This window comes from Paenibacillus oryzisoli, assembly GCF_050467285.1.
GTDB classification, from domain to species: Bacteria; Bacillota; Bacilli; order Paenibacillales; family NBRC-103111; genus Paenibacillus_E; species Paenibacillus_E oryzisoli_A.
Window position 1 is genome coordinate 57,672 of the sequence record NZ_JBCMUN010000005.1, and the last position, 230,686, is coordinate 288,357.

Here is a 230,686-nt window from a genome sequence, read left to right on the forward strand (position 1 = left end):
GCTACCGTCATTTTTATATGCGACCACATAAGGGTAGCGGCTGGAGCCTGCTTGCAGCGAATAGGCATAACTGTCAAATGCGATGCGATTAACATTGGACAGCGTCGATGTTACGGAAATCGTGGCGGTCGTCGTAAGACCGTTATACGAGACTGTCAATGTTGTGGTTCCAAGTGAGACTCCTGTCACGACCCCTGCAGCACTGACCGTTGCCACCGAAGTGTCGTCAATGGTAAACGTTGCACCCGACGAGATCGATTGCGAGCTGCCGGTTGCATAGACGCCGGAAAGCATAACGGTACTCGTATCCCCTGCTCCCATAGCGTAAGAAGACGCATTTAAGGCCAGATGGTGATAAGACGTCGTGCCAGGCGATGTGCCATCATTCACACCGTACACTTGAAATTCGGCCACATTGGCGTATGAGCCCGATGCAGCGGCAGTGGTCGTCAACCGGAAATACCTCGCCGTGACATTGCCTTCATCGACATAGCGCGGCTCCGCCTGCTGCAGATTGCCCGTTCGGTCGGCGAACGTGTACCAGGTTAAACCGTCGATGGAAAAATCGATTTTATATCCATACGAATCATTGGGATTCGCATACGTCGTCTCGAAGCGCTGCACATTCCGAAGCTGGCCAATATCAACGATCAGCCACTGCGGCAGCGAGGTTGTGCTCGGCGCCCAGCTCGTCGTGAGCTGGCCGTCGACAGCTTTATCCGAACCCCAGGCGTTTGAAAAACTGCTGTAGGCGGCCGTCGTTTTATTTTGAGACAGCAATGTGAGCGGGGTGTTGGAGCTGTAAACGCGCAAATCGTTCACCCCAGCTCGATCCCCAGGCGAGCCGACTCCGACCACCGTAAGCCGTATAAATCTTGCCGAAGCATCGCCGGTATCCGTGTAAAAAGGAAAATTCACTGCCGTATTCGCCGATCTGTCCGCAAACATCTGCCAGTTGATGCCGTCTGTCGAGGTTTCTAATTTGTAGGCATACGAACTGCCCACATGCTCGAACACGGTCTCCACCCGGCTAATATGTACCGACTGCGCCAAATCCACAGTCAACCACTGCGGAAGCTGGGTAGAAGAAGCAAGCCATTTCGTGCCGATAAAGCCATCCACCGCTTGATTTGCCCCATATGTCGCGCCCGTCACAGTTGAAGCTACAGCCGATTTGCCCTGTGAAACTGGAATCTCCGCAGCGAATGCGGTCTTATGAAAGATCAGGGCAAATCCCGCTGCAACCAAAAACAAGAGAATTGGAAGTACAGCTCGTCTCGCCGCCGGATACGTTATGCTCACCCTCTTTCATTAAAGCGTTTACAATCATTGTAGCAGAACCCCCGTTCCCGTGAACAGGGTATAAAATCATAATTTTGGGATTATTCCGAATCTTTATATGTTTTTCGTATCTCTTTCAACATAATAAAAAAGACCGAGGAAATAAAGACAGAAAGCAGCACTTCAGCAAGTGTAATTTCCATACCTTCACCTCGATTAACGTGGAATGGGCCGGGCTCTCCAGACGTCGCAACCGTTACTATGAATGTATGAATGTATTCGGAGAAATGTACGCAAATTCCTGCGAATATTTCGACGATTTGCAGGATAATGCATAAAAAAATCCCCCCGCACTGCCAGAAGCAGAGCGAAAGGATCATTTTAAGGAAATATCCAGAAACTACGACATCTTTCGATGAATTTCAAAACTCCATAAATCTTTGGCGATATAACTGTCGCCATGGATGGCTTTCGCCTCGAGCAGCAATTCCTCCACGTCGTCGCCTTGATAACGGGAGCTGAGATGCGTCATAATCAACGACTTCGCCCCCGCTTCCTCCGCAACGCGCGCCGCGTCAATCGATGTGGCATGGTCAAACGCGTACGCCAAATCCTGTTTCGCTTGACTGAACGTCGCTTCGTGCACAAGCACATCGGCGCCGCGCGCGAGCCGCTTCGCCCCTTCGCAGTACCGCGTGTCGCCCAAAATGACGACCACACGCCCCGGCAGCGGCGCGCCGACGAAATCTTGGCCGTTCAGCTTGCGGCCGTCCGGCAGCTCGACTTGCTCGCCCTGCTTAAGCTTCCCGTAGAGCGGCCCTGCCGGAACACCGAGTTCTTTCAGCTTATCCATCATCAGCTTGCCAGGCAAGTCCTTCTCGGTGATCCGGTAGCCGAAGCACTCGATACGATGCTCCAGCCTCGCCGTTTCCACGATAAATTTGTCGTCTTCGAAAATGACGCCCTCTTGTTCAAGCTCCTCAATCGTCAGCGTGTACCCCAGATGGGCGCCACTGACGTCAAGCGCCGTTTCTACGAAGCGTTTGAGGCCTTTCGGGCCGAACATTTTCAAGGGCGTGTCTCCGCCAACGTACGAGCGGCTCGTGAGCAAGCCAGGCAGACCATAGAGATGGTCGCCATGCAAATGTGTCACAAACAGGATCTCCGTCCGTCCCAGCTTCACCGGGGAATGCATAATCTGATGCTGTGTGCCTTCCCCGCAGTCAAACAGCCAGTACGTGCCGCGCTCATCCAGCAAATTCAAGGCAATTGACGTTACATTGCGCTGCTTCGACGGCATGCCGGCTCCCGTACCCAAAAAATAAAGTTCCACTAAACCATTACCCCAATCTATCCGACCTTATCCAACGTTGAAATAACGCGCTTCTTTGTGTGCGAAAACGATCGCGGAAACGGATGCCTCCGGCTCCATCATAAATGATTCGGTCAGCTCGATACCGATGTCTTCCGGCTTCAGCAGGTTGAAGAGCTTCGCTTGATCGTCCAGGCTCGGGCAAGCCGGATAGCCGAAGGAGAAACGTTGGCCAATATATTTCGCGCCGAACCGCTCCTGCATCGTCATATCGACTCGATCCGCAATGCCCCATACGTCACGCATCATATGATGCATGCGCTCGGCAAAACCTTCCGCCACTTCAAGCGCCGTCGCTTGCAGAGCGTGAGATTTCAGGTAGTCCCCTTTATCCCGCCACGCTTTGGCAAGCTCATTAATATTGTGTCCCGCTGTGACCACAAGGAAACCGACGTAATCCATTTCACCGCTGTCCACAGATCTCAAGTAGTCCGCAAGACACAGGTACGGTTCTTTATCCTGCCGCGGGAACGTGAACGTCTCCAGCACCTTCGTCGTATCGTTCGGATCGTACACGATAACGTCATTGCCATTCGATTGCGCAGGGAAGAACCGGTACATGCCGTGCGCTTTAATAATGCCGTTATGCTGCGCATCATGCAGAATGGAATCGACCGTATCCTTGAGTTGAAGCGCTTTGGTATCCTTATCGCTGAGCAACTGCTCGACTTTGCCTTTGAGCCCAAGATGATGCCCTAACAGCATTTGCATATTCACGTAAGGCATCAGATGACTGATCGGGTAGTCGCGTAAAATATGACGCTCCGTATCCTGCGGCACTTGCACCGGCAAGTCTTTGGATACAGAGGATGAGCTGACGCGCGTTAGCTGCGGCAGTTTCTCCTCTTTCTTCGCGGACTCCATCACATCTGACTCCATGCTCTCGCGAATCTCCTGAATGAGCCGCTGACGCTGCTCCGGATCAGTCAATTGGTTGGCAATATCGAGGCCATCCATCGCGTCCTTCGCGTACAGAACAACACCTTCGTACTCCGGTTGAATACGCGTTTTGGTGAACTTCCGGGTAAGCGCGGCCCCGCCGACCAGAATCGGCACATCGACGCCCGCGGTACGCAAATCTTGCGCCGTCACGACCATTTGCTGGGCGGATTTAACAAGCAATCCGGAGAGACCGATCGCATCCGCTTTCTCCCTGCGATACGCCTCGATAATTTGTTCGGGCGGTACTTTAATGCCAAGGTTCACGATGTGATAACCGTTATTGGACAGAATGATCTCGACGAGATTTTTCCCAATATCGTGGACGTCGCCTTTCACTGTGGCCAGAATAATTTTCCCTTTGACCGCGGAGTCCGACTTCTCCATAAACTGCTCGAGGTACGTGACGGACGCTTTCATGACTTCGGCGCTCTGCAGCACCTCGGCGACAATCAGTTCGTTGTTATTAAACAAACGACCGACTTCTTCCATGCCTTTCATGAGAGGACCGTTGATAATTTCAAGCGGTGCATACGTCTGCAGCGCAATTTCAAGATCTGGAATCAAGCCCTCTTTGGTACCTTCAACGACATAGGAAGCAAGGCGCTCTTCCAAGGTCAGATTCGAAATTTTTTCTTTCTTCTCGACCTTCTTCTCCCGGAAATGCGCAACGAAATTCGCAAGCGTCTCGTCGTTCGTGTTGTAGATCAACTCTTCCGCTAATTGACGCTCCGCTTCAGGAATAGAAGCATAGCGCTCCAGCTTCTCCGTGTTCACGATCGCGTAATCGAGACCCGCCTTCGTACAGTGGTATAAATAGACGGAATTCAAGACCTCACGTCCTGCATCCGGCAAGCCGAAGGAAATGTTGCTGAGACCCAGGATCGTTTTCGCCTTCGGATACTTCTCTTTGATTAACTTGATGCCTTCGATCGTTTCCACTGCGGAACCAATGTATTGCGGATCGCCGGAGCCAACCGGGAACATGTTCGGATCAAAAATAATATCCTCCGGGTTCATTCCATACTTCTCCGTCAAAAGTTCGTATGAGCGCGTCGCGACCTCAAGCTTCGCCTCACGTGAAACCGCTTGGCCGCGCTCGTCGATGAGGATACATACGACCGCCGCGCCGTATTTATGAATCAGTGGCAGAATGCCCTGGAACTTCGTTTCGCCATCCTCCAGATTAATGGAGTTGATAATCGCTTTCCCCTGTGAGTATTTCAACCCAAGCTCAATAATATGATCGTAAGTGGAGTCCAGCATGAGCGGCACTTTGACCTTTTTCACGACTTCCTGCATAAAAGCTTCCGTCGCTTTCGCCTCATCCACATCCGTATCCTGCAAGTTAATGTCAATGATGTGCGCGCCGTTCTTCACTTGTGTACGGGCAATTTCGGAGCCTTCCTCGTACTTTTCTTCTTTAATCAGCCGTTTGAACTTACGGGAACCCGAAATGTTCGTCCGTTCGCCAACCATGATCGGTCTGTTCTCCGGCTCGATATAAACCGTCTCAATCCCGGAAATCGCAGGCGGATGCGTGCCATATTGGGTTCTCGGCTTGTAATTCGACAGTGTCTCAGCCATCGCTTGAATGTGTGCAGGCGTCGTTCCGCAGCAGCCACCAGCAATATTGAGCCAGCCCTGCTCGGCAAAACCGGCCATCTTCTTCGCCAGCGATTCCGGCGACTCATGATAATGACCGTTCTCGTCCGGAAGCCCTGCATTCGGGTAACAGCTGACCGCCGTCTCTGCAATGTCTGAAAGCGTACGAATGTGATCCCGCATAAATTCCGGGCCTGTCGCACAGTTGAGACCCATCGAAATCGGCTTCAAATGCTCCAACGAGATGTAAAAGGATTCGATGTTCTGCCCCGCGAGCGTCGTCCCCATCGGTTCAATCGTTCCCGAGATCATGATCGGCAGCTCGATGCCGGTCGTTTCGAACGCTCGGCGAATGCCAATGCTGCCTGCTTTCACGTTCAGCGTATCTTGCGACGTTTCGAGCAGCAGCGCATCGACACCGGCCTCAACAAGCGCCAACGCTTGTTGGTAGTAGCTCTCTTCGAGTTGGGCAAAAGTAACCCCACCTGTTACAGACAGCGTCTTGGTCGTAGGTCCCATTGCCCCGACCACGTAACGCGGCCATTCCGGCGTCGAATATTTCTCAGCAGCTTCAATTGCCAGCTTGGCTGCTGCCATGTTAAGCTCGCGGTGCCGGTCCTGCAAATCATATTCGGCAAGAACAACGCTCGTCGTTCCGAATGTGTTCGTTTCTATCAGATCCGCGCCAGCGGCAAAATAAGCTTCATGAATCTTGCGTATAACATCTGGACGAGTAACGCACAAAATTTCGTTGCAGCCATCCAAGTCATCGCCGCCGAAATCATCAGCCGTTAAGTTCTCCTGCTGAATCATCGTCCCCATGGCACCATCTAGGATCATAATCTTTTTCTTCAACTGTTCGGTAATTGGTGGTTTCTTCACGGTTTTGACTCCCCTTCATGTATCCTACCCAAGCTTAAAAATCGACAAAATATGTTACATTTTAGTGTAACAGAATCGAGCTTCTATGAAAAGAATTTGAATTATCATTAATTCCAATGGAATTTATCGGATTTTCTTATGATCTTCCATCGACAGTTAACTTTCTTTGCTTTATAATAATGATTATATTTTGTAGAAAGAAAGAGGGATGCCAAGTGGCAGAAATTAGAATCCGCAATACAAACGAGCGCATCACAGGCGAAGCGAACGTCAAAGCCTTTTTGGATAGCCAAGAAGTCGTATACGAACACTGGGATGCAGGCAAAATGCCAGAAGCGCTGCGAGAAAAATTCGTGCTCAACGATGAGGAAAAAGCTGAGATTTTGGCAACCTATGACGCCGAAATTAGAGATTTGGCTGCACGCCGCGGTTATGAAATCTGGGATGTTATCTCCCTTTCCGATGCAACGCCTAACATTGAAGAACTGCTTAAAAAATTCGAGCAAGTTCACACGCACACTGAAGATGAAATCCGTGCCATCGTATCCGGTAAAGGCATTTTTATCATTAAATCCGAAGAATTGGGCTACTTTGACGTTGAGCTTGAGCCAGGCGACGTCATCTCGGTTCCTGAGAACACCAACCACTTCTTCACCTTGATGGATAACCGCCAAATCGTAGCCGTTCGCCTCTTCATTGAAAAAGACGGCTGGGTCGCCTTCAACGTTGAAGATCCTGATTTCATCAAAGCGTAACAGCAAAAATAAAAAAGCCCAGCTGGGAGCAAGACGCATTCTTCCTCCTATGCTGGGCTTTTTCTCATGGAAAAGGAGCCGCGCATATGACCACTTATAAACTTGTAATAATCGGCAGCACTTCCTGCAAGCGCGATACTTCGAATGCCGGCTTGATCTCATCGCTATTCGTCAAACCATGATGATTGATCCAGATGTTTTTCATACCAATGCTGCCCGATCCAAGGATGTCCGTCGTCAGCTTGTCCCCGATCATGATCCCCTCTTCCGGAGCGATCCCGAGCAATCCTAATGCATGGTGGAAAATGGAAGCAGCAGGTTTGCCTTCTCCGAACTCGCCTGAAATAACAATATGATCGAAATAAGACACGATCGCCGGCACGCCAGCCAGCTTTTCTTTTTGCAAATCTGGAGATCCGTTCGTTAGTAGTAGCAATTGATAATTGCCCTTCAACGCATCCAGAACGCGGAACGTTTCCTCGTAGACGTAAGGGCGACGGCGGCGCTCCGCTGCGAATAACTCGCCTAACTTATACCCAAGCTCGCGATCTTCCACGCCGAGTGCCTTAAGCCCTCTCGTCCACGACTCCGTGCGGTAGCCCGGCGCAAGCTTCTCCAATTTGCGGAAGTTCTCGTTCTCACCTTCCGTAAAGTTGGCCCACAGGCCTTCGAACGGATTAATTCCGATCATTTTCGTAAATGGAAACGTTTCAAACGACTCATACAGGCCGCGAGCCTCTTGGCGAACAGCAGTTTCGAACTGCGACGGATCAACGCCAACCAGCTTCGCCGCCTCCGCACAAGTCGCTTCGAAAGCTTCCTTCACACTGCGGTCATCCCATAGAAGCGTATCGTCCAAATCAAATAAAACAGCTTTCAGTGTCATCTCATTCATTTCCCCTTTGAATGTCATCGTGATGGCCGCTTTGAAGCTTATTGCTCATCCGTAAACTTAATGTTGTCCAATTGCACTTTCAAGTTGCTGCGAAAGGCTTCTATATATTTCTTTCTTAATTCATTCCGCTCATCAATCTCCGCATCAGTCAAGCCAACTGTCTTGGCCTTGCGAGCCAGCTCATTGATCCGCTCAACGGTTTTATCCATGCTGTCGCTCATCGCTGTACCTCCAGTCCAAAAATACAATCTGACTACTACTTTGCCATTCAGTCATGGGAATGTCAAGAACACAACAGAAAGAGGCACGACGCTTATTACGCGCTGTGCCTCAGCTTACGATATGAACGATAGAATAGAACTTAAGGAAGCAGCAGTGACTGGCCTTCCTGCAGCGCGCTTGACTTCAAATGGTTCAATGATTTGAGTTTCTCGACATACGAACGAACATCTCTTTCCTTCGAAACGTTCGCCTGTGCAATACTCCAAAGCGTATCTCCCCGCTGGATAACGATCTTCTCCTGAACCTTGGCTTTGGCTGCCGTCACTGTTGTTGTGTTCGCGTTCGGATTAGCGGCTCCTCCGTCGCCGGCATAGGCTTGGACAATGGCGCCGAACGAGAAAACCGCGCAAATAATAGCAGCAATGACAACGTAACGAACGATCGTTCTGACCATTTTTCTTCGACTGGCGACTTGGCTGGATGCACGAGCAGATCTATGAAGTGAAGGGGTTGTGGACGTTTGTGAATACGCGATATACATAATAGAATCATCTCCCAAACATTTGTTCTGATATCAGAATAACACGAACACATGTTTGAGTCAACAATTTGTTCGAACTTATGTTTGTACGAACTCGGGTTCTGTGTTATACTTTATGTAATGATTCCCAGTACTGGAGTGATAATCACATGAGCAAGATTTCGCAGCGTCAACAAGCGATTCTAGAATTCATTAAGAACGAAGTGAAAGATAAGGGTTATCCGCCGTCTGTTCGGGAAATCGGCGAAGCGGTTGGACTGGCTTCCAGTTCAACGGTGCACGGGCATTTGGAGCGTCTTGAGAAGAAAGGCATGATTCGTCGAGACCCTACCAAGCCACGCGCCATTGAGATTCTTGGTCTAGACGGCGTCGAATCGCAATTTGCCGTTTCCGTTGCGCGCGTGCCCTTAGTCGGTAAAGTAACAGCGGGTGTTCCTATTACAGCTACCGAGAACATTGAAGACTACTTCCCTCTCCCTACCAGCATGGTTGGAGACAACAATGTGTTCATGCTCAGTGTAATCGGAGACAGTATGATCGAAGCCGGCATTCACAACGGAGACTACGTCATCGTTAAGCAGCAGCCGACCGCCAATAACGGTGACATCGTTGTCGCGATGACGGAAGACGATGAAGCGACTGTGAAACGTTTCTACAAAGAGAAGGATCACATTCGTCTGCAGCCGGAGAACTCCGCGCTTCAACCGATTCGCTTGAAGAATGTCACGATTCTGGGACGTGTGATCGGGCTGTTCCGCGATATTTAAGTGCACAACGAACAAGGCCGCAAGCTCAATGCTTGCGGCCTTGTTCGTATGTTTATTGCGACGGCGGTACGTCTGCAATCGACACTTCTATCCTTTCCCTTGGTGCTGGCCCTTTTAGCGGCAGCTCCTCTGGCAGTAGCTCGCTGCCGAGCGGGCGAACGCGTGAGTTTCATCCCTGGCGTCATCCTTGGCGTATCGCGCAGCGGCATGGTTGGCTATTCTGCTAGCCTGTCGAAGAGCATCGGCTGACTAAAGTCTGCGATAAAGCAGGATTTTTCCGCGAAAATGGCATTCTCCTCAAAATGCCTGCAATAAAGCAGTTTTCGGGGCTGAATCTGCCAAAAAAGCGCGTTTTCACCAAAAATTCCTGCAGAATCGCAGGCATTTCATCAAATCGGGAGAGGAACGATGACAATTCCTGCAGATTCGCAGGCTTTGCTGCTCCTCCGCTTTGAAAACGCCATCGCTCCCCCACGTTTCAGCTAGAACGTAAGCGCCCAATTCCCTGCGCAGAAAATCGGCTCCACGGAACCGTCCGCCAGCTCCCCGTCAATGTCCAAATCGGCGGTGCCGATCATGAAATCCACGTGAATCAGCGACGTATTGCCGCCTCTCGCTTTCAGCTCATCGTTCGACAAACTCGCGCCGTCCTGGATATTGATCGGGTAGCAGCTGCCGAGCGCCAAATGGCACGATGCGTTCTCATCGATGCCCGTATTGTAGAAAATCCGGTTCAGATTCGAAATCGGCGAATCGAACGGCACGAGCGCAACCTCGCCCAAATACCGTGCGCCCTCATCCATTTCCAGCAGCTTCGCTAAATGTTCGTAGCCCACCTCGGCAGCAAAATCAACCACTTTCCCCTCTTCAAACGTAAACGAAAAGCGATCCACAAGCGCGCCGTTTATATTCAACGGTTTGGTGCTTGCAACAGTACCGCGAACACCTGTTCTCCGTGGCATTGTAAACACTTCTTCCGTCGGCATGTTCGCGACATAGCGAATGCCTTTCGCGTTCCCTTTGTCCCCGCCGAGCCAAATATGCCCTTCCGGCAGCTCGAGGCGTAGGTCCGTGCCTGCCGCTCGATAACGCAGCGCCTTATAGCCGCGGTCATTCAGCACTTTGCGCATGCGTCGCAATTCATCCAAATGCAAGCGCCAAGCGGCAACCGGGTCCTCCTCGTAGACACGATTGATTTTGAACACAGCATCCCACATTGCAGAGACGCGCTGATCCGCCGGCAGATCGGCGTACACTTTCGCGGCCCAAGCCTCCGTAGGCGCTTTGATGAGACACCAGCTGAAGGCACCTGTTCGCACATAATGCTGGTATTTAGCCCGAGCTGTTGCCGCAGCTTTGGAGTTCCGTGAAATTTTCGCTGCCTCAATGCCTTCGTACAAATCCGGATTCGGCACCTTAATATTCAGAAGCGCCCCGCCGTTCTCCACAAAACGCTCCAACATCGTCGTGTACCACGTCGGGTAGTAATCGACCGAAGCCTCCGTCCCGTGGTCGAATTTACTGCGAGAAATCACATCGTCCTGAAAATGGACATGAACGAAATTAGCTCCGGCTTCATACGCTTTTTGCACAATCAAACGGGTAAGATCCAAACATTCATAAGGCGCTTCAACCAACAAGTCTTGACCACTGGTCAAATTGACGCCAATTTTAATAACGAGCTCTGCATATTTCTCCAAATTACGTTCAAAATTTTCCATGATAAGTCCGCTCCTTCTCGTGAAAAAGCCCATCAGCTTCAGCCGGACTGAACACTGACGGGCTTCATTATCCAGTTAAGATTACAGAATCAGATATTGATCTCTTTCCCATTGGTGAACCTGGGTCCGATACATATCATACTCGATTTCTTTCAGTTCATAGAAGTGCGCCAGCGCGTGCTCACCAAGCGCATCGCAAATCACATCATCGCGAATCAGCTCGTTCAAAGCCTGCTTAAGGTTAAGCGGCAAGCTTGGAATGCCTTCGCTTTCACGCTCTTCCTCGCTCATCACATAGATGTTGCGGTCGGTTGGAGGTGGAAGCTGCATTTTGTTCTTGATGCCGTCGAGACCTGCAGCAAGCATAACCGCCAGTGCCAGATAAGGATTCGCAGCAGGATCCGGGTTGCGAACTTCAACGCGCGTGCTCAGTCCGCGAGAAGCTGGAATACGGATCATTGGGCTGCGGTTGCTGGCAGACCATGCCACGTAGCAAGGCGCTTCATAGCCTGGAACGAGACGTTTGTAGGAGTTGACTGTAGGGTTCGTAATCGCGGCAAAAGAGCGCGCATGGCGCAATACGCCAGCCATATATTGTCTAGCTACGGCGCTCAAGCCGAGCTTGTCGCTTTCGTCGTAGAAAGCGTTGACTTCGCCTTTGAACAAGGACTGGTGGCAATGCATGCCGGAACCGTTCATGCCGAACAGCGGCTTTGGCATAAAGGAAGCGTGCAGCCCATGCTGTCTCGCAACGGTTTTGACCACGAGCTTGAACGTTTGAATCTGATCAGCCGCTTTAATCGCATCCGCATATTTAAAGTCAATTTCGTGCTGCCCAGGCGCCACTTCGTGGTGGGAAGCTTCGATTTCAAAGCCCATTTCCTCGAGCGTCAGCACGATGTCGCGGCGGCAGTTCTCGCCAAGATCCATCGGCGCCAAATCAAAGTAACCACCTTGGTCGTTCAGTTCTGTCGTCGGGTTGCCTTTGTCATCCGTTTTGAACAAGAAAAACTCCGGCTCCGGACCCACGTTCATCGCTGTGTAGCCCATTTCTTCCGCCTGCTTAAGCGCTTGCTTCAGAATGCCGCGTGGATCTCCAGGGAACGGTGTGCCGTCCGGCATATAGATATCGCAAATCAGACGAGCCACTTTGCTCTCCGTGACCCAAGGGAAAATGACCCAAGTATCCAGATCCGGGTACAGATACATGTCAGATTCCTCGATACGCACATAGCCCTCGATCGAAGAACCGTCGAACATCATTTTATTATCAAGCGCTTTCTCAAGTTGGGAAAAAGGAATTTCCACGTTTTTAATACTGCCCAGCAAATCCGTGAATTGCAGGCGGATGAAACGTACGTTTTCTTCTTTCGCAATGCGCAGAATGTCTTCTTTGTTATAATTATTGTTGTAGCTCAAACGTGCCCGCTCCTCTCAAATTGAACTTCCTTATTTGTAAAATCTCGAAAGCTGTCCTTGGATCAACGATACCTGATCAGGCCGCTTGCTGCCCCCAATTAACTGCTGCTTCAGCATTTTGTGCAATTGAGAGTCGGTTAATTCCTTGCGCTTCACTTCCGTCTGCTCGTTGATGATCGTTGCGTCTTCGGAATCCTTATCGACAGGTATCAGCACTTGCTTGATCCCTGCGATATTGACGCCTTTCTCGATCAAGTCCTTAATCTCAAGCAAACGTTCCACATCGTTAAACGAATAAAGGCGTTGATTGCCGGCTGTGCGCGCTGGAATAATCAGCTCATGCTGTTCGTAATACCGTATTTGTCTAGCGGTCAAATCTGTCAGCTTCATGACGATCCCGATCGGGAAAAGCGCCATATTCCTACGTATTTCATCGCTCATGCTAATCACTCCTGGTCAGTAAGTACCTCACTCTTATTGTATCCATCTAACAAAAACGTGTCAAGGAGTGTAAGGTTTGGTCACACTTTTTAATTTCAAAGTAATCCCTTGTCTTCCATGTGTTGGATGGCAGTTAGTACACCTAACTTGCAGTGTGAGTAGGTCAAGCCGCCTTGCATATAGGCGATAAAAGGCTCCCGAATCGGCGCATCCGCCGACAATTCCAGGCTGCCGCCCTGAATGAACGTACCGGCCGCCATGATGACCGGATGCTCGTAGCCAGGCATGTCCCAAGGCTCCGGCACAACATGCGAATCGACGGCGGACGCCCTCTGGATGCCCTGCACGAAGGTGATCAAATGCTCCGCGGACGTGAAGCGGATCGCCTGGATCAAATCCGTCCGCGGCGCGTCCCAACGCGGATGGCTCGTGAAGCCGAGCTCTTCGAATACCGCCGCGGCGAAGACCGAGCCCTTGACGGCCTGGCCCACCAGATGCGGGGCCAGGAACAGCCCTTGGAACATGCTGCGCGTCGCACCCAGCATGGCGCCGACCTCGCCCCCGATACCCGGGGCGGTCAAGCGGTACGCCGCGCGCTCGACGAGGTCGGCGCGGCCGGCGATGTACCCGCCGGAGGGCGCGATGCCGCCGCCGGGGTTTTTGATCAACGAGCCGGCCATGAGATCGACGCCGACCGAGGTTGGCTCCTGCTCCTCTGTAAATTCGCCGTAACAATTATCGACGAAAACCACCAGAGCAGGGTTGATTTCTTTGACAAATCGGACCATCTCGCCGATTTGCGCAACCGTGAACGACGGCCGCCACGAGTAGCCGCGGGAGCGCTGAATGCCGATCACCTTCGTGTTCGGCTGAATTGCCCGTGCGATCGCCGGGTAATCCGGCGATCCATCTTCCAGCAGCGGGACTTCGTCATACCCGATGCCGAAGTCCTGCAACGAGCCTGTGCCGTCGCCAGGCTTGCCGATCACTTTATGCAGCGTATCATACGGCTTGCCCGTGATATACAGCAGGTGGTCGCCAGGCCGCAGAACGCCGAACAGCGCCGTGCCGATCGTATGCGTGCCGGAGACGAAATGCGGGCGCACGAGCGCCGCTTCCGCGCCCATGGCGTCCGCATATACGAGATCCAACACCTCGCGGCCGCGGTCGTTGTAGCCGTAACCCGTCGAGGAAGCGAAATGATAATCGCTGACTTTATGTTTTTGGAAAGTGGCAATCACTTTCCATTGATTGCGGTCAATCGTCCGCTCAATGTGCCGAAACGAAGGCTCTGCCAGCCGTTCTGCACTCTCCATGAGCTCCATTACTTTTTCCCCAAACACCATCGTTACTCGTTCTCTCCTTCATCATGCGCGACCTCATGCTGCGATAACTGCTCCTCGTACGCAGTTAATTGATAAGCAACCTTGGCGTAGTCATCCTTATTCAGACGCACTTTGAACACCATCGCGTCCTCGTCCACATCGGTTTCCAAAACATCCCCGATTCGGTACATCAACGACTGATGATCGCCGCGGTTCGCCGGAATGCGGAACGTCTTCGTGTCCCCCATCAATTTATCCTGAATCGTGTTCCGAAGCAGCTCCAGATTCGCCTCCGAGAAGGCCGTGATTTTCAGGAATTCTCCGGGCGCTGTAATCAGCTCCTGCTCCTCTTGCGAACATTGATCGATTTTATTAAAAATGGTCAACTGTTCCTTCTGATGGGCGCCAAGCTCCTCCAGCACCTCAGCAACGACACGCATCTGTTCGCCGCGCATATCGGACGAGCTGTCGACAACGTGCAGAATCAAGTCCGCTTCATTCGCTTCCTCCAACGTAGCCCGGAAAGCTGCGATCAGATCGTGCGGCAAGTTTTGAATAAAGCCAACCGTATCCGTCAGTACAATTTCTTTGCCGCTAGGCAGCGTCATTGTACGAGAAGTGGGATCCAGCGTAGCGAACAGCTGGTTCTCGATATAGACGTCGGCCTGCGTCAATTGTTTCAAAAGCGTCGATTTGCCGGCATTCGTATACCCGACCAACGCCACCTGAAACACGCCGCTCTTCTTCCGTCGCTCCCGATGCAGCGTCCGGTGGCGCGTGACTTCCGTCAGCTGCGCCTTCAGCTCGTCGATGCGCCCGCGAATATGCCGGCGGTCCGTCTCCAGCTTCGACTCGCCGGGACCTCTGGTCCCGATGCCGCCGCCGAGCCGTGACAAGTTTTTGCCCTGGCCGGAAAGCCTTGGCAGCAAATAGGTGAGCTGCGCCAACTCCACCTGAATAATACCTTCCCGCGTCTTCGCCCGCTGCGCGAAAATGTCCAAAATCAGCTGCGTCCGGTCAATAATCTTCACGTCAAGTGCCGCCTCCAGATTGCGCACCTGCGCGCCGGAAAGCTCCTGATCAAAGATCGCGGTATTGCCGCCCAGCTCCTCCAGCTTCGCTTTCAATTCCTCGACCTTGCCTTTGCCGATGAACCATTTCGTATCTTTGGACTCTTTATATTGCGTCATCGTATCCAGCACGGCAACACCGGCTGTTTCCGCCAATTGCACAAGCTCATATAAGGAATATTCCGCAAGCTCTTCATTTTTCTTCTGTTTCTGTGTCACAAGACTGACGAGAACCGCCCGATCGGCGACATCCTGCTCCACGGTATGTGAAACTGCTTTCATCCACATGACTCCTTTCTGTCCCCTGATCAGCCTTCCACGCGCTGTCAGGTCTTCCTCGCTATTCCTTCATCATTGTGGAGGAAATGAAAGGGAAAGTCAATTTGCCCGGGGTGGAAAAAATGAATAAAGACGTTTCCTACCCACGCTGCCTCGTGAGCGGAAAACGTCTTTATCGATTCCACCAACCGTTATCCGAATAACGCTTGCCCCAAATACCCGCCCTTCGCCGTCACACCCGGCAGTACGGCAAAATAGCCGCCGCCCTTCGTCTCCGCATAGGCCAGCATCTGATCCGGCATTTTCGGGTTCGTCAGCCGCTTCTGAATCGCTTCAAACTGCGTTTGAATGTTCCGGTTATAACACACGAACAACAAGCCCGCGTTCATCCGGCCTACGCTGTCCAGCGTCTCCATAAAATTGTAGCCCCGGCGCAAAATGCGCTCCCGCTCAGAGCTCTCGCCCGTGCGCGGATTCGACAGCCGGATGTGGGAGTCGAGCGGCGTCACTTTCCCCTGCGCGTCTTCGGCATAGTTCGGCACATCCGCTTCCTTGCGCCCGTCCAGCGGTGCGCCAGACACCTTTTGCCGGCCGATGATGCCTTCCTGCTGAGCGTACGTCTGCTGGTCCCACGTCTCGATCCGCATCTGAATGCGCCGAACAACCATATACGTGCCGCCCGTCAGCCAAGACACGCCGTCCGACGCGTCCACCCAGACGTTCTTATTCATAAACGTTTCGTCCTGCAGCGCCGGATTCGCCGTACCGTCCTTGAAACCGAACAGGTTGCGCTTCGTGCCTTCCGACTTGACGCCAAGCTGGCCGGTTTGCTGCCAGCGGAGGTGAGCCACACCGCGCGCTTCTTTCGCCAGGTTGCGAATAGCATGGAAGCAAACCATGGGGTCATCGGAGCACGCTTGTACGATAATGTCACCGTGCGTCAGCTGATCTTCCAAAGAGTCCTTATGGAAAATAGGCATCTCGGTGAGGCCCGCCGGCTTCCGGGAATGGAGGCCGAAGCGGTCGGCTCCGTCCTTCTCGAACAGTGACGTACCAACACCGAACGTCAAGCTCAGCTTACCGGTTTGAAGGCCTATCTGCTCGCCGGTATCGGTCGGCGGAAACTCCAAAGGCTGCGGCTCGACCGCAAGCGGTTTGCCGGCCATCAGCGATGCCGCCATATCCGTCCATTTGCGAAAAAGCTCGATCAGCTCTTTCACATTGTCCGTCGTCACATCGAATGCAGCGATATTGACGCAGTTCTGCTGCGGGGTAACAACACCGGTCTGATGAACGCCATAGAAGTCCAGCGTCTCATTCACCGTCGCAGCAGAAGCTTGCTCGCCGTCCCCCGAGAAGCCTGTTTTGGCCTTGCCCAGCAAATCGCCGAGCACGACGCCTGCAGCTCCTGCAGCGGTCATCCCCAGAAACGCGCGACGATTCATTTTATTCGACATCCCGTTTCTCCCCTAACGCTTATTTGCTAAGTGTGCCCGGCATTTTCACAAGCGGCTCGGCCAGTGCTTCCAGCTTGTTTTTCAAATCCACTTGTTTCGTTTGCTCGATTTTACTGAAATCATTCCACGTCGCGCCAACAGGTGACAATGTGTTCATCGCAGCAACCACATCGGTCAACCCTTTGCTGATTTTTTCATCCAAGGCGGGATCTTTCTTCTTCAGCTCGCCTTTAACCAGATCGTAGATCGCTTGCGCGCCTTCCACATTCGCCCGAATGACCGGCACGGTCGCCCCGCTCCAGCGCTCTTCTTCACCGGTAATTTTGCTGGACTGCGCCTCTTCCATCAGTTCGCCAACGCCCGCAATGAAATCAGTTGGCGCAATGGTTGTCGCCGCAATACCTTGCTGCATTTTCTTGCCGTCTTCCAGCAGACGCGCCGCGAACGGCTCTGCGTCCTTCACATTTTTCTTCACAAACAGCAAGTATTCAATGCGGTGGTAGCCGGTGAAGGACGGATCATTCTCATCTTTAAAGTCGTCCACGCGGGCATCCATCACACCGTCCAAGTCGGCGAACGTTTCGATGATCGGCTCGATGCGTTCATATGGCATACGCGATGCGCCGTACGCTTCTTGCGCTTTTTTCAGATCGCCGCTTTTCACCGCTGTATTGAGTTGATCCAGCAGTGTGACGAGCTGGTTCCCTTGGTCTTGAACATATTTGTTATAGGCTGCCGCAGCCTCTTTCAGCGCCGGTGAAGCCTCGATTACGTCTTTATTGACAGCGCCTTTATTCTCTGTAAAAGACGTCGAAAGCTCTGTCAGCGCCGCCTTTAAGTTCGTGTTCAGGGCTGTCAGCGTCGGGAAGTCCAGCTTATCTTCTTTCAGGCCTGCCTCAAGCGGTGCTAGAAATTTTTCCACTTTAAAATAAAGCTCCGGAAACTTCGGCTTCACTTCGTCCTCGAAGCTTGCCCATTGATCTTCGAGCGTATCGGACAATTTCTTCGCATCTTTGACTTTTGAGGCATCAAGCTGTGTTTTAAGCGAGTCGACGCTAGCAATCAGTGTTGCTGAACCATCTTTAAACGGCACTTTCGCAACCTCAGTCGGCTCCGATTTGCCGCACCCTGCCAGCGCGAGTGTGGTTGCCGCAGCAACGAGAATGACGGTTAAATGTTTTTTCATGTGAGAACCCCTCCATAGGCAATTTATCTTTACTGTGCAATCGTCGTCTTTCGAAGCTGTAACTTTTTGCGCAAATCCCAGAGAATGGCCGTTAAGGCAAAGGCCAGCAGAACCAACTGCGGAATCGCACTTTCCAGCGTCGGATATAGGGCGAAGAAATCCCAGCTTGGCAGCCAAGAAGCCGTCGTCGCCGGTAAATAACCGGCTAATTGCAAACCATGCACGCCCATGCCGGCAAATTTGAAGCACAAATAGAAAACGAAAATGCTGGAAACCAAGAAGAACGGCCGCATCGGAATGCGCAAGCCGATTTTAAGAATCAGGAACGCAATAATGATTAGCAGCGCTGCGCCGATGGCAATACCGCCGAGCAGCGAGCCGAGGGAAATGGAAGATGCCATCCCGATCATGAACAGGACGGTTTCCGTACCTTCTCTGAACACCGCCAGGAAAGCGAGAATGCTCAGCGAAACGAGACTGCCTGTCGCGAGTGCCTTTAAGCTCTGATTTCGTATGTACGTTTGCCAGTTCGAGATGCTAGACTTGCTGTGCAGCCAGTAGCTCATATAGAGCAGCATAGCCGAGGCAAAAATGCCCGTGCAGCCCGCAATCAAGAAGTTGTTGTTGCCGAAAGCGCTAGCCGAGAACAACTGCTGCACGACGATGCCCAGCGCCACGCTGAGTGCGAGACCACCGTAAACGCCGTACCAAATCCAACGCTTCTTGTCCCCATGGCCGGATTTGTTCAAAAAGCCCAGCAGCGCGATGATCACGAGCAGCGCCTCCAGCCCTTCACGCAGTAGAATCGTGGTCGCGTCCAGCATCGTGTAGCTTGTTTTAGCGGCAAGCGGCTCCAGATCCTTGTGCATGCGCGCAATCGTCTCGGCCGCTTGGCTCTTCTGCGCCGGCTCTGCGGTGAGCTGCGCATACGCCGTCACCATATCCCGCTCCATCGAGGTATACACCGCCGATGACTGCGTAAGGACGATGCCCTCCACAACGAGCCATGAGCTGCGAAGCGTTCCTATGCTCGTGGCCGCTCCTGTCGTATCATTCGCCTTGAGTTGATCGGTTGCCGTTTCCAACAGCTTGACCAGCGAAGCGACCGTCACATCGCCGTTATTTTGTACCGCTCCACCAAACGCCTGCAGATTGCCGCTAACGAAATTTGAATTCATCTCATGCAACAGCTTCAAGGCTTCTATCAGCTTCTGCGCATTTATCGGTTGTTTAAGTGTCTGGAGCGAAACTTGCCCCATCGCCTCTTCAATTTTCTGATAAGCAGCGAGCGACTGTTCCTTAATGCCGTCCTCATAAGACAGCCAGCCCATCTGGAACTTGTCGAACAACTGGGACGCCTCATCCAGCTTGCCGGTCTCCGCAGCTTGAATGGCCTGCATAATGCCTTGATCGGCTTTGGCCAGTTCGTCCTCTCCCTTGGCGAAAACAACGAAAGGAACGCTAAGGAGGATTAACAAGGCTACGAAAGCGGAAAAGATCGTTTTTTTCATTGCCACAGCCCCTAACTACAGTGGTATTTAATTTATATGTTGATAATGATTATCAATCGCCGTCACTCAGTCTATTTTACTCTTATCCTTTTAACTGTCAATTAAAATTTTGCAAAAAAAATAGGCCCGCTTGATGAAAGCGAACCCATTGCCGTTATTTAAATTTGAGATCCTCCGGTCTGATGGACATCAACTCGTGCTTGGAAGGCGCATTCACGTACTGGCTGAGCAGTCTGACCGCCTGATGGCGCATCGCCTTCTCCAAAATATTGCGCACATACCGCGCATTGCTGAATGCCCGCCACGTCTCCGCTCGCTCTTCCGTCAAGTGAGCCTTCAGCTTCGCCAACGATTGCGGCAGCAGCACATACTCGCGTTCCTTGGCCATAAGCTCCGTAATCTGCAAAAGCTGCTCGATCGGATAGTCCTCAAACTCAATCTGAATCGGGAACCGGGACGGCAGCCCGGGATTCATCGACAGAAACTGTTCCATCTCATCGCTGTAGCCCGCGAGGATGAGAATAAACTCGTTCTTTTTATCCTCCATCCCTTTCACCAGCGCATCGATGGACTCCTTGCCGAAATCTTTATCGCCGCCGCGCGCAAGGCTGTAGGCTTCATCAATGAAGAGGATGCCGCCCATCGCCTTCTTCATTAGCTCACGCGTTTTGAGCGCCGTATGCCCGATATATTCGCCGACCAGATCCGCCCGCTCCACCTCGATAAAATGCCCTTTGCTCAGCACGCCCATCGCATGGAACATGCGCCCCATCAGCCGCGCCACCGTCGTCTTGCCCGTTCCCGGACTCCCCTTGAAAATCATATGATACACGTGCGCATTGCTCGTAAGCCCAGCCTCCGCCCGGAACTGGGAGATTTGCAGCAGCGCGTAGATTTCATGCACCAGCGCCTTCACATTATCGAGGCCGATCAACTGATTCAGCTCTTTGAAAATATCCGATAATGGACCGTCCATTGGCGTGCGTTTGCCCGTCATCTGCGGCTCAGCTTCAGCAAGAGGGGAAGCGTTCGTCTGCCCGCCCGTTCCATCTGCAAGCCGGCGCTGTCCGCCGCCTTCCGGCTGCCGCAGAACGATATTGATTTGTCTGGATGGCAAGCTCCTACCACTCATGTCGATCACCTCATAAGCATGATGGTTTGAATGTTCGTATCCACCATCTTACGCGGTAAAATGCCGATTTAGACCAGAAGCAGATCGACAAAAGCATCCAGGGTCAGCTGTCCAAAATACCGCTTCAAATCGACGCCGGCCAGCCGCTCGCGAATCGCGGATTCCTCGTACCGCACGCCTGTGAGCTGCGCTTCCAGCTCCGCCACATCGCTGGCGCCGAAGAAATCGCCGTAGATTTTGACGGCTGCTATGCTGCCCTCTTCAATCGTCATCCGCACGTCGATTTTGCCCACGCCTTCGATTCGCTTCGCTTGCTGGATCGTACTTTTCGGGCTTTTACCATAGTTCCAGTCCCAATTGGCATATCGGTCTTCGGAAATTTGCCGAATTCGCCGCCAATCCGCCTGTGTCAGCTTGTACACCGGAACCTGAGCCTCATCTGTCCCGAAGATTGAGGTGAGCAATTTCGAACGAAACTCCGCCATCGTGAGGGGTTCTTGCAGAAATTCCGCAATGTTCGCCACGCGGCTGCGGATCGACTTGATGCCTTTGGATTGGATTTTGTCCGGGTCCACTTTGAGGGCCGACACGACATTCTCCATTTCCGAGTCAAAAAGCAGCGTTCCATGGCTGAACATCCGGCCTTTGGTCGAGAATTGGGCGTTCCCCGATATTTTCCGCTCGCCGACTTGGATATCGTTCCTTCCCGTTAGCTCTGCCTGTACGCCCAACTTGCCAAGTGCGTCTACGACGGGCGCGGTGAATTTTCGGAAATTGTGAAAAGAATCGCCATCATCCTTCGTGATGAAACTAAAATTCAAATTGCCTAAATCATGATACACGGCCCCCCCGCCAGAGAGACGGCGTACGACATGGAGCCCCTGCGCCTTCACGTAATCGGGATTGATCTCCTCGATTGTGTTCTGATTTTTACCGATAATGATCGACGGTTCGTTGATATAAAATAGCAGGTAGCTTTCCTCGGCGGGAAGCTCTCTGAGCGCATATTCTTCAATCGCGAGATTGATTCGCGGGTCTGTAATGCCTTCGTTATCGATAAATCGCATGACGGTTCTCCTTTGCGTGGTGTATATTTAATAGATTCTTGATTTCCATTGTACCTGAGGTGAACGACAATGACCAATGACATTCCCTATTATCGATTTCTTGATGAGCTTGCCGCGGGCGCCTGGCCCAGCGAAAGGATGGATGCGTTCGAGAGCTGGCAGCTTCGCGCGTCCAAAGGTGTTACCCGGCGGGCCAACAGCGTGCTGACCAACGGTGAATTGCCGGACAGGCCCGAGTGGCTGCAGGAGATTGAACGGTATTACCAGGCGCTGGGGCTGCCAGCGATTTTTCAAGTCGGCGATGCCTCGCCGGCAGCGCTTGACGCTGATTTGGAGGCGAATGGCTATCTTGTGGATACGCCTTGTGTCATTATGACGGCGGAGAGCGAGAGATCAACGCAGTTGACGCAAGACAAGCTTGCGCGCCGCTCGACGGACGCTGCCGTGCCGGAAGTTCATTTTGCCCCAAGTGCTTCGCAAGAATGGATCAGTCGCTTCCTACAGCTTGAAGGGTATGCCGAGTCCCGGCGAAACTTCTACATCAAGCTTTACGATCGGATGCCTACGCCTAAGGCGTTCGTGCAATTGAGGCTGGGGGGTCAAGTGATCGGCGTCGCTACAGTTGTCGTCGAACGCGAATGGGCGGGCTTTTTCAATGTCGTCATCGACGAATCGTACCGCGGGAACGGCTATGGCTACGATTTGCTCGGAGCCCTCTCAGCTTGGAGTTTGGAGCAAGGGGCTTCCAGGCTGTATTTGCAGGTTGTCGCCGACAATGAGCCAGCGCAGAACCTTTACCGCAAGCTGGGCTTTGACACCGTATACCGGTATCACTATCGCGTGAAGCAAGTATGATCTCCTGCTCCTTGTTACATCCTAATGAAGAATTTCATAGGCTGGTCGTTCGCCTGACGGCGAACTGCCCGCCCATGTATCCAGGGATGAAAGGAGCACCACCATGACAACCGCTACACAACCCAAGCCGATGTTCCCGGCGCAGCATCAGAACCATTGCCCAGGCATCGAATCCGAGATGAATCCGCTGCCCGTCTTTGAACAGGCCAGCTACAAGCCCGCCGGCAAGCTGAAAGACAAAGTCGCCGTCATTACCGGCGGAGACAGCGGCATCGGCCGCGCCGTCGCGGTCGCGTTCGCCAAGGAAGGCGCCGATGTCATCATCGTCTATCTGAACGAACACAACGATGCAGAACAGACGAAGCGCCATGTGGAGCATGCAGGACGCAAATGTGTTTCGTTATCCGGCGACATCGGTGACGAAGCGTTTTGCAAAAAAATCATTGAACAAGCCGTCGGCACGTTCGGCAAGCTGGACATTCTCGTCAACAATGCCGCCGAGCAGCATCCGCAGACCGACTTTACGCAGATCACTACCGAACAACTGGAGCGCACGTTCCGAACGAACATCTTCTCGCAATTTTATTTGACGAAAGCGGCGCTGCCTCATCTCAAAGCAGGGAGCGCCATCATCAATACCGCCTCCATCACCGCGTATCACGGGCATGAGCAGCTCGTCGATTACTCCGCGACCAAAGGCGCGATCGTCAGCTTCACCCGTTCGCTTTCCCTACAGCTCAGCCCGAAAGGTATCCGCGTCAACGGCGTAGCCCCCGGCCCGATCTGGACGCCGCTGATTCCGTCTACTTTCACGTCGCAGGAAGTTGCCGAATTCGGCTCGACAACGCCGATGAAGCGCGCTGGACAGCCGGGCGAGCTGGCGGCGAGCTACGTCTTTCTCGCCAGCGACGATTCCGCGTACATGGCGGGGCAGATTTTGCATGTGAACGGCGGTACGATTGTGAACGGTTAGCCGCTGGAAAGCGCATAAAAGAAAGCCTGGCGAATCATTGCCGGGCTTTTCTTTGCGTGTCACTCGCCAAAATGAGAAAAAGCTGCCTCCGAAACGGGAATCCCCAGTTTCAAAAGCAGCTTTGTGCCATACCATTTCGTATAGGCTAACGTTTCGCGCGTATCGTGATACGGCATAAACAGCACTTCGGATCGAATTGACGACACAACAGGCTGCTGAAGGCCGATCGTTTCAGCAATATCGAGCGATCGGGCGCTGTGGTAACGATGTGTCACAATAATCGAACTGACAAGTCCGTTTTCCTGCATAATTTGCTTGCTGAACAGCAAGTTCTCATACGTGCTGGTCGCGCGAGGCTCCAGCAGAATCTGCTTCTCCGGCACGCCCTTCGACACCAAATAATTGCGCATGCCTTCCGCTTCCGTCAGTTTCGACCCGTTATGGTCCAACCCTCCGGACACGATCACTTGCTTGAAGCGCCCCTGCCTGTACAAATCGACCGCCAGATCCAGACGTTCCTGCAGACCTGGACTTGGCGTATCCTGCCGCAAGGAAGCGCCAAGTACAATGCCGACGTCAACCTGCTTTGGCAGCGGCTGCTGCACACCGAATTGTACCTTCCACTGAATAAATACGATCCAGGCGACGAGCAAAATAAAAGCGCCGACCACAAGCTGAAAAAATCTCACGAACGACCGGTACAGCTTGGATGGCGCTTTTTTCTTACCTTTCGAGACCTGTTTTCGTCTTGAAGCTGGCGCAGCAGGAGCACTTTGCTTCTTGTTCACATCCGGCTTTGCCATCTGCTCGACTACTCCTTTTCTAAAAATGCGCTCACTTGCCGAAACAGCAACGGTGCATCTTCGCTCAGGCAAATGAGATGATCCGCCCGGCTGTGCCAGTACAGCTCGCGCTGTCCCTTTACCTTGCTGTAAATGTAGCGGGCACTCTGCGGGTGAATCACTTGATCATTCTCCGACTGGGCGATCAGCGTCGGCTTATCAATAAGGCTCAACTCCGGTTTCAGGTGCCGAACCAGACGCGTAAACTGCCACGTGGCGAGCAGCGGCGTCGCTTTCGCCTTATCCAGTGAGATTCGCCGCTTGTATTTCCACTCATCCCGCATGACGCTAAGCATCTTGCCGGGGCTAACATAAATGACAGCCGTGTTGAGCAGAATGAGCCGTCGGACCGGAAAGCGCACCGCGAGATGAGCGGCCAGTAGACCGCCCATCGAAAAGCCCACCATATCAAAGCTGCCATGCGTCTCCGTCAACCGCTGCGCGTGCTGTTCGGCTGCACTTACCCAATCTTCCCAACGGGACGTATGAAGCTGATGATGCGTCTCCCCGTTCCAGGGAAGCCGCGGCACCTCGCATTGCTGCCCTTGCTCTCGCAAATGGCGAGCAAGCGGCTCAACTTCATACGGCCCGCCTGTAAAACCGTGGAACAATAGGCATGGTTGTTTCACGAAGCATCCACTCCTGTACAACTCACCATAAAATCATGTGCTGCTATAGTTTATTTTTCTTTAATGGAAATCGTGTTAATCGTTACTTTTTCTTTCGGTTTGCTTGGCGAGGAATCGCCGCCATTCGGGTCGAGTTCTACGGGTGTGTCGGCGATTTTGGCAATTGTCGCCATGCTGTCATCGGTCACTTTACCGAAAATCGTATAATCCGGCGACCGGTTCAAATTCGCGCAATCGGCGCCGGAACAGATAAAGAACTGCGAACCATTCGTATTCGGACCGGAGTTCGCCATTGCAACTGTACCCGGCTCGTATTTATGCGTCGTTTTGAGCTCATCCGCGAACTTGTAGCCCGGGCCTCCACGGCCTGTCCCCGTCGGATCGCCGGTTTGCACCATGAACGTCTTGATGATGCGATGGAACGTCACGCCACTGTAGAATCCTTCCTTGGACAAGAATACAAAGTTGTTAACCGTCTTAGGTGCTTCTTTCGCGTACAAATCAATCGTGAATGTACCTTTCGAGGTCGTCACTTCCGCTTGATACGTTTTGTTCGTATCAATGGTCATATCCGGCGCTTTGCTCCACTGCTTCTGGGCGGTGTTTGCCCCAGCCGTGCTTGCCGGCGCAGAGCTTGCCGGAGAAGCTGCACCACTCTCCGGTTTATTGCCGCAGCCGCTGACCACTAGTGTCAAAGCTAGTACTGCAAGAGGAAGCAGCTTCATTGTCTTGCTTCGATTCATTGAACGTTTCATTGCGATTAGCCTCCATGATTGTTAAAAATTAAGTGCCGCTGCGGACCGTTCCGTCCGCAGGTTTATTGGTCGGCGTCGGACTTGGCGTCGGACTCGTATTGCCGCCCGTACCGCCGCCAGTGCCTACTCCCGTGCCTCCGCCGGGAGTCGTGCCGGGAGTCGTGCCGGTTCCGCCGCCTGTACCGGCGCCTCCGCCCGCTCCGGGCTTCTGACTCGGCGTCGGGGTTGGGCTCGTGCCAGGCACGCCGCCTTCATTGCCAGTCCCCGGCTTAGGTGAGACGCCTGGGGATGGCTTGGTTCCAGGCGATGGCGATGGTGACGAGCCGGGACCACCTGGAGACGGCGTCGGGGACACGCCTGGGGATGGCGATGTGCCGGGACTGCCGGTCGGCAGGCCCGTATCTTTCGGAACGTCAACTGTCACGACGTTCGACTTCGGCCCCTGCGTATTTGTATCGAGTGCGAGCGGAATAACATAATACTGGTACGAGCCGCCGCTTTCTACCGTGGGATCGTCGACTTCCGGCGTTGCCGACTGAATGACCATTTTGGCCTCCGCTTCGGCAGCGCCTTTACGATACAATTGGTAGCCCATTTTATCGCCGGTCGGGCTCCAGGTAATCTTCACTGCTTTTTTCTCCGGCATGTAGACAGCCGCAAGATCGGTAATCGTACCGACCGGAGGCGGTTCCGTCAAATCCGGCACGTTCGCAGGCTTCACGAAGCTCGTAACTTGACGCCCTTCCAGCGATTTCGACATGATCTCTTTGAAAATCGCCGAAGGTCCGCCGCTGCCGACCGTTACATAATGCTTCGAATCGACCTTGTCGAAACCTTCCCATACTGCCGCCGTCCACTCCGGCGTATAGCCGACGAACCAGACGTCGCGGTCGTACTGCTCGATACCTTTAATATCCAGACCGGTGGAACCGGTTTTTCCGGCGACGGGCCTGTTGAACTTAGCTTTCGTCCCTGTCCCGCCATCGACGACGCCTTGCAGCAGCAAGGTCATATAATAGGCCGTATTGGCCTTCATGACCTGCTTCTTCTCCTGCTTGTATGCGGCGATTTCCTTGCCGCCGGCATCCGTAATTTTCAGAATCGCATGCGTCTTGTTCTGCACGCCTTGATTCGCGAAAGCGGAATACGCCCCCGCCATCTGCAGCGGCGAAGCTCCGTTCGTCAAGCCGCCAAGCGCAATAGACAAGTTGCGATCCTTCTGCGGATCCAGCGGAATCCCAAGCTTTTTCGCAAAATCCATACCCTGCGTCACGCCCAATTGTTCCAGAAGCCAGACGGGAGCCAAATTGTACGATTTTTTCACCGCTTCAAACATCGTCACTTGCCCGTGCGTAATCCGGTCGAAGTTGCGAGGTGAATACGTCCCATTGCCGAAAGACGTCTGAGTATCGTCCAGCACCGAATATGGCGTGTAATTGCCGGTTTCGAGCGCCGGCCCATAGACCGCGATCGGCTTGAACGAGGAGCCCGGCTGACGCTGCGAATAGATACGGCTGAACCCTTTCTGCTGGTAATCGCGTCCGCCAATGAGCGCCATGATGCCGCCGGTCTTGTTGTCCAAAATGACGGTCGAGCTTTGAATCTTCTGCCCATCGGAAGCGTCCTTCTGGAAGAAACTCGGATTCGCATAGGTCGTTTCCAGCGTTTTCTGCGCCTTCACATTCATCGTTGTGTAGATGCGGTAGCCTTTCGTCAGCAGCTCATCCTCTTCAATACCATACACATCCTCGGCCTCGTTCACGACATAATCCACAAAAGACGCATAGTCTTTCGTCGTTTTGCCCGTGGAAGCCGGTGGGACATAATCGACAGCCGCTGCCTCCGCGCGTTCCGCTTCTGTGATGTAGCCCTGATCGGTCATCAACCTCAGAACGACTGCACGCCGTTCCTTCGATAAATCCGGATGTGACAGCGGAGAATATCGCGAAGGAGCTTTAGGAAGTGCCGCCAGTGTTGCCATTTCCCATAATTTTAAATCATTGAGGTTCGACTTGCCAAAATAAACCTTGGCCGCTGTTTTAATGCCGTACGCGTTGCTGCCGAAAAAGATGCGATTTAAATATTTTTCCAAAATCTCTTCCTTCGGATACCGTTCCTCAAGCGCGAACGCAATCGCCATCTCCGTTCCTTTACGGAACGCGGTTTTCTCCGAGCTCAGAAAGACATTCTTCGCGAGCTGCTGCGTAATCGTGGAACCGCCCTCGACGGCGCTCATATGCACGACGTCTGTCACAAGTGCACGCCCGACCGCCCAGAAGTCAACCCCGGCATGATCGTTGAACCGTCGATCCTCTGTAGCGATGAATGCCTGCTTGAGCCGCTCCGGCACATCCTTGATGCTCACGCTCTCTCTGTTCTCACCTTTGTAGATCTTGGAAATTTCAGTGGCTGAACTTTCCTTGCCGCCTTCCTCCATCGCATAAATCAGGGTCGATTCGTTAGCCTCATCGATTTTGTCAAGGTTGGCATCCAAAATTTTGAAACCACTCATAATGACCACGATGTAGACAGCGAGCGCGCAAATGACGGCGACAATCGCCGCAATGATCGAACCCATGACGACTTTGCGCCAGCTGAATTTTTTCTTTGACGATTTTTTCCCTTTGCCCTGCGTTTTATTTTGCGGTGTCTTTGTTTGATTTGTTCTCGTAGGTTTCTCCACGTTCACCGACTCCTTACTCTGATCTAACCCAACTGAACCACTTTAGACGCGTAGATAAGTCAGGCTTCCCCTGTTCTCCTCGTTCCTCTTCAAGGTTACTGCATCCATCGAACGTATTGCAACTTCTTCAAAACAACCTCTTCCCGTCAAGCTTGCTCGCATCGCCATCAGCTTCTTATGTACAACCTCAATAAAAGAACAACCTTTATATAAAGGTTGCTCCACACAAGTTTCTATTCGGTTAGACGCTTCACGCCATTAAAAAGTTGCAAAATGCCAAGGTGTCCGCTTATTCGGAGGCTTCAGCCGATGCCATTAAGGAGACGGCGCGCTGCGGTGTGAACGTCGAAATGGCGTGCTTGTACACCATTTGCTGCCGGCCCTCGCTATCGATAATGATCGTGAAATTATCAAATGCACGAATAAGTCCTCTGATTTGAAACCCATTGGTCAAGTATACGGTAACGGGTATGCTTTCTTTACGCAGTTGGTTCAGAAAATTGTCCTGAATGTTAATGGTTTTGTTCATCAGTAGGTCCCCCTTAATGGAATGAAACGTTCGCCGGAAGGGCGCTATTTTCTATTGGTGATATTTGCTAATTATATTCGATTGGATGGCCAAACTTTCCTGCTAGTATATCACTAATCATTGTGAAATGCGCAGAAAAATTTGCCGTATCCGTCACATCGACCCAATGAATGTCTTTCATATGACGGAACCACGAGAGCTGCCGCTTCGCAAATCGACGCGTATCGCGCTTGAGCAGCGTGACAGCACCGTCCAGGCTAAGCTCGCCTTCCAGATAGGCGAGAATCTCTTTATAGCCGAGTGCTTGCATCGAGATCGCCGTCTTCGGGCAGCCGGCAGCCAGAATGGACTGGACTTCCTCCACAAGGCCTTCGGCCATCATGGCATCAATCCGCTCTTCGATCCGCTGATACAGCAGCGCGCGATCCATCGTGAGGCCGATGATACATAGTTCGTAAGGAGATTCTTTTTTCTGGGCGGCAAGGTGCGACGTCATCGTTTCTCCGGAGACATGGAAAATTTCCAGCGCCCGAATGACGCGCCTGCGGTCGTTGGCATGCAGTCTCTCCGCGCTTTCCGGGTCGACTTCCCGCAGCTTCGCATGCAGCGCTTCTTCGCCGTGTTGATCGGCGTACGCTTCCTGCTCCTGACGGAACGTCTCGTCCATGCTCACATCGGTAAACTGAAAATTATAGCACACCGATTCAATATAAAGTCCCGTACCGCCGACGATAAGAGGCAGCTTGCCGCGCCCGTGAATCTCTTCGATCAGCTGTTTGACGCGCTCCTGAAACTCGGCAGCCGAGAACGGATAGGCGGGATCATGAATATCAATCAAATGATGCGGCACAAGCGCCTGCTCCTCGGGACTGGCCTTCGCCGTCCCAATATCCATGCCCCGATACACCTGCATCGAATCGCCGGAAATAATCTCGCAATTGAAGCGCCGGGCGATTTCCAGGCTGAGCTTGGTTTTGCCGACCGCGGTCGGACCGAGCAGCACGAGTAATTTCGGCTTGGCCGGTGGTACTTTCACAGTCGAATCACTCCATACGTTGTTTTCGTGGTGGACCGCAGCACATCTTCGAATCCGAGTCTGGCAAACTCCAAGCTGTCCCGGTGCTCCTTGAGCAAGATGCATTTGCGTGCTACGCGCTTCGCTTCCGCAATCGCCGCCACGCTTACAGCCGCATCGTTAGCCCGGCTCCGCAACGTCGACATTGCAGCCGACTCCTGAATCGGCCTGCGGAACATCGGATCGAAATACACAACGTCTACACTTCCGGACGCAGCCTGCTGCAAGTAGGACATATGATCTGTCCGTCTCACTTCGATCCGCCGCATCGCGTCGTTCACCTCGGGAATGTCGGACTCGTAGCGAACGAGCCCTTCCAGAATCAGCATCGCAGGCACAGCCTCGCTTTCGAGCGCTGTTACCCGGCCTTGATCCCCCACGGCAAAAGCAAAAACAATGCTGTCGGACGCCAGCCCCGCCGTACAGTCCAGCACATGATCCCCCGGCGCAGCGCCGGAGAGCTCGATCAGTGCGTCGGCTTCGCCACGCAGCATCCGCTTGATCCGGACGAGCGACATGCTCGGATGGAAAAATGCGGGCGGTTCATCCTCTTCATAGTACCTGATCTCTTCCCGGGTCACAAGCAGAATGCCGTCATCCTTATAATTTCTCCTAAGATGTTCCAAAGAATACTTCTTTCTTGGCACGAACCTGCCGCCGTAACGGGCGGCAAGGCTGCGTGCATAGTCCGCCGTTTCCGGGGATGGGTCATACGATGTGGTTACGATCACAGGGTTACATCACTCGCTTAAACATTTTTTCCAGCTCATAGGTGGTGAAGCTCACGACAATCGGACGGCCGTGCGGGCACGTATACGGATTGCGGCAGCCCGCCAAGCGGTCGATCAGCGTTTCCATCTCCAGGATGCTGAGCCCTTGATTCGCTTTGATCGAAGCCTTGCAGGAGCACATAATCGCCGCTTTTTCCCGCAGCTTGGCAATATCCAGCGCCTTGCGCTCGGTCAGCACCCATTCGCACATTTCTTCAATAATGCCTTTCTCTTCGCCGGACGGGAACCAGTGCGGATAGGCACGAACAAGAAATGTGCTGCCGCCGAAAGATTCCAAATACACACCCGCTTGCTCAAAAAGCCCCAGCTTCTCGGCGAGCACGCCCGCCTCCGAAGCCGTAAATTCGAGCGTAATGGGCACGAGCAGTTCCTGGCTGGCCTCAGCAGGATTGCCAAAACGCTCATAATAATATTCATAATTGATCCGCTCATGCGCAGCATGCTGATCGATCAGGTACAGGCCGCTCTCATTTTGCGCGACCAGATACGTGCCGTGCATTTGCCCAATCGGCTCCAGCTGCGGGAACGCCGGGAGCTTGGGTGTGTCTGATTCGGCGCTGCCCGGCAGCGCGCCGAGGAAGTTCTCATGAGCCTGCCGCTGCTGGCTCAAAGAAGGGGGACGCGTCGGCGCCGTAGGCTGGGCGCGGAACGTTTCGGCCGGGCGAAGTGCTTCGCGGCCGCTGTCGGCCCGATTCCCCGCCGTGCTGGCGGGAATCGGCGCGGTCATGCCGCTCGCTGGCGACACGTCGCTGCGAGCGGGCGCAGCTTCGGCGCGCGCGGAGGCAGCGTCCGCGCGCCAGGATAACGCCGCAGGGGACTGCGGCTCGCGGTAAGGCGCGAGCTGCTCCTTGATCTGTTGCGGCGCTGGGTTGCCGGACGCGGACGGCTGTGCGTCCGCGGGCTGGAAGGGCGCAGCGCTCGACAGCGGCTGCGCCGAACTACCCATCGGCGGCATCGCACCTGCCTCTGCCGCCGCCTCAGCCAGCGTCGGGGCAGCCTGTTCCGACGCACTGCGCTCTGCATCCACAACCGGCGATGCGCCAAGCTGCGACGACTCCAACGTGCGGCTCAGATCGAGCTGCTCCTGCACGAAGGCGCCCTTCGGCGCTGATTTGACCGCTTGCGGAATCAGCACCTGACGGCCGAATAGCCGTTTCACCTCGGCTTCGATCAAAGCCGTCAGTTCCGCTTCCTTCGAGAAGCGGACTTCGAGCTTGGATGGATGCACGTTGACATCCACCAAGGACGGGTCCATCCCGATGTGCAGCGCCGCCACCGGGAACCGGTTGATCGGCAGCAGGGTGTGATACCCCTGCAGCAGAGCCTGATTCAGTGCGAAATTGCGCACGTATCGACCATTCACGATGGTCGAGATGCCTCCGCGATTCGCGCGGGTCATTTCGGGCTTCGCCACGAAGCCCGTGATCGTGTAATCCAAGCTTTCCACTTGGAGAGAAAGCATTTGCTTGGCAATCGCCGTGCCGTAAATGCCGGCGATGACCTGCAGCAGATCCCCGTTGCCGAGCGTCTGCAGCAGCGAATTGCCGTTGTGCTTGAGCGAAAATCCGATCGACGGATGCGCCAGCGCCAAGCGGTACATATAATCCGAGATGTGACCCAGCTCGGTCTGGATCGTTTTCATATATTTGAGCCGCGCTGGGGTGTTGTAGAACAGGTCGCGAACCGTGACTTCGGTTCCCCGCGAAGCGGCGGTTTCTTCAAAATGGCGGATCGTGCCGCCTTCGATCACGATTTTACGGCCCAAGCCGTCGTTCGTCGCGCTCGTCACGCACTCCAGCCGCGACACCGACGCGATACTCGGCAAGGCCTCGCCGCGGAACCCCAACGTCCGGATCGAGAACAGGTCCTTGCTCGTCGCGATTTTGCTTGTCGCATGGCGTTGGAACGCCAGCTCGCAGTCCTCCGTCTCCATGCCGGAGCCGTTGTCCGCCACCCGAATGAGGGTAAGCCCGCCCTCTTCAATCGTTACGTCGATGCGCGTGCTTCCGGCATCAACCGCATTTTCGACCAGTTCCTTCACTACGGAAGATGGGCGCTCGACCACCTCGCCGGCGGCAATCTGGTTTGCGATGTGCTCGCTCAGGAGCTGAATTTTACCCATGGGTTAGTTCCCCTTTACAGCTTGAAGTGTTACATTGTCTCCTTGTTCGGTCACTTGCAGTCCAGGAAAGTAGTTTTTGAACAGATCCACGTTCACATAGCTGTTGCCGTCTTCGATCACCAGTTGGTCGTCCGCCACTGGAATCGAGAAGGTGCTCTTGCCGTCCGTCAAATCGACCGTCCGCTTCGCATCGTTCCACGTAATGCCTGCGCCCACAAGCGCCGCCAGTCCCCGCGTATTCGCAAAAAGGTGATCCTTCTCACGGAAGTTGCCGAACGTCCCGCCGCTCAGCTCAGCGCCGTTGAACGTCACGCGATGCTTTGTAAGTCCGACTGTGATGTCGTTAATGCCGGATTTTTGCAGTGCCATAATGAGCTGTGCGGCACTGCCTTCCACTTTCACATCCGGCGTAATGCCGACTTTGTTCACCTTGCGCATGTTCGGCGTCAAATATTCCTCGATGGTCACTTTGAGCGCATTATTATTATCCAATTCAAAAAGCTGCTGCACACTGCCCTTGCCGAATGTTTGCACGCCGATCACTTTTGCCTTGTTGTAGTCCTGCAAAGCGCCGGACAGTACCTCGGAAGCCGATGCGCTGTTTTCATTCGCTAAAATATAAACCGGAATCGACAACTCGCTGCCGCCGGTAATTGGAACCGGATCGTCGTTGCCAAAACGGTCGCGCGTATGAATCAGGACGCCGTCTTTGACAAAATGCTTCGCAATGTTCTGAGCCGTATCCACCAGGCCGCCCGGATTGTTCCGCACATCGATAATAAGCGACTTCAACCCTTTGGCTTGCAGCGCTTTGAGCTGTGTATCAAAATCCTCGTCGGCATCGCTCGAAAAATCCGAAATCGCCATATACCCTACGCCGCCTGCCAGACTGGCGCTCGTTACTTCCGGCGCATTGATACCTTTGCGGGTAATCTCAAAGGTTAATTCTTTGTCCCCGCGCAGCACCGTCAGCTTCACTTTTGTGCCGGCTTCGCCGATCACTTTGTTCCTGACATCGTCGATCGATGTTATCGAGGCAGGCACACCGTCAATGGCGCGCACGTAATCGTCCCGCTGAAGTCCTGCTGCTTCCGCAGCAGAGCCTGGGAAAACTTCGTCAATATAGACGCCCTTGTCATCGAGACCGATGCGTGCGCCCATGCCGACATAGTTGTTTTCCAGGCTATTTGTAAATTGCCCATATTGATCCCCTGAGAAAAATACCGTGTACGGATCGTTGAGCCCTTCAATCATCTGGTCGATGCTCTTACCAGCCAAATCCTCCATCGTCACGCCGCTCACATGCAGCTTGCCGATAATTTCACGCACCTGCTGCGTCGCCAAGTCCTCTGCTGCCATCGCATTCACCGGCATTGCCGCCAGTAAAGCGCCGAATGCCAGGGAGACTTTTAATGCTTTGATCGCTTTCTTTTTCATGCACGTTCCTCCTGTTTCCATGTGATATATGTCGAGCTGCAGCGTTTGTCGAGACTTGCGGAACGACACGCCGCTATTTCCGTAAATTTCACGGATTTTAACGAGAAGCGGAGCCAGATGACCTTATTTGGCCTTCAAGCCGTCCATTTCATCCAGAATGACGCAAATAAGGTTCTCTCTCTCCCTTTGACACCCCAAATTAGCCGAATCCGGGCAAATAGCGTCATTTAGCTCCTCTTCCTGCAAAAATGAAAAGCGACAGCCTTTACATTCGCAGGCATTTCAACCAATCAAGCGAGAGGATGAGAAAAACCCCTGCTTTTTTGCAGGTTTTGATGCCTGCTCCTCCTCAGACCCGACGGTTCCACAGTTGAATGCTCAGCGTCGGAAAACACGCTTCCTAGTGCAGCTTTTGCTTCAATTCATACACGAGATTGAGCGCCTGAAGCGGCGTCATGTTGATGAGATCAACGCCTTTGAGCTGATCGACCACCTGCTGCGATTTCGGATCGAGCTTTTTCTTCTGCACCGGCGGCGCGCCTTCATCGTCAAAAAGCGAAAGCTGCTGAATGCCGCCTGCGCTTTGCGATGCGGATTCCGAGGCTGCCGCTGCGGTCGCCGCAGACTCGGACGCAACGGAAGCCTCCGAGAGCGCACCAGACTCCAGACCCGCGACAAGCGCGGGCGATTCCGGCATGGAGCTCGCCGCGCTCACCACCGCAGGCTCAGGCGCAAGTCCCGCCGAAGACGCCGCAGCCAGTCCGGCCGCGAATCCGGCGTCGTACGCCGCGCTCGGCCGCTCCTGCACCGTCCCGGCTGAACGCGCCGCGCCGGGCTCGATGCCCGCTGCGCTCTGCGCGGCCGCGGCGGCCCGCTCCTCAAAGCCTTGCAGCAGCGCATAGGAGCGCTGGATGATGTCCTGCGGCAGCCCTGCGATTTCGGCGCAGTAGATGCCGTAGCTCGTGCTCGCCGCTCCAGGAATCAGCTTGCGCATAAACGTCACCTGCCGGCCGCTTTCTTTGACGGCCATGCAGTGATTGCGCAAGTTCGCGAGGCTCTCCTCGAGATGCGCCAGCTCATGGAAGTGCGTCGATACGAGCGTCTTGCAGCCGATGCGGTCGTGCAGAAACTCGATGACGGCTTGCGCAATCGCCATGCCCTCTCCGGTCGAGGTGCCGCGACCCAGTTCATCGATGATAACGAGGCTTTGCCGCGTCGCCTTCTCGGTCATGACCTGGATATCCATCATCTCGACCATGAACGTGCTCTGCCCGCCGATGAGATCGTCGGCGGCGCCGATCCGCGTGAAGATCCGGTCGGTGACCGGGATGCGCGCGGATGCCGCAGGCACAAAGCAGCCGATCTGCGCCATCAGGCAGATCACGGCCACTTGCCGCATGTAGGTACTCTTACCGGCCATGTTTGGCCCGGTAATGAGCAGAATGCGGCCCTGCTCTTGCACAAGGCTCGTATCGTTCGCGATGAACGAGCCGTCCTGGATGACCGCCTCTACCACCGGGTGGCGGCCATCCTTAATCTCGAGATCGAAGCCTTCGCCGATCTCGGGCCGCTTGAAATGCTGCGCCGCCGAAACCGCGGCCAGCGATTGGTACACATCGGCGGTGGCGATGACCTCCGCCAGCTTTTGCAATCTGGAAATATGCTGGGAAATCCGGTCGCGCAGCTCCGTAAACAGCTCATATTCCAGATCGACCATTTTATCCTGCGCTTCCAGAATGAGCGATTCCTTCTCTTTGAGCTCCGGCGTCACATACCGCTCGGCGTTCGCCAGCGTCTGCTTGCGCTCGTAGCGGCCTTCCTGCAAGGCGGACATGTTCGCTTTCGTCACTTCAATGAAGTAGCCGAACACTTTGTTGTAGCCGATCTTCAGGGACTTGATGCCCGTCGCCTCACGCTCCTTGCGTTCCAGCTCGGCAATCCACTGCTTGCCGTTCGTGCTCGCTTCGCGCAGCTGATCGAGGTAAGGCTGATAGCCCTCCCGGATCATACCGCCGTCGCGGATCGAAACCGGAGGCTCGTCCACAATGGCGCCGGCGATCCACGACATCACGTCGGCGCAGTCGTCCATATCCGCCACGAGTTTGCGCAAGGTTTCCGATCCGGACGCCGCGCACACTTGCTGAAGCGTTGGCACCTGCATCAGTGAATGCTTCAGCGCCACCATATCGCGGGCGTTCGCGTTGCCGTACGAAATGCGCGCAACGAGACGCTCCAAGTCGTAAACTTCCTTGAGCGCGCTTTTGACGTCTTCCCGGACGATCAGCTGGTTGTACAGCAGATTGACCGCTTCCAGCCGCTCTTCGATCCGGGCCACGCTCATGAGCGGCTTCTCGATCCAGCGGCGCAGCAGCCGCGCGCCCATGGCCGTCACCGTTTTGTCGAGCAGCCAGAGCAGAGATCCTTTTTTCGCCCGCTCCCGCACCGTCTCTACCAACTCCAGGTTCCGGCGGGTGAACGGATCCATCGTCATATATTGGGTCGGCTCGTAGATGCGAATATGCTTCACATGCGTCAATGCGCGTTTTTGCGTTTCCTTTAAATAAGCTAGCAGCAGGGCCACACCGTGCCGGCTCAAAGACGAAAGCTCCTGACGGGCGCTATCCTCCGCAAAATGCTCCTCCAGCAACCCTTCATCCGCGCGCGTCCATTCGGTCAGCACCAAATTGCGTCCCCATGCTGCGCCGGACTCGCGGATCGCCGAGATGATCCTGCTGTCCGTCACAATTTCTGATGGGTTGTAGACGTTCATCTCGTCCAGCACAAGCTCCCAGGAGCCCGGCAATTGCGTGGTATACAGTTCACCTGTCGAAATGTCGCAAGCCGTGAAAGCGTACCCCTGCTCGCCCCCTGCGAGCGAAACGATATAGTTATTGCTGGCCTCACCCAGCAGCTTGCTGTCCATGACGGTTCCCGGCGTCACGATCCGCACGATTTCCCGCTTCACGACGCCTTTCGCCTGCGACGGATCTTCCGTTTGCTCGCAAATCGCGACTTTGTACCCTTTTTCCACCAGACGGGCCATGTACGTTTCGGCCGAATGATGCGGGACGCCGCACATCGGAATTTTCTCCTCAACGCCGCCTTCGCGGCCAGTTAGCGTAATCTCGAGCTCACGTGACGCGTTAATCGCATCCTCAAAAAACATCTCATAGAAATCGCCTAACCGAAAAAACAAAAATGCATCCGGCACCTGCGCCTTAACGGCGAGGTACTGCTGAATCATCGGCGTGTATGCAGCCACCTTGTTTCCCCCAACCTCTACCTGAACTCTATTGCCACTTATGCTATGAAACTACTAGTTTGTTTTCAAAGACACGCAGAAAAGCAGCCCCGCTGCCGGCAGGCCGTCAGTACAGGCCAAGCCGCGCAGCAACTGCAAGTCAGGCAGCTTCTCTCTATCGTTCATCTATTATAGCACGATTCTTTCTTCCTTGGCTTCTTTCGACGAGCCGGCCGCAATTTTCCATGCTTCCCGAATGTCCGCGCTTTCGTCCCAGGGTTCCATCGACATGACGCGCTCGTAAAAGCGATCCAACAGGCCGGCATGCACTTCGTAACCAGGCAGCTTTCGAAGCTCCTGCCAGAGCGCGGCGACGACTCCGTGCAATCGCGCTTTGTCGCCGCAGTAGTAGGCCTTTTGGATATCCTTATCCAACAGCGGCTGGTACCTAAGCTGTTCATAGCCCCCCACCACAAGCGAGGCGAGCGCAAAAACGCCGCCAGTAATCAAAGGCGAAGCCAACCAACTGGGCAGGGTGCGGTATTCGAAGCCGCCGTGCGATTTTCGGCGATAATCGCCGAGGAATCCGTACCGCGGCCTTCGCCCCCGCGTCGATTCGCTCTCGAGCAAAATAAGCGGCAGCGCCACATAATTGTCAAGCGCTCGCAGCAAATGCGCATTCAGCCAGCACCGGCTGAAATGCAGGTGCCCGCCGAGCGGATAGCCCTTCACGGGCATGCCGCCAGAGAGCCAGGCGAGGCGCGAGTCCGTAATTTTGCGCGCGGCCAGCCCCATCGTCGCATGCACATGCCTGACGAGCTGCAGCGGATCGGACGTCGGCTGCGGGCGCAGCTCCGCCAACGGCAGAATAAGCCGATGCCCGCTCAGCACGATTGCATCGCTGCCAACGGCGCCGTCCCGCGTCAAAAAGCGGTCGGCAAAGACGACCTTGCCTTCCGGGCTGCGCAGCAGAAATTCGGGGTCGCAACCGAGCACCACCCGCTCCACGCGCTGCAGCTCCTCCGTGCACGCACGGTCATACGCGTTGATCGCTTGTGCAAACACCGCCTGCAGCTTGTCATTCAGCCGCGGCGCCGGCTCCACATCAAGCACAAGTGTATGCCCATCAACCGTGATGCCAATGCTCACGAGTCCGTAGTCGATCCCCAGCGCGTAAATCGCTTTAATCGACTCCCGGCACGCACGGCGAACGTGATAATTGATCTGCGCGGGGGGCACTTCGATGTACGCCGACTTTTGGCCCGCCAGCCGTTGATCTTGCAGCGACCGCTCCGCCAGAAGCAGCGTTTCCTTTTTCTCATAGACAACAAGGGTCTGGAGATGAAAAACCGCGACTTTATACTTCGTCTTGAACAGCCGCTGCGGCGCTTGCTCCTGCTCCCGTCGCGCATAGGACGCCATCGTTTTGAGGCCGTGAAGCTCCAGCAGCTCTTCCCGCTTGCGGCGGTTTTGCGCCCGAATGGCAGCCTTCAGCGGCTGCAGTGCAGGCTGCCGGGGGCATTCGTCATGCGCGGCGCCCCAGTGGATAAGTCGGTGACCCTGCCACCCCTCCGGCAATTTGCTGCCGCTGGGGATGTGAAGCAGGTCGGCCAGCGCTACTGCATCTTTTTCTCCTCCGTGTAAAAAGAACGATTCCATGTCTCCACTACTCCTTCGCTTGCCAGGATGAGCGCTGAAGCCGGTATTTACGCCTATTTTCCCGTATACAACAAAAAAGAGGGCAAATGCCCTCTGCCGAACCCGATAGGCCAGCATACACTAGCGTATAAAGTTCCTTAGGAGATTTGCCGCTCCCTCAATCCAATTCGTCTTCGAGCAGCTCAGCGTCCAGATCCTCGAAATCTCCGCTGTCGTCGAAGTCCACGTGTTTGTCGTCGAAATCGTTGCAGCCGTTCGCACAAACGACTACGCACACTTTCGTTTCGGCCACAAGCTCCACTTGAAACTCCCGTTCCACTCGAATAATCACGCTGTCGCCGCTCGAGGAGATGCTGGCTTCCACACAGTTGGGCTCTTGCGTTGCGACAGCGGATACTTCCGCCGTCGTCGGCTTATGTTTTTTGTCCAAATAGCTTAGTCCGACGACTTCTACATAAGAAACGGTTTCTTTGGCTACGTCTGTTTTCGTGTTGCGATCGTAAGAATACCAGATGTTGATATCGTAAGTACCAACTACCTCTACGCCCTCGCCAGAATGGACCGCCTCGAATTGATTATTAATAATCCAAGCGCCCAAGATACTGGTTGGAGAATAAGGCGGAGTCACGGTATGACTTACATGCGAAAATTTGCGCCCTTTACCGCAGACAGCTTTTGTAATGATCTCTCTGCACTGCAAATCTTTATCTAATGACATCCTTTCAACCTCCTCCATACAATCATTCCTTACAATTGTATGCAGGACACCAGTCTAGAGTGACAATTATTTTATATTATTTTTGAGCCTTAAACCTAGGGATTTCTGTCAGAGTCAACCCGCCGCCGGGCGGTGCTTTTTTTGCTTTTTCGCAATGGCCAAAAACTGCATAAGCTCCCGATTAAGCTGTAATATCGCGGCCCGCACCTCAAATTCCTCGCGGCTTCCAGGCAGCGGCATCGCTTTGTAACGGTTGTCCAGCTCTTGCAATTCTTTCTTGGCCTTGCCTGTATAGTAGTCTTCCTTGACAGTTTGGCTAATATCTTCGAAGATCGCGGCGACCAGTTCGCCCTGCGGCAAAGTCTGGTACACCTGAGCCACAAGATCCATCATACGCGTAATCGACTCCAGTTGCTCCCCTCGCATGTAAAAATACACCCGCCAGTACGGATCGCCCCCGAAAAGCAGCGTATTATCCATCGTCCGCTTCGCCAAGTCCGCGCCGCGCTCAATCGCTTCGCCCGCTTCCAGCAGCTCCTTGCCGTCCCAGACAATCGTATTGTCGCGCAGATGATTCGCAATATGCATGAAAATCGCGGAAAACAGCCGCTCTACTTCCTTGCGATGCGCGGTCAGTTGATGTTCGGTTTTGGGCATGTACGCAATGTTGATCAGCGTGGCCGTCCCGAGCCCGATCGCGAGCAAATACAGTTCATTCAGCACAGCATGAAGCCCTGCGTCCTCATAGGCGTACAGATGCAGCATCACAACCGCGCCGGTCACGGCGCCTTCACTGATCCGAAGACGATGCAGCAGCGGGAAAACAAGCAGCACGAACACGCCGACCACCCAAATTTGAAACCCGAACAGTAGCAGCAGACCAGAACCGATCAGTAAAGCCAGAATCGAAGCCGCGATGCGGTGCAGCGCGCTGCGAATGCCTTTCTTTTTCGTCACTTCAACGCCCAAAATAGCAAGCAGCGCCGCAGCGCCCGGCGAATGCACGCCAAACAGATAAGCCAGATACATCGCAATGACGACGGCGACAGCCGTTTTCCACACACGAAAGCCCATAGTCTCCCCCTCCTTGCAGGTTCTCTCTATGGGCTTCATTATTCCATTAAGTTCCTTACGTGACAAGGGGCTTTATCTGTGCCGGGTCAGCCGCCTCTCCAGCTTTGCCACCAGTTGGTACATGACGGTTGCGACAACCGCGATCACAAACAAGGTAGAAATGACCAATGTAAAATTAAATACCTGAAAGCCGTAGATGATCAAATAGCCCAGGCCTTCCTTCGCCACAAGAAACTCCCCGACGATCACGCCGATCCAGGCGAGGCCAACGTTGACCTTCAGGGTAGAGACAATCGCCGGAAACGACGCCGGAAGGATGGCCTGCAGAAATACTTGCCGCTTCGTACCGCCGAACAGTTTGACGACTTTGACGTAGTTCGGGTCGACTTCCTTGAAGCTTCCATATACGACCAGCGTTGTGATGATGACGGTAATCGACAGCGTCGTCGCAATAATGGACATGAGGCCAGGCCCAAGTCCTACGATAAATAGCGGGCCGAGCGCGACCTTCGGCATGCTGTTCAGCACGACGATGTACGGATCGAGCACACGCGATAGAAAGGGCGACCACCAGATGAGCACCGCCAGCAGGGTGCCGAACAAGGTGCCTAGCACGAAACCGATCAACGTCTCCTCGATCGTCACGCCGACATGGGGCAGCAAGGTGCCGTCGAGCAACTTATCCCAGAGCAGACGGAGGATTTTCGTCGGGTAGCTGAACAGCAGTACGTCAATCCATTTCAATCGGGCAGCTGCCTCCCAGAGCAGCAGGAACACAAGGAGGATCGCGGCCTGCACGACGCGCACCCAGACGGTTTGCTTCTTCAGCGCCTTCAGATGCGCCCCATGCGCTTCCTCCATAAGTTTGTCTTTATCGGTCGGCATCGCTCTCACCTCCAAATTCCTGCCACACCTCGCGGAAAAGTCCGTGGAAGCTCGGCAGCTCCCTAGCCAGCAGCGGCGAAGCGCTGCGAATGTCGGCCGGTACGTCGAACACCCGCCGCAGCCTGCCCGGGTTCGGGTCTAGCACGAGAATGCGATCGCTCATCGCAATCGCCTCCGACATGTCGTGCGTGACGAGCAGCGCCGTTTTCTTCTTCGCTCGCAGCGTACGGAGCACGAGGTCCTCCAGCTGCAGCTTGGTTTGATAATCGAGCGCGGAGAACGGCTCGTCGAGCAGCAGCAGCTCCGGATCCGTCGCCAGCGTCCGCACGAGCGCTACCCGTTGCCTCATCCCGCCAGAAAGCTGCGTGGGGTAATAGTCCTTGAAGCGAAGCAGCCCCATTTCATCCAGCAGCTCCAAGATGTTTTGTTTTGTTTCACGGGTCAGCCTGCCTTCAAGTTCAAGCCCGAACCAGCTGTTGGCCTCAATCGTACGCCACGGAAATAGATAGTCCTGCTGGAGCATGTAGCCGACCTTGGAGGAAGGCCCGCGAACGGGCTCTCCGCCAACGTCGATTCCGCCCGCTGTAGGCACGATCAGCCCCGCGATCATGGACAAGAGGGTCGTCTTGCCGCAGCCGCTGGGACCGATCAGCGAGACGAATTCCCCTTGCCCGATCGCAAAATCAATGTCCTGCACGGCGAGCGTCGCCCGTTCATCCGTCACATAGACGTGTGTGACTCCTGTTACTTTTACAGCGGATGTCATGGTCCCTGCCTCCTTGTCGACGACCCTGCTTCGTCAGATTGTTACTTCACGTTCGCTTTCGCCTTCTCAGCGTAAGAGTTGTCAACGAGCTTGCTCCAAGCGACTTTCTCTTTCAGCTCTCCGGCCGAGGTCATGACATCCAGCAAATTGTTCCATTCCGCCTCGTCTACAATGCCGTCGGTTGCAAACGAGCCTTGGTCTTTGTAGCGTTTGACGACGTTCTTGATAATGGCAACATCAATATCTTGAAAATAAGGCTTTACTGCTTCTGTGATCTCATCTACGCTTTTCGCGGCCACCCAGAGCTGCGCCTTTTGAATGGCGTTTGTAAATTTTTGAATCGTGCCGGGGTTCGCCTTCATGAAGCTTTGCTTCGCCATAAAGACGGTGTATGGCAACTGACCGCTCTCGACACCGAAGGAGGCGACAACATAGCCTTTGCCCTCTTGCTCAACGATCGATGCTTGCGGCTCGAACAATTGGACGTACTCGCCAGTGCCCGAGGCGTACGCGGTTACGATGTTGGCGAAGTCGATGTTTTGAATGAGCTGCAGATCCTTCTGCGGATCGATGCTATGCTTCTTCAGCGTGAATTCCCCCGCCATTTGCGGCATGCCGCCTTTACGTTGGCCAAGGAAAACGGACCCTTTGAGTGAATTCCAATCAAATTTGTCGGGTTTCTTCCGTGCCACGAGGAACGTGCCATCCGTTTGCGTAAGCTGCGCAAAGTTAATCACTGGATCATCCGAACCTTGCTGTGACACGTAGATCGAGGTCTCCGACCCGACCAGTGCAACGTCAATCGTATTCGACAGGAGCGCCGTCATCGTTTTGTCCCCGCCTGGCGTTGTCGTCAGTTCCACATCCAGCCCTTCCTCTTTAAAAAAGCCCTGTGACAAAGCCACGTACTCCGGCGCATAAAATAAAGAGCGGGTCACCTCGCCGATACGCACCTTCGTTGTTTCTTCCTTTTTACCCCCGCACGCTGTCGCCATTAGACTAAGCAGCAGGACGACGGCCAGCGTAAGCGACCATTTTTTCGTGATTCTCATCGAACGTCCCTCCGTTCATCGTTGTACAGTATTCTATGCAGGAGCCCAGAAAGGGGTTAATGGTTCCACGGAAAGTTGCATGAGCTTCGTGGTTTCTCGCTGCCGCCGACAGACATTTAGCTACTTGAAGGGACTTGGGAATACTGGAGCGCTTGGCGATATTTCCACCGTAGCCTCTCTCGCGAGAACCTGCATTTCCTACATCATACTTTGGAAAATAGCCGAATTTTGCGAAGGTACCTGTATTTCCTACAGTTAAATCAGCGCATACAGCCCCATTCCTGCAGAAAATGGCCGCGGTGACGGAATTTAACTGCATGTTTTACATGATTACATACGATTTGCCCCTGTTTCGGGCAAATGACCTGTAGTTTTTGCAGGAAGTCGTCAGGCAAGCGCTGGTATGCGCCAAATCGGCGGACGTCTGCCAAGATGAACGGCCGATCCGAGCGAGCGCACAGCAAAAAACCTTCCCGAGCCAAAGCTCGAGAAGGTTTTCCACATTCCAATTGGGTACAGGGTACTGCCGCTGTGCCCTTCATTTCAGATCTTATCCGCTAAATCCCGTACACCGCTTGATATTTCTCTTCCAAATAAGCAACCAAATAATCCGGATTGAGTTCCTCGCCGGTCACCCGCTGCACGATTTCATTCGGCGTCTGCGATTTGCCATACTGATAAATCTTCTCCGTCAGCCAATCTTTGATCGGCGCCAGATTGCCCTGGGCAATGTATGCTTCAAAATCAGGCAGCTCTTTACGGAGCGTATGCGTGAACTGCGCCGCGTACATGTTCCCCAGCGCGTACGATGGGAAATAGCCGAATGCGCCGCCGGACCAGTGCACGTCCTGGAGCACGCCCTCTCCATTGTTCGCCGGTGTCACGCCCAAATACTCTTCGTATTTGGCATTCCACGCCTGGGGCAAATCCGCGACGGCCAGGGTGCCGGCGAACAGCCCTTTTTCCAATTCGTAGCGAATCATAATATGTAAGTTGTACGTCAATTCGTCTGCTTCAATCCGAATCAAGGAAGGTTCAATGTGATTGATCGCCTTGTAGAACGTGTCGACATCCACATCATCAATTTGCCCGCTGAACGTGCTTTGCAGCTCGCCGTAATAGCGTTCCCAGAACGCTTTGCTGCGGCCGATCACATTTTCCCAGAACCGGGACTGCGACTCATGAATGCCCATCGACGTGCCTGTGCACAGGTTCGTGCCGACAAGGTCTTTGGAAATGTTCTGCTCATACAGCGCATGACCGCCCTCGTGAATCGTGCCGAACAGCGCCGACGTAATGTCGTTTGGCAGGTAGCGCGTCGTGATCCGCACGTCGCCTGGGTTCAGCGCCGTCGCGAACGGATGCACCGTTTCGTCCAAACGACCCGCTTCAAAGTCATACTGCATCTGCTTCAGGATCGCAAGCGAGAACTGCTTCTGCTTCGAGATGTCGAACTGCTGATCGAGGAACTCGCGCTTCGGCTGCGGCGCCGCCTGGATGCGCTGAAGCAGCGGAACCGCCTTCTGGCGCAGCGCGCCGAACACTTCGTCGAGCTTCTCGACGGTCATGCCGGGCTCGTACATATCGAGCAAGGTGTTGTACTTATGCCCCTCGTAACCCCACAGCTCGATGAATTCCTGCGTGGTCGCGACGATTTTCTCCAGGTACGGCTGGAACGAGGCCCAATCCGAATGATGCTTGGCGTCTTCCCACGCCGACTCCGCCTGCGAGGTCAGCACCACATAGGCCTGATATTTCTCGGCCGGGATTTTTTTGCTGCGATCGTATTCCTTCTTGCATTCGAGCACCATTTTACGGGAAATGTCATCGAGCTTCGCCAGCTCTTCCTCCTGCATGAAAAAGTCCAGATAACCGCCCATTTCCTCGGACGTCGACATCCGGAACACTTCCGTGGACAGCTCGCCCACAACCTCGGAGCGGGTTTCGATCCCCTTCTTCGGCGCGCCTGTGCGCATATCCCAATAAATTAAGGCAATCGCCTCTTCATACTGCTTCATTTTCCGAATATAGGCTTTAAATGCCTGCAATTTCGCTGCTGCGTCTTGTCCTGACATAGCTCGATCCCTCCCAAAAGTTTCTAGTTTTATCATACTTCGCGAATGAAACAGAAGCAAATCCCTTCCGGGTATGCTAAGATAATAAGAATGCTTCTACAAGGCTAAACATATTCGAATCGCGAAAAGGAGATGACTACGTTGAACATCACGTTTACCGAATCCGCAGTCGCCAGGCTAACCCCTTCGCTGCAAGAGCCGGGCACGTTTCTGAAGCTTGTCTTCGATACCGAAGGCTGCGGCTGCTCCGTCAACGGCGTTCCGACGCTGTGGCTTCTGTCCGAAACGGCGGCAGGCGATTTAAGCGCTGCGACCAACCTCGTGCCGGTATTTTATAAGGCGAAGGACGAAATCTTTTTCGAGGAACACATGAAACTCGACTTTAACGAAGCAACAAAATCTTATATTCTGAAGAGTAATAACCAAATTTACAATGCAAGTATGAGCCTGGTCGATCATCGAGCTGCTGCACACAGATCATAACTAACAGCACACAATCACAATGTGGAGGGAATGCGGATGTCTTTAATTAACAATATCATGGATTACAACAAGGATTTTGTGGAAACGAAGCAGTATCAGGAGTTTCTGACGACCAAATTTCCGGACAAGCGGATGGTCGTGGTCACCTGTATGGACACGCGCCTGACCGAACTGCTCCCCAAGGCGATGAACCTGCACAACGGCGATGCGAAAATTATTAAAAACGCCGGCGCGATCGTCTCCCACCCTTTCGGTTCCCTTATGCGGAGCATTATCGTAGCGGTCTATGCGCTTGAAGCAGATGAAGTGTTCGTTGTCGGTCATTACGATTGCGGGATGACGGGTCTCAACTCCGAGAACGTGCTGAAACAAGCGAAAATCCGCGGCATCTCCGACGACGTTATCGAAACGCTGGGTCATGCGGGCATCAACCTCGACACATGGCTGACAGGCTTCAATCATGTGCGCGACGGCATCGAGAACAGTGTCAAGGTCATTCGCAATCATCCTCTTCTTCCTAAAAACCTGCCGGTTCACGGCCTGATTATCGATCCGGAAACCGGACGCCTCGATCTCATCGACGAAGGCTATGCGGCCATCCAAAAATAGCTAAAAACAAACAGCCCGAAAGGTCAGTTGACCCTTCGGGCTGTTTTGTTTTGTTTCACATCGTTTGTCTACGGCTCCAACGTCCGCAGCAGACGCTTCGCATCGCCGTTCGGCGTGGTCACCACTTCGTAAATTTGAATGCGTACATCCGAATTCAACTGATCGTTGCGGATGTTGCCGAAGTCGATGAACTGAATGCCGGACAAGATTTTACCCTGGCCGGTAAACGTCATCACCTTCGAACTGAGAACCCGATCCTCGGTGTCGACAACCTCGAATGACAGCGACGAGAAGTTGGCGTCTGTAATGACCTGAGCCTGACGCGTCACATCGAGGTCCACTCGCATCCGGTACGCATAGGAGGAATCCTTGCTGTACGTCGCGCTGACGGAGAAATCCTTGAGATCGACGTTAAACGGATAGATGGACATCGGCCCCGTTTCGGCGATCGGCTGTACCGCCGTTTTGTACGCTCCCATCGACATGCGGTTCGGATCGTACAGTTGAAGCGCCAGCTTGTCCGCTTTCTCTTCGCCCGGCACCATGTACGAGTAGCTCAGCACGTAGCTCGTATTCGGCGCGATCGTTTTCGCAGTCGTCGTCTGGCGAATCCCTGTATACGTATAACCGTCCGCATTCGTCAGCTCCGATTGGAAATCCGGCAGCGTCACGGACGAGGTGCCTTTGTTCGTCAGCTTGTACTTCGCTACGATCGTTTTATAGCCAAAATCGGCGCTTTCGCTCATGCCCATCTCAACCAGCGATAGATCGACGTTGGAATCCATCGCCGTATTCGATGAGATCGGCATCACCGTGCCGATCGTATAATCCTGCGCGGACGCGTACGACGTCACTTCCCCGCCGCTGCCGGCGCCGGCGAGCGACGTGACCGCGACCGGCAGCGCGGTTTGCGCGGCATTCGCCTGCGCCGCGCCCTGCTGGCCGGCAGCAGCCGCAGCGGCCGCCTGCTTCTCCAGCACGACGAGCTGGAGCGCATCCGCACCCAGGCTTGCCGGCAAAATACCGGAGAAACGGTACGTCGTCGACTCGTTCGGGGACAAATACGTGGAGCGCGAAGCGTTGTCGCTCGAAGATACGATCACGCTGCTGCGCACCGCCTGGAACTGCCCAGACAGCGTCGGCAGCGTCAAGATGCCGTCGCTCGTGTTCGTGAGCGTCACGTTCGCCTGCACGTGCAGCCCGTCCGGCTGTTTGCTGGCTGCGGCCCACGTTGTGTTAATGACCAAACCCGATGCATCCTCATTTGCGTCGGCAGGCGGATACGCCGTCTTGTCGCCGATGCCGGCAACATCGAACGTCTTGGACACGTTCAGCGAGCCCAGCACTGTCGACTTGACCTTGCCTTTCGGCGAGAACAACAGATCCAGCTTGCCCGTATCCAGCGAAACGGGTACGGCCGCGGCCAGCATCGCCTTCACCGGCTGCTGCGGCAGCAGCGACGGCGCGGCGCCGGAAGTAAAGGTCGCCGTATAGGTTAACCCTTTGCCGTCCATCAGACTGGTTTCCAGACCGTCCGGGAGCTTCACATTGGATGTTCCTAAGTTTTCCAGAACGACTTCGGTGTACACCATCCAGGCATTGTCTTTAAACACTTTATAGCTTCGGCCCAGCTGTGCGGTCACGTAGCTGTCTTCCGCCAGCGTGGAATCAATGTCTTTTAAATTAATTACCGCTTGCTGTTGAGCCGATTGCCCTGCCTCCGCCATCGCCGCTTCAACCGACAAAGCGCCGATGTCCGAGCTGGAACGATCGTTCCAACGGAAAATATCGACTTTTAAATCGGAAGAGGACACGCTCGCCGGGAGCTCGGACGTGAATTTGAAGGCGCCGACATCGCCGGCCTTCACGCGCGCGTTCGCCTTTTCGCTTAACCGTGCGGTATAAGAATAGCCGTTTGCGTCAATGACTTTGACGCCGTAATTATTGAAATCGACCGTATAGGGACTGTTGTTGGTCAGATCGAGTGTGAAGCGCAGCGAGCTGTCCTCCGCACCCGTCGAAAGCAGGACCCGGTCCAGCGTGAAGTAAACGGAATCGCTGAGAAAAACGCCTTCTTTGCCGGCAAATGCGCTCGTGGCAAGAGGCAGGGTCAGGAAGCTTGCAGCCGTCATCAGCAAAGCGGAGCGGCTGAGCAAGCGTTTCATCGTACGTGGTTGATTCACGAAAAGTCCTCCTTGGAGACTGCGACGAAAGGAAGTACCGCTTCTTTCCCTCGCAGTCTCATAGATGAATGATTGCTGAGCTGTGGCATCAATCGGAACGCAATGCATCGATCGGACGCAGCTTGGATGCTTTGTTCGCCGGATACAGGCCGAAGATAACGCCGACCAGCACAGAGAACAGGAACGAATACAAGCTGACATCGACTGAGATGCTCGTGGTCTGTTTCGGGCTGAAGTAAGGCAGGAAATAAGCGAACCCGATTCCCAGAACAAGTCCGACCAAGCCCCCCATCCCGCTGATCACTACGGCTTCGACAAGGAATTGAAGCAAAATATTGCGTCTCTTGGCCCCGATCGATTTGCGAATCCCGATTTCCCGGGTTCTTTCACTGACGGTGACGAGCATAATGTTCATAATGCCGATGCCCCCAACCAGCAAGGAAATCAGGGCAACCGCCACTAACTGATTCGTAAGTGTATTGGTTGCTTCCGTCCGTGCCTTGAGCAGTTCGTCCTGATTCGTCAGGACGAACCCGGAATCGCTTTTGAATTTATACGTCAAGTATTGCTTCATTGTTTCTTGCGCCGCATAAATATCGTCTTTCGTCGGCGCTTCGACATACGTTGTCCGAATTTGGCCCAGCTTGAACTGCCTGCGGGCGGATTCAAGCGGCACGATGACGGAGCTGTCGACGGACGCGCCGCCGATGTTGGAGCCTTTCTCTTTCAGCGTTCCGATCACGGTAAAGACGACGCCGTCAATGTTAATCGTTTCGCCGACCGGATCGAGCTGCCCGAAAAACGTCTTCACGACCTCGCTGCCGAGCACCGCCACATTCGAGCGAAACTCCAGGTCAGTCGGCGACAAGTTGCGGCCTTTATCGATCGTCGCTTTAATAATGTCAAAATAACGGTCATTCGTCCCGAGCACGTTGTACTTCTCTTGTTTTCGGTCGTACTTAATGTTGGAACCGTTTTTGCTCATCGTCGGCGCGATCGATTTGAATTCGGGAAAATTCTCGAAGTTCATCAGATCGTCGTAACTGAGCTGCGTAGCCCGCCCGGTTCCTGTTGCTGTGACCACGAGGAGGTTCGTCCCCATATTCTCGTATTGTTTGGCGATTTGCTCCGAAGTTCCCCGGCCGATCGACACAAGCGTCACGACCGAGCTCACCCCGATAATCACGCCGAGCATGGTTAAAAAAGTTCGCATCGGACTGGAAATAATTGTCCGCATGGACATGCCAATCAGTTCTCTCAGCCTCATACGCTCACCTCTTGCTCTTGGCGGCGCTTCTCACTGTTGCGGTAGTCATCGATGATGACGCCGTCTCTCAAAGCGACGACTCGCTTCGCATTGTCCGCAATATGATGATCATGCGTGATGAGCACGATCGTGTTTCCCTGCGCATTCAATTGCAGGATAAGTTCCAGCACCTCTTCGCCGGTACGGGAATCGAGCGCGCCTGTCGGTTCGTCGGCGAGAATCAGCGAAGGCGAAATCGCCAATGCCCGGGCGATCGCGACGCGCTGTTGCTGACCGCCGGACAGCTCGCTCGGCTTGTGATGGCCGCGCTGGCCCATGCCGAGCATCGTCAGCATCGCCTGCGCGCGCTCTCGGCGCTCTTTTTTCGGAATGCCTGCATAGATCATCGGCAGTTCCACGTTCTCCATTGCCGTTAAGCGAGGCAGCAGATTAAACTGCTGAAAAATAAAGCCGATCTTCTGGTTGCGCAGCGACGCCAGCTCGTTGTCGTTCATTTTCTCTGTGACGACCCCGTCAAGCATGTAGCTGCCCGAGGACGGAACGTCCAACAATCCGATCGTATTCATCAGCGTGGATTTACCCGATCCGGAAGGCCCGATGATGGCGACAAAGTCCCCTTCTTCGACAGAAAGCGAGATGCCGCGCAAAATCGGGAGGTCTTCTTCACCGCGCTTGTATGTTTTCGTAATATCTTTCAGTTCAATGATATTCATCTCGCGATAACTCCTCTCCCGGCCGGGCTATCTTCCGCCGCCACCGCCGCCGCCGTTAATTCGGACCGCGTTACCGCCTCCACCAGCTCCGCCAGGTACGGCTGCTCCTCCTTGGAAGTTGCCGCCGCCACCGCCGTTTTGCTGGAACTGCTGTCTCAGACGGTTAATCTCGTCCTGACTGAGGTTCTGCTGCCTTTTGACCGCCTGCGGCACAACAACTTTATCACCAGCTTGCAAGCCTTCCGTGATCTCAATTTGCGTAGAAGAGCGAATCCCGATCTTCACTTCATGCTCCGTGTCCAGCGTGCCGTCCTCTTTCTTCAAAGTCACGACACGCTTCCCGCGCTGCAATTGCAGGGCTTCCGGCGGAATATAAAGCACATCCTTCTTATCCTGAACCAGGATTTCACCGGTCGCGGTCATCCCGATTTTCAGCACATTGTCTTTGTTCTCAGTCGCCAGCACGACGTCATAGAATGTCACGCCGTTCGTAGTCGTACCGACCGAGGAAACCTGCGTCACTTCAGCGGGGAATACGCGTCCCGGGAACGAATCCACCTTGATCTCCGCTTTCATCCCGACCTTGATATTCGGCAAATCGAGCTCGTCGACTTGCACTGGCAACTGCATCTTCGCGAAGCTGGCAACCGCACCGAATTGCGTGCCGCTCGTCACTTTGCTGCCGACGCGGAAGGCGCTGAGAATATCGTTTCGCTTATTTACAAAATCGGTCGAGAATACGCCGTCGAACGGCGCCGTGATTTTCAGCGCATCCACTTTATCTTGCGCCGCTTGGACCGCCAGTTGCTGGCGCTCCAGCGCCTTTTGCTTCGTAAGGATATCGTCGTCCAGTGTATCGTTCACAATCGTCGCCAGCATATCGCCTTGTTTCACGATATTGCCAGTCTTGAACGGCAGGGTCGCGATATTGCCTGTTGTGCCCGCAAGCACAGTCGACACTTTAGCATACTGCAGCGCCGCTTTCGCCGTGGAATCCACGCTTTGACCGCCAATAACAACCGATCCTTGCACATTCAGGCCGGCATCCAGCGAATTATCGTTTTTTACGGTAATATCAACATCGACGACTTTGCCGCCTTTGCCGTCCGTTTTCGGTGTGGAGGCAATCGCTTGAATCGAACCCGTTTTAGTAATTAAAAAGCCATCTACAGTCAAGTCGACCGGATCGCCGGTATGTAATTGCGAAGCCGTCTCCACGTAAAATGGCAACGTCACGGTCAACGTGCTGTCGTCGCCGATTGTCGCGATTTTGGTGGACTTGTTGATCGTGGAGCCAAGATCGATATTGGCGGCATAGGTCAACTTGCCCGAAATCGACGCCGTCACGCCCATCAGTCCTTTTTGCTGCTGCAGCGAAGCCAAATCCTTTTCAAGCTGCTCATACGTCAGCTTTGCATCCTCGAGATCATTCTCCAGTTGTGTACTGGTGAGCTCAATCAGCACATCGCCCGCTTTCACGGCCTGATTGCGCGTCAGGTGAATCGCTTTGATATTCGCATTTTCCGTAGCTGTAATTGTCTGCGTATCTTTCGGCTCAAATTGGGACGTTCCGGACACGGATGAACGAATATTTCCCTTCTTAACCTCCACGGTCACTTCTTTCGTTTCCGCCGTTTTCGTTTTCTTGCCTTTCGTCACATACAAATAAGTGCCTCCCGCGCAAACACAAACCACGATAAGGCCAATGAACCATTTGCTGCGAATCCACTTCATGCTTGTAACTTCCCCTTTCACTTGTGCGCCTCTCCACTACTTGCCGACTGTCCTTACCATTAACAAATTTTCAAGCTGCTGCTCGACGCTCAGCCCTGCTCCCGCGGACCCATCCGAAGACGGCCTGGGCGTCTGATTGACGCTTGCCGCGTTGGCCCCCGCTTCGCGCTCCGCTCTCCTCTTTTTTACGAAAGCGTTTACAATCCTTTCGCGCTCTTCTTTCGAAACCGACTTCGCTCTGTCCTGCTTCGACTCGTTGACTTGTTCCTTCATCTTGTCGAAATAGGCGTTAACAAATGCTTGCTGGTCCTTCGTCAGCATAAAAAAGAGCACCTTGCGCTCGCTCTCGTCCAGCTTCCCTTCTTCCGCGCAGCGGCGAATGATCGGCAGCATCGCTTCGGACTGCTTGGCCGTCAATTGAAGTCCCTCGAGCTTATCCATAAGGATCAGCCCCTTGAACAGCATGACAAGCTGCAGCTCTCGCGGACTCTGCACGTCCTCTGCCGGTCCAGAAACCGCGGCTTGCTGGGCTTGATTCCCTGCGTTGCTTTCCAGCGTTTGAGGCGGAGGCTCTGAGCTGGGCTGTGTACTGCATCCGACTAACAGTAAGGCCATCATTGTCATACACACGATTCGCTTGCGTGCATGCCGGATCAAAAAAACACCCCCAAAAAACCTGTCTATCTCCAACAGATTAGGGGATGTTTATGAATAAAGTGTGAACGGATTGTAAAATAATTGTGAACGCCGCGTGAATTTTTGTCGAATCATCGCAAACGAGGGAAGGTTATGCGAAATTCTGTCCCTTCTCCCAGGCGGCTTTGCACCTGCACATTGCCTTTCATCCCGGTGACCAGATGTTTCACAATCGTCAGACCGAGTCCTGTACCCGCTTCCTCGCTGGACGTTCTGGCTTTATTCGTTTTATAGAAGCGATCCCAAATTCGATTAAGCTCGGATTGCGGCATCCCTGCCCCTGTATCCCGTACATAGACGTGTACGTGGCCAGGATGATTCTCAAGTGCAACAATCAGCGATCCGCCCTCCGGTGTGAATTTGAGCGCATTATACACCAGATTATGAATAATTTGCACGAAACGGTCCGGATCCAAGTCCACTTGGCTCGGCTCCTGATCCAGATCTGGCAAAATTAATTGCGGAATGACGCCCTGTTTCGCGATCACCGCTTGCAGCAGCTCCATCGTATCTTCGAGCAGATCCGCAATGTCGACCGGCCGAAGCTTGAACACGTCGATACCGTTCTGAATTTGAGCTAGATCAAGCAAATCCGTCACCAAGCGCTGAAGGCGTTGGACTTCCTGATCGCAGATGTGCAAATAGTGCGGGTATTTCGCTTCGGGAATGATTTTATCGTTCATGGCGTTGATCATGCCGCGCAACGTGGTCAAGGGAGATCGCAGCTCGTGGGACACATTCGTCAGAAATTCCTGCCTTGTCCCTTCCCACTCTTCCAGCTTCTCCACCATGAAGTTGAAGCTCGCGGCGAGCTGACCGACTTCATCCTGCGACTTGATCGGCACCCTGGTTGTAAAATCGCCGTGCGCCAGCTCCAGTGCGGCGCGGTTCATCTGCTGAAGCGGGCCTGCCAGCTTGCGGGAAATGATAAACAAGATCACGCCTACCGCCAGCAAGGAAAATAGCAGCGGCAGCATTAAATTAAGCCTTACCGCGGAAACAGCCTCGCTGATATCTCCGGCCGGAATCTGCAAAATAATGACCGTCGGCTGGCTGTTCAATTCGAACGGTGTGTGGTAGGCGAACAAATTTTTCGGCCCGTCCTCCGGTTTCAGCGAAATCATGCCATAGCCGGTGTTCCCATGAAGCCCGTCGATAAACAAGGCGTCCATCTGCTTTGGAATCGCCCTGCCTTCACTGTCAGAAGAGCCAGTGAAGATGATGCCTTTCTCATCGACGATCCACACCTGCCCGTTGAAGCTTCTGGCGACGATTCGCATCGTATATTTCAGCTCGCGCATCGTAATGGTGCCTTCCTGGTAAGAATCCATCAGGCTTGCTACCTCGGCGCTCCGCTTGGCAAGAATCGCGACTTTGTCCTTATAAAAAAGCCCTGTAAAGTAATAATTCCAGAAAGCGAACAGCGCCGCAAAGAAGAGTACGCACGTCGCCAGGAAGGATAGAAATATTTTAATATACAGACTGTTGTACTTCCCCTTGAGGAAGCGTCTAAACATGCTGGACCACCTCAAACGAGTAGCCGATCCCCCATAGGGTCTGAATGTTCCATGAGTCGTGCTGACCGAGTTTTTTTCGCAGATTTTTCACATGAGCGTCGACCGTGCGCGTCCCCCCGGTAAAATCGAAATTCCACACATAGCCGAGCAAATCCTCGCGCGTAAATACCCGCCCTGGGTTGCTCATCAGGAAAAACAGCAGCTCGATTTCCTTCGGTGTCAGCTCGACGCGCTTGCCGTCCACCGTCACCCGGTACTGTTCCAAGTCGATCACAATGTTGCCGATCTCCAGCCATTTGCGCGATGAGCTTTGCGGCGGCGCCGGCTCGAGCGGAATATGCACGGCTCTGCGCAGAACCGCCTTAATACGGGCGACCAGCTCATTCGGATCAAACGGCTTCACCAAATAATCGTCAACGCCAAGATTAAAGCCCCTTAATTTATCGATGGACTCGCCTTTCGCTGTGAGGAAAATGATCGGCGTATGGTTGTATGGCGTGTCCATCCGGCGAATCTGCTCGCACAACTCATAGCCGGAAACGTCCGGCAGCATTATGTCAAGCAGCACAAGGTTCGGTCTTTCTTCCGTAATCGTCTTGATCACATCGCGTCCCCGATAAAGCAAAATCGTCTCATACTCCGAATGCTCCAAATACAGTCTTACGACCTCTGAAATATTCGGTTCATCATCTACGACTAAAATTTTTCCTTCCGAGCTCATCGGGCTTCACCCTGTTCCTTTCGTAAACGTGATTGTCTGGCTCTTTCTTCTATAACGTCCGTCCGGTCCCGCAGCGTATGCTTGTGGATTAGCGAGTCATTCTCGAGTGAGCTCGGCGCCTCCCACACAAGTCCTCTGTCCCTGCATATCGCCTGGCACTGCTGCAGCAGGCCGGGATCCGTAATCGGCAAATTCATATCCACATACACATCATTGTCGCCTTGCACCGCTGCGAGTGTGCTTCTGATTCGACGCTCCAGCTCCTCCGCATCCAGCCCGAGTGTGCGGACATCCGCCGGCTGCAGATTGGTCAGTGCGCTGCCCAACATTTTCACAGCCCCCGCCCGGTTGCCTCTTCGGCTATGATACAATCCGACGGCAATTTGAATCAACCCCACATAGGTCCCGCTGCGAGGGTCTCCGGGATGCTCCTTCCAAAATTCTTCCATCACTTCATGGCACTCAAAATAATCGCGCTCGCCATGAAAATGCACTAAATACTGCACATAGGCATCGGGATATTGTCCCATTGCTCCTTCTCCCTCTCTGATGGACTCACGAATGAACTTTTCTACTTCACCATGTTACTCCAAAGTCTTGAAATCGTCCAACTCAATCCACCAGCCATGAACTTCCAATCTAGCAATACCGCAACCATTCTATCATCTCTGACGTCAAATAGAGTAGTTTACAAGAAAGAGGCGGTTAGGACGATGAAAATGGGAAAATGGCTGCTGAGCGGCACCCTGCTCCTCGCGGTAACGCTTCCGAGCACAGCCTATGCGGCAAGCAGCCCGCAAGTGGATAAAACAACGAAGTACCGGGTTTACCAATACAACCAGGTTTTGATGGAATTCGCTTCCTATAATGAAGCGCAAGCTTACGCCAAGTGGTTCTCCAATTCTCATGTGGAAGAAATTGCAACCCGCAAGTGGCTGTGGAATAATTTTCCTCGCTATCAAATGTTTCAAGGCGACGTTTCCTTGCCGGAGTGGCAGTTCCCCACGTTAGATGCCGCCATCGCCGAGGCGAAGAAGTGGTCGAACGCCAGCGTGCGCGATTTGCAATCGACAGGCTGGGTGTGGAACAATTACGCCCGTTACCAGCTGTATCAAGGCGACATCACGATGGATGCCTGGAAGTTTAGTACGCTGGCGGAAGCGGTCGCCGAAGCCAAAAAATGGGGCAACGCTCATGTTATCGATTTGAACAGCAACGCGTGGATCTGGGACAATTTGTCGGGGAGTGAAAAAACGGCTGCCAAGTCAGGTCCTCCTATCTACAAAGTGTATCAAGGAACGTTTTCCGCTGACAACTGGTCGTTTGCCTCCCTCGAGGATGCCGTAGCGGAAGCGCTCAAATGGAACAATTCCACAGTCGTTAACACCCAAACGAAACAAACCGTATACAGCAATCTTAAATCCTATAAAGTGTATCAAAACGATACGTTCCTCCAGGATTTCACCTCACTCGACGATGCCATCGGCTATGCCCGGCTTTGGGGACACAGCTCGATCGTCAAGGAAGGACGGCAAATCTGGAACAACTACGCGTCTTATCAAGTCTATCAAAGCACCAACTTGATCGGCGAATACAACACGTTGGACGGCGCTCTCGCTTACGCGAAGCAGTACAGCAACGCTTCGATTCAGACGCTGCAGCACCGGATGCTTTGGGATAATTTCAAAAAGCTCCAGGTCTGGGGCTGGAACGGCTTGTCCGGCTCAGATGCGATTAAGACACAGATTGGAAATACGTTGGGACTCGATGTCGATTCCCCGAGCTATTTTGAACTGGCCGATGCCACCGGTAACTTAAAGGACAGCTCCAATGCCGATACGGTCAAATGGCTGCAAAAGAGCGGCTACACCGTCTATCCGTTAGTGAGCAATCAGTTTAACGCGGCGTTGACGACACAGTTTCTGGCCAATACTACCGCACAGGATACGTTCATTGCCAAGCTGGTTGACCGCTCCGTGCAATTAGGCGTGCCGGGCATCAACGTCGATTTTGAGAGCCTCGCCGGCTCCGACCGCAATGCCTTTACCACGTTTATCGCCAAGCTGACGACCGCTGCCCATGCCAAAGGCCTGGTTATCTCCATGGATCTGCCTCGCGGCAGTGTCAAATGGAATCAGTTCACCGCGTACGATCATGAAAAACTCGGTGCGCTGGTCGACTATATGGTTATCATGGCCTATGACCAGTATTACCGCGGCAGCACATCGGCAGGCTCCGTATCCGGTCTTCCATGGACCGACGGCGGCATTCAGGAATTTCTGTCCTACGGCATTCCGCGGGACAAAATCATTCTCGGCATCCCTTACTACGTCCGGGAATGGCAGCTCGACGCCAGCGGCGCCCTGGTTAGCAACCGCACCGTGCTGATGAAAGACATCCCCGCGCTGATCGCCGCGAAGAAGGCGACGCAAACTTGGGATAACGAGTTCGGCCAATACCGTGTCTCGTATCAAGAGAATGGCTCCACCTATGTATTCTGGCTGGAAGATGCGTCCACCGTCGCAGCGCGCATGGCGCTCGCGAAGAAGTACGACATCGCCGGCGTCGCCGCATGGCGGCTCGGGTACGACCAGAAGGACCTGTGGACAACGGTCCTGCAAAACAAATAAAGCCTGGAGGAAGAACGCGGCGCCTGCCGATCGGCAGCGCCTCGCTTCTTCCCAGGCTTTTTTTCACAACAACCCCCATGTGCTGAACGTCGTCTCCGTCCCGCAATCGGCGCAATACTTCGCGTCGGGTTTGTTCACTTTGTAGCAGCCCTTGTGCAGCAGCGTCTTTTCCTTGGTGCATCTATTTTTGAGCGGCGCGCCGCAGCGTATGCAGTATCGATCGTCTTTGTCCGCGACATAGCTGCACCGGACACACGTTTGAAGCTCGTTTTTATTTGCCATGCCATCATCATCCATTCTTGCAAAAGACTTTGTGCCTCCTACATATATATGAACCATGACGAACTATGGGAACCGTGGAGAAATGTTCCTACGCATGTATAAAAATAGGCCTCTTTCGCCCACCCTAGGAGGTAAGGGAGCTTTCTGAAATGACCGCATATTCAGAAAGTCTCCTAAAGGAGGTGAAAGAGACATGGCAAAAGACGTAATGTGCGAAGTAAACTCCTGCAAATACTGGGCAAATGGCAACAAATGCAATGCAAGCTCGATTTCCATCGTGAGCCACCACGGCGGAAGCCAAGCCCGTACAACCGAAGAAACCGATTGTAAAACGTTTGAATCTAAAGTTTAATACTCCCTGGAAAGAGGCCCTTCCGGCCTCTTTTTCTTTCTCTACAACGTAGTGTAACCAATAATGATAATTATTATCACTGAGAGTTCAGCATTTTTTAAAGACATCTTCTGCTTACGCCCATTCGTATCGCTCGAGCTTTTCTAATGCTGTATCATACAGCTCTCCGTCATCTGTAATGATATCATATTCAATGTTTCCATAATTTATATTGAACAACTTCTGTTTGTTTGCCTCACGATGAAAAGTTTCTTCTGCAATTTCAGTAATTTGCAGGTCAAAATCATCCACCATGGCTTGAACCATCTCATAGGCGGTTTCTTCTAAATCATCAGACCCGAACTCATCCATTGATTCCGAGATGTAATCATCCATTTCAGACGCTAGAAATTCTGTGATTTTATCAGTTGCACTATAGCCTAACAGTCTTTTTAACTCTTCTTGCATGTAGAGAGGTAACTGCCGGAAGTTAATTCCCCCTTCCTCTTCATAGTTACAAATCTTAATTAATCTGCAAGCGATCTCCACATCAGAACAGCTAAAAATTTGTTTCATATGCTCCTCATTCGATAGTATCACGCTCAGGTCGTAGAATTGTGAAGATAAGATGTCCATAACAATGTTGATCGAATGGAACAAGTAAAGTCGATTGATCAGAACTTTGTCCAAAATGGCAACAATAAATCCTTCCAGTCCCTTCTCGCGGATATCAAATACATGAATATACTTTAAATATTTTAAGAGTATCGAGTCCATAATCTCTACGCCTGATGTTACGCCTCGAAATTGCATGACAACCGGTGCCACTTTTAATTTCAAAAAGTCCTCATTCTGGATCAGTTTCTTTAATTTTTCCGTTGAATAACTGGTATTGAGAGCTTCAAATTGTTCCACATACAGCGCGGAATCAATAATTTTCCGTTTCTCTTTTTCGCCCATTTTTTTACGTACATACGTGTATAAAGAAGGATGGTATACGCTTATCTTTTCAGCGGAATAGCGCCTGATCAACGAACCCTCAAGTCGTGTAACGGTGTCTTCCAACGATTCATCTTCAAATTCGTCCAGCGTCGCTTCAAATCTCTTATAAAAACATTCATCGACGATGGATTGGTGAATCGTGGTCGTGGAAAGTGAAACTAGCGTATGTAAATATACGTTGGCATTATGATTTAATGCTCTGATCTCATTGCTCCATATCGTGTCCGGCTCATCCAAATATTTCATAAAATGTGCCACATAATGATCTGGTTCAACATCCCTTGGCTTTGTAGCGAACTCCACAGAAAGCGGACTGAAATTGCGATGCGTCAAAATGTTGGTCAGTACTTCTGTCGTGCCCAGCTTTTCCATATAGGGTCTGGGTAATTGATTTGATTTTATGTAGGAGGTTAGAATCTCTGCCTTTATTGCGATATCACTTTTTGAAAAATCAAGTTCAACAGGCACGAATCGGTTTTCCAGGAAAGAAAAGAACCCTTCATTCTGCACTTTCAAATTCGCCAGAAGCGATTTTCTTGCATTTAAAATCACCTTTTTGTTGGGAAGCCTGACCACATGTTGCAAAAGCTTTTCCCATTTCACTAGATCATTCTCGTCCAGAAGCTCATAGTGTCCTAAAAAATCATCAATCACAATAACTTCCCGTTTATTCGCGTGGTGCTTTATTCTTTCCTCAATGATGGAAAAGCTTTGGTTATAAACGATGTCATAGCTTTCCGCATATGCGGCGGCCAGCCTTATCGATGTGGTTGTCTTCCCCATCATGGAATAACCGCTAAGGAGAACACCATTATTGCTTTCTAAAGCTTGTAAAGCGCTATCGTAAAAAGGCGTTCTGACGAAAGTATGCTCAAGCCCCATCGCTTCCGTTAACAAAGCATTCTTACCGAGATCCTTCTCACTTTCGTTGACAGCTGCGCTAGACTCGAGATCGGCTATCGCCATTTCTTCGGATCTTTGTTTCCATCCCTTGATAAAAGTAATGGTATATTTCATCTCGTCGCTGTCAATCAATTTAGCGCATGCTTCACATAACCAAATTCCGTTTTCTTCTGATTTTCTTTCCTCTGGTGTTAAAGAAGCATCATAGCGTGGACCACCTGCGCTTGCTGCCGTAATATGGGCGGCTACTCCAATATTGATGTGTTTATTCCTATCAGAATGAGGACCTGAAGTTGGTTTTTTACAATCTGGATTTGAACAACGATTGCCCACTCGTTTGGATAAGTTGTCTTTCATTTTTGGTGTAAATTCATCTCTCACTCTATCGGCTCCTTTACTTTTCTTGAATTTAGTTGGGATATGACTATATTATCTTAATTGGCAAAATAAGTCATATAAAAAAGGAATTTCTTCCATTCCCCTGTCTATCCATATCGAAAAATCTCGATTTTCATTGAAAATTCTGTTAAAATATCGAATGTTCTATTGATTTTATTCATAGAGATAGAGGTTGATTATATATGAAGATTAATATTCCTTTTGAAAGTCTAGTCTATCCAGACGATAAAAATACTAAAGCTGTTGTTGTTAGCAACGAAGATTTTTCAACTTTCAATTCAGATTTACTAAATTTAGGGAATCTTAACACAGGCGGGAAAAGAGTCGAAGGCATATCCGCCGTCTTTGATTTAGATGGATTTACGAACTTCTGTAATCAAATGGAACCTCACTTGGTTGTCCCTAGATTCTTAAAAGAGTTTCTTAGTTGGATTCTAAAAAAAATCGCTCAGACACATCTTATTGTAAAGAGAGAGAACACATTTGAAGGAAAAAAAGCCTTGTATTCTCGCCTTCCAATTTTTTGTAAATTTTTAGGTGATGGGTTATTGATGATTTGGGATACTGACGATATGTCCGAGATCGAAATGGGGAATGTTGTCTGTATTTTAAAAGATGTTGCAGAATCTTATGCGAACGATTTTTTACCTTTTATTAACAAAAAATTCGTCAACGTTCCAGAAAAGCTGCGTTGCGGTATCGCAAGAGGATCTATTGTTCAATTGGGCGATGGCAACGACTATGTTGGTCCATCCATCAACCTTGCATCACGGCTTCAAAAGGTCCCTCCAAGTTTTACCTTTGCCTTCTCTGCCAGGGGGTTTGACAAGGATTTCTTCGCTGAATATGAATTTAAAAAATATCAAATGATCAAAATTGAAGTTCGCGGGATTAAAGGTAATGAAGAATTGGTGTATGTATTAAAATCGGAAATAAATACCCTTTCTCCCAAAATGAAAGCTCAAATTCAGATTCTTTAAGAACAAAAAACAAGCCGGACGCACACTCTCATGTGCTCCGGCTTACCACAGCTATTCAGTTAGCTCTTACAATCCAAACTCGCGCATCTCAATTCACTCCCACCCGCCGATACTCCTCTTCCCTTCCTCCCACTAAGCTCTTCACATCATGCCCCGTTGGATTCTGGAAGATCCGGAGTCCAAACTCCGGTGCAATGGCAAAGATATGGTCAAAAACATCGGATTGTACCCGCTCATACATCTGCCATTCCGTTCCATTGGTAAAGGCGTAGATCTCGATAGGCAGGCCCGTTTCTCCGGACGCCAATTGCCTGACCATACAGGTCATGTTCGGGTGAATTTTGGGGTGATGCTTGAGGTACTGATCGATATAGATGCGAAAGACACCGATATTCGTCAGCGCTCTGCCATTTACTTTGTTCGACGTATTAATGCGATTTTCTTTATTGTGAACCTCGATTTCCCGCTCTGTATCGAGGATATACTCCGTGAGATAGTGAATGCTTCTGAAGCGCTCTAACATATCCTCTGTACAAAAACAGATAGAGCTCGTATCAATGAAAATCGATCGTTTGATTCTTCGGCCTCCGGATGTTTGCATCCCGCGCCAATTTTTAAAAGAGTCGGAGATGAGCGTATAGCTCGGAATCGTCGTAATCGTTTTGTCCCAGTTTTGAACTTTGACAGTGTTCAGGGAAATATCAATAACATCCCCATCCGCCCCGTATTTCGGCATTTCGATCCAATCGCCAACCCGTACCATATCATTGGCTGTTAACTGCACGCCTGCAACAAGTCCCAAGATAGAATCTTTGAATATTAACATCAACACGGCCGAAATCGCGCCGATGCCGCTCAGTAAAATGATCGGACTTTCACCAATCAGGTTGGCTATAACAAGGATGCCGCCAATGATGGACAGTACTATTTTAATTACTTGAATATAGCCTCTGATCGGCTTAACCTTAGAAACTTCGTACGTTCTGTAAATATCGTTCACGGCATCCAGCAGCGAATCCATGACCAATAATCCAATAATAATGATGTACGATATGGCGCCCTTCTCTATCAGATGCTGATAGGCGGGAAACGTCGAAGAAAAATAATAGATAATGACGGCAGGAACAACATGGGAAACCTTATGGAAAACCTTCCTTTCCAACAAGATATCATCCCATTGATACTTATTGTTGTTGATGACGTGTGAAATAATCGTAAGGAATATTTTTTTTGTAACAAAATTAGCTAATACGCATAATACGGCAATGCCTAATACCTCGATCCCGTAAGACAAGTAATCGGCTAACACCGAATTGATCCCTATTTCTTCTAGCAGTTTTGTAATGAATTCCATACATGCCTCCATCGCTCCAGATTTTCATACCAAACATGAGTAGTACGATTATGATTACTTCCGTTTTCTCGGAAGCCCTTCTAGTATAGCAAGAGTTGCTTTGTTCATTCAAAGGTTTGTCAGCAAAAAGATCCCCTTGAAATCTCTCCCAACTTCTCAGATAATACACTTTGAATACTAGGGCTGACAGTTCCATCGTAAACCTTAAGCCATATACAAATATATGTTGAAATCATTCATTCGGAGGAGATACATGAGACTTATCATAAACTTGCTGCTCAGCCTCCTCTTCTGCTGCAGCACGTCAGCTGCAGCCTGGGCTGCTGAGACAGGCGTTTCAACCACCACATTCACGGCAAAAAAAGACTTGCGGCAATGGCAGCCGCGTAAAGGTGAACTTGTCGACCTGGACGGGCCTTGGACGTTGTATTGGCAGCAACTGCTTACGCCGGACAGGCTCGCAGCCAATCCTCCGACAAACGCACTGAAGGTTTCCATCCCCGCGCAGTGGAAGTCCTACACGATGAACGGGCAAGCCTTACCCAATGAGGGATACGCAACGTATCGAATGACTTTTACATTGTCCGATGAGCCTCTTGAACAGCCGCTCGCTCTCTATCTCAACAATGTCGCTTCTGCTTATCGCCTCTGGGTCAATGGCCAGGAATTGAACGGCAACGGCATCGTCGGCATGGACGCTGCCCATATGGTTGCAAGAAGCTACCCCAAGATACAGTTCTTCGTGCCGCACAGCGGGGACAATGAGATTGTTATCCAGGTATCCAATTTTGCCCAAAGAACGGGCGGGATCTGGGAAAACATTCATCTTGGCGACGCAGAAATCATCGCCTCCAAGCATAGGGGGCAGGTCATGCTTTGGACCTTGATTACCGGCTGCTTGCTGCTGATGACGGTGTTTTCCATCTTCCTGTATTTGGCCCGTAAACAAGATCGTGCCGCTTTATGGTTCGGCCTCATCTGTCTGGCGATTTGCGTGAGATCATCGCTCCTTGGAGAATCCTCCGCTTATGTGCTGTTCCCATGGCTGTCCTGGGAATGGGGCGTGAAGCTGGAGTATTTGTCTGAAATTGCTACGATTCTTAACTTGGCTGCTTTTGTGAATAAGCAGTATCCGCAAGAGGCGGTCCGTCGCAGCTTGCCCCTTTTCGCTATCGCTTTAAGCGGATTTGCAGCATTTGTGTTGGTGACGCCGGCCAAAGTATATACGCAATACATGGTTCCCTATGTCATCATACTGCTGCTTCCCGTTTTCCTCTATGTGATGTACGTCTACCTGCGTGCCGCGCTGCGGCGAAGAACAGGCTCGCGAACGAATATGATTGGCTTTATCGTATTTTTTGCCGCGGTTATTGAGGAAATCTTATACTATGTCGGATATCTCCAATTCGGCGGGCTCGTTTCCTTCGGATTGCTCTTCTTCCTGCTCACCCAATTGCTGAATTTGTCTTTGCTATTCACGAGGGCGGTTACTCAGTCGGAGCTGCTGTCGAACAAACTTGATCAAGTTATTGCGTCACAAGAAGCGACGATTAAACAGCGTACTTCCTCTCTGCTAGCGTTGAATCTCCAATTGGAGCAGGGCAACCAGGAGTTGAGCCGAATCGAACTTGCTCGGAGTACGCTGCTGGCCGAGGTGTACCATGATTTGTCCACGCCAATTACAGCGATCAAAGGTTTAGCGAAAGGGATTAAAGCGGGAGTCATCCCCCAAGAAGAGGCGCCAACCTATGCAGGGCGAATCTATGAGCGCAGTTTGATGCTTGAGCGGCTGATTGATAATGTCATTGAGCTCAGTAATTTGAGAACAGGGGAAGTTCAACTGCAGCTAGCAGAAATTCCTCTGCTGCCTTTCTTGCGCCAATTAACGCATCGCTATGCCCCAGAAACAGCCGCACAGCACATTACCTTGACATGGGAGGAGCCGAGCTTCACAGCCCCGCAGAACAAGGATCTGATCGTCCGGATGGACCGTTTTCGCTTCGAACGGGTATTTGCCAATCTGATTTCAAATGCCGTGAAGTACACAGCTGGAGAAGGTACAGTCCGCGTATGGACCGACTTTCGACCACGCCTTCACGATCCCGAGCACGGGCTCGCGATCATTCATGTGAGCGATTACGGTATCGGCATCCCAGAAGCCGAATTGCCGCACATCTTCAAGCACCGTTACCGGGTTACCGGCAGTAACAACGCTGCGGGAAGCGGACTTGGGCTCGCGATTTGCCAGGAAATTGTGGCTCGCCATGGCGGCGAAATTCGTGCGAACAGCACGCTTGGTGTGGGAACCGATTTTCACATCACACTCCCGGCCACATTTGAGCCAATCACCGACGATTCAAATAAACATAAGGAAGGAGACGCACATGGACACGCGCATTCTGCTCATTGAAGACGACCCGGACATCTGTGATCTTGTCGCCATTTATTTACGTAATGAAGGCATGCGCGTCGACGTCGCTATGCATGCGGAGCAAGCGCTGGAGCTTTTTCAGCAATCGGTGTATCACCTGGTTGTTTCGGATATTATGCTGCCGGGGATGGATGGCATGCAGTTGGTGCAGCAGATTCGCAGCCGCTCCGACCTTCCTGTCATATTCTTGACCAGCAAAAAGGAGCCGCAGGATATAATCGCAGGGCTCCGGATCGGCGGCGACGACTATGTGACAAAACCGTTCGAGCCAGAAGTGCTTGTGGCTCGGGTGCTCGCCGGGCTTCGCCGTTATCGTACGACGATCGCCTCTGAACAAAGCGGCAGCGACGACGTATGGAAAGATGGTTGGCTGACTATCCACAAAAAACGGTACGAGGTCCTTGTGGATAACCAACCTGTTAAGCTTCCAGCCAAAGAGCTTCAACTGCTGCTCATGCTGTTGGAGCGACCTTCGCAAGTGTTCAGCGTCAGTCAAATTTACGAGCGGATCTGGGGCCTTGACGGCATCAGCGATGAGCGCACGGTGATGGTTCACATTCACAATTTGCGCAAAAAAATCGAAAAGGATCCGGCAAATCCCACTTATATTCGAACGGTACGCGGTTTTGGGTATACGTTCGGCGGACAATGAAAAAAGCCCCAGCCTCTTTTCAAAAAGGCATGGGACTTTACTTTTGGGACAAGTTACGGGCGAATTTTTACTTTCAAGACGCTAGGCTTAGAGCTTACTTTTAAATCTCCACCTTGCACCTCATTAAGCTGCTGCTCGGACAACTCTTCCGACAAATCAGTCAATTCGACGGATTCCACCTGATCCAACTTCTTTTCAGTGTTTTCAGCCATGTCTAACCCCCCTCTCATAATGGCCTGATTATACTTCAGGAAGTTTAAGTTTTGTTTAATTCCTCAAAAATAAATGAATCGCCATTTCGACAGCCTGCGTGCTAGAATGACACTACAATAACGAATAATGCGAGGGATGGGATGCTTGGAGACGACAGCTTTTACGACCATTCGAGTTGAAAATAAAACGATGAGCTTGAAGCAACTGCTTCAGCGATTGCGCATCAATCCCGCTTGGGCGGACCCCGATTGCTGCAAACGCGACCTTGTTCTCATTTGCTGGGCTGAATCGGAAGGGCTTACAGCGGCAAACGCCGATCTGCAATCGGCAGTGACGCAGTTTCGGCGAATGAACAAGTTGTATACTGCCGCGCAAGCAAGCGCTTGGCTAGAAGCTCGGGGCATGACTTTGGAGGATCTTGTCGAAATTTTGAAGCCTCAGATTCTGCACGCGGATTTGGCCCGGCATGTTATCTCGGACAATCGTATTCGACGGCGATTCATTGAAACGGCCTCCCTCTACGACACCGCTGAAATCTCCCGCCTTGTGACGAATGACTTCGGGATCGCCCAGGAGCTGCTTTTTCAAGTGGAAGATGGTGCTGACTTTCATGTCCTTGCGCGCAAATATTCATCAGATGAAGCCACAGCCAAATCAGGTGGGTACGCGGGGGTTGTAAACCGGGCGGACCTCGAGCCGGAAGTGGCGGCATCCGTATTCAGTGCTGAGCCGGGAGAAGTACTGGGCCCATTTGAACGGAGACGCGAATTTTCCCTCATTTATGTTGAAGCTCTATCTCCAGCTGAATTAAACGTGGATGTTGAAGCCCGCATTCGTGAGGAGCTCTTTCAGGAGCAGTTTACCACCTATCAGGCTTCACTGGACATCCAGGAATTTGTATAAGATTACGATAAGGAATGACGTATGTGACCGAAATTAACGCTGCTAATTTACATCATTTTCCGCTGTTCGATATGTTAACCGATGAGGAATTGGCACTGCTGTCCCGGCAATTAAAGCCTGCTTCTTATGCGATGGGGCAGACGATCGTGGATCGATCAGAGCCGCCTGACGCCTTATACATCATTATCGAGGGCAGGGCCAGGAAAATTGGTCTCAATCAGGCAGGAAAAGAAACCAATCTCGGCCTGCTGCTGCCTGGAGACCATTTCGGAGAACATAGCCTCTTCGGCAGTGAGACGCCGGCTGCCATAACGATTCGCGCTTCAACCCCGCTCGAAGTACTAAGGCTCGACCAAGACCAGTTCAAGGAGCTTGTTGAAAGACATCCCGACCTTGGTGCGTATTTTCGAAAATATATCGATTCCGATGTCATTCGTACGTTTCTGAAAAACAATACGCTGTTTACGCATGTCGACCAAGCTGCGCTGCGTTCTCTGCTCAATCGCCTGGAAATTTGCACGTATGAATCCGGCGCTTGTCTGGTTCGCGAAGGTGAGCCCGGGGACGCGTTCTATATTCTAAAAACCGGAGCAGCGCTTGTAGAGCGCGGAGCGGAGGCCGCTATTGTCAATCGGCTGTATCCGGGAGATTTTTTTGGCGAGTTGGCGTTATTGACCGGAGAACCGCGGAAAGCGACGATCCGCGCTGCTGAGCCCGTCACCGCCTTTCGACTGGGCCGAGACGACTTTGACGCGCTGGTTGCACAATTTCCGCGTATTTTGGAAGCGATTCGCCCGATCGCATCCCACTATTCTACCCAAGCGATGACGATGATTCATTCGCCCGAGCAATCCGAGCAGAACGTCGAGTCGGCAAGCGTTATGCCGCCACCGGACCAATCGGAGCCGTCGCCAAGAATGAGCCTCAGAACGTGGTTCTCCTGGAAGCGCCGACAAAAATACCCCGTGCTGCTGCAGCAAAGCGAAATGGATTGCGGGCCGACTTGCTTGACGATGATCGCCCGTTATTACGGGCTGAATGCCAGCGTGAACCGGATGCGGGAGCGCTGCAACGTCGGTGCGGAAGGTACGTCCATGCTGGGATTGATTGAAACGCTCGAATCGATTGGCTTCTCAGCCAAAGGGCTAAAAACGACAAGCAGCGTCCTGCATGAGCTGAAAACGCCGTTTATCGCCCATTGGAACGGCAACCACTATACCGTCGTTTATGAAGTCGGCAAGCATCACCTGCTTGTCGCCAATCCGGCATTGGGCTACCTCGACACAGTGCCGCTGGAGACGTTCAACAGCCATTGGACAGGACTCGTCATTACCTTGGAGCCGAATGAACCGTTGGCTGCGTTGGACGATACAGAAGTGCTGTGGAAACGGTATTTCGCGCATCTGAACCCTTCCCGAAAATTACTGCTCTCCACGCTCGGCTTATCCATCGTGACCGAATGCTTGCTGTTGGTATTTCCTGTCATGTCACAGCAAATCTTCGATCGCGTGCTGAACACCGCTAACTGGTCACTGCTTCATGTCATGCTGTTGGGAATGCTTACGCTCGTGCTATTCAACACCGGTTTTATCTTCCTGCGACAGAAGCTGATCGGAAAGCTGGCCTACGCGGTCGATCACTCGATGTTGGAGAGTTTCTACCGGCAGCTGTTCCGACTTCCCTTCTCCTATTTCTTCAAACGAACCTCGGGGGATATTCTGACGAGGGTCTACGAGAATGAAAAAATTCGCAGAATGATGACGGAGCATGCGATTGAGCTGGTGCTTGATGGGCTGACCTTGCTCGTATATGGCGGGCTCATGGTTTACTATCACTCGATGCTTGCCCTTGTTTCCTTTGCACTCATGCCGATATATTTCGCTCTTTATGCTGTGATGCTGCCGCAAATGCGCCGCAATTTTCGCAAGCAGATGATTGCGGAAGGCGAATCTCAGACGCAAATTGTAGAGGCCGTGAATGCGATTGCAACTGTGAAAGGACTCTCTCTGGAATCGTTTATCCGCAGCAAGCTGATGGCCAAGCTCAGCCGACTGTTCACGCTTCGACTGGAGGGCAGTCGGCTGGAAGCTGTTACCAGAGCCTCCTCTTCGGGGCTGCGTTCGGTTAGCAATGTCGCCCTGCTCTATTTAGGCTCACGCTACGTGCTGGCAGGCCAACTCTCCATCGGGGAGCTGGTCGCGTATACCGTGCTGTTTACATCGTTCCAATTCGCACTGGAACTGATTTCCCAGCGCAGCGGCGAGCTCGCCGAAGCCCGTATTTCCATGGAACGACTGAATGATGTATTTGAATCGACGCCTGAACATCCGCAGCCTGAGCTAATGCGCATGCTCCCGTCGATCCAGGGTCATATTCGCTTCGACAAAGTGTCCTTCCGCTATCACCGCGGCGGCAGCATGATCTTGCAGCATCTGGATCTCGAGCTTAAGCCGGGACAGACGGTTGCGCTCATCGGCCGAAGCGGTTCCGGCAAATCAACGCTCGCGAACCTGCTTCTCAAGCTGCTGCAGCCTTCGAGCGGTGAAATCTACGTAGACGGCTACCCGCTGCGCTCGGTGCATGCGGCTTCCATACGGAAGCAGGTCGGTGTTGTTCAGCAGGAGACCGTATTATTCAAAGGGTCTGTCCGGGACAATATTGCGATGAACGGCGAAGAAACCAGTCTGGAGGACGTCCAGCGGGCAGCGCAATTGGCAGGCGCACATGCGTTCATCGAATCGCTGCCGCTCGGCTACGATACGATGATCGGCGAAGGCGGCCTCCGGCTCTCCGGCGGCCAACGCCAGCGCATCGTCATAGCGCGCGCGCTCGTTCACAATCCGCGCATCCTCATCTTCGACGAGGCGACAAGCGCCCTCGATACGGAATCAGAGCGGATCATCCAGACGAATATGAGCGAGATGCTGCAAGGCCGCACAACGCTCATTATTGCGCATAGGCTCAGCACGATCCGCCAAGCGGACTTGATTGTTGTTTTAGACCAAGGCTCCATCGTGGAGAGCGGCACTCATGAGCAGCTTGTTCGCCAACAAGGTATGTACCATCACTTGCTTCAGCAGCAGTCGATTTCCTGATTCAAACGCTGTTTTTTATGTCGTTTGCTTTATTTTTATCGCTTGTAATAATTGAAACATAAATGCCAATCAAAAGCATACCTAGAAGTGCTTCCACCATAACAGCAACTCTAACAGTATCAGAGTTAGGTGCAATATCTCCAAATCCAAGCGTTGTAATCGTTACCGCACTAAAATACCAAAAATCTTCGATTTGGTACTCAATGTAATTATTTAATTTAATAACGATATCCAAAAATTTTCCATCCAATAATGTATGAGAATTCGCAATCATATTACTTAAATGAGTATCAATTTTCTCGTTATCGAAAACACTCAAATAAACATTTAATTCATTTTTATCAAAGTATAATCTGATTTGTTTATCAGGTTTTTCTAGCAGGTTCGTATTATTGGTTAATGTGCTGCTCTGCTCAAAATAAAACACCGATGTCTCAGCATCCCAAAATCTTTCTTTTTGTTTGTATAAATTAACTGTAACTTCTACAAACTCCTTATTTATTGAAGCACCCCAACTGGTTATAGAACTGTAACTTAGCATAGAAGGTTCAATAACGAGCGGTTGGGGTGATATCTTAAATGAGTAAAATGAGTACCCCTCTTTTCCTAACATATTTTCATAGATATCTCCCCAATCTTTTCCGCTCTGATCCAAAGTTAAATATTGATCTGAATCTACTTTCAAGTACTCCTTTTTATATTGATTATTGGCAAGTATACTTTTCAACCGGGTTGAATCAAAGCTATCGTAGGGACCTTCTTTTAAAAATCCTTTTAAAGTTGTTTCAATTCTCGCTTGCTCAGAAAACACAAAATCGTCTCCATTTGCTCTCTGTGCAATGTAATAATAAAAGGAGCCGAACCAAACCCAAACAAATAAATAAAGTACAATCGTCATTTGCTTTAATTTCCTCTTTATCCAATTTCTGTATCCACTGGAAAACATAATCGATATCAAAATTGACAAAGGATACAAAACTAGCATTATCCCTATTTCAAAACGTGTAATATAGGTTAAATTAAACAATTTAAACAAATGAACAATGACTCCTATAATAGACTGAAGAACTTCAAATCCAAAAAATGCATACAAAAAAAGGAGAATCTTTACAATATTTCTTCTAGTAACGAGATCTTTCACATTCACATTCCCTGTTTGAAGGACCGCTATAGAAGCACTTACTCCTAATAAGGATAGAGCAATCTGCTTGAGAATCAATAACAGCAAATAATGATTCGTAAAGTAAAGTGAATATTCAATGCTTGTAACAATAAATAATAGTGACATTAAACAATATCTAAGTATTGGTTTTTTTAATAAATCAAGTAAAAACATAAATTCTTCCCTTTCATTTGATAAATAATTCTGACCAACAACGCACAGCATGCTTCACCTATCCATCACCCAATACCCGTTCTTCCCCTGCCGTTTCACGCGATACATCGCCTTATCGGCGCTGTTCAGCAGCAGATCCACCGTTCTACAGAAAGCAGCCTATGCTCCAGCTTCTTTAGATTGCGAATCAGCACATCGATGCTCTTAAAGCCTAAGAACAGGATCGGAATCAGATGGGTAAAAAGAGGAACGATCACAGCCGCAACTGTCACAGAATCACACGCTTTCTCATGGGGTTGTCCTATTGTCGAGTGTAGCATATTCGTCCGAAAAGAAAAGCCCCAGCGACGCTGAGGCTCCTTCTCTTTTACACATCGTATTCGAGCTGCTTCTTCGCTTGAACGATAAATTCGAGCGGGTTCGTGATCACCGCAGGATCGTACTCGACAGCCCCCATTTTCAAGATGAGCCCGACACGGTATTTCTCGGCATATTCGCCCCGGTTCCACTCATCCACGGTTTTACGGAGCCTTTCGATCACAATGGAAGCCCCTGTTCGATCCGTGAACAGCAGCATCCCCCACATCGGATTGTCTTTGTTCAATAAATAGAGCGAGTCGTTCGTCCGAATGCTGGTCTGGCTGATTTTCGACAGGTCGTGAATCGCCTCCATCAGTTGGTCCACGCCGATCATGCGCCGGATTTCATCCCAATACTTCACACTAATGACCATGAGTGTCAGCGGGATCTGGTACCGCACAGACAGCGCCATGAAAATGGTCGCATCCGTTTGAAAGGATAGCGTATTTTTCAGGCTTGTCTTAGGATCGACGGTCGCGAGCGACTCGTTCTCTTTTTGCAATTGCTCGTTTTCGGCTTGAAGTTGACGGTTGCCTAACGTGAGCAGCCAGGTCGCAACGGTAAACACCGGCGTCATGATAAGCCAAAAATAATTTTGCGTGCCGATCACGCCGCCGACCACAACGGTCTGGTATAAGGTGAACGTGCCATAGCCGAAAATGAACAGGATGTTCAGGATCAGCCCGGTTGTCATGGTTGTGAAATACGTAATGACCGCAATGAGAAACGCGACGTTAAGGAAAATAATATTTTGCAAATACAGATTCGGATTGCTCGACGTAAACATGATACTGACCAAGGCAGCTAAAATAAACAGCAGAAACGCTGCATCCGAGACGATGCTGCTTCGAAAACGGCTCATCGCTTATCCCTCCGCTTCCTGATCGCGTATTTGCGAATCATGAGAATGAGCGAAAGTATGACGAGCAAAGCCACGAGGCCTGCCGCGACCATGAAGCCGAGGACGTCCTTTCGCGCGAGCACATTGTTCATCGCTGAGGATGGCGCGGCTGAAGCCTCTTTTTTGAAGCGATACGCTTGAATGTTGCCGTCGACATCGGTCACCGCCCCATCTCCGTACACTTTCCACAGCGATCCTTCCGTGCCGATAAGCTTGGAAGCCATATACACGTATTCCGGCCTGCTTCCTGTAATCGCGAGAAAGCCAAGCCCCTGCTCGTAAGGCGAATCTATCAGCTGCAGCGTTCCGATTCGCCCGCCGTAGCCGGAATCAATGCTCATTTTCTCATTCGAGACAAAGCCCTGCCCGCTGCCATCGTATTTGAAATACAGCTTATCGTTGTTCGCGGCTATCACTTCGTTGTCTTTGTAGCTGCCGATGGCGATAATTTGGCGCCCTTTCAGCTGATCAGGAGTAGCACCGCCCTCGACATAACGGATCGAGCCTGTATTCGTCTGCGCGTAGCGGCCAAGCAAATTAAACACATTAGTGAGCGTCTCGTATAAGTACGTGTCGCGGGAATTCGGAAGGACAACCGTCACCTGATTGTAGCTGCCATCGCGCAGGAGCGGATACGGATAGTTGTTGAAGAGCAGTTCCGTCCTGTCCTTCGTGTTGAGCTGCAGCATCGAATCCTTCTCAATGAAGGCCCAAGGCATTTGATCCTCGTTCGTGATACAGCCGGCATTTTTCAGTTCAAGATCGAACGCCGCTTTCACGGTAAAATTGCCGCTGATATTGAGCGACTTCGGAATCGTCAAATCCATGTGATCGCCATCGGCCAGCTCGCTGGTCAGCTTTTTGCTGCCGATGGGCGTATCGTTGACCAGAATCGTGATCAGCGAACGGTCAAAATCCAGATTGCGGGCGTAGCGGAAATTGATCCGCATTTTGCTGGCGTCCGCAATGGAGCGATTGCCAGGCAAGGTAATAAAATACGCTTTCTCCCGATGGCGGTCCCCGGTAAGCTTGTCGCCGGTTTCGGTCAATGGCACATTGCGGCTGATCGTGACTGCAGGCGTATCCACCTCCGTGCTGTCCACAATTTCCTTGCGGGGATTGGCGATCTGGCTCAGCAGCTCCTGATTCGCCCCGAGCCGCCCTGCTTTAATGAGCAGCGCTTCGTTCGCGGACGTGATCACGAGCGTTTTGTCCCCGTTAAGTTCAATCAACTGTAGAATGGCTTTCTTCGTCAAATCTTCGGTCGGAAGCGCCGCCTTGACCTCTGCCGGGAGATGGTCATAGGTGCTGAGCAGAATGAGGGCGCTTTTTGTTTGCGCCAAATCCGACGTATACGTCACCAACGGAATCGGCTTGTCTGAGACCTGATTCGCTTTCGCAAAGCCCGAGAGCACATACGTAGCGGCTTCCAGCTCGGTCGGGGAGCTGTCCGGCATCACGGCAATTGCATTGAGACCGTTCGTGACGGTATCCTGCCCGATAAAATGAAGCTGAAAATCCCGAATGCTGTCCGAGACCGATTCGATCGCATAATTGACGGCAATCCGCGAAGATTTAGCAATTTGCAGCCAGCTGTCCCGATAATCCGTCGGCAAGCACGCATTTTGAGCGGCGGGAGCCGCGGTCTCCAAGTGCCCCTGCACACTCAGCGAGTTCACCCCTTTGATGAGGAGCGAAGCGGGAACCGACACGTCGAGCTGCTGCTCAGGCTTGTCGGCAAGCTTGGGCCGGAACGAATACACCGGTGTATCGTTTACATATAACGTGATGGAAGAACGCTCATTTTGCATAAGAGGCGAAAGCTTATAATCCAGATGAAGGTCGCTACTAGCCACGTTCCAGTAGCTCTCGACGCGAAAAAATTGCTGAGCATATGTATAACCGCCTGTCAGCGACGTGTCCGACAGATGTGTCTGCATCTGCTTGAGGTCGTTGGCATCTCCTTCAGCCCATGCTGAAGGTATCCATAATTGAGTCAATAGCAACAAACAAAGGGTCGTTCTCAGTAAGCTTCGATGCAACATTGTGTTCAACTCCGATCGATCATGCCCTTAGAAACGCTCGGTTTTATACCATTTTGCTTCTCGTTTGAAAATGACGTCTTTGATGTAGGCATACATGCCGTAAGCAGCCACGACCATCCACATCTGACAATACGACACATACATCAGCACAATGATCCATAGGTTGGAAAGCCGCATTTCCCCTTTTTCCGTAACTAATGTAATGAAAGTGCCGACAATAAACAGTGTGATGGCGAGAACCCAAAGAAATGAACTGAAGCTGGCAAGGGTCGTCGTCACATAGCCTAAAGCATGAAGAATAAGCAGGCTGTCCGACATCACCAGAGACGTTAAGAGCAGAAAATAAATAGATAAAAAATAGCAAATATCAAAACGAATACGCTTGGCGGCGGGATGGAACAACAGCGGAATGTTTTTGACAATGACGTAAATGTTCCCCTTGGCCCACCTTGTTCTTTGCTTGAACCACACCTTCACTGTCTGGGGCTCTTGCTCCCATGTGACGGATTTCGGTTGAAATTTAATGCGGTACCCCATCAAATAAATGCGGAAAGAAATCTCGGTATCCTCCGCGATCGCTTTAATATCCCACCCTCCGATATGTTCGATAATGTGGCGGCGCATAATGAAGTTCGTACCCGGGATCGTGCACAGCTTGAAGAGCTTCCAGCGCCCGGCTTGCGCCATCCATTGAAAGGACAGCGTCTCAATATTGATAAAACGCGTCAGCAGACTCGCGTCGCGATTCCGCGTACGGAATTTGCCGATCACCGCGCCAAGACTGGAATCCTGCGTAATCTCCGCGACCAGATAGCGAAGCGCCGTCTTCTCCGGCGTATTGTCTGCGTCATAAATCGCGATCAATTCGCCCTTGCTCAGCCGAAAACCCAGATTCAGCGCATTGGATTTGCCTTTGCCGCCGGTAACGGCGTCGGTGTTCAGGACAATCAGATTGCGCTGGGCATGCCCCAATTGCAGCTTCGCCAACAGCTCACTGCTGTTATCGGAGGAATTATCGTTAATGACGATAATTTCGTACCGGTCATGCGGATAGTCCAGCGCGAGCAGCGCTTCCACCGTCTGAACGATCACTTTGCCTTCATTATGGGCAGGGACCATGATCGAAACGAAAGGAGGTTCCCCAACGATCGGAGGAACCGGTTTATTCTCAATTTGCATGTAATACAGATAGCCTGCCACAATCAGGATAATATTAATCAGCAAGAGCGACCAGATACAAATAACCGCGATGAGCATTAAAATGTCTGCAAGTGTCATCAGGATCTCCAGGGTTGTTCGTATTTTCGTTTATAAAGCCGATGTCCGATAATGATAAAGATGCCGAAGAGGAGCAGCGTCGCCACGATCAGAACAATCAAAATATTATTCTGCACGGAGAAAAGCGTTGTTAAACTTTGCGGGCCTTCCTGTACATACACATGTGCGCTGTCTACGTCTTGAACCTGATCGTTAAGATGAACCCCCGTTCCATTAATGGCAAGATGACCGCTTTGCGAAGAGAAGACGTTAGATGGCGTATGAACCGTATGCACCTCGTTTTTATAGTCTGCAAAAGTCGTCCAAGTGGACGTGATCGCATCCAGTAGTTTGCTTAGCGCAGCGGCATCATCGGTAAACGTGTAGACAAGCGCTGTATTGATCGGTAATGGATCCCTTGCCGCTTGGCTGCTGCCATAGGCTGCAAGCTCCTTCTCACTAATCGTATAAACAGCGGAGGTGAACGTCGAAGACGTATTGGTCTTTTCGCGATACCAAGCCTTCTTATTGGGAAGCACAATGCCGGAGTCAAAGAACGAAAGTGCATCTGCGGTATATTGCTTGTCGTAGCTCCAATACATTTCTGTCGCGATGCCTACAGGCGCAATACCGGACGAACCCAGCTGGTTCAGAAAGCTGCTCATTTCATTCGGAAGCTTGAGCGCGGCCGGCGGGCTCGTCGAATCCACAATCGGCGTCTGAACGACGATACTGCCATTGCGCGCTTGAATATGCTTGAGGGCTTCCATGTAACGCTGCATCGCTGGATAATCCCAGTTGCCGAATGTGGGCTGAACGCCCGCGATAAACGGAATACCCGCATCGTACAAGCGATCTGCCATCTGATTGACAAGTTCAAGATTGGAGAACGGGTAGATCCCTTCCATCATCACATAGGCATGCGAGGCGGTTTTGACGCCAAGCCAATCTCGGAGCACATAAGCAGCCGACCATTCCGTCAAATTGCCTTTGGTCATATACGGGATATAAGCGAACATCCCGTTCCGAACCCCGTAGGGCGCCTTCAGATTCAGCTTTTCCGAAGTCAACGATCCGTATGCTTGGCCTTCGTAGGAGGTCAGATAGGAAATGCCGTTAACCGGTATGAGATCCTCCTGAAGCTGGTCGATTCGAATGCTGGCATAATCCTGATCAAGCCGTTTGTCCTGAATATGCAGCGCTTGACGCATCCGATCGGTAAGCCCGCCACCAACCTGCAGCAAGCTTCCCTGGAAGCCATTCCAATCTCTCACCAAGTCCGCCGGCAACTTCTGGATCTCATCCACTTTATTGCGGACGAGCACCGCCTGATCAAAGCCGTTGATATCGCCTTGATGGTAGGCCTCCAAGCTCATGACCGTCACGGAAACGCTGAATCCGGCAAATAGCCTCTGCAGCGCTTCGATGTTGCCCTCCTGCGGCGTGCCAATCGCCAAACTGTCGTACAGCATCAGCACCGACTTCGGTTTCGGAGCCGTTGACGCGGTGTCCGCCAAAGCCTGGAACGGGATGCTAAGCAGACAGGTCAGCACCAATAGCAGTGTCATGATTTTCGATTTCAACATGAATTCCCCCCTTTCGTCCGCTACATAGCCGCCTGTGCTGGTATTGACTCTTTCACTGTCCACAACTGCTTGACAATCAGATCTCTCACCGTCACCAGCGTCACCAGATCGAAAGCCAGTGTGAACAAAAATTCATGCTTGGCCAAGTCCGCATCACCAGCCCCGATGATCGATACGACGATGCCTGACAAGCCAATCAGAATCAAAGCCAGCATAAGCGGCAGTTTAATCGCATGGCGTAAGTGGCGGGAACGTATCGCGGCCACGAAGGAAGGAATGTACAAACCGACGACGAGCATCGTCCAAAGCGCAATGAAACCGAACGTTTTCGGCGCAAGGGCTTCTTTCAGCAAGCTGTATCCTGAGAAAAATGTCGTGTGCGCTCCGAACGGCTTGCCCACCGACTGCTCGTAATTCCCCATCGCATTCGGTCGAATGCTGAAACCGTCCCTGGCCGCGATATTCAGCATTTGCACCGCTTGTCCGGGATGTGTCGCATAGTACGTCAAGATGGAACCGAATCCGTATTTGCTGAAAAACTGTTCCTCAAATTCCTTGGATTCGACATCTACGGATTTGTAAGGTTCAAAATATTCCTGCCCGTTCAATATCGCATACTGCTTGTCAATGCCGAAGCTTTCCAGCGTTTGTTCCGGGTTGGTCGAGCCCATCAACACGCCGCGCGTCATCGCATGAAATTTATTGATATTGACGAATTCCTTCGGAATCAGGACGTAGGTGCTAATCCCCACACCGATGAGAGCTACAAGCAGGAACGCGGTGATTGCTCGGTAAGAGCTCTTTTTCCGAATAAAGATCAGCGAGACGCCGAATAAGGCCATCACGATGCCAACCGGCGCATTCTGCTGTTTGCTGGCTGTCAGGATCATAGCGCTCGCCGCCAATAGCCCCAGCATGACATAAACGTTGTAACGCCCTCGATACAACAATAACCCGCTCGCCACCATGAATACAGTCATGATCAGCATGACGCTTTCCCCGTAAAAGGAATTAAAATACGCCGTATAGCCCGTATCGCCAAATACAAAAATAACGATACCCGCAATGATGTAGCCGCGCAGCCTTGGCTGCTTCCAGGTCAACGCCTCGACCAGTAAATAAATCGCGATCGTGTACAGGATGGTGTAGAGGATCGCCTGGAAGCGAATATCGAACGTCGTCGTCCCCGGATGAAGCAGCTTATACAAAAAAACGGCGATTTGAATAAAAGACGATTGTGTGGAAAATAAGGTTGCGCCGTTTTCATTGTAATATTGAAAAATTCCGTACGTTTTGACGAAATATCCGAGATATTGACTGTCATAGGCAGGATCATTGAAATACAGCCCATTGCTGTACAAAATCCGGAAAAAGTCGCCGTTGTCCGCCATGCCGATATAGGGAGGCGTCAGCAGTGCGATCACTGTAATGATCAGCACGCCCGCGGCGGCAGCTGTCGCCGGTGTCATGGCGCGAAGCAGCTTATTCATAATGCGTTTCGTCACGGCAGTTCACCTCCTTTAGTTAGGTGTGTCTGAATGCTCCGAGGGCCGCAGATTTTGCCGAATTTTCGTTCCATGCAAGGAACTTTTGTGAAGGCGTACCGGGGGTACGTCAAACGAAAGTGACGCAGCAGGGGGCGAAAAGGTGGTGAAAGATGCCCCTGAGCGGGTTTTCAGACACGCCTTAGTAGACAAGGGCGAGAAAAGCCATTAAATTATCGAAAGAATAAGCTTGCCCGCTTATCTCGTCCCCAAAACCGCCGTTCAGTACGCTGCCGGTGTTATGAATTTGGAAGGCATTCATCTTGGAGATGCTAAGCTGGTACAGTTCCTGATCCTGCGTCACGGAGCCGATCATCGCGGCAATCGCATAAACGGCGGTGGAGCGAACATCATTCAACGGTTTGCCGTCCAATGAATAGGCGCCGACGAGCGTTCCTGCTTGTACCTGCGATTTGATAAAATCCAGGCTGGTCCGCTTCGCCTCGCCAATTTCGGCGAGGTTCAGAATCGTCAGCAGCGATTCCACCGTGTTTATCTGCTCGGATTGGTAAGCTTTCGTCTTAAAATCGTATCTCGTCTGATACATGGGAAACGCGTCCGACAAGTAGCCCCCGGCGGCGATGTTCAACATCTCGGATTCGAGCGCGCGCTTCTTGTGCGCAGCAACCGGAAGAAGCTCCATAGAGGCGATATCTATGTAGCAGAGTGTGATAAAAGAATTCGTCATGGCATACGTTTCGTCATAGAAATCCCGCAGGCTTCCGTTCGCAACGTTGTAGTTGAACAGCTTCTCACCGTACTTCGCCAGCTCCGCTCGGTACGCATCGGTTTGGAACGCCTTTCCGGCTTCATCCAGCGCGCGCAACATACGAAAATCGTCCACCGTCGCATTCATCGTGTACTTCTTGTCCAGCTTCGGGCTGTATCGGTAGCTGAGCCCTGAGCGGATGTCGAAGATGCGCTTGGCCAGTTGAAACTGGCTGTCAAACTGCTCCCGCTGCCCGGTCAGCGCGAAATAGCGCATTAGAAGCCCCGCGGACTCGCTCAGCACTTCATGCCCCGTCGCCGCCGCGTCGGTTTGCGCCGTATCCTGCAAATTCGTATAGGTGCCGTACGGCCCCGTGAGCTTGCCGGTAATAAATTGCTGCAAGGCGCCGCGCTGTTCGCCCAGCTGAAGCTGAGCACCATATCCGCTGATTGGTTTGCGCTCGTATTTTGCTTTCGCAAAAACCGGAAATGCTTCACAAGCTGTCGTACTCATCAATACCGCGAGGGCGAGCCCGACCATCGTTATTTTCAATCTCATCGACAAGAAAACTCCTTATCTGTCATATCAAGACACATTTCGCGAATGATATACTCTAAGCATATCATAATGTAGCCATAGTGTAACACATGGAGTATATACGACAAAAAGGGAATTGAAGGGACGCCGTCTATGCATACAGATTCCATTGCCGCCGCGCTCGCGCCGCTGAATCTCACCAGCTGTTTGATCAGCCGGCGCGACGAATTGATCCTCGAACAGTATCGCACCAACAACTTGGCGGGCCAACTTGCACGCACGAACTCCTGCACGAAAAGCTTTCTCTCCGCGCTGATCTGCATCGCGATGGACGAGGGCTTACTGCCGCAGGCGGATACGCCAATCGCGGCGTTCTACCCGCAGCTGCTTCGTGATCCTGACGAGCGCAAAGCAGCCATCACCCTCCGCCATCTCCTCACGATGACGTCGGGCCTTCGCTGGACGGAGTTCGGCGGGCTGAACTCCTTTCCAGCCATGACCCGGACGCCGAACTGGGTCCAGTATGTGTTAGAGCAGCCGCTGGCGGATGAGCCCGGCGCCAGCATGTCGTACAATTCCGGCAATTCGCAGCTGCTTGCTGCGCTATTGGCTGAGGCAGTCGGCATGCCGGTTGCGGCCTATGCCGAGAAAAAGCTGTTCGGCCCGCTGGGCATCCGGGACTACCGTTGGGAAACCGACCCGCAGGGCGTGCACACCGGCGGGTTCGGCCTTTGGCTCCGGCCGGCCGATATGCTCGCGTTCGGCCGGCTGTTCTTGCAAGGCGGCGCGTGGCACGGCACACCGCTGATCTCGCCGGCGCGAGTGAGCGAAGCGACGCGCGCGGCGATTCCGGCGGCGCCGCAGCCGCCGCGCCGCGGCTTTTACGGGTGGCATTGGTGGACGGACACCTATGCCCCTGAGGAAGGCGGGGGCGCCGCCTTCGATTATTTCAACGCCTACGGCTTTGGCGGGCAGGCGATTTACGTCGTCCCGGCGCTGGACACCGTCGTCGTCCTGACGCACGATGAGCGGAAGAAGAACAAAATTCCACTGCACGTCTTTCGCCGGCATATCGCGCCCGTGCTCGCGCAGATGCTGCTGGAACAGCAAAAAGCAGTCCGCTGAAGGACTGCTTTTTGCTTCTTATTTTGCATCCGGTATAGCAATTTAAACCGTCACGGGAAAGCTCGCTTTTTTTCTACGTGTCAGCATAACAACTAAATATAGCCCATAGAGCAAATAGAACACATTTAAGATAGATACAACGAGCACTTCCTGGTCTTGCAGCGCAGGGTTGGTGACCTGAGCCAGGGCGTCGTACAGAAAATGAAACAGGATCAGCGGCACGATATGACCGGTCAACTCGATGAGCAGCGCGAGAATTAAACCGATCAGGAAAGCATTAACCACCTGCAGCGTAACTGCCAGCCAGTCTTTACCCGCAAGCGCATTGGCAATATGCAGAACACCGAATAAGAGCGATGAGAACCAGATGTAAAATACCGCGCCCCGCGCTTTCAGCCTCTCCCGTATCACCCCGCGGAAAATCGTCTCCTCCGTGTAGCCGACAACGAGCGAAAAGGCAACGACCAAGACCACCTTTCCGATTGTGAGCCCCGTATCAAAGCCCCCCATGACCGGCTGTACCAGTGCAATGACGAGCAGCGGAATGCAATAAAGTGCTGAGCGATGTTCGTTCATCGCAAATCTCTTAAAGCCGTAAGCGGCCATCGTTCGGTCGTTCCTGCGCATCAGCCATGTGACGATAAGCGCCATCACCAGAAAGGCTGCCCCTTGCGCAGCCATAATGCCCGAATCCCCAAGGCCCGCAATCGTCGCCGCTGCCGCTGCAATGGAAACCAATAAGGTCAACGCCAAGCCGAGCCCAATGGAGAAAAGAATCGGCCGGCCGCCGTGACGTTTGTTTATGTTTTCCGACATGTGAAATATCCATCTCCTTACTAGTAATTTACAACAAGTACCAGTATACATGGGAATGGATAAATCAGGAAACTGTTTTTTAGCATATCAGTAAGTATATCCTCGAAGCGGCTCTATGCCATCAGTAAACGCGCCCATCCTCGATAGGACGGCGGAGCCGTTTAGCTTTGCATCCGCTGCGAGAGGGAATGCTCCAGCATCTCTTTCATATCTCCGTATTTCTCAAGCAGCGGCACAATCTGTTTGCGCGTCAATGTCAGCAGCAAGCAATCTGTGAGGGCCACCACATCTGCGGTTCGCGGCACGTTGCGCAGCAGCGCAATTTCACCGAAGTGATCGCCGTCCTCGAGCACGGCAACCTTCTCTTTTTCCCCGCTTTCCTTGCCTTTGTAGATACCAACTTTGCCGCGGGCAATGACGTAGAACTTGTCTCCGTTCTCATCTTGCTTGCAGATATACTGCCCTGAGCTGACTGTTTCAGTAGCAAGCAATCCCTTGATTTCTTCCAGCATCGCTAGATCCATCAGCTGAAAAAACGGCAGCTGCTGCAAACGCTCCGCCTCCATCTCGATTCCACCATGACGATTGACATTGAATCCCTGCTGCTTGCGCCATACCTCGTAGTACTTGCCTTGCTTCGCCATCAGCTCCTCATGCGTACCTGACTCCACAATCCGCCCCTGGTGCATAAAATAGATCAGATCCGCCTGCGCAATCGTCTTCATCCGGTTGGAGACGGCCACGACCGTCCGGCCCTGACTTTCCCTCGCAATCGTTTCGTTAAGCGCGAGCTCCGATTCCGGATCCAGCGACGCGGCGACCTCGTCGAGAAACAGCAGGCTTGTCGCGCGCAGCAGCGCCCGGGCAATGGAAATTTTGTGCCGCTGGCTGACCGATAGATTAGCGCCTTCATTTTCGATGAGCGTGTCGTACCCTTCCGGCATTTGCAGGATCGATTCGTGAACATCTACCGCCCGCGCCGCTTCATACAGCTCTTCATCCGTCAAATTCGGACTGCCCAACCGCAGATTCTCACGAATCGACGTATGAAACAGAAACGGCTCCTGGAAAATAACGCCGAACTGCTGCATAATCGCAGTCATTTGCACGTCCCGCATATCCTTGCCGTCGAGCTCAATCGAACCGCTGTGCGGGTCATAGAACCGCATGAGCAGCTGCAGCAGCGTGCTTTTACCCGAACCGCTCGGTCCCACGAACGCAACATATTTGCCGACGGGAATCGATACATTCAATTCATGCAGTACCGGCTTAGCCTCCGTGTATCCGAAGGAAACGTCCGCGAACCGGATTTCGTGCTCAATTGCCGACTTTAATACCGCATCGCGAGGCTCTTCCAGATCCGGCTTAATGTCCAAAATCTCATTGATCCGCCGCATGCACACCTCCCCTTCAATCAGACTGGGGACGATTTCCATAAACGTAATCACCGCAATACCCAGCGTGTCAAAAACCGAATAAAACGCAATCAGCTCTCCGACCGTCATATGACCTTGAAATGTCAGATAACCGCCGACGCCAAGAATAACGGCATTGAGTTACGGAGAGCATCATGATCGGAAGCCGCTCCATATTGGAGTCGATAAACCGTTTGCGAACGCCGAGATGGAACCATTTTTGCATTTGCTTCATAAATCTTTTTTGCATCGCCTGCTGCAATTGGAAGCCGCGAATGACTTTATAGGCCTTCATCTCTTCATCCATATGGTTCGAAAACGATTCCACGACTTCCAGATATTGCTCGTTGAACCGCTGCGCGCGTTTGCTCAGCAGCTTTTGCGGGAGGAACATCAGGGCGATCCCAACAATGGCGATCAGCGAGAGCTTCCATTCGAGGGTAAACAGGAGGACAGAACCGATGAGGATGCTAAACATGGAAAGCAAACCGACCGAGAGAAGTTGAATCAAAGCATGCTCCACAGTCGGAATATCGGTTGAAAAGCGGGCAACAATGTCCCCGATCCGGTATCGGGTGTAGAAATTTGCAGAGAGCGTCTGCGTCTGCCGGTATACATCGCTGCGCAAACCGAGCAGAATCGTCTCCGTCATTTTGGACATGGCGTAATCGCCCCAGACGCCGATCACCAGGCTGAGGATGCCGCCAACCAAGAGGGCGAGCAGCAGCGCGTAAAAAACCGTGAAATTCCGCGGCGTAATCGCATCGTCGATTAAATATTGAATACTCAGCGACGTAAAATATTCAAATCCCAATTCAAAGAGAAGCGCAACAAAGAAAATCGCAAACAGCTTTTTAATCGACGGTAAAAATCGCAGCATAGAGCGGCACAAATAAATCACAGTCTCTTCAGCATCCCTTCAACACGCGAATAGGGAACAAGTGAGACCTGCTCCCATCAGACTATTCGTATTCGACAATTTTCGCCAAAAACCTTCTGTGCCTTGCGCGAGTTATTGAGATGCTGCCGACCATGCCTTTAAGGACGCCCGCTTCGCCTGCCAATCTTCCGGCAAAGGGATATCCCCCTCATCGACATATACCGTCCGGACCCATGAAGCCATGCCTGCGACCTGCCCCTCGACGAGCACTTCTTTAATTTGCGAAGGAGCGGCGGGCACGAGGTTCGATGACGCCTTGCCAAATTGCCCGATTGGCAGCAGCATCTCCGGCGTTTTCCGATAGGAGCAGCTATTTGGATATCGCGGCGAACTGCCGGAGTCGTATTTGGACAATTTCACCCGGTCAAAATGGGCCAGGATCAGCGCAGCCGCATCGCACGCAAGCACGGCAAAGCGCTCGCTCGGCTCCCTGCGGCTGTAGGTGTCCAGCATTTTGAGGCAGTCCCGCTTCGTCGGCCAAAAAAAGACATGCCGGTCAAGGCATGCCCTAAACTGCTCCGGCGTGACGCCTGGCGCAAACATCGCCGGCACAATCCGCAGATGTGCGTTGATCGTCACCCGCTCTTCAGCCAGACTGATTGTTCTCGGCGCCTCCCGCCGCTCCCCGTTCAGCCACGGAGCCGCTTCATGGCTCGCATAAAGCGTATCGAGCCGCGCAATGGCCGGCAAATTGCTGAGTCGAGTGAAATGATATAGCGTCTTTCGACCTGCCGCTTTGGTAATGGTGGCAACGACGGTTTCTTTCGACGCTTGGCTCACGCGAAAACCATATTTTTGCCATAGAAAATTTCATCCATTTCCCACTTTACGCTTTTCTCAATTTCAAGCTGCTCTTCCGGACTCAACTTATCCTTCGTATAGCCGAACAAATAGTTGTTCAAATCGAACTGTCTCAGCTTGCATTTGGTGTGAAAAATATTTTCCTGATACACATTCACGTCGATCATCTGATACATATCCTTGATCTCGTCGGGGATGTAATTCTGGATGGAGCTGATTTCATGGTCGATAAAAAGCTTATACCCGCTGATGTCGCGCGTAAAGCCGCGGACGCGGTAATCCATCGTCATGATGTCCGAATCGAACGAGCGAATCAAATAGTGCAGCGCCTTGAGCGGAGAAATCTCGCCGCAGGTCGAGACGTCGATGTCCGCCCGGAACGTGCTGATGCCCTCATCCGGATGATACTCCGGGTACGTGTGCACGGTGATATGGCTCGTGTTCAGATGCATCACCACTGCTTCCGGGAGGGGACCGGGCGACTCCTCGAACGATTCGTTCGGCGCTTTGTCGATCGGCCCCTCCGACACCAGCATCGTCACGCTTGCTCCTTGCGGGTCGTAATCCTGCTTCGCGATATTGAGCACATACGCCCCGATGATGTCGGCAACCGTTCTCAGAATCGCCGTCAGTCGGTCCGCGTTGTACTGTTGGTCGATATAGGCGATGTACGCTTCCCGCTCTTCCTTGGACTTTGTGAAACAGATATCGTACATATTGAAGCTGAGCGATTTGGTCAAATTGTTGAAGCCATGCAGCGTCACTCGCTGCTCCGACGTTAATTTCAAGGAAGTTCCCCCTACCTGTCGCGTAACGAACACGAATAATAAAAAGCCATGGCTTTAGGATGGGAAGAGACTCTCCCTTTTATTCCAAGTCTTAGCGGCGCGCATGCCCAGCGTCAAGACGCCGCCGGAGGATCGCCTTGCTCCTGCACCCGCTTCCCGCTTCCGGTAAGCAGCGGCAGCAGCAGCATCGCACCGACCGCGAGTAAACCTCCGCTAACGGCATACACCGTAAAGAGCGATGACGCCTCCTTCACATAGCTGCCGAGCAGCATCCCGATGACCATCATCCCCATAAAAATCGGCGTAATCGCACCCCCGACCCGCCCGATAAATGCGGCCTCTGTGTTTCGCATGATCATACTTTGAATGCCGACTTGAATGCACGGATAGAACAACCCGCTGATCACTTGCATCGCGAGGCTCAGTACGAGGCTGGTCGAAGCGCCGACAATCACCGTACAGACCGCGCTCACCAGCAATCCGATCATCAGCAGCACCTGCGGCTTGACCTTCTTCGCGATGCCCATAATCGCCATGCCGCCAACAAGCATCGCCGCACCGTTGATCATGAGCGTCCACTGGATGAACGATTTCTCCATGCCCAATTTCTCCATCACGATAAAAATGAGCAGAGGCTGGATCAGACCCGCCGCCAGCCCTGCCGTCGCAAACGCCGCGCTCAGTACGCGCAGCGCGCGCGTCGCCGCGATGTAGCGGACGCCGGCTTTCATCTCGGCAAGCAGACTCCCTCGTGCTGCCGTTTGGAATTCTTGCACGTCCCGCGGCAGCGTCGCCAGTGTGAGCGCCGACAAGAGGAAGAACACGAACGTCAACGCCAAGGAAAGTTGAATCCCAGCCTGGATAAAAATAAACGTGCCGACCAGCGGCCCGACGACCATGAACACCGCCGCCAGCGACTGCGACAATGCCATAACGCTTTGGAAGTGTTGGGCGGGCACGTGCTTTTTATACAGCTTGAGTGCGGACGGCTGCGAGAACTGCGACAAGCTCGCGGAGAGAAAAGTGCCGACCAGCAGCGCATACCAGCTGCCGAGCGCCAGGGCAGTCCATACGGCCAGCACCGAAGCAGCGGAAATGGCGTCGCTCCACACCATCGTCCGCTTCGGCCGCCAGCGGTCGGCCAGCGTCCCGCCGATCAGCGCAAAAATGAAAATAGGCGCATACTCGAGCACCGAGATCAGAGAGACATAAAACGAATCGTTATGCGTTAAATCGGTGACATACAGCAGCACCGCCAAATTGCGAATCCAGATGCCCAACTGCAAAAAGACTCGCGACACGAAAATCGTGCGAACGTACGGATTGGTAAACATAAGAGCTCCTTTTTGTGATTTAGTATTTTACTAATTTACTAAATTAGTAACTGGAAGTTATTCTAAAGGAAACCCGTTGCGTGTGTCAACACAAAAAAACGTTGGCCGGATGGCGCAACGTTTTTAGGGGGGCGAGGGTTGGGTTCGGGGTTCGGCCTTACTCTCAACCCATGCATGTGCACCTTTCGCCTGCCAACTGCAAAAACTACAGCAATTTGGCATAAAATCAGCAGAATCCTGTGAAATCCTGCATTTCCTACAGTAAAAATCCTGCTTAACTCACTTGAAAACGCTTTCACATGACTGTTGGCGAAAAATAGATGTACTTTTTGCAGGATCCCTCGAGAATTTTGCCTTCAAGGCGAAATTGCCTGTACTTTTTACAGGATCGAGTGGCGGCGGCAAGGCTTCTCCCAATCAAATTAGCTTTTCCCCCTCCACAAATGGTAAGATATAGGGGATTGCCCGACAGCAACTGCCAAATCCAAACAAAGAGGAGAATCGTTATGTCCATTGATGTGTATTTTAATTTCCAAGGCAACACACGCGAAGTCGTCAACTTTTACGCAGAAGTTTTTGGTCTCCCCGCTCCGCATATCATGACATTCGGCGAAGGCCCCCAGAATCCGGAGTACCCGCTCCCGGAAGAAGCGAAGGATTGGGTGATGCATGCGCGCCTGAACATTAGCGGCAGCAACGTCATGTTCTCGGACGTGTACCCGGGCATGCCGTTCACAATGGGGAACAACATCTCCTTGGCGTTGGTCAGCAAAGACCTGGACGAGGTACAGAATGCGTTCCACAAGCTGAAAGTAGGCGGTAAAATACAGATGGAGCTTCAGGAAACGTTCTGGAGCAAATGCTACGGCATTGTCGAGGATAAATTCGGCATCACCTGGCAGTTTAGTTACGATAACGGCGAATTCAGCATGTAATTCAAACTATGCAAAAAAGGATTTCGAAACTTCCGCTGGCCTTCAGCTGGAACATCGAAATCCTTTTCTTATAAAATCGGAGAAACGAGCTTGGAAATCGACTCCAGGAATCGGATCCGCAGCGAACGCTTCTCATACTCTTCGAGTGTCAGCTCCAGACAGCCCTCCATATCGCGCCAGAACGTGATCTCCAGCTTCTTGGCTGTCCCTTCGTGAAACATCAGCGCATTCGTCTCAAAATTGAGCCGCAGCGAGCGAATATCGAAATTCGCTGTGCCGACCGACGCGACTCTGCCGTCGACGATCATCGTTTTGGCGTGCAGGAAGCCCGCATCGTAGAAGTAACACTTGACCCCCGCGTGCAGCAGCTCGCCGACATAATACAGCGAGGCCCAATGGACAAAAAGATGATCCGCCTTCTGTGGAATCATAATCCTCACGTCAATGCCGGACAGCGCGGCAATCCGCAGCGCATTCAGAATGCTCTCCTCCGGGATGAAATACGGCGTTTGCAGCAAAATCCGGTTTTCCGCCATTTGAATCAGCTTCAGGAAGGTGAACACAAAGTGCGGCCACGTTTCGTTCGGCCCGCTCGCGATGATCTGCACCGGAACGCGTTCCTTCGGCTCCGGCGGGATCGGGCGCTGGAAGAACATCGCTTCCACCTCAAGCTGAAGTGGCGATGCCAGGTTCCAATCGAGCATGAACCGGGACTGCAGCGCCCATACAGCACTTCCCGTAATACGAAGATGGGTGTCCCGCCAATAGCCGAACCGCGGATTGAGCCCCAGGTATTCATTGCCGATATTGAAGCCGCCCAGATAACCGACCTGTCCGTCGATCACGACCAGCTTGCGGTGATTTCGGTAATTGACGCGGTAATTCAGGAAAGGGATACGTGACGGAAAGAATGCCGCCTTCTTCCCTCCCGCTTGCACGAACTCGCGAAAAAACGAGTCCCGTAACGTTCGCGACCCAATATCGTCGTACAAGAACCGGACCTCGACGCCCTCTCGGGCTTTCCGGGTGAGTACGTCCATCACCCGCCGGCCGAGCTCGTCATTTTTCACAATATAATACTGAACATGAATGTGCATTCTTGCTTGTTCGATGCTCGCCAGCAGATCGTCAAACAGCGCTCTGCCATCTGTGAAAATTTGCACATCATTATCCTGCGTCAAATAGGCATTGTTCGTTGCCGCGTTGAGCGCGATCAAATACCGATAGCTCCTGAGCATCGGGTCGGCATACGCAAACGTATCGTTCAAGAGCTGCGAGCGCTGTTCCATGGTGGCGTTCTCCACCCGCTGCAGCACCCTTTTGTTCCACTTGTACAGCTTCCGCCGACTTAAATTTTGCCCAAGCATCACGTAGAGCACAAAGCCCAGAATCGGGATAAACAGCAGCACCATCAACCATGACCACGTCGCCGCCACGTTTCTCCGCTCCAGGAAAACGACCGTTAGTGCAAGCGCAATGTTCACTACGAAGAGCACGGTCAAAAAATGCGAGAAATAATCCAAGTATGACACCCCTGTCTCTCTACAGCCTCTGCCCACCATTATACCTGATTTTACCACGTTTCCGAAACGATAAATCGTTTTACACAAAAATCCCCGCTATCGCGATGGATAGCAGGGATTTCGCGCCCGGTTACGAGCTTATTTCCTTATACAAGCCGATGTACTGCTGCGCAGACTTACGCCAGGAGAAATCGCACTTTGTCATATTGTTTTGAATTTGCTGCCAGCTGTCCCGATCGTTCTTGTAAAAGAAAACCGCCCGCCGAATGCTGTGCAGCATATCGTGCGCGTTGTAGTTCGTAAAGGAGAAGCCCGTCCCTTCTCCGGTAAATTCATTGTACGGCTGCACCGTATCTGTCAGCCCACCGGTCTCGCGGACGATCGGCGCCGAGCGGTATCGCAGCGCGATCAATTGCCCGATGCCGCACGGCTCGAACTGCGACGGCATTAAGAACAGATCCGAAGCGGCATAGAACTGATGCGCCAACGCTTCGTTAAAATAAATCTGCGCCGACACTTTGGCCGGATACTGTTCGGCGGCATCGCGGAACATCATCTCGTACACATAATCGCCGGTCCCGAGGACGACGAGCTGAATATCCAGCAGCAAAATTTCCCGCAGCACGTGCTGGATCAGATCCAGCCCCTTCTGCTGCACAAGGCGCGTAACCAAGGCGATCATCGGCACATCGCCGTTCACCGGCAGCCCGAGGCGCTCTTGCAGCGCGAGCTTGTTTTGCTGCTTTTTCGCCAAAGAATCACGATAATTAACCGCCAGATGCGGGTCCGTATTCGGATCGAACACATCATAGTCAATCCCGTTGACGATACCGGTCAGCTGATCTCGGCGGTGCCGCAGCAAGCTGTCCAGATTTTCGCCGTAGTAGGGCATTTGAATTTCTTCCGCATAGGACTGACTGACCGTCGTAATCCAATCGGAATAGAGCAAGCCTCCCTTGAGAAAGCTGGCCCCGCCGTGCAGCTCCAAGGCCGTGCCATAGAAGTGATCGTCGGACAAGCCGAAATAATCCTTAAACAGATCTTGGCTGAACACGCCCTGGTATCGCAGATTATGGATCGTCATCATCGTCTTGATCCCGCTAAAAAACGGCAGATGCTGATAATGCGCCTTGAGCAGAACCGGAATCATCCCCGCTTGCCAGTCATGGCAATGAATGACATCCGGCTGAAGCTTCAAGTGAGGCAAGGCTTCAATGACGCCTTTGCAGAAAAAGCCGAAGCGCTCCGCATCGTCGTCATAGCCGTATAAGCCTGCCCGTTTAAAATACGATTCATTGTCGACGAAATAGAAGGTAACGCCGTCAAGCTCCAATTGATCGATCCCAATGTACAACTTCCGCCACCCGAGAAACAGGTCGAAATGCGTGACATGCGTCATCTCATCTCGAAATTTCGCAGGGATATCGCCGTATTTCGGCAAGATGACACAGACGTTCAACCCTTGACGCGTTAACTCCTTCGGCAGCGAACCGATGACATCGGCCAGCCCACCTGTTTTAATAAAAGGTACGGCTTCTGACGCCGCAAACAGTATGTTCATTTATGTACGCCCTCCAGCTCTGCTGCTACCTCATAACCTCTTCCGCTTCTCTTAGATGACTTTCGTTTTCGCCGCGATGAACGGCGCTTTATTATCGCCTGTAAGCACGCGGCCGCGGGAGATGAAGACATCCTTATCCAATATCGAATTCTCGATAATAACATTTTCTTCAATTTCACAGTTTTGCAAAATGATGCTGTTCTTCACATAAGCGCCTTTGCGAATTTTGACTCCGCGGAACAGGATGCTGTTCTCGACCTTGCCTTCGATCTGGCAGCCGTTGGCGATCAATGAATTTTTCGCTGCGGCAGACTCGAAATATTTCGCAGGCGGTTCGTCCTTGACCTTGGTGTAGATCAGGTTGTTCTTCTGGAAGAACAATTCCCGCCAAATCGCCGGATTCAGGAGTTGCATGCTGTGTTTATAATAACCTTGGATCGAATTGACAATACCCAGATGACCTTCAAATTTATAGCCATAGACACTGAGCTTGTCGATGTTTTTCATAATACCGTCGCGCACTAAATGATCGTGGCCTTGCGCAAGGCAAGATTCGACCATATCAAGAAGCAGCGCCTTGCTCATGATGTACATTTCCATGGAGATATTGTTCGTACGAAGCCGTCCTGTATGGTCTTCCATCAGCGTCACTTGGCCGTTCTCTTTGACAGCCAGGCGGCGGAACTTGCCGTGAACATCTTCATCCGTCTGCTTATAGATCACCGTAATATCAGCCTGTGTATCTTCATGATAGCGAACCGCATCGTTCAGATCCAGATTGCAGACCATATGGCTGCGGGAAATGATGACTAATTCCTCTTTGCCCCGATAGAAATAGTCGCGATGGGAGTAGAATTGAAACAGATCGCCGCGAGAAATGCCTGTCGGCTCATCCATCACGGACGGAAGCACGAACAAACCGCCGCGCTTGCGGTCGAGATCCCATTCCTTGCCGGAACCGAGATGGTCCATCAGGGAGCGGTATTTATGCTGGGTAAAAACGGCGACGTTGTCGATGCCGGAATTCACCATGTTGGATAGTGTGAAATCGATGAGGCGATAGCGGCCGCCGAACGGCACGGATGCCGGGCAGCGGAAATACGTGAGCTCCTCGAGATCGTCCGGTTCATTGACTAAATTAATGACACCCATCACATGTTTCATCTGAATCATCCCTTCTGATTAGCATAACCTGCCACGTGCTCATTGCCGCCGATCAATATAATCTCTCCGTTGCCATCTATCACTGCACCGTCCTCGACGACGGTATTTTCTCCAATAATCGCCTTCGTAATCTTCACGTTATTGCCAATTCTGGCATTCGGCATAATGACGGAATCTTTGATCAGCGAACCTTCACCGACCTGCACACCGAAGAACAGCACGGAATGGTCCACATCCCCGAAGATCGCGCAGCCTTCATTCACCAGCGATCGCTTGACATTTGCCGTCGGAGCGACGTATTGCGCGGGTTGATACGGATTTTGGGAATATACGCGCCAATCCTTATCATTCAAATTCAGCTCATTCTCATCGTCAAGCAAATCCATATTGGCTTCCCACAGGCTGTCAATCGTACCGACGTCTTTCCAGTAGCCTTGGAACGGATACGCAAACATGCGGGCCTTGTCATTCAGCATCATCGGAATGATGTCTTTGCCGAAATCCTTGGAAGACTCCGGATTCGCTTCGTCTTCCAGCAAATAAGATTTTAACACGCTCCAATTAAATATATAAATGCCCATCGAAGCCAGGTTGCTGTTGGCTTGCTTCGGCTTTTCTGCGAACTCGGTAATTTCCTGATTGCCGCCGACACTCATGATGCCGAATCGGCTCGTTTCTTCCCATTTGACTTCGATAACCGCGATCGTAGCGTCCGCTTTTTTCTCCTTATGATAATTAAGCATGAGATCGTAGTCCATTTTATAAATATGGTCACCCGAGATGACCAGCACATATTCGGGATCATATTGCTCGATAAAACCGATATTGCGATAAATGGCATTGGCTGTGCCTTTGTACCAATCCCCGCCTTTTTGCTCCATAAATGGCGGCAGAACGGTCACACCGCCGTATTTGCGGTCGAGATCCCAGGAGCTGCCGATGCCGATGTACGTATTAAGTACAAGCGGCTGGTACTGCGTCAGCACCCCTACGGTATCGATACCGGAATTTGTGCAGTTGCTGAGGGTAAAATCAATGATGCGATATTTGCCGCCGAAATGAACGGCTGGCTTGGCCAAGTTTTTCGTAAGAACGCCTAGTCTTCGGCCTTCTCCTCCTGCGAGGAGCATAGCGACACATTCTTTGCTGCGCATGTTTGATTTCCCCCTTCGATAGCGTCATCATCTGTCTTGCTTTCACTCACACATTTGATATATACAGCCGCAAGCGGCGGGATACAAAGAGCTAACGTATTCGGATGGCCGTGCATCGGTTGCTTGGTCGTTGTAATCGGCAGCTTGTTCCCTTGGCCCGAACCGCCGAATGCCTTGTCATCGCTGTTGAAGACAAGCTCGTACACACCCGCCTTCGGGACGCCGATTCGATAATCGGGATGTACCACCGGCGTAAAATTGCACACCAGAATAAGGTCATCTTCCGGCAAGTTGCCTTTGCGCATAAACGTAACAACGCTCTGGCTTTCGTCATGTGGATTGATCCACTCGAATCCTTCGGGATGATGATCGAGCTGCCACAAGGCAGGCTCCTTCAGATAGAAGTGGTTGAGCGCTTGAACATAAGCGTGCATCTGCTCATGGTTCTCGTAGCCATCGAGAAGAAACCAATCCAATTCTTCAAGATCTTTCCATTCATCGAATTGACCAAATTCACTGCCCATGAACAGCAGTTTCTTCCCGGGATGCCCGGTCATGTAACCGTAGAAGACGCGGAGATTCGCAAACTTCTGCCAGTAGTCACCAGGCATTTTATTTAGCAGCGAGCGTTTGCCATGCACCACTTCGTCATGTGAGAGCGGCAGCACATAATTCTCGCTAAAAGCGTACATAAACGAAAAGGTAATCAGCTTATGATGATATTTCCGATGCACAGGATCCAGCTTCATGTACTTCAGCATATCGTTCATCCAGCCCATGTTCCACTTATAATTGAAGCCAAGCCCGCCTTCATGGATCGGTGCGGTCACTTTCGGCCAATCCGTCGAATCCTCCGCCATCATCAGCGCTTCCGGGTAATACGCGAACACCGTCTTATTCAGCTTGCGCAAAAAGGCAACGGCTTCCGGATTATCCTCCCCGCCGAACTGATTTTTTATCGGCGCTTCGTTCCAGCGGCCAAAATTCAGCTGCAGCATGGAAGCCACCGCATCGACCCGGATACCGTCAATATGGTACATCTCCATCCAAAAGATCGCGTTGGAGATCAGGAAGCTCTGCACTTCCGGGCGACCGAAATCGAACGTCAGCGTGCCCCACTCCAGCTTTTCAGCTTTGCGGGAATCCTGATATTCATAGAGCGGCTTGCCGTCAAACTGGCGCAGACCGTGGTTGTCCTTACAGAAATGGCCCGGCACCCAATCCATGATAACGCCGATGCCCATCTGATGGCAGCGATCCACAAAGCGCATGAACTGCTTCGGTGTGCCGTATCGGCTGGTAACGGAATAATAGCCTGTCGCCTGATAGCCCCAGGAGCGGTCGAAAGGGTGCTCCGCGAGCGGCATCACTTCGATATGGGTATAGCCCATGTCGACGGCGTAGTCAATTAATTCGTCTGACAGCTGCTCGTACGTGTACAGCTCCTCGCTGTTCTTGTCCGCCTTGCGCCAGGTTCCCAAATGGACTTCGTAAATAGACAGCGGCTTGTTGTAGATCGGCGCTTCTTTCTTGCGCATCTGCCAAGCCTGATCCTGCCAGCCGTAGCCGTGCAGATTCACGACGCGCGAGGCCGTCCCGGGCCGAACTTCGGAATAGAACGCATAAGGATCCGATTTAAGTAAAATTTGTCCGTTCTGGCTGTGAATTTCATACTTGTAATAGTCGCCTTCTGCGGCTTCCGGCACGATAACCAGCCAGATGCCAAGCGTACTGATTCGCTCCATCCGGTGCTTGCCGGACTGCCAATCGTTGAAATCGCCGAGCACATCGACGCGTGTGGCATTCGGCGCCCATACTGCAAAGCGGACACCTTCCTGCCCTTCATCGCTGCTGGTAACATGCGCCCCTAAGATGTGATAACTGTGGAACAAGGATCCTTCATGAAAAAGATACAAATCTTCCGGTCTCGGCATTTGGGCGTTTGCTCTCACGCTATCCCCCCTTATTTCGACATGTTGTCATCCGGTGTCGGATGTGCAAAATCGCTTTTCTACTTCTACAAATACAACAAACAGGCAATGAATTCCTTCCTTTCCAGTTCAATAAAAAAAGGAAAATCCTGAACCTTTGGTGAATTACTCATAGGACACAACCATGAAAGGTGGAAATTGAAGATGAAAGATAAGGTAAAAGGTCTAATCGTAGGTTTAACCATCGGTTCCGTGCTGAGCGGAACTGTCGCATTTGCCGCAAACAGCACGCAAATCGAAGTCGCTTTTCGAAATTTGACGTATATGTTCGACGGTGTCGAGAAAACGCCTGCGCCGGAGCAAGGCAAAGGCTTCATCTACGAAGGCACAACGTATGTGCCGCTTCGTTTCGTCGGCGATGCACTCGGGAAAAAAGTCAGCTGGGACGACGCGTCAAGCACAATTTTTATCGGTAATAATCCGAGCCAAATCGTAGCGACCTACCAAGGCGGTACGGTGACCCGCGGCGAATTCGATGCGTTTTTTAATCTGCAAGGTCTGTTTAACGGCAGCAACCATGCGGCTTCCAAAGACGATGTCACCTATCAGGAAGGCGTGCTGAAGCAGTTGATCCAGAACCGCATTCTCTACAGCCGTGCGTCCGAAACAGACATTGAGTCTGCCAAGCAAGCTGCCGTGCAGCAGATCTCTCAATGGAAACAGACGATGGGCGATGCCAAATTCCAGAGCGATCTGAAAGGTGTGAATTCCACTGAGAGCGCGATTCAATATTATCTCGTCGGCACGTTCGCCGCGCAAAATGCAATCGCGTCCAGCATCACCGATGTGCAGCTTGCCGCCAAGTATGACGAATTGCGCAAAGCAGATGCGAGCGCATTTGTAACGGCATCCGTGCGTCACATTTTGATCGGGCTGACCGATGAGCAGGGCAAGACGATTCGCACGAAGGACGAAGCGCTAGCGCTCGCCAAAGACGTAAAGGCGAAGCTGGCAAACGGCGGAGATTGGACGGTACTAGCGAAACAATACTCGGACGATCCTGGCTCCAAAGAGAACGGCGGCCTGTACGAGAACGCGGAAGTTGGCCAGTGGGTCGAAGAATTCAAAAACGCCGCTGTCGAGCAAACGGTCGGTGCGATCAGCGATCCGGTGGAAACGCAGTTCGGCTACCATGTCATCAAAGTCGATTCCCGCACGGTGAAGCCGCTCGCCGATGTCAAAGAGCAGCTGCGTGGAACCTTGGAGCAAACTCAGCTCCAGCAGTTTACCGAAAAAGAACTGCCGGGCTTGATTGAAAAGATCGATTTAAGCGAGTAAAGGGCTACCTCAAAAATAATAAACCAATTTGTTTGATCGCGCCTACATGGTGTACAATGGATGTTTAGAAAAGTAATCAGTTGAAGGATGGAATGCAGCATGTTTTATGCAACAGATTGGGTCGATTATGAGCTTCTCGATACCGGCGGCGGCGAGAAGTTGGAGCGCTGGGGGACGATCGTCCTGCGCAGACCCGACCCGCAAATCATTTGGCCGTTAGAACGTGAAACGCAGGCGTGGCGCCAGGCAGACGCCCATTATCACCGCAGCTCCAGCGGCGGCGGCCAATGGCAGAACCACACTGAGATTCCCGAACGCTGGACGATCACGTATGATGAGAAGCTGTCGTTTTACATTAAACCGACGGGCTTCAAGCATACGGGCCTCTTCCCGGAACAAGCGGTGAACTGGAAATGGATGATTGAGAAAATCCAGAATGCCGGCCGCCCGATCAAAGTGTTGAATTTGTTCGCCTACACCGGCGGCGCTTCCGTTGCTTGCGCGTATGCCGGCGCCGAAGTGTGCCACGTGGACGCCTCCAAAGGCGTCGTGCAGTGGGCGAAGGAGAATCTGCACCTGAGCGGCCTCGGCTCCCGCCCTGTCCGTTTCATTACGGACGACGTATTCAAGTTCGTGCAGCGCGAACAGCGCCGCGGCAGCAAGTACGACGCGATCATTATGGATCCACCGTCCTACGGGCGTGGACCGAATGGCGAGACGTGGAAGCTGGAAGATGACCTCTTCCCGTTCATCCAGACGTGCCAGACGATTCTGACGGACAACCCGCTGTTTCTCTTGATCAATTCCTACACGACCGGCATCTCGTCAACGGTGCTCAGCAATATCCTGTCCATGACGCTGAAGAAGAAGCATGGCGGCTCGATCTCCAGCGGTGAAATCGGCCTGCCGATCACCCATTCGGGTCTCATGCTCCCTTGCGGCATTCTCGGCCGCTGGGAGGCGTAACCTCGATGAAGGACGGCGCAGGCTCACAGATCCCGGTTTTGTATGAAGACAACCACATCCTGGTGGTCGAGAAGCCGGTCAACATGCCGACGCAGGAGGATGACTCCCGCGATCCCGATTTGCTGAACGCCTTGAAAGCAGATCTCAAGGTTCGGCATAACAAGCCGGGGAACGTCTACCTTGGGCTCGTTCACCGGCTTGACCGGCCCGTTGGCGGCGTCATGGTGTTCGCCAAAACATCCAAAGCCGCGTCCCGGCTGTCGGACGCCGTACGGACCCGACAGCTCGACAAGACGTACGTCGCTGTCGTGCACGGCCAGCCGGCGCAGCCGCAAGGCACGCTGCGCCACTGGCTCTGGAAAGACACGCGGACGAATACCGTCAGCGTGGTGAAACCCGGCCAGCAAGACGCCAAGGAGGCGGTGCTGGACTATAAGCTGCTCGGCAGCCAAGGCGGCTTCAGCTTGATCCAGATCAAGCTGCACACCGGGCGGCCGCACCAGATTCGCGTGCAGCTGGCGACCATCGGCTGCCCGCTCTACGGCGACCAGCGCTACGGCAGCGCGGTCAACAAGCCCGGCCAGCAGCTCGCGCTCTGGGCGACGGCTTTGGCCTTTGAGCATCCAACGCTCAAAGAGCCGATGCGTTTCCGCTCGCTGCCGCCCGTGGAGCGGCCGTGGATCGCTTTTATGATCCCGTCGCTGTAGTGATGACGGCAGGTGCAGACGGGCTTGCTTCGTTCGTCACCTTGCCGAGCAAGTAAATGAATAGCTTTTGATTATGAGCGGATACGCGGCTCAGGTACGTATTCAGGACATGCTCCCGGATGCCTCTGCCTCGGTCGCATTCCGCTTTTCCTTTGTCCGTCACGTGAATCCAGACAATGCGACGGTCTTTCTCATCGCGTTCCCTGACAATCAGCTCCGCTTTTTCCATCCGGTCAAGCAAGGTTGTCACAGCCGCAGGCGTCGTGGACAAATATTCGATCAAATCGGACGGCTTCATGCGGTCATGACCGAGCAGCAGTTCCAGAACGTTGAGCTGCCCTTCCGTAATGGTTGGGGCCAAGCGCTCCTCCATCTGACTCTTCAATTCCTTGGATAATTTCAGCCACAGCTTGCCAAATTCATCGGAATACAATCCTCATCAACTCGCTTCCATTTTCTCCTAGATAGTGTCAGTATAGCATGGACAACCGTCCATTTAAAGGTTAACGCCATTAATATTTTCCTACAAAAAACGCGATGCCGCCCGTTTCCCTGCCGCATGCTGCGGCTTGCTGTCGATTCCTTCGCCCCACTGTCAGTCCATGCCGGAAACAGCCAAGCCGTTCGACTTCTTCGAACATCCCGCCCACCTTTCACATATACTGTTAGGGTGACACCTGCAGCAGAAGGGAGTGATTCAAGTGGAATCATGGAAACTCGAGCTTGGTCAAAGGGCGCTGGATGCCGGCATGCTAAAAGACCCACAATGGCTGGATCGGTTGGATGAACCGATGCCGTTGTGGGTCTTGCTTGAGCTTGCTTTGAATTTGATGGAAAAGCTGGACCCGCCGACCGTCAGCTACGACTGAGGGAAGCGGAGCAGCTCCAGAATGGATTCAGTTTTGGTTACCGGGATCAGCGACTTGCCCTGCGCTTTGCGGTCTTCGAGCGGTGCCGTTTCCGTTGAGAACTTGATCTTCTCGCCATGGCTCATGACGGCCGTTATGACATAATCCATCTTCACGATGAACGAGCGGATAAGTGCCGAGCCGTTCGGTCTGACGCGTTTGCCTTCTTTGAATTCGAAGGTGATAATCCCCTTGCCGCCGCGACCTTGAATCGGATAATCGACGACGAGAGATCGCTTCGCATACCCGAGGTCCGTGACAACGAGCACTTCTCCTTCATCCCCGTAAATCCACTCGGCGGAGACGACTTCATCGTCTTCACGCAGCTGGATGCCGCGAACGCCAGCGGCCGCACGGCCCATCGGGTTCACTTCCTCTTCCCGGAAGCGAATGCTCATCCCGAGCTTCGTAACCAGCAGAATTTCTTTCGTATTATCGCTGAGCTGGACGTGAATGACATCGTCATTCTCTCCTACTTTGCAAGCGACGATCCCGTTCGAGCGGTTCGTCATATATTCCTTAAGCTCCGTCCGCTTTACTTGCCCTTTGCGCGTCACGAACACCAGCGACTTGCCGGGATCGTCAAAGCTTTTGAGCGGTATGACGCTCACGATGCGGTCTTCCTTCGCAATCGGAATGACGTTGACGATCGCCGTGCCGTTCTCTTTCCACTTGTACTCAGGAATTTGATGGACGGGCAGCAAGTAGTACAAGCCTTTCTTCGTAAAGATCAGCAAGCTTTCAATCGTATTGACGTCCAGCAAATACCGGAGGTAGTCGCCTTCTTTCATACCGGTGTTCTCCAGTTCGCCCCCGGATCGGGTAAAGCTGAGCTTGCTCGTCCGCTTCAGATAGCCTTCGTTCGACAGCGTCACCAGTACATCCTCCGGCGTGACAAGGACCTCCAGATTGACTTTCAGCTCCTCGACTTCGCCCTGAATGGATGAACGGCGGTCAATGCCGTATTTCTTGCGAATTTCGCCCATCTCGTCCTTGATAACGCCAAGCAGCTTCTTCAAGCTGCCGAGAATGCCGCGCAAGTATGCGATCGTTTTCTCGACATCCTTGAGCTCTTTTTCGAGCGTCGTAATTTCAAGATTGGTGAGACGGTATAACTGGAGCACGAGTATCGCATCGGCTTGACGCTCGGAGAAATGGAATTTCTCCACGAGATTGTTCTGTGCATCCTGACGGTTCTTTGACGCCTTGATCGTCGCGATAACCTCATCCAGAATGTTCAGCGCTTTAACGAGCCCTTCAAGCACATGCGCGCGGTCCTCCGCCTTCTCCAGCTCATACTGCGAGCGGAAGGTGACAACTTCCTTCTGGTGCTCGATATACGCTTCCAGAATCTCACGAATGCCGAGCTGGCGCGGCGCTTTATTGACGATCGCAACCATATTGAAATTGTAGGTCACTTGCAGATCGGTTTTTTTGAGCAAATACGCCAAAATCCCCTGGGCATCCGCTTCCTTCTTCAGCTCGATCACGATGCGAAGGCCGTTCCGTCCACTCTCGTCTCGAACTTCAGCGATGCCTTCGACTTTTTTCTCCAAACGAATGTTCTCGATGGACGTCACCAGGCGCGATTTGACAACTTGATATGGAATTTCCGTAATCACGATTTGCTGGCGGCCGCCTCGCATATCTTCAATCGCCGTTTTGGAGCGGATATAAATGCGGCCTTTCCCTGTGCGATACGCATCGCGGATGCCCTCTTCGCCCATAATGATGCCGGAGGTCGGGAAATCCGGTCCTTTCACAATCGTCATTAACTCTTCGATCGTAATGTCCGGTTTATCGATCATCGCCGTGCAGGCGTCAATGATTTCGCGCAGATTATGCGGCGGAATCTCCGTCGCAAAGCCCGCCGAGATACCGCTGACCCCGTTCACGAGCAAATTCGGATAACGGGCAGGCAGCACGACCGGTTCCTTCGTGGAGTTATCAAAGTTATCTTTGAAAAGCACGGTCCGCTTCTCAATATCCCGAAGCAGCTCCATCGCGATTTCCGAGAGTCTTGCTTCGGTATACCGCATTGCCGCAGGCGGATCGTCGTCCAAGGAACCCCAGTTCCCGTGTCCGTCGACGAGGGTATGCCCCATTTTCCATGGCTGAGCCATCCGCACCATGCCGTCATAAATCGATGAGTCGCCATGCGGATGGTAGTTCCCCATGACGTCCCCGACCGTTTTCGCCGATTTTCGATACGGTTTGTCCGGCGTATTGCCCGAGTCATACATCGCGTACAGAACGCGGCGCTGCACTGGCTTGAGCCCGTCCCTCACATCGGGGATCGCGCGATCCTGAATAATATATTTGGAATAACGCCCGAAGCGATCGCCGACGATCTCCTCCAAATAGGCAGGCAAAAATTCTTCTAAAATACTCAACCTTACATCACCACTTTTTTTGGTCTACTCAACATATTCCGTAAAATCCACGTTCTCGATAATCCACCGTTTGCGTGGATCCACTTTATCACCCATCAAGGTCGTGACACGCCGTTCGGCTTTCGCCGCATCCTCGATCTGCACTTGCAGCAATGTACGGGATTCCGGATTCATCGTCGTTTCCCACAGCTGCTCCGGATTCATCTCGCCAAGTCCTTTGTAACGCTGCAGCTCGGAGTTTTTACCAAGCTCTTTGACGACGGCTTGGAGTTGGTCGTCCGTCCACGCATATTTATACGTGGCGTTTTTACCTTTGCGCGTCACTTTGTAGAGCGGCGGCTGTGCGATGTACACCTTGCCGCTGTCAATCAGAGGCTTCATGTACCGGTAAAAGAACGTCAGCAGCAGCACTTGAATGTGCGCGCCGTCTGTATCCGCGTCGGTCATGATAATAATTTTGCCGTAATTCATTTCATCCGGCTCAAACTCCGAACCGACGCCGGCGCCGATGGCGGAAATGATCGCCTTGTACTCGTCATTTTTCATGATGTCGAGCAGCTTTGCTTTCTCCGGGTTCATCGGCTTGCCCTTCAGCGGCAAAATCGCCTGATGCTTGGAGTCGCGTCCCTGCTTCGCGGAACCTCCCGCGGAATCGCCTTCCACGATGAACAGCTCGTTGCGCTGCAAGTCCTTCGACTGGGCAGGCGTCAGCTTCCCGTTCAGGTTCGAGCTTTCGCTCTTCCCTTTCTTCCCGGTGCGGATTTCTTCCCGCGCCTTCCGGGCCGCTTCGCGCGCGCGCGCCGCTTGCACCGCTTTTTTCAGCATCATCTGGGCGATTTGCGGATTTTCCTCGAGGAAGACGGTCATTTTATCGGACACGACCGCATCAACCGCGCTTCGCGCAATCGCGCTGCCGAGCTGATCCTTCGTTTGACCGACGAATTCCACTTCGCCCATCTTCACGTTAATAACCGCCATCATACCTTCGCGTAGGTCGGTACCATCAAGGTTTTTGTCCTTTTCCTTGAGAATGCCCCCTTTGCGGGCATATTCATTCATAACGCGCGTATATGCGGTTTTAAAACCGGTCTCGTGCGTACCGCCGCCGCGTGTCGGAATCGAGTTCACGAATGAGGCGATCGTCTCGGTGTATCCGTCATTATATTGCAGAGCGACTTCAACTTCAATATCTTCCCGCTCCGCCGCGAAATGAATGACAGGATGAAGCACCGTTTTTTCCTCGTTCAAAAACTCGACAAACTGGCTCGCGCCGCCTTCATACAGGAATTCGTCCTGCTTATCCGTGCGCTCGTCTTTCAAGAGAACTTGAAGACCCGAGTTCAAAAACGCAATCTCCTGCAGGCGCTCAGCCAACGTGTCGTAATTGATCGTCGTGCCCCCTTGGAACACGCGTTTATCCGGCTTAAACGTGACCTTCGTGCCTGTACGGTTCGTGTTGCCAAGCACTTCAAGCCCCGTTACCGGCTCCCCTACGTGCTCGACGCCCGCGTCGTCCACCCAATACTCGAAGCGCATCCGATGGATTTTGCCTTCGCGGTAAATCTCAACCTCCAGCCACTCGGAGAGCGCATTCGTCACCGACGCGCCTACGCCGTGCAGACCGCCGGATTTTTTATACCCGGAACCGCCGAACTTCCCGCCCGCGTGGAGAATCGTATAGACGACCTGAGGCGTCGGTACGCCGGTTTTGTGCATGCCCGTCGGAATGCCGCGGCCGTTATCCTGAACGGTGATCGATTGATCTTTATGTATGGTGACGCTAATTTTGGAACAATGCTTTGCCAAGTGCTCATCGACGGAGTTGTCGACAATTTCCCAGATCAAATGATGCAGACCCGCTGACGACGTGCTGCCGATGTACATCCCGGGTCTTTTGCGAACAGCCACCAGCCCCTCAAGGACTTGAATGTCGTCCGCTTCGTAATTGGAAACAGGGTTTGCGGCACTCCCATTAGCAAATTCTAGCTGCTCAGCCATTGGAGCCCTCCTTAAAAACAGAATCTTAATTTAAAATATCTTTCCGCGAGAAAACCGCGAACGATACGACTAACGCACCCAGCGCCCAAACACTTAGAACGCTCAAGGAAAAAGATAGATCCATGCCCTGAATCGGCGGCATGCCTCCGGTCAAATATTTAGTCAAATCGAGATTGACCATGAACAAATATTTTGCCGTTTCCCAGGAAGAAACCATATTCGATAAAATGGTGCCTGATATTAATACGGCAAGCATCACGCCCATCCCTGCTGCGGTCGAACGAATCAGCACAGAAAGCATCAGCGACATGATGGCCACAACGACGGCCGCGAACCAGACCAGGCCGAATTCCATCAGCAGGTAAAACCATTGGTCCACTGCGCGAACCAACGAGAAGTCCACGTCGGAACCGCTTAATTGGATCCCCACAAACACAGGCATCTCCCATCCGTTATACCCAAAAACGGCACCTGAAATCAAGTAACAGAGCGCCCCCGTTGACAAAACGGTCAAGGAAGTGAAGAAAATAACAGTAATTAATTTGCTCAATAGGATTTTCCACCGCTTCACGGGTCTTGTCAACAATAATTTAATAGTCCCCGTAGAATGCTCCGATGATACGATGTCGGCAGAAATGACCATCACGATAAGAGGGATAAAAAGTCCGACGGCATTTTTCACAAATTCCCGGGTGAATGTCACCGCATTTGGCGAGCTCGGATCGACGTTCTTGTCCAAATAATAGTTCGCAATTTGAATCTGCACGCGAAGCTGCTGCTTCCACTCATCCGGCGTTCTAGCCGAGCTCAGGCGCTTCTCCCAATCCGTTACCTTCTGCCTTTGGTCCGCCCGCCAGTCCGATGTGCCGAACTGCTTCTGCGTATGCTGCGCCACGCGCATTTGCGCGTAAGTGAACATTGGAATCAGGGCGAGCAGAATGAGCAGAATGACGTAAAACCGCTTCTTCTTGATCATTTTGATACATTCGTTTTTTATCAGCGCATACAAGCCTGCCATATCATTCACCTTTTCTACTGGATTCTCTCACCTTCGGTTAGGCGTAAGAACAGATCCTCCAGCGTCGGATTTTTGATTTCTACAGCCCAAAGGCGAATTCCTGCTTCGATCAAAAGTTGACTAACGTCCGGGATATGCCCCGCGTCCATCTGCGTCGCAATAACTGTGGCTTCGTCCGGCACATTGGGGGCAGGCTCCAGAAACGTTGGGAGGATGCTTTCGACGAGTTTGGTAGCGAGAAGCACCTCCTCGGCACGCCCTGCCGGAGACACGGTCCATACGACGCTGCCGCCCTGCGCGACCAGTTCATCGACCGCTCCGACTTGAATCACTTGCCCGTGCGCGATAATCGCGACCCGGTCGCACATTTGCTGCAGTTCGCTCAGCAGATGGCTGGAGACGAACAGGCTCAGCCCTTCCGCCGCCAAGCGCTTGATAAAATCGCGCATTTCCTTGATCCCTTGCGGATCCAGCCCGTTCGTCGGCTCGTCCAGAATCAGAAGACTCGGGCGGCCTAGCAGCGCTTGCGCAATCCCAAGCCTCTGCCGCATGCCGAGCGAATACGTCCGCACTTTATCGTGAATGCGCTGATCCATGCCGACGATGCGCACAACTTCCTCGATGCGGTCGTCGCCGACATCAGGCAGCATGCGAGCGAAGTGCTCGAGATTTTCCCAGCCGGTCAAATAGCCGTAGAGCTCGGGATTTTCGACGATACAGCCCACATGGCGCATCGCTTCGTTATGCTGCTTATGGACATCATGGCCGCAAATGTGGATTGTACCTTCCGTCGGCCTGATCAGGTCGACCAGCATGCGAATTGTCGTCGTTTTACCGGATCCGTTCGGTCCCAGAAAACCGAAAATTTCGCCGGCATACACTTCGAAAGAAATGCCCTTGATAATTTCCTTATTTTTGATACGTTTTTTTAAATTATTCACGGATAAGACGACTTGAGGCGGAGAGGTAACAGTCATGGGCGCAAGCCCTCCTATTGTAAAATTTGCTCGATGCGGTCGGCAATGCGCTCATAGCCATCACCGTTGGGGTGAAAATGGTCCGCGGAAGACAAATATTTGATTAAATTTTGCTCGAATAAATCATAAGTCGGGACGACCAGCATGTTCGGATATTTATTAACCAGCTGGAAAATACCGTCGTTCCAACGCTGAACGATCACCGATCCTTCGCGAGACGGGTCCAGATCCAGGAACGGATGATACAGCCCGAGGTACAGCACCGTTGCCTTCGGATTCGCTTGCCCAATGGCAGCCAAAATTTGCTCCACTTTCTTGAGTGCCGGTGCTACGCGCGGTGCGGCTGCCGCCGGGTTAAATTCGGTCTGATTCTCATCGGAGAACAGCCCTTCGCCTCCTTGAAAAATGTCGTTGCCGCCGATCGTCAGCAAAATTAAATTCGCTTGCGCCAGCGCATCTTTCGTTTTCTGCTGCGTAAGCAGCGTGAGGAGCTGATCCGTTTTGTAGCCGGGGACGGCCAGGTTGTTCAGTACGTAGACGGGCTTGCCGGTGTCCTTCTCCAGCTTCTCGCGCACGCGGCCAACGTACCCCTGTCCCGTGTTATCGCCGGTTCCCGCCGTCAGCGAGTCGCCTAGCGCCACGATTTGCAGCTTGCTCGCGCTTTCAATCATCGATTCCTTCTTCGGGGCCGGTGAAGCAAGCTGAAAGTCGCCGGACGCTTTCGGAAACCAGATCTGATTGGCCGCATAAACGAAGCCAGCCGCAAACAGCAATGTCGATATGGAAGCCGTAATCCCGACAGCTCCCCAGATGAAGCGAGATGATTTCAAGCCGATCCCTCCTGCGGTCATTGTCAAACTTTTCATTTTAAGAGTATAGCTTCTTGTCGGAATTTGCAAACCGTGCGAGGAGAGACGCTACGTTTGGACCGTTTGCGCACGGGGATACTGCCCGTTTTCAGGACTATGGTCCCACGACCCCGGCGTCAGAGGGAAAAAGTCTACTACATCACTCCAGATCAAGCCAATTCTCGGCGCATAAGCATGTTTCGAGTGCTTATTTTGGCAAATCCGGTGGTTGCAGGCGAAATAAGATCACGGCGAGTGCTTATTCCCACCGCAAACCCCCAGATCAGGCCCATTCTCGGCTAATAAGCACGTTTCGAGTGCTTATTTCGGTAAATCCGGCGCGTCTGAGCGAAATAAGACACCCGCGAGTGCTTATTTCGACGACAAGCCGCTCCGCATATAAAAAAGCTGCCCAACCGCATCAGCGGCCGGGCAGCTTCCCTGGGCAGGCTGCGGCTTACACCGCATCCTGCAAAAATTTATATTGCGCCTGGATCAGGCCGTAATAGATTCCTTTTTCACGCATCAGCTCGTCGTGATTGCCGATTTCCATCATGCGGCCGTGGTCCAGCACGACGATTTTGTCAGCTCCGCGGATCGTCGAGAGACGGTGCGCGACGATAAAGGACGTGCGTCCTGCGAGCAGCGTCTTGAGCGCTTCCTGGATTTTCAGCTCCGTATCCGTATCGATACTCGCCGTCGCTTCGTCGAGAATCAGCACGCGCGGATTGGCCAGCAGCGCCCGTGCAAACGAGATCAGCTGCCGCTGCCCCATGGACAGCACGTTGCCGCGCTCCTGCACTTCGGTCTCATAGCCCAGCGGCAGCGAGGAAATAAACTCGTGCGCGTGAACCGCTTTCGCCACTTCCTCAATTTCTTCATTCGTCGCATTGAGGCGACCGAAGCGAATGTTGTCGCGAATCGTGCCGGAGAAGATGAACGTATCCTGCATCACGACTCCGATTTGCGAGCGCAGGCTTTGAATCGTGACGTTCCGAGTGTCTTCGCCGTCGATCAGAATGCGCCCTTCCACGGGATCATAGAACCGGCAGAGCAGGTTCATGATCGTACTTTTGCCTGAGCCGGTGTGCCCAACCAGCGCGATGGACTGGCCTGCGGTAACATCCAGCGAGATATTGTTCAGCGCAGGGCGGCCTTTTTCGTACTCGAACACCAGGTTCTCGAACTTCACGTTCCCTTTCACCGGCTCCAAATCCTTCGCACCTTCAATTTCGGCAACGGTCGGCTTCTCATCCAGAAACTCGAAGATCCGCTCCGCCGACGCCATGGCGATCAGCAGTTGGGAATACATTTGTCCCAGACGGTTGATTGGCTCCCAGAAATACCCGATGTACGTCGCAAAAGCCACGAGCAAACCGATCGTAATCTCCTCGGTTTGAATCAGATGTGCGCCATACCAGAACAGGATGCAGTAGCCGATAGCGCCGGTAATCTCGATCATCGGACCGAACGTCTGATTCAGCATCGAGGCGCGGTTCCACGACAAACGGTTCGTCATGTTCATTTTGGTAAAGAATGAAATGTTTTCTTTCTCCTGGGTGTAAGCTTGCGTAACGCGAATCCCTTGAATACATTCGTTCAAGTGGGCGTTAAGCCGCGACTGTTTCATCGTAACGTCCTGCCACGCACGGCGGATCAATACCCGTACTTTCGTTGACACGAAAAACATGATCGGAACGGTAATGATGATGGCTAACCCAAGTTTGAAATTAAAAGTCAGCAAAATGATAATGATACCTGTAAGCTGAATGAGATCGATCAGCAAGTTGACGACACCGTTCGTAAACAAATCCTGCAAGGAGTTGACATAGTTCGTGACCCGAACGAGCACGGAGCCCGCAGGCCGGGTGTCGAAGAACCGGAACGATAGCTTTTGAATATGACTAAAGAGATCGTGACGCAAATCGTAAATAATGCGCTGACCAATCATATTCGTGTATTTGATCCGAAACGTATTGGCCAACCATTGAATGACATACACGCCGAGCATAATGCCCACAAGGATGAACAACAGCTGCTTATCCTTCGGCGTAATGGCATGGTCGATCGCTTCCCGGATCAGAATCGGCACGGTCAGCTTTGTAATGGCGCCGACAAACATCATAATGATGATGATCGGCAGCATTTGCTTGCGGTAAGGCTTCATATAGCCGAACAGCCGTCTTAATTGGCCCCAATCGAACGGTTTTTCAATCAGTTCATCGTCTTGATAGACGAAGCGCTGCCCGGTCTGAGAATCTTGTTTAAGCGCTTCGGCAGCTCTTTGCTTAGACTTTGTACTCAATGTGCTAACCTTCTTTCTTGCAGGGAAGATGGCAGGATTCGTTCTTCTTCCGCAGCGGCCGCGGCCTCTGCGATCACATCCTGTTGTTTGTCGGCGTATTGTATATCATACGTTTGGCGATATAGTCCCGGCTGCTCCAGCAGTTCCTGGTGCGTACCACGCTGCACGATGCGCCCTTTATTCAGCACGATAATTTCATCCGCATGCTTCAAAGAAGAAATCCGATGCGCGATAATAAACGTCGTCCGCCCTTTCATTACCTCGCCGAAACCAGCTTGAATCTCATGCTCGGTCTCCATATCGACGGCGCTCGTCGCATCGTCAAGCACGAGGATTTTCGGATCTTTGAGCAGTGCGCGCGCAATGGCAATCCGCTGCTTCTGACCGCCGGACAACCCGAGTCCGCGCTCACCGACAACCGTATCGTAGCCTTCCGGCAGCTCGCTGATAAAATCATGCGCTTTTGCCAGCTTCGCCGCTCTGATAATGTCGTCCATGGTCGCGTCCTTAACCCCATACGCGATGTTGTTGCGAATCGTGGAGGAGAACAGGAACGTTTCCTGGAACACCGTCGCGATTTGGCTGCGGTAGCTCTCAATTTGCAAAGAGCGGATATCCTGTCCGTCGAGCATAACTTTGCCTTCTTTGACACCGTAAGCCCGCATTAGCAGGGAAATGACCGTCGTCTTGCCTGAACCTGTGCTCCCTAGCAGACCAATGACTGATCCCGGCGGCGCATCCAGTGTGAAATCGTAAAGCGCAGGCTGCTTTTCCGGATAAGCGAAAGTCACGTGATCGAACTTCACATGGCCTTTAATGTCAGACGGCCCCAGCACCTTCGCGTTCTCAGCGTCTTTCACATGCACGTAGTGATGCAGGATGTCGAGAATTTTTTCCCCCGACGCTTTCGTATTCGTAAAGTTATTGATTTGGAAGCCGAGGCCCCACATTGGACCGATAATGTACCAAATCAAGCTGAAGCAGGCGACCAATTCCCCAAGTGAAATCGTTTCTTGAATGACCATATATCCGCCTACACCGAGCAGAATGACGACGCTGAGGTTCGCCAAAATTTCCATCACCGGAAAATATTTCGCCCAGATGCTTGCAGACCCCAAGTTCATCGATTTGTAATCTTCATTGCGTGTTGAAAATTTATCAATTTCATGCGGCTCGCGCGCGAACGATTTGACTGTCCGTACCCCTGTAATATTCTCTTGGACGGCTGTCGTCATCGTACTGAGCGACTGGCGCACCATACGGAAAGCCGGATGTATTTTGCCTTCGAAACGGACCGCCGTGAAAGCGAGGAACGGCATGGTAATCATCGTGAGCAGCGCCAGCTTCCAGTTGATCGAGAACATCATCGCCATCCCGAAAACGAACATGAGCCCGACGTTGAGCAACTGTGCAAAGCCGAAGCCAATAAATTGGCGAATCGCTTCCAAATCCGCCGTTAAACGAGACATGAGATCTCCTGTTCTCGCCCCGTCATAATACTGAAAGGATAAGTATTGCAGTTTTTGATAAAGCTCATTCCGTAAATGATAGGCAACCCGGTTGCCCAGTCTCCCCCCGCACAAGCCGTGCAGAAATTGAAACATCCCCTTTAAAGACACGACGCAAACGACCAGCAGCGCAAGACGCGGCACCAGATCGAATTGTTTCTTTGTGATGACATTGTCAATCAAGTAACGCAATAAATTCGGGTAAACCAGGCCAAGCGCGGTAGCGATTGCCAAGCAGGCAATTGCTCCAAAAAACAGTTTTTTCTCCGGCCAAAAATATGGCTTCAGTTGCCTGAATACATCCACTTTGGGCCCTCCTTAGAAGCTAGATTGGTAAAGCTTAGAAAGCGTTTTTCTTAGTGAATCTTAACACCATCACTAGGGAGGGGCAATCAGGGGATATTCCTGAAAAAACGCTTAAAATCGCATAAATTCACAAAAAAGACATAGAATCCACCCTGTTCTTTTAAATCATCTGAATCCTTACCGATGAAAGCCCTTACACGACAATTGCAAAAAAAGGCGGGTCAAGTTCCTAAGAACAAGACTCGCCCACCCGTCAAACTATGAATTAAAAGCCTGTAACTGATGCTGTTTCGCGATCAGTTCCTCCAGATCAATCTTCATTTCAAGCGCGTCGCGCAGCCCTTCTGCGTGTTCCGCTACCTGCTGCACCATCATTTCCTGGAGGGCAAGCAGCCAATCCGCCAGCTGCCCGTCATATGCCTTCTCCAGCTCAGCCGACTGCCCGTCGATGAACGCCACGACAGGGGTATTCAAGCGCTGCTCCAGCTCTGCTTTCAGCTTGCTTTTGCCATCGCCTTCGAAGAACTGCTTCGCGCTCTTGAAAAAGCTCTGCAGCAGCTTCATCGTCACGTCCCCGGCCTCCAGCTTGCCGGTCACTTCCGGCGTGCGGAACTTGCCCGGCTCATACGGCGCGCCTTCGAAGCTGTCCAGATAGTCGCGCAGCTGCGCCGTCCAGCGCTGGACGCGTGCGGCGCCGATCGCATTCATGCGGTTCTCGACGCGCAGTGTCGTCGCCAGCACCTCCTGCGACAAATCGTACCCGATCATGCGCTGCAGCTCCTGCCAGGCGATGCCCAGCGCCGCTTTCGGATCTTTCGCTTCATCGCGGAACGTCGACGGGTTGAACGCAATATTGAACAGTTCCCCGTAACGGAACATCGTCCGCTGTTTCACATAGTACAGCAATTCCTGAATTTCTTTGACAAGCTCTTTGCGCTCTGCTTCATAGCTGGATTCCCGAAGCAGCGTGAGACCGGCCTGTTCCGCCTGGTTCAGCTTCGCCAGCTGCGTCATTCGCTCTTCCTCGCCGGCCTGGGCGCTGAGAATCCACTGCCCCATCGTCGAGATGGCGCGGTTCAACTCCAGATTCGCCGCATGGATCGCGACGTCGCTCAGCTCGTTCAAAGTAAACGTCACAAAATCCTGCTCAAACGGCACGATGCCAGACTGCTCTACCAGGCTCTCTTTTCCGTTGATTTTGCCTTCTGCGGCCAAATAACTGGAAACCGGGTAGATACGCGGGTTACGGATGCCATGCTTTAACAGATTGTTCTCTACGTGCTTCACAACGCCGGTCAGCTCCGCCGGATTCGCCGCAAGGTCGGCGGCGTTCACGATGAAGAACATTTTATCCATTTCAAAGCTGTCCTTCACCCGGCCAAGCTGCAGGAGGAATTCGCGATCCGCTTGTGAAAAAGCATGATTGTAGTACGTAACAAATAAAATGGCATCTGCATTTTTAATATAATTGAAAGCTACACCCGTGTGGCGGGCATTGATCGAATCCGCCCCCGGCGTGTCAACGAAAATAATGCCTTGATCTGTGAGCGGATTGGAATAGTACAGCTCGATCCACTCGACGAAACACGATTTGGCTTCCTCCGCAACGTAGCCGGAGAACTCGTCTTTCGTAATGCGCAGATCCGTGCCCAAATTTGGCTCCGCGGTTTGCCAGCCCTTCTCGACGGCTTTGAGGAACGAATAGTGCGGCTTGCCCTTTGGCGTTACGCTCGTCGGCTGCAGCTGGCCGATCTTCGTCAAGGCGGTCGTCATGTCAGAAGCCGTCAACCCTAGCACGTCAAGAGAGTAGATGACGTCCTGGAGAATAGCGTCCGCCTTCTTCATCCGCACCTTGGCCGTGCCATGCGGCCAGCCTTCCTTCGGCGGCACGATCTTGTTGATCGCCGCCGTCGTCGGGTTCGGCGAAACCGGCAGGACCCGCTCACCGAGCAGCGCGTTGGTGAACGAGGACTTGCCTGCGCTAAAGGCGCCGAACAGCGCAATCGTGAAGGTCCGCTCGCGCAGACGTTCCGACTTCTCGCGCATGGCGCGCGCGATCGACCTCATCGACGGGAGGCCGTCGATGATTTGGGCGGCTGCGGTCAGATCCGCAGCCTTGCGCTCCATGCGCGAGCCGTGTTCACCCGAGCTCGCGGTGAACGCGGGCCGCGCCGCTGCCGTGCTCGACGCGGCTGGAGCTTCTGCAGCCGCAGACGCCGTGTGCGCGGCTTGCAGGATCGTCTCCATGGAGGTCACGTGCAGCTTCGCTCCGCCTTGCGGAGCGGCCCCTGCGTCCTCCATGGGGGTGTACAGCCGCGCGTCGGGCAGCGCCGGCGCGGAGGGCCGTGCCCAGCTCGCTTCGCGCAGCAGCTGGGCTTCCGCAGCCGCCTCGCTGTCTGCGAGGCGGTGCAGTTCGCGGCTGGCGGCGAGACGCCCGCCCAGCTCGCTCAGCTGCGCGCTGACGCCTGCGGCGTCCGCCATCGCGCGCGCGCCCACGGCGTTCACGATCACGTCGATGATCGCGAACGCCGCTTTGCGGTACAGCTGTTTCAGCTCGCCCGCAGCTTGCTTCATGTAGTTCAGCGTGTATTCCCCGCTGAACGACGCGCCTGCGCTGACCTGCGCCGCCAGCCAAGCGCCTGTCACCTCGACGCGAAGCGCCTCGATCTCGGCGATCAGCGCAGGATCATGCTGCTCCTGCTCGCGGGCCGCCTTCTTCAGCGCGTCGCGTAGATGCCAGTCGAGCTGCGCTTCGACCTGCTCCGCAAAATCCGCCTGAAACGCCGCCAGGCGTCTCTCCACTTCCGACGCGGTCTTCGCCGCGCCCGCGAAAAAGCCCACCTTAAAGCCGGGCTTACGGCTTTCCAGATAGCTGTGCGCCAGGTCGCGCGTCTGCGCCGGTGTAATGTTGGCATTTTCGATGATGGACGTAACGTCCTTGCGCAGCTTCGCCGTCAGCGTCTCCGGCAGTGCCTTGAGCCGCTGGAGCTCCGCTTCTGCAGCCGCAGCCGCTCGTTCCGCCGCTTCGGTATCGTCCTCCTCAGCAAGCTGCTCTATCAGCGCCTCACGCTGCGGCTCATGCTGCTCCTCCAGCCATTTTCGGTGCTCCGCTGCCAAAAAGCGCGCGGACGCGTCCAGACTGTACACGCGCAGATCGTCGCCGTTATCAATCAGACGGCTGAGCAGCCATCTCAGCTTTCCGTACTCGTTGTGCGGATGCTGCGGCTCTTTCATCGTGACATACAGTATGTCGTCCGGCTCAATGCCCCAGTTTAGGAACGCTTGCTTCGTTCCCTCTTGATATGTGGAGAATGGCAGCTCCCACTCTTTGTGCTTGTCGATCATATTGACGACGAGATAGAGCGGCTTGCCCCATTCCTTCATCTTTTTCGTAAAAGCGAGATTCACTTCCGATTGCACATGGTTGTAGTCCATCACATAGAACACAACGTCCGCCAAATGCAGCGCCGACTCCGTGGACTGATGATGCGCATCATCCGTCGAGTCAATCCCGGGTGTATCCAGCAAAGCGGCGTGCGTGCCCAAGAACGAAATCGGGTACGAAATTTCTACCGTCTCAATATCCGTCCCGTTCACGCAATACGCTTCCAGCTCTTCTAAAGGAATCGATGTTGTTGTTCCTGACCCATTCCCGGTGGCGTGATGCGTCACATGCGCGCCCGCCTCGCCGTTACGGATCGAGACGATATTCGCACTCGTCGGAATCGGACTCGACGGCAGCAGCGCATGGCCGCACAGCTGATTGATCAACGTCGATTTCCCCGCGGAAAAGTGCCCGCAAAAAGCGATATTCACCCGACCGCTGCCGATTTTATCCAATAGCTGCCCGAGCTTCTCGGCGTTTTCCCGATCGCCTGCGCGCTGCAGCGTTCCTTGCATGTTCTTCATTGCCCCTGGCATGACGGCAATGCTTCCCTCTACCATTTGTGTCATGGTGCTCTTTCGTCCTTTCTCCTCAACCCTCTATTTGTCTACAAAAGGAAGTTCAAAAAGTCGTCTTTTGATCACGAAGTGTAATTCATGACGCTTACTCGACATCGAATCTTGCGTTCAGCTTCGAAGTGCGGTGCTCTTGTAGGTTTTGCCTACACTCCGCTCCTCCTTCTTCAGCTTCTCGCAATCTTCTCGGTGCTGAAAACCTGATTTTTTGAACTCTCAATAAATGCTACCCGAACTAGAAAAAAATCTCCCAAAGGGAGATTTCGTCAGCGCCTCGCAATTAAGAAAGCGCAATTTTTTCTTTTTCTGGCAAGAAAATCTCAAAAACGTCCCGATGCTGAAGAATCGTAATATCGGAATCTTTCACCTTCATCACGACAACTTCGGATTTCGTTTTCATTTTGTCTATGTAATTCTGAGGAACTTCACCCGACTCACTGACAGTTACTCCTTCAATGACTCTTTCCTCATTTTCGGCGAGCGGCGTATTGATCACTTGTTCATAAATATCGGAGAATAATTCAAAGCTATTGGTGTATACGGCGATGCATTTCATTTCAATCCCATCCTTTTTTGCATATCATTGGTTTGTAATAGTTTTCCTAGTTGTCTTCGGTTTCATACGTTTTTTGCCTTCACGGCAACGATCCAACAACGGACATAGTTCACAATTCGGATTCTGCGCCTTACAGTGGTACCGCCCAAAAAAGATCAATCGGTGATGCGTTTGGGTCCATTCCTCCCGCGGTACTTTCTTCATCAGCTTCTTTTCAACTTCCAGAACCGAATCTTCTTCCGCCGCGAGCCCGAGTCGCTTGGAGACGCGCTCTACGTGAGTATCGACGGCGATCGCAGGCACGCCGAAAGCGTTTGACACGACGACATTGGCTGTCTTCCGGCCTACGCCGGGCAATTCAACCAATTGCTCGTGTTTCTCAGGAATTTGACCATCATACTTGTCCAACAGCATCTGACACAGCTTACGAATATGACTAGCCTTATTTCGAAAAAGGCCAATTCTGCGAATATCCTGCTCCAATTCCTCGGGGGAAACGGCCAAATAGTCTTCAGGCTTGGTGTATTTCTGAAATAGGTCTTTGGTCACTTTATTCACGGTTTCATCCGTGCATTGGGCGGATAGCAAAACCGCGATCGTCAGTTCGAACGGGTTGCTGTGGTGGAGCTCACAATGCGCATCCGGAAAAAGCTCGCCGATCGTATCCAAAATATGCCTTACTGCTTTCTGAGTCATGTTTGATCTTCCTTACGATCTTAATATCATTCAGTTTAGCGAAATGTACCGCTAGAATCAATCCTTGAAAGCGTCAAAATGCGAACATTTTCTAAAAAATGGCCACTTTTTCATAAAAAAAGTGAAATCCGCCTGCAAGACGAGCGATTATCGCTCATCAAACAGACGGATGGAAGTCAAAACCGGTTCATCAATTATTTTTCAATTTCAACAATTTTGTCATCGAGTACGTAAATTTTGACTACATTGCCGGCAGTAAAGGAAGACGGCGTCAGCAGCGTGCTGCCTTGGTGATAGTACGCTCTCGGGAACAAGCTGTATGACGTACGGTCGCCAGCGCTTGTCGCTTTGAAATACAACTGATTCACAATGCTGTTGTAGTTATCAACTTCGCGGCTGGCAGCGGTAGCTACTTGCACGAGGAATTTGTCGCTGGCATCCTTCATCACTTGCACCCGGTCGTCGACTTTAATAGAAGTCAGGCTCCATGGCGTGCCGCTGCTCAGCTTCACTTCATAGTTCGTGCCGACACTGACGACCTGTGTCTTACCGGAGAAGTCCTGTACCGTCAGACTGCCGGTCGAAGCATTGACAGCGGTCACTTTCCCGCGAATCGGCGTGACGATTTCCGCATTTTTCAGGCTAAGCCCTTCAAAGGACAACTTCACATAATCGTCTGGCAGCAGATCGGTGATCGCTCCAGCGGTTTGATCCGCCTTCACAATAGGCACACCGTCAAGAGAAACGGTATACGCGGTGTTCGCCGCATCCGTGACGGTAATCGTTTTGGCACTTGCATTGACGACAGCCGTCTTGTACAGCGCAGTTTTGCTTGTTACGATTTTTTGCACAATGCTTTGATCGTAGCTAAGCTGCAGCGAAACGACATCGCCGATTTTCAAATCGGATAGCGTACTGTTGGATTTATTGGCAAGTTCAACGACCGGCGTATAAGCCAGCTTAAAGGACAGATTTTGACCACTGTCCGTTTTCAACGTGATATCGTTGGTCGTCAGGTTGAGCTGCGTCAGCGTGCCTGTCACTTGCGTGGACATCGTGATTTTCAGCACACTGTTCTTGGAGGCCTGCAGATCGACGTATTTCCCAGCTGTAAACATGGACGTGAAGTTGGAAAATGGAAGCGTATTGCCCGCGTATGAAACTGCAACCGTTTCGGTCAGCGAGTACGCATGCGGTGTACCTGTATTATCCACGACGACTAAAAGCTTCGAAGTCGGGTTGTAACTGTCGATTTTCGCAAAATACAAATTCTCGATCGAACGGCTTGTCACTGTAATCAGTGTCACTTTATTGTTGAGCACGTCCAACTTGACGGTATCGCCAGGTGCAAGATCGTAAACGCCGGCATTCACGAGACCATCAATGGCAACCCGCACATTACTGTTTAATTCGTAGGCGGCAATGCCTGAGGATTTATTAATCAGGATAGCGGATTTATCATCGCTCAATTGCTTGATCGTTCCTTCTACCGTAATCCCGACATCCGCCTGCTTCTTCACTGTGACCTTCACTACAACGCTGTTTTTCACGGTGTACTCTACCGTATCGCCTACATGCAAAGCCGTCAAATCAATGAGGCTGTTATCGGCGAGTGTCGCAACGAGCGTGCTCGACAGCGTGAACGATTCCGCTTCGCCAGTCGAAGCGTCAACCAATGTCACTTGACGGGAAGCCGCGTCAATCATTTGAATATCGCCTGTCGCCGTCTTGTTGAGCGGAATTTGTTTGACCACAATGGACGTGTACTTATCGCTTTCCACTAGCTGGCTTTTGCGCAGCTGCACCGTGCTGCCTGTGACAACATCGGCCAGGCTCATCCCGCGCCCCTCGGAATCCGTGACAGAAACATCCGGAGCCAAGTCATAGGCGTTATAATCATCCAACGTCGCTTTGAACGTTGACATATTCAAGTTCAGCAGCTGCCCCTCATGAATGTCCATATGCAGCTCGTCGCTGTTAATTTCCACATAGTATGCAGTTCCATTGACCGGAACTAATGTCACCTGGTACGTTTCTTGGAGTTCGTTCGGCTGAATGGCCGTATCATTTTTGTTGCCGTAAAAAGTAGTATTCGATGATAGCTTGTACGTGCTTGTATTGCCAAGATCGTCCATGATGGAGATGGTGCCGCTTGTCAGATTCGTCAAATAGCCTTTGACCGCATGGCCAGGCAGCGTTGCCAGTTCCTTCTGGGAACGGCTGAGGAACGTCGCCATCTGCGCGCGCGTTACCACACCCTTCGGTTGGAACGAACCGTCTTCAAAGCCGTCAACGATTTTGAGCGCGACCGCTGCATTGACGTATCCGAGCGTAGTCGGGCTGATTTCGCTGTTGTCCGTGAAGGCCGATGCAGTTACAGCCATACCATCCGCCATCGACGCTTTGCCGATCGCCCGGATGACCACTTCAGCCACCCATTCGCGAGTCGCCTTTTGCTGGCCCCAATTTTCGGTCTGCTTTACACCGTTGATTCTTGCTTTTTCTTCCTCGTAAGAAATGAGTCCATGTTGTCGAGCAACTTCAACGAATTTACGTGCATAATCGCTAACTTGCAGAAATTCGGGGAACACAGTCGAAGCTGTGCTGTCCACTTCGCCCTGCAGACCCATCATCCGCACCGCCATAATCAAAACATCCTGCTGCGTGACGGAGTTCTCGGAACGGTACGTGCCGTCTTCAAAGCCGTCAATGATGCCTTCCAGCGCAAGCTTGGAGATATGACGAATGCCCCAGTAATCTTGGGTTACGTCGGGAAAAGACAGTTTGACATTGGACGTTGTCGTCGCTGCGGACGTTGTGACAATGGATGCCCCCAGAACCGGTGTCGCCGCCAGACTGGACATGATAAGTGAGCTCACAATAACGCTCGCCAGTTTTTTCGTATTCATGAATCGCTTAGCTCCTCTGCTTGTCCATTTTAGTTAGGTCTCTTCATCGGGTAAGGAAGTTCCATATGGCCCATCAGGCTGTCCACCTGTTTGCCATCCTTCAGGATGTAAATGGCCTTTATTTCCGGGAACTGAAACAGCGTCTTCTTCAACGCTTGCAAAAATAAATCTTCGCCAGGCGCCCCAAGCTGTGTTTTTGGGCCGAATGCGACATCGAGCTTCAACTCGCCTTTTGCCTTATCGAACGCGATGCTGGTCCATTTCAGATCTTCGAAAAGCGGAACCGCCTTCGGATCGTCGCTTTTTTCCAGCGCCTTCAGCGCGGCTCCGTACACATCGGTCTCCTTGGCATAGGAAACGGTAACGGACTTCTCAACCAGCTTCATTTCGTCGGTGTCACTGTAATAGGTCTTAATCTGCTTCTTCAACACTTCCGGCGCCAGCTGCGGCGTCACGGTCGGCTGACTGGTGACAGCAGGTGCCGTCGCAACAGGAGTTGCGGTCGGCGCGGCTGTGGAGCCGCCGGATAATTGAGGCTTCTGACCGCAGGCAGTTAAAGTCAGCGCGATGGCACTTACCAGAAGCGTCCCTTGAAGCAGGCGACTTGTCTTGGTCATCTCTAGCTCACTCCTTCGCGTGGTGCATGTGCTGCAAATCAGCACTTATTTTAGTTTCAAATAGTCCTTGATGGCGTTCACAAGCGCAAGAGCCAGCTTATCTTGAAAGGCTTCCGTATACATGGCGGTTTCATCATTTTTATTGGACAAGTAGCCGACTTCCAATAAAACGGCGGGCATCGTCGTTTTGGTAATGACGCGATAATCGGCTTCGCGGACGTGACGATCGGGGAAGCCCGTCGCAGCAACCGCATATTGATGGATGACGTTGGCAAACGGAATACTTTCCGCCCTGTTGTAATACGTCTCTGTCCCGGAAACGGTCGCTTTCGCGCTATTGCCGTGAATGGACAGGAACAGGTCGGCCGGCGCCTCGTTGGCAAAGGAAACCCGGTCGTCGAGCGGGATAAACGTGTCGTCCGAACGTGTCATGAGCACTTGGACCCGCTTGTCCTTCGCCAGCTCCTCGGCTACTTTCTTCGCTGTCGACAAGGTAAACTCCTTTTCATGCCTGCCGTTAAGCGAGAGCGCGCCTGGATCCGTGTCTCCATGACCGGCATCGATCACGACGGTCAGCAAATGGTCGCCAGGCACCGCAGGCACGTCTTGAAACGGCTTGTCGCCGATCAGCGCACGCCACGTTCCAACCGTCGTAACAGGCTGCGCTTGGTAGTAGGCCGTGCTTTTTAAATCGAGAATGATCCGGACCGTCGCCGGGCTATTGCTGAAATTGGAATAGCGGACCTTCTCAACAAGCGGGTGCTTGGATGGGAGTTCGCCGGCATTTTTGACCAGTGCCTTCTGCAGGGTATCATTCAATATAGTATTCGGAAAATCAAACACAATTCGGTCCGGATTGGAAAGCTTAAGCACACTTGGTACCAACTTGCCGTCTTTGGCCGTTACCGTCAGGTCCGTTTCGGACAGCGTAATCGCGCTGATCGTACGATTGCCAGTTACTGGCGCGTTCCCGTCACCGCCCTTGCTGTCGCCCGTACCTGTATTCGTTCCCTTGCCAGAGCCGGAGGTATTGTTGCTGCTGCCTGTTCCCGACGGCGTCTCTACGGTTCCATTCCCGGTTCCCGTCAGCGGAGGCTTGACTTCCACACTGCCATTCTCAAGATCGACCGGTCCCGTCACTGGCTTGGCATCCACTTCGTTCGCTTTATACATGTGCACGGAATAGGATGGCTCGTCCCACTTAATTTCGACGCCCAGCTTTTCAACAATATAGCGAAGCGGAAGCATCGTGGTGTCATTCTCAATGAACGGAGCGACTTCAAGCTGCTCCTTCTTGCCGTTGAACTGCGCCGTTTTGTTATCAATGAGCAGCAGCATCGTATTGTTATCTTGCGTAATCGTAACCTTTCTCGTGGCTTCCTCCCACCCGACTTTCGCGCCGATCTCTTCCACGATCACACGCACGGGCACGAGCGTATTGTTGTCCACAATACGGGGAACCACCTCAGTGACATCCAGCTTTTTCTCGTTCATATACAGCAGAACAGGCTTCGGCTTCGATGCTTCAGCACCAAACGCCGTTGTGGGGAGCAGCATCAGCGCGACCAGCAGCGCCAAACAAAACGCAGGAAATTTCATCGTTCACCTCTTGTGTCTTTGTCGAATTTTCAACCTATGTATGTGCACTGGGCTACAGGCGACTCTACGGGAAATCTAGCAAGCTTCCTTTCATTATAGCAAAAAATGCACGCTTCCGACAGCACATCCCCCTCCCCATCGACAATCTCGTAACCTATTAGACGAGCGAAGTTGGCAAAAGTTGCAAGATTTTGAGGAAAAGCACGTAAAAACACCCGCATGTGCACGTCATGAAGGGTGTGGGCTAGCAATCTTATGCGCTTTTCTTCCTTTTCTTTTGAAGCATGGTAAGGATCGAGATGATAAGCGGAATCAAAGCCATCGGTAGCAGCGTAGTGAAAGGCGCCAGCCTCACATTGTAGTTGGCCAGATCATTCAGATGGACAAAGCTTCTCTGAGCTATTGCAAAAAACAAAAGCCCTACCGGTACAATGAATCCACGATTTCTTGGCAGACCAACAACATGACAAAAAATTTCTGTGAAAATAAGCTGCAAAATGATGATTTCAAACAAGGTGAAAATCGTCCATATCCCAATGATCATAATCTCGATCCGTTCGATGTACTCTCCGAAGGTGACGAGTTGGATCGCAGAGAAGAACGGAAATGTCAAATCCTCAGTCAGATGCATCCCCAGGGAACCTAAGGTTAAATAGGCGGCTGCTATTAAGTAAAGTCCCGAGAGCGCCAACGCCAACGGGATATGACGCGCAAGTTTTTTTATATCCGTCGCATGCGAGAACACAAAGCAGAGAACAACGGATTTGCCAAAAGGAAAAAACAAGCTGATCAGACTGCAGTAGCCGATCTCTTCGACACGATGCTGGAGAGGAGGCAGGAACGGATTGCTGCCCACTTCTTTAAAAATAAAAAAGCAAATGACAAAAATGCTAATTAAGAAAAAGGGAAGCGTGATCTGCATCGTTCTGACAATTGGCCCTAGCCCAAGATAGGCTGCATAGGAAGTGGCACACACAATCAGAAGCAGAATTTGATTGGAAGAGCTATTCGGCAGCACAACGGTCCGATAGAACGATGTCAGCGCTTGCGAAGCCAAACTTTGAATCTCCAACATGTAGATCAAGTAGAAGAAAAGCGCCGCTCTTGCCAATTGCTTCCCTAGCAGCTTATCAAAGATTTGGACCATGCTAAATTGCGGGTATTGCCTCTGAACGTAGCATAACAGCAGCAATATCCCGCACGCCATTGTCACAGCGATCACATACGACAGCCACACATCTTGCTTTAACACTTTGGCTTCAAACAGAAACAACGTTGAAAAGCCTGACAGAAAACTGAACGTCAGGCATGCCAATGCGCCAGGTGTAATCTTTTCTTGAGAGACACCCATTAGCTTTCCCACCCGATTCCCAATTGTTTCAGCACATAGCCGGAAAGGCTGCTATAAACCATCCTTTGGAACGATTCTATCGTTGGTATTCGGGAGCCGAACCAGGTTTCGCAATACAAAGCAGCCACCGTACATAGCAAGAACATGACGATCCCCTCCCGATAACGCTGGTTTTTCGATAGAATGTACAACGATACAGATCCATAGCCCAGTGCAAGGACGGCAATGACATTATTCATCATGAGCGTGTTCATCCCTTAGATACTGAATCATACCTTGCTTTTCAAAATTGACATCCGCTTGAACGTTCACTTCCATTGTGCTAAAGATGCGCTTCCAATCTTTTGAAATCGCCCGCCATTCTTTAGGATGATGTTGGGAAAGAGTGGTCGAGAAACCAAGGATGTCGGTTTTCAAGTCCTGCTGAAAAAAAGAAATGCTTTTCGAAATGCTCGCTTCCAAGCTCTTCGCCGCTGCTTTCTCCATGCGACGAATCTCATCTACTTGATCGATGTGAAGATTCGGACCGAGCTCGCCGATTGTGGCCGCAAAACGAAGCGTGACGTCGACAACCGGCCTTTGCTGTTGAAAAGTGGTTCGTACTTTTCGTTCTCTCAAATTCAGAAAGAGGGTAAACCGTGAACCTTCGAATTTAATCAACTTTACAAATTGAATGTTTTTCCATTTTTGATGTGAGAATAAATTGACAACAATTGCATCCTCACCCTCCAGCCAATGCGTCAGCTTACTGTCCGACATCACCGCTCCGCCTGTTAACGATAGGGTTTCTTTCTTATCTTCCGGCTGTCGTGCCGCGATAATTCGTCCCGTGACATAACCCCGATACGGATCCGAACTCCAGTTAACAATATCCTGGATACGTTGGCTGACGGCTTGACCCCATTCTTTCACATTATGAATTTTACCTAACAAATCGTTTGAAAGCAGTTCACCGGATTCGATTCTCATCTTAAGTTTATCGAGTGCTTTGCCGTCGCTGATCAGCAAAAAGCTCGTCAAGCGAACCTCACGGTTTCTGGAAGCGAAATCCATAATATCGTAAAAGCGCTCTTTTCCCGCTTCCTCACCCACCACTAGAAACTTGTTGTGCTGCCAGACAAGCTGCTTTCCGGCATAGCTTCTCAGGCTTTTAGCGGCTTCCAGGATAGATCGGCCGCTTGCAGTCAACACCCAGTGGGAAAGCTTCCCTGCTTGTTCGGTGCTTAACGACGTCGGCATGACGCAATATGCTGAAAAAATAAAAGTTTGATGCTCCGCATCGTAATCAATGCCAACCGCCTCCACGATAATAATTTCACTAATTTCAGTCACATCCGGCGAGCAGCCTGAAGCTGCTAGGCAGGCAATCAACAGCAGGAGGCCCATTCTGCAAGCCTTATGTATTCTCAACATCGTCCTGGTGTGAACCTCCAGAGTTTGGATTTCTAAGCCGTATCGGCAGAAGTACATATTTTTTCAATGTGTCTCTCCAACCTTTCATGCTGACCGGGCTCAGAAAAAGCTTGCCGCATGAGGTTAAAGAGCATAAATGCGATAATAGAATAAACATCCCGAGCGAGATGCCAAGCACGCCGGTGTAGGCCGCAAGCAGCATCATCGGAAAGCGAAGCAAGCGGAAGGAAATGGCCGTACTGAAGTTGGGGATCGTGAACGAAGCGATGCCTGTCATGGCGACGACGATGACCATAGGCCGAGAAACAATTCCGGATTGAACGGCCGCCTCCCCTATAATCAATGCGCCGACAATACTCACCGATTGACCCACAGCTCTAGGCAGCCGTAGACTGGCCTCACGCAGGACTTCAAAGGCGATTTCCATTAGCATGGCTTCAACAAAGGTTGGAAACGGGATACCTGCTTTAGAAGAGAGAAAAGCCAGCATTAACGGTGTGGGAATCATTTCCAAATGAAACGTCGTAAGCGCAATATACAAGGAGGGCCCAAATAAAGAAATAAACATCGCAATCAGGCGAAGACCTCGCAAAAAGTTAGCAAAGTAAAACCGTTCATATAAATCGTCGCTCGTATGAAGCATTTCAAAAAAACTGGTAGGCGCAATGAGCACAATGGGCGTTCCGTCCGTCATGATGGCAATTTTGCCCCGATTCAGTGCCGTAACAACCCGATCCGGTCGCTCTGTTGCAAAGATTTGCGGAAACGGCGTGAATGAGCTGTCCTGAATGAATTCCTCAATCTGGGTATTGGCAATCAGGACATCCAGCCGCACCGCCGCCAGCCGCGCCTTCAACTCGTCGAGCATGCGCTTGTCCACTTTGTCATCCAAATACAGCAAGGTGACTTTGGTCCGGCTCTGGGAGCCGATTGTGTAGGAAACCGTTTTTAACTCCGGTGTACGCAATTTGCGAAAAACCATGCTTATATTTGTCGTCAGATCCTCGATAAAGCTCTCGCGCGGCCCTCTGACATTGATCTCGATATTTGGCTCGTCAATCGCTCTTTTCTCATACTCCGGCATAAAAAAATCGTAAGCCGTTTCCTGTCCCTCCAGAAACACAGCAACACCCGAATTCATCATCGCTGAAATCAGCGATTCCATGTCCGAACGCGCCGTTACCCTGCTTACCGACTGCAACGTGTCCAAAATCATGTCGTTCGCATCGGTTTCAAGCCCTTTTTGTGCCGCCCAGTCCTCGTTGATTTTCCTAATGATGACTTGGTTCAATGCTTTCTCGTCAATCAAAACATTCAAATAGACAAGAAAGGCCCAGCCCTGCTCTCTTCCCAGGCGCAATTCACGGACCGTCAGCAACTCATTTTCCGAAAAGACTTGTTGCAGCAAGGCGATATTCTCACTCGCAGCACCTGAAATCGGAGGGGGCTTATTATCCATGTCATCACCGTCTCTTCTTCGATTTCTGTGCTTATTATGGTAAATTGCAGGAAAAATATACAACAAAAAAGGATACACCCGCCAATTCATGGGGATGCATCCTTTTTCAACTCGTTCAAGCTCTTCGCTAAGAGCTCGACTTATTTATAAGCCAGACGTTTCGCATGCGCTTGCTCATATGCCGTGATTTTATCTTCGTGCTGCAGCGTCAAGCCGATGTCATCCAAGCCTTGCAGCAGGAATTGACGGCGGTGCTCATCCAAAGTGAAGTCGATTTCCAGACCAAAATCGTCTGTCAATTTGTTGTTATCCAAGTTAACATGCAGCTTGTAGCCTTCGTGCTTCGCCGTGCGTTGGAACAAGTCTTCTACTTGCTCTTCGGAAAGCTTGATGGGCAGGATGCCGTTTTTGAAGCAGTTGTTGTAGAAAATGTCCGCATAGGACGGTGCGATAATGACGCGGAAACCGAAGTCTTGAATCGCCCAAGGCGCGTGCTCACGGGAAGATCCGCAGCCAAAGTTCGCGCGGGAGATCAAGACGGAAGCGCCTTGAAAACGGTCTTGATTGAGCGGAAAGCTCTCGATCACGTTGCCCGCTTCGTCCCATCTCCACTCGAAGAACAGGAATTGGCCGAAACCGGAACGCTCGATGCGTTTCAAAAATTGTTTAGGAATGATTGCGTCTGTATCTACGTTAACACGGTCTACAGGGCCTACAAGGCCTGTGTGTTGTTTAAAAGCTTCCATAGTCACATTCTCCTTTAGGCTTGTTGATACTCTTTGATTTCCCAGTCGCGAACATCGTAGAAACGGCCTTTGATCGCCGCTGCCGCCGCCATCGCAGGAGACACAAGATGCGTGCGTCCGCCGCGGCCTTGACGGCCTTCAAAGTTACGGTTGGACGTGGATGCGCAGCGTTGGCCCGGTTTCAATACGTCAGGGTTCATCGCCAGACACATCGAGCAGCCTGCATCGCGCCATTCAAAGCCTGCAGCTGTAAAGATTTTGTCCAAGCCTTCTTTTTCCGCTTGAATTTTCACGCGGCCGGAACCTGGTACGACAATGGCTGTAACTGAAGGATCAACAGAGTAGCCTTGAGCGATTTTCGCCGCAGCGCGCAAGTCTTCGATACGACCGTTCGTGCAGGAGCCGATGAAAACATAGTCAACTTTCAGATCTGTCATCGGTGTGCCTGGTGTCAAATCCATATATTCAAGCGCCTTCTCAGCCGCTTTACGTTCATTTTCCGTTTCAAAGCTTTGCGGATCTGGAACCAGCGCGTTCACATTGGTACCCATGCCTGGGCTTGTGCCCCAGGTTACTTGCGGGATCAAGGAGTCCGCATCGAATTCCACAACCCAGTCATACGTTGCGCCTTCGTCTGTCACCAATTGAGACCAATCGGCAACCGAAGCGTCAAAATCAGCGCCTTGCGGTACGTATTCACGGCCGCGCAAGTATTCGAACGTCGTTGCGTCAGGTGCGATTAGTCCTGCGCGTGCGCCGCCCTCGATGGACATGTTACACACAGTCATGCGCTCTTCCATCGACAGGTTGCGAATCGCTTCACCTGTGTACTCGATAACGTAGCCAGTAGCGAAGTCTGTGCCGTATTTGGCAATAACGCCCAGGATCAAGTCCTTCGCTGTTACACCCGGCTTCAGGCTGCCGTTGATACGAACTTCCAGGGATTTCGCTCTGGATTGTTGCAGTGTTTGTGTAGCCATGACGTGCTCAACTTCACTCGTACCGATCCCGAACGCCAATGCGCCGAATGCGCCGTGCGTGGACGTATGGCTGTCGCCGCACACAATCGTTTTGCCAGGGTGCGTCAGGCCAAGCTCAGGGCCCATAACGTGAACGACACCTTGATCAATGCTGTCGAGGTCAAAAAGAGTAACGCCGAAATCACGGCAGTTTTGCGACAGGGTGTCGATTTGCTGCTTGGAAATCGGGTCAGTAATATTGTAACGATCTTTCGTCGGTACGTTGTGATCCATCGTTGCGAAAGTCAGGTCAGGTCTGCGAACTTTGCGTCCAGACATGCGAAGACCTTCAAAAGCTTGCGGAGAAGTTACCTCATGAACCAGATGCAGATCGATATAAATAACGCTAGGCTTGCCTTCTTCCTGGTTAATTACGTGATTATCCCAAATCTTCTCGAACATCGTTTTTTTACTCATACCAGTCACCTCTTGTCATTATCCGCTATGAATTGCTAATGTCTTACCCTCATAAAGTACTTTAACACGATTCCTCTCATAGTTCCAAGATATAATAACTATAAGCTTGATAGAATCTCCCTATAAAACACGGAAATTGTTGACATATAGTATGATAATGATTATCATTCTCCTAGAATGCGTCTTTTTCTACTTTTTGCTAGACGATTATCATTATTTTTACATAGGGGGAATATGCTTTGAAACGATTCACCAAACCACTGACTTTCCTGCTCTCTCTGGGGCTGCTCACGATAACCGCCGCTTGCGGGTCCGCCTCCACACCATCGGCTTCTTCCGCTTCACCAAGCGCAGCGCCCACGGCGTCCTCAGCAGCATCCGCCACACCGGTTGCCGATGCTGTCAAGACGATTACCCACGCGCTCGGCACGACGCAAATTAAAGGCACGCCCAAACGCATCGTTACATTAGAATGGACGTATACCGAGGATGTTTTGGCCCTTGGCCTGCAGCCGGTCGGCTCAGCCGATAATAAAGGGTACCAAAGCTGGGTCAATGTAAAACCCGCGCTTGACGCCTCCGTCGTCGACGTAGGAACTCGCCAGGAGCCGAACCTCGAGACGATTACAGGCCTCAAACCCGATCTTATCATTACCAGCGCGCTTCGTTCGAGCAAAAACTACGATGCGCTTTCCAAGATCGCCCCTACGATCGTGTTCAATTCCTACCCGGAGGAAGGGAAGGGCAACCAGTACGAGGAAATGGAAACGACGTTCAAGAAGATCGCCGACATCGTAGGCAAGCAACCTGAAGCCGACAAAGTGCTGGCGGATCTTGACAAATCATACAGCGATGCGAAAGCGAAGCTGGCCGCCGTGAAGAAGGACGGCGCTGCCTTCGCCTTATCACAAGCATTCAGCAACCAAAACAACGCCGATTTGCGCATGTTCGTCGACAACTCGATGGCGGTGCAAATTTTGCAGCGCATTGGACTCAAGAACGCGTTCAAATCCAACAAGTTTGAGATTTACGGCTATTCGACCGCTTCCGTCGAGGCGCTGCCTTCTGTACAGGACGCGACGTTCATCTACATCGTGCAGGACACCGACAACGTTTTTGAAAAGCAGCTTAAGGACAACGCTGTCTGGAAAGGCCTCAATTTTGTGAAAAACAATAACATGATCAAGCTCCCGGGGAATACGTGGCCGTTCGGCGGTCCGCTGTCCGCCAAAGTATTTGCCGAGTTGACAGCTAACGCCTTCGCCAAATGATGGATACGGTGGTTAATACGCGATCCAAGTCCCCTGCCGTTCTCCCATGGAAACCGCTGCTTGTGTTTGGAGGGGGAATCGCCGCCCTGTTGGCGATGCTGTTCATCAATCTCACACAAGGCGAAGCTCACATTACGGTACATACCGTCGTGCAGGCTCTGCTTTCGCCGCAGGACACCCCCGACCATCAGATGGTTCGGGGGCTTCGTATGCCGCGCGCCGTCATGGGTATGCTGGCCGGCGCAGCTCTCGCCGTTGCCGGCGCCCTGCTGCAAACTGTTACGCGTAACCCGCTCGCCTCCGCCTCTACGCTCGGGCTGAACGCAGGTGCGTATTTCATTATCGTGCTGGCCGCCGTCTTCTTCCCCACGGTAAAATCGAGCCATCCGCTTGTGCTTGCGCTGCTTGGCGCTTGCGGCGCCGCGCTCATGGCGTATTTCATGGCCGGCGGGCGCAAAAGCACGCCGCTGCGTATGGCCTTGTCGGGCATGATTATTACGCTCGTGCTCTCCGCTTTTACAAGCGGGTTGCAACTGCTCTATGAAACCGAAACGAACGGCCTCTTCATGTGGGGATCCGGCGCGCTAACGCAGAACGACTGGCTGGGCGTCCGTTTCTCGCTCCCTTGGGTGATTCTCGGCATCGTCGCCGCGTTCCTATTCAGCCAGAAGCTGGATATGCTCGCGCTGAGCGAAGAAACCGCCGTCTCCCTCGGCGAGAACATTAACATCGTCCGCTTGATCGCCCTCGGCGCAGCCATCCTGCTGGCGGGCGTCACCGTGAGCGTCGTCGGCCCGATCGGCTTCGTCGGCCTCATCGCGCCGCATCTGATCCGTCTCATCGGGCTGCACCGCCACCGCCTGCTCCTGCCGGGCAGCGCGCTCTGGGGTGCCGTCGTCCTAGTCAGCGCGGACACGATAGCCAAAATGTTCCGCAGCTCCCTCGGCGAGCTGCCGGCCGGCTCCGTCACGGCGCTGCTCGGCGCGCCGTGGCTGATCTGGCTTGCGGTGCGCAGCTCTAAGCTCCGCACTGGCGCCGAAGGAAGCTCGATGAGCGTCGGGTACACGGGGACCAAGGTCCCCTACCCAGTGCTCGTCATCGCTTCCGCCGCCTTGCTTCTCGGCCTCTTCGTCTTCGGCCTCACCGCCGGAGCGCTGCACATCCCGCTGCGCGATGTGTTGAGCGCGCTGTTAGGGCGCGGAGATGACATGGCGAGCAATGTCATCTTCCAGCTTCGCATGCCGCGGCTGCTCGTCGCGGCGCTGGCCGGCGCGTCCCTTGCCATCGCCGGCTCGATGATGCAGGGCGCGGTGCGCAACCCGCTCGCCGACCCCTCCGTGGTCGGGGTCACGTCCGGCGCCGGTGTCGGCGCCTTGCTCGTGCTCGCGATCTGGCCGACCGCGCCTAGCGGCTGGGCGCCGATCGGGGCGATCATCGGCGCGCTCGTCTCCGCCGGCAGCGTGTACGCGCTCGCCTGGCGCAAAGGGCTGAGCCCCGTCGTCCTGATCCTCGTCGGGATCGCCGTTTCCGCACTGGGCTCCGCCGGCATCCAGTTCCTGGTCATTCAGTCGAAGCTGGCGGCCGCTCCGGCGCTGACCTGGCTCGCGGGCTCGACGTACGCCCGCGGCTGGAAAGAGTGCATCCAGCTCGCGATCACGCTGGCCCTGATGATGCCGACCGCGTGGCTGTTAGGCCGCCGCGTCGATCTGCTCGCCTTCGGCGACCAAGTCTCCCTGGGACTTGGCCTGCGTCTGCAGCGGACACGGCTCGTCACCGCAGCGATCGGGGTCGGCATTGCCGCGATCGCCGTCGCCGCCGTCGGCACGGTGAGCTTTATCGGCTTGCTCGCGCCGCATGCCGTTCGGCTCTTCCTCGGCCAGCACCATCGCAAATCTGTCGTGCTGGCGGCGATGCTCGGCGCGATTCTGCTGATCGCAGCCGACATTATCGGCAAGCTGATCGCCATCCCGAAGGAGATTCCTTCGGGGATCGTCGTGGCGATGATCGGCGCGCCGTATCTGCTGTTCCTGATGTATCGCAGCACCGTCAGGAGATAAGTTTTTGCATTTAAAAGCCTGAGCCTCCTTCGATGTCCATGGACAGCGGGGATGCCCCGGCTTTTTCTTTGCCGTACGGCTTATTGAAATCCGGATGCCGTATCGGCACTGCAGCGTATTCGGACGAAGCAATCATTCCTGCAAAAAGACAGGCATTTTTCACAAAAATGGCCTTTTTCGTAAAATGCCTTCGATCAGGCAGTTTTTTAGGCCAAACTCACTCAAATAGGGGGGCCATGCCCACAATGCCAGCTCTTTTGCAGGCTTTTCATCAAATAATGAAAAGGAACTCGAAAATTCCTGCTTATTTGCAGGTTTGATGCCCAGTCTGAATGGTGTCCCGATCTCCTATCCAAGTTAACCTCGCCGCTTCCATCCCACTCTACTCGGTTCCTGTTCCGCAGCATACACCTCTAGCTGCTTCCTCGAGCTAGACCTCTCTAACCACCAAACCGCCAAACTCCCGCCCTCCATCTTGTTTCATCCCCTGAACCTTGGTATGATACGGTCATAAAAGGAATTGTTTTCCGCCGCAAAGGAGCCGCATCGTCTATGGAATTACGCCAACTGCAATACGCCATTCAAATTGCGAATGAACGCAACTTCTCCCGCGCAGCGGAAAAGCTGCACATTGCACAGCCCTCGCTCAGCCAGCAGCTGTCCAAGCTGGAGAAAGAAATCGGCGTGCTGCTTTTTCAGCGCAGTACGAATTCTGTAGAGCTTACGCATGCAGGCGCGCTTTTCGTGGAAAAATCGCAAAAAATATTGGACATGCTCGAGCAGCTCAAAAAAGAGATGGAAGACATCTCCCAAATGAAAAAAGGGAGGCTCGTCATCGGCTCCATGCCAATTACCGGCTCCACCATTCTTCCTTTCGTCGTGCCCGCTTTTCAGGCCGCTTACCCGGAAATTGAGATTTCGCTTGTTGAAGAAACGTCCACCAACCTGGAGACGCTGACCGTGAACGGCCAGACCGACATCTCCCTGCTCTCCTTGCCGCTTCGCGAAGAGGCGCTCATCTATGAGACGCTGCTGGAGGAGGAAATCGTCCTCGCCGTGCCGCCCAAACATCCGCTGGCTGTCGCTCAAACGCCGACTGCCATCGAACAGTTGGAGAAGGAATCATTTATCGCGCTGAAAAAAGGCCAAGGCTTCCGCAAGCTGACGCTCGACCTGTGCCAGAAGGCCGGCTTCACGCCGAACATCGTGTTCGAGTCCAGCAACATGGAGACGGTGCAGTCTCTCGTCGCCGCAGGCATGGGCATTGCTTTCGTCCCGTATCTCATTTCCAAACGGACGTTCAGCGAGCTGTCGCCGGTTCACATTCCGCTCGAAGGCCACCCGATCCGCGAATTGGTCATCGCCTACCGGAAAGGCCGCTATATTTCCAAGGCAGCAGAGGCTTTCGTCTCCACGATGAAAGATGTCATGCGCACGATCGGCTAGGCAGCACGCTTACACCGCCATTTCTCAGAAGGAGGACTTTCTTATGACGCGTTCTCTCATTCTATTCATCTGCATCGCCAGCTTGCTGGACGCGGGTTTGACGGATTTTGGCCTTCGCTATGAACTCATCGGCGAATCCAATCCGATTATGGCATTTCTCTACGATCATGCTTATCCTGCGTTCTATGGCGTTAAAATCTTTTTCCCCCTTTCCCTCTTCTTTCTCGCCGCCAAAATCGGCAAACATCGCCTCGTCCACAGCCTGTTCCGTTTGTCAGTCGTGGTCTACATGGGCATTCTGCTCATGCACGCCTACTGGATTTCCGCTTCACTCTCTACAGTTTGAAGATTTGAATCGTCCGCTGCAGCTGCGTCACCATGCGCAGCATTTGTTCCGACTGAATAACGACCGCTTTAACGGAACGCGTCTGCTGCACCATTGAGGTCGAAACTTGCTCCGTACCGGCCGCCGATTGCTGGGTAATAGCGGATATATTTTCCATCGTGCCGGTAATGAATTGCGCGGCGTTCAGCATTTTCTGGCTTTCTCCGGTAAATTCGTTCATTCTCGCCGTAATAAATTTGATGCTGTCCACCATTTCGCGGAACACTTTCTCCGTCGCTTCGATGGATTGCGTCTGCTTGCGGGCGATTTCCTCATTGATCTGAATGTTGTGCAGCGCTTTCTTAATGCTGTTCTCGATATTGCGCACCATATGAAAAACTTCCTTCGCCGACCGCGAAGATTCTTCCGCCAGCTTCCGCACCTCTTGCGCGACGACCGAGAAGCCTCTGCCGTGTTCGCCGGCGCGCGCCGCTTCGATTGAAGCGTTGAGCGACAGCAGGTTCGTCTGCTCCGCAATCTCCGATATGGTCCGGGTGATCTGATTGATCCCTGCTGCCTCCTTCACGAGCTCGTCAATCGTAGCTGACACATGACTTGTCGCCGCCACGATTTGCGAGACGCTTTCCGCCTGACCTTCGACGGCATCCATCCCCTTTTGCACCAGCCCCAGCGTATCGCCGCAGCGCGTATTCATCTCGTTCGTGGACTGCACGTAGTCCGTAATTTTCGTTTCAATTTCTTTCACGACGGAAAAGCTTTTGAACACGCCGCTTGAAATTTCGTTTGCGCCTTCCGCGAGCGAGGTAACGGAACCGGTTGCTTCGACAATCATCGTGTTGATGCCTTCATTTTTCATATAAATGTCCCGGGAGGAATCGGCCACGTGCTTGGAAATCGACGCCGTTTCGTTCAACAGCTCCTTTAATTTCACGATCATCGCGTTAAAAGACCGTGCCATGTCCCCGAGCGCATCCTTAGAAGACGCGTCGACGGTTTGCGTAAAATCGCCTTTGGCGATGTTCATGGCAACGCGCGTCACGTTCTCAATCGGTTCGGTGAGCGCCCGCTCTAGCCAGCGCACGTAAGGGAAGCTGAGCACCATCAGGATCAGCGAGGAAGCCAGCGCGAAAATCATCGAGACGTCCGCCGTCAGCATCAGCGTCAAAATAATAATGGAATAAAACACGACAATGGCATAGTAGCCCAGCTGCAGCTTGGCCCGAAACGATTGCGCAAGAAACCAGTTCATGTCATCATCGACCTCTTTTCATCGAAAGTTAAAAAGCCTGCCACACGACGAGGTCCATATACCATGTCAATATTGGGTCCCCAAAGCAAAAACAGAGCAAGCCGGCCACCGCAATAAACGGCCCGTAAGGCATCGGCGAGCGGCGGTCCAGCTTGCCGGCAGCGATCAGTCCAAGGCCGATCAGGCTGCCGAGAAAGGCGGATAAAAAAATACACATCAGCACAAGCTTAACGCCCATGACTAGGCCGACCAGCGCCATCAGGCGAATATCGCCGAAGCCCATCGCCGGTCTGCCCATCCATGCAGCGGCAAGGGACACAAGGACGAGAAGGCCGCCACCGAGAATGAATCCCGCTGCATACTGCCAGAGCGGCAGCGGATGGAGCCAGAGCCGCAGAGCGGCAAACCCCAGCATCGCCGGGTAGATGATCTTGTTCGGCAGCAGCATGTAGGCGAGATCGCTGACCGTCAGCATCAGCAGCACCGATACGAGCGGGTATGCGATCCACAACTCGTCCCGGGCGACGAGCCAGGGCAGCGCTGCAAACAGCATGCCTCCGGCCAGCTCGCCGACCAGATAGATCGGAGAAATCGATGCTTGGCACGTATGGCACTTCCCTCGGCGGATGAACCAGCCGAAGATCGGAATGAGATCCACAGCGTTCAACTGCCGGCCGCAGCTCCCGCATGACGAGCGGGGCGCTGCAACCGAGATGCCTTTCGGAACGCGAATACCGACAACATTGAAGAACGAACCGCAAGCGGCGCCAATCATAAATAAGAAGATCCCGTAACTCCATGCTTCCCAACCCACCACGGGTCCCCCCTCCTGCAGCCTTCCTGCAAAGTTACGCTTGATAGTCCGCTTTCTTCGCGTACTCGCGCACGTTGACCGGCGCAGTGCCAAGCTGCACCTGGAGCCAGGACGCCAACTGATTAAAGCTGTCGACCGTTAGGGTGACGAGCTGTTTCTCCCCGTTGCTGCCCGTCATTTCAAGCTCAAGTTTATTCTCGGCTTCCGTGCAGATCACCAAATATCTGGTCATGTCGCCGTTCATTTCTTCATTCCAGTTGCACATGTACGAACTCGTGAAATTTTTCATTGGTTCATTCCCCCTGAATAAATTAATGATCTTCCCGCCATTCACAGACTTGAGCCCTCCGCGTACATAATCAATATTTTCCATCGTCTTTGCCGGAGCGCTGGTCAGCGGCTCTAACGGCGCCAGCGGCACCTCTTCGACTGGCACCTCAATCGTCAATGCCTTTTCATCGTTCACCGAATCAAGCTGTGCAAGTTCAAACGTCAAATCGTCCAGCTCCTCCAGACTGAACTCCATCTCTTCATCATAGACAGACTCATCCTGCGGCGGTGCAGACTCCTCCTCTTCTTCTCCCTGCATGACAGCCGCAATCCGCATCATATCCAGCAGACGGTCTTGCGCATCTTCTTCTTCGACTGCATCTGCAACGTCATTCGTAACGGCCTCCACCGTCTCAGACAACCTAGCCGATTCCACTTCGTCAGCAACATAGACAACGGACTCCTCATCGCTCTCAGTCACAGTGAGCGTCGGCTCTTCTGGCTCCTGTTCAAGCTCGCTCTCTTGCACCAGGGAACGCCCCAGCGCATCCGCCTCAAAGCCCTCGCTCTCCGCCAGCTCTAGCACAGCAGCTGAGGTCTCTTCTTCTGCAGGCGCAGCCCGCAGATGCTCCTGCGGCAAGAGGTGCTCGATCACCCTCGGCACCCCATATTTGCGGACGATCTCGTTCACGCGATTCGGCTTGAACGGCTTCATCACATAGCCGTTGGCGCCGGCCTTCAAGGCATCGGAAATCAGGTCCTGCTGGCTCATCGCCGAGCAGATCAGCACCACCGCAGACGCGTTGATGCGGCGGATTTCCTTCATCGCTTCAATGCCGTCCATTTCCGGCATCGTAATATCCATCAGGACGATGTCCGGGCGTAGCTCCTCATACTTTTGAACCGCCTGCCTGCCGTTCTCCGCTTCCCCTACGACCACGTGCCCATATTGCTTCAAAATATCTGTCAGCATCTTGCGCATAAACTTCGTATCGTCCACGACAAGAATATGGAATGACATAGATGTTACCTCCTTCCAGATTGGCCCAGATGCGAGTTATTCCTTGATGTACTGCACGTTTTTGACAAACACACCGATGGTATCCGTCGTCGGAATGCCGTCCGGCGGCATATCGTACAAGTTGTCGTCATAAAAAATCTGGAGCCGGGACGGCTTCGTATTGTTCAGCTGCACTTCCGGCACCTCTTTCGTCCAGCTCGCTGCGCCTTGATAGCGCGTGACAGTGCTGCCAATGCCGGAGGTCAGGTCTCCGCGAACGCTGTTCAATTCCACACCGCCCGCACCGCCGTGAATGCCGCCCATCAACATCAGCTTGGACATAACGCCATAAAGCCGGATGCCCTTAAGCGAATAAAAGAAAGCGCGCACTTCTTCATCGCCGGCATTGGAATTGTTGCCGAGCACAATCTCGCCGGAGGCAATGACGATCAGCGGAATCGGCGCACTGTCGGTGGCTTTCATTTTGTTAATCGACGTCATTTCTTTCAGCTCAACATTGCCGTCCACGTATACCGTGCCTTGCAGCCGGATGTCGCCGATGATTTTCAAATCCCCTTTGATGTACATGCTGCCTTGGGGGAATTCAAAGCCGTTGTTCATCGTGACGTTGCCGTCGACAGCGACATACTTGCCGGGGTCCAGCGTCAGCTTGCCCTGCAAATCCGCAGCGACCAGGTTGCTGTCCGGCGATTTGATATACAGCGAACCGTTCGAAATCATAATACTCGCATTCGGTCCGTCCATCGCGACAACTCCGTTGTTGACAAAAACGTCCGCCTCCGCTCCCGGTGACGAGGTATCCTTCACGTTGACCTGCCCTTGTACAGTCAGCCATTGATCGTTGTACAGCATGCTTTTGTTCAAATCGTAGAACAGCGGAACCTCCAGCACGGCCGGATCCGGCTCTTTGTAGCCGCCAAGCGCGGCTAGCTTCGCCTGCAGCTCGGTATCCGTTTTATGCGCCACATAGTCGCTCACATTCACTTCCACGTCGCTGTCCAGCGTCGGATCTTCCAGCGGAAAATACTGCGGCGCAAAATAGGCAGGCTGCACGATGTCGCTTGAGGAGGCAATCGGTGGATTTTCGGTAAACCCGTCGGCGTTCGTCAGATTGAACTTCTTCGGATCGGCGGTATCTTCGTCGCCATTCACACGAATAAAGCCCCGGATAGCGGGAAGTCCGGTCTGAACGCCGTACTTGCTGCGGGTCGATCCGCTCGTCGCTCCGGTGAATAACGCCTCGTCGCGAATCATCACATGGCTAGCCGCATACACATCGCCGGTAATGAACGGCGTTCCATTCAATACCAGATCGCCGCCGGACGAAACCGGATACCGAAAAACCGGATTGATCGTGGAGACATACACCGTCATCTGCTTCGTCACTACCTTCGCGGGATGTCCCTCCATCATGCCCCTGGAGCGAATAAGAAACTTGCGCACATAGGGAGAATCCGGCATCGTGACTGGCCTGAGCGGAGCCTCTGGATTACTGAGCGTCGCAGCGGATAAAATATCGATCTGATACTTACCTTTGTTCGCTTGCGTTTCTTCGCCGTTGCCATCCTCCGGATTCGAACCGTGCCCGACATGCTTATCGATAAAAGGCAGTACGAGCGACAGCTGAGTCTCTACGTTGCGAATGCGGCTTCGGCTGTCCTCCCCGCCGATCGCCTCGCCGTAGGAAACCGCCCGGCGGATTTGCGCCAGCGTGTCGTCCAGACCTTTTTGCGCGAGAGCTTCGGCTTGTACGCCGGATTCCGTCGTAGCGGCCTGAATGGCGCCGCCACGCAGCACGCCCATCAGGATGAGACCCATCACCGTCATTAACACAACGGCAAGCAAGGCAATGACAAGGGCTGAACCTTCTTCATTTGATGTCCTATTCGATACCCTGTGCATGCAGGCCCTGTCTTCCTCCCTGGCTGCGTTCACGTCATCTCTCCTCCCTTCATGGCGTATTGCCTCTGATTTAATCGTTGCGGAACAAAGGAATTTGCGAATCGATAACTAGCTTCGGATTGTCGGCAAGGCGGAGACTGTCCGCACCCGCTCTCGCATATTCAAGCTTGACCTGGACCCGGTCGTGATTCTGATTCACTTCGCTTAAGCTGCCTTCTCGAATCGTAAACTTGTCCCCGAGTTGAAATACTTTGTCCGGCACGGGACTGCCGACTTTCCTAACTTCGATCTTGCCGCCGCCCGCCGGCTGAGGGAGCACCTCCATTTCGTAAAGGTCGATGTAAGCTTTGGGATCTTGCGATTTTTTGGCGTAACGGATGATCTTCTGATCGGCGCCCTCATCCTGGACGTAAATGGCTTCCTTCAATTCGGAAATAATTTGAGAGTACAGCCCGTCCCCCTGATTGCGCATCTGGGTTTCCAGCGTAACTCGCTTATACATCGACAAGCCCATCAGCAGAAAAGCGTACAAAATTGTCGCCACCATGCCGAAGATGAACAACGCCGCCAGGACCTCGATTAAGGACATCCCTTTTTCATCGCGCTTCATGGGTTGCTACCACCTTTTAATCAGATACGTATCCAGCGTTGTTGACAGCTTGAGCGGCGGCGCCGTCAGCGACTCCTGGTCCGTCCAATACACGGTCAGCAGCATCTGAGCCATGTAGCTGTCGCTCTCCGTCCGGAACGGATCGGCAGCTTCCCATCTGGCGGAGCTGGGTTCCAGTTCAACCAAATAATGATAGGTCGTTCCGTTAATGACCGTCGCTTCCAAATGACCCTGCATCAGCGCCGAACCCATGCTCGACTGGTTCCCGGTGAATTTGGGCTGCAGCGACAGCAGATTCGCGATTTGATCGTCATATCCGCTCTTGAACGCATCCCGAAGCTCGGCCGCCTTCAATCTGGCGAGATTGGCACCGATGATTTTGCGGCTTTCCTGCGCCGATTTATCCACAGCTGATGTAAAATAGCCCATAAGCGTCACGCTGATGATCGACATGATGGTGACGGCGATTAAAATTTCTACGAGCGACATGCCGTCTTCGCCCAGCTTCGCGTACTTGTCGCGGTCTATACGGCGCATCGTTCGTCCTCCTTGCTGCTTCGCCGATGTCCTCATGCTAGTTATTGTTCTGCTCGGTATCGAACGTGACAACGACCGGCTCCTGCACGATCTCGACATTCGAGCTGTCGACCAGCTTCAAGTAGACGTAATAGCTGCCTGTGGTCATGTTCGTCTTCGTCGTCAGCGTCAGCTTTTTGGCCGCCAGCTGTTTCCATTCATTGTCGCTCGGTACGCCGGCCGTTTCCTTGATCACATAGTACATCCCTTTCAGCGTGAACCCTTTCTCCGTGTGGGAGCCAAACGTACGGTCAGCGACCGGCAGCTTCACATTCTCCACCATAATCGTGACCGGCTTATCGGCAATGTCCCCTGGCGTATAGTTCACCGGGTTCAGTTCAGCCGACGGTCCGGGATTCACCACAAAATACTCCGGCGCCTTCTCCGTCGATGTTGTACCTCCTGCAGATGTCGCTTCCACATAAATCTGATGCCAGCCCGCACGCTTGTCCACTGTCTCGAAGCCAGCAACGTCGCTGAGACGGAACGCGTAGGTGCTGCCGGTTTTCTTCATTTTTGGAGAGGAGGACGAAATGGACAGCGTTTTGTTGTCAAACCACACTTTGATCCCGCTGACGGGACTCAGATCATCCGTCGCCGTGATATAAATAAGGCCGTCGTCGGTCGGGTTTTGAATCGAATGACTCCAGGAAATGACAGGCCCTGTACTGTCCAGGGAGACATTGCTCGTCCCCGACGCTCCGGCGATGGGGATCGCTGCGCTGCCGCTGATCGCATTCGTAAAAGCGCGCGCCTGCACATTCACACCGCTGCCGTCCGGCAGCGTCAAGCCTGAGCCGAGCGGCTGCCACGCACTGCCGCCTACGCTGCCCTCGTAACCGGCGATGTAACTCCCTTGAAAATCGTCATTCGCATACACCGTCGAGCCCGGAAGCTGCGACGCTGCGCCGGAAGCGGCCGTCACGTTCCCCGGCCCTTGATGCCAGCCTGGTCCTGTGATCGGCGCACCGCTGCCGTCCACGAGATCGATTTTCGTCGGAGCGCTTGGCTTCAAATCCCATTGATCTGTTGTCCCATCTTTGTAATACACACGTACGACCGAGTGCAGATCAGGATCGACGAAACGAATATCCGTCACAGCGGCATCCTTCTGATCGATCGACCACTGTTTCGCTTTGTCTCCTGCACGGAGACGCTGTACTTCCCCTTCGGCATTGCCGAGATAGACATTGCCGTACTTATCGACCACGCGAATGCTGACGGAAAGCTGCGTGTCGAAGTTAATATTGAACGAACGATTCGCGTTGCAGGCGTCCTTGTACGTCACTTTCGCATCTTCCAGCGGATAGTTGCCGGCTGCCGTGTCTGGAATCACCTTCACCGAAAGGTTGATCGTATCCGAGGCGAATGGGTAATCGATATTGCCAATCTTCACCACAACCTCATGCGTAGCAGCATCGTAAGAGACATTAGGATTGTTCTCGCCGGGAGCGAGAATGAAGCCGGCCGGAATCGGCTGCCGAAGTTCCACATTTTTCAGTTGCGCCGGCTGTTCGATCGTTTGCGCGATATTGTCAAAAATCGTGGACAATTGGCTGGCGGAGCTTGCTTGGTAGGCGAGCCCGCCGGTTTTCGTAGCGATGTATTGCAGCAAATCAAGATCAATTTCGTCCGAACCCTGCGTTGCCAGCGCAATCGTATACACCTTAATACCGAGCTTCGCCAACGCATCCGCATCTGCCTTCGCCGCATTCGCAGAGCTGGTGTCGCCGCTTTTTTGCTTATTGCCGTCGGTTTCGTCCGTCCAAACGGTTGCTTTACCATCCGTGAGCAAAATAATTTCCTTCACCGGCTTGGTGCCGCTTGCCGTCAGCATCGTTTTTGCCTTGGCAAGCCCATCGTCGATATTCGTGCTGCCGCCGGCGGCGAACTTATTGATTTCGTTTTGAACGGAAGTATAGTTCATCGTAAGATCACTTACTTTGGAAGCGGATGTGCTGAACTTGATGAGCCCCAAGCGGTCCCCCATGTTGACCGACTTGAGCTTATTCGTTAACGTCGTGGATGCATTCTTCAAAATATCGATCCGAATGGGCGTCCTGGCATCGTCCTTGTACATATGATAGTCCATACTGCCAGAAACATCGGCGACAAAGGCGATGTCCACGGGGTCTCTCGTCTGTGTCACGGTGTGCGTTCCGCTCGGATCGAGCACATAGTTGATCGTCACAAGCTGATTGCGCTCAATGGCGGTAACAGGAACAGCGCCTGTTCCGCTCATCGATAGGCATTCGTTCGTCGCCTCGGCCGCATAGGCCGCCGGGCTCGCCGTCCCGAACAGCGCGGGCAGCGCCCCCGCTAGAAGCAAGCCAGCCATAGTGAGGGCACTTATTTTCTTTGCCTTTTGATACCAATGCATGCGATTTCATTCCTTCCTATAACAAATGGATAATGCGCGAGATGACCTTGAACGCCTCCGCGCGCGTCAGTGAGCCTTGAGGACGGAAGGTGCCGTCTTCGTAGCCTCCGACAATTCCCGCTTGCACAACGTGCGTTAAAGCGGTTCGATTCGCCTCCGTCAAACTGCCTGCGTCCTGAAACGATTGGACATCTCCTTGCAGCTTCACCCCGTAGGCCTGCAAGACCCGGTCGACAAGCGCCGCCATCTCCACACGCGTCATCGGCAGGTCGGGTGAAAAGTTCACATCGACCGGACGTTTATCCAGCAGTCCCATTCCCTGCGCGGTGGCGACCATCCCCGCCGACCAATGTGTGCCCATATCCTCGTAGCCTACGACCAGCTCCTTGACCGGCTCGACGCCGAGCGATTTGACGAGCAGTGTAATGAATTCCCCCTTGGACAGCGTACGGTTCGGACGGATCGTATGATCCTCGTAGCCATCGATGATGGAGCGCTTCATCAGGTCCACAATTTCATCCTTCGCCCAGTGGCCCTCGGCATCGGTCGGGACTTGCGCAAGCGCTTTCTCGGCCACTTGGCGAAGCGCCGGCACTTTCTCTGGTATATCCGCAGCTTGCTTGACAACACCGAGCGATGGCGCCACAGCGCGATCTGGGTCGTCAAATGCGATGCCGTAAACGTTCAGCACGCCGCTTGCCGTTACTTTAGCTGCACCGCCCTGAGCGGCCTCGCTGTCTGTTGGAATGTTCGCCCAAGGCACTTTACCGAGGTACGCTTTCACCCGGAACTCTTCCTGTGAAGCGCTTTCGAAATAAGCTCGCGTGGTTTCCTCAACATCCGTCGCGTGGTAGTCCAGTTCTCCCGACGGCTTAATGCCGATCTCGTCCCAGAAGACGAGCAGATCATTGTAATCCCGGGCGATAACGCCTGTCCAGATGCGCACCTGCACCAGATTCGCATCCGCTTTGGTCACAACAGCGTAGGGCTCTTTCGAGACAACCATCCCCGCTTCCCAGCCGGCAGCGGATACCTTCATCGCCCGGTAAACCTCACCCCGCGCCTCGTAATCTTTGCCAAGCAGCGCTGCAAACGGGCTTGAGGCCACTTGCATCAGCGTCGGCGCAGCCGCCGTCGGCACATTCGCCGCTGCCGACATCAAGGAAGTTTGGCTCAGCAAGGCAGCTGTGACTAACGTTTTCATTACAAGACTTCGGTATCGACTTCTCATCTAATCCTCTCCTATGCTCATTTCATATTCTCTAATTGCATCGCGATGAATGAGTCCCTCTTCGACAAGCTGCTTTAGGCTCGACACCATCGTTTGCATACCAAGCTGGCGATTCGTCTGAATGACGGATTTGATTTGGTAAATTTTTTCCTGCCGAATGAGGTTGGCAACTGCCGGCGTATTGATCAATATTTCCAGCGCCATGACTCGGCCTCGGCCATCGAGTCGCGGAACGAGCCGCTGAGACAGCACAGAGATCAGCACCGAAGCGAGCTGGACGCGTATTTGTCGCTGTTGTTCGGTCGGGAATACGTCGATGATCCGGTCGACCGTCTGCGGCGCATCCGGCGTATGCAGCGTGGCAAACACAAGATGTCCGGTTTCGGCGGCGGTAATCGCCGTTTTAATCGTTTCAAGATCACGCATCTCACCGACGAGAATGACGTCCGGATCTTGTCGGAGCGCAGCCCGCAGCCCATTGGCAAAGGTCAGCGTGTCGATGCCGATTTCACGCTGTGCGACGAGGCAGTTTTTGCTCGGATGAATGTATTCAATCGGGTCTTCTAATGTAATAATGTGCTTCTTCTGCGTTTCGTTAATAAAGTCAATAATGGAAGCGAGCGTCGTCGACTTCCCACTCCCTGTCGGACCGGTCACGAGCACAAGCCCTTGATGCTTATGCGCGAACTCCTGCACAAGATCCGGCAAATTCAACGTGAACAAAGAAGGCACAGTCGTGGAGAGCACGCGAAACACCATGTTGATCGAGCGTTTTTGCTTGAACACATTGCCCCGGTAGCGCGATAGTCCCGGAAGCTCGAAAGAGAAGTCGACCTCCCCCTTCTTGGTCAGCGTATCGTACTGCTCATTCGTCAGGATCTCTCTCGCCATCCGCAGCGTATCCTCGGGCCGCAGCACCGTATCGACGACTTTCATCAGCTTGCCGTGCAGCCGCATCAGCGGTTCCGTGCCGGAATTGATATGCAAATCGGAAGCTCGCGACTCGTAGGAAATTCGCAGCAAATCTTTCAACGTGAACGTGTGAGACGTCTGTGGTGCGGACATACTCATCCCATCTCCTCCTGAATCGTTCCCCATGCTATTAATAGAGCGGGTTGTTTTTGCCTGACGGCTTGTCGTATGGAACGGAAACCGGATTCTTGAAAAACTTCTGCAACCCCGGCGCATAGTAGGACATCAACGAGACGTTTACCGTAATTTCCCGTTTAGGAGCGTTTAATTTGATTGGCGGCGCCGATTTGACAGCGAACGTCAACTTGTCGACTTGAATGAGGCGGTTAGCCGTTTGCAGCTCATCCAGAAACCGATGAATTTGCGCGTAATCGCCTTTGGCCGAGGTGTTCAGCTTGATCGGAATGGCGAGCGATTTCAGGTTTGGCTCTTGCGGAACTGTCGAGGCTTGCACTGCTGTCGTTGGCACTGGCTTCGCTCCCTCCGCTCCGGTGATGAGGTCCCCTGCCTTGCCAATTTCAAAGTTATAGCTGGCCAGCGGCATCTTCGTGATCACTTCCAGCATATGAACATCGCGAATGAGACCTTCCAGGTCGGGCGCCTCCGGCACGCGGGTTCTCGCTTTGGACAGCGATACCTGCTCTTCCGCCCCCAGCGTGCTGCCGCCTTCCGTTCGCTTCGTCAGCGCCTCCAGCTCCTGCTTCATCTGCGTCAGCAACTTCGCTCTGGCCTCTTGCTCCCGATGAACCGGCGCAACGAAGTTAATGTACACCATCACAAGCGCAAGAATGACGATGACGCCTGCGATCGCTTGATTTCTTTTGCTGCTCATTAGGCTCATGTGAGGTTCTCAACCTTTCTTGTCCGCGTTATACGTAAGATCGAACGTCGCTTGGATCATCGGGAGCGGAGGGTCTATGACCGGCAGCGCGTTTTTATCTTCAGCCATCGCGACTTTATTCATACCGCTTGTCCCAATCAGGGTAAAAGACACTGATGCCTTTGCCGCTTGCATGAACGTCACGATATCCTCGCTCGTCGCGAAGTTGCCGGTCACTTTCAGCTTATTGCCGTCGCCAAACGTCAGCGAAGTCAAGTTCGATGTCAGCGGCATGATCGTCGTCAGCTTATCCAGCACTTCGGAGGCGAGTGGCCGGCTTTCCATCAACTGCTTGGGCAGCCCGATAAAATCGCTCACGGCACCGGCTGTCGGAGAGCTTGCGAGCCTCGCCTGTCCCTCTTTTATCTGCTGATTGACTCTCTCCAGCGCTGCGTTCGTCTTGCGAATGTCCGCCTTGGCGCTTCCATAACTCCATCCCATACTTCCGATGCCCAACACAAGGACAGCGAGTAAGCTGTAACGCAGGAGAGGGCTCGGGCCTTTCTTCTCTTCATGCCGCATCTGCAGCAGGTTAATTTCAATTGATTGCAGCTTGGGCAGGGCAGCGCTCATCGTCCTAAGCTCCTTTCATCGCAAGTCCAACCGGGACGGCATAGGCGTGGCACGTAGCATCTTCATCCGAAAGAATCGACGGGAGCGGGAATGCGGCAATTTCGCCCGTAAACGCATTGTCCAAATGCTCCGGAAGCGCCTCAATCCAGCTATGCTCGCCAACCAGGTAGACAAGTTCGATATGTTGATGATCCGTGGAAACTGTATATTGAAAATAGTTCAGCACCCGCCCCAGCTCCATCGACAAATTGCGCCCGTAGGCAGCGATTTGATCCGTACCGGTGTCGAGGAAAAAGCTCGTGTTGATTTGAATCGAGCGGAAGAAGACGGGGATGCCGCCCACAAAAATGCTGACATCCGCATGATCCGGCTCCACATGCAGCAGCATGAACCGCTCCTTCATGCCGGTTCCGGTGCGCATCGCTTGCCGCACCAGCATGCGGTGCAGCGCCAGCGGAGCCAGATCCACGCTGACCGGCACCAAGCCCGCCTGCTTCACAACATGCGTGTAGCTCTCCACGACTTCTGCCGGCGTCGCGAATATAAGCACTTCTTCCTGTGTGGATGCTTTAGCGGATTTCGGCGGTGCTTCGCTGCCTGCGGCTGCTTCATCCTTCGGCGGACCTAACCGCACGAAGTCAAAAACCGGATTCTTGAACGGCAGCTGCTGCCCGCCGTGCAGCTCCACATCGATGAGATTGCGGAGCGCTTTATCTTTGAGGGCCGAGAAAACGGACTTGCGAAGCACGACGTTGGAGAGCGGCACGGTGACGTTCATGTGCGCGCCTTGCAGGCCAATTTGCTTCACGAGCGTCGAAATGCGGGAGATGACCGCTTCCTCGTCCATGAATTTTCCATGTTTAATACTGCCTCGATCCAGCGCAATCGCATGCCGCTGGGTTAGAATGACTTGCCCGTTCTGATTCAGGATTTCGACCAGCTTCGCTTCCGTATCCGAAATTTGCATGCCGTACGTATACTTGCTTGTTTTCTTAGCAAACATTGCGCGAACTCCTCTCGGTACTGCATGGGTAAGGGATGCGCCGCCGAGAGCGGCGGCGCTTGTCTGTGCAGATTTACTCTTGGACGTCGGCTGCGGTTGTACCGAATTTCAAGCCGTCGATATCTTCTTCTTTTTGCGCTGTAATATGGTTAACCGCGTTCTTGCCAACCAGTGTAATGGTGTACACATAATTGCCGTTTGCATCTTCCGTAATGACAACTTTGGAATTGGTTGCATCATAAGCTTCAGGCTTATTGGAAGGATCTTTCGGAACCGTTTCCAGGAAACCCCCTTTATTCAGATCATCCAGCGTGTAGCCGGCAGCTTTCAGAGCTTCCGTCTTGCTCATGCCTTGCCCCGTAACCATCGTGCGCGTCGAGTCAATAATCATGTGTGCATTGGATTTATGTGCGCTGACCCGCGTATTTTTCAAAATCCCGCCAATTGACGGAATCGCAATCGCTGCGATAATCGCAATAATGACAATAACGGCGAGGAGCTCAATGAGCGTGAGGCCCTTCTGGTTCTTGTTCAGCTCTTTCAAAGAAAATTTCGACAATCTCGGGAAGCGCAGGCTTTTCTTTTCTTGGATTTCCATCGTCAATTCGTTCATTTCATTCCCACCTCTTAGATTAGTTTTGGTATGTATTCCATCTTGCCCATCGGGTGATGCTGGTTGATTGTACGGCAGGTACAATCGGCTGCATAGGTGTCAACCACCTCCTCTCATGGAATTGACCTTCACTTAATTGAGGAAGTTATCGTACATCTTGAACATCGGGCTCATGATCGCCGCAACGATAACTCCGACGATGCCGGAGACGAAGAGCAGCATGAGCGGTTCAATCACCGCCTTCAATCGATCTACGCTCTGATCCACATCCGCTTCAAAAAAATCGGCGATCTTGGCAAGCATATTGTCCACCTGCCCGGTTTCCTCCCCGATAATGAGCATCTGGACGACCATTTTCGGGAAAATGCCGCTCTTCTGAATCGGATCGGAGAGCATCTTGCCTTGCTGGAGACTGTTCTTCGCTTCGCGCAGCACCTTGGCGATCACGCGATTGCCGACGACCTTCTCCGTCACGTCCAGCGCCTGAAGCACCGGTACTGCACTGACGAACAGCGAGGACATCGTGCGCGCCATGCGGGCGACAGCCGCCTTTTTCAGGATAATGCCGAAAATCGGGATTTTAAATTTCAACTGATCGATGATAAACTTGCCTTCCTCCCCTGCCGCAAAGCTGCGATACAGGACAATCAGCCCGATGAGGCCGGCCAGGAACATCCACCAATATTTCACAATGGCATCGCTGGATCCCATCACAAATCGCGTAATCATTGGCAGTTGCGAGCCTTGCTCCAGGAACATATCCGCGAAGGTTGGAACAATTTTGAGCAGGAGGAAAATGACGACGCCGATCGCGATGATCAGTACGATGATCGGATACGTCATCGCCGATTTGACCTTTTGAATCGTCTTATGCTCCTTCTCGTAATGCTCGGCCATACGGTCCAGCACTTCATCAAGGTTCCCTCCGGTCTCCCCAGAGGCGATCATGTTGACGAACATATCCGGGAACACCTTCGGATGATCGCCCATGCCTTTCGACAGCGCGTGGCCGCTGCGGATCTGCTCCGAAATGTCGCCCAGCGCCGCTTTCAAATATTTCGAAGTCGTCTGATCCTCAAGAATCGCCACCGCCTGGTCAATCTGAATGCCCGAGCGGATGAGCGTCGCAAACTGCCGGCAGAAGATGACAAAGTCCTCCAGCTTGACAGCCCGGCCAAAATGGATTTCAAAATCCATCGCCGTCGCCTTATTCTCCTGAATGCTGCGGATCGTCATCCCGCGTCCACGCAGTTCGGTAATCGCGGTTTGCTTATTCTGGGCTTTCAAATTGCCCTTCAGCTTCTTGCCGCTTTCATTCACGGCCTCGTACGTAAACGTAGCCAACTTGTATCACCTCCTCAGCTCGAAGCGGACGCGCTTATTCATCCGAAACCGCCTTCAGCACTTCTTCCAGCGTTGTATGGCCTTGCTTCATTTTCAAAAGGCCGTCATACATCATGTTCTTGTACCCCGTCCTGTACAAATGCTGCTCCAGCTCGCTGACCGGCCGGTTCTGCACGATCAGGCTGCGCAGCGGTTCGTCGACGATGAGCAGCTCATGCACGGCAATCCGCCCGCGATAGCCGGTTTTGTTGCACGTGCCGCACCCGCGCCCGCGGGTCAGCATCAGCGGCTTCTCCTGCCGTGGCGAAGCCATCGGCACGACGACGCCGGTGCCCGTCCCGGCAAGCGGGGCCTCTTCACTGCTGAGCAGCCCGTGGGCCTCCAGCATGTTGACCTCGTCGTCTCTCGCCTGCACCTGCATCGCGCACTCCCGGCATACCCGGCGGACGAGCCGCTGCGCCACGACGCAGGAGAGCGACGAGGCGATCAGGTAAGAATCGATGCCCATATCGACAAGCCGGGAAATCGTGCTGACCGCCGAATTCGTATGGATCGTGCTCAGCACCAGGTGCCCGGTCAGCGAGGCGCGGACGGCGATTTCCGCCGTTTCCGCGTCCCGAACTTCCCCGACCATGACGATGTTCGGGTCTTGCCGAAGGATCGAGCGGAGCCCGGATGCGAACGTCAGACCGACCTGCGCGTTCACCTGCACTTGCGTGATGCCGGACATGCGGTACTCGACCGGATCTTCGACGGTGATGATTTTGACATCGTCACCGTTGAGCTGGCCGAGCGCAGAATAGAGCGTCGACGTTTTCCCGCTTCCCGTCGGGCCCGAGATCAGCATGATGCCGTTCGGCTTCTGAATCATGCGGTCGAACTTCACCAAGTTCGTCTCGCTCAGTCCGAGCTCGGCGATTTTCTTGATCCCAGCGGATTGATCGAGAATCCGCAGCACGATGCTCTCGCCGTGCACGGTCGGCAGCGTCGAGACCCGAATGTCGATCCGTCTCGCATCGACATGCATTTGAATCCGGCCGTCCTGCGGCAATCGGCGCTCGGCGATGTTCAGCTTGGCAATAATTTTCAGCCTCGCTGTCAACACGCCCTGCATATGCTTTGGCAGCGCTTTCTCCGTGCGCAGCACACCGTCGATCCGATACTTGACGATCAACTGTTTTTCCTGGGGATCGATGTGAATGTCGGACGCCTTCTGCTGCACAGCAGATTGAATGATCTGATTCACCAGCTTGACAATCGGCGAGCCTTGATCGTTCGCTTCCTGCTCTTCATCCTTGACTTCGATTTTATCGAGGTCGACCATCAGCTCTTCGACGGACTCTTTCATGCCGTAGTTTTTCGTGATCGCCTGCTCCACTTCGGAGCGGATCGCGATAACCGGCTGCACGCTCATATTCGTCGCCATGCGAATTTCTTCAATGGCATCATAATTCAGCGGGTCGACCATGGCGACCTTGATCTTGCCATTTTTTCGCTCGATGGGGATAACGCAATGCTTGCGGGCTAGTGTTTCAGGAATGAGCTGCACCGTATTCATATCAAGCTGCGTCTCGAACATGTTCACAACCGGAAAACCGAGCTGAAACTCCAGCACTTCGACAAGCTGTCGCTCCGTAATGAGCCCTTGATCGATGAGAATTTCACCGATTTTTTTGCGCGTATGCACTTGCTGCTTCAGGCCCTGCTCCAGTTGATCCTCCGTGATCAGCCCGTTCATCACAAACAGTTCGCCTATTCGCACCCTTGGGTTCCTCCCTTCTTCCTCTGTCCACGGCGCCAGCGGCGTAAACTTAAGGCGCTTTCAATTCCTCCGCGCTCGGCGCCTTCGCCATCATTACCGGATGCGGCGCATAAAAGTCCTTGTACAGCAGCTCGTTCTTGCCATCGTTTTTGTCAGCGAACACTTTGACGAGCAGGCCTTGCAGCCCTTCGCTGCGCTTCACATCGCCTTGTCCAACCAGTGAGAAATCCGTGAGCACAATTGTTTCAGGCGCAAAAATTTCACTGCTGACCGTTATTTTCGGCGCTTTCCATTCCGCTTTTGGCTTGCCGTTCATCGTTACAATCGGACTGTCTCCGTTGTAGACGATGCCGACGGTTACCGGAAACCCGAGCGAGTTATAGAACGTTAGGTCCCGGCTGTCCTTCTGGAAATCCACATCAAAACCGGATGACGCATAGCTGGGATTATCCTGATGCGGATACCGTTCACCCACATGCATACCGGCTCTGACGGCTGCTTCATACAGCAGCCCGGCCACATGGGAAAGCTCGTCGCTCTTCGGCTCAGGCGCTTTCCCTTTAACAGCTTCCTCCAGCCACGCTTGAAAAGAGAACAGCTTGCCCGGCTCCAGCTTAATGAGCCCGACCTGCTCCAGCCACACTTTCTCGTTCGCATTCGCCGCAACTTTGCTTTGGGCTTGCGAGAGGACCTGCATGCCTGCCGTCTGTGCAGGTGTTGGCGAAGCTGCCGGTGCCGCCGATGGCGCCGGGGTGGCTGCTGCAGTCGGCGCTGCGCTTGGCGCTTCCCCTTGCTTGCTTGCTGCCGTCGGCTTCGAAGCAATCGTCGCATTAGAAGCGACTGCCACAGCTAGTTTATCATTCGATTTCCAGAACATGATCGTATTCAGATTCGTGCTGGCGTTCCATTCGATGATTCCGGCTGCGGATAAACCGTATACCGTTCCGGCACCCACCACGCCGATGAGAAGCGCCCATTTAATCGGCTGCACGATGAAACTTTTTCTGCGTTGTCTCATAGCTTACCGTCCCTCAAACCTCGACATTTTCCCGCCCGTTTCGGTGGGATGCCTCAAATATAGACGGTATCTGTGGCAACGCAAATCATACAGATTGTTTAATTCAAAGTACCTAATGCATAACAAGTAAATCATTAGCCGTGATTGCCAATGAACGGCATTTTCCGGGCTTTTCCCGTGCATTTCGGCCTACCGCCCATGTCTGAACGGCTACATGACACCTCCGAGCTACGTCTAGGGCACAGGCTGAGGCTAGTCCTTCCGCCGTGCGCGCTCCCGTCCACGATCAGGCAAATGCACACGCGTGCGTAAAGCAGAAAGCGACATTCCCTTGAAAATCGCAAGAAACTTGTAAAATCAGGACTTTTCAGCAGCTACGGAGCAAGTCCATCGACAAAATGTGCAGATCCGAGCACGTCTTTAACCCTAGATCACTTGGGTATCCCATGCGCAACAGTGCGGAAAATCCTTCGCTTCACAACGCAGGTACACCGCACAGCCCTCTCTAGCAAAAAAATCAGGCCATCCTCCGGTAGACAACGCTACCTTCAGACAGCCTGATTTCATACACGTACGACACGTGCGTTATCATCAATATGCTTATTAAATGGCCCCCAATACGCTAAGAATTAAAGACGCTTTCGAATTCACCTTCAGCTTGCGGTTAATTTTCGTGACATAGACGCGCACCGTATTTTCGCTGATACCCAGCACCTTGCCGATCTGCTTGTAATCGTAGTCAAGCATCCAGTAGGTCGCAACTTCCTTTTCCCTATGCGTCAGCTTGAAACCTTTGAGCCGCTCCTCGAGCATCTCTTCGACAAACCAGGTTTTGCTCTGCAGCTCCGTCTTCCGCAATTCGTACTCCAGCAGAAGCGCAATCGACTTGATGCAAGGGTACATGAACGGCGCGGAAATCGGCTGAAAAGCCGTCAGCACCAAATACCCAACGCCCAGCTGTTCCGCATTATGGATCGGGACGCACATCGTCACCCAGTTCTGCATCGTATCGAGGTAATGGTCCTCGGCGGCGATATAGACCGGACGTTGCAGTTCAATGGCGGCGGACACCGCATTCGTCCCGGCGCTGGAGAGCGAGAGCGATGAACCGATCCCAATATTGTTCAAATTCTCAGCCTGTCTCATCGAGCGCTCGTCACCGCTAATCGTCAGGATCACACCGTGATTATCCGTCACCATCAGCAAATTTGGAAAATAGAACGTGTTCGTCTTCAGGTAGGCCAGCTTTTGAATAATGTCCATCAGGGCTTGATTTTTGGCGAGCAGCCGCTCCATCATCTTTCCCTCCACCCGAAAACGAACCCGTGTAGAATCTCGCTGAACGCCGCTCAGAAACGATTTTTCATGAAGCTTGGCAATCTCCTGTTGCGAGATGCTGACTTTCTCTGTAAATTCATTCATTTGCATCTCTTCAGCTAAACTTTGCACAATCCACTTCCTTTCCCAAATTTGATCGGATTTGCCGGCATCGTCCCGGGAGAAAAGCACGATGTTCGTCAAATGCCGCAGCCACCGCCGTACCCCTACAAAATTATGTATATTTCGAGCATTTGACACTTACTATAATGCGCAATGCGCCTCTCTTGAAATAGTGCAAAGGTAGTAATTCTGCGAAGATAGTCGACTTGTACTACAAAGATGACAGCGCTTACCTCATCATAGATAGGAAGATGGAAAGACTCTCGTATCCGCCATAGGTCTATGTAGGGATTCTTCCGACAGGATTCGCAGGAAAGGACAACAGCTAAATTTTTACCAATATACCCTAACCAAATTTCACCTCCTGCATACTGTATAAGATAAACTTATTGGTTTTCAAATAATTTTTGATAAATCACCTATATTAGCCCAGGAGGCGGAAACCATGACGCTACTTCGCGCGATAGAGCAGACCTTCTGCTCCCTGAAAAGTCCGACGCAAGACGAGTTGAAACATGCCCTGCAAGCCATTGAGGACCAATTGTATGCTGCACCTGACTACAAAACCGAACCAACCCAGTTCCCTTACGGCCGCAATGTCATTTACCAGACTCCGGAGCTGGAGGTGATCGTCATCCATATCCCACCAGGCAGCGCAACGGCCATCCATAACCACGGCACCTCCGTAGGCGCCGCCTATGTAGCCGCTGGCACGATCATCAACTCCAAATTCCAGCTCGACGCCTACGGCTACCCAACGCTCGAGAGCGACGACGTGCTCCAACAAGGTGACTATTTTATTGCACCGCGGGATCAAATTCATCAAATGACCAACCCGTTCCACACCGCCGCGGTATCGCTGCATGTCTACAGTCCGCCGCTGTCGAGCGTCACCCGCTATCTCCCTTACACTGAAGTACTCGACTATGTTATCTAAAAAGAAAAACCCTCTGCTGCTCCCGCCACAAGGACGGGAACGAACAGAGGGTTTCTTACTGCTTAGAATTGCAGAGCAGCCTCGATATAAGCTTTCAATTCGGAGATCGGCATGCGCGTTTGCTCCATCGTATCGCGGTTCCGCACCGTTACTTGACCGTCTGTCTCCGACTCAAAGTCGTATGTGATGCAGAACGGCGTACCGATTTCATCGTGACGGCGGTAGCGTTTGCCGATGGAACCTGTATCGTCGTAATCGACCATGAAGTGCTTCGCGAGATCCGCGAATACCGCTTGCGCGCCGTCGTTCAACTTCTTGGACAACGGGAAGATTGCCGCTTTGAACGGCGCGAGCGCCGGGTGGAAATGCAGCACCGTGCGGCTGTCGTCGCCTTCCAACTGCTGCTCTTCGAACGCATCGATCAGCAGCGCCAACGTTACGCGGTCTGCGCCGAGCGAAGGCTCGATACAATAAGGTACATAGCGCTCGTTCGTTTCTTGATCGATATAGTTAAAGTCCTCACCGGAGTGCTCCATGTGCTGCTTCAAATCGTAATCCGTACGGTCGGCGATGCCCCAAAGCTCGCCCCAACCGAACGGGAATTTGTATTCAATATCCGTTGTCGCGTTACTGTAGTGGGACAGTTCATCATCGCTGTGATCGCGCAGACGAAGATTTTCTGCCTTCGCGCCTAGCGTCAGCAGCCAGTTGTGGCAGAAGCTTCTCCAGTACTCGAACCATTTCAGGTCCTCACCCGGCTTGCAGAAAAATTCAAGCTCCATTTGCTCGAATTCGCGTGTACGGAACGTGAAGTTCCCCGGCGTGATCTCGTTGCGGAAGCTTTTGCCGATTTGGCCGATACCGAACGGCAGCTTTTTGCGCATCGTGCGCTGTGCATTTTTAAAGTTGACGAAAATCCCTTGCGCCGTCTCTGGACGTAAGTAAACGACGTTGGAGCTCGCTTCCGTTACGCCTTGAAATGTTTTGAACATCAGGTTGAACTGACGAATGTCCGTGAAATCTTTGCTTCCGCAATCCGGGCACACGATGTTATGCTCGACGATCAATTTCATCATGTCGTCAAAGCTCATGCCGTCCACGACGATCTCGATGTCCTTCTCCGCCAGCTTGTTCTCGATCAGCTTATCTGCGCGGTGGCGAGCTTTACAACTTTTGCAATCGATCATCGGATCGTTGAAGTTGCCCACGTGACCGGATGCGACCCATGCCTGCGGATTCATCAGAATCGCTGCGTCCAAGCCTACGTTGTACGGGGATTCTTGGATAAATTTTTTCCACCAAGCGCGCTTGATGTTGTTTTTCAGTTCCACGCCTAACGGGCCGTAGTCCCAAGTATTCGCCAGACCGCCGTAAATTTCAGAACCCGGGAAAACAAATCCTCTGTGTTTCGCTAATGCCACTACTTGATCCATGGTAACGCTCATTGCTTCATTCTCTCCTTCAAAATTAAAATGGTGTCCCGCCGCCTAAGCCATGAGAGCAACAAAAAAGCTCCACATCCAAAGGCACAGAAACATGCCTAGGGACGAGAGCTTACGCACCCGCGGTTCCACCCTAGTTGATACGCCTAACGCAAGCGCATATCCCCTTTATCGAATTGGCTCCGGATCGCCTTTTCCGTGACCTTCATACCGGGCTTTCACCGCCCCCGGCTCGCTGGGATTGAAGGGATCAAGTACTTTCTATCCTTCACAGCCATAACTTTCATGCAATTGGGCGCGATTTGATCGCGCATTGGTCTTAATTTACCAAACTCCGCGCAAAAAATCAATCCTAGTACAAATGCGGACGCCGGTCTTCAAAAACCGGGATTTTGCCGCGCACGCGAACGACTTCTTCCAAGTCAACGGATGCCCGCAAAACCGCTTCGCTTTCGTCCCCTTCCACCACGATCTCGCCCCAAGGGTCGATCACCATGGAATGGCCGAAGAAATTCGTCGTTCCGCTTGTGCCGACGCGATTGCACGATACTACGTACATCTGGTTCTCAATCGCTCTTGCCATGAGCAGCGTACGCCAGTGATGCAATCTTGGGTGCGGCCATTCGGCCGGTACGAACAAAATTCGGGCGCCGTCCAGCGCCAATTTCCGCGCGAGCTCCGGGAACCGGATGTCGTAGCAGATCATCGCGCCGGCCGGCACACCTTCCAGCTCAAAGCGTCCAAGCTGATCGCCGCTATGCAGGAACTTCTCTTCATCCATCAAGCGGAACAGGTGGATTTTAGAGTATTCAGCGATCTCCTTGCCTTCGCGATCCCAAGCAAAAATCGTGTTCAGCACGCGATCTCCTCGCTTCGCCGCAATCGAGCCGCCGATAATATTCACCCCGTGCGTCCGGGCAAACGCGCTCAGCAGCGCCTTCGTACGCTCCCCGTCCGGATCGGACAGCTCTTGAATACGGTCCAGCGCGTAGCCGGTATTCCACATTTCAGGAAAAATAATGACGTCCGGCTTTGGCGACCCCGCCACCGCTTCGTTCAGCAGCTTCTCCAGGTGGGCGAAATTCGCATCCGGCTCACCGATCGCAATGTCCATTTGCAGGAGAGCGAGGTGTAAAGCTTGAGTTTCAGACATAAAGATGAGCTCCTTCTATGACGAGAAATATATGTTGTATTTTATTCGAAAAAGAAGAAGAACACAATCCTTACGCTGGCCCAGCAGCGGACAGTACCGCCTCATGTAAAATAGACCGCAGCTCACGAATCTTCGTGTTTCTGCCATAATGGACGGCATTCGTCAGAAATACGACGCTTAAGCCGCGTTGCGGCTCGATCCACAGACTCGTTCCGGTGAAGCCCGTATGACCGTAGCTGCCCGCAGGCCAACTCAATCCGCAGCTAGGCACAAACATCGGATCATGAATAACCTCCCAGCCAAGCCCGCGTCCGCGAACCGGATGCGCTATCGCTTCTCGCATTAGCCATGGAGGCATGATCGTCAGACTCTCGGGCGATAACCACCATCTGGCATAACGCGTCATGTCATCGGCTGTCGCGAACAAGCCCGCGCTTCCGGATACGCCGCCCAGATGGAAGCTGTTCTCATCATGAACTTCCCCCCGAATGAAGGTGTCGTTGACAGCTTCCGTAGCCGCCACGCGCGCTGTCATTTCGGGTCCGGGATTAAAGAGAGCATCACGCATGCCAAGCGGATTGAAAATATGCTTCTTCACGAGTAGATCCAATGACTCGCCAGCTATTCGTTCAACAATCGTCCCGAGCAGAATCATGCCAAGATCGCTGTACCGCATCTCTTCCCCGGGCTGAAAAGTCAGCTCTTTTTCAAAAATTTCCGCGAGAATCGTTGGTCGCTTTTCATGCCGCGATCGGTAAGGGATACCAGCCGGCAGACCGGAAGCATGCTGCAATAAGTGGCGCACACTCACTTGCGCGTGGCGGAATGCAGGCAAATATTTTTGCACGGGATCATCCAACGAGATGCTGCCTTGAGCCGCTAAAAGGAGAATCGCCGGCAGTGTTGCGGTCACCTTCGTTAAGGAAGCAATATCAAATAAGGTATCCAACTGGATCGAACACGGCTTCGTCCCATCCGAATATGAACCGTACGCTTTTTGGAATCGCCTGCTTCCCGGCAATATAATGTCCAGAACAGCACCCGGAAGCAAACCCTCCTCCACCCAACTTTGCACCAAGCGATCCACTTGGCTGTACATCTCTTCACTTTGTAGCATGAGCAACATCCTTTATCGTTTATTACGGCTTAAACGCCTTCGACTGCCCTCTCGCGATGCTCAGCGTTTGCCAGTCCTGGGACGACCAATGTTTGCACAGGAACACGATTTGCCCGACATGATAGCCGTAATGCGACACCTGGCGCTGAATCGCCTGCACCACGCTATGCTTCTCCCCGCGAATCGTCACTTCACGTAGGACATCGTCTGGCGTTAGAGAATGGAGCGTGTCGAATAGAATCTTCCAGCCTTCCTCCCACAACGCCAGCAGTTCCGCTTTGCTCGCATGGCCGCCTTCAAACTCGCCGTCCCGCTCCCTGTCAGGCTTTTCCCCGTCGGAGGTCAGGAAGTCCGTCCAGCGCGAGCGCATATTGCCGTGCATATGCTTGATCAGCACTTCCAACGAATTCGACTCCGGGTCGATCGTCTGATTGAAAAACGCCTCGTCCGTCTGCGCAAAGGACTTATCTCCCAGCTTTTTCATACTCTGAAAAGCACGTATCGATTCCAGCAAAAACACTTCAGCAACGTTCGTCTGATTTGGCACAGTCATCTCTCCCTTATCCCTTGTTTTCTTATTGTAGCGCTGGAAGAAAAAGATGTGAAATCGAATCTTTTCATCTACTATGAAAAAAAGATTTATTAGAACGAGACTTTAACAATAAAAAGCACCCTGAATAGGATGCTTGCTAACAAAATTTACTTTTTATAAATGACAAGTGCCGTATAGTTTTGATCTGGATACACGCCATTCTCGGCGTTCGTGCTAATCGTTGTGGGAACGCTGTTGTATTTAATATCAATAAGCTTTCCATCTGCAAGCTCGGCTACAAATTCATCAATCTCTTCACTTAGATTCATAAAATTTTTATTAATGAATCCTTGCACCTTATAGGCCATCACCAATCACCTCCTAGCTATATTTTCCAATATAGGCCAACGCTTGTCACCTCAATTTTTAATAAAGAAGTATATAACACATCCCCTATGAAAAAAACTTTAATCATGTTACATTTAGACTATTGATAAAATCCCGACCTTCGGAGTGTGAATTAAACTGTGTCTAACTTAACCAACATACCTAGCGCGTTTGCGATCGAGCCTGCTCAGCGAATGAAAGGGTTGCCTACTCAATTTTTTGCTACCCTCGTCAAAAAAGCGAACGAGCAAATTGCCGCAGGCCATGACGTCATCAATCTAGGCCAAGGAAATCCCGACCGTCCGACGCCTCCCCATATCGTAACCGCCATGCAGGAAGCTTCGGCGAACCCGCTCTACCACAAATATCCGCCGTTTACCGGATTCCCGTTCCTGAAGCAAGCCGTTGCGCAGCGCTATAAGGAAGATCATAACGTAGATCTGGACCCAGATACGGAGGTAGCGATTTTGTTCGGGGGCAAAACAGGGCTCATCGAAATCGCGCAGTGCCTGCTCAATCCCGGCGATGTGTGCCTCGTGCCGGATCCCGGCTACCCGGACTACTGGTCCGGCGTCGCGCTGAGCGATGCCGAGATGGCGTTTATGCCGCTGCGCGAGGAGAATGGCTTCCTGCCGGACTACAGCCAGCTCAAGCAGTCCGACCTGGACCGCGCAAAGCTCATGTTCATCAACTACCCGAACAACCCGACGGGGGCGACGGCTCCGGCTTCTTTTTATGAAGAGACGGTATCGTTTGCGCAAAAGAACGGCGTTGTGGTCGCCAGCGATTTCGCCTACGGCGCGATTGGCTTTGATGGGCAAAAGCCGATCTCCTTCCTCTCCACCCCCGGTGCGAAGGAAGTTGGCGTCGAATTCTATACGTTGTCCAAAACGTATAACATGGCCGGCTGGCGCGTCGGCTTCGCGCTCGGCAACAAAGAAGTTGTCCGCCTGATCAATCTGATTCAGGATCACTACTACTGCTCGCTGTTCGGCGGCATCCAAGTCGCCGCAGCGACAGCGCTGACCGCCTCGCAGGACTGCGTCACTGAGCTGCGCGACGTCTATGAAAGCCGCCGCAACGCGCTGTACGCTGCGCTGAAGACGATCGGTTGGGAAGCCACTCCATCCCAAGGCTCGTTCTTCTCCTGGCTGCCCGTGCCGAAAGGCCACACGTCACAAAGCCTCGCCGACCTGCTGCTGCAGGAAGCCAAGGTTGTCGTGGCACCGGGCGTCGGCTTCGGAGAGCACGGCGAAGGCTATGTGCGCCTCGGCCTGCTGTCGCCGGAAGCCCGCCTGGAAGAAGCCGTTCAGCGGATCGGCAAGCTGCATTTATTTGGCTAATCGCGCGTGAAACAGGCCCTTGCTGCTTTACAAAGGCTTGAACCGCGTGCTATCCTTATAAGAATCCAAAAACGAAGAATGCGAATTCTTCCATATCACCATTGTTATGATGGGAATAGTAGGACCGTGCCGCACGTAGCCAGGGAGTAAGCTCCACCGACTGAGAGAGCTTGCCGTGAACCGTTCCGAACCCGCCCCTGAACCGTCAACGAAGAGTTGAACAGTGCCCTACTGTTACCAAGGGAACTTGAGTTGGGTGCAGCCATGTCTACGGGCCTGTTTTGCGCCAAATTAAGGTGGTACCGCGGAAGCAACAGACTTTCGTCCTTATGTATGAGGACGGGAGTCTTTTTTATTTACATAGTCATTACGAAAGGAATGGGAAAACAGTGTCCTACAGAATCGTCGTCAAAATCGGCTCTTCCTCTTTAACTTCAGATACGGGTGGCCTGAATCCCGATAAAATACGGTTTTTCGCTTCCGAGCTGGCGCAGCTCCAGAAAGCTGGCAACCAAGTGCTGCTCGTCACCTCCGGCGCCGTCGCCGCAGGCTTCACCTCCCTTGGCTACCGCACACGGCCCAAGGTGTTGCACGAGAAGCAGGCCGCCGCAGCGGTCGGCCAGGCGCTCTTGATGCAGGCGTACCATGAAGCGTTTGCGTCCCACGGCATCTCCGTGGCGCAAATTTTGCTCACCCGGTACGACTTCTCCAACCGCAAGCGCGTGCAGAACGCGCTGATGACGATCGACGAGCTGCTGCAGCGCGGCGTCGTGCCGATTATCAACGAGAACGACACCGTCTCGGTGGATGAGCTTAAATTCGGCGACAATGACACGTTGTCGGCGCTGGTCGGCAATTTGGTCAAAGCGAGCAAATTGATCATCATTACCGATATGGACGGCCTGTACACGGACGATCCGCGCAAAAACACGAACGCGCAGCGCATCGAGCGCGTGGACGCCATCAGCGACGAGCTCTTCGCGTTCGCTGGGGGCTCCGGGAGCGCGGTCGGCACCGGCGGCATGCGCTCCAAGGTTGAGGCCGCCCGCATCGCGATGCGCGGGGGCGTACCCGTCTTCATCGGGCGCGTCGTCGAGCCCGAGGATCTTGCCCATGCCGTCGACGGCACCGGCAAGGGAACGTATTTTGACACGGCGCTGAACAATCTGCCGGTCAAAAAGCAATGGGTCGGCTTCCACTCGCTGCCCCAAGGGCAAATCCTCGTGGATGCGGGCGCCGAATCGGCGCTGGTCCACGGCGGTAAGAGCCTGCTCCCGGCCGGCATCACGGGAGCGACTGGCGACTTCCACCCCGGCGACGTCGTCGAAGTGGTCTCGAGCGAAGGCTCGCTCCTGGGCCGGGGTGTCGTGAACTACGCCGCTTGGCAAGTGCAAGCGGCCGCCGGTCTCTCGACCGACGAAGTACAAAAACGGGTCGAGGTCACGCGCATTGAAGTGATCCACCGGGACGAGTGGGTGCCTTTAACATGAGACAACAGCGATTACTGAATCCAACGCTGCGGGATGTTCCCAACGACGCGGAAGTGGCGAGCCACCGCCTCATGCTGCGTGCAGGTCTGATCCGCCAGCTGTCCAGCGGCATTTATTCCTACCTGCCACTCGGCCTGCAAGCCTTGCATAACATCGAGCGCATCATCCGTGAAGAAATGGATCGCGCCGGCGCGCAAGAGATGCTGATGCCGGCACTGCATCCTGCTGAGTTGTGGCAGGCATCCGGCCGCTGGGACGTGTACGGTCCAGAGCTGATGCGGCTCTCCGACCGGCATGGGCGGGATTTTGCCCTCGGCGCTACGCATGAAGAAGTCATTACAACCATTGTCCGAGATGAAATTTCTTCCTATAAAAAGCTGCCTGTCACGCTTTACCAAATCCAGACGAAATATCGCGACGAGCGCAGACCGCGCTTCGGCCTCTTGCGGGGACGCGAGTTTCTCATGAAGGACGCGTACTCGTTCGACCGCTCTGCGGAGGGGCTGGACGCCAGCTATCAGGCGATGTATGACGCGTATACGCGGATTTTTGATCGCTGCGGACTGACGTTCCGCGCGGTTGAAGCGGATTCCGGCGCCATCGGCGGCACGGATACGCATGAATTTATGGCGCTCGCCGATATCGGCGAGGACACGATTGTTCACTGTCCGGCGTGCCACTATGCGGCGAACTTGGAGAAAGCGGTTGGTGTGCTGCCCCAGGCGGAGAGCGTGACGGACAACGGCACTGATTCGTTGGCGCCGATATCCGTCAGCACACCGCAAATCACAACCATCAAACAGCTCAGCCAGTATTTGAACATGCCGGCGAGCCGCATCATCAAATCCATCGCGCTCAGCGTCGATGGCGCTCCGGTCATCGTGCTGCTCCGAGGTGATCTCGAGCTGAATGAAATTAAAGTGAAGAACGCGTTAGGCGCATCTGACGTTGCTATGCTCTCTGACGAAGAAATACGGCGCATTGGCTCCGTGCCTGGCTTTATCGGACCGCTCGGCCTAGCGCAAGCGCAGGTGCGCCTCATCGCCGATGATTCGATTCAACGGCTGACCGGCGCGGTCATCGGCGCAAACGTCGCTGACTATCACTACACCGGGGTTGACGCCTCGCGCGATCTGGCAGGCGTCACCTACCACGACCTTCGCAATGTCAGCGAAGGTGAGAACTGCCATAGCTGCGGCGAGACACTCGCCTTCGCCAGAGGCATCGAGCTTGGCCACGTGTTCAAGCTCGGCACCAAATACAGCGCGCAGCTCGGCGCGACCTTCGCGGACGAACAAGGCGATGTGCAGCCGTTTATTATGGGCTGCTACGGCATCGGCGTCTCCCGCGTGCTGGCCGCAGTCGTCGAGCAAAACCATGACGAGCACGGCATCGTCTGGCCGGCTGCTATCGCGCCATACGGCGTACATCTGCTTACGGTACAAACGCAAAATGCCGAGGCGATGACGCTCTCGGAAGAGCTATACAACCGGCTGCGGCAAGCTGGCCTTTCAGTCCTTTGGGATGACCGAGACGAACGTCCCGGCGTCAAATTCAAGGATGCCGACCTGCTCGGCATGCCCTTTCGCTTAACCATCGGTAAAAAAGCCGCTGACCGCATCGTCGAATGCAAAAACCGGCGCAGCGGGGAGCAAATTGAGCTCTCTTTTGAGCAAATCGTCGCTTACTGCCAATCACATCTCAATCAGGAGGATTCCCTATGAGTGAAGTCGTACAAAAATCCAAGCTTGCCAAAGTGGCCGCCGGGTCGATGGGCACCTTGACGACGCAGCAAAAAAACGAGGCGCTGCTACTCATGGCAGACGCCCTTGTCACCGAAACGGCGGCAATCATTGCCGCGAACGCCAAAGATTTGCAGCGCGGCCGTGAACTCGGCACGAGCGCTTCCCTGCTGGACCGCCTCATGTTGAACAAATCACGCATTGCGGCGATTGCCGAAGGGCTGCGCCAAATCGCGGAGCTGCCGGACCCTGTCGGCGACACGCTAGAAACGTTCGACCGTCCGAACGGGCTGCGCATCCACAAAATCCGCGTGCCGCTCGGCGTCATCGGCATTATTTATGAAGCGCGTCCGAACGTAACCGTCGATGCTGCCGGCCTCTGCCTCAAAACCGGCAACGCCGTCGTGCTGCGCGGCGGCTCCGCTGCCCTGCATTCCAACGAGAAAATCGTAGAAGTGCTGCACGGTGCCCTGGAGCGTTCCGCCATTCCGGCGAATGCGCTGCAATTGATTTTGAATGCCGACCGCAGCTCCGTTGACGAAATGCTCAAGCTGAACGGCCTCATCGATGTGCTGATCCCGCGCGGCGGCCATTCGCTTATTCAAAATGTTGTCAATAACGCCTCAGTCCCGGTCATTGAAACAGGCGCAGGGGTATGTCATACTTTTATAGATGAAAGTGCTGATCTGGCGATGGCGATCCGTATTGCGATCAATGCCAAAGCGCAGCGCCCTTCCGTCTGCAACAGCATGGAAACGCTGCTCGTGCATGAAGCTTTTGCGGCGAAGCATCTGTCTGCCGTTGCTGAAGCTTTCCGCGGAGCCAACGTTGAATTGCGCGGCGATAGCGAGGCTTTGGCCCTCGTGCCAAGCATGAACGAAGCCGTCGATAGCGACTGGGGCACGGAGTATGGCGACTACATTTTAGCGGTCAAAGTCGTGTCTGGCCTGGATGAAGCGTTAGAGCATATCCGCACGTACGGCACCATGCATTCCGAATGCATCGTCACCGAAAATGCGGCGAACGCCGAAAGATTCTTGCAGGAAGTCGATGCGGCTGCCGTGTATCACAACGCGTCCACTCGTTTCACGGACGGTTTTGAATTCGGTTTTGGTGCGGAAATCGGCATTTCCACCCAGAAGCTGCACGCTCGCGGTCCTATGGGACTGCCAGCTCTCACATCAACCAAATACCGCGTTTATGGCAGCGGCCAAATTCGCGAATAATAAGCTCAACTAAAAGGAGGTAGCCCTATGTCTTTACAACTCTCTCAAGCCAAAATCGCCTTCGTCGGCGCAGGCTCTATGGCTGAAGCGATCGTGCGCGGTCTGATTCAGACCGAAGTTGCGCAGCCAGGCAACATTTACATGATGAACCGCTCCAATCAAGACCGCTTGGCTTACCTGCGCTCGGAATATGGGCTGAACGCCTCCTCCGATTTGCAAACGAAAGAAGACTACATCGCCGGCGCCGACATTATCGTGCTGTGCATGAAGCCGAAAGACGTGGAATCCTCCTTTGCCGAGCTTCGCTCGCAGCTGCGTGAGAATCAGCTCCTCGTCTCTGTCATCGCAGGCCTGTCCGTTGCGAAAACGGAAGCTTTGCTGGATACCCGCATGGGTATCGTGCGTACGATGCCGAATACGTCTTCCACGATCGGCTTAGGTGCAACAGGCATGAGCTTTTCGTCCAATGTGAACGAGACGTATCGTGGACTGGCGATTCAAATGTTTGAAGCTGTCGGTATCGTGAGCGTCGTGGACGAAGACAAACTGGAGATCGTCACCGGCGTATCTGGCAGCGGCCCGGCTTATGTGTACTATTTTATGGAAGCGATGACCCAAGCCGGCATCGACGGCGGCCTCTCCCTGGAGGATGCAAAGCAGCTCACGCTGCAAACGGTGCTCGGCGCTGCCCATATGGTGCAGCATACGAATGAGGAACCGGCTGAGCTTCGCCGCAAGGTTACTTCACCGAACGGCGCGACAGCCGCTGCGATTGAAGCGCTCGACCGCTTCCAGTTCCGCGAAGGCATCATTCAGGCGGTTAATCGTTCCGCTGAACGCTCCAAAGAAATGGGCGAGCAAATCGCCGCGGCCAGTACGGCCGGCAAATCCGTATAAAGCAGGTGAAGATTGACCATGAGTGCTTATTGTTTGGCAACGTATCGGAGCTTCGACGAGAAGGCCGATTTTCATAAAAAAGCGCTGGGTATCGCCGTCGGACTGACGGTCGGTTCCTGGACGGAGCTTCCCGAAGCGCAAAAAGCAAGCATGGAGAAGCATCTGGGCAAAGTGGTCTCCGTTGACGTACACGAGCCCGCTGCCGGTGAAGGGCTCTCGAGTCGGTATGCGGACATTACGATCGCGTATCCGGATGTAAATTTTAGCCGCGACATTCCGGCGCTTCTCGTGACGGTGTTCGGCAAACTGTCTATGGACGGCAAAATCAAACTGATCGACATCAAGTTCTCGACCGACTTCCTCGCAGGCTTCCCAGGGCCGAAATTCGGCTTGCAAGGCGTGCGCGATCTGCTTGGCGTGCAGGATCGTCCGCTGCTCATGAGCATTTTCAAATCCGTCGTGGGCTACGAGCTTCCAGCGCTGCGCGAGCAGTTTTATTTGCAAGCTGCTGGCGGCGTTGATCTCATCAAGGATGACGAGATTTTGTTCGAGAATCCGCTGACGCCAATGGAAAAACGCATTGCCGTCTGCCTCGAGGCCGCCGAGCAAGCGTCGAAGGAAACCGGCCAGAAACTGCTCTATGCCGTCAACTTGACGGGACCAACGTCTCAGCTCGCTGCCCGTGCGAAACGTGCGATCAGCGAAGGCGCAAACGCCCTGCTGTTTAACGTGCTGGCTTACGGCTTCGACGTTCTGCACGAACTGAGCACCGATCCTGAGATTAACGTACCGATCATGGCCCATCCGGCCATGGCTGGCGCTACGTATCCGTCGCCGCATTACGGTATTGCCGCATCTGTGCTTTTGGGCAAATTGATGCGGATCGCCGGCGCGGATCTCGTTCTCTTCCCTTCCCCATACGGCTCCGTCGTCATGCCGAAGGAAGAAAATCTCGCGATCAAGCAAGTGCTTTTGACGCAAAATTTGCGTGATGATTACAGCTATCAAGCCGGGGCTGATGCTTCCTTGAAGCTGGCAACGAGCTTCCCGGTACCGTCCGCTGGCATTCATCCGGGGATTGTTCCACTCATCCTGCGCGATTTCGGCACGGACGTGATCGTCAACGCGGGCGGCGGCATCCACGGTCATCCGATGGGGACGATTGCCGGCGGCCATGCGTTCCGTCAAGCGATTGATGCGACGCTGCAAGGCATTCATTTACGCGATTACGCCCTTACACATCCAGAATTGAAAGCAGCCATAGACACTTGGGGGATTAAAGAATGAGCAAGGACCGCATCATTTTTTGCGATTTTGACGGCACCATTACGGTGAACGATAATATCGTGGCGATTATGAAGCATTTTAAGCCTGAGGGCTGGGATAAAATTGTAGACGACGTCATCGCTCAGCGCGTCTCGATTCGCGAAGGTGTCGGCGCGATGTTCGCTCTACTGCCAACGGCGCGGAAGAAGGAAGTCGTTGATTATGCCATCGGGAACGCCGTCATCCGCGACGGTTTCAAAGAGTTTGTGGCGTACTGCCGCGAACAGGGCATCAAGCTGCTGATTACAAGCGGAGGCATCGATTTCTTTATTTATCCGCTGCTAGCGCCGTTTGATATCCCTCGTGAGCATATTTACTGCAACGCCTCCTCCTTCGAGGGGAGCACGATTGAAATTTTGTGGCCGAACGCGTGCGACGACCAATGCTCGAACGATTGCGGCATGTGCAAAACGAGCATCATCCGCTCGTACGATGCCGATCGCTACGAACGCATTATTATTGGAGACAGCATTACGGATTTTGAAGGCGCCAAGCTTGTCGATACGATTTTTGCCCGATCGCATTTAATCGACCGATGTGAACAGCTGGGGTATCCGTACTATGCTTTTGATACCTTCTTCGACATTATGAAGCAATTGGAGGCTGAACCGGTTCTATGACGATTCGATTGGAAGATAAACAACGCGCTTATGCCGAACTGCGCGACATTAAAGCAAACCTCGCGGCACGCGGATGGTTCCCGGCGACAAGCGGCAACTTGTCCGTGCGGGTGGGGGATTTTGAACCGGGGGCGTTCACGTTCGCGATTACGTCCAGTGGGAAAGACAAATCCGTGTCTACACCGGAAGACTTTCTGCTGGTGAACGAGAAAGGTGTCGCTGTCGAAGCGACGAGCCTCAAGCCATCTGCCGAAACGCTGATTCACAGCGAGATTTATCGCTTAACCGGTGCAGGCGCCATTTTCCACGTACATACGGTGTTCAACAACCTGGCATCCGAACTGTACGCGGAGCGCGGCTCCATCCCGGTTGACGGTGTTGAGCTGATCAAAGGCTTCAACATCTGGGAAGAGGAAGCGCAGATCGAGATTCCCATTCTGCCGAACTACGCGGAAATCCCGCGTATCGCCGAACTCGTCGAAGGCGCGCTCGTGCCGCGCATTCCCGGCATCGTGCTGCGCAAGCACGGCATTTACGCTTGGGGCGCAAATGCGTTCGAAGCGAAACGCCATCTGGAGGCGTTCGAGTTCCTTTTCGAGTATGTGTATCGCCTGCACCTGCTGAAGAAATAGAGGTTGTGTAACGCGCTCGGCCCGGTTTTGCGGGTCGGGCGCTTTTGCTTTTTGGGAAGTATCCCTTTTACTCAGGTCGAGCTTCCCGCTGCGGGGCTTGCTCGTACCGCATAGGCTGTCTGCCTTAACATGCACATGCTACTCTACTCTATTCTACTCTACTCTACTCTACTCATCTCACCCACCAGCCAGATAATCAGCGTGTGCCCACTTGTCGTTCTCCTCCACACACATACTACTTTTTTGTACTTCACTCACTCACTCACCACATGATCAGTCGTTTGCCCACTTGCCACCCTCCTCCACACACATGCTACTCTTTTCCTCTTCATCTCACCAACTAGCCATATGATCAGCCGATTGCCACTTACCATCCCTCCGTCTGCTTTCAAATTACTGCTTCCCCACGCCCTTCAAGCGCCCCGTCTCACTCACCTGCAAAAAATACAGTAAATTTCCCCAAAATCACGTTTTTTGCGATAGTTACTGCAAATCGTACATCTAATTTGATCATCTACATCGAAATTTGGCCGAATATCCCTGTCTCGAGTAAAATTAACTGCACAAAATACAGGATCTTCGTCCAAATCACCCCATTCGGCCAGAATTACCTGTACTAAATACATCTTCTATCCTGAGGCAAGGAGAGGAGGCTTGTGGTCGGGCTTGTGGTCGGGCTTGTGGTCGGGCTTGTGGTCGGGCTTGTGGTCGGGCTTGTGGTCCGACTTGTGGTCGGGCTTGGGTCGGGATTGTGAGCGGGCTTGTGGTCCGACTTGTAGTTCGGATTGGTGATTGTACATGTGGTCAGCCCTGCGAATGAGCCTGCGCTTAGGCTTGTTATTGAGCTTATACCTGAGCTTGTAGTCCGACCCGCGACGGGACTCGTGTTCGCCCAATGACAAAGCTTCCACCAGCCCCCCAGCAAACGCAAAAAACGCCACTCCCCCGCTCCATACGGGGAGGTGGCGTCTTCGGCGTCCTCGGCTTCTTCACTTTCCTCCGGCTTCTACGCCGTCCTCAACGCCGCTACCGCGACTGCCTAAACCGCTGCGCGTATTCCTTCGCCTGATCCGGCGTGGAAACCCGATTGCGGCTCCAATCGAGCAGGATCCGGTCAATGTACCGGAAGTGTACTTTGCCGGCAAATACGGCCTCTTTCAGCGCCGACAAAATGAGTTCTTCCTTGTACTGGTCCCTGTCCAGCCAATTGGAGATAGTCTCCAGCTCCATCGGGGTCAACGGCCGCGCGAATTCGCTCTCGAACGCGGTAAAAATGTTCCGCGCCGTCTTCTCCTCAAACGGCGCTGACGGCCGGATCGCGGCCATCTCTTTGAGCTGTTGCTCGGCTACCCGCTTCGCCAGCTTGAGATAGAGCGGCTTCAGGTTATACACTTCGCTGATCAGCCGCGTCGCTTCGTCCGTCTTCTCATCAATCGTGATAAACTGCTCGTGAATCAGCTTTTGCAAGCTGCCAATGACCGACTCGGGCGCTGCCGACATGCGCGCTTGAATTTCCTCAATCGTCGGAAAGCTGTTTTTCTCTTTATCGACGAAGGCGATCAAATGAATGAGCGTCATCACGTCGATCTCACTCAGCTGCATCCCGCGGTAATGCTTGAGGAGCAAACCGGGAACCGAAACCGTTCCCTCCTCCAAGCTGCTTAGCAGAATAGCTTCCGCTTTTTGCTGTATATTCATTGCACTGCTCAACCGCCGCTCCCCCTTTCTCCCCTCACATTCATAGCATCATGACGCTGCACGCGCCAAGGAGACTCCTGTCAACCGGCGAGTCCGCTTGATTAAGGGTACAAACGGTACAGCAAGCGTGGGAACGGAATCGTCTCCCGCACGTGATCCAAGCCGCAAATCCATGCGACTGTGCGCTCCAGGCCAAGGCCGAAGCCAGAATGCGGCACGGTGCCGTATTTCCGCAAATCCAGGTACCACTGATACGCTTCCTTCGACAAGGAATGCTCCTGGAACCGCTGCTCCATCAGCTCCGGATCGTCGATCCGCTGGCTGCCGCCGATAATCTCGCCGTACCCCTCCGGTGCGATCATGTCCGCGCACAGCACAACTTCCGGACGTGAAGGATCTGGCTTCATGTAAAAGGCTTTAATCTCCGTTGGCCAATGCGTAATGAACACCGGCGTCTCATACTGCGCGGCAATCGCCGTCTCGTGCGGAGCGCCGAAATCTTCGCCCCATGCGAACTCATGCCCGTTCTTTTGCAGAAAATCAACCGCTTCGTCATATGTAATCCGCGGAAAGCGCCCCTGGATCTTCTCCAGCTTCGACGTATCCCGCTCCAGCGTCTCCAGCTCAGCCTTGCAGTTCGCCAGCACCGTCTGCACAATGTGCGAAACAAATTGCTCCTGAACCTCCAGGTTCTCTTCATGGTTCACGAACGCCATTTCCGGCTCGATCATCCAGAATTCGATCAAATGACGGCGCGTTTTCGATTTCTCCGCACGGAACGTCGGACCGAAGGAGTACACCCGGCCCAAAGCCATCGCCGCGGCTTCCATGTACAGCTGCCCGCTCTGCGTCAGGAACGCATCCTCATCAAAATACTTCGTATGGAACAAATTCGTCGTGCCTTCACACGAAGACGGCGTTAGAATCGGCGGATCCACCAGATGAAAGCCGCGCTCATTGAAGAACTGCTGCACCGCCTGGATGATTTGCGCTCGAATCACGAGCACTGCACGTTGACGCGGCGAACGAATCCACAGATGGCGATTGTCCATCAGGAAATCGACCCCGTGCTCCTTCGGCGTAATCGGATACTCTTCCGTAAGCTGAATAATCTCCACGCCCGTCACGTCGAGCTCGAAGCCGCCTTTGCTGCGCGTGTCCTCTTTGACCTTGCCAGTGACGTACAGGGAACTCTCCTGCGACAGTTTGGAAGCGGCTTCCCAAGCCTCCTCGCTGACTTCGCTTTTCGCGACGACACCTTGTATATATCCCGAACCGTCTCTAAGCTGTAAAAACTGGATTTTACCGCTCGACCGTTTCTTGTTAAGCCAGCAGCCGATTGTCACCGATTCGCCGACATGATGCTTGACCTCGCTGATTGTACACTTCATTCGCATGCTACCTCCTCATACTTAACCTCTTTCTATTGTACACGATTTCCAATCGGTTAAGACAACCCCTGCACAAGATTATAAGTATCTTGCGCGATCACCCATTCCTCATTCGTCGGAATGACAAGCACAGCTACCTTGGAATCCGCCGTCGAAATCCGGCGCTCAGCCGAACTGCGCACTGCATTCGCTTCAGCATCAAACGCCACGCCCAAATACGTGAGCTGTTCGCACACTGCTCGCCGCAGCTGCGCCGAGTTCTCGCCGATTCCCGCGGTGAACACGATCGCATCCACGCCGTTCATCGCCGCGGCGTATGCCCCGATGTATTTGCGCAGTCGGTACGCGTACATGTCAAAAGCAAGCGCAGCGTTCTTATCGCCCGCTTCCATCGCCTCGACAATCTCCCGCATATCGCTGGAGATGCCGGAGATCGCCCCGAGCCCGCTGTGCTTGTTGAGCATGGAATTGACCTCACCTAAGGTCAATTCTTCTTTGCCCATCACGTAGGGCACGATGGCGGGATCCAGATCGCCGCTGCGCGTGCCCATCATCAAGCCTTCGAGCGGGGTCATCCCCATGCTCGTATCCACGCTCTGGCCGCCGAGAATGGCGGCACAGGAAGCTCCGTTGCCGATATGGCACGTGATGAGCTTCATCTCCGCCAGCGGGCGTCCAAGCAGCAAGGCTGCACGCTCGCTCACATATTTGTGCGATGTGCCGTGAAACCCGTAGCGGCGCACTTTATGTCTCCGGTAGAGCGCCATCGGCACCGGATACAAATACGCCTGCGCCGTCATCGTCTGATGGAAGGCCGTGTCGAACACGACGGCCTGCGGCACGCCGGGCATCGCCGCTTCCGCCGCCAGAATGCCAAGCATCGCGGCCGGGTTGTGCAGCGGCGCCAAATCGAACAGGCGGCGAATTTCTTTCTTTACTTCGTCGTCCACGAGGACGGAGTGTTTGAACGCTTCGCCGCCGTGCACGACCCGGTGGCCGACCGCATCGATGTCGGACATGGCGGACACGACGCCGTGCTGCGGATGCGTGAGAAGCTCGACTACACGCCGAATCGCGCTCGTATGCTCCAGAATTTCCTTCACTTCATTAAATTCGGAGCCCCCGGCAGGCTCGTGCGTCACGATCGCAGTGTCCATGCCGATACGTTCAACTTTGCCTTTGGCCAGCACCGAGGCGTCTTCCATGCGAAACAACTGATATTTGAGCGAGGAACTGCCGGCATTAATGACGAGTACGTTCATAGCCGATCACCATCCTTATCGTAGCGGAAAAAGCCGATACCGGTTTTCGTGCCCAAATGCCCCGCGCGCACCATCTGCTTAAGCAGGAACGAAGGTCGATATTTAATGTCTCCATACTCGCGGAACATCCCCTCCAATGCGGCGAGCACCGCATCCAACCCGAAGCGATCGCACATTTCGAGCGGACCGTATTTGAACTCGTAGCCGATTTTCATCGCTTGGTCGATATCCTCAGCCGTTGCGATACCCTCGGAAAGCGTATGCATCGCCTCATTGATCAACGTACAGATCAGACGCGTCGTAATGTACCCAGGCGACTCATTGACCGCAATCCCTTTTTTATGCAAATGATCGTCCACAAACTGCTGCGTAAGCCGATACGTTTCGTCGGAAGTTCGCATTGCGCGGACAATTTCGACCAAGCCGACCTTCGCCACCGGATGCAAGAAGTGCAGCCCGATGACCCGTTCCGGATGCGTCGTCACCGCAGCAATTTCCGTTACGCTCAGCGTAGATGTATTCGTCGCCAGCAGCACGTGCGGCGGACAATATTGATTAAGCTGAAAAAACATATGCTTTTTGGCGTTCAAATCCTCCGAGATCGACTCGATCACGAGGTCGCAATCCGCCATTTCGCTTAGATCGGAAGCGCGCTTGATTTTCGACAAAATTGTCTTCTTCTCGCTCTCCGTGAGCGCCCAGCGCTCGATCTGTTTATCCAGAGAGATCGTAATATGCGCGATGGCTTGATCCAGTTTCTCTGGCGACTTCTCGGCGAGAAACACGTCCAGCCCTTGTGCGGCAAGCATTTCCGAAATACCTTGACCCATGGTGCCGCCGCCGACGACACCGATTTTCTTAAATACCATGGCTGCCTACTCCTTCAAACTGCGAGATAAAATAGAAAAAGGACGGTTCCCCCCGCAATAGGGAGCCGTCCTTCTATTATGCACTTTCTGAGACCGAAGCGCCAAACAAAGCGCGAAAAGTTTCGCCGGAAATCACTTCTTCGTTCATCAAAACGTCAAAAGCTTGTTCAAAAACATTTCGCTGGACACTCAGCATCGTTTTTGTCCGTTCCATCAGGCCGTCGAGAATCGCCGTATTCTCCTTCATCAGCTCTTCCTTCGTGACCATGTCACGGTCGATAATGCCGAGCGACGTCAGACCGGAATCCATCATATTACGCACCATCGAAAGTGCCTGTTCAAAATCGTTACGCGAACCCGTCGAACGGCCGCCGTAAATGATCTCTTCCGCCGCCGCGCCGCCGAGCGCGATCATGATCTGCTCTTCAATGTACGATTTCGTGTACAAATATTTATCGCCCGGCGGGTTGTGGCGCACATAACCGAGCGCTTTGCCCCGTGGACTCACCGTCACTTGCGATACGGAGCCGGGACGCACCAGCTCGGCGATTATCGCATGTCCAAGCTCGTGGTAGGCGACACGTTCTTTCTCGCCGGCCGCCGCTTCTTTATCCGTGCGCTCGCCCATCATGACTTTGTCGATCGCGGATGCCAGATGCGTTTGCTCGATCGCGGATTTATCTTCACGCATCGCGTAGATCGCCGCTTCGTTCAGCACGCCTTCAAGCTGCGCGCCGGAGAAGCCGAATGTCTGATCCGCCACTTTCTCAAGCGATACGCCTTCTGCAAGCGGTTTGTTCTTAACATGAATGTCGAGAATGGAAAGACGTCCTTTTTTATCTGGCAAATCCACTTCAATGTGACGGTCAAAACGGCCCGGACGCAGCAAAGCGCTGTCCAGCATCTCTTTCCGGTTCGTTGCGGCAATAATCAGAATGCGCGGCGCATCATTCGTATGAATACCGTCCATCTCTGTCAGAAGTTGGTTCAGCGTCTGATCGTACTCGCGCTGCCCTCCGCCGTCGCGTTTACCGCCGATCACATCAATCTCGTCGATGAAAATAATCGCGCTGTTCTTGCCTTCCTTCGTCGCTTTTGTTCTCGCTTCTTTAAACATATCCCGAACACGGCTGGCGCCGACACCGACATACATCTCAACGAACTCGGAACCGGAAGCGGCCAGGTATACGGAATTCGTATAATGCGCAGCGGCTTTCGCCATCAGCGTTTTCCCCGTTCCCGGAGGGCCAGTCAACAGCAAGCCTTTCAAAGGGCGAATGCCAAGCTTCTTAATTTCTTCATGCTTGATCAAAAAATCGAGCGCTTCGACAAGTTCTTTCTTCGCCCGATCCTGCCCGCCAATTTCTTCAAAGGTCAAGAATGACGGCGTCCGGCTCTTGCTCTTCCGATCTCCGCCTCCTGCGGCGATACCCGCTCCGCCGCGGTTCCTAATGACGTAGAACAGCGTGACGCCAAGTGCACAAACAAACAGAATCGGGACCACATTTACCCCGAGAAAAGCTAGGAAAATAAGCAGCACCGGAACGATTCCGATGCCGATTTCTTTCATCATTTTACTCATTCGGCCACACCCCCATCTGGGTTACTCTAGGCAGCATTATGAATTTGGTCGCTTCACCGTCCGTCAAACGAATATACACATTCTCATCGTCCATCTCGCTGTCAACCTTAAGGTCCGGCATATCAGAAGCATATTTCTGCAGCGTAACCGGAATATCCGCATAATGCTTCGTCTCCATCGCCTGCGCGACTTCAAACAGTGCTTTCGACCACCAAGCATCGAGCGACGCCGAGGAATTGTCTTTCACTTTAATGTTGACAGTGCGTTTTCCAACGATCGAAGCTCCGTCTTTCTTAATTTGCTGCACAATCGTGCGTAAATTCGCATCCGCATTCAGCGTCAGCTCAATGTCAACTTGATTCGTCGACAAATTCATGGTCGAGCTTGCTACGCCAGGCACAGCGTCGATTTTATTGGCTAAAGGATTTTCCATCGCAAAGCTTGTATAGGCAAACCAGCCTCCGAATAAAACACCGGCTGAAATAATGACACTCAAAATAACAGGCAAAAGACGCAGTTTCATCCGTTAGCGCCCACCTTTCTTTTCGTATATTTAGTTATTAGCTCGCGGGTAGTCCGCGTTGTCGGCGTTCATTTGCTATACGAACAGTATATCACTTTGATCTATCAAGAACCTTATGCAATCGGTGGAAACGCGGGAAAAATAAAAAACTCAGCCTGCTATTGCAGACTGAGCCTGAACGTATCCAAGAACGCGCCGTCCTTGAATTTATAATAATCATAGTAATACCGCGTATTGTCATTTTCCTTTTGCCTATAAAACACTTCCCATACGTAATTGTCACCTAACTTGCCGGGTATGATCCGCTCAATGGACGCTTTCGGGGCTTTTTTCAGCACGGCATCCCGGGCCTGCTCTTTCGTGAATCCCTCGCTCGTCATCTCGGTGTGAACGCCGCCTTCGGAAATCCAGACGATCATCGGCTGGTTCAGCTTGTTTTCGCCATATACAATCTGTATGGGCTCATCGCCATAGAAAAAATCCACGTTGGTCGCTTCTGTCATCATGCTGCCTGCAAATGCCTTCTCGACGGCAACCCGCTTTTCGTCCCAATGCTTTCCTTGCAAATTAAGATAAAAGCGGCTGAGCACGATCCCCATCGTCGCGACAATAAATACGCCGAGCACGATCCACCGCCATCGCCATTGCTTCGTCTTTATTCGTTGGCCGCGCATCTTCTAGCCCTTAACCAGCGAGTCGAAGCATGCCGCAAACTCGTTCTTGATTTTCTCTTCGTCCAGCGTCAAGCACTCGCCTTTGCGGACAACCCACTTACCGTCGACACAGACGTCGACCACATCTTTCGCGCAAGCCGAGTACACGATGTGAGAAACGAAATCCGTCTTCGGCAGGAAGTGCGGCTGATCGATGTCGAGCGCAACGAAATCGGCTTTCATACCAACTTCAAGCGTGCCCACGTCCTCCAGCCAGATCGATTCCGCACCCATTTTGGTGCCGATATGCAGTGCCTGCGCCGCGGGAATCGCCAGCGGATCGCCGGAGACGCCTTTATGAATAAGCGCCGTCAAGCGCATTTCTTCGAACATATCGAGGTTGTTGTTCGATGCCGCGCTGTCCGTGCCCAGAGATACCTTAACTCCCGCTTTCAGCAGCTCCGGTACACGCGCCACACCGCTCGCCAATTTCAAATTGCTGCCCGGATTGTGAGAGACGCGGACGTCGTACTTCGCCAGTACCTCGATCTCTTCGTCTGTAAGATGCACGCCGTGAGCGACAAGGGTTGGCCGTGTAAATACGCCGAGCTTCTCCAGATGCGCAACCGGTCGCGCCCCGTATTGCTCCACGTTCGCTTCAACCTCGCGGCGCGTTTCGGACATATGCGTATGGATCGGCAAATTGAGATCATGCGCGGCCTGTACAATCCGCTCTATGTAATCCGGCGGGCATGTATAGGGCGCATGCGGTGACATCATCGTAGTGATGCGGCCGCCAGCGGCGCCGTGCCACGTCCGTGCGAACTCCGTCGCTTCAATCAGTTTTGCCGTCTGCACATCAGGCGGACACAAACCGATAACCCCGCGAGCCAACACGCCGCGCATACCGGAAGCTTCTACGGCCTGTGCCACTTCCTTCATATGATCGTACATATCAACGAACGTCGTTGTTCCGCCTTTGATCATTTCCAGAATCGCTAGTTGGGTCCCCCATTTAACATCGTTAGCTGTAAATTTGGCTTCCATCGGCCACATTTTTTGCTCCAGCCAGATTTGCAGCGCCAGATCGTCCCCATAACCGCGCAGCAAAGACATTGCCGCATGACCATGCGTATTCACGAGACCCGGCATGTACAATTTATTCGTGCCGTCGATCACTTCATCGTATGTTTCCAGCGGCCCCGGGCTTTGCTCCCCGACATATGTAATGCGGCTGTCTTCTATTACCATAAACCCTTTAACAGAGACAGGCTTATCTTCAAGATGGGTAATGAAAATTCCATTTGTAATGATTGTTTTTTTCATACTAAAAATCCCTCTCTATGCTCATTCTAAATACAAGGTTCACCCATCAACTTTACCTCGTGGAGCATGTAAAATCAAGGAAAGTCCATCTATTAAGAAATTGTAAAATGTCACGTAATTTTCGTTGCTTTGGTGCCGACAATTATGATATTTTTAATTTTGTGAGTTTTTTCTACAATTTGGTCCTTTGCACAACAAATTCGTTTAAAAACTTGTACATATCGAGTCAAATGTCACATAAATTCAGGTGAATTTGCCTCATATAGGAATATTTAGGAGGGTCTTCATGACAACGTTATTTACGAAAAAGAACGAAGTCGATTTCTTGCAGTTGCTCATTCGCGCCGCGGAGAACGCTTTGCAAACGGCTCAAATGTTTCGCACCGCGATGATGGGCGACAAACCGCCTGTCGAATACGTGAACGCCATTCACGACCTTGAACATGCGGGCGACTCCATTACCCACGAAATTTTCAAAGGCCTCAACAAAGTGTTCATCACCCCGATCGACCGCGAGGATATCATTGAGCTTGCCTCCAAAGTTGACGACGTAACGGACGGCATTGAAGCTACCATCGCCCGTTTTGACTATTTAGCTGTCTCCCACACCGACAATTATATGAAGGATTTTTCCGCGGTCATCGTGGATTCCTGCCAACATATGCTTGATGCATTCAAGCTGCTGGCCAAGAAAAAATATATGCAAATCCCCGAGCACACCGTTGCGATCAACTCGCTCGAAAACGACGGCGACCGCCTGATGCGCGAAGGGATTCGTCAAATTTTCATCACGCGGAAAGATCCGTACGAAGATTTCAAACTCAAAGAAATTTACGAGCGTCTCGAAGAAACGACTGATGCTTGCGAAGACGTCGCCAATATTTTGGATAGTGTAGTGCTTCGTTACTCTTAGGAAGACTCTCTGGAATAACGAAGAAAGTTTTCTTTCGGGGAAACGTTTAGGAGGAAATCATGATAACCTATTTGATCATCATCGTCGTGCTCGCTTTGCTGTTTGATTTTATCAACGGCTTTCACGATACAGCCAACGCGATCGCAACGTCGATTTCTACGCGAGCCCTTAGTCCGCGCGTCGCCATTATCATGGCAGCTTCCCTGAACTTTATCGGCGCCGTCGTTTCATCTAAAGTTGCCAAAACGGTAGGCGGCAGTATCGCAGACCCGTCTAAAATCGAGAACGGCGTGGAAATCGTCATCGCCGCATTGCTTGCCGCGATCATTTGGAATCTGCTGACCTGGTATTTATCGATTCCGTCATCCTCCTCGCATACGCTGCTCGGCGCCTTGGCCGGCGCGGTGATTGCAGGAGCAGGATTTCATTCCGTCAATTGGAGCGGTTTCACGCAAATCATTATTATTTTGATTCTGTCTCCCATCATTGCTTTTGCATTAGGCTTTATTATTATGGCGCTCATCAAATACATTATCATCCTGTCGGGCAATACGTCGCGTTCCAAGCTCAATCGGATATTTCGCGGTCTGCAAGTCGTCTCGGCCGGCCTGCTGTCGTATTCCCACGGGGGGAACGATGCGCAGAAAGCGATGGGGATTATCGTCTTTGGTCTCGTCGCCGCAGACATGCAGGACAGTCTGGACGTACCGCTGTGGGTCAAGCTCGCCGCCGCACTTGCCATGGGCCTTGGCACATCCATTGGCGGTTGGCGGATCATTAAAACCATATCCGGCAAAATTGTAAAGATTGAGCCGATTAACGGTTTTGCCTCGGATCTCACATCATCGCTGGTGATTCAGTTCTCCACGCATATCGGCAAACCGCTGTCCACGACGCACGTAATTTCTTCCGCTATCATCGGGACAGGCAGTGTCTTGCGGTTCCATGATGTGCAGTGGGGGACTGTAGGGCGGATGCTCATCACTTGGGTGATTACCATTCCGATTTCCATTGTGCTTTCCTATTTGATCTATTCGGTGTTGTTTAATCTGTTCTAGGCTGCCAGCCAAAGAAAAGCCGCCCTTCCGGCGCAAACCGGGGGGCGGCTCTTTTTAATCCAAATAATACGCCAAGCTTTGTAACTCCGTTGTAAAATCCGCATAATGCACACGTACCTCGCCAGGCACTTTAATGATCACCGGCGCAAAGTTCAGTATTGCCTCAATCCCGCAAGCCACGAACTGATTGGCAACATTTTGCGCTTCCTCTGCCGGTACGGTAATGATGCCGATGCGGACGCCGTGCCGGGAAATGACCTCCTGCATGTCGCCCATTCCTTGAACGACGAGGTTGTTAATCACCTCGCCGGCTTTCCCCGGCATCGCATCGAATACCGCGACAATCTTCATATCATTGCGCAAATACGTATTATAATTGCACAGCGCCCGGCCCAAATTGCCGGCGCCGACCAAAGCAACCGGAATATGCCGGTCCAGCTTCAGGATCTGCCTGATTTTCTCGATCAAATAGCTGATATCGTAGCCGATGCCTTTTTTGCCGAACTCGCCGAAATAAGCGAGATCCTTACGGATTTGCGCAGGATTGAGGTCCAGCTTCTGGCCCAAATCCTGTGACGACACCGTCGAAATATTTTTCATCGCAAGCTCGTTAAGATATCTCAAATAAATCGGCAGCCGCCGTACGACGGCTTCGGAAATCTTTTGCGTTTTCATCCTCTCGCCCCTCCCATCCACTCTTCAATCCTTGGCAGCATTTGCTCCCTCGTCATGTGCTCAATCTTGGGGCCGGGCAGGGAGTAGAGAAAGTGTTTGCCGTAATACGTATCGATGACGCGCGTATCGTAAATAATAACGATTCCTTTATCCGATGCTCTGCGAACAAGACGTCCGAAGCCCTGCTTGAAACGGATGACCGCCTGCGGCACGGAAAATTTCATGAACGGATTTTCGCCCTTCCTCTTCAAATGCTCCGACTTCGCTTCCACAAGCGGATGATTGGGTGGCTGGAACGGCAGCCGGATGATGGCCAGGCAGCTTAGCGCATCGCCAGGAATGTCCACGCCTTCCCAGAACGAGCTCGTGCCGAGCAGCACACTCTTGTTGTTGTCCTGGAACATGCGCGTCAGCTTGCTGCGATTGTTGCTGTCAACGCCCTGTCCCAAGACGGTAATGCCGTTCGGAGCCAGCTCCTCCTTCATGCCCGCATGCACAAGTTTCAGCATCCGGTTCGACGTGCACAGGACGAGCATGCGTCCGCCTGTGATGCGAGCCACTTGACTGAGCGACTCAATCAGCGCCCCGATAAAGACGGGATCTCCCGCGCCTTTAATCGTCGGAAAATCACGTGGAATGACGACGAGCGCCTGCTCGCGGTAATTGAACGGGGACGGCAGCTGCACGGTTTTGAGCTTACCTTCCTCTTCGCCCTCCGGCATCGTGAGCCCGAATTGTTCGGCAGAATACTGGAACGATTTATTGACCGAAAGTGTCGCCGACGTCATCACGATGCTATCCTTGAGCTCGAAGAAATGCTGCTGCAGTTGGCTGCTGACATCGATCGGCACCGAGAGCAATTGCAGCGATTTCGCCTTGGCAAATGTGCTCGCTTCCATCCAATACACATACCCGCTGTCGGCCATGTGCATGAAGAAATGCAGCGCATCCCGATGCTCGTACAGCTCCTTCACCGAACCGTTCAGGTCGGTCACAAGCCCTTGAACACCCAAATCCTCCTGCTTCTCTTTCACTTCCGCCAGCATCTTGTCGAGCGATCTAAGCAGGTCGTTCATCGTCAAGTAAATGTTGTCTTCCATGATCATCAGCTCGCGCCAGCCTTCAGGAAGCGTTTCCGGTTTCAGCCTCACTACATACGTTGAGGCTTCCAGCTGAGAGGGATCGCTGCTTGCCGAGGCAATCTCCACGAGCGCTTCGCTCAACCGCTCCCAGTCGTCCTTGACCGTGAGGATTTTGGGCAGCAGCGCATCGATCGTCTGAACCCACAGTTTTACCCGTTCGGCATGCTCGTCGGATTTTTGCAGTCGGAACTTCAGCAGGGGCAGTTGACCGCTGCGGCTGTCTTTATACAACCAGACGAGGGAATGATAAAAAGCGGAGGAATTCAGCTCAATCCCGAGATGCTTGGAAGCCACTTCTTCAAAATGATGCGCCTCATCGATCACAAGGTGCTTGTAAGACGGCAGAAGGCGGTTCTCAGCCTTCATATCCGTAAACAGAAGGGAATGGTTCGTAATGACCACATCGGCGCTGTTCGCGTCATTGCGGGCCCTATGATAAAAGCATTTCTTGTACCACGGACATTTGCGATTCAAGCAAGAATCCGAGTCACTTGCCACGCTGTACCAGAACTGCGCCCCTTTATTGCCAAAGTTCAGCTCTTCCTCATCGCCGTGCTCCGTCTCGCTGAGCCACACCACCATTTGTGCCGCGGTGATCGGATCTTCCTTCCCGTTCTCATAATCCCGCGTCGTCAGCTTGGTCTCAAACTTGCGGAGACATAAATATCGGCTGCGCCCCTTCAGCACTGAAGCCCGGAAGGCGAACGGGAAAATACTCTTAAGCAGCGGAATATCGCGTTCCCTGAGCTGCTCCTGCAAATTGATCGTATGCGTCGAGATGACCACTTTCTTTTCATATTTCACGCCGTAATAGAGCGCCGGAATCAAATAGCCGAGCGATTTGCCCGTTCCGGTTCCCGCTTCAATCATGAGATGCTGCTCGTTCTCGAGCGCCTTCTCGACTTCCTGAATCATGAGATCCTGGGATACCCGATCCTCGAAGATTTCAAACTGATCGCGCAGCGCCGTCTTAAGGCCTTCCCGAAATTCCTTGAACGAAGCCCCCAACCCTTCGGTGACCTCATCCTCAGTGCGGATTTCTTCCTCCTCGCCCCAGTCGCCCACATTCAACGTAAACTGGCGGAAATAGCGATGACTTTCGGTATCCAAACTCGTAATCGATTCTTTGTAACGGCAAATTTCATCCAGAAACCAGCCGAGATCCGTACCAACATCTTCGAAAATATGCGCGATCCGCTGCACGGTCAGAAGCGGCAGGCTGAGCATGCGCTGAAGGCAAATGATCCAAAGCTCCGCCGTCGCCTCGGCGTCGCTGTCCGCCTGATGCGGCCGTTCATGGTCGATGCCGAAGAGGCTCGCCACCATTCCCAGCTGCAGGCTGGTAATGGAGGGAAAGAGAATGCGCAGCATATCGATCGTATCCAGCACGCGGCCGCTGAAAGCCGGGTACCCGGTTTTCGCGAGCGCTCGCTGCAAGAAAGAAAAATCAAAAGCGGCATGGTGCGCCACCAGCACACAATCGAACAGCAGCGGAAACAGATCCGCCATCACTTGCTCCAGCTTCGGCGCATCCGCCACCATCTCGTCCGTAATGCCGGTAAGCGTAGTAATGGAAGAAGGTATACTGGTCCCTGGGTTAACCAGAGAAGTATACCTCTGCGTAATTTCAAATTCATCTATAATAACAAGCCCGACTTGAATGATCTCATCCGAGGACTGGCTTCCGGTCGTTTCAAAATCCAAGACTGCAAATTTCATAGCGTGTATCTTCAATCCCTTCGTCCTGCTACTCTCCTTAGCATACCAAATCTCGCAAGGAAAAGGGAATACCCCGCTTACGTTTTACGCTTGCGACTCATCCAGATTGATGAGCGGCTCCACCAGGGAGGGATCTGTGTGATAAGCTTTTTGAAAATATTCGAACGCTTTCTCCAAATTATGATTTTGCACCTGTATGCAGCCCATTGCGCCATAGGAAATAGCTTTCATTTTGGCGTTTTCGGTAAGCGGGAGCAAGAATTTGAAATGCTGGTACGCATCGCCAAACTCTCCCTTCCGCAAATGGCCCATGGCCAAATAAATGCGGGCGAGTAAAAAATCCGGCTGACGGCGAATCAGCACCTCAAACTCTTCAATAGCCTGATCGTACATGGACAGCTTGTAGTAGCCTTGCCCGCGCAGGAACTCCTCCGTTTGCTTGCCGGCGAGATCCAGATCCATCAGCTCGTCATGTAAAGTTTGGGTGCTGTTTGGCACCGCGCCATAGAACTTTCCCAGCTTCTCCTCAAAAAGCAGCCAGGACTCGATAAATTCATCGCTCATCGTTTTGAGCACTTGCAGCTGTTCGTCGAGCTCCGCCTTTTTCTCCACATCGCTGTTCGGGTATTCCCGCTGGATTTCCTCCAGCACCTCATTCATTGTGGAAAATAAATGCTTAAACATTTTGGCATCCCCACCTTTGCTTCAAAAGCTTACCCTCATTCTGTGTAAACAGGGGGGATTTCATGCATGGTGTGCCGTTTTAGACAACGGTAGAATGCTCCTCTTCTTTTAGCAGCTGTACGACTTTATTGTTCTCGCCCATGATGGCCACGGTCGGCTTGTGTGTCTTCGCCTCTTCATTCGTCAGCATCACGTACGAGACGATTATAACGGTGTCTCCGGTCTGCACCAGGCGCGCCGCCGCGCCATTCAAGCAGATGACGCCGGAGCCGCGAGGGCCGGGAATAATGTACGTTTCAAGCCGAGCACCATTGTTGTTGTTGACGATCTGCACCTTTTCATTCGGCAGCATGTCAACCAGATCAAGCAAATCCTCGTCAATCGTAATGGACCCGATATAGTTCAAATTCGCTTCCGTCACGGTCGCGCGGTGGAGCTTGGCTTTCATCATCGTACGAAACATGTTAGGTCACTTCCTGACTTGTGTAATAAGGTTATCGATTAAGCGCGTTTTTCCGAACTTGACAGCCACGGCAATAACAATCGTATCGGATGATGGGCTGGTTTCAAAAGGCTGCAAGGACGGATACGTAAGCGCCTCGACGTAATCGATATCCGCGAGCGGCGCGGTACGGATATGGCTGGCGACAAGGTCGACAAGCTCCTTTGAGGAGATGGCCGCTTTCTTCGGGATATAAGCTTCTGCTTTGTTAAGCGCTTGGGAGAGCACCAGCGCTTGTTCGCGCTCATCCTGGGATAAATACACGTTCCGCGAGCTCATCGCAAGCCCGTCTTCCTCCCGCAGCGTCGGACAGCGCACGATCTCGACATCCAGGTTCAAATCCTGCACCATTTGCTCGATCACCGCAACCTGCTGCGCATCCTTCATGCCGAAGAATGCCTGATCCGGCTGCACGATATGCAAAAGCTTGGAGACGACCGTCGCCACGCCGTCAAAATGCCCCGGTCTGGACGCCCCGCAGAGCCGCTCCGTCACACCGCTTACGCTTACCGTCGTGCGTATAGGCTGCGGGTACATCTCCTCCACCGACGGCATAAAAACAAGATCCGCTCCCGCCGCTTCCGCAACCGCCAGATCACGCTCCGGATTGCGCGGATAGCGCTCGAAATCTTCGTTAGGCCCGAATTGCAGCGGATTGACAAAAATGCTGAGCACCACGAGTCCGCTCTGGGCGCGAGCTTTTTTAAGCAGACTGGCGTGTCCTTCATGCAAATATCCCATCGTTGGCACGAAGCCGACCGTTTGCTCGCTGCTGCGGCGGAACGCCTTGATTCGCGCGCGCAGCTCGGCAATCGTATGCACGACTGTCACTGTTTGAACAGCTGCCATTGCTATCACTCCTTGTCTCCGTATAAGTATTGCACAACGTCATTGTCCATATGGAACGTATTCTCCTGCGCCGGGAACGTGCGCGCTTTCACTTCTTTCACATATTCCCCAATCCCGTTACGGATAGTTTCCCCGATATTGGCGTACGTCTTGACAAACTTTCTGGGAGCACTGTCAGAACCATACTGGAGCAAATCGTGGAAAACAAGCACTTGGCCGTCGCAATTCACGCCAGCTCCGATGCCGATGGTAGGGATGGATAGCTGCTTCGTAATCCACGCCGCCAGTTCATCGGTCATCAGCTCCAACACGACCATGAACGCGCCCGCTTCCTCAATCGCTTTTGCGTCGGCCAAGAGCTTATTCGCCTGCTCCGAATTGCGGCCTTGCACACGGAAACCGCCGATTTGATGTACAGACTGCGGAGTAAGCCCCAAATGCCCGACGACAGGCACGCCCGCCTGCGTGATGGCTTTTACCGTGTGCGCGATCTCCGCGCCGCCTTCCAGCTTTACAGCTTTGGCACCGCCTTCGCGCATCAAACGTCCGACAGCTTCCATTGTCGCATCTATACTGCCGTGGTAGGTCAGAAAAGGCAAATCAGCGACGACGAACGTATTCGCCGCCCCTCTTACCGCCGCGCGCGTGTGGTACACCATATCGTCGATGGTCACCGGCAGCGTCGAGTCGTAGCCCAATACGACATTGCCCAACGAGTCCCCGACAAGAATAACGTCCACGCCCGCTTCTTCAGCGAGCTTTGCAGACGGGTAATCATACGCCGTCACCATCGTGATCGGTACGCCGTCCTCTTTCATTTTTCTCATTTTCGCGGTAGTTAGCGGCTTCTTCCGTTGCTCCATGGTACACCAGCTTCCCTATAAAATAAAAAAACCTTTTAGCTGTGAGCTAAAAGGAACGCATGCAGAAAGAATCCAATGATCCTTCTGTCTCGGTCCTTACAGGCTCAGAGCAGAATCCAACATTACGATGAGCACATCAACATTCAGATGTCCTGACTTGCAGCTAAGTGCAGTTCCTTCTCAGGATACCGCCTTATCTCGCTATTATACCAAAGATTTCGGCAAGCGAACACCCTAATCTATCCAAGTTCTTCGATTCGGGTACCGAATTATAATCTTTGTCGGGATGGAGAAGGGTGAAGGCAACATTGCCTGATCTATCGCAGCTCAATGTCCCCTGAGAATACTTTAACCCGCTCGCCCGCCGGGATAAGCACCGTTAACGCGCCGGAATCGTCCAGGCTTTCCGCGATGCCCTCAATCGGCCCCTGCGGCGTCATCGTCCGAATCGGACGGTGCAGCGTCACGCTTTGCGCTTCCCAGAGCAGACGGATCGGTGCGAAGCCCTTCTCCAGATAGAGTGCATACAACTCCTCAAACTCGAACAAAAACGTCTGCACGAGCTTCTCCCGGGAAATGAGGCTGCCTGAGGCAATCGCTAGTGAAGTCGCAATCGGCCGCAAAGCTTCGGGGTAATCTTCAACAAGTAAATTAGCGGAGATCCCGATTCCCGTAATGACATACTTCAACCGCTCGTCTTCTCCGCTGCTCTCCAGCAAAATACCGCTGATTTTCTTGCCGTCGATTAACAGATCGTTCGGCCATTTGATGCCGACATCCACCGCGCACGTTTGCTGAATTGCCCGGCACAGGGCAACGGCGCACAGCAGCGTCAATTGGGGCATGAAATAGACCGGAATGCGCGGCTTCAGCACAAGGCTCATCCAGATGCCTTTGCCTGCCGGCGAATGCCAGGCTCGTCCCATGCGGCCGCGGCCGGCAGTTTGCATTTCGGCCAGCACCAGCGTACCTTCCTCCGCCCCGGAAGCGACCAGTTTATGGGCAATCGTCTGCGTCGAATCCACCTCGTCAAAAAGATGAACCTTACGGCCGAGCACCTTCGTTTTAAGTCCCGCCAGCAGCTCCGTCAGCTGCCATTTGGCCGGCTTGCTCAGCAGCCGGTACCCCTTGCGCGGCGATGCCTCGAACGTATAGCCGCTGCTGCGCAGCTCTTCAATATGCTTCCAAATCGCCGTACGGCTCACGCCCAATCTGCGGCTGATTTCAGCTCCGGAAACGTAAGCGTCGGGCGCTTCATCAAATAAAGCTAATATCTGATCGTTCAACTTATTCCCCCCTTTAGTACTGTCACAGCATCATACAGGATTATCACAGCTCGCCAAAGCAGTACCATCACTCGTTGTATGATAAACCTTACGGATTTTCTGTTCGACAAATGAGTAAACAGATATTTCGCACACAATCTACCACCTATAGCGGACACACGACGAGCCGAGCTCGACGCCGATCGTCCACCGCTCGACCGTCACAGTGGTAGCCGCGTTCGCCTCAGCAAACGAACTGGAATTTCTCCTGTTCATTTTCGCATTTTCGTCCAAATTGGGGAACTGAACTGGAATTCTTCCCGTTCGTTTGCCCGTTTGGCGGCCATTCTCCAAAAATGACTGAAATGAGCTGGAGATTTTCCAGTTCAGCTGGCACCGGAGCCGTTTCCAGGCAAAATGAGCTGGAGGTTTTCCAGTTCATGGACAGCTGCCGCCAAAACTGGCAACAGGGATGGACGCCCGCGCCGAGTCCGCGGCTGAGCACAAATAAAAGCGCGTCCCCCAGGATACAGCGGACTGACAAAAAAAGCCGCAAGCCGCCGCTACTTCGCAGCAGCGGCAGCTTTCGCGGCTTCAATCAACGCCTCGCGCGCATTCGCGAGCTCCCCGAGCGCGGTGCGCTCGAGCAAATCCTGCAGCAGCTCGCCCATCCAAGGGCCCGGCTGCTTCGAAAGTGCCGCCGCCACATCCTGGCCGGTGATGGCGAGCTGCTTAAGGCTGAAGCAAGGAACCTGCTTCAGCCATTCCTCTCCGCGCCGCGCCAGCTCCGGCGCGGCGGACACGAGCCAGCGCGCGAGCTCGCCGTGCTGGTCCGATACAGGCGGCAGCACGCGCAGCAGCCGCAGCAATGCGCGGGCGGCGGCTTCGCCGTGCCGCACCGCGCCAAGCTTCCAGACCCGCTCCAGCGGAGCCGGGTCTGCGGAGCCCGCTTGCGCGGCGGCCAACGCCTCGCGCAGAGCCAGCACGCCCGCGACGGCTAGGCCGTCGGCGCGGGAGAACGTGAGCTCCTGGAGCGCCTTGCGGACGGTGTCCGCCGGCGTCTCCAGGAGCAGCAGCAGCATGGCCCACCGGTCATGCTGCCCTTCCAGCGCGCTGACGGCGTCCAGCGCGGCGTCCCAGGCGAGCCAGCGCTCAAAAGGCAGCGGGAGCTGCCTTTTGAAGTGCGCCGTTAGGCCGCTCGCCAAGAGCAGCCGCACGGCCCGTGCAGGCGCCGGGCCTTCGACCATGCGCTGAAGCTCGCTGCGCACGCGCTCCATCGCGATGTGGCGCAGCAGCGGGGCGTTCGCCAGCAGCGCCTGCCACGTCGCCTCTTCCACGTCAAGACCGTACGTGGAGGCAAAACGAACGCAGCGCAGCATGCGCAGCGCATCCTCGCTGAACCGCTCCTCGGCGGCGCCGACGCAGCGCAGCACGCCTGCCGCGAGATCCGCTTGCCCTGCGAAGGGATCCATGACCGCGCCGTCCACGTCCATCGCCATCGCGTTCATCGTAAAATCGCGGCGTTTGAGATCCTCCGTCAAATCGGAGATGTACGCGACCGACGTCGGTCGCCGGAAGCCTTCGTACGCGGCTTCCTTGCGGAACGTCGTGATTTCGTACGTCCCTTCCTTCAGCACGACCGTCACGGTCCCGTGCTGCAGCCCCGTCGGTACCGTACGGGAGAAACAGCGCATCACCTGCTCCGGTAGCGCGGATGTCGCGATGTCAATGTCCTTGATCGATTTCCCCAGCAAAGCGTCGCGTACACAGCCGCCGACCAGATACGCCTCGTATCCGGCCTCCGACAGCCTGCGAAGAATGTGCGCAGCACCGGGATCATTTATTTTTCCACCACTTGCTTCCATATCTCTCCTAACCGGCCGAACCATTGGCCGACTTTCCGAAATAAAGCATCGCTAGGTTTCATACAAATCCCTGTGGATCCTTTACCTGAAAAAGTGGGCGATAATTTCGGAAAGCACCTTTATTGACAAGTCGAAGCCGAAATCCGGTGCGATTCAGGAAGCGTTCTGCCCAAGACGCGATAATAAATTTCTTCATAATGCTGAGTCGTAATATCGTTGCAGAACGTGAAACGCGCACGGTTCAAGCAATTTTGCGCTACACGCTCATACAGCGATTGATTGCGAAGCAATTGAATCGCATATTCCGCCATCGTATCTGTATCGCCAACCTCCGCCAAATACCCCGTCTCTCCGTGCGTAATCAGCTCCGGAATCCCGCCGGCATTCGAACCGATCGTCGGCACGCCGCACGCCATCGCTTCAAGCGCCACGAGCCCGAAGCTCTCTTTCTCGGACGGCAGCAGCATGACATCCGCCAGTGAAATGACCTGCGCCACATCGTCCTGCTTTCCGCAGAAGAGCACCTTGTCGCTAAGCCCCATCTCTTTGACCTTCGCGATCATTTTGGACAGATCCGGTCCCTCCCCGACAAACAGCAGACGGGACGGAATTTCCTTGACGACCTTGGCGAAAATATCCACGACATCCTGCACCCGCTTTACTGGGCGGAAGTTCGAAATATGAATGAGAATTTTCTCATCCGGTCTGGCGAACTCGCCTCTCAGCTTGGAAATGTCCCGCGGGTAATACACCCGTTTATCGACAAAGTTGTACGCCAAATCAATGTCGCGGTCGATCGCGAGCAGTTCCCTCGTCTCTTTAATGAGATCCTTGGATACCGCCGTCACCGCATCGCTTTCATTGATCGCATAACGAATCAAATCGGAGATCGATTGATCCTGACCAAGTACGGTAATATCCGTACCGTGGAGCGTCGTCACGACCTTCAGCTTGCTGCCAACCATCTGCTTCGCCAGAAGCGCACACACCGCATGCGGTATCGCATAATGCACGTGCAGCAGATCGAGTTCCTCCATTTTTGCCACTTGCGCCAGCTTGCTTGCGAGCGACAAATCGTACGGCGGATAACGGAACACATAATACTGACTGACTTCGACTTCATGATAAAAAATATTTTTATGAAATTTGCCCAAACGAAACGGCATACTATGCGTAATAAAATGCACTTCATGGCCTTTCTCGGCCAGCAGCTTTCCTAACTCCGTCGCGACAACTCCTGATCCTCCGAGCGTCGGGTAGCAGGTAATGCCAATTTTTAATTTATCGGTCATCTGTCGCACCTCGTTTATTCACTCAAAATTGTTCAATCACCACGGGCAGCTTGGAAACGAAGCCTTCCGCATAGGTCAACATGCGCTTCTGTCCCATCAGCCGGTCCCTTGCCTCTACACGCTCCACATAGCCTTGATTCAGCGGTGTCGCGACTGTATTTGCCGTGGTCATAAATTGCGATTGATACGCATGCAGCGCAGCCAATTTCGCCTCATAGACATCCGCTACATCGATCATCACATCAGCATCATAAACATCATTGATAAAATAAAAATATAACTGCTGAACGCCCACAGGCTCCGATTCCGGTAAATATTTGCGCAGCTTTGCATTAAATACCGCTTCTTGCACCAAGTGCGAGCAGGCGATATGGTCCGGATGGCGGTCCTGCCAGTACGGAGCGAACACAAGACGAGGGCGGAACTTGCGAATTTCCTGCGTAATACGCTCGATTGCCTCAGGCGTCACAAACAACCCGCGATCCGGCAGGCCGAGATTCGTACGTGCCGTAACACCCAGAATGTCGGCCGCTTTCGCCGCCTCCTCCTGTCTTAATTCCACCGTCCCGTTCGACGACATCTCGGCATACGTCAAATCGCACAGCGCAACCTTAACGCCTCTCTGCGTATGCTTCTTAATCGTCGCACCCATCCCAATTTCCGCATCGTCTGCATGCGCGCCAAAGATCAGAATATCTACGTGATCACTCATCTTATTCATCGATCCCCGGTTTATACTTATGTACGAGTTCTCTCCAGGCAAAATCGCCGCGATCCAAAGCTTTCACGAGAATTTCCGCCGTCGCGATATTCGTTGCACAAGGAATGCCCTGCACGTCGCATAAGCGAAGCAGCGCAATAATGTCCGGCTCGTGCGGCTGCGCCATAAGCGGATCGCGGAGGAAGATAATCAAGTCCATCTCGTTTTGAGCTACGAGCGCCCCGATCTGCTGGTCGCCGCCCAGAGGCCCCGACATGAAGCGGTGCACGTCCAGATCCGTATTATCCATAATGCGCTGTCCCGTCGTACCTGTTCCATACAATTTATGCCCAGCAAATACGTGCTCATACGCTGTAATGAAATTCACCATTTCATCTTTCTTACGATCATGGGCAATTAAGGCGATCTTTAACATCGAAGCTCCACTCCCTTAGCGGTGGTTCAAAAAGTCGTCTTTTGATCACGAAGCAAACCAGGAAGCCAATTCGACATCGAATCTTGCGTTCACCTTCGAAGTGCGGTGCTCATGCAGATTTGACTGCACTCCGCTCCTCCTTCATCAGCTTCACGCAACCTTCTCGGTGCTGAAAATCCAACTTTTTGAACTATTATTTTAAGCTTACACTTTTAATCTATAAAATGCTCAAATCCGTAAATCATTCCGGAGTACGTCATAACTTTTCGAATCGCAAGGGCAACGCCCGGCATATACGCTTCGCGATCGTAAGAATCGTGGCGAATCTTAAGGGCTTGTCCTTTCTCCGCCATCACAACTTCCTGCTGGGCAAAAATACCCGGCAGCCGCACACTATGTATTCTAAATCCGTTATAGTAGCCGCCGCGTGCGCCTTCGATCGTTTCCTCTTCTTTCGGATTGCCTTGGCGCAGTTCGCCGCGCACTTCCGAAATCAGCTCCGCCGTTTTCACCGACGTGCCTGACGGCGCATCCAGCTTCTGGTCGCCATGATATTCAATAATCTCCAGGTGCGGAAAATATTTCGAGGCCTGCGCCGCAAACTTCATCATGAGAATTGCGCCAATCGAAAAGTTCGGGGCGATCAAGCCGCCAATTTGACGCTCCTGGCACAGCTTGTCCAGCTCTGCGATCGCTTCCTGCGTAAATCCCGTCGTCCCCATAACGGGACGAATGCCCAGCTCGATCGCCAGCTTCGTGTGAGACACCGCTGTATGCGGACCTGTGAAATCGACGACGACATCTGGTCTCACTTCCGTCAAAGCTTGCTGAATATCGTTGCGCATGGTCACCCCGCAAGGCTCCAGACCTACCATAGTGCCCAAATCGATAGGTCCGGAGGAGCGGTCCATCCCCGCAACGAGCTCCATATCGGATTCTTTCAGTACGGTTTTCACCACTTCCCGGCCCATGCGGCCGCTGGCTCCGATAACTGCAACTCGTATTTTATGCTCCATGTCATCCATATCTCCTTTAGATCAGATCGTCGTTAAGTCGATGTCAGCTTGCCCTTGTAGAGTGTCGCTTGCTGATTCGCAAGCTCGTGATGAGGCTCAAGCCGAACAGCATCCATCGCAGCTTGATAAGCTCTCGTATAATCGCCGCGCAGCGCAAAAGCTTCTCCTAGAATAAGATACGCCCCAATCGCCAACGGATCAAGCGTTATTGCTTCTTTGAGCAAAAAAATCGCCCGCTCGCTATGCGCAGCTTCCGGATTTAAGTGCTTGCGCGCTTCCTCTACAAGCTCTCTGGCATGCAGCATCTGCAGATGATAAGCATACGTTTCATTGTCTCCCGCCAGTTGAATGGCTATGGATGCGTGCTCTACAGCTTTCGCCAGCTTGTTGCCACGCGCAAACGTGATCGACAGCTTGTAGTGGTAATCCGCATTGGAAGGGTCCTGAGCAATCGCTTTTTCAAACCATTCAATGGCTTTTTCAAAATCGTGGCCGAGTATCGATTCGTATGCTTTTTGAATTTGATTTTCTCCGTTCACCTTCCCATCCTCCTTTGCCAAAGCGGTTTTACCCGTTGCCGGGGATGGTATAGCTTATGAAGATGACTACGTTTCGGTGTTAATTTTAGTCCAACGGCCCGCGTCGCGCGTATTGAATTTATGCATGACTTTTTCGTGGGCTTCCGTCAGATCGATCCCCAGCGAGTTCGCAAAACAGATCGTAATAAACAAAATATCCCCAAGCTCCAGTTCGATCGAATTATCCGCTTCCGAGCTCTTCTTCGGCTTTTCGCCGTATGTATGATTGACTTCGCGGGCAAGTTCGCCCACTTCCTCGGACATTCTGGCCAGCATCGCCAGCGGACTGAAATATCCTTCCTTGAACTGGGAAATATAAGTATCAACCTCTTGTTGAAGGTCTTTTAACGTGCGTTCCGACATTCGCATTCCTTCTTTCATTTTTGGCGCGATCCCAAATTAATTAACCTGTTTTGGGAATCGCGACGTACATGCCTATCATCCCTATGTTAAACTAAACGAGAATCGTTGACAAATTTTTTTGGACAGGTTGCCTGTTCATGCTTACGGAGGCGCAGTATGTTCATCAAAGATAAGCTTGGCGGCCAGCTTCTGAACGGTCTTGGCATTGGGATCGGTACCGCAATTTACGCTTTTGGCCTGCATTACTTCGTCATCTCAAACGAGCTGATGGAAGGCGGGATCACGGGTATTTCACTTTTATTAAAATATGTCCTAAACGTGCCGCCCTCGATCTCGACGCTCGCTTTGAACATTCCGCTGTTTTATCTCGGATGGCGTAATTTCGGCAAAGGCCCGATGGCGTACACGATCTTCGGCGTCATCTCGCTCTCCTTCTTCCTCTGGATGATGGAGCAATGCATCAAGTTAGGGTGGATCGTCCCGTTTCATACGACGCAAGACTATTTCCTCGCTACCCTCTACGCTGGCATCACGCTGGGGACAGGACTTGGCCTTGTCTTTCGCTACGGGGGAACGACCGGCGGCTCCGACATCGTCGCCCGCATCGGGCATAAACGGCGGGGCTGGAGCGTAGGACAAGTGATTCTCATTATCGACGTCGTCGTCATCGGTTCCTCGCTCATTTATTTGCCGCAGGAAAAAGTGCTGTACTCGCTCGTCGCGGTTTTCGTCACCTCACGGCTTATTGATTACATTTCGGAAGGGGCTTATGCAGCCAAAGCGTTCACCATCATTAGCGAAAAAGCCCAGGAGCTCGCCGCCTCGATTACCAAGGAGTTGGATCGCGGGGTGACGCTGTTCCCCGCCCGGGGCGCTTATTCGGGCAATAACAAGGAAGTCGTCTATTGCGTCGTCTACCGGCATGAGACAAGACGTCTTCGCGAGCTCATCCATGCCATTGACGCGAGTGCCTTCATTATTATCGGTGAAGTGCACGACGTGATCGGCGAAGGCTTTAAAACGCCTACCTGAGCAAACAGCAAAAAGTCCCCGTGAGCCATCACTTCGGCCCGTCGGGGACTTTCTTATTTGTGCATTTATTTTTCAATCTCGCCCGCTGCTTTCGACTTGACCGAAACGATGTTTCGGCCGGTCTGATACATGCGCCAGCCAACATAGGACAGCACGCTCACGATGATAAGTCCCATGCCCAGCGTCCACAGAATCGGCTGCTTCGGATCCATCAACGGCACAACGGCGATGGCGTCCTTGTGCTTCATAAACAGTTCATCAAGTACGCGATTCAGCTGCTCGAGCCCCGATGTCAACTCATTCGTTTTCATCGGCGTTGCCGTTACATTCGTATGGATAAAGGCAAGCAACGAATCAAGCTGCGTAACCGCCGTCTCGTCGCGGCTAATCACGAGGGAAGGATGTACGATGTCCACATGCTGGGCAAGCTTGCCAAGCGCCTGCTGTGCCTCACCCTGCTTGTTCGCCTTGACTGCCATACTTAGCTGGCTTACATCGTTTTGCAGCACTTTATAGTATTGCAGCCACATCGGCTGGTTTTTATGAGAAAGCGCATCGATGGCCAAACGGATTTTGGCTGCCGCCACCTGCCCCACTTCAGGCGAGTACTTGATGTTGTTAAAAACGAGTTCAGCTCCGGTCACCGTTTCAGTCAGAGCGTTCATTCCCGCCACCGTGGTGATCCCCTCGAAACGAATCGTCGGAATCATTTGGGCAATTTGCAGCAGTTTATCTCGCGCCTCGACAACTTGTCCATCCATTGTCAAATTGTACATGACACCTGCCAGTCCGTCCAAATAAGCAATGCGTTCTTGTTGAACGGGATCCGCCGGCTTCAAAGCTTGTCCATTCGTTTGCACGGCCGCTCCGCACGCAGTAAATACACTTATGATAAACGCGAGACAAAGCAGCAAGCCTGCGCTTCTTCTCTTCTGAGTCCAATTCATCGGACATCCCCTCCTTCCACATCATATGGAGGTTCGTCCACAATTAGACCACTACGAAGTGACTTTTACACGCTCTACTTCTTTCTTTCGCCTAAGAAAAACGCAAGTGGCTGCAATCCAAATACCAATGATGCTCAAGCTTACTGTAAAAAATTGAATCGTATCCAGATATGGATGCAGCTCTTGCGGCAATCTTGGAAAAACGCCCCGCTCGTAATCCATAAAGTCGTTGCTGAATGTCCAGATAGCGACCAGCACAATCGCCGGAATCCGGAAAGAGAACCACCGGACAAAGAGCAGCGCCTCAACCGCCATCGCCAAATGAGACATCGTCAGCATCCAACCGTCCCATTCCACCGGTACGCCTTGCAGCGCTCCCCACCAGATCATCGTAACCGCCCAAATGCCATATTTAAAAGAAGTAATTAACGCAAACGCTTCAACAAATGCCCTGAACGCCTGCGCGATTTTGGATACCGGCCGTTTTGAATACGCATCCAAAAGCAAGTAGCCTACGGCGATGGTAAAAAACAAGCTGGCCGTCGGGCTATCCGGCACAAAATAGACGTACCAGATCGGATCATCCGCGATCGTATCCACCATTTGGCCCCAATACCATTCGTACCCATAAATCGTGCCTAGCAAATTGCAAATGAATAAAAGCCATAGCATTTTCTTACTAAGCAGAAATTGTTTGCTCCACAGGACCGATAGGGACATGCCGCTCCTCCTTCTGTTTCAAAAAAAACCTGATCACTTTCGCGATCAGGTTTCATGTTTTTATTGAGTTTTTTGCATTGCTAACCAGTTCGCCAGCTTATCGATGTCCGCGTCTGTCAGACCTTTATCGATGTTTGGCTTATACATGGACGGCATGTTGCCTTTACCGTTTTTGATAATACCCAAAATGTCGTCTTTCGTATGCGTATCACCAACACCCAGTAAGGCAGGAACGCCGGAAGCCGGCATACCTTTCAATTGCGCGCCGTGGCAAGCAAGACATGTTGCTTTTTTGTAGATCTCAGCGCCAGGATCGTCAGCAGCGACGATAGCAGCCGCTTTCTTCGTTTCCTTGGCACCGCCACCTGCCGTTGTTTTGCCGGCATGCAGTTCTTCTTCACGTTTGATGTGCTCAGGAATGATGTTTTTCTCTTTCAACTCCACTTGGTAATGCGACCAAGACACATAGGTCAAGTAAGAGCAAGTGATCAGAGACATAATCATCAATGCGGATGCAATCGGTCTTCTATAGAAGCGACGCTCTTTGCCAGTGTCCAGGAACGGCGCCAGCAGCAAGCTTCCGAAGAGCAGACCCGGAACCCCGACAACCCCTAATACAACATAGCTGCCCGAAGTGTAAGGGTATTTCAGCAGTTGATACATGAACAAGAAATACCAGTCCGGCATCGGAATGAATGCCGTATTTTTCGGATCCGCTGGATAACCGAGCGGAGCCGGATCAGACATAACCAGTACTAGAATACCAACAAGTACGACAACCCCAACCATCCATTCTTTTAACAAAAAGTTTGGAATGAAAGCTTCAGATTTTCCCGGATACGCGGAATAATCTGTAGGCTTCAGGCGTTGCTCTTGCGTTTTTTTTCTTACGCGGGAGTCCCCAACGTAAACGATTTTTTCATCAGACTTATGACCATGCGCCACGCTATTCGCCCCTCCCTAAATTATAGCGGTCCGGAAATACCTTGTTTGCGAATCATAAAGAAGTGTCCGGCAAGCAAAGCGAGCAGTACGCCAGGCAAGAAGAATACGTGGATCGCGAAGAAACGAGTCAGCGTTTGCGCACCTACGATGCTTCCCCCTTGCAGCAATGTCTCGATATACGGACCAATGAAAGGTACGGATGCAGCAATCTTCATCCCTACTTGGGTAGCAAAGTATGCTTTGTTATCCCAAGGCAGCAGGTATCCCGTGAAGCCAAGACCTAACATAACGAAGAAAATGAGCATTCCCACAACCCAGTTCATTTCACGAGGAGCTTTGTAAGAACCTGTAAAGAACACGCGCAGAGTATGTAAGAACATCATTACGATAACCAAACTCGCTCCCCAGTGGTGCATACCGCGCACGATAACACCGAAAGCGACTTTATGTTGTAAGTAGTCAACACTCGCATAAGCGTTGATAATATCAGGTGTGTAGTACATCGTCAAAAACATACCTGAAAGAATTTGGATCACTGTGATGAAAAACGTCAGTCCGCCAAAGCAGTACACGAAAGCGGAGAAATGGTGAGCAGGGTTAACGTGCTCTGGCACCTCGTGATCTGCTACATCCCTCCACATAGGCGTAATATCAAGACGTTCGTCAATCCAGTTGTATACATTTTTAAACATCTGACTGTGACGCCCCCTTATACTCTAGTGTTAGCATGCAGTTGTCCAACATAAACGAAACCGTTCTCTACTTTTGTCGTATACTCGTCCAACGGCTTTGGAGCTACGGCAAGGTTCTTGCCATCTTGCGTGTAGTGCGCTCCGTGACATGGGCAGAAATACTGGTCTTTGTAAGCAGGGTTATCGTTCCAGTTGACCGTACATCCAAGGTGCTTACATGTTGGATTTAGTGCGAAGATCTTTCCGTCACTGCCCTTGGAGATCCACGCTACCAGTTCAGCATCGCTTTCATACCAGCCATCCACTTGATGAATTTGGAATGTAAAGGCTTGCGGTGCATTTGTGATCTTGCTTTCCTCGACAACCTTCACCCAATCCGCTGCCTTCGACTTCTGAAGGACCGGATCAATCGCAAACCGTACCATCGGAACGATGATACCGGCAGCCATGAATCCGCCAGCGCCGCCTAGGGTGTAAGAAAGAAATTGTCGACGAGACATTTCGCGTTTGGTCCCGGGTTTCTTCCCATGCTGTTCTTCTTTGTGATTGTTATGATCACTCATTCTCAGGTCTACCCTCCTACATTGGCTGAAGCCCGAACCCTCTCGAGCATCAGTTACCTCTATCACGTGTCGTTCGACATTACACTACATATTACTAGGACATTACTAATAATAGCCTACGACTACTAGGTCGTCAAGAATTCGGAACTCCTTTTCAACCTGTGAATTTTGCGCTTTCAGACAAAGTTTAACGAAATTGTCACAACTTTATGAAAGCCACTTTCATCCATTACTCCCCTTATCTTGCGCAATTTTTTTCCATTAATACACGGATTCTTGAAGTTAATCCACCGGATACCAGAGACGCTGAATATGCTGAGAAATGCTTGATTTCACCAGTTCCGCCTCATTTGCCCACTGCGCCCAGTCAAGCGCAATCAGCAAATCGATATGCACGGTCTCCCATTCGACCGCCTCCGTAAGCAGCGTCAATACGATGACATGTTTGAATCCGCTCGCTTTTATTTGTTCCGCAAGTGCTTCTGCCTGCTCGTTCGCGTTCACGCCGGTTATGTAATGGAGCGTCGGATAGGTCACCACTCGGCCTTTATAAGGTGCTTCGATCATATCCAGCGCGTCTTGAAGGCGCTCCAGCGCTTGCGTTACGGCAAGCGGTTCCTCACTCCCCGTTAAGCCTGTCACAGGAAGCAGGCAAGTATCTAAATACGGTTTTAACTCCGGCCATTGTGCGGCATCAACTTCATGAAACTTCAAGGTGTCGCCCTCCCTATTCTTTACCAAAACAAAGTCGAGTATGTAGCAATCAATCAACTTGTACTTTAAAGCGAACTTGCATCGCTGTCAATGAAAAGGGCACACGCACAACAAAAAGACACGTGAATGCTCATTCACATGTCTGCCTTTGACGTTAATTCGCTGTCCGCTCCTCTAGCCAAGCGATTGCAGCAGCCTTAGCTCGGAAGTGAGCGCCAGGAAAGACGGCTGGTCTCCCTTCGCTAACGCACGGTCGATTTCTTTATACAAATTTTCTTCTCTATGTTTGCGTATGGCCTGATCCCAAATCATTTCCGCGAAAAGTGCCAGCAGCGCATCGTTAGATACATTCATTTTTCCCATGAGACCTACCTCCAAATGTTGTCCGCGGTTTGTCAGGAGCTTCTTTTTCGCAAAAATATTTGTGTTTGGATAGGTTGCTGTATGCCTCCCCATTTAGCTGCTCCTATTACATCATATTCATTTGCATAACGGGCGCTTCCTTCAAAAGCCCGCTTGCCCTTGAATGTGCCTTTACCCAGATGTAGGTGAAGCTGATCAGAAAAGCACGACTTTATCTTCTTCCGAAATGCTTGTCCCCTGAATGATGCGGGATCCAAGCTTGGTAACTTGTACGACGGCGCCCTGCGTCTCATCTTCCCCGATACGAACTAGACCTAGATGCATCAGCATTTGAAGTAAGCGCTGCTCTACAATTGATGCGGAGCTGTCGTAGTAGTAAGGTTTGACCAATTGGCTGAGTAAGTCAACCAACGAAGCGACTGTTACCCAAGAGCCACATAGCCGCTCAATCCATGCCACCATGCTTTGAATGTTGGGAATTGGATTTTTGTACAAGCGCAGCCAGAAGCGGTAGACGTCTTCCGGACTCTCCTTTTTTCCTTCTATTAAACGCGCTTGTCCTTCCTCCGTAATCCGAAGCTGATAATCGTGCTCACTGATCCATTGCCGATAATAGCAATAATCATAAATGAGAGAAAAGCGATTCGGATACTCTTTGAACATTCGCCCATAACCAAAGCGCCAGGCCCCTTTGCCAATCATGTCTTCTTGCACGGACAATACGCCGAGCACTTGCTGCAGCTGCCGCTTGTACATGAAGCCTTCGGCCGTCAGCGGAATTTGCTGCGCCTGAGATACAAGTGTGAGAAAATGAAAGATGTCTTCCACCACAAGCATTTGCTCATCCCGATAGACCGAAGGTTCCGATGTGGTCTGCAGCACTCCCTTGAATTTCGCCGCAAGCACATCCGCGAACCGGCGTTTCATATCCTTGGGCACATGAAACAAATACTTGGTTTGTTGGGAGTAGCCATTAAACAACCAGCCTAACCGTTTGAATTTCACGATCATATCGCGCGGGTTCCAGGTCTCGGACTCCTCCTTTTGAAATCGGGACTGCTGAACTCTAGCGACCAGCTCTTCCATGCTGAAAGCGTTGCGAGGATCGGAGAGTAAAGAATTGAGAAACCGGATGTCTTCCAGGCTCAGCCCCTGGATGTGTTTTTCAAAAATTTCCTTGCGCAGCGCCGTGCTCAGAATCGACTGAATCAATTCATGCTTGGAATGACCGTTGCATTCGCATTCGTATGTATGGGCAATGCGGCCCAATTCATGAATATCGGCATAACTGAGCATATCCGCCAAGTTCATTTCCACCCTGTATCCCCTCCTTCCGAAGCTGCGAGGCTCCGCTCTTTCTAGTAACCATTATGGGATGATTTCCCAAAAATATTCCGTATAAACCAAAAAAACATGGCCTTTCATAGGCCATGTTCGAGACTTATTTATTCATTTTGGAGATGCGCCAGGCAGTTATAGAGCTGCAATTCCCAGCCGGCTTCGCCGCGCAGCAAGATCGTAAGTGACGTGTTCTTCAGGAATGATTCAGGTTCCATTCTCAGCTCGCGTAAAATTTGAACGATGAAGCCGCCGTGCGAGACTAATAGCAGCTTGCCGTTAGGATAGGCCAGCAGCAGTTCTTGCTCGAGTTCGATCCATCTGGACCACAGCTCCTGATCGGTTTCCTGTCCAATGTCCAGCTTCTTCCAATCGACACCCCAGCGCGCTTCACGCTCTTCGGCTGTCGTCCCCTCCGCTTGTCCATAGCTGCGCTCTCTCAACCTGCGATCTTCGCGAAGCAGCGGAATGCCGGATTCAGCGGCAATAATTTGCGAAGTTTCTCTCGCCCGCTTCAAATCGCTGCAGATGATGCCGTCCCACTTTTCCCCGGCAAGGCGTCGGCCAAGCTTTCTGGCCTCTTCGCGGCCTACTTCTGTCAAATCCGTGTCCAATTGTCCCTGCAATTTGCCGAGCTGATTCCATTCCGTGCTTCCGTGCCGCACAAACCCAAGCATTGTCATTCTGTCTAACACTCCATTCGCATTCGATATAAATGAAAAATGCCCCGTGCTGGAGCATTAATGTTTCGTACGTGATAACCAGTTCATAATGATAATTGTCGCTGTCAGCCCCAAAAGTGAAATGACCAGCAAATAATGCGGATAAGAATGAATCGGCCCTACATGAAACCGGAGAGGCTCCATAAAGCTGGGATTCAGGCTGGCAACTGCGTCGCCGAGCTTATGCCCATTCATCGACTCGGTGTCTGGTGATTTGAGCGCTTGCGGCGCTTGTAAATCGAAGATCGAGTTATCAGCCGACGCCATCGTTGTCTGCGGCGAGCCTTCGTACACGATCGCAAACAAGAAGCTGAAAATAAACAGAGCCAAACAGAAAGCAATCACAGCCGTTAAATTACGTCTTAATCTATAGGAAATGTTATAGAGTCGCTCGGACACGGGAATGCGCCAAGATTCGTCTTCATATATGCGATCCATGACTTTACCGGAAATCACAGGCTCATAGCTCGCCAGCTCCTGCTCGTCCGCGGCAGTGCGAATAAGCACCATGCTTTCTTCCCACATTTGAAATTCTTCCGCGCATGCCGGACACTTCAGCAAGTGCGCATCAACAGCTTTCCGACGCAGGTCATCATTCGGCAAGTCCCAATACACCCCAAATAACTCCTGAATCTCATTACATGTCATCGTAGTCATCCCTTCGATTCTTCGAATATCGGTTCACTGATATAAGGGTCCAAATGCAATTTCACAGAAGCCCTTGCCCGGAACAACAACGATTTGACCGAGCTTACCGTTTGGCCGAGGATATTCGCAATTTCCTGATAATCCATTTGATCGTATTCCCGTAAAATTAATGCGGAACGCTGCTTCTCCGGCAGGCTGTTGATCGCCTCGCGCACCATCGAGACCTTCTCATTGCGCAGCATCGTCTGCTCCGGCATGGCATCCAGAGACGCGTGTGGCGTAAGACCGCTTTGCTCCAGCGAAACCTGAACGCTTTTGTTCTTGCGCAATTCGCTGAGCACGGTGTTGCGCGCAATCGTATACAGCCACGTAGAGAAAGAAGCTTCGATCTCACGGAACGAATGCAAGCTGCGATACGCTTTATAGAAAGTTTCATTGCAGAGATCTTCTGCGATTCCTTCCATCGCCGTACTTTTTAACATGTGAAAAATGAAGGCAAGGATTTTCCGCTCGTAACGACGCATAAGTTCGTTATAGAGCTGAACATTTCCATCCTTGATTTCGCGGATCAATTGGGAATCGGTCATTACGTGGCGACCCTCCTAGCGGTTCCGGGGTACCACTCCAACTGCTCATATTGGTTAGACTGAGGTTGGAGTGAAAAGTTGCGATCTATTTGTAAAAAAAGTATGAATGCATTTTTAAGCAGAGATGTGGCCTAATAGTATTTCGAGCTTGAAGGCAAAAATCCTGCTACTTTCGACAAATTGCCCAATAAAGTTCACATTCGGTACATCAGATCATATATATGCAGCTAAACACAAAAAAAAACCGCCGAATCGGCGGTTGCACTTATGGTGCGATTATCGGATAGGAGTGGAGAGAAACCATACTGTACTTTTATTATATGTATACGGTTTCATTTTGTCAACACTTTTTTGAAAACGTTTACGAAGCATGGAAATGGCGACCGGCTTGAGGACCGTTTGCTTCATTTCTCGCTGCTCGTTTAATTAAATTGCAAATGGAATAAGGACGTATATAAGGGCTCCCCGCGTTAATTCGCGGAATTTGCATTGGGTCTCCTGCAAAATCCGTGATGCCGTTTGTTGTTGTAAAGCCGAATTTAATCCCTGCTTGCTGCAACAGCGCGATCGTCTGTGCATCGTAGCTGCCATACGGATAAGCGTAACCATTCACTTCCCTGGCTGCGTTCAGCTCGTTCAGCTTTGCAATCATCGTCTGTGTATCCTGTGAAATTCTGGATTTGAATTGATCGTCCGTCTCCTGAACGCCTTGCTGGGCCAGCTTGTTCGTTAAGAACGGCTTGCCATCCTGCATTTGATGAAGGGAATCCGAATGACCTTGAAATTCAATCTTGGGGAAATCTGCACGAATACGCTTGATTTCTTCTTTGGACAGGGCGTGCAGTTTCGGAGCGGTTGGATCGTCAAGATCTTTGGTGATCACAAAATTCACGGCAGGAATCCTCATGCGTTTGAGGACCGGATACGCGTAGGTCGCGAAACTTTCGTAGCCGTCATCGAACGTAATCAGCACGGCATTGTCCGGCACATCGGCGCCTTGGGTTTTAAAGCGTTTGAACTGATCGAACGAAATGAACATAAAACCGTCGCGTTGGAGCGCTTCCAGTTGACGTTCAAATAGTTTCGGCGTAATGGTCACCGACCCTTGTACGTCCGGATCAAGATGATGGTACACCAGTACTGCCACTTGCTTGGAATAATAAACATCCTTTTCACTGGCGACAATCGGGGTAAAATTCATAATGACAATGACAAAGGTAAGCATGCCGATCCACATAATCCTTGCTTTCACATCGTTCGCCCCATGACTTATAAAAGTTATAAAAACTGATAGCGATTTATTATAGCATGGGACTTAAGACCTGAGAATACGTCTTTTAATAAGAAAATGTAATAAACCGACATGCCGCCGGATAAGGAGATCTCCCCCGCGCATGTCGGTTTATGTCGGAATGTCATTTATACGTGAACCGCATACTGCTCTCCAAGAAGTTCGGAGGCGCGATCCGCTTCCTCCTGATTGCGGAAGGACAAGCGAAGTATGCCCGGAACATCTTCACGGCTTTCGATAATTTGAAGATTACTGAGATTAATCCGGGCATTCCCCAGCAGAGTTGCAATGGACCCGATAATGCCCGGGTGGTCCGGTACATCGACATAAATATCGTATAAGGACGTGAGCATGCCTTTGCGGCGTTCAGGCAGCTTGCCGCGAAATTCGCCGGAGAGGCGGAATTGTTCGGCAATCCCCTCCCCGTCGCTTTGCTCAATCAATTGGATAAAACGCGCAATCTCGCCGTTCCAGTCCTTGAGCAGCTTCAGCAGCACCTCGCGATTGTTCACGAGAATGTCGCGCCAGATGCTTGGTTCGCTGGCCGCGATTCGCGTAATATCCCGGAACCCGCCTGCCGCGAGATTTTGGTACAGCGGGTTCGTTTCATTATACACGCGGACTTGATTCACTAAGGCGACAGCAATAATATGCGGCAGGTGGCTGATCGCGCCGACGATTTCATCGTGCTCGCGGGCATCGACTCGAACGACCTGCGCTTTGGTCTCACTAAGGAAAGCTGTCAAACGGTCTACTTCCCGCTCCGGCGTGCCTTCTGCCGGCGTCAGCACGTAGAAGGCATTCTCAAATAAATGGGACGATGCAGCCTCTACGCCGTGCCGTTCCGAACCCGCCATCGGATGACCGCCGATGAAGTAGACGCCTTCTTTTACCAAAGCTGCGGCGCTTTCCGTCACGGACGCCTTCGTACTCCCAACATCCGTAATGATGCAGCCTGGCTTCAGCGGCAGCTCTACAAGCTGCTTCACATAATCCTCCAGATTGCCTACCGGGACGCACAGGAATAAATAATCTGCGTCCTGTACAGCTTCCGCCATCGACGTCGTGGCAATGTCCACGACGCCGCGCTTAAGCAGCTTCTCCACGGACTTCGGATTTGGCGAATGACCAACGACCGTATACCCGGGCTTTCCTTTATAACATAAGGCAAGTGATCCACCGATCAGCCCTACACCGAAAATCGCTATCTTCGTCATGAAATCAACCTTTGTAAATGGAATTAGGCCTCTACAGGCACCTCAGCCAGCACTTCTTTCAGTGCGGCGATGAATTTTTCATTCTGCTCGCGAGAACCGATGGTCACGCGCAGCGATGTCGGGAAGCCGAGCATATGGCCTCCGCGCACGATCAACCCGCGGCGCAGCAAGCCGTTAAACACCTCAGCGGCTGGACGCTGGACATCAACCATGATAAAGTTGCCATGCGCCGGGAATGCAGAAAGACCAAGCTCTTGGAACTGTTCGTTCAAGTACTTAAGACCGGCTGTGTTCGCTTCGCGGCAGTTCGCAATGAACTCCTTGTCTTGAATCGATACCAGCGCGGCAGCCTGTGCAAATCGCGTTGTATTAAACGGCTCGCGCACTTGATTGATCGAGCGGATGACATCCGGATGCCCGATGCCGTAGCCGATACGAAGCGATGCCAAACCGTAGATTTTGGAGAACGTCCGCAGCGAAATCACATTTTTGTACTGCCCGATCAGCTCGATGCTGTTCGGGAATTCTCCCGTCGTGTTGTACTCGCAGTAAGCTTCATCGAGGACAACGATCACGCTGGCAGGTACTTTCGCCAGGAACGCTTTGATTTCCGCATCTGTGTTCATCGTGCCTGTCGGGTTGTTCGGGTTGCAAATCCACACGATTTTCGTCTTTTCCGTAATTGCGGCAGCCATAGCATCCAGATCGTGTGTACCGTCTTTGAGCGGCACTTCAATCGAAATCGCGCCTTCGATTTCACAGTTGTGCTTGTATTGCGGGAACGTGTGCGAAGCCATGACGGACTCGTCGCCAGGCACAAGGAACGCGCGCGCCAGCATCAAAATGACTTCGTCCGAGCCTGCGCCGAAAATAAGCTGGTTCGTTTCCACGCCAAGCTCCTTCGCCACACCTTCCGTTAATTGCACAGCGCCGCCATCGGGATACAGAGAGATGTTGGCGATTTCCGCTTCGATCGCAGCTTTGACGCGCGGTGACGAACCAAACGGATTTTCGTTGGAAGCGAGCTTAATCACTTCCTTGAGGCCAAGCTCGCGCTTGACTTCTTCAATCGGCTTGCCAGGTTGATAGACGGGTAAATGGATAATCGACTGTTTCGGTTGCATGAAGTCACCTCATTGAATGTAGATCGAAATATTGTCCTAACCTTTTAATTGTCCTACGAATTGACGAATTTGTCCCAAGCCTTCCGGATGCGCAGCGTCCGCAGTGAGGTGCGGAAGCGCGCCTTCAATCGTTCTTACAATCGCGCTGCCCACAACGACGCCGTCGCACAGCGACTCAAAGCGCTTTACCTGCTCGCGATTCGAGATCCCGAAGCCGACGACAATCGGCACGGTCGCCGCTTCGCGCACGGTGGACAGGAAATCTTCGATGCCGCCGAAAAACTCCGCGCGCTCGCCGGTTACGCCCAGCGAGGACACGCAGTACACAAACCCGCGCGCCCCTGCCGCGATGCGCTTCACGCGCTCGTTGGACGTTGGCGCTACGAGCGGAATCAAGTGTACGCCGTACGTTTCGGCAACCGCACGTGCCTCGCTGTCCTCTTCCAGCGGAAGATCGGGAATGATAATGCCGCTGATTTCATTTTCCTGCATCGTCTTAAAGATGCGCTCCAGGCCGATTTGCAGCACCGGATTGTAATAGGTGAAGAGGATGAAAGGCAGCTTGGAGCCGCGGCTGCGCGCCTCACGAGCGACGCCGATGACGTCGAAGATCGAGATTTTGCGCTGCAGCGCACGCTCCGAGGAACGTTGAATAACAGGTCCATCCGCAAGTGGATCGGAATACGGCACGCCAAGCTCCATCAGGTCGGCACCCGCTTTTTCCATCTCCAGAATCAGTTCCAAAGACGCTTCAATCGAAGGGTCACCAATGGTCAAAAAAGGAATCAGCGCAGTTTCCCCGCGCTCTTTCAGTTCTGCAAAGCGGCTGTCGATACGGTTCATCGCTTATTCCTCCTCCTTGCCCAAGTAGCCAATAATCGATTCTACGTCTTTATCGCCGCGTCCGGACAAGGAAACCACGATAATCTGGTCCTTCGACATCGTCGGAGCCAGCTTCAACGTATGCGCAATCGCATGCGCACTCTCCAACGCAGGAATAATGCCTTCCGTGCGGCTCAGTAATTGCAGCGCATCCAGCGCTTCCTTATCCGTGATCGGGAAGTACGTCGCACGCTCGATGTCCTTGAGGTACGCATGCTCAGGCCCGATGCCCGGGTAATCCAGCCCTGCGGAAATTGAATGCGCCGGCAATACTTGGCCATACTCATCCTGCAGCAAGTAGCTTAGGGAGCCTTGGAAAACGCCCTGCGTTCCCTTCGTCATTGTAGCGGCATGTTCCTCAGTTTCGACACCGCGTCCAGCCGCTTCAACGCCGATCAGCTTCACGCCTTCATCCTGCACGAACGGATAAAAAATACCCATCGCGTTGCTGCCGCCGCCTACGCAAGCAACAACCGCGTCCGGAAGACGGCCTTCCGCTTCCAGGATTTGCTCGCGGGACTCATCGCCGATAACTCGTTGAAAATCGCGCACCATCATCGGGTATGGATGCGGTCCTGTAACCGAACCCAGGATGTAATACGTATCCTGCACATGGCTGACCCAATAGCGCAGCGTCTCATTGCACGCGTCTTTGAGCGTACGCGTGCCGGACGTAACCGGAATTACTTCCGAGCCAAGCAGCTTCATACGGAACACGTTCAGCTGTTGACGCTTCGTATCCTCTTCGCCCATGAACACTTTGCATTCCAGTCCCATGAGGGCCGCAACCGTCGCCGAAGCAACGCCATGCTGCCCTGCGCCCGTCTCGGCAATCACTTTCTTCTTGCCCATCCGCTTCGCGAGAACCGCTTGTCCGATGGTGTTGTTGATTTTATGAGCACCGGTATGGTTCAAATCTTCCCGCTTCAAATAAATCTTAGCGCCGCCCAAAAGCTCCGTCAAACGCTCCGCGTAATACAGCGGGGTCGGTCTGCCGGAATATTGCCGCTGCAAATAGCGGACTTCCGCAATAAAATCAGGGTCATCTTTATATTTGGCATAAGCTTCTTCGAGCTCAATCAGCGCGTTCATCAGTGTCTCAGGGACATAACGGCCGCCGAACTTACCGAATCTGCCATGCTGGTCAGGTACTTGCGTCACTTCCGAGTCACCCTTTCCACGAATGCTGTAATTTTAGCAGTATCTTTAACCCCGTCCGTCTCGACGGCGCTTGACACATCGACGCCGTCCGGAGCGTACGTTTCAATTAATTGATCAACATTATCAAGTTGAAGCCCGCCCGCTATCCATAGCGCCACGCCTACCTTACGCGTCCAATCCTTGTACACGGGAATGCAATCCCAGGCAAACGTCTTGCCCGAACCTCCGCCATAAACAGGGTCGAACGTATCTAGCAGTACAGCGTCAATCGTGCCGATATACGGATCTAACTGGGCCGCAACGGCTTCCGGAGTCGGAAGGCTCGCATCCGTCTTCGAAATTGAAACCGTTTTGCACACTTTTACGCCAAACGTAGCCCGAACCCACTGGCAGAACGCCGGCGTCTCCTGACTGTGAAGCTGCACAACGTCCAGCGGTGCAACCGACAAAATGCCCTGCAACTCTTCTTCGCTCGGATTCACAAAAACACCGACAGCCAGCGGCCTCTCTTGCCCGCTCACGCCCTGTTCACGCAGCACCGCAATCAGCTCTGCCGCCTTCTCCGGCGTCACCCGACGCTTGCTGGGTGCAAAAACAAAACCGATATGAGCTATCGGCAAATGTACGATTGATTTTAACACTTCAACGCTTTGAAGTCCACAAATTTTTACCGTTGGCGCTGTCGTCACAGTCATGTTTGTCGCCTCTTTCCCGTTACTTCGCCGCGCTCGCACGCGGCCCCATCAATGTCTCAATCGCGTCGCCGACAACCGGCTGGCGCATAAAATGCTCGCCGATCAGTACGGCTTTCGCGCCTGCTTTCTGAACGAAGGCCAGATCCTCGACGGAAGAAATGCCGCTTTCGCTGACAACCGTCACACCCGCCGGAATTAACTGAATCAGCTCTTCCGTTGTTGCGAGGTCGGTCACGAACGTTTTGAGGTTCCGGTTGTTGATTCCGATGAACGTCGTGTTCAGTTCCAGTGCACGCTCCAATTCTTCACGGTCATGCACCTCAACGAGCGCATCCATGCCGAGGTCCTGGGCCAGCTTCAAAAAGTCTTTCATTTGCGCCGTCGTCAGAATCGCCGCAATGAGTAGAATCGCATCAGCCCCGAGCAATCTGGCCTCGTAAATCTGCTTCGGATCGATTGTAAAATCTTTCCGCAGCAGCGGTACTCTCACCGCTTGGCGAACTGCCTGTAAGTAAGCGTTGCTGCCTTGAAAATAATCCACATCCGTCAGCACGGAGATGCAGTCGGTTCCAGCCTCCGCATACGATTTGGCAAGCTCAACAGGTTCAAAATCCGGCCGAATCAATCCTTTGGACGGCGACGCTTTCTTCACTTCCGCGATCAGGCCCATGGCCCGGTTCCGGCCGGAAGACAAGGCCCGTTCAAAGCCTAGGCAAGGCGGAAGCTGAGCGATTTGCTTCTCCGCTTCCGCAATGGAAAAGTTCTGCATCGCCTCGACCTCCAGGCGTTTGGTGGCAACAATTTTATCAAGAAACATGGCTCAGTTCTCCTGTATATTGAATAAGTTCGTTCAATTTGGCTTCCGCTTTGCCGGAGTCGATCACATTCGAAGCGAGTTTGACGCCCTGCTGCATCGTGCCGACAAGCCCCGTCACATAGAAGCAAGCCGCAGCATTAGCCAGCACGATATCGCGATGAGGCCCTTTCTCCCCAGCGAAAATGTGACGAATGATTTCCGCGTTCAGCTGCGCATCGCCGCCAGCGACATCCTTGATGCTGTGCGCGCGTAAACCCAGGTCGTCCGGTGTAATTGAATACGTGGCGATCGTATCGTTCTTGAGTTCGGTCACTTTGGTCGGCGCCGAAATGCTGAATTCATCCAGCCCGTCTTCACTCGCAACGACCAGCGCGCGTTTGAGGCCCAGCGCTTGCAGCGACTGCGCGATCAGTTCCGTTTTCTCCCGATCAAACACACCTAGCACTTGACGGTCGGCGCCTGCCGGGTTCGTCAGCGGCCCGATCAAGTTGAATACCGTACGGAAGCCGAGCTCGCGTCTAGGCGCTGCCACGTGCTTCATCGATTGATGGAACGATTGGGCGAACATGAAGCAAATGCCCGCGCGTTCCAGACATTTGGCCGCTTGCTCGCCGGTCAGCGTAATATTAACGCCCAGCGCTTCCAACACGTCGGCGCTGCCGCTTTTGCTCGACATCGCCCGATTGCCGTGCTTCGCTACGCGAATGCCGCCAGCCGCTGCGATAATGGCCGCCGTTGTCGAGATGTTGAACGTCTCCGCTCCATCTCCGCCGGTGCCGCAGGTATCCAGCAAATCGCTTTGTAGCACATTCATTTGCGCCGCTTTGCTCCGCATCGTCTCGGCGAATCCGGTAATTTCATCCAGCGTTTCGCCTTTGAATCGAAGCGCCGTCAGCAAGCTGCCGATCTGCGCCGGCGTCGCTGCGCCTTCCATAATTTCGGACATGACGCCGCGTGCCTCCTCGCGTGTCAGGTGGCTGCCATTAATCACTTTTCCCAAAGCTTGCTGCATCGTAATCAATCCGCTCATCGTAGTCAATCTCCTTTCTTCCTATGAGTTTACAAAGTAATCTTTGTTGATGTCGCTGACAGGTCTTGGCTCCGGACTGAACATCGCTTCCGCCATCCGAATGGATTTCAGCATCCCCGTCGCCTTATTCACCGTTTCCTGATATTCGTTCTCCGGCACGGAATCCCATACCACGCCTGCGCCCGCTTGCACGTACGCTTTGCCGTTTTTGAAAATAATCGTCCGAATCGTAATGCACGTATCGAGGTTCCCCGAGAAGCCCAGGTACCCGATCGCTCCGGCGTAAGCGCCGCGTGCTTCCGGCTCCAGCTCCGCAATAATTTCCATTGCGCGCAGCTTGGGCGCGCCGGACACTGTTCCCGCTGGCAAGCAGGACAGGAACGCATCGAAGAAGTCTTTATCCTTCGCAATCTTGCCGGACACGTTGGACACGATGTGCATGACGTGCGAGTAGCGCTCAATGTCCATGAACGTGTCGCATTTGACCGTGCCGAATTCGGAAACGCGGCCGATGTCGTTGCGGCCCAGATCGACGAGCATCAGATGCTCCGCTCTTTCTTTCTCGTCGGCGAGCAGCTCTTGCTCCAGCGCAAGATCCTGCTCCGGCGTCTTCCCTCTCGGTCTCGTTCCGGCAATCGGCCGTGTCTCGACTTTGTCTTCTTCGACGCGTACGAGCAGCTCGGGTGACGTGCCGACGACGACTTCGTCGTCCATTTTGAGCACGTACATGTACGGGGACGGATTCATCGTGCGCAACACGCGATACACTTGCAGCGGCGAAACGGTTGTCTCGATTTCAAATCGTTGGGACAAAACGACCTGGAAAATGTCGCCTGCGCGAATATATTCCTTCGCTTTGTTCACATTGGCGATGTACTTTTCCTTCGTCATGTTGGAGCGAATTTCGCCAAGCTCAGGCTCCTTCACAATCGGATTGTGCGTCATCGTATCCGCGCTCATCGGGCGCTTGATTTTCTCGATTGTCGCGTCAATCTTCTCGCAAGTGGCTTGATACGCTTCGGCAATATCGGCATCTGTTGCAAACTTCGGAACGTGCACGTTCGCGATGACCATCATCTGCTGTTTGAAATGGTCGAACACGATGACTTGATCGCAGAACATGAATTGAATATCGTTCATTTGCAGATCATCCACCTGATGGGCAGGCAGCTTCTCGTAGTATTGCAGCAAGTCGTATCCGAAGAATCCGACGGCACCGCCCGTAAAGCGAGGCATCCCCGGCAATTGAGGGCTGGAGTAGGACCGCAGGTAGGCTTTCAGGACGTCAATCGGCTTCTCGTCGGTGACTTTGTCGCCCTCATGGGATTCTACCGTCGTTTTTCCATGCTTCGACTTAATCATCAAGAACGGATCGGTGCCGATGAAGGAATAACGAGCCCATTTCACGCCGCCCTCCACACTCTCTAGCAGGAATGCGTGAGGCTCTTGGTATACATGTTGGAACACTCGGATCGGCGTCTCGGTATCGGCCAACAAATGACGCACCACCGGGATTAAATTATAAGTACGGGACAAACGAATCACTTCTTGCAGTTCAGGTGTATACATGGAAACATCCCCTCTCAGTTTGCGAGCTGCCTCATGCGGTGCTCCAAACTCTAATTGAATACAAAAAAACCTCTACCCAGGGTAGAGGTTGACTTTAGTTTCAGTAGACGATGAGGAAGATGCTGAAAAAAAGCGAATCAAACGATATATGCAAACAGACGAACGCCAACTTGGACGCTAGACTGGCATAAAGCGGATATGTGCTTTTCCTCTTCTCAACTCAGCTCTGCTCTACTTCACTAAACTCTGCTCTACTTACCTGCACTCATCTAAATTCACTATACTACCGAGCGGCTTCATTTGTCAATTTCACAATATCCGGACGAAGGGCTTTTGCTTCTTTTAAATAAATATGATTGATTTCAGCTTGCGTTTTGGTCGTATTCACTTGCACCATCAAGCGGATGCATTTCGGCAGCGCGCCGGTGATCGGCACTTCAAGGGAACACATTAGCGGCACCAGCTCCCACCCGACTAAGGAACGGATGGCAACGGCCGGAAAGATCGCGGTAATGTCCGCTGTCACCGTAATAAAGACGGAAGCAATGTCTTCCGGACGGAAATCATTCGCTTCAACTATGGCTTGCAGCAGTTCCCCGGTTGCCTGTAAAATTTCGTCTGCCTCGTTATGCTCGACGGTCGTCGCGCCGCGAATTCCCCTTACAAACATGTGTCAGCTCTCCCCTTTTAGCATGTCGACAATTTGTCTGACCTGAACGGCGGTGACGTCCTTGCGGATCTCGACTTTGCCGATTTCCGTCGGAATGATGTACACCATCGTGCCTTCCTTAAACTTCTTGTCATGCATCATTGCGCTCATAATCTCATCGGAATCGAGATGTGGCGGAATCGTTACCGGCAACCCGAATTTTTCAAAAATACGTTTGGTTACAGTATGTATCTCCTCGCTGTACCCGAACTGCTGCGCCAACTTCGCTGCGCCGACCATGCCGATGGCGATCGCTTCGCCATGCAGCAGCTCGCCGTAGCCTGCGACCGCTTCCAACGCATGGCCAATCGTATGGCCGAGGTTCAAAATCGCGCGCAGGTCGTTCTCCCGTTCGTCCTGCGAGACAACCTTGGCTTTGACTTCGCAGCCGATATACAGCGCGTAGCTGAGCGCTTCCGGGTCTAAAGCCAAGAGCTTCGCTGCGTTTTCATCGCACCACTGCGTGAAAGCGGCATCCCAGATCAAGCCGTGCTTGATCACTTCCGACAGCCCTGCCTTCACTTCGCGCGGCGGCAGTGAGAGCAGGAGGTCGATGTCGAACAGGACCAGCTCCGGTTGGTGAAACGCCCCAATGATGTTCTTCGCCATCGGGTGATTGACCGCGACCTTGCCACCGACGGAACTGTCGTGAGCAAGGATGGTCGTCGGGATCTGCACGAAGCGGATCCCGCGCATAAAGCTCGCCGCCGCGAAGCCGGCGAGATCGCCGACCACGCCCCCGCCAAGCGCAACGATCGCCGAAGAGCGATCGAGGCCGGCCTGTAGGGCGGCGGTGACGATTCCCTCGAGCTGCGCGAGGGATTTGGACGTTTCGCCTGCGGGCACGACGCAGGCAGTGGCGGCGTAGCCGCCTTCACGGAGCAGCGACAGCACGCGCTCCAGGTGCAGAGCCGCCACCGACTCATCGGTGACGATCAGGAGCAGCGATTTGCGGCTGAGCTTCGCGCGGTCGAACAGTGCCGTAATCTGGGCCACGATCCCTTGGCCGATATAAATAGGATAAGAGCGCTCGCCTAGCTCTACGGTCAGTTCTCTCATACTAGTAGCTCTCCACTTGCGCTAGGAAGTTGTTCAGGTTCGCGCGGATTTCTTCAATGGAATCGCCGCCGAACTTGTCCAGGAATGCATTCGCCACTTCCCAGGCGATGACGTTTTCCATAATAACGCTCGCCGCAGGCACCGCACACGTATCAGAGCGTTCCACTTGCGCCGTGAACACTTCTTTCGTATCGATGTCAACGCTTTGCAGCGGCTTGTACAGCGTAGAGATCGGCTTCATGACGCCGCGCACGATAATTTGCTCGCCAGTCGTCATGCCGCCTTCAAAGCCGCCTGCGCGGTTTGTTCTACGGCCGAAGCCTTTGTCTTCCGAGTACAGAATTTCGTCGTGCACGTTGGAGCCTCTGCGCTCCGCCGCTTCGAAACCGATCCCGAATTCCACGCCTTTGAACGCTTGAATCGAAAGCACCGCTTGCGCAATTTTCCCGTCCAGCTTACGATCCCATTGCACGTGGCTGCCGAGGCCCACAGGTACGCCTTCAATGATCACTTCCACGATACCGCCCAGGGTATCGCCGTCATCTTTTGCTGCATCGATAGCCGCGATCATTTGCGCTTCCGCTTCCTTGTCCACGACCCGAACCGGAGACGCTTCCGTTACAGCAATCAGTTCGTCGAGCGGCAGTTCTTGACGCTTCGCTTCCACATCGCCGATGCGGATGACTTGTCCAGCAACTTTAATTCCGAACTCAGCGAGCAGTTGGCGGGCAACTGCGCCTGTCGCTACACGCATCGTCGTCTCGCGCGCGCTGGATCTCTCCAGAATGTTGCGCAAATCTTTCTGATTATATTTGAGACCGCCATTCAGATCGGCATGTCCAGGGCGCGGACGGTTCACGCGGCGTTTGCCTTCGTTGTCCTCTTCCACGGACTCAATGCCCATAACAGTTGTCCAGTGTTTCCAGTCGTTATTGACAACTACCAGCGCGATCGGAGCACCCGTTGTTTTGCCGTGACGCACGCCGCCGACAATTTGCGCGGTATCTTTTTCAATCTGCATGCGACGGCCGCGGCCATACCCTAGCTGACGTCTATGTAATTGATGATTCAATTCTTCAAAGTTAATGGTGACATTGCTTGGAAATCCTTCAATGATCGCAGTAAGCTGCGGTCCATGGGTTTCCCCTGCTGTTAAATATCTCACTATGGATGACCTCCTAAAATAGTACGAAGACTTCTTCGTATCCAAGAACGTTCTGCCCTGCGGCAGCAATGGCACGAACACTTTAGCGCTTTGACGCGCGATTATTTTTTCCATTATAGTATAGGTCCTCAGGTTTGGCAACAACACAAATGCAAAAACACGCCCCGGCATCAGGGAATTTCCCCTATGCCAAAGCGTGTCATCTTCTCGTTCGAAGCCAAGATTAGCCGTGCATCGGCTGCTTATGGATCAATCTTGGCAGTTCACTTAGCTGCGGATCGCTCATCAAACCCGCAATTTGGGACGTATCGACGCCGAGAATTTGCGCACATTCCTGAATCGACAGCATGCCTCTGCGATAAGCCGTAATCACCTTGCGTTTATCCATGTTAGCCCCCTAAGCTGTACCCTTGCAGCAACGATATGCAATGGTCTGCGTGCCGCAACGTTCTACATCTTAGTATTGGAAATTTTGGAAGTTCTTATACCCCTTTCTTGCGATAAAAGAACGTATCCGCCGCTTCGAGGTCGTACTGCGCAGGCGAGAAAATTTGCTCGGTCGAGCCAACAAACAGCAAGCCACCCGGTTTTAGCGCTTTAGCAAACTTTTGATATAGCACATGTTTGGCTTCTTCCGTAAAATAAATGATCACGTTCCGGCACACGATCAAGTCGTACCCGGTGTCAAAGGTGTCGACCAGCAAGTTCTGCTTCTTGAATTTGACGGCTCTCTTCAATTCATCCGACACATGGAACATGAGCTGCTCCTGGCGAAAATATTTCTTCACATACTTCTCAGGCACATCTCTGACCGAACGGTCCAGGTATAACCCTTTGCGTGCCTTCTCCAGCGCCCCATCGTCAATATCGGTCGCATGCAGCGTCGCTTCCTGCAGCGCGCCTTGCTCCGCCAGAATCATTGCCAGCGTATACGGCTCTTCGCCGGTCGAGCACGCTGCACTCCACACTTTGAGCCGTCGGTTCTTGCGCAGCATCTCCGGCACGAATTTCTGCTCAACAATTTCCCAGCGGTTCGGATTGCGCCAGAATTCGGAGACGTTGATCGTCATACGATCCAGAAACTCGTAGAACAGCTCCTTATCTTTCATCATTGCTTCAAAAAAGGCAACGAACGTCGTATATCCGCGTTTCATACGCAGCGTCGTTAACCGGCGTTTCATTTGCGCTTCTTTGTAGAGGGCAAGATCAATGGACGTGTGGTCCTTAATCTTTTTAATAAAACTTAGAAAATCCTGATCTTCCATGTTGTCCTCCACCTTGCACATAGTCTACTGCATACATTCTGTGGAGGCCTTGCAATTTCCTTCATAGAAAATGAAAAGAACCTTTCCAAATAGAAAGGTTCCCGGTTGCGCCCGACTAGATCCAAGGCTGTACATTTTTCTCATATTTCATGATTTCCTCTGGTCGGAAGAAATTATTAATTTCCCGCTCTGCGCTTTCCGGCGAGTCGGAGCCGTGAATCAGGTTCAATCTCGTATGTACCGCGAAATCTCCGCGAATTGTGCCTGGCGCCGCTTCCAGCGCATTCGTTTTGCCGATCATCGTTCTGGACAGCGTAATCACCTGATCGCCTTCCCAGACCATACCAAACACAGGGCCTGATGTAATAAAGTTGACGAGCAGTTCAAAAAAGTCTTTGCCATTATGCTCGGCATAATGAAACTCCGCCTGCTCCCGCGTAATCAGCATCAATTTACTTCCGACGAGCTGAAAGCCTTTCTGTTCGAAACGCTTGACAATTTCGCCAATTAAACCGCGCTGAACGCCATCCGGTTTGACCATCAAAAAGGTTTGTTCCATCCTTAGGTCTACCTCCTTCTCGTTAATAAGATCGATTACCGATAAAGTGAGCGACTTCGATGAGATCTTTTTTCGCTTGAATGTTCGGCAGCTTGTCCAATGCCGCAATCGCTTTATCGAGATATCGCTGCGATAACCGATCCGCTTCATCGATGCCGGCGCTGCCTCGGATGATATCCAGGAAACGGCTGACATCCGTTTGTCCATCCAGTTTATGTATTCGATCCAATTCTGTCAATATGTGTGGACGCAGATTCGGGTCCTTCATCGCCAGCAGGACTGGCAGCGTAATGTTGCCTTGCTTCACATCGCTGCCTGGCGGTTTGCCGATCTGCTTCTCCGTTCCGATCAGGTCCAGAATATCGTCTCTGATTTGGAAAGTCATACCAATATTATAGCCAAATGTGTACAATTTATTACTTATCCAGTCCGGGCTGTCCGCCGCCATCGCGCCAAGCTGGCACGAAATCGCGATAAGGAGCGCCGTTTTCCGCCGAATTCGAAGCAAATAGTCGCGAACCGTCTGATCCGTGTTGAAAAAAAAGCGGATCTGCTCCATCTCGCCGATGGACATTTCCACGATCGCCTTGGACATGATTTTATGAACCGCCGGCTTTGGAATATCCGTGATCACGCTGAGCGCTTTGGCGAAAATGTAATCGCCGGTAAACATCGCGATGCGGTTATCCCACTTCGAGCGTACAGTCAGCTGTCCGCGGCGCGTATTGGCATCGTCGATCACGTCATCATGCACAAGCGAGGCCATGTGAATGAGCTCCAGCGGCACAGCGACAAGCTTCATCGTCTGCAGCTTGTACGCGCCGAACTCACCGGCGAGCAACACGAACACCGGCCGAATCCGTTTACCGCCCGCCTTGAGCAAGTGCGTCGAGGTTTCCCGAAGAAGCGGATGATCGCTGTATACGCTCTCCTCCAGCTCTTTTTCAATGGCCGCGACGTCTTTTCTTTTTCTTGCGTATATCTCAATTAAATTTTTCATTCCGTCACCCGTGTTACGTTATTCTCTTCCCATAAACCGATATTGACCGGCTTCGGCAGAAAACCAAGCTCATACGCATACTGATAATATTTGGAGAGCCCGGCACGCTGTTCAGCCGCAAAATCGTAGCATAACGAATGAAAATAATGATGCCAATACTGAGGCGTCCCGCCAACCTTCTCCTGCGCTTCGCGGATCATGCTATCCGGGTTCGCGTGAGCCATTTCCTTGCTTTTTTTGAAGGCCGCGTAGATGTCCGCAATCAGTGCAGGATGCTTGCGGATTACTTCTTTGCGAATCGCCCACACCGCGAACGTCATCCATTGTCCGGTCCATTTCGCCCATTCTTGCCCAAGATCCGTAATCATATACCTTGGATCCCGCCAGCTTTCCTTAATCGCATCATCGCCGATCAGCAGCGCGCCATCCGCATTCTTCATCATTTCATCCAGATTCGGCTTCTGCGTCGAATACGTCGGTTTGCCGCCGTAGAACTTCTCTACAATGATTTTCAGCAAATTAATCGACGTCTCGGATGTGGAAGGCAGCACAATATGTCCGTTTACAATCTCGCGTAGCGGCTTCTCATGAAACAGGAGAATCGAGTTGACTTCGCCGAACGCGCTAACAGATAGATCCGGGTACAGCACATACTCTTCGAAATGTTCGCCAAACGAGAAGGACGAGATCGGCCCCATGTCAATGCTGCCTTCGGCCATCGCTTTATTCAAGGAACTGGGCACCTGTTCGATAATGTCCACTTCCGGAATGTTCATCAGCTGCGGAAAATAGTAATAGATCGGCCATACATTCGTGTAATTAATGCGGCCAATGCGAATTTTAGGGTCTAGGTTGCTCATTGTTCTCTCCCCATCTGCGGTACAAGGAATGCTCAATGTCCATGCTGTCCATGACTTTGCCTACCATAAAATCGATCATGTCCTCCAAGGACGCCGGACGATTGTAGAAAGCCGGCATCGCCGGAATCATGCGAACCCCCATTCTGGCGAGCGTCAGCATATTTTCCAAATGAATGGCGTGCAGCGGCGTTTCCCTTGGCACCATAATTAGTTTTCTGCCTTCTTTTAACATCACGTCGGCCGTACGTTCCAGCAAATTATCCGATGCGCCGCGCGCGATTCCCGAAAGTGTGCCCATCGAGCACGGGATCACAACCATCCCTTTCGTTCGAAACGAACCGCTCGCAACCGTCGCGCCGATATTCGCAATCGGATGATATTCGTACTTGCCTTTTCTTCCTCCAAAATGCTTCTCCAATTCGTCCTGCCGTTTGCTGGCCGACCAATCCAGCTCGTCCTGGAGCACTCGCCAGCCTGCATCCGTTACGATGAGATGAACGTCATAGGCCATGTCCAGCAGCACTTGAACGAGCCGCACGCCGTATTGCGCACCGCTCGCCCCCGTTAAACCAATTACCCAATTTCCGCTCATAGGTGTGGACTCACCAACACATCAAGCAGAGTAAAAGCAAACATCACTAGACTGAGAATACCGTTCATCGTAAAGAATGCAGTGTTCAGCTTGGACAAGTCCTGCGGCGAGACAAGACGGTGTTCTTTATACAGAATGACATAGGCGATCACGAGGCCAAGCAAATAGAACCAGCTCAGATGCGTCATGAAAAATAACGTCACCAAGCCAACCGCTGTCAGCGCGTGCAGGACACGCGCCGTGTTCAACGCCGCTTTGATGCCGAAACGGCTTGGCAGCGAGTACAGGCCTTCTTTGCGATCGAAATCAGCATCCTGGCAAGCGTAGATCAAGTCAAAGCCAGCACTCCAGCACACGACAGTCAAGTAGAAAATGACCGACGACCACGTGAACTCGCCTGTCACAGCAATCCAGCCGCCCAGCGGCGCAAGACCGAGTGTCAAGCCTAAAACGAAGTGGCATGTCCAAGTAAATCTTTTAGTATAGGAATAGAACACAAGGAAAAACACTGCAATCGGCAGCAGCTTCATCGAAAGCAAGCTGAGATGCGACGTCGCCCAGAATAACAACAAGAACGAGATAACGATATAAATGATAACTTGCGGCACGCTGATGAGTCCGGCTGGAATCGCCCGGCCCGCTGTCCGCGGATTTTTTTTATCGATCGCTTGGTCAATGACCCGATTGAGCGACATCGCAGCTGTTCGAGCCCCCACCATTGCGAGGGTAATCCAACCGATCTGCGCCCAGCTTGGCAGCTGGTCTTTCAGCACGACCGACCCCAGGATCGCGCCCATGAACGCAAAAGGCAGCGCAAACACGCTGTGCTCAAACTTGATCATTTCCAAAAATATTTTTAGTTTCGTAAACATAGCTGACTACACTCCTGATTCTGTTTTGCCTTTTGTGCCGATATGCAGCGCCGCGACCCCGCCTGTCAACGGATAAGCTTGTACTTGCTCAAGCCCGTTCTTGGCAAAAATCGCCGCAAGCTGCTTATGATCGGGGAAGCTGACCAGTGACTCCGGCAACCATTTATATTGCTCGTAGCTCTTCACGAGAATTTTCCCCAAGAACGGCAGCACCCTCTGAAAATAAAAATAATAAATCGACTTAAACGGCTGCCACGTCGGCTTGGACAATTCAAGGGAAACGACGAGCCCTCCCGGTTTCACAACACGCCTCATCTCGCGAATAACCTGCTCGAGATCCGGCACGTTCCGCAGCGCAAACCCGATTGTCGCGTAGTCGAACGTGTTATCCTCGTACGGCAGCTGCATCGCATTGCCTTGAACGAGCTCGATCTGCTTCTCCAAATGCAGCTCCTTGATTTTGCGCTCGCCGACATCCAGCATGTTCTGGCTGAAGTCCAGTCCGATCATCCGCCCCGTACCGCTGGCCTGCGCCAGGGAAATGGTCCAATCGCATGTGCCGCAGCACAGATCGATCGCCGTTTGCCCCGGCCTCACGTTCATCTTGCGCATCGTAAACTTGCGCCACGCTTTGTGTCTGCGAAAGCTAAGAATACTGTTCATTAAGTCGTACTTGGGCGCAATACTCTCAAAAACGCCGTGCACAAACTCTTCTTTCGATTTTTTCTTCGTACTCACATTCGATTTCATTGCAGTCATATCGGACTCTCCTCAAATTTCTTCCAGTACTTTCGGCTGTTTCCCTGTGATTCGCTGGAACGGCTCGCTTATGTGAAAGAGTTCACTAATAAGCTTATCCGATGAAAGCAGCTTCACTGCGGCATGGAATTGCTCCGTCTGTACGCGAAGCAGCTCAACAAGCTGGGAAGTAATTTGATGCTTGTTCAGCAGCGTCCGAACCTTCGCCGGATCGAGCTGATCCTGCTGCAATTGCTTGCGCTCATCCTTGGCTCCGTGCTGAAGAATATGCCAAAAGCCCCAGCTGCCCTTGAAATTGGCAATTGATTCCGATCGAAAAATTTCTTCGAGCAACTGCTCGCATCTCGCGTAGCTGCGCATAATTTGCGGCCATGCATGTCCGTGCGCTTCGTTCAAAATTTCCGAAAACGACAAAAACAGCTGAGATTTAATTTCCACCATATGGTGAAGGTAATCTTCTGCCGTCAGTTTAAGCTGCTTCATTTTCGTATACACGTTCATCTTGACACGGTTCACTTCACAGATGGCGCTGGAAAGCTGCTTAATCATCTCAATTTGACCTGCTCCCGCCAGCAGGTTGTAGAAACGCGAACTGAAATAATCCCCGGCCAGCACTTTGAGCTGCCGTGATCTCGCGGCTTTCTTCTCCTTGACGTCGTTGGTCACCGTGACCAAGTCATGTGTATCCAGACCCAATTGAACAAGCGATGCCGCTAAAGTAAAAAGCTCGCTGGACGCGCGAAATTTACTGTATTCGTTCAAGAAGGCGAACAGCAAACGCGTACGCATTTCTGGAAACTCCGGCAAATCCGTGTGAATTTGAATCATGTCGTATTCTGTGTACTGCTTGGCGATCTCTGGGATCCGATAAGAATTCATGCAAAAGCCTCCGTAGCCGTGTGCCAAATATCTTCGTCTATGCTCGATTACCTCAATTCAAATCATTATATCATAACACGGAAACGGAAGCACATAATTATAGCGGATATTTTTGCTGCCACTTGGATGTGTAGGTGATCCGAAACCGATTTTGCAGCTCCTGCTCGAGTTGAATGAGACTGAGGTCGCCGGCACGCTTCTCCATATCTTTTCCAAACTCACGTTGCGCAACCATGGCAAGCACAAGCTGAGAAGATGCCGCATCAGAGCCGCTGGAATAATCCATAACGCGCACGAAAACTTGATCGATGTTTTTCGTCTGATTCAGCATCGCTTGCGAGAGTGTATACAGATCGCGATAGACTGTGACTGTATCGGCGTTTTTCGGAAGGCTGAGGTCGAGAGAGAGCCGCGACATGCTGAGCTCGACTTTGCGTATGCGCATCTGCAGCGGAACCTGCACGAGCATATCCGCCAAATTATTATCCGTCAGCTGGCCGCCGCGGTGGCTCGACCACGTATATGGAGAGCTGCTCGCCGTATTCAGCTCCATCTTGGACAGCATGGAAAGCCCCAGCGCCATCGCCGTGGAAATTCCGATCGTCAGAACAATACGCATGGTCCACTTCATGTCCCTACCTCCTTGTCCTCGCTTGCAGGATACGCCCGCATAACAAGCCCTATACACCATTGTACAAAGAAAAAAAGCAGGCTATGCCTGCTTTGTCCGCTTATCCTGCGATTATTATTCTTCCGTATCCACAATGCCGTATTTCGTCATAATGACGGCCTTGCCTCTGACCTTGACCGCGGAGGTATGCTCAGTGAATTGCGCGATCATCACTTCGCCTTTATCCAGCTTCTCGGTATGATGAAACCGCGTATCCTGCCCGCGCGTCAAGCCGATGACATGCACGCCGTTGTCTTTGGCTTTGATCACGAAATATTCGTTGCCATTCGCATTCATTTGATTCGTTTTATTCGATTGATCCATCGTAATCCTCCGTTCTTCCCTCACACAGACGCTTATGCTAATGATGCCAAAAAAAGGCGTCTAAAGTCAACCTGATCTTGTGAAAAGCCGCCTTACCCCATCTTAGATTGAGGCTTTGGCCGATGCGGAAGGACGTTTGGCTGCGTAAAAGCGTTTGAATTTGGCCGGCAGCGCCCGGTTCGTAGCCACCCGAATCAGCAAATCGGACAGCTTCACAGTGCCGTAGGCGAACAGCATGCCTGCGAACACATCGATGAGCCAGTGGATTTGCAGATACAAGGTTGAAAAGATGATCGACGCACAGTAGGTCACCATCATCGTCTTGAAAATGCGATCCTTCTCCCGCAGCGCCAGCAGCAGCATCGCAAAGGAAATCGACGTATGCATGCTTGGGAAGCAGTTCATCACCGCAACCAGCAGCGAGTTCTCATCCGCAAACACGCGGTGCAGCAGATCCGGCTGCTTGTTCACGTACCAGACCTCGTGCAGCAGAATCAAGTTGTAGAACGGCAAAATGAGCGGAAATTGCAGCATGTGGCCTGACAGTGCATACGACAGCATTTTTTTGATGCTGCGCGTCCAGAAGCTGCGGACGATACAAATCCAGAGCGAGAGTACGAAACCGTAATTATAAATCCAAACCATCGCGCGATCCAGAAACGGATTGGCGATCCATCTTGCCCAGCCGCCGGTATTCAGCGGGATCGCGTTCATGTATGAATCCCAGTGCCATGGATGACGGTTATTCTCAAACATCCAGTTCGCAATTTTCCACCAGAAGCCGTTGCCTGTGCCATAGAAGTAATAAAAGACGCCAAGCAGTGGAATGCCAAACAGAAAAAAGCGCTTCCAATCCACATCAATTTGGTCCCTGCGAACGCCAAGCAAGCAGATCAGCAGCAGCAGCCAGCACTCGGAGCTCCAGTTGCCGACAGTCCCGATCCGCCAAATCAGGAAAATCGAAGCGATCGTGCCATACATCGTCCAGTCCAATGATTTTACATAGTCAAGCCGCTTTCCACTAATCAATGTTCTTCCCCCATATCTTTCTCTTTGATGCCCGCTTCTTGGACCAAAGAAAAAGACATCGCCCATACGATGTCTTCTTCTAATCGGAGTAACACGATTCGAACGTGCGACCTCACCCACCCCAAGGGTGCGCGCTACCAGGCTGCGCCATACCCCGCCAGATGTAATCTGTTGTAATTATAAAATCAGTTGATGAAATTGTAAAGAAATTTCCACCATCATAAAAAAACCGCAACCGCTCGAAAGCGATTACGGCTTTATGCTTATGTAACAAAAATATCGCGAAGTACCCGCAAATTATTGGATACCGTCTTTCAGCGCTTTGCCTGGTTTGAACGCAGGGATTTTGCTAGCCGGGATTTCGATTTCATCACCAGTCTGTGGGTTACGTCCTTTACGAGCGGAACGTTCACGAACTTCGAAGTTTCCGAATCCAACCAGTTGAACTTTGTCCCCGCTTTGCAGTGCTTCGGAAATTGCGTCAAAAACAGCATCAACTGCTTTCGTTGCATCTTTCTTGGAAAGCTCAGAGGTTTCAGCAACCTTATTAATCAATTCAGATTTATTCATGCCATTCACCTCCCCCTAAGATAAATCTCGCTTCCTGTTACTTCCTGTTTTCACCGTTTCTTCGGAAATTATACATGAACCTCAGAAAAAACGTTGATTTTGCTAGTAAAATAACTTCTTGAAAGCAGACGAATAAATTCATAGTAATATACTTAGTAGTCAATTTCAAGTATCAAATTCCATAATCTGTGTGCAAATCTGCTATTTTACGACAAAAAACACTCTTTCGAGTGTTTTTTAATCGATCTATGGTCAAAGAATAATGGCGATAAGTCCGCCGGAGCCTTCGTTGATGATGCGTCCGAGCGTTTCCTGCAGCTTGTATCTGGCATTGTCCGGCATTTGCGCCAGCTTCCCTTGAATGCCTTCGCGCACGATGGAGTGCAGGGATCTGCCGAAGATGTCCGACTCCCAGATTTTCAGCGGGTTGTCTTCAAAGTCCTGCATCAAGTAGCGCACCAGCTCTTCGCTTTGCTTCTCGGTGCCGATAATCGGCGAGAACTCCGACTCGACATCAACGCGAATCATATGAATGGAAGGTGCAGTCGCCCGCAGTCTCACGCCAAATCTGGAGCCTTGGCGAATGAGCTCCGGCTCATCCAAAGCCATTTCCGCCAGCGTTGGCGGCGCGATGCCGTAGCCGGTCGTTTTAACCATTTCAAGTGCCTCGGCGAACTGATCGTACTCCCGCTTCGCGTGCGTAAAGTCCTGCATCAACTGGAGGAGATGATCCTTGCCGCGAATCTCGACGCCGACAACCTCCATCAGAATGCGGTCGTACAGTTCATCCGGTGCGAAGAGGTCAATTTCGGCAACCCCTTGCCCCATGTTGAGCCCAGCAAGAGCCGCTTTATCGATAAACTCGTAGTCGGCGAACTGGCTTACCACGCGGTCCACGTCGCGCAGACGACGAATATCTTGAACCGTATCCCGCACGGAAGCTTCGAATTGCGAGCGCAGCCAGTGCTTTTCCTCCAGCACCATCACCCAGCTCGGCAGGTTTACATTCACTTCATGCACAGGGAACTCGTAGAGCACCTCACGAAGCACGGAAACCATTTCCTCTTCCCCTGCACTCGCGACGCTCATCGTCACCACAGGCACGTCATAACGGCTTTGCAGTTCGCTGCGCAGTTCCAACGCCGGCTCACTGTTCGGCTTTTGCGAGTTGATGATCACAATGAACGGTTTGCCGACTTCTTTCAGTTCATTAATGACGCGTTCTTCCGCAAGCACATAGGACGAGCGCGGAATATCCGAAATCGTGCCGTCTGTCGTAACGACAACGCCTAATGTTGAATGCTCTTGAATGACTTTGCGCGTTCCGATTTCCGCCGCTTCTTGAAACGGAATCGGCTCATCGAACCATGGCGTATTAATCATGCGAGGTCCGTTCTCGTCTTCATAGCCTTTGGCGCCATCGACTGCATAACCGACACAATCCACAAGGCGAACGTTCACGTTCAGCCCCTCAGCCACAGAGATTTGCACCGCCGTATTCGGAACGAATTTCGGCTCCGTGGTCATGATCGTGCGGCCAGCAGCGCTCTGCGGGAGTTCATCGGTAGCCCGGATCCTATCCGCTTCGCTTTGAATGTTAGGAAGCACTACAGATTCCACAAAACGTTTGATAAAGGTTGATTTGCCTGTGCGGACTGCGCCTACAACCCCCAGGTAAATATCCCCTCCTGTGCGTTCTGCAATGTCCTTAAAGATATCCACTTTCTCCAAGAGAATCCCTCCTACAGTTTGGTCGTCAACTGACGCTAGAGACGGTAACAATTGACTACTCGTACATTCATTTGGACTAGTAAGAAATATATGTACTTTCGATAGAAATATGATAGATGCGAACCAACTTTTTTTCGCTCATATTTTTATGAAGCACACCGGCAGGCAGACGTTCACCTGAACCAAAAACTCACCACATTGAAAGAATATATGATTGCCGCAGAACCGTTATTCTCCCCGCAACAAAAAAACCTTCCTGCTCCAGAGGGAACATAGAAGGTTTATCTATCATCATTTAAGGCTGCGCTACCGGCATTGGCTGGTTGTTCTTCCAGACGTACGCCGTGCTGCGAATCGGTACAAAATAGGATTGTTCAACCAGAATATGGCGCAGATCCTCGCCAGGCTTCAACGTATTCGCCAAGCCGCCGCTTTGCACCACCTGGTTAATATCCATGGCATAATCGATGGACACCTCGCCCGTCTGCTTATTGACGATGTACGAGATAAGGTTTTTCCGATCGTAGACGGACTTGATCTCTTTCGCCTTCAGACCGAGCTTCGTCACATCTACATAATTGAACGACTCATTGATCGCAACGCCCTCAGGTTGATTGCCGCCGTGTTTCACGATGTAATCGTTCATCTTCTGCTGCACGTCGTCGACGCTTTGATAGGCCGATAGATCCATCAGCTTCACCGTCGGCTTCGTCTCGGGGTCCACCAGCACATACATGAAAATACCGCCGCTCTCAAAGCTATTGGCCGGTACTGTGCTTAGTAGATTTGATTTTTGCAGCTTGCCGAAATCAATGACATATTTTTCATATAAAGGCGTATCCATCTCGCTGTTTTTGATCGGAAGCACGCCGGTTTTGTTATGATACGTGTCAATCGCCTGCTGAACCACCGTGATAAATTCACCGGGATTGATCTGATTCTCTTTGCGAAGCTCCTGCGGATACATACACCCACTTATCGTGAGCATGGCCAGCAAGAGCAGCGCGAGCACCGACCACCGTTTGTCTACTCTTCTTTTCAACATGTGTTCATCCTTACTTTTTCTTGTTAAAATAGATCGTCATCCATCGCTTGCCGCGCAAGTTGCGCACGTATGGCCGCTTTCAGCGGATCTTCCGGCACGATGGCCTGCACGGGGCCGATCACACGCGCCTGGCACGCCAGACGCGTTCCGTCGTCCGCCAGCGTGCCGAGCTTCAACCGCTCATTCACATTCATCGGCGCGAGGCCGCTCTGATCATGCACCTGCACCTTGCACATTAAGCAAGCTGCCTTACCGTCGCAGCGCGTCCGAATGTTCACCCGAGCTCTGCGCCCCGCGTCCAGCAGCGTCGTTCCAGCTCTCACGCTGATACGCTTGTCGTCGGGCAGGAAATGCACCTCTGTCCCCTTCATCCGTTCACCTTCTCCGCAGCATGCCGGTTGTTACAGCTTCGCCCCCAGCACTTGCTCCAAATGTTCCATAAAATCGTGGCTCCACGCATTCCTGTGCAATAGGGCGTTTAGCGCGGGCCGGTGTTTCTCCGGATCTGCCATCATCGCCTTCGCAATCGGCTCGTATCGGTCCGGACGCTCGCGCAGTACATTGAAGAGCAGCTCGTGAGCGAGCGGCATGAGGCCGATCTCTACGCCGCTTATCGATACTCGCTGAGCAAGGTGCTCCGCGAGATAGGCGACTTCCACCTGGTAATGGGATGCCATGGCCTTGACTTGGAATTCGCCGACCACTTCAACTGCCGTGCCTTCAATCGCATAATGGCTTAGCTTGGAGGCGTAGATCGGTGACTCGCTGAAGCAAGGCGTATCCATTGCAAACGGCTTTAAGCGCTCATGCACCGGCATGACGGCCGCCTCATCGATATAAATGTCCAGGTCTCTTGGACGTCTGCCGATTTCAACATGTTGCATCAGCAGCCCGCAGCTTCCCCCGATTAACCATGGCAGGCCGTGATCTCGCTGCAGCCTTGTACAAATGACCGAGATCGCAGGGAGAATAGGCTCCAGCAAATCCACAATGCCCACACCTTTCAAACTATCATTTTAAAAATAAGGTTTATGGGTCACGGAAATGTTCCCCTCTTGCTTCACAACGCATTGGCAGGCCAATCGGAAGCCCTGTTCAAGCTCTTCGGGCTCCAACCGATCTTCCTCCGCCTCCGTCGGCAGCGCCAGCAGTTCACGGCCTTCCGCCACATAGCAGCGGCAGCGCGCGCACGTTCCTCGCGTACAGGAGAAACCCCACTCCACATTTTCCTTCAGCGCATGGTCAAGCAGGGTCAGGCCCGTCTCAACGGCAACTTCCTTCTGACCTTTGCGCGTCTTCAATACCAACATTTCGCTTATCCCTCCAGCTAGAACATCGACAGCAGCATAAGGATTATAATCGGAACGAACAGAATAAAGGCGATAAAAGATAAAATCCCGCGCCATACGCCGGTTGTTCTCGTTCTTGCGTAGGTAATGAGCACACAGGCGACAACCATGAGTCCCATGGCCACTAACGAGGCCCACATTTTGTCCATACTTGACATCGTCTTAACTCCTTATGTAACCATTGTAAAAATAGATCACCTGTAAGTATAGCACACAACAAAGAAAAAAGCATAAGGGAAGCTAGCTTCCCTTATGCTTACTTGTTCTTACCTAGCATCATGTTCATCAATTGCTGCATGTTGTTCGTATCGAGCTTGCTGCTCTTCACAGCCTGCACAATATCGTTCACCGTTTCTTCGGATACTTTCACATTGACGAGGCCCGACACTTGCTTGATTAACTGCCGCAATTGCGTCTCGCTTTGCATCGTCGACGGCTTCACGCCGCTCGCCAATTTTTCAATATCTTTCGAGGTCACGGATTTCCCCGTTTTTTTCTTCACCACATTCAGAACGTCTTTCGACAAGTCCTTATTTGCCACTTCTTCCGCCTCCCTATAAATGACAACCACTTATAAGGTATAGTATGAATGCGGAGAAGATCTGGTGTAGGCTACTTCCATCCATTTGTGAGCGTGTCGCTCGGAAGTTCTTCCATTTCATGCGTGCGCACCCGGCCCATGAGATCCATGGCCGCCAGCCGCGGCGATTTATCCTCGAAAAGCACGTTATGTAATTCGCGGGTGATCGGCATCTCCACCTCAAAACGATTCGCCAGCTCATATGCCGCTTTCGTCGTTTTCACACCTTCGACGACCATGCCCATGTCACTAAGCACTTGGCTCAGCGGGATGCCCTGCGCGATCTGGTTGCCCGCCCGCCAGTTGCGGCTGTGTTTGCTGGTGCAGGTGGCGATGAGATCGCCGATCCCCGCCAGACCCGCAAACGTCAGCGGGTTCGCGCCCATCGCCGTGCCAAGGCGGGCGATTTCCGCGAGGCCGCGCGTCACGAGCGCCGCTTTGGCGTTGTCGCCAAAGCTCAGGCCGTCGGTAAGGCCGGCGCCGAGCCCGATAATATTTTTCAGCGCGCCGGCGACTTCGACGCCTGTGACATCCGCATTCGTGTACACGCGGAAATACCCGTTAATGAACAGGTCCTGAGCGGCTTCGGCCGCCTGCAAATCCTGGGCCGCCACGACGACCGTCGTCGGCCGCTTCAGCACCACTTCCTCCGCATGACTCGGTCCGGACAGCACGACAAAACGCGTCGGATCGCACTCCGGCAGCTCTTCCGCCATCACTTCGCTCATGCGTTTGAGCGAGCCTGCTTCGAACCCTTTCGTTGCGTGAATCAGCAGCGCGTCCGCCTTGAGAAACGGCCGAATCTGCGAAGCGACATCCCGCATGCCCGAGGAAGGCACGACCATGACAACCGCGTCGGCATCC

207 protein-coding genes, 1 tRNA gene and 1 pseudogene (2 of these 209 only partly in view) are annotated in these 230,686 nt (G+C 52.6%); 35 read left to right on the forward strand and 174 right to left on the reverse strand.

Annotated features, from left to right (window positions below):
- The 3 genes from ABE504_RS06040 to metH form a co-directional block, all read right to left on the reverse strand.
- Positions 1-1,302, reverse strand: partial view of an S-layer homology domain-containing protein gene (locus ABE504_RS06040; RefSeq protein ID WP_430085870.1) — the 5' portion only. 1,944 nt of this gene lie to the left of the window's left edge; only the first 1,302 of its 3,246 coding nucleotides appear in the window; it begins with the start codon at positions 1,300-1,302; its stop codon lies off the left edge, out of view.
- Between the two features lie 379 nt (positions 1,303-1,681).
- Entirely contained in the window at positions 1,682-2,614 is a 933-nt protein-coding gene (gene rnz, locus ABE504_RS06045; protein WP_430085872.1) for a ribonuclease Z, read from the reverse strand.
- Between the two features lie 27 nt (positions 2,615-2,641).
- On the reverse strand, positions 2,642-6,037 hold the full coding sequence (metH, locus tag ABE504_RS06050) for a methionine synthase (protein ID WP_430087400.1): 3,396 nt from the start codon (positions 6,035-6,037) through the stop codon (positions 2,642-2,644).
- Between the two features lie 257 nt (positions 6,038-6,294).
- On the opposite strand from metH, the gene ABE504_RS06055 reads away from it, so the two are divergent.
- On the forward strand, positions 6,295-6,834 hold the full coding sequence (locus tag ABE504_RS06055) for a 1,2-dihydroxy-3-keto-5-methylthiopentene dioxygenase (protein ID WP_430085876.1): 540 nt from the start codon (positions 6,295-6,297) through the stop codon (positions 6,832-6,834).
- 94 nt (positions 6,835-6,928) lie between these two features.
- Here the strand turns inward: ABE504_RS06055 and ABE504_RS06060 are convergent, their stop codons facing one another.
- The 3 genes from ABE504_RS06060 to ABE504_RS06070 form a co-directional block, all read right to left on the reverse strand.
- Positions 6,929-7,720 (reverse strand): HAD family hydrolase, encoded by a 792-nt coding sequence (locus ABE504_RS06060; protein ID WP_430085879.1) that lies wholly within the window; start codon positions 7,718-7,720, stop codon positions 6,929-6,931.
- Positions 7,721-7,767: 47 nt separating this feature from the next.
- Entirely contained in the window at positions 7,768-7,950 is a 183-nt protein-coding gene (locus ABE504_RS06065; RefSeq protein ID WP_126145052.1) for a DUF896 domain-containing protein, read from the reverse strand.
- A 140-nt stretch (positions 7,951-8,090) separates the two neighbouring features.
- A complete protein-coding gene (locus tag ABE504_RS06070) occupies positions 8,091-8,492 on the reverse strand; it encodes a LysM peptidoglycan-binding domain-containing protein (protein ID WP_430085882.1) in 402 nt (133 codons plus the stop codon).
- Positions 8,493-8,641: 149 nt separating this feature from the next.
- Between ABE504_RS06070 and lexA the strand changes: the two genes are divergently transcribed.
- Positions 8,642-9,259, forward strand: a complete 618-nt coding sequence (gene lexA, locus ABE504_RS06075) for a transcriptional repressor LexA (protein WP_430085885.1) — start codon at positions 8,642-8,644, stop codon at positions 9,257-9,259.
- A gap of 482 nt (positions 9,260-9,741) precedes the next feature.
- Here the strand turns inward: lexA and ABE504_RS06080 are convergent, their stop codons facing one another.
- From ABE504_RS06080 to ABE504_RS06125, 10 genes are all read right to left on the reverse strand, one after another.
- Positions 9,742-10,980, reverse strand: coding sequence for an aminopeptidase (locus ABE504_RS06080; RefSeq protein WP_430085887.1), 1,239 nt, complete (start codon positions 10,978-10,980; stop codon positions 9,742-9,744).
- A gap of 81 nt (positions 10,981-11,061) precedes the next feature.
- Positions 11,062-12,399 (reverse strand): type I glutamate--ammonia ligase, encoded by a 1,338-nt coding sequence (gene glnA, locus ABE504_RS06085; RefSeq protein ID WP_430085890.1) that lies wholly within the window; start codon positions 12,397-12,399, stop codon positions 11,062-11,064.
- A gap of 30 nt (positions 12,400-12,429) precedes the next feature.
- Positions 12,430-12,840, reverse strand: coding sequence for a MerR family transcriptional regulator (locus ABE504_RS06090; RefSeq protein ID WP_430085893.1), 411 nt, complete (start codon positions 12,838-12,840; stop codon positions 12,430-12,432).
- 95 nt (positions 12,841-12,935) lie between these two features.
- Positions 12,936-14,186, reverse strand: coding sequence for an aminotransferase class I/II-fold pyridoxal phosphate-dependent enzyme (locus ABE504_RS06095; protein WP_430085895.1), 1,251 nt, complete (start codon positions 14,184-14,186; stop codon positions 12,936-12,938).
- Positions 14,187-14,188: 2 nt separating this feature from the next.
- A complete protein-coding gene (gene hflX / locus ABE504_RS06100) occupies positions 14,189-15,517 on the reverse strand; it encodes a GTPase HflX (RefSeq protein WP_430085898.1) in 1,329 nt (442 codons plus the stop codon).
- A 188-nt stretch (positions 15,518-15,705) separates the two neighbouring features.
- Positions 15,706-16,971 carry an iron uptake transporter deferrochelatase/peroxidase subunit gene (gene efeB / locus ABE504_RS06105; protein WP_430085901.1) on the reverse strand — a complete coding sequence of 422 codons (1,266 nt, stop codon included), beginning with the start codon at positions 16,969-16,971 and terminating at the stop codon, positions 15,706-15,708.
- 19 nt (positions 16,972-16,990) lie between these two features.
- Positions 16,991-18,157 carry an EfeM/EfeO family lipoprotein gene (locus tag ABE504_RS06110; protein WP_430085904.1) on the reverse strand — a complete coding sequence of 389 codons (1,167 nt, stop codon included), beginning with the start codon at positions 18,155-18,157 and terminating at the stop codon, positions 16,991-16,993.
- Positions 18,158-18,186: 29 nt separating this feature from the next.
- A complete protein-coding gene (locus tag ABE504_RS06115; protein WP_430085907.1) occupies positions 18,187-19,668 on the reverse strand; it encodes an FTR1 family iron permease in 1,482 nt (493 codons plus the stop codon).
- 154 nt (positions 19,669-19,822) lie between these two features.
- A complete protein-coding gene (locus tag ABE504_RS06120; protein ID WP_430085910.1) occupies positions 19,823-20,800 on the reverse strand; it encodes an AAA family ATPase in 978 nt (325 codons plus the stop codon).
- A 68-nt stretch (positions 20,801-20,868) separates the two neighbouring features.
- Positions 20,869-21,867, reverse strand: coding sequence for a lipoate--protein ligase (locus tag ABE504_RS06125; protein WP_430085913.1), 999 nt, complete (start codon positions 21,865-21,867; stop codon positions 20,869-20,871).
- Positions 21,868-21,936: 69 nt separating this feature from the next.
- On the opposite strand from ABE504_RS06125, the gene ABE504_RS06130 reads away from it, so the two are divergent.
- Positions 21,937-22,722, forward strand: a complete 786-nt coding sequence (locus ABE504_RS06130) for an N-acetyltransferase family protein (protein WP_430085916.1) — start codon at positions 21,937-21,939, stop codon at positions 22,720-22,722.
- A gap of 103 nt (positions 22,723-22,825) precedes the next feature.
- Positions 22,826-23,695, forward strand: coding sequence for an SDR family oxidoreductase (locus ABE504_RS06135; RefSeq protein ID WP_430085918.1), 870 nt, complete (start codon positions 22,826-22,828; stop codon positions 23,693-23,695).
- A gap of 59 nt (positions 23,696-23,754) precedes the next feature.
- Here the strand turns inward: ABE504_RS06135 and ABE504_RS06140 are convergent, their stop codons facing one another.
- The 17 genes from ABE504_RS06140 to ABE504_RS06220 form a co-directional block, all read right to left on the reverse strand.
- Positions 23,755-24,498: a YdcF family protein gene (locus ABE504_RS06140; RefSeq protein ID WP_430085920.1), complete on the reverse strand. Its 744-nt coding sequence runs from the start codon at positions 24,496-24,498 to the stop codon at positions 23,755-23,757.
- Positions 24,499-24,506: 8 nt separating this feature from the next.
- On the reverse strand, positions 24,507-25,166 hold the full coding sequence (locus tag ABE504_RS06145) for an alpha/beta hydrolase (RefSeq protein WP_430085923.1): 660 nt from the start codon (positions 25,164-25,166) through the stop codon (positions 24,507-24,509).
- 50 nt (positions 25,167-25,216) lie between these two features.
- Positions 25,217-25,921 carry a peptidylprolyl isomerase gene (locus ABE504_RS06150; RefSeq protein ID WP_430085926.1) on the reverse strand — a complete coding sequence of 235 codons (705 nt, stop codon included), beginning with the start codon at positions 25,919-25,921 and terminating at the stop codon, positions 25,217-25,219.
- A 28-nt stretch (positions 25,922-25,949) separates the two neighbouring features.
- On the reverse strand, positions 25,950-28,604 hold the full coding sequence (locus tag ABE504_RS06155; RefSeq protein WP_430085928.1) for a PBP1A family penicillin-binding protein: 2,655 nt from the start codon (positions 28,602-28,604) through the stop codon (positions 25,950-25,952).
- 289 nt (positions 28,605-28,893) lie between these two features.
- Positions 28,894-29,133: an RNA chaperone Hfq gene (hfq, locus tag ABE504_RS06160; RefSeq protein ID WP_430085931.1), complete on the reverse strand. Its 240-nt coding sequence runs from the start codon at positions 29,131-29,133 to the stop codon at positions 28,894-28,896.
- A 67-nt stretch (positions 29,134-29,200) separates the two neighbouring features.
- Positions 29,201-30,169, reverse strand: a complete 969-nt coding sequence (gene miaA / locus ABE504_RS06165) for a tRNA (adenosine(37)-N6)-dimethylallyltransferase MiaA (RefSeq protein ID WP_430085935.1) — start codon at positions 30,167-30,169, stop codon at positions 29,201-29,203.
- A complete protein-coding gene (locus ABE504_RS06170; protein ID WP_430085937.1) occupies positions 30,166-30,939 on the reverse strand; it encodes a class I SAM-dependent methyltransferase in 774 nt (257 codons plus the stop codon). Before ABE504_RS06170 ends, miaA begins: the two co-directional genes overlap by 4 nt.
- 4 nt (positions 30,940-30,943) lie before the next feature.
- A complete protein-coding gene (gene mutL, locus ABE504_RS06175) occupies positions 30,944-33,121 on the reverse strand; it encodes a DNA mismatch repair endonuclease MutL (protein WP_430085940.1) in 2,178 nt (725 codons plus the stop codon).
- A 3-nt stretch (positions 33,122-33,124) separates the two neighbouring features.
- Complete coding sequence (locus ABE504_RS06180) at positions 33,125-34,558, reverse strand: S41 family peptidase (protein WP_430085942.1); 1,434 nt, start codon at positions 34,556-34,558, stop codon at positions 33,125-33,127.
- A gap of 400 nt (positions 34,559-34,958) precedes the next feature.
- The gene (gene mutS / locus ABE504_RS06185) at positions 34,959-37,820 is read right to left on the reverse strand and encodes a DNA mismatch repair protein MutS (RefSeq protein ID WP_430085945.1); all 2,862 of its coding nucleotides are present in this window, start codon (positions 37,818-37,820) and stop codon (positions 34,959-34,961) included.
- A 168-nt stretch (positions 37,821-37,988) separates the two neighbouring features.
- On the reverse strand, positions 37,989-39,458 hold the full coding sequence (locus ABE504_RS06190) for a putative amidoligase domain-containing protein (protein ID WP_430085948.1): 1,470 nt from the start codon (positions 39,456-39,458) through the stop codon (positions 37,989-37,991).
- Positions 39,459-39,615: 157 nt separating this feature from the next.
- Positions 39,616-40,176 carry an outer spore coat protein CotE gene (locus ABE504_RS06195; RefSeq protein WP_430075568.1) on the reverse strand — a complete coding sequence of 187 codons (561 nt, stop codon included), beginning with the start codon at positions 40,174-40,176 and terminating at the stop codon, positions 39,616-39,618.
- 114 nt (positions 40,177-40,290) lie between these two features.
- Positions 40,291-41,250, reverse strand: coding sequence for an aromatic acid exporter family protein (locus ABE504_RS06200; protein WP_430085951.1), 960 nt, complete (start codon positions 41,248-41,250; stop codon positions 40,291-40,293).
- A gap of 72 nt (positions 41,251-41,322) precedes the next feature.
- The gene (locus ABE504_RS06205; RefSeq protein ID WP_430085954.1) at positions 41,323-42,135 is read right to left on the reverse strand and encodes an ABC transporter permease; all 813 of its coding nucleotides are present in this window, start codon (positions 42,133-42,135) and stop codon (positions 41,323-41,325) included.
- Positions 42,122-42,901, reverse strand: a complete 780-nt coding sequence (locus ABE504_RS06210; RefSeq protein ID WP_430085957.1) for an ABC transporter ATP-binding protein — start codon at positions 42,899-42,901, stop codon at positions 42,122-42,124. The genes ABE504_RS06205 and ABE504_RS06210 overlap by 14 nt, the downstream gene beginning before the upstream one ends.
- 41 nt (positions 42,902-42,942) lie before the next feature.
- A complete protein-coding gene (locus ABE504_RS06215) occupies positions 42,943-43,953 on the reverse strand; it encodes an ABC transporter substrate-binding protein (protein ID WP_430085960.1) in 1,011 nt (336 codons plus the stop codon).
- A 557-nt stretch (positions 43,954-44,510) separates the two neighbouring features.
- On the reverse strand, positions 44,511-46,028 hold the full coding sequence (locus tag ABE504_RS06220) for a carboxypeptidase M32 (RefSeq protein ID WP_430085963.1): 1,518 nt from the start codon (positions 46,026-46,028) through the stop codon (positions 44,511-44,513).
- 141 nt (positions 46,029-46,169) lie between these two features.
- Between ABE504_RS06220 and ABE504_RS06225 the strand changes: the two genes are divergently transcribed.
- Positions 46,170-46,511, forward strand: coding sequence for an iron-sulfur cluster biosynthesis family protein (locus tag ABE504_RS06225; protein ID WP_430085966.1), 342 nt, complete (start codon positions 46,170-46,172; stop codon positions 46,509-46,511).
- 36 nt (positions 46,512-46,547) lie between these two features.
- Positions 46,548-47,120 (forward strand): beta-class carbonic anhydrase, encoded by a 573-nt coding sequence (locus ABE504_RS06230; protein ID WP_430085968.1) that lies wholly within the window; start codon positions 46,548-46,550, stop codon positions 47,118-47,120.
- 68 nt (positions 47,121-47,188) lie between these two features.
- Here ABE504_RS06230 and ABE504_RS06235 read toward each other — a convergent pair whose 3' ends face one another.
- The 8 genes from ABE504_RS06235 to ABE504_RS06270 form a co-directional block, all read right to left on the reverse strand.
- Positions 47,189-49,303: a hypothetical protein gene (locus ABE504_RS06235; protein ID WP_430085971.1), complete on the reverse strand. Its 2,115-nt coding sequence runs from the start codon at positions 49,301-49,303 to the stop codon at positions 47,189-47,191.
- Positions 49,304-49,391: 88 nt separating this feature from the next.
- Positions 49,392-50,570, reverse strand: coding sequence for an ABC transporter permease (locus tag ABE504_RS06240; RefSeq protein WP_430085974.1), 1,179 nt, complete (start codon positions 50,568-50,570; stop codon positions 49,392-49,394).
- Positions 50,567-51,283, reverse strand: coding sequence for an ABC transporter ATP-binding protein (locus ABE504_RS06245; RefSeq protein WP_430085977.1), 717 nt, complete (start codon positions 51,281-51,283; stop codon positions 50,567-50,569). Before ABE504_RS06245 ends, ABE504_RS06240 begins: the two co-directional genes overlap by 4 nt.
- Positions 51,284-51,310: 27 nt before the next feature.
- Positions 51,311-53,017: an efflux RND transporter periplasmic adaptor subunit gene (locus ABE504_RS06250; RefSeq protein ID WP_430085980.1), complete on the reverse strand. Its 1,707-nt coding sequence runs from the start codon at positions 53,015-53,017 to the stop codon at positions 51,311-51,313.
- Between the two features lie 36 nt (positions 53,018-53,053).
- Entirely contained in the window at positions 53,054-53,674 is a 621-nt protein-coding gene (locus tag ABE504_RS06255) for a hypothetical protein (protein ID WP_430085983.1), read from the reverse strand.
- A 110-nt stretch (positions 53,675-53,784) separates the two neighbouring features.
- Complete coding sequence (locus ABE504_RS06260; protein WP_430085986.1) at positions 53,785-55,230, reverse strand: sensor histidine kinase; 1,446 nt, start codon at positions 55,228-55,230, stop codon at positions 53,785-53,787.
- The gene (locus ABE504_RS06265; RefSeq protein WP_430085989.1) at positions 55,223-55,951 is read right to left on the reverse strand and encodes a response regulator transcription factor; all 729 of its coding nucleotides are present in this window, start codon (positions 55,949-55,951) and stop codon (positions 55,223-55,225) included. Before ABE504_RS06265 ends, ABE504_RS06260 begins: the two co-directional genes overlap by 8 nt.
- Entirely contained in the window at positions 55,948-56,481 is a 534-nt protein-coding gene (locus tag ABE504_RS06270) for a DUF309 domain-containing protein (protein ID WP_430085992.1), read from the reverse strand. The genes ABE504_RS06265 and ABE504_RS06270 overlap by 4 nt, the downstream gene beginning before the upstream one ends.
- A gap of 183 nt (positions 56,482-56,664) precedes the next feature.
- Between ABE504_RS06270 and ABE504_RS06275 the strand changes: the two genes are divergently transcribed.
- Positions 56,665-58,581: a glycosyl hydrolase family 18 protein gene (locus tag ABE504_RS06275; protein ID WP_430085994.1), complete on the forward strand. Its 1,917-nt coding sequence runs from the start codon at positions 56,665-56,667 to the stop codon at positions 58,579-58,581.
- A gap of 63 nt (positions 58,582-58,644) precedes the next feature.
- On the opposite strand, the gene ABE504_RS06280 is transcribed toward ABE504_RS06275, so the two are convergent.
- Entirely contained in the window at positions 58,645-58,863 is a 219-nt protein-coding gene (locus ABE504_RS06280) for a double zinc ribbon domain-containing protein (protein ID WP_430085997.1), read from the reverse strand.
- Between the two features lie 193 nt (positions 58,864-59,056).
- On the opposite strand from ABE504_RS06280, the gene ABE504_RS06285 reads away from it, so the two are divergent.
- Positions 59,057-59,215, forward strand: coding sequence for a DUF1540 domain-containing protein (locus tag ABE504_RS06285; protein WP_430086000.1), 159 nt, complete (start codon positions 59,057-59,059; stop codon positions 59,213-59,215).
- A 114-nt stretch (positions 59,216-59,329) separates the two neighbouring features.
- On the opposite strand, the gene ABE504_RS06290 is transcribed toward ABE504_RS06285, so the two are convergent.
- The gene (locus ABE504_RS06290) at positions 59,330-61,480 is read right to left on the reverse strand and encodes a hypothetical protein (protein WP_430086003.1); all 2,151 of its coding nucleotides are present in this window, start codon (positions 61,478-61,480) and stop codon (positions 59,330-59,332) included.
- Positions 61,481-61,680: 200 nt separating this feature from the next.
- On the opposite strand from ABE504_RS06290, the gene ABE504_RS06295 reads away from it, so the two are divergent.
- Positions 61,681-62,478, forward strand: coding sequence for a hypothetical protein (locus ABE504_RS06295; RefSeq protein WP_430086005.1), 798 nt, complete (start codon positions 61,681-61,683; stop codon positions 62,476-62,478).
- An 88-nt stretch (positions 62,479-62,566) separates the two neighbouring features.
- Here the strand turns inward: ABE504_RS06295 and ABE504_RS06300 are convergent, their stop codons facing one another.
- A complete protein-coding gene (locus ABE504_RS06300; protein WP_430086008.1) occupies positions 62,567-63,832 on the reverse strand; it encodes a mechanosensitive ion channel family protein in 1,266 nt (421 codons plus the stop codon).
- A gap of 253 nt (positions 63,833-64,085) precedes the next feature.
- On the opposite strand from ABE504_RS06300, the gene ABE504_RS06305 reads away from it, so the two are divergent.
- Positions 64,086-66,242, forward strand: a complete 2,157-nt coding sequence (locus ABE504_RS06305) for an ATP-binding protein (protein ID WP_430086011.1) — start codon at positions 64,086-64,088, stop codon at positions 66,240-66,242.
- Entirely contained in the window at positions 66,217-66,915 is a 699-nt protein-coding gene (locus ABE504_RS06310; protein WP_430086014.1) for a response regulator transcription factor, read from the forward strand. The genes ABE504_RS06305 and ABE504_RS06310 overlap by 26 nt, the downstream gene beginning before the upstream one ends.
- A 53-nt stretch (positions 66,916-66,968) precedes the next feature.
- Here the strand turns inward: ABE504_RS06310 and ABE504_RS06315 are convergent, their stop codons facing one another.
- On the reverse strand, positions 66,969-67,127 hold the full coding sequence (locus ABE504_RS06315) for a hypothetical protein (RefSeq protein WP_430086017.1): 159 nt from the start codon (positions 67,125-67,127) through the stop codon (positions 66,969-66,971).
- Positions 67,128-67,272: 145 nt separating this feature from the next.
- Here ABE504_RS06315 and ABE504_RS06320 point away from each other — a divergent pair, with 145 nt between their 5' ends.
- Together ABE504_RS06320 and ABE504_RS06325 are read left to right on the forward strand one after the other, a co-directional pair.
- Complete coding sequence (locus tag ABE504_RS06320) at positions 67,273-68,031, forward strand: peptidylprolyl isomerase (protein WP_430086020.1); 759 nt, start codon at positions 67,273-67,275, stop codon at positions 68,029-68,031.
- Positions 68,032-68,054: 23 nt separating this feature from the next.
- Positions 68,055-71,126, forward strand: a complete 3,072-nt coding sequence (locus ABE504_RS06325) for a peptidase domain-containing ABC transporter (protein ID WP_430086022.1) — start codon at positions 68,055-68,057, stop codon at positions 71,124-71,126.
- Position 71,127: 1 nt separating this feature from the next.
- On the opposite strand, the gene ABE504_RS06330 is transcribed toward ABE504_RS06325, so the two are convergent.
- The 8 genes from ABE504_RS06330 to ABE504_RS06365 form a co-directional block, all read right to left on the reverse strand.
- Positions 71,128-72,024, reverse strand: a complete 897-nt coding sequence (locus ABE504_RS06330; RefSeq protein ID WP_430086025.1) for a potassium channel family protein — start codon at positions 72,022-72,024, stop codon at positions 71,128-71,130.
- 563 nt (positions 72,025-72,587) lie between these two features.
- Positions 72,588-72,734, reverse strand: a complete 147-nt coding sequence (locus tag ABE504_RS06335; protein ID WP_430086028.1) for a hypothetical protein — start codon at positions 72,732-72,734, stop codon at positions 72,588-72,590.
- A 95-nt stretch (positions 72,735-72,829) separates the two neighbouring features.
- Positions 72,830-73,684: a diguanylate cyclase domain-containing protein gene (locus tag ABE504_RS06340; protein ID WP_430086031.1), complete on the reverse strand. Its 855-nt coding sequence runs from the start codon at positions 73,682-73,684 to the stop codon at positions 72,830-72,832.
- Complete coding sequence (locus ABE504_RS06345; RefSeq protein ID WP_430086035.1) at positions 73,681-75,663, reverse strand: cellulose biosynthesis cyclic di-GMP-binding regulatory protein BcsB; 1,983 nt, start codon at positions 75,661-75,663, stop codon at positions 73,681-73,683. The genes ABE504_RS06340 and ABE504_RS06345 overlap by 4 nt, the downstream gene beginning before the upstream one ends.
- 132 nt (positions 75,664-75,795) lie before the next feature.
- Complete coding sequence (locus ABE504_RS06350; protein WP_430086038.1) at positions 75,796-77,046, reverse strand: glycosyltransferase family 2 protein; 1,251 nt, start codon at positions 77,044-77,046, stop codon at positions 75,796-75,798.
- Complete coding sequence (locus ABE504_RS06355; RefSeq protein WP_430086040.1) at positions 77,046-78,611, reverse strand: hypothetical protein; 1,566 nt, start codon at positions 78,609-78,611, stop codon at positions 77,046-77,048. The genes ABE504_RS06350 and ABE504_RS06355 overlap by 1 nt, the downstream gene beginning before the upstream one ends.
- Before the next feature lie 20 nt (positions 78,612-78,631).
- A complete protein-coding gene (locus ABE504_RS06360; protein ID WP_430086042.1) occupies positions 78,632-80,116 on the reverse strand; it encodes a hypothetical protein in 1,485 nt (494 codons plus the stop codon).
- A gap of 181 nt (positions 80,117-80,297) precedes the next feature.
- Positions 80,298-81,422, reverse strand: a complete 1,125-nt coding sequence (locus ABE504_RS06365; RefSeq protein ID WP_430086045.1) for a hypothetical protein — start codon at positions 81,420-81,422, stop codon at positions 80,298-80,300.
- 132 nt (positions 81,423-81,554) lie between these two features.
- Between ABE504_RS06365 and ABE504_RS06370 the strand changes: the two genes are divergently transcribed.
- Positions 81,555-82,526, forward strand: a complete 972-nt coding sequence (locus tag ABE504_RS06370) for a serine hydrolase domain-containing protein (RefSeq protein WP_430086047.1) — start codon at positions 81,555-81,557, stop codon at positions 82,524-82,526.
- 42 nt (positions 82,527-82,568) lie between these two features.
- Here ABE504_RS06370 and ABE504_RS06375 read toward each other — a convergent pair whose 3' ends face one another.
- From ABE504_RS06375 to ABE504_RS06400, 6 genes are all read right to left on the reverse strand, one after another.
- Complete coding sequence (locus tag ABE504_RS06375) at positions 82,569-83,342, reverse strand: CPBP family intramembrane glutamic endopeptidase (RefSeq protein WP_430086050.1); 774 nt, start codon at positions 83,340-83,342, stop codon at positions 82,569-82,571.
- A gap of 161 nt (positions 83,343-83,503) precedes the next feature.
- Positions 83,504-84,847 (reverse strand): ATP-binding cassette domain-containing protein, encoded by a 1,344-nt coding sequence (locus ABE504_RS06380; protein WP_430086052.1) that lies wholly within the window; start codon positions 84,845-84,847, stop codon positions 83,504-83,506.
- Entirely contained in the window at positions 84,807-85,637 is an 831-nt protein-coding gene (locus ABE504_RS06385) for an ABC transporter transmembrane domain-containing protein (RefSeq protein ID WP_430086055.1), read from the reverse strand. Before ABE504_RS06385 ends, ABE504_RS06380 begins: the two co-directional genes overlap by 41 nt.
- Before the next feature lie 132 nt (positions 85,638-85,769).
- On the reverse strand, positions 85,770-86,477 hold the full coding sequence (locus ABE504_RS06390; protein WP_430086057.1) for a DUF7002 family protein: 708 nt from the start codon (positions 86,475-86,477) through the stop codon (positions 85,770-85,772).
- The gene (gene speD, locus ABE504_RS06395; protein ID WP_430086059.1) at positions 86,474-87,286 is read right to left on the reverse strand and encodes an adenosylmethionine decarboxylase; all 813 of its coding nucleotides are present in this window, start codon (positions 87,284-87,286) and stop codon (positions 86,474-86,476) included. The genes ABE504_RS06390 and speD overlap by 4 nt, the downstream gene beginning before the upstream one ends.
- Before the next feature lie 113 nt (positions 87,287-87,399).
- Positions 87,400-88,620: an MFS transporter gene (locus ABE504_RS06400; protein ID WP_430086060.1), complete on the reverse strand. Its 1,221-nt coding sequence runs from the start codon at positions 88,618-88,620 to the stop codon at positions 87,400-87,402.
- A gap of 506 nt (positions 88,621-89,126) precedes the next feature.
- On the opposite strand from ABE504_RS06400, the gene ABE504_RS06405 reads away from it, so the two are divergent.
- Positions 89,127-89,555, forward strand: coding sequence for a VOC family protein (locus ABE504_RS06405; protein WP_430086061.1), 429 nt, complete (start codon positions 89,127-89,129; stop codon positions 89,553-89,555).
- 68 nt (positions 89,556-89,623) lie between these two features.
- Here the strand turns inward: ABE504_RS06405 and cls are convergent, their stop codons facing one another.
- The 5 genes from cls to glgB form a co-directional block, all read right to left on the reverse strand.
- Entirely contained in the window at positions 89,624-91,078 is a 1,455-nt protein-coding gene (cls, locus tag ABE504_RS06410) for a cardiolipin synthase (RefSeq protein ID WP_430086063.1), read from the reverse strand.
- A 130-nt stretch (positions 91,079-91,208) separates the two neighbouring features.
- Positions 91,209-92,639 carry a glycogen synthase GlgA gene (glgA, locus tag ABE504_RS06415; RefSeq protein WP_430086065.1) on the reverse strand — a complete coding sequence of 477 codons (1,431 nt, stop codon included), beginning with the start codon at positions 92,637-92,639 and terminating at the stop codon, positions 91,209-91,211.
- Between the two features lie 51 nt (positions 92,640-92,690).
- The gene (gene glgD / locus ABE504_RS06420; protein WP_430086067.1) at positions 92,691-93,803 is read right to left on the reverse strand and encodes a glucose-1-phosphate adenylyltransferase subunit GlgD; all 1,113 of its coding nucleotides are present in this window, start codon (positions 93,801-93,803) and stop codon (positions 92,691-92,693) included.
- A gap of 5 nt (positions 93,804-93,808) precedes the next feature.
- Positions 93,809-94,957: a glucose-1-phosphate adenylyltransferase gene (locus tag ABE504_RS06425; RefSeq protein WP_430086069.1), complete on the reverse strand. Its 1,149-nt coding sequence runs from the start codon at positions 94,955-94,957 to the stop codon at positions 93,809-93,811.
- Positions 94,900-96,891 (reverse strand): 1,4-alpha-glucan branching protein GlgB, encoded by a 1,992-nt coding sequence (gene glgB / locus ABE504_RS06430; RefSeq protein WP_430087402.1) that lies wholly within the window; start codon positions 96,889-96,891, stop codon positions 94,900-94,902. Before glgB ends, ABE504_RS06425 begins: the two co-directional genes overlap by 58 nt.
- 201 nt (positions 96,892-97,092) lie before the next feature.
- Here glgB and ABE504_RS06435 point away from each other — a divergent pair, with 201 nt between their 5' ends.
- The 3 genes from ABE504_RS06435 to ABE504_RS06445 all read left to right on the forward strand — a co-directional run bounded on the left by ABE504_RS06435 (position 97,093) and on the right by ABE504_RS06445 (position 99,899).
- Positions 97,093-98,226, forward strand: a complete 1,134-nt coding sequence (locus tag ABE504_RS06435) for a peptidylprolyl isomerase (protein WP_430086072.1) — start codon at positions 97,093-97,095, stop codon at positions 98,224-98,226.
- 99 nt (positions 98,227-98,325) lie between these two features.
- Entirely contained in the window at positions 98,326-99,192 is an 867-nt protein-coding gene (locus ABE504_RS06440) for a class I SAM-dependent methyltransferase (protein ID WP_430086075.1), read from the forward strand.
- Positions 99,193-99,197: 5 nt separating this feature from the next.
- Positions 99,198-99,899 (forward strand): RluA family pseudouridine synthase, encoded by a 702-nt coding sequence (locus ABE504_RS06445; protein ID WP_430086077.1) that lies wholly within the window; start codon positions 99,198-99,200, stop codon positions 99,897-99,899.
- Here the strand turns inward: ABE504_RS06445 and ABE504_RS06450 are convergent.
- A complete protein-coding gene (locus tag ABE504_RS06450) occupies positions 99,880-100,332 on the reverse strand; it encodes a MarR family winged helix-turn-helix transcriptional regulator (RefSeq protein ID WP_430086079.1) in 453 nt (150 codons plus the stop codon). The genes ABE504_RS06445 and ABE504_RS06450 overlap by 20 nt on opposite strands.
- Before the next feature lie 268 nt (positions 100,333-100,600).
- On the opposite strand from ABE504_RS06450, the gene ABE504_RS06455 reads away from it, so the two are divergent.
- Positions 100,601-100,768, forward strand: a complete 168-nt coding sequence (locus ABE504_RS06455; protein ID WP_164716296.1) for a hypothetical protein — start codon at positions 100,601-100,603, stop codon at positions 100,766-100,768.
- Here ABE504_RS06455 and gyrA read toward each other — a convergent pair.
- The 19 genes from gyrA to leuC all read right to left on the reverse strand — a co-directional run bounded on the left by gyrA (position 100,759) and on the right by leuC (position 128,902).
- Entirely contained in the window at positions 100,759-103,200 is a 2,442-nt protein-coding gene (gene gyrA / locus ABE504_RS06460) for a DNA gyrase subunit A (RefSeq protein WP_430086082.1), read from the reverse strand. The genes ABE504_RS06455 and gyrA overlap by 10 nt on opposite strands.
- A 24-nt stretch (positions 103,201-103,224) precedes the next feature.
- Positions 103,225-105,198 (reverse strand): DNA topoisomerase IV subunit B, encoded by a 1,974-nt coding sequence (gene parE / locus ABE504_RS06465; protein WP_430086085.1) that lies wholly within the window; start codon positions 105,196-105,198, stop codon positions 103,225-103,227.
- Positions 105,199-105,223: 25 nt separating this feature from the next.
- Positions 105,224-106,216, reverse strand: coding sequence for an ABC transporter permease subunit (locus ABE504_RS06470; protein ID WP_430086088.1), 993 nt, complete (start codon positions 106,214-106,216; stop codon positions 105,224-105,226).
- Between the two features lie 14 nt (positions 106,217-106,230).
- Complete coding sequence (locus ABE504_RS06475) at positions 106,231-107,193, reverse strand: ABC transporter ATP-binding protein (RefSeq protein ID WP_430086090.1); 963 nt, start codon at positions 107,191-107,193, stop codon at positions 106,231-106,233.
- A gap of 14 nt (positions 107,194-107,207) precedes the next feature.
- The gene (locus tag ABE504_RS06480) at positions 107,208-108,023 is read right to left on the reverse strand and encodes a GDSL-type esterase/lipase family protein (RefSeq protein WP_430086093.1); all 816 of its coding nucleotides are present in this window, start codon (positions 108,021-108,023) and stop codon (positions 107,208-107,210) included.
- Positions 108,024-108,498: 475 nt separating this feature from the next.
- Positions 108,499-110,346 carry an ABC transporter ATP-binding protein gene (locus tag ABE504_RS06485; RefSeq protein WP_430086096.1) on the reverse strand — a complete coding sequence of 616 codons (1,848 nt, stop codon included), beginning with the start codon at positions 110,344-110,346 and terminating at the stop codon, positions 108,499-108,501.
- Positions 110,343-112,160: an ABC transporter ATP-binding protein gene (locus tag ABE504_RS06490; RefSeq protein ID WP_430086099.1), complete on the reverse strand. Its 1,818-nt coding sequence runs from the start codon at positions 112,158-112,160 to the stop codon at positions 110,343-110,345. Before ABE504_RS06490 ends, ABE504_RS06485 begins: the two co-directional genes overlap by 4 nt.
- 258 nt (positions 112,161-112,418) lie before the next feature.
- Complete coding sequence (locus ABE504_RS06495) at positions 112,419-116,114, reverse strand: dynamin family protein (RefSeq protein WP_430086101.1); 3,696 nt, start codon at positions 116,112-116,114, stop codon at positions 112,419-112,421.
- Positions 116,115-116,400: 286 nt separating this feature from the next.
- Positions 116,401-116,676, reverse strand: coding sequence for an NAD/NADP transhydrogenase alpha subunit (locus ABE504_RS06500; RefSeq protein ID WP_126140464.1), 276 nt, complete (start codon positions 116,674-116,676; stop codon positions 116,401-116,403).
- A 24-nt stretch (positions 116,677-116,700) separates the two neighbouring features.
- Positions 116,701-117,372: an endonuclease III gene (nth, locus tag ABE504_RS06505; protein WP_430086103.1), complete on the reverse strand. Its 672-nt coding sequence runs from the start codon at positions 117,370-117,372 to the stop codon at positions 116,701-116,703.
- A 194-nt stretch (positions 117,373-117,566) separates the two neighbouring features.
- On the reverse strand, positions 117,567-120,281 hold the full coding sequence (locus ABE504_RS06510) for an S-layer homology domain-containing protein (protein WP_430086107.1): 2,715 nt from the start codon (positions 120,279-120,281) through the stop codon (positions 117,567-117,569).
- A gap of 29 nt (positions 120,282-120,310) precedes the next feature.
- Positions 120,311-120,898 carry a GerMN domain-containing protein gene (locus ABE504_RS06515; protein ID WP_430086110.1) on the reverse strand — a complete coding sequence of 196 codons (588 nt, stop codon included), beginning with the start codon at positions 120,896-120,898 and terminating at the stop codon, positions 120,311-120,313.
- A gap of 45 nt (positions 120,899-120,943) precedes the next feature.
- Positions 120,944-122,497, reverse strand: coding sequence for an N-acetylmuramoyl-L-alanine amidase (locus ABE504_RS06520; protein ID WP_430086113.1), 1,554 nt, complete (start codon positions 122,495-122,497; stop codon positions 120,944-120,946).
- 253 nt (positions 122,498-122,750) lie between these two features.
- Positions 122,751-123,848: a GerAB/ArcD/ProY family transporter gene (locus ABE504_RS06525; protein WP_430086116.1), complete on the reverse strand. Its 1,098-nt coding sequence runs from the start codon at positions 123,846-123,848 to the stop codon at positions 122,751-122,753.
- Positions 123,848-124,090, reverse strand: a complete 243-nt coding sequence (locus ABE504_RS06530; protein WP_430086118.1) for a hypothetical protein — start codon at positions 124,088-124,090, stop codon at positions 123,848-123,850. The genes ABE504_RS06525 and ABE504_RS06530 overlap by 1 nt, the downstream gene beginning before the upstream one ends.
- On the reverse strand, positions 124,080-125,261 hold the full coding sequence (locus ABE504_RS06535) for a Ger(x)C family spore germination protein (RefSeq protein ID WP_430086121.1): 1,182 nt from the start codon (positions 125,259-125,261) through the stop codon (positions 124,080-124,082). The genes ABE504_RS06530 and ABE504_RS06535 overlap by 11 nt, the downstream gene beginning before the upstream one ends.
- Entirely contained in the window at positions 125,245-126,720 is a 1,476-nt protein-coding gene (locus tag ABE504_RS06540; protein ID WP_430086124.1) for a spore germination protein, read from the reverse strand. Before ABE504_RS06540 ends, ABE504_RS06535 begins: the two co-directional genes overlap by 17 nt.
- A gap of 140 nt (positions 126,721-126,860) precedes the next feature.
- Complete coding sequence (gene leuD / locus ABE504_RS06545) at positions 126,861-127,466, reverse strand: 3-isopropylmalate dehydratase small subunit (RefSeq protein ID WP_430086126.1); 606 nt, start codon at positions 127,464-127,466, stop codon at positions 126,861-126,863.
- A gap of 14 nt (positions 127,467-127,480) precedes the next feature.
- Positions 127,481-128,902: a 3-isopropylmalate dehydratase large subunit gene (gene leuC, locus ABE504_RS06550; protein ID WP_430086129.1), complete on the reverse strand. Its 1,422-nt coding sequence runs from the start codon at positions 128,900-128,902 to the stop codon at positions 127,481-127,483.
- 239 nt (positions 128,903-129,141) lie between these two features.
- Here leuC and ABE504_RS06555 point away from each other — a divergent pair, with 239 nt between their 5' ends.
- Together ABE504_RS06555 and fhuB are read left to right on the forward strand one after the other, a co-directional pair.
- Positions 129,142-130,173 (forward strand): ABC transporter substrate-binding protein, encoded by a 1,032-nt coding sequence (locus ABE504_RS06555; RefSeq protein ID WP_430086132.1) that lies wholly within the window; start codon positions 129,142-129,144, stop codon positions 130,171-130,173.
- Positions 130,173-132,230 carry a Fe(3+)-hydroxamate ABC transporter permease FhuB gene (gene fhuB, locus ABE504_RS06560; protein ID WP_430087403.1) on the forward strand — a complete coding sequence of 686 codons (2,058 nt, stop codon included), beginning with the start codon at positions 130,173-130,175 and terminating at the stop codon, positions 132,228-132,230. The genes ABE504_RS06555 and fhuB overlap by 1 nt, the downstream gene beginning before the upstream one ends.
- A gap of 10 nt (positions 132,231-132,240) precedes the next feature.
- Here fhuB and ABE504_RS06565 read toward each other — a convergent pair whose 3' ends face one another.
- Entirely contained in the window at positions 132,241-132,393 is a 153-nt protein-coding gene (locus tag ABE504_RS06565) for a hypothetical protein (RefSeq protein ID WP_430086135.1), read from the reverse strand.
- 389 nt (positions 132,394-132,782) lie between these two features.
- On the opposite strand from ABE504_RS06565, the gene ABE504_RS06570 reads away from it, so the two are divergent.
- Both ABE504_RS06570 and ABE504_RS06575 read left to right on the forward strand, forming a co-directional pair.
- The gene (locus tag ABE504_RS06570) at positions 132,783-133,676 is read left to right on the forward strand and encodes a LysR family transcriptional regulator (protein WP_430086138.1); all 894 of its coding nucleotides are present in this window, start codon (positions 132,783-132,785) and stop codon (positions 133,674-133,676) included.
- A gap of 43 nt (positions 133,677-133,719) precedes the next feature.
- Entirely contained in the window at positions 133,720-134,022 is a 303-nt protein-coding gene (locus ABE504_RS06575) for a DUF5658 family protein (RefSeq protein WP_430086140.1), read from the forward strand.
- Here the strand turns inward: ABE504_RS06575 and ABE504_RS06580 are convergent.
- The 17 genes and pseudogenes from ABE504_RS06580 to ABE504_RS06660 form a co-directional block, all read right to left on the reverse strand.
- Entirely contained in the window at positions 134,012-135,271 is a 1,260-nt protein-coding gene (locus ABE504_RS06580) for a methyl-accepting chemotaxis protein (protein ID WP_430086143.1), read from the reverse strand. The genes ABE504_RS06575 and ABE504_RS06580 overlap by 11 nt on opposite strands.
- Positions 135,272-135,299: 28 nt before the next feature.
- Complete coding sequence (locus ABE504_RS06585) at positions 135,300-136,085, reverse strand: prepilin peptidase (RefSeq protein ID WP_430086146.1); 786 nt, start codon at positions 136,083-136,085, stop codon at positions 135,300-135,302.
- 940 nt (positions 136,086-137,025) lie between these two features.
- Positions 137,026-137,376, reverse strand: a pseudogene (locus tag ABE504_RS06590) (response regulator); the annotation flags it as partial.
- Positions 137,377-137,412: 36 nt separating this feature from the next.
- Positions 137,413-139,311, reverse strand: coding sequence for a hypothetical protein (locus ABE504_RS06595; RefSeq protein WP_430086149.1), 1,899 nt, complete (start codon positions 139,309-139,311; stop codon positions 137,413-137,415).
- A gap of 37 nt (positions 139,312-139,348) precedes the next feature.
- On the reverse strand, positions 139,349-139,888 hold the full coding sequence (locus ABE504_RS06600) for a PulJ/GspJ family protein (protein ID WP_430086151.1): 540 nt from the start codon (positions 139,886-139,888) through the stop codon (positions 139,349-139,351).
- 6 nt (positions 139,889-139,894) lie between these two features.
- Positions 139,895-140,425, reverse strand: coding sequence for a type IV pilus modification PilV family protein (locus tag ABE504_RS06605; RefSeq protein ID WP_430086153.1), 531 nt, complete (start codon positions 140,423-140,425; stop codon positions 139,895-139,897).
- Positions 140,426-140,462: 37 nt separating this feature from the next.
- Positions 140,463-142,844 (reverse strand): VWA domain-containing protein, encoded by a 2,382-nt coding sequence (locus tag ABE504_RS06610; protein WP_430086155.1) that lies wholly within the window; start codon positions 142,842-142,844, stop codon positions 140,463-140,465.
- A 16-nt stretch (positions 142,845-142,860) separates the two neighbouring features.
- Positions 142,861-144,075, reverse strand: coding sequence for an S-layer homology domain-containing protein (locus ABE504_RS06615; RefSeq protein WP_430086158.1), 1,215 nt, complete (start codon positions 144,073-144,075; stop codon positions 142,861-142,863).
- On the reverse strand, positions 144,076-145,146 hold the full coding sequence (locus ABE504_RS06620; RefSeq protein ID WP_430086161.1) for a type IV pilus twitching motility protein PilT: 1,071 nt from the start codon (positions 145,144-145,146) through the stop codon (positions 144,076-144,078).
- Between the two features lie 31 nt (positions 145,147-145,177).
- The gene (locus ABE504_RS06625) at positions 145,178-145,888 is read right to left on the reverse strand and encodes a hypothetical protein (RefSeq protein ID WP_430086164.1); all 711 of its coding nucleotides are present in this window, start codon (positions 145,886-145,888) and stop codon (positions 145,178-145,180) included.
- A gap of 9 nt (positions 145,889-145,897) precedes the next feature.
- Positions 145,898-146,500 carry a PilN domain-containing protein gene (locus tag ABE504_RS06630; RefSeq protein ID WP_430086166.1) on the reverse strand — a complete coding sequence of 201 codons (603 nt, stop codon included), beginning with the start codon at positions 146,498-146,500 and terminating at the stop codon, positions 145,898-145,900.
- Between the two features lie 4 nt (positions 146,501-146,504).
- Complete coding sequence (gene pilM / locus ABE504_RS06635; RefSeq protein WP_430086169.1) at positions 146,505-147,503, reverse strand: type IV pilus biogenesis protein PilM; 999 nt, start codon at positions 147,501-147,503, stop codon at positions 146,505-146,507.
- Between the two features lie 73 nt (positions 147,504-147,576).
- Positions 147,577-148,116 (reverse strand): prepilin-type N-terminal cleavage/methylation domain-containing protein, encoded by a 540-nt coding sequence (locus ABE504_RS06640; RefSeq protein ID WP_430086172.1) that lies wholly within the window; start codon positions 148,114-148,116, stop codon positions 147,577-147,579.
- A gap of 132 nt (positions 148,117-148,248) precedes the next feature.
- Complete coding sequence (locus tag ABE504_RS06645; RefSeq protein ID WP_430086175.1) at positions 148,249-149,460, reverse strand: type II secretion system F family protein; 1,212 nt, start codon at positions 149,458-149,460, stop codon at positions 148,249-148,251.
- Positions 149,461-149,494: 34 nt separating this feature from the next.
- Complete coding sequence (locus ABE504_RS06650; protein ID WP_430087405.1) at positions 149,495-151,198, reverse strand: GspE/PulE family protein; 1,704 nt, start codon at positions 151,196-151,198, stop codon at positions 149,495-149,497.
- A 73-nt stretch (positions 151,199-151,271) separates the two neighbouring features.
- On the reverse strand, positions 151,272-152,240 hold the full coding sequence (locus ABE504_RS06655) for a VanW family protein (protein ID WP_430086178.1): 969 nt from the start codon (positions 152,238-152,240) through the stop codon (positions 151,272-151,274).
- A 603-nt stretch (positions 152,241-152,843) separates the two neighbouring features.
- Positions 152,844-153,761, reverse strand: a complete 918-nt coding sequence (locus tag ABE504_RS06660) for a LuxR C-terminal-related transcriptional regulator (protein WP_430086180.1) — start codon at positions 153,759-153,761, stop codon at positions 152,844-152,846.
- Between the two features lie 364 nt (positions 153,762-154,125).
- On the opposite strand from ABE504_RS06660, the gene ABE504_RS06665 reads away from it, so the two are divergent.
- On the forward strand, positions 154,126-154,617 hold the full coding sequence (locus ABE504_RS06665; protein ID WP_430086183.1) for a cysteine dioxygenase: 492 nt from the start codon (positions 154,126-154,128) through the stop codon (positions 154,615-154,617).
- Between the two features lie 62 nt (positions 154,618-154,679).
- Here ABE504_RS06665 and ABE504_RS06670 read toward each other — a convergent pair whose 3' ends face one another.
- From ABE504_RS06670 to ABE504_RS06690, 5 genes are all read right to left on the reverse strand, one after another.
- Positions 154,680-156,062 carry a glycine--tRNA ligase gene (locus ABE504_RS06670; protein WP_430086185.1) on the reverse strand — a complete coding sequence of 461 codons (1,383 nt, stop codon included), beginning with the start codon at positions 156,060-156,062 and terminating at the stop codon, positions 154,680-154,682.
- Positions 156,063-156,411: 349 nt separating this feature from the next.
- The gene (locus ABE504_RS06675; protein ID WP_430086187.1) at positions 156,412-157,212 is read right to left on the reverse strand and encodes a carbon-nitrogen family hydrolase; all 801 of its coding nucleotides are present in this window, start codon (positions 157,210-157,212) and stop codon (positions 156,412-156,414) included.
- Positions 157,213-157,282: 70 nt separating this feature from the next.
- Entirely contained in the window at positions 157,283-158,329 is a 1,047-nt protein-coding gene (locus tag ABE504_RS06680; protein ID WP_430086189.1) for a serine hydrolase domain-containing protein, read from the reverse strand.
- Between the two features lie 22 nt (positions 158,330-158,351).
- On the reverse strand, positions 158,352-158,876 hold the full coding sequence (locus ABE504_RS06685; RefSeq protein ID WP_430086192.1) for a DUF1572 family protein: 525 nt from the start codon (positions 158,874-158,876) through the stop codon (positions 158,352-158,354).
- 152 nt (positions 158,877-159,028) lie between these two features.
- Positions 159,029-159,229, reverse strand: a complete 201-nt coding sequence (locus ABE504_RS06690; RefSeq protein WP_430086195.1) for a sporulation protein Cse60 — start codon at positions 159,227-159,229, stop codon at positions 159,029-159,031.
- Between the two features lie 159 nt (positions 159,230-159,388).
- On the opposite strand from ABE504_RS06690, the gene ABE504_RS06695 reads away from it, so the two are divergent.
- The 8 genes from ABE504_RS06695 to mtnB all read left to right on the forward strand — a co-directional run bounded on the left by ABE504_RS06695 (position 159,389) and on the right by mtnB (position 168,524).
- Entirely contained in the window at positions 159,389-160,591 is a 1,203-nt protein-coding gene (locus ABE504_RS06695; RefSeq protein ID WP_430086197.1) for a pyridoxal phosphate-dependent aminotransferase, read from the forward strand.
- 389 nt (positions 160,592-160,980) lie between these two features.
- On the forward strand, positions 160,981-162,081 hold the full coding sequence (gene proB, locus ABE504_RS06700; protein ID WP_430087407.1) for a glutamate 5-kinase: 1,101 nt from the start codon (positions 160,981-160,983) through the stop codon (positions 162,079-162,081).
- Positions 162,078-163,805, forward strand: a complete 1,728-nt coding sequence (locus tag ABE504_RS06705; RefSeq protein ID WP_430086200.1) for a proline--tRNA ligase — start codon at positions 162,078-162,080, stop codon at positions 163,803-163,805. The genes proB and ABE504_RS06705 overlap by 4 nt, the downstream gene beginning before the upstream one ends.
- Positions 163,802-165,049: a glutamate-5-semialdehyde dehydrogenase gene (locus tag ABE504_RS06710; protein ID WP_430086202.1), complete on the forward strand. Its 1,248-nt coding sequence runs from the start codon at positions 163,802-163,804 to the stop codon at positions 165,047-165,049. The genes ABE504_RS06705 and ABE504_RS06710 overlap by 4 nt, the downstream gene beginning before the upstream one ends.
- A 27-nt stretch (positions 165,050-165,076) precedes the next feature.
- Positions 165,077-165,946 carry a pyrroline-5-carboxylate reductase gene (gene proC / locus ABE504_RS06715; RefSeq protein WP_430086205.1) on the forward strand — a complete coding sequence of 290 codons (870 nt, stop codon included), beginning with the start codon at positions 165,077-165,079 and terminating at the stop codon, positions 165,944-165,946.
- Positions 165,947-165,964: 18 nt separating this feature from the next.
- Positions 165,965-167,233: a 2,3-diketo-5-methylthiopentyl-1-phosphate enolase gene (locus tag ABE504_RS06720; RefSeq protein ID WP_430086207.1), complete on the forward strand. Its 1,269-nt coding sequence runs from the start codon at positions 165,965-165,967 to the stop codon at positions 167,231-167,233.
- Positions 167,230-167,892, forward strand: a complete 663-nt coding sequence (locus tag ABE504_RS06725; protein ID WP_430086210.1) for a 2-hydroxy-3-keto-5-methylthiopentenyl-1-phosphate phosphatase — start codon at positions 167,230-167,232, stop codon at positions 167,890-167,892. Before ABE504_RS06720 ends, ABE504_RS06725 begins: the two co-directional genes overlap by 4 nt.
- Entirely contained in the window at positions 167,889-168,524 is a 636-nt protein-coding gene (gene mtnB, locus ABE504_RS06730; protein WP_126140491.1) for a methylthioribulose 1-phosphate dehydratase, read from the forward strand. The genes ABE504_RS06725 and mtnB overlap by 4 nt, the downstream gene beginning before the upstream one ends.
- Before the next feature lie 1,026 nt (positions 168,525-169,550).
- On the opposite strand, the gene ABE504_RS06735 is transcribed toward mtnB, so the two are convergent.
- The 8 genes from ABE504_RS06735 to ABE504_RS06770 form a co-directional block, all read right to left on the reverse strand.
- Positions 169,551-170,234: a DnaD domain-containing protein gene (locus tag ABE504_RS06735; protein WP_430086213.1), complete on the reverse strand. Its 684-nt coding sequence runs from the start codon at positions 170,232-170,234 to the stop codon at positions 169,551-169,553.
- A gap of 89 nt (positions 170,235-170,323) precedes the next feature.
- Positions 170,324-171,619: an asparagine--tRNA ligase gene (gene asnS / locus ABE504_RS06740; RefSeq protein ID WP_430086217.1), complete on the reverse strand. Its 1,296-nt coding sequence runs from the start codon at positions 171,617-171,619 to the stop codon at positions 170,324-170,326.
- Positions 171,620-171,669: 50 nt separating this feature from the next.
- Positions 171,670-172,875 carry an acetate/propionate family kinase gene (locus ABE504_RS06745; protein ID WP_430086220.1) on the reverse strand — a complete coding sequence of 402 codons (1,206 nt, stop codon included), beginning with the start codon at positions 172,873-172,875 and terminating at the stop codon, positions 171,670-171,672.
- On the reverse strand, positions 172,872-173,744 hold the full coding sequence (locus ABE504_RS06750; RefSeq protein ID WP_430086223.1) for a 3-hydroxyacyl-CoA dehydrogenase family protein: 873 nt from the start codon (positions 173,742-173,744) through the stop codon (positions 172,872-172,874). The genes ABE504_RS06745 and ABE504_RS06750 overlap by 4 nt, the downstream gene beginning before the upstream one ends.
- Positions 173,745-173,820: 76 nt before the next feature.
- Positions 173,821-175,326 carry an AAA family ATPase gene (locus ABE504_RS06755; RefSeq protein WP_430086226.1) on the reverse strand — a complete coding sequence of 502 codons (1,506 nt, stop codon included), beginning with the start codon at positions 175,324-175,326 and terminating at the stop codon, positions 173,821-173,823.
- Complete coding sequence (locus ABE504_RS06760) at positions 175,319-175,849, reverse strand: hypothetical protein (RefSeq protein WP_430086229.1); 531 nt, start codon at positions 175,847-175,849, stop codon at positions 175,319-175,321. Before ABE504_RS06760 ends, ABE504_RS06755 begins: the two co-directional genes overlap by 8 nt.
- Positions 175,850-176,007: 158 nt before the next feature.
- Positions 176,008-176,523, reverse strand: a complete 516-nt coding sequence (locus tag ABE504_RS06765; RefSeq protein WP_430086231.1) for a DUF5590 domain-containing protein — start codon at positions 176,521-176,523, stop codon at positions 176,008-176,010.
- A 3-nt stretch (positions 176,524-176,526) separates the two neighbouring features.
- Positions 176,527-177,828, reverse strand: a complete 1,302-nt coding sequence (locus tag ABE504_RS06770; protein WP_430086233.1) for an amidohydrolase — start codon at positions 177,826-177,828, stop codon at positions 176,527-176,529.
- A gap of 286 nt (positions 177,829-178,114) precedes the next feature.
- Between ABE504_RS06770 and ABE504_RS06775 the strand changes: the two genes are divergently transcribed.
- Both ABE504_RS06775 and ABE504_RS06780 read left to right on the forward strand, forming a co-directional pair.
- Positions 178,115-178,741 carry a DUF47 domain-containing protein gene (locus ABE504_RS06775; RefSeq protein WP_126140500.1) on the forward strand — a complete coding sequence of 209 codons (627 nt, stop codon included), beginning with the start codon at positions 178,115-178,117 and terminating at the stop codon, positions 178,739-178,741.
- Positions 178,742-178,800: 59 nt separating this feature from the next.
- Positions 178,801-179,799 carry an inorganic phosphate transporter gene (locus ABE504_RS06780; protein WP_430086236.1) on the forward strand — a complete coding sequence of 333 codons (999 nt, stop codon included), beginning with the start codon at positions 178,801-178,803 and terminating at the stop codon, positions 179,797-179,799.
- A 54-nt stretch (positions 179,800-179,853) separates the two neighbouring features.
- Here ABE504_RS06780 and ABE504_RS06785 read toward each other — a convergent pair whose 3' ends face one another.
- From ABE504_RS06785 to ABE504_RS06850, 14 genes are all read right to left on the reverse strand, one after another.
- Positions 179,854-180,474: a redox-sensing transcriptional repressor Rex gene (locus tag ABE504_RS06785; RefSeq protein WP_430086239.1), complete on the reverse strand. Its 621-nt coding sequence runs from the start codon at positions 180,472-180,474 to the stop codon at positions 179,854-179,856.
- Positions 180,471-183,335, reverse strand: a complete 2,865-nt coding sequence (gene dinG, locus ABE504_RS06790) for an ATP-dependent DNA helicase DinG (RefSeq protein WP_430086241.1) — start codon at positions 183,333-183,335, stop codon at positions 180,471-180,473. Before dinG ends, ABE504_RS06785 begins: the two co-directional genes overlap by 4 nt.
- Before the next feature lie 84 nt (positions 183,336-183,419).
- Positions 183,420-184,019 (reverse strand): tetratricopeptide repeat protein, encoded by a 600-nt coding sequence (locus ABE504_RS06795; protein WP_430086244.1) that lies wholly within the window; start codon positions 184,017-184,019, stop codon positions 183,420-183,422.
- A 79-nt stretch (positions 184,020-184,098) separates the two neighbouring features.
- Positions 184,099-184,482 (reverse strand): aspartate 1-decarboxylase, encoded by a 384-nt coding sequence (gene panD / locus ABE504_RS06800; protein ID WP_430086246.1) that lies wholly within the window; start codon positions 184,480-184,482, stop codon positions 184,099-184,101.
- 6 nt (positions 184,483-184,488) lie between these two features.
- The gene (gene panC / locus ABE504_RS06805) at positions 184,489-185,370 is read right to left on the reverse strand and encodes a pantoate--beta-alanine ligase (protein ID WP_430086249.1); all 882 of its coding nucleotides are present in this window, start codon (positions 185,368-185,370) and stop codon (positions 184,489-184,491) included.
- 5 nt (positions 185,371-185,375) lie between these two features.
- Entirely contained in the window at positions 185,376-186,233 is an 858-nt protein-coding gene (gene panB / locus ABE504_RS06810) for a 3-methyl-2-oxobutanoate hydroxymethyltransferase (RefSeq protein ID WP_430086251.1), read from the reverse strand.
- Between the two features lie 317 nt (positions 186,234-186,550).
- The gene (locus tag ABE504_RS06815) at positions 186,551-187,519 is read right to left on the reverse strand and encodes a biotin--[acetyl-CoA-carboxylase] ligase (RefSeq protein ID WP_430086254.1); all 969 of its coding nucleotides are present in this window, start codon (positions 187,517-187,519) and stop codon (positions 186,551-186,553) included.
- Positions 187,520-188,061: 542 nt separating this feature from the next.
- Positions 188,062-189,363, reverse strand: coding sequence for a CCA tRNA nucleotidyltransferase (locus ABE504_RS06820; protein ID WP_430086257.1), 1,302 nt, complete (start codon positions 189,361-189,363; stop codon positions 188,062-188,064).
- A gap of 119 nt (positions 189,364-189,482) precedes the next feature.
- A complete protein-coding gene (gene bshA, locus ABE504_RS06825; RefSeq protein ID WP_430086260.1) occupies positions 189,483-190,655 on the reverse strand; it encodes an N-acetyl-alpha-D-glucosaminyl L-malate synthase BshA in 1,173 nt (390 codons plus the stop codon).
- Between the two features lie 22 nt (positions 190,656-190,677).
- Entirely contained in the window at positions 190,678-191,367 is a 690-nt protein-coding gene (gene bshB1, locus ABE504_RS06830) for a bacillithiol biosynthesis deacetylase BshB1 (RefSeq protein ID WP_430086263.1), read from the reverse strand.
- A 1-nt stretch (position 191,368) separates the two neighbouring features.
- The gene (locus tag ABE504_RS06835) at positions 191,369-191,791 is read right to left on the reverse strand and encodes a methylglyoxal synthase (protein WP_430086266.1); all 423 of its coding nucleotides are present in this window, start codon (positions 191,789-191,791) and stop codon (positions 191,369-191,371) included.
- A 212-nt stretch (positions 191,792-192,003) separates the two neighbouring features.
- Positions 192,004-192,807, reverse strand: a complete 804-nt coding sequence (gene dapB, locus ABE504_RS06840) for a 4-hydroxy-tetrahydrodipicolinate reductase (RefSeq protein WP_430086269.1) — start codon at positions 192,805-192,807, stop codon at positions 192,004-192,006.
- Between the two features lie 32 nt (positions 192,808-192,839).
- Positions 192,840-193,346 carry a tetratricopeptide repeat protein gene (locus ABE504_RS06845; RefSeq protein ID WP_430086272.1) on the reverse strand — a complete coding sequence of 169 codons (507 nt, stop codon included), beginning with the start codon at positions 193,344-193,346 and terminating at the stop codon, positions 192,840-192,842.
- 66 nt (positions 193,347-193,412) lie between these two features.
- Positions 193,413-193,748 carry a nucleotide pyrophosphohydrolase gene (locus ABE504_RS06850; protein WP_126140515.1) on the reverse strand — a complete coding sequence of 112 codons (336 nt, stop codon included), beginning with the start codon at positions 193,746-193,748 and terminating at the stop codon, positions 193,413-193,415.
- A gap of 156 nt (positions 193,749-193,904) precedes the next feature.
- Between ABE504_RS06850 and ABE504_RS06855 the strand changes: the two genes are divergently transcribed.
- On the forward strand, positions 193,905-194,780 hold the full coding sequence (locus ABE504_RS06855; protein ID WP_430086274.1) for a YitT family protein: 876 nt from the start codon (positions 193,905-193,907) through the stop codon (positions 194,778-194,780).
- A gap of 65 nt (positions 194,781-194,845) precedes the next feature.
- Here the strand turns inward: ABE504_RS06855 and ABE504_RS06860 are convergent, their stop codons facing one another.
- The 45 genes from ABE504_RS06860 to ABE504_RS07080 all read right to left on the reverse strand — a co-directional run.
- The gene (locus ABE504_RS06860) at positions 194,846-195,727 is read right to left on the reverse strand and encodes a sporulation protein YpjB (protein ID WP_430086277.1); all 882 of its coding nucleotides are present in this window, start codon (positions 195,725-195,727) and stop codon (positions 194,846-194,848) included.
- Positions 195,728-195,778: 51 nt separating this feature from the next.
- Positions 195,779-196,447, reverse strand: coding sequence for a DUF1405 domain-containing protein (locus ABE504_RS06865; RefSeq protein ID WP_430086280.1), 669 nt, complete (start codon positions 196,445-196,447; stop codon positions 195,779-195,781).
- A 60-nt stretch (positions 196,448-196,507) separates the two neighbouring features.
- On the reverse strand, positions 196,508-197,392 hold the full coding sequence (locus ABE504_RS06870) for a c-type cytochrome (RefSeq protein ID WP_430086283.1): 885 nt from the start codon (positions 197,390-197,392) through the stop codon (positions 196,508-196,510).
- Between the two features lie 20 nt (positions 197,393-197,412).
- Positions 197,413-198,084 carry a menaquinol-cytochrome c reductase cytochrome b subunit gene (gene qcrB / locus ABE504_RS06875; RefSeq protein WP_126140520.1) on the reverse strand — a complete coding sequence of 224 codons (672 nt, stop codon included), beginning with the start codon at positions 198,082-198,084 and terminating at the stop codon, positions 197,413-197,415.
- Positions 198,085-198,101: 17 nt separating this feature from the next.
- On the reverse strand, positions 198,102-198,647 hold the full coding sequence (locus ABE504_RS06880) for a ubiquinol-cytochrome c reductase iron-sulfur subunit (protein WP_430086287.1): 546 nt from the start codon (positions 198,645-198,647) through the stop codon (positions 198,102-198,104).
- 282 nt (positions 198,648-198,929) lie between these two features.
- Positions 198,930-199,361, reverse strand: coding sequence for a DUF2487 family protein (locus tag ABE504_RS06885; RefSeq protein ID WP_430086290.1), 432 nt, complete (start codon positions 199,359-199,361; stop codon positions 198,930-198,932).
- 174 nt (positions 199,362-199,535) lie between these two features.
- Positions 199,536-199,724: an IDEAL domain-containing protein gene (locus ABE504_RS06890; protein ID WP_126140523.1), complete on the reverse strand. Its 189-nt coding sequence runs from the start codon at positions 199,722-199,724 to the stop codon at positions 199,536-199,538.
- A gap of 195 nt (positions 199,725-199,919) precedes the next feature.
- Positions 199,920-201,035 (reverse strand): hypothetical protein, encoded by a 1,116-nt coding sequence (locus tag ABE504_RS06895; protein WP_430087409.1) that lies wholly within the window; start codon positions 201,033-201,035, stop codon positions 199,920-199,922.
- A 134-nt stretch (positions 201,036-201,169) separates the two neighbouring features.
- Positions 201,170-201,745: a histidine phosphatase family protein gene (locus tag ABE504_RS06900; protein ID WP_430086293.1), complete on the reverse strand. Its 576-nt coding sequence runs from the start codon at positions 201,743-201,745 to the stop codon at positions 201,170-201,172.
- Positions 201,746-201,802: 57 nt separating this feature from the next.
- Positions 201,803-202,432 carry an anti-sigma factor family protein gene (locus tag ABE504_RS06905; protein ID WP_430086296.1) on the reverse strand — a complete coding sequence of 210 codons (630 nt, stop codon included), beginning with the start codon at positions 202,430-202,432 and terminating at the stop codon, positions 201,803-201,805.
- 5 nt (positions 202,433-202,437) lie between these two features.
- Complete coding sequence (locus ABE504_RS06910; RefSeq protein WP_126140526.1) at positions 202,438-203,019, reverse strand: RNA polymerase sigma factor; 582 nt, start codon at positions 203,017-203,019, stop codon at positions 202,438-202,440.
- 361 nt (positions 203,020-203,380) lie between these two features.
- The gene (locus tag ABE504_RS06915; protein ID WP_430086300.1) at positions 203,381-204,271 is read right to left on the reverse strand and encodes a polysaccharide deacetylase family protein; all 891 of its coding nucleotides are present in this window, start codon (positions 204,269-204,271) and stop codon (positions 203,381-203,383) included.
- Between the two features lie 167 nt (positions 204,272-204,438).
- A complete protein-coding gene (locus ABE504_RS06920) occupies positions 204,439-205,527 on the reverse strand; it encodes a prephenate dehydrogenase (RefSeq protein WP_430086302.1) in 1,089 nt (362 codons plus the stop codon).
- A 23-nt stretch (positions 205,528-205,550) separates the two neighbouring features.
- The gene (gene hisC, locus ABE504_RS06925) at positions 205,551-206,651 is read right to left on the reverse strand and encodes a histidinol-phosphate transaminase (RefSeq protein ID WP_430086304.1); all 1,101 of its coding nucleotides are present in this window, start codon (positions 206,649-206,651) and stop codon (positions 205,551-205,553) included.
- A gap of 36 nt (positions 206,652-206,687) precedes the next feature.
- Positions 206,688-207,494 (reverse strand): tryptophan synthase subunit alpha, encoded by an 807-nt coding sequence (gene trpA / locus ABE504_RS06930; protein WP_430086307.1) that lies wholly within the window; start codon positions 207,492-207,494, stop codon positions 206,688-206,690.
- A gap of 3 nt (positions 207,495-207,497) precedes the next feature.
- On the reverse strand, positions 207,498-208,694 hold the full coding sequence (gene trpB, locus ABE504_RS06935; RefSeq protein ID WP_430086310.1) for a tryptophan synthase subunit beta: 1,197 nt from the start codon (positions 208,692-208,694) through the stop codon (positions 207,498-207,500).
- Positions 208,691-209,389 (reverse strand): phosphoribosylanthranilate isomerase, encoded by a 699-nt coding sequence (locus ABE504_RS06940; protein ID WP_430086313.1) that lies wholly within the window; start codon positions 209,387-209,389, stop codon positions 208,691-208,693. Before ABE504_RS06940 ends, trpB begins: the two co-directional genes overlap by 4 nt.
- Positions 209,390-209,408: 19 nt before the next feature.
- Positions 209,409-210,206, reverse strand: a complete 798-nt coding sequence (trpC, locus tag ABE504_RS06945) for an indole-3-glycerol phosphate synthase TrpC (RefSeq protein ID WP_430086316.1) — start codon at positions 210,204-210,206, stop codon at positions 209,409-209,411.
- A complete protein-coding gene (gene trpD / locus ABE504_RS06950; RefSeq protein ID WP_430086319.1) occupies positions 210,196-211,236 on the reverse strand; it encodes an anthranilate phosphoribosyltransferase in 1,041 nt (346 codons plus the stop codon). Before trpD ends, trpC begins: the two co-directional genes overlap by 11 nt.
- A gap of 21 nt (positions 211,237-211,257) precedes the next feature.
- Positions 211,258-212,805, reverse strand: a complete 1,548-nt coding sequence (trpE, locus tag ABE504_RS06955) for an anthranilate synthase component I (RefSeq protein ID WP_430086322.1) — start codon at positions 212,803-212,805, stop codon at positions 211,258-211,260.
- Positions 212,806-213,088: 283 nt separating this feature from the next.
- Positions 213,089-213,475, reverse strand: a complete 387-nt coding sequence (gene aroH / locus ABE504_RS06960) for a chorismate mutase (protein ID WP_430086324.1) — start codon at positions 213,473-213,475, stop codon at positions 213,089-213,091.
- Positions 213,476-213,478: 3 nt separating this feature from the next.
- Entirely contained in the window at positions 213,479-214,573 is a 1,095-nt protein-coding gene (gene aroB / locus ABE504_RS06965) for a 3-dehydroquinate synthase (protein ID WP_430086327.1), read from the reverse strand.
- A 1-nt stretch (position 214,574) separates the two neighbouring features.
- A complete protein-coding gene (gene aroC, locus ABE504_RS06970) occupies positions 214,575-215,738 on the reverse strand; it encodes a chorismate synthase (protein ID WP_430086330.1) in 1,164 nt (387 codons plus the stop codon).
- Between the two features lie 223 nt (positions 215,739-215,961).
- Positions 215,962-216,126, reverse strand: coding sequence for a hypothetical protein (locus ABE504_RS06975; RefSeq protein ID WP_164716362.1), 165 nt, complete (start codon positions 216,124-216,126; stop codon positions 215,962-215,964).
- Between the two features lie 94 nt (positions 216,127-216,220).
- Complete coding sequence (locus ABE504_RS06980; RefSeq protein WP_430086334.1) at positions 216,221-217,003, reverse strand: CheR family methyltransferase; 783 nt, start codon at positions 217,001-217,003, stop codon at positions 216,221-216,223.
- A 115-nt stretch (positions 217,004-217,118) separates the two neighbouring features.
- Positions 217,119-217,562 carry a nucleoside-diphosphate kinase gene (gene ndk, locus ABE504_RS06985; protein WP_430086336.1) on the reverse strand — a complete coding sequence of 148 codons (444 nt, stop codon included), beginning with the start codon at positions 217,560-217,562 and terminating at the stop codon, positions 217,119-217,121.
- A gap of 22 nt (positions 217,563-217,584) precedes the next feature.
- Positions 217,585-218,562, reverse strand: coding sequence for a polyprenyl synthetase family protein (locus tag ABE504_RS06990; RefSeq protein ID WP_430086339.1), 978 nt, complete (start codon positions 218,560-218,562; stop codon positions 217,585-217,587).
- Positions 218,559-219,422: a menaquinone biosynthetic enzyme MqnA/MqnD family protein gene (locus tag ABE504_RS06995; protein WP_430086342.1), complete on the reverse strand. Its 864-nt coding sequence runs from the start codon at positions 219,420-219,422 to the stop codon at positions 218,559-218,561. The genes ABE504_RS06990 and ABE504_RS06995 overlap by 4 nt, the downstream gene beginning before the upstream one ends.
- A complete protein-coding gene (locus ABE504_RS07000; RefSeq protein WP_430086345.1) occupies positions 219,403-220,014 on the reverse strand; it encodes a UbiX family flavin prenyltransferase in 612 nt (203 codons plus the stop codon). The genes ABE504_RS06995 and ABE504_RS07000 overlap by 20 nt, the downstream gene beginning before the upstream one ends.
- Positions 220,011-220,886 (reverse strand): UbiA-like polyprenyltransferase, encoded by an 876-nt coding sequence (locus tag ABE504_RS07005; RefSeq protein WP_430086347.1) that lies wholly within the window; start codon positions 220,884-220,886, stop codon positions 220,011-220,013. The genes ABE504_RS07000 and ABE504_RS07005 overlap by 4 nt, the downstream gene beginning before the upstream one ends.
- 6 nt (positions 220,887-220,892) lie before the next feature.
- Positions 220,893-221,636, reverse strand: coding sequence for a demethylmenaquinone methyltransferase (locus ABE504_RS07010; RefSeq protein WP_430087411.1), 744 nt, complete (start codon positions 221,634-221,636; stop codon positions 220,893-220,895).
- Between the two features lie 21 nt (positions 221,637-221,657).
- On the reverse strand, positions 221,658-222,524 hold the full coding sequence (locus ABE504_RS07015; RefSeq protein WP_430086350.1) for a heptaprenyl diphosphate synthase component 1: 867 nt from the start codon (positions 222,522-222,524) through the stop codon (positions 221,658-221,660).
- Between the two features lie 97 nt (positions 222,525-222,621).
- On the reverse strand, positions 222,622-223,155 hold the full coding sequence (locus ABE504_RS07020) for a hypothetical protein (protein WP_430086353.1): 534 nt from the start codon (positions 223,153-223,155) through the stop codon (positions 222,622-222,624).
- A 114-nt stretch (positions 223,156-223,269) separates the two neighbouring features.
- Complete coding sequence (gene mtrB, locus ABE504_RS07025) at positions 223,270-223,491, reverse strand: trp RNA-binding attenuation protein MtrB (protein WP_126140594.1); 222 nt, start codon at positions 223,489-223,491, stop codon at positions 223,270-223,272.
- Positions 223,492-223,620: 129 nt separating this feature from the next.
- Positions 223,621-224,547: a phosphatase PAP2 family protein gene (locus ABE504_RS07030; RefSeq protein WP_430086356.1), complete on the reverse strand. Its 927-nt coding sequence runs from the start codon at positions 224,545-224,547 to the stop codon at positions 223,621-223,623.
- Positions 224,548-224,630: 83 nt separating this feature from the next.
- Positions 224,631-224,704: transfer RNA gene (locus ABE504_RS07035), tRNA-Pro, on the reverse strand.
- 140 nt (positions 224,705-224,844) lie between these two features.
- Positions 224,845-225,117 (reverse strand): HU family DNA-binding protein, encoded by a 273-nt coding sequence (locus ABE504_RS07040; protein ID WP_126140548.1) that lies wholly within the window; start codon positions 225,115-225,117, stop codon positions 224,845-224,847.
- Positions 225,118-225,369: 252 nt separating this feature from the next.
- The gene (gene spoIVA, locus ABE504_RS07045) at positions 225,370-226,848 is read right to left on the reverse strand and encodes a stage IV sporulation protein A (protein WP_126140549.1); all 1,479 of its coding nucleotides are present in this window, start codon (positions 226,846-226,848) and stop codon (positions 225,370-225,372) included.
- Between the two features lie 295 nt (positions 226,849-227,143).
- Positions 227,144-227,893, reverse strand: a complete 750-nt coding sequence (locus tag ABE504_RS07050; protein ID WP_430086359.1) for a hypothetical protein — start codon at positions 227,891-227,893, stop codon at positions 227,144-227,146.
- A 23-nt stretch (positions 227,894-227,916) separates the two neighbouring features.
- Positions 227,917-228,264 (reverse strand): 2Fe-2S iron-sulfur cluster-binding protein, encoded by a 348-nt coding sequence (locus ABE504_RS07055; RefSeq protein WP_430086362.1) that lies wholly within the window; start codon positions 228,262-228,264, stop codon positions 227,917-227,919.
- 30 nt (positions 228,265-228,294) lie between these two features.
- Complete coding sequence (locus ABE504_RS07060; RefSeq protein ID WP_430086365.1) at positions 228,295-228,882, reverse strand: nucleotidyltransferase domain-containing protein; 588 nt, start codon at positions 228,880-228,882, stop codon at positions 228,295-228,297.
- A gap of 27 nt (positions 228,883-228,909) precedes the next feature.
- Positions 228,910-229,203 (reverse strand): 2Fe-2S iron-sulfur cluster-binding protein, encoded by a 294-nt coding sequence (locus ABE504_RS07065; protein ID WP_430086368.1) that lies wholly within the window; start codon positions 229,201-229,203, stop codon positions 228,910-228,912.
- A gap of 17 nt (positions 229,204-229,220) precedes the next feature.
- Positions 229,221-229,400 carry a DUF2768 family protein gene (locus ABE504_RS07070; RefSeq protein ID WP_126140554.1) on the reverse strand — a complete coding sequence of 60 codons (180 nt, stop codon included), beginning with the start codon at positions 229,398-229,400 and terminating at the stop codon, positions 229,221-229,223.
- A gap of 98 nt (positions 229,401-229,498) precedes the next feature.
- Positions 229,499-229,783, reverse strand: coding sequence for a stage VI sporulation protein F (locus ABE504_RS07075; protein WP_430086371.1), 285 nt, complete (start codon positions 229,781-229,783; stop codon positions 229,499-229,501).
- Between the two features lie 71 nt (positions 229,784-229,854).
- Positions 229,855-230,686, reverse strand: the 3' portion of a protein-coding gene (locus tag ABE504_RS07080; RefSeq protein WP_430086374.1) for an NAD(P)H-dependent glycerol-3-phosphate dehydrogenase. It continues 212 nt past the right edge of the window; only the last 832 of its 1,044 coding nucleotides appear in the window; its start codon lies off the right edge, out of view; it ends in the stop codon at positions 229,855-229,857.

What these genes read in the sequence shown, in the direction of transcription:
- metH (WP_430087400.1), bottom strand. Translation starts at nt 6,037, where the DNA reads ATGATCCTAGATGGTGCCATGGGGACGATGATTCAGCAGGAGAACTTA.
- ABE504_RS06060 (WP_430085879.1), bottom strand. Translation starts at nt 7,720, where the DNA reads ATGACACTGAAAGCTGTTTTATTTGATTTGGACGATACGCTTCTATGG.
- ABE504_RS06065 (WP_126145052.1), bottom strand. Translation starts at nt 7,950, where the DNA reads ATGAGCGACAGCATGGATAAAACCGTTGAGCGGATCAATGAGCTGGCT.
- ABE504_RS06070 (WP_430085882.1), bottom strand. Translation starts at nt 8,492, where the DNA reads ATGTATATCGCGTATTCACAAACGTCCACAACCCCTTCACTTCATAGA.
- lexA (WP_430085885.1), top strand. Translation starts at nt 8,642, where the DNA reads ATGAGCAAGATTTCGCAGCGTCAACAAGCGATTCTAGAATTCATTAAG.
- ABE504_RS06080 (WP_430085887.1), bottom strand. Translation starts at nt 10,980, where the DNA reads ATGGAAAATTTTGAACGTAATTTGGAGAAATATGCAGAGCTCGTTATT.
- ABE504_RS06090 (WP_430085893.1), bottom strand. Translation starts at nt 12,840, where the DNA reads ATGAGCGATGAAATACGTAGGAATATGGCGCTTTTCCCGATCGGGATC.
- ABE504_RS06095 (WP_430085895.1), bottom strand. Translation starts at nt 14,186, where the DNA reads ATGGTGTTTGGGGAAAAAGTAATGGAGCTCATGGAGAGTGCAGAACGG.
- hflX (WP_430085898.1), bottom strand. Translation starts at nt 15,517, where the DNA reads ATGAAAGCAGTTTCACATACCGTGGAGCAGGATGTCGCCGATCGGGCG.
- efeB (WP_430085901.1), bottom strand. Translation starts at nt 16,971, where the DNA reads ATGTCGAATAAAATGAATCGTCGCGCGTTTCTGGGGATGACCGCTGCA.
- ABE504_RS06110 (WP_430085904.1), bottom strand. Translation starts at nt 18,157, where the DNA reads ATGAAAAAACATTTAACCGTCATTCTCGTTGCTGCGGCAACCACACTC.
- ABE504_RS06115 (WP_430085907.1), bottom strand. Translation starts at nt 19,668, where the DNA reads ATGAAAAAAACGATCTTTTCCGCTTTCGTAGCCTTGTTAATCCTCCTT.
- ABE504_RS06120 (WP_430085910.1), bottom strand. Translation starts at nt 20,800, where the DNA reads ATGAGTGGTAGGAGCTTGCCATCCAGACAAATCAATATCGTTCTGCGG.
- ABE504_RS06125 (WP_430085913.1), bottom strand. Translation starts at nt 21,867, where the DNA reads ATGCGATTTATCGATAACGAAGGCATTACAGACCCGCGAATCAATCTC.
- ABE504_RS06130 (WP_430085916.1), top strand. Translation starts at nt 21,937, where the DNA reads ATGACCAATGACATTCCCTATTATCGATTTCTTGATGAGCTTGCCGCG.
- ABE504_RS06135 (WP_430085918.1), top strand. Translation starts at nt 22,826, where the DNA reads ATGACAACCGCTACACAACCCAAGCCGATGTTCCCGGCGCAGCATCAG.
- ABE504_RS06140 (WP_430085920.1), bottom strand. Translation starts at nt 24,498, where the DNA reads ATGGCAAAGCCGGATGTGAACAAGAAGCAAAGTGCTCCTGCTGCGCCA.
- ABE504_RS06150 (WP_430085926.1), bottom strand. Translation starts at nt 25,921, where the DNA reads ATGAAACGTTCAATGAATCGAAGCAAGACAATGAAGCTGCTTCCTCTT.
- hfq (WP_430085931.1), bottom strand. Translation starts at nt 29,133, where the DNA reads ATGAACAAAACCATTAACATTCAGGACAATTTTCTGAACCAACTGCGT.
- mutL (WP_430085940.1), bottom strand. Translation starts at nt 33,121, where the DNA reads ATGGGTAAAATTCAGCTCCTGAGCGAGCACATCGCAAACCAGATTGCC.
- ABE504_RS06180 (WP_430085942.1), bottom strand. Translation starts at nt 34,558, where the DNA reads ATGAAAAAGAAAGCGATCAAAGCATTAAAAGTCTCCCTGGCATTCGGC.
- ABE504_RS06190 (WP_430085948.1), bottom strand. Translation starts at nt 39,458, where the DNA reads ATGGAATCGTTCTTTTTACACGGAGGAGAAAAAGATGCAGTAGCGCTG.
- ABE504_RS06195 (WP_430075568.1), bottom strand. Translation starts at nt 40,176, where the DNA reads ATGTCATTAGATAAAGATTTGCAGTGCAGAGAGATCATTACAAAAGCT.
- ABE504_RS06200 (WP_430085951.1), bottom strand. Translation starts at nt 41,250, where the DNA reads ATGGGCTTTCGTGTGTGGAAAACGGCTGTCGCCGTCGTCATTGCGATG.
- ABE504_RS06205 (WP_430085954.1), bottom strand. Translation starts at nt 42,135, where the DNA reads ATGCCGACCGATAAAGACAAACTTATGGAGGAAGCGCATGGGGCGCAT.
- ABE504_RS06210 (WP_430085957.1), bottom strand. Translation starts at nt 42,901, where the DNA reads ATGACATCCGCTGTAAAAGTAACAGGAGTCACACACGTCTATGTGACG.
- ABE504_RS06215 (WP_430085960.1), bottom strand. Translation starts at nt 43,953, where the DNA reads ATGAGAATCACGAAAAAATGGTCGCTTACGCTGGCCGTCGTCCTGCTG.
- ABE504_RS06220 (WP_430085963.1), bottom strand. Translation starts at nt 46,028, where the DNA reads ATGTCAGGACAAGACGCAGCAGCGAAATTGCAGGCATTTAAAGCCTAT.
- ABE504_RS06230 (WP_430085968.1), top strand. Translation starts at nt 46,548, where the DNA reads ATGTCTTTAATTAACAATATCATGGATTACAACAAGGATTTTGTGGAA.
- ABE504_RS06240 (WP_430085974.1), bottom strand. Translation starts at nt 50,570, where the DNA reads ATGAGGCTGAGAGAACTGATTGGCATGTCCATGCGGACAATTATTTCC.
- ABE504_RS06245 (WP_430085977.1), bottom strand. Translation starts at nt 51,283, where the DNA reads ATGAATATCATTGAACTGAAAGATATTACGAAAACATACAAGCGCGGT.
- ABE504_RS06250 (WP_430085980.1), bottom strand. Translation starts at nt 53,017, where the DNA reads ATGAAGTGGATTCGCAGCAAATGGTTCATTGGCCTTATCGTGGTTTGT.
- ABE504_RS06260 (WP_430085986.1), bottom strand. Translation starts at nt 55,230, where the DNA reads ATGTTTAGACGCTTCCTCAAGGGGAAGTACAACAGTCTGTATATTAAA.
- ABE504_RS06265 (WP_430085989.1), bottom strand. Translation starts at nt 55,951, where the DNA reads ATGAGCTCGGAAGGAAAAATTTTAGTCGTAGATGATGAACCGAATATT.
- ABE504_RS06270 (WP_430085992.1), bottom strand. Translation starts at nt 56,481, where the DNA reads ATGGGACAATATCCCGATGCCTATGTGCAGTATTTAGTGCATTTTCAT.
- ABE504_RS06275 (WP_430085994.1), top strand. Translation starts at nt 56,665, where the DNA reads ATGAAAATGGGAAAATGGCTGCTGAGCGGCACCCTGCTCCTCGCGGTA.
- ABE504_RS06280 (WP_430085997.1), bottom strand. Translation starts at nt 58,863, where the DNA reads ATGGCAAATAAAAACGAGCTTCAAACGTGTGTCCGGTGCAGCTATGTC.
- ABE504_RS06285 (WP_430086000.1), top strand. Translation starts at nt 59,057, where the DNA reads ATGGCAAAAGACGTAATGTGCGAAGTAAACTCCTGCAAATACTGGGCA.
- ABE504_RS06295 (WP_430086005.1), top strand. Translation starts at nt 61,681, where the DNA reads ATGAAGATTAATATTCCTTTTGAAAGTCTAGTCTATCCAGACGATAAA.
- ABE504_RS06300 (WP_430086008.1), bottom strand. Translation starts at nt 63,832, where the DNA reads ATGGAATTCATTACAAAACTGCTAGAAGAAATAGGGATCAATTCGGTG.
- ABE504_RS06305 (WP_430086011.1), top strand. Translation starts at nt 64,086, where the DNA reads ATGAGACTTATCATAAACTTGCTGCTCAGCCTCCTCTTCTGCTGCAGC.
- ABE504_RS06310 (WP_430086014.1), top strand. Translation starts at nt 66,217, where the DNA reads ATGGACACGCGCATTCTGCTCATTGAAGACGACCCGGACATCTGTGAT.
- ABE504_RS06315 (WP_430086017.1), bottom strand. Translation starts at nt 67,127, where the DNA reads ATGGCTGAAAACACTGAAAAGAAGTTGGATCAGGTGGAATCCGTCGAA.
- ABE504_RS06330 (WP_430086025.1), bottom strand. Translation starts at nt 72,024, where the DNA reads ATGACGATTGTACTTTATTTATTTGTTTGGGTTTGGTTCGGCTCCTTT.
- ABE504_RS06340 (WP_430086031.1), bottom strand. Translation starts at nt 73,684, where the DNA reads ATGAGCCGTTTTCGAAGCAGCATCGTCTCGGATGCAGCGTTTCTGCTG.
- ABE504_RS06345 (WP_430086035.1), bottom strand. Translation starts at nt 75,663, where the DNA reads ATGCAGACACATCTGTCGGACACGTCGCTGACAGGCGGTTATACATAT.
- ABE504_RS06350 (WP_430086038.1), bottom strand. Translation starts at nt 77,046, where the DNA reads ATGACACTTGCAGACATTTTAATGCTCATCGCGGTTATTTGTATCTGG.
- ABE504_RS06355 (WP_430086040.1), bottom strand. Translation starts at nt 78,611, where the DNA reads ATGTTGAAATCGAAAATCATGACACTGCTATTGGTGCTGACCTGTCTG.
- ABE504_RS06365 (WP_430086045.1), bottom strand. Translation starts at nt 81,422, where the DNA reads ATGAGATTGAAAATAACGATGGTCGGGCTCGCCCTCGCGGTATTGATG.
- ABE504_RS06370 (WP_430086047.1), top strand. Translation starts at nt 81,555, where the DNA reads ATGCATACAGATTCCATTGCCGCCGCGCTCGCGCCGCTGAATCTCACC.
- ABE504_RS06375 (WP_430086050.1), bottom strand. Translation starts at nt 83,342, where the DNA reads ATGTCGGAAAACATAAACAAACGTCACGGCGGCCGGCCGATTCTTTTC.
- ABE504_RS06380 (WP_430086052.1), bottom strand. Translation starts at nt 84,847, where the DNA reads ATGACGGTCGGAGAGCTGATTGCGTTTTATTCGGTTTTTGACACGCTG.
- ABE504_RS06385 (WP_430086055.1), bottom strand. Translation starts at nt 85,637, where the DNA reads ATGCTGCGATTTTTACCGTCGATTAAAAAGCTGTTTGCGATTTTCTTT.
- ABE504_RS06400 (WP_430086060.1), bottom strand. Translation starts at nt 88,620, where the DNA reads ATGTTTACCAATCCGTACGTTCGCACGATTTTCGTGTCGCGAGTCTTT.
- ABE504_RS06405 (WP_430086061.1), top strand. Translation starts at nt 89,127, where the DNA reads ATGTCCATTGATGTGTATTTTAATTTCCAAGGCAACACACGCGAAGTC.
- glgA (WP_430086065.1), bottom strand. Translation starts at nt 92,639, where the DNA reads ATGAACATACTGTTTGCGGCGTCAGAAGCCGTACCTTTTATTAAAACA.
- glgD (WP_430086067.1), bottom strand. Translation starts at nt 93,803, where the DNA reads ATGAAACATGTGATGGGTGTCATTAATTTAGTCAATGAACCGGACGAT.
- ABE504_RS06425 (WP_430086069.1), bottom strand. Translation starts at nt 94,957, where the DNA reads ATGCGCAGCAAAGAATGTGTCGCTATGCTCCTCGCAGGAGGAGAAGGC.
- glgB (WP_430087402.1), bottom strand. Translation starts at nt 96,891, where the DNA reads ATGCCGAGACCGGAAGATTTGTATCTTTTTCATGAAGGATCCTTGTTC.
- ABE504_RS06435 (WP_430086072.1), top strand. Translation starts at nt 97,093, where the DNA reads ATGAAAGATAAGGTAAAAGGTCTAATCGTAGGTTTAACCATCGGTTCC.
- ABE504_RS06440 (WP_430086075.1), top strand. Translation starts at nt 98,326, where the DNA reads ATGTTTTATGCAACAGATTGGGTCGATTATGAGCTTCTCGATACCGGC.
- ABE504_RS06445 (WP_430086077.1), top strand. Translation starts at nt 99,198, where the DNA reads ATGAAGGACGGCGCAGGCTCACAGATCCCGGTTTTGTATGAAGACAAC.
- parE (WP_430086085.1), bottom strand. Translation starts at nt 105,198, where the DNA reads ATGGCTGAGCAGCTAGAATTTGCTAATGGGAGTGCCGCAAACCCTGTT.
- ABE504_RS06470 (WP_430086088.1), bottom strand. Translation starts at nt 106,216, where the DNA reads ATGGCAGGCTTGTATGCGCTGATAAAAAACGAATGTATCAAAATGATC.
- ABE504_RS06475 (WP_430086090.1), bottom strand. Translation starts at nt 107,193, where the DNA reads ATGACTGTTACCTCTCCGCCTCAAGTCGTCTTATCCGTGAATAATTTA.
- ABE504_RS06495 (WP_430086101.1), bottom strand. Translation starts at nt 116,114, where the DNA reads ATGACACAAATGGTAGAGGGAAGCATTGCCGTCATGCCAGGGGCAATG.
- ABE504_RS06500 (WP_126140464.1), bottom strand. Translation starts at nt 116,676, where the DNA reads ATGAAATGCATCGCCGTATACACCAATAGCTTTGAATTATTCTCCGAT.
- nth (WP_430086103.1), bottom strand. Translation starts at nt 117,372, where the DNA reads ATGACTCAGAAAGCAGTAAGGCATATTTTGGATACGATCGGCGAGCTT.
- ABE504_RS06510 (WP_430086107.1), bottom strand. Translation starts at nt 120,281, where the DNA reads ATGAATACGAAAAAACTGGCGAGCGTTATTGTGAGCTCACTTATCATG.
- ABE504_RS06515 (WP_430086110.1), bottom strand. Translation starts at nt 120,898, where the DNA reads ATGACCAAGACAAGTCGCCTGCTTCAAGGGACGCTTCTGGTAAGTGCC.
- ABE504_RS06520 (WP_430086113.1), bottom strand. Translation starts at nt 122,497, where the DNA reads ATGAAATTTCCTGCGTTTTGTTTGGCGCTGCTGGTCGCGCTGATGCTG.
- ABE504_RS06525 (WP_430086116.1), bottom strand. Translation starts at nt 123,848, where the DNA reads ATGGGTGTCTCTCAAGAAAAGATTACACCTGGCGCATTGGCATGCCTG.
- ABE504_RS06530 (WP_430086118.1), bottom strand. Translation starts at nt 124,090, where the DNA reads ATGATGAATAATGTCATTGCCGTCCTTGCACTGGGCTATGGATCTGTA.
- ABE504_RS06535 (WP_430086121.1), bottom strand. Translation starts at nt 125,261, where the DNA reads ATGTTGAGAATACATAAGGCTTGCAGAATGGGCCTCCTGCTGTTGATT.
- ABE504_RS06540 (WP_430086124.1), bottom strand. Translation starts at nt 126,720, where the DNA reads ATGGATAATAAGCCCCCTCCGATTTCAGGTGCTGCGAGTGAGAATATC.
- leuD (WP_430086126.1), bottom strand. Translation starts at nt 127,466, where the DNA reads ATGGAAGCTTTTAAACAACACACAGGCCTTGTAGGCCCTGTAGACCGT.
- leuC (WP_430086129.1), bottom strand. Translation starts at nt 128,902, where the DNA reads ATGAGTAAAAAAACGATGTTCGAGAAGATTTGGGATAATCACGTAATT.
- fhuB (WP_430087403.1), top strand. Translation starts at nt 130,173, where the DNA reads ATGGATACGGTGGTTAATACGCGATCCAAGTCCCCTGCCGTTCTCCCA.
- ABE504_RS06570 (WP_430086138.1), top strand. Translation starts at nt 132,783, where the DNA reads ATGGAATTACGCCAACTGCAATACGCCATTCAAATTGCGAATGAACGC.
- ABE504_RS06575 (WP_430086140.1), top strand. Translation starts at nt 133,720, where the DNA reads ATGACGCGTTCTCTCATTCTATTCATCTGCATCGCCAGCTTGCTGGAC.
- ABE504_RS06580 (WP_430086143.1), bottom strand. Translation starts at nt 135,271, where the DNA reads ATGAACTGGTTTCTTGCGCAATCGTTTCGGGCCAAGCTGCAGCTGGGC.
- ABE504_RS06600 (WP_430086151.1), bottom strand. Translation starts at nt 139,888, where the DNA reads ATGAAGCGCGATGAAAAAGGGATGTCCTTAATCGAGGTCCTGGCGGCG.
- ABE504_RS06605 (WP_430086153.1), bottom strand. Translation starts at nt 140,425, where the DNA reads ATGCGCCGTATAGACCGCGACAAGTACGCGAAGCTGGGCGAAGACGGC.
- ABE504_RS06610 (WP_430086155.1), bottom strand. Translation starts at nt 142,844, where the DNA reads ATGCATTGGTATCAAAAGGCAAAGAAAATAAGTGCCCTCACTATGGCT.
- ABE504_RS06615 (WP_430086158.1), bottom strand. Translation starts at nt 144,075, where the DNA reads ATGAGAAGTCGATACCGAAGTCTTGTAATGAAAACGTTAGTCACAGCT.
- ABE504_RS06620 (WP_430086161.1), bottom strand. Translation starts at nt 145,146, where the DNA reads ATGAGTATGTCCGCACCACAGACGTCTCACACGTTCACGTTGAAAGAT.
- ABE504_RS06625 (WP_430086164.1), bottom strand. Translation starts at nt 145,888, where the DNA reads ATGAGCCTAATGAGCAGCAAAAGAAATCAAGCGATCGCAGGCGTCATC.
- ABE504_RS06630 (WP_430086166.1), bottom strand. Translation starts at nt 146,500, where the DNA reads ATGAGCGCTGCCCTGCCCAAGCTGCAATCAATTGAAATTAACCTGCTG.
- pilM (WP_430086169.1), bottom strand. Translation starts at nt 147,503, where the DNA reads ATGTTTGCTAAGAAAACAAGCAAGTATACGTACGGCATGCAAATTTCG.
- ABE504_RS06640 (WP_430086172.1), bottom strand. Translation starts at nt 148,116, where the DNA reads ATGAACGAATTGACGATGGAAATCCAAGAAAAGAAAAGCCTGCGCTTC.
- ABE504_RS06650 (WP_430087405.1), bottom strand. Translation starts at nt 151,198, where the DNA reads ATGAACGGGCTGATCACGGAGGATCAACTGGAGCAGGGCCTGAAGCAG.
- ABE504_RS06655 (WP_430086178.1), bottom strand. Translation starts at nt 152,240, where the DNA reads ATGAGACAACGCAGAAAAAGTTTCATCGTGCAGCCGATTAAATGGGCG.
- ABE504_RS06665 (WP_430086183.1), top strand. Translation starts at nt 154,126, where the DNA reads ATGACGCTACTTCGCGCGATAGAGCAGACCTTCTGCTCCCTGAAAAGT.
- ABE504_RS06670 (WP_430086185.1), bottom strand. Translation starts at nt 156,062, where the DNA reads ATGAGCGTTACCATGGATCAAGTAGTGGCATTAGCGAAACACAGAGGA.
- ABE504_RS06675 (WP_430086187.1), bottom strand. Translation starts at nt 157,212, where the DNA reads ATGTCTGAAACTCAAGCTTTACACCTCGCTCTCCTGCAAATGGACATT.
- ABE504_RS06680 (WP_430086189.1), bottom strand. Translation starts at nt 158,329, where the DNA reads ATGCTACAAAGTGAAGAGATGTACAGCCAAGTGGATCGCTTGGTGCAA.
- ABE504_RS06690 (WP_430086195.1), bottom strand. Translation starts at nt 159,229, where the DNA reads ATGGCCTATAAGGTGCAAGGATTCATTAATAAAAATTTTATGAATCTA.
- ABE504_RS06705 (WP_430086200.1), top strand. Translation starts at nt 162,078, where the DNA reads ATGAGACAACAGCGATTACTGAATCCAACGCTGCGGGATGTTCCCAAC.
- ABE504_RS06710 (WP_430086202.1), top strand. Translation starts at nt 163,802, where the DNA reads ATGAGTGAAGTCGTACAAAAATCCAAGCTTGCCAAAGTGGCCGCCGGG.
- proC (WP_430086205.1), top strand. Translation starts at nt 165,077, where the DNA reads ATGTCTTTACAACTCTCTCAAGCCAAAATCGCCTTCGTCGGCGCAGGC.
- ABE504_RS06720 (WP_430086207.1), top strand. Translation starts at nt 165,965, where the DNA reads ATGAGTGCTTATTGTTTGGCAACGTATCGGAGCTTCGACGAGAAGGCC.
- ABE504_RS06725 (WP_430086210.1), top strand. Translation starts at nt 167,230, where the DNA reads ATGAGCAAGGACCGCATCATTTTTTGCGATTTTGACGGCACCATTACG.
- mtnB (WP_126140491.1), top strand. Translation starts at nt 167,889, where the DNA reads ATGACGATTCGATTGGAAGATAAACAACGCGCTTATGCCGAACTGCGC.
- asnS (WP_430086217.1), bottom strand. Translation starts at nt 171,619, where the DNA reads ATGCGAATGAAGTGTACAATCAGCGAGGTCAAGCATCATGTCGGCGAA.
- ABE504_RS06745 (WP_430086220.1), bottom strand. Translation starts at nt 172,875, where the DNA reads ATGAACGTACTCGTCATTAATGCCGGCAGTTCCTCGCTCAAATATCAG.
- ABE504_RS06750 (WP_430086223.1), bottom strand. Translation starts at nt 173,744, where the DNA reads ATGGTATTTAAGAAAATCGGTGTCGTCGGCGGCGGCACCATGGGTCAA.
- ABE504_RS06755 (WP_430086226.1), bottom strand. Translation starts at nt 175,326, where the DNA reads ATGAGTAAAATGATGAAAGAAATCGGCATCGGAATCGTTCCGGTGCTG.
- ABE504_RS06760 (WP_430086229.1), bottom strand. Translation starts at nt 175,849, where the DNA reads ATGAAACTGCGTCTTTTGCCTGTTATTTTGAGTGTCATTATTTCAGCC.
- ABE504_RS06765 (WP_430086231.1), bottom strand. Translation starts at nt 176,523, where the DNA reads ATGCGCGGCCAACGAATAAAGACGAAGCAATGGCGATGGCGGTGGATC.
- ABE504_RS06770 (WP_430086233.1), bottom strand. Translation starts at nt 177,828, where the DNA reads ATGAAAAAAACAATCATTACAAATGGAATTTTCATTACCCATCTTGAA.
- ABE504_RS06775 (WP_126140500.1), top strand. Translation starts at nt 178,115, where the DNA reads ATGACAACGTTATTTACGAAAAAGAACGAAGTCGATTTCTTGCAGTTG.
- ABE504_RS06780 (WP_430086236.1), top strand. Translation starts at nt 178,801, where the DNA reads ATGATAACCTATTTGATCATCATCGTCGTGCTCGCTTTGCTGTTTGAT.
- ABE504_RS06785 (WP_430086239.1), bottom strand. Translation starts at nt 180,474, where the DNA reads ATGAAAACGCAAAAGATTTCCGAAGCCGTCGTACGGCGGCTGCCGATT.
- dinG (WP_430086241.1), bottom strand. Translation starts at nt 183,335, where the DNA reads ATGAAATTTGCAGTCTTGGATTTTGAAACGACCGGAAGCCAGTCCTCG.
- ABE504_RS06795 (WP_430086244.1), bottom strand. Translation starts at nt 184,019, where the DNA reads ATGTTTAAGCATTTATTTTCCACAATGAATGAGGTGCTGGAGGAAATC.
- panD (WP_430086246.1), bottom strand. Translation starts at nt 184,482, where the DNA reads ATGTTTCGTACGATGATGAAAGCCAAGCTCCACCGCGCGACCGTGACG.
- panC (WP_430086249.1), bottom strand. Translation starts at nt 185,370, where the DNA reads ATGGCAGCTGTTCAAACAGTGACAGTCGTGCATACGATTGCCGAGCTG.
- panB (WP_430086251.1), bottom strand. Translation starts at nt 186,233, where the DNA reads ATGGAGCAACGGAAGAAGCCGCTAACTACCGCGAAAATGAGAAAAATG.
- ABE504_RS06820 (WP_430086257.1), bottom strand. Translation starts at nt 189,363, where the DNA reads ATGGAAGCAAGTGGTGGAAAAATAAATGATCCCGGTGCTGCGCACATT.
- bshA (WP_430086260.1), bottom strand. Translation starts at nt 190,655, where the DNA reads ATGACCGATAAATTAAAAATTGGCATTACCTGCTACCCGACGCTCGGA.
- bshB1 (WP_430086263.1), bottom strand. Translation starts at nt 191,367, where the DNA reads ATGAGTGATCACGTAGATATTCTGATCTTTGGCGCGCATGCAGACGAT.
- ABE504_RS06835 (WP_430086266.1), bottom strand. Translation starts at nt 191,791, where the DNA reads ATGTTAAAGATCGCCTTAATTGCCCATGATCGTAAGAAAGATGAAATG.
- dapB (WP_430086269.1), bottom strand. Translation starts at nt 192,807, where the DNA reads ATGGAGCATAAAATACGAGTTGCAGTTATCGGAGCCAGCGGCCGCATG.
- ABE504_RS06850 (WP_126140515.1), bottom strand. Translation starts at nt 193,748, where the DNA reads ATGTCGGAACGCACGTTAAAAGACCTTCAACAAGAGGTTGATACTTAT.
- ABE504_RS06855 (WP_430086274.1), top strand. Translation starts at nt 193,905, where the DNA reads ATGTTCATCAAAGATAAGCTTGGCGGCCAGCTTCTGAACGGTCTTGGC.
- ABE504_RS06860 (WP_430086277.1), bottom strand. Translation starts at nt 195,727, where the DNA reads ATGAATTGGACTCAGAAGAGAAGAAGCGCAGGCTTGCTGCTTTGTCTC.
- ABE504_RS06865 (WP_430086280.1), bottom strand. Translation starts at nt 196,447, where the DNA reads ATGTCCCTATCGGTCCTGTGGAGCAAACAATTTCTGCTTAGTAAGAAA.
- qcrB (WP_126140520.1), bottom strand. Translation starts at nt 198,084, where the DNA reads ATGTTTAAAAATGTATACAACTGGATTGACGAACGTCTTGATATTACG.
- ABE504_RS06880 (WP_430086287.1), bottom strand. Translation starts at nt 198,647, where the DNA reads ATGAGTGATCATAACAATCACAAAGAAGAACAGCATGGGAAGAAACCC.
- ABE504_RS06890 (WP_126140523.1), bottom strand. Translation starts at nt 199,724, where the DNA reads ATGGGAAAAATGAATGTATCTAACGATGCGCTGCTGGCACTTTTCGCG.
- ABE504_RS06895 (WP_430087409.1), bottom strand. Translation starts at nt 201,035, where the DNA reads ATGAACTTGGCGGATATGCTCAGTTATGCCGATATTCATGAATTGGGC.
- ABE504_RS06900 (WP_430086293.1), bottom strand. Translation starts at nt 201,745, where the DNA reads ATGACAATGCTTGGGTTTGTGCGGCACGGAAGCACGGAATGGAATCAG.
- ABE504_RS06905 (WP_430086296.1), bottom strand. Translation starts at nt 202,432, where the DNA reads ATGACATGTAATGAGATTCAGGAGTTATTTGGGGTGTATTGGGACTTG.
- ABE504_RS06910 (WP_126140526.1), bottom strand. Translation starts at nt 203,019, where the DNA reads ATGACCGATTCCCAATTGATCCGCGAAATCAAGGATGGAAATGTTCAG.
- ABE504_RS06920 (WP_430086302.1), bottom strand. Translation starts at nt 205,527, where the DNA reads ATGACGAAGATAGCGATTTTCGGTGTAGGGCTGATCGGTGGATCACTT.
- hisC (WP_430086304.1), bottom strand. Translation starts at nt 206,651, where the DNA reads ATGCAACCGAAACAGTCGATTATCCATTTACCCGTCTATCAACCTGGC.
- trpA (WP_430086307.1), bottom strand. Translation starts at nt 207,494, where the DNA reads ATGAACCGTATCGACAGCCGCTTTGCAGAACTGAAAGAGCGCGGGGAA.
- ABE504_RS06940 (WP_430086313.1), bottom strand. Translation starts at nt 209,389, where the DNA reads ATGACTGTGACGACAGCGCCAACGGTAAAAATTTGTGGACTTCAAAGC.
- trpC (WP_430086316.1), bottom strand. Translation starts at nt 210,206, where the DNA reads ATGTTTCTTGATAAAATTGTTGCCACCAAACGCCTGGAGGTCGAGGCG.
- trpD (WP_430086319.1), bottom strand. Translation starts at nt 211,236, where the DNA reads ATGAGCGGATTGATTACGATGCAGCAAGCTTTGGGAAAAGTGATTAAT.
- trpE (WP_430086322.1), bottom strand. Translation starts at nt 212,805, where the DNA reads ATGTATACACCTGAACTGCAAGAAGTGATTCGTTTGTCCCGTACTTAT.
- aroH (WP_430086324.1), bottom strand. Translation starts at nt 213,475, where the DNA reads ATGTTTGTAAGGGGAATTCGCGGCGCGACGACCGTCGAGCATAACGAG.
- aroB (WP_430086327.1), bottom strand. Translation starts at nt 214,573, where the DNA reads ATGAGAGAACTGACCGTAGAGCTAGGCGAGCGCTCTTATCCTATTTAT.
- ABE504_RS06975 (WP_164716362.1), bottom strand. Translation starts at nt 216,126, where the DNA reads ATGGATAAACGCAAGGTGATTACGGCTTATCGCAGAGGCATGCTGTCG.
- ABE504_RS06980 (WP_430086334.1), bottom strand. Translation starts at nt 217,003, where the DNA reads ATGGAAGATCAGGATTTTCTAAGTTTTATTAAAAAGATTAAGGACCAC.
- ndk (WP_430086336.1), bottom strand. Translation starts at nt 217,562, where the DNA reads ATGGAACAAACCTTTTTGATGGTCAAACCGGATGGCGTTCAGCGCGGT.
- ABE504_RS06990 (WP_430086339.1), bottom strand. Translation starts at nt 218,562, where the DNA reads ATGAAAAATTTAATTGAGATATACGCAAGAAAAAGAAAAGACGTCGCG.
- ABE504_RS06995 (WP_430086342.1), bottom strand. Translation starts at nt 219,422, where the DNA reads ATGAGCAACCTAGACCCTAAAATTCGCATTGGCCGCATTAATTACACG.
- ABE504_RS07000 (WP_430086345.1), bottom strand. Translation starts at nt 220,014, where the DNA reads ATGAGCGGAAATTGGGTAATTGGTTTAACGGGGGCGAGCGGTGCGCAA.
- ABE504_RS07005 (WP_430086347.1), bottom strand. Translation starts at nt 220,886, where the DNA reads ATGTTTACGAAACTAAAAATATTTTTGGAAATGATCAAGTTTGAGCAC.
- ABE504_RS07010 (WP_430087411.1), bottom strand. Translation starts at nt 221,636, where the DNA reads ATGAAATCGAATGTGAGTACGAAGAAAAAATCGAAAGAAGAGTTTGTG.
- ABE504_RS07015 (WP_430086350.1), bottom strand. Translation starts at nt 222,524, where the DNA reads ATGAATTCTTATCGGATCCCAGAGATCGCCAAGCAGTACACAGAATAC.
- ABE504_RS07020 (WP_430086353.1), bottom strand. Translation starts at nt 223,155, where the DNA reads ATGAAGTGGACCATGCGTATTGTTCTGACGATCGGAATTTCCACGGCG.
- mtrB (WP_126140594.1), bottom strand. Translation starts at nt 223,491, where the DNA reads ATGAATGCGAATGGCAACGAATATTTCGTGATCAAAGCCAAAGACAAC.
- ABE504_RS07040 (WP_126140548.1), bottom strand. Translation starts at nt 225,117, where the DNA reads ATGAATAAATCTGAATTGATTAATAAGGTTGCTGAAACCTCTGAGCTT.
- ABE504_RS07050 (WP_430086359.1), bottom strand. Translation starts at nt 227,893, where the DNA reads ATGTTGAAAAGAAGAGTAGACAAACGGTGGTCGGTGCTCGCGCTGCTC.
- ABE504_RS07055 (WP_430086362.1), bottom strand. Translation starts at nt 228,264, where the DNA reads ATGAAGGGGACAGAGGTGCATTTCCTGCCCGACGACAAGCGTATCAGC.
- ABE504_RS07065 (WP_430086368.1), bottom strand. Translation starts at nt 229,203, where the DNA reads ATGTTGGTATTGAAGACGCGCAAAGGTCAGAAGGAAGTTGCCGTTGAG.
- ABE504_RS07070 (WP_126140554.1), bottom strand. Translation starts at nt 229,400, where the DNA reads ATGTCAAGTATGGACAAAATGTGGGCCTCGTTAGTGGCCATGGGACTC.